This is a genomic window from Klebsiella grimontii (assembly GCF_900200035.1).
GTDB classification, from domain to species: domain Bacteria; phylum Pseudomonadota; class Gammaproteobacteria; order Enterobacterales; family Enterobacteriaceae; genus Klebsiella; species Klebsiella grimontii.
The window spans coordinates 1-230,686 of the sequence record NZ_FZTC01000022.1 but is presented as its reverse complement, the minus strand read 5'-3'; the positions used below and the strand labels follow the sequence as shown (position 1 = coordinate 230,686).

Annotated in this window: 187 protein-coding genes, 1 tRNA gene, 2 pseudogenes, 1 CRISPR repeat array and 1 riboswitch (1 of these 192 cut by a window edge); of the genes and pseudogenes, 109 read left to right on the top strand and 81 right to left on the bottom strand. The window is 58.0% G+C overall.

The genetic code is table 11. The features are described 5' to 3' along the window. The 4 genes in view from KOSB73_RS21770 to KOSB73_RS21755 are tightly spaced (at most 34 nt apart) and all read left to right on the top strand, a layout consistent with a single transcriptional unit that may run on beyond the window. Nucleotides 1–850, top strand: partial view of a fimbria/pilus outer membrane usher protein gene (locus KOSB73_RS21770; RefSeq protein WP_084402807.1) — the 3' portion only. Its footprint begins 1,700 nt before the window's first position; the window shows 850 of its 2,550 coding nt (coding positions 1,701–2,550); the start codon falls outside the window, past its left edge; it ends in the stop codon at nucleotides 848–850. 19 nt (nucleotides 851–869) lie between these two features. Next, the gene (locus KOSB73_RS21765; protein ID WP_024359258.1) at nucleotides 870–1,913 is read left to right on the top strand and encodes a fimbrial protein; all 1,044 of its coding nucleotides are present in this window, start codon (nucleotides 870–872) and stop codon (nucleotides 1,911–1,913) included. A gap of 12 nt (nucleotides 1,914–1,925) precedes the next feature. Then, the gene (locus tag KOSB73_RS21760; RefSeq protein ID WP_004870973.1) at nucleotides 1,926–2,435 is read left to right on the top strand and encodes a fimbrial protein; all 510 of its coding nucleotides are present in this window, start codon (nucleotides 1,926–1,928) and stop codon (nucleotides 2,433–2,435) included. A gap of 34 nt (nucleotides 2,436–2,469) precedes the next feature. Then, nucleotides 2,470–3,000 (top strand): tyrosine-type recombinase/integrase, encoded by a 531-nt coding sequence (locus KOSB73_RS21755; RefSeq protein ID WP_004870975.1) that lies wholly within the window; start codon nucleotides 2,470–2,472, stop codon nucleotides 2,998–3,000. Between the two features lie 48 nt (nucleotides 3,001–3,048). On the opposite strand, the gene rnz is transcribed toward KOSB73_RS21755, so the two are convergent. Next, a complete protein-coding gene (gene rnz / locus KOSB73_RS21750; protein WP_098140989.1) occupies nucleotides 3,049–3,966 on the bottom strand; it encodes a ribonuclease Z in 918 nt (305 codons plus the stop codon). A gap of 60 nt (nucleotides 3,967–4,026) precedes the next feature. Here rnz and KOSB73_RS21745 point away from each other — a divergent pair, with 60 nt between their 5' ends. The 7 genes from KOSB73_RS21745 (at nucleotide 4,027) to menE (ending at nucleotide 11,609) form a co-directional block, all read left to right on the top strand. Next, nucleotides 4,027–4,488, top strand: coding sequence for a GNAT family N-acetyltransferase (locus KOSB73_RS21745; RefSeq protein ID WP_004870979.1), 462 nt, complete (start codon nucleotides 4,027–4,029; stop codon nucleotides 4,486–4,488). Between the two features lie 97 nt (nucleotides 4,489–4,585). Beyond that, complete coding sequence (gene menF, locus KOSB73_RS21740) at nucleotides 4,586–5,881, top strand: isochorismate synthase MenF (protein ID WP_024359256.1); 1,296 nt, start codon at nucleotides 4,586–4,588, stop codon at nucleotides 5,879–5,881. A 77-nt stretch (nucleotides 5,882–5,958) separates the two neighbouring features. Continuing rightward, nucleotides 5,959–7,629 carry a 2-succinyl-5-enolpyruvyl-6-hydroxy-3-cyclohexene-1-carboxylic-acid synthase gene (gene menD / locus KOSB73_RS21735; RefSeq protein WP_098140987.1) on the top strand — a complete coding sequence of 557 codons (1,671 nt, stop codon included), beginning with the start codon at nucleotides 5,959–5,961 and terminating at the stop codon, nucleotides 7,627–7,629. Continuing rightward, on the top strand, nucleotides 7,626–8,384 hold the full coding sequence (menH, locus tag KOSB73_RS21730) for a 2-succinyl-6-hydroxy-2,4-cyclohexadiene-1-carboxylate synthase (protein WP_098140985.1): 759 nt from the start codon (nucleotides 7,626–7,628) through the stop codon (nucleotides 8,382–8,384). The genes menD and menH overlap by 4 nt, the downstream gene beginning before the upstream one ends. Nucleotides 8,385–8,398: 14 nt before the next feature. Next, nucleotides 8,399–9,256, top strand: coding sequence for a 1,4-dihydroxy-2-naphthoyl-CoA synthase (gene menB / locus KOSB73_RS21725; RefSeq protein ID WP_004123101.1), 858 nt, complete (start codon nucleotides 8,399–8,401; stop codon nucleotides 9,254–9,256). After that, nucleotides 9,256–10,221 (top strand): o-succinylbenzoate synthase, encoded by a 966-nt coding sequence (gene menC / locus KOSB73_RS21720; protein ID WP_024359253.1) that lies wholly within the window; start codon nucleotides 9,256–9,258, stop codon nucleotides 10,219–10,221. Before menB ends, menC begins: the two co-directional genes overlap by 1 nt. Then, nucleotides 10,218–11,609, top strand: a complete 1,392-nt coding sequence (gene menE, locus KOSB73_RS21715) for an o-succinylbenzoate--CoA ligase (RefSeq protein WP_024359252.1) — start codon at nucleotides 10,218–10,220, stop codon at nucleotides 11,607–11,609. The genes menC and menE overlap by 4 nt, the downstream gene beginning before the upstream one ends. On the opposite strand, the gene KOSB73_RS21710 is transcribed toward menE, so the two are convergent. The 4 genes from KOSB73_RS21710 to KOSB73_RS21695 all read right to left on the bottom strand — a co-directional run bounded on the left by KOSB73_RS21710 (nucleotide 11,586) and on the right by KOSB73_RS21695 (nucleotide 15,274). Continuing rightward, entirely contained in the window at nucleotides 11,586–12,209 is a 624-nt protein-coding gene (locus KOSB73_RS21710) for a DUF2238 domain-containing protein (RefSeq protein WP_004133986.1), read from the bottom strand. The genes menE and KOSB73_RS21710 overlap by 24 nt on opposite strands. A gap of 105 nt (nucleotides 12,210–12,314) precedes the next feature. Further along, nucleotides 12,315–13,835, bottom strand: a complete 1,521-nt coding sequence (locus KOSB73_RS21705; protein ID WP_024359251.1) for a tripartite tricarboxylate transporter permease — start codon at nucleotides 13,833–13,835, stop codon at nucleotides 12,315–12,317. A gap of 11 nt (nucleotides 13,836–13,846) precedes the next feature. Next, a complete protein-coding gene (locus KOSB73_RS21700; RefSeq protein ID WP_004133992.1) occupies nucleotides 13,847–14,278 on the bottom strand; it encodes a tripartite tricarboxylate transporter TctB family protein in 432 nt (143 codons plus the stop codon). A gap of 15 nt (nucleotides 14,279–14,293) precedes the next feature. Continuing rightward, on the bottom strand, nucleotides 14,294–15,274 hold the full coding sequence (locus KOSB73_RS21695; RefSeq protein ID WP_024359250.1) for a Bug family tripartite tricarboxylate transporter substrate binding protein: 981 nt from the start codon (nucleotides 15,272–15,274) through the stop codon (nucleotides 14,294–14,296). Nucleotides 15,275–15,408: 134 nt separating this feature from the next. On the opposite strand from KOSB73_RS21695, the gene tctD reads away from it, so the two are divergent. Beyond that, a complete protein-coding gene (gene tctD / locus KOSB73_RS21690) occupies nucleotides 15,409–16,086 on the top strand; it encodes a transcriptional regulator TctD (RefSeq protein WP_024359249.1) in 678 nt (225 codons plus the stop codon). Beyond that, nucleotides 16,073–17,488: a sensor histidine kinase gene (locus KOSB73_RS21685; protein WP_024359248.1), complete on the top strand. Its 1,416-nt coding sequence runs from the start codon at nucleotides 16,073–16,075 to the stop codon at nucleotides 17,486–17,488. The genes tctD and KOSB73_RS21685 overlap by 14 nt, the downstream gene beginning before the upstream one ends. Here the strand turns inward: KOSB73_RS21685 and nudI are convergent. Continuing rightward, nucleotides 17,480–17,905, bottom strand: coding sequence for a nucleoside triphosphatase NudI (gene nudI, locus KOSB73_RS21680; RefSeq protein ID WP_024359247.1), 426 nt, complete (start codon nucleotides 17,903–17,905; stop codon nucleotides 17,480–17,482). The genes KOSB73_RS21685 and nudI overlap by 9 nt on opposite strands. 137 nt (nucleotides 17,906–18,042) lie before the next feature. Here nudI and KOSB73_RS21675 point away from each other — a divergent pair. Then, nucleotides 18,043–19,034, top strand: a pseudogene (locus KOSB73_RS21675) (Rpn family recombination-promoting nuclease/putative transposase). A 49-nt stretch (nucleotides 19,035–19,083) separates the two neighbouring features. On the opposite strand, the gene KOSB73_RS21670 reads toward KOSB73_RS21675, so the two are convergent. Then, nucleotides 19,084–20,532 carry a catalase gene (locus KOSB73_RS21670; RefSeq protein ID WP_098140983.1) on the bottom strand — a complete coding sequence of 483 codons (1,449 nt, stop codon included), beginning with the start codon at nucleotides 20,530–20,532 and terminating at the stop codon, nucleotides 19,084–19,086. A gap of 269 nt (nucleotides 20,533–20,801) precedes the next feature. Here KOSB73_RS21670 and KOSB73_RS21665 point away from each other — a divergent pair, with 269 nt between their 5' ends. The 6 genes from KOSB73_RS21665 (at nucleotide 20,802) to yfaU (ending at nucleotide 27,003) form a co-directional block, all read left to right on the top strand. Continuing rightward, nucleotides 20,802–21,344, top strand: a complete 543-nt coding sequence (locus tag KOSB73_RS21665) for a YfaZ family outer membrane protein (RefSeq protein WP_004123076.1) — start codon at nucleotides 20,802–20,804, stop codon at nucleotides 21,342–21,344. A gap of 96 nt (nucleotides 21,345–21,440) precedes the next feature. Further along, nucleotides 21,441–22,637 (top strand): nicotinamide mononucleotide deamidase-related protein YfaY, encoded by a 1,197-nt coding sequence (locus KOSB73_RS21660; RefSeq protein WP_024359244.1) that lies wholly within the window; start codon nucleotides 21,441–21,443, stop codon nucleotides 22,635–22,637. Between the two features lie 204 nt (nucleotides 22,638–22,841). Further along, nucleotides 22,842–23,624: an IclR family transcriptional regulator gene (locus KOSB73_RS21655; RefSeq protein WP_098140981.1), complete on the top strand. Its 783-nt coding sequence runs from the start codon at nucleotides 22,842–22,844 to the stop codon at nucleotides 23,622–23,624. A gap of 13 nt (nucleotides 23,625–23,637) precedes the next feature. Further along, nucleotides 23,638–24,843 (top strand): L-rhamnonate dehydratase, encoded by a 1,206-nt coding sequence (gene rhmD / locus KOSB73_RS21650; protein ID WP_004134009.1) that lies wholly within the window; start codon nucleotides 23,638–23,640, stop codon nucleotides 24,841–24,843. 52 nt (nucleotides 24,844–24,895) lie between these two features. Next, nucleotides 24,896–26,185, top strand: a complete 1,290-nt coding sequence (locus KOSB73_RS21645; RefSeq protein WP_024359242.1) for an MFS transporter — start codon at nucleotides 24,896–24,898, stop codon at nucleotides 26,183–26,185. 14 nt (nucleotides 26,186–26,199) lie between these two features. Continuing rightward, complete coding sequence (gene yfaU, locus KOSB73_RS21640; protein WP_024359241.1) at nucleotides 26,200–27,003, top strand: 2-keto-3-deoxy-L-rhamnonate aldolase; 804 nt, start codon at nucleotides 26,200–26,202, stop codon at nucleotides 27,001–27,003. A gap of 23 nt (nucleotides 27,004–27,026) precedes the next feature. Here the strand turns inward: yfaU and glpC are convergent, their stop codons facing one another. From glpC to glpA, 3 genes are read right to left on the bottom strand one after another with little or no spacing between them, the layout of a single operon-like run. Continuing rightward, nucleotides 27,027–28,205: an anaerobic glycerol-3-phosphate dehydrogenase subunit GlpC gene (gene glpC / locus KOSB73_RS21635; protein ID WP_024359240.1), complete on the bottom strand. Its 1,179-nt coding sequence runs from the start codon at nucleotides 28,203–28,205 to the stop codon at nucleotides 27,027–27,029. Continuing rightward, nucleotides 28,202–29,461 (bottom strand): glycerol-3-phosphate dehydrogenase subunit GlpB, encoded by a 1,260-nt coding sequence (glpB, locus tag KOSB73_RS21630; RefSeq protein ID WP_049087156.1) that lies wholly within the window; start codon nucleotides 29,459–29,461, stop codon nucleotides 28,202–28,204. The genes glpC and glpB overlap by 4 nt, the downstream gene beginning before the upstream one ends. Then, complete coding sequence (gene glpA, locus KOSB73_RS21625; protein WP_049087157.1) at nucleotides 29,451–31,073, bottom strand: anaerobic glycerol-3-phosphate dehydrogenase subunit A; 1,623 nt, start codon at nucleotides 31,071–31,073, stop codon at nucleotides 29,451–29,453. The genes glpB and glpA overlap by 11 nt, the downstream gene beginning before the upstream one ends. A 271-nt stretch (nucleotides 31,074–31,344) precedes the next feature. Here glpA and glpT point away from each other — a divergent pair, with 271 nt between their 5' ends. Together glpT and glpQ are read left to right on the top strand one after the other, a co-directional pair. After that, complete coding sequence (gene glpT / locus KOSB73_RS21620) at nucleotides 31,345–32,691, top strand: glycerol-3-phosphate transporter (RefSeq protein WP_004123062.1); 1,347 nt, start codon at nucleotides 31,345–31,347, stop codon at nucleotides 32,689–32,691. Between the two features lie 9 nt (nucleotides 32,692–32,700). Next, nucleotides 32,701–33,771 (top strand): glycerophosphodiester phosphodiesterase, encoded by a 1,071-nt coding sequence (gene glpQ / locus KOSB73_RS21615; RefSeq protein WP_049099352.1) that lies wholly within the window; start codon nucleotides 32,701–32,703, stop codon nucleotides 33,769–33,771. Between the two features lie 71 nt (nucleotides 33,772–33,842). On the opposite strand, the gene yfaE is transcribed toward glpQ, so the two are convergent. The 4 genes from yfaE to ubiG all read right to left on the bottom strand — a co-directional run bounded on the left by yfaE (nucleotide 33,843) and on the right by ubiG (nucleotide 38,689). Further along, nucleotides 33,843–34,097, bottom strand: coding sequence for a class I ribonucleotide reductase maintenance protein YfaE (gene yfaE, locus KOSB73_RS21610; RefSeq protein WP_004104002.1), 255 nt, complete (start codon nucleotides 34,095–34,097; stop codon nucleotides 33,843–33,845). After that, a complete protein-coding gene (gene nrdB, locus KOSB73_RS21605; RefSeq protein ID WP_004123058.1) occupies nucleotides 34,097–35,227 on the bottom strand; it encodes a class Ia ribonucleoside-diphosphate reductase subunit beta in 1,131 nt (376 codons plus the stop codon). The genes yfaE and nrdB overlap by 1 nt, the downstream gene beginning before the upstream one ends. A 103-nt stretch (nucleotides 35,228–35,330) precedes the next feature. Beyond that, nucleotides 35,331–37,616 carry a class 1a ribonucleoside-diphosphate reductase subunit alpha gene (gene nrdA, locus KOSB73_RS21600; protein WP_004123055.1) on the bottom strand — a complete coding sequence of 762 codons (2,286 nt, stop codon included), beginning with the start codon at nucleotides 37,614–37,616 and terminating at the stop codon, nucleotides 35,331–35,333. Nucleotides 37,617–37,960: 344 nt separating this feature from the next. After that, nucleotides 37,961–38,689 (bottom strand): bifunctional 2-polyprenyl-6-hydroxyphenol methylase/3-demethylubiquinol 3-O-methyltransferase UbiG, encoded by a 729-nt coding sequence (gene ubiG, locus KOSB73_RS21590; protein WP_024359235.1) that lies wholly within the window; start codon nucleotides 38,687–38,689, stop codon nucleotides 37,961–37,963. A 185-nt stretch (nucleotides 38,690–38,874) separates the two neighbouring features. Here ubiG and gyrA point away from each other — a divergent pair, with 185 nt between their 5' ends. After that, nucleotides 38,875–41,508 carry a DNA topoisomerase (ATP-hydrolyzing) subunit A gene (gyrA, locus tag KOSB73_RS21585; RefSeq protein ID WP_098140979.1) on the top strand — a complete coding sequence of 878 codons (2,634 nt, stop codon included), beginning with the start codon at nucleotides 38,875–38,877 and terminating at the stop codon, nucleotides 41,506–41,508. 131 nt (nucleotides 41,509–41,639) lie between these two features. Continuing rightward, a complete protein-coding gene (rcsC, locus tag KOSB73_RS21580; RefSeq protein WP_049087162.1) occupies nucleotides 41,640–44,486 on the top strand; it encodes a two-component system sensor histidine kinase RcsC in 2,847 nt (948 codons plus the stop codon). 43 nt (nucleotides 44,487–44,529) lie between these two features. On the opposite strand, the gene rcsB is transcribed toward rcsC, so the two are convergent. Both rcsB and rcsD read right to left on the bottom strand, forming a co-directional pair. Then, complete coding sequence (gene rcsB / locus KOSB73_RS21575) at nucleotides 44,530–45,180, bottom strand: response regulator transcription factor RcsB (RefSeq protein ID WP_004103995.1); 651 nt, start codon at nucleotides 45,178–45,180, stop codon at nucleotides 44,530–44,532. 16 nt (nucleotides 45,181–45,196) lie between these two features. Next, nucleotides 45,197–47,857, bottom strand: coding sequence for a phosphotransferase RcsD (rcsD, locus tag KOSB73_RS21570; protein ID WP_064410752.1), 2,661 nt, complete (start codon nucleotides 47,855–47,857; stop codon nucleotides 45,197–45,199). 771 nt (nucleotides 47,858–48,628) lie between these two features. Between rcsD and KOSB73_RS21565 the strand changes: the two genes are divergently transcribed. The 6 genes from KOSB73_RS21565 to mgtE all read left to right on the top strand — a co-directional run bounded on the left by KOSB73_RS21565 (nucleotide 48,629) and on the right by mgtE (nucleotide 56,014). After that, the gene (locus KOSB73_RS21565; RefSeq protein ID WP_098140977.1) at nucleotides 48,629–49,747 is read left to right on the top strand and encodes a porin OmpC; all 1,119 of its coding nucleotides are present in this window, start codon (nucleotides 48,629–48,631) and stop codon (nucleotides 49,745–49,747) included. 102 nt (nucleotides 49,748–49,849) lie between these two features. Further along, nucleotides 49,850–50,902, top strand: a complete 1,053-nt coding sequence (apbE, locus tag KOSB73_RS21560; protein ID WP_049088477.1) for an FAD:protein FMN transferase ApbE — start codon at nucleotides 49,850–49,852, stop codon at nucleotides 50,900–50,902. A 72-nt stretch (nucleotides 50,903–50,974) separates the two neighbouring features. Then, entirely contained in the window at nucleotides 50,975–52,039 is a 1,065-nt protein-coding gene (gene ada / locus KOSB73_RS21555; RefSeq protein WP_049086662.1) for a bifunctional DNA-binding transcriptional regulator/O6-methylguanine-DNA methyltransferase Ada, read from the top strand. Further along, a complete protein-coding gene (alkB, locus tag KOSB73_RS21550; RefSeq protein WP_049086661.1) occupies nucleotides 52,039–52,689 on the top strand; it encodes a DNA oxidative demethylase AlkB in 651 nt (216 codons plus the stop codon). Before ada ends, alkB begins: the two co-directional genes overlap by 1 nt. 76 nt (nucleotides 52,690–52,765) lie before the next feature. Next, entirely contained in the window at nucleotides 52,766–54,409 is a 1,644-nt protein-coding gene (locus tag KOSB73_RS21545; protein WP_024359228.1) for a multidrug ABC transporter permease/ATP-binding protein, read from the top strand. Nucleotides 54,410–54,577: 168 nt separating this feature from the next. Continuing rightward, nucleotides 54,578–56,014, top strand: a complete 1,437-nt coding sequence (gene mgtE / locus KOSB73_RS21540; RefSeq protein WP_024359227.1) for a magnesium transporter — start codon at nucleotides 54,578–54,580, stop codon at nucleotides 56,012–56,014. On the opposite strand, the gene KOSB73_RS21535 is transcribed toward mgtE, so the two are convergent. Then, complete coding sequence (locus KOSB73_RS21535; RefSeq protein WP_049088481.1) at nucleotides 55,977–57,224, bottom strand: SulP family inorganic anion transporter; 1,248 nt, start codon at nucleotides 57,222–57,224, stop codon at nucleotides 55,977–55,979. The genes mgtE and KOSB73_RS21535 overlap by 38 nt on opposite strands. Nucleotides 57,225–57,503: 279 nt before the next feature. On the opposite strand from KOSB73_RS21535, the gene mqo reads away from it, so the two are divergent. Continuing rightward, complete coding sequence (gene mqo / locus KOSB73_RS21530; RefSeq protein ID WP_098140975.1) at nucleotides 57,504–59,138, top strand: malate dehydrogenase (quinone); 1,635 nt, start codon at nucleotides 57,504–57,506, stop codon at nucleotides 59,136–59,138. Nucleotides 59,139–59,180: 42 nt separating this feature from the next. Here mqo and eco read toward each other — a convergent pair whose 3' ends face one another. Beyond that, nucleotides 59,181–59,672 (bottom strand): serine protease inhibitor ecotin, encoded by a 492-nt coding sequence (eco, locus tag KOSB73_RS21525; RefSeq protein ID WP_024359224.1) that lies wholly within the window; start codon nucleotides 59,670–59,672, stop codon nucleotides 59,181–59,183. A 338-nt stretch (nucleotides 59,673–60,010) separates the two neighbouring features. Here eco and KOSB73_RS21520 point away from each other — a divergent pair, with 338 nt between their 5' ends. After that, nucleotides 60,011–60,433, top strand: coding sequence for a hypothetical protein (locus tag KOSB73_RS21520; protein WP_004133893.1), 423 nt, complete (start codon nucleotides 60,011–60,013; stop codon nucleotides 60,431–60,433). 59 nt (nucleotides 60,434–60,492) lie between these two features. Here KOSB73_RS21520 and KOSB73_RS21515 read toward each other — a convergent pair whose 3' ends face one another. From KOSB73_RS21515 to KOSB73_RS21500, 4 genes are all read right to left on the bottom strand, one after another. Beyond that, nucleotides 60,493–61,599, bottom strand: coding sequence for an AI-2E family transporter (locus KOSB73_RS21515; protein WP_004133895.1), 1,107 nt, complete (start codon nucleotides 61,597–61,599; stop codon nucleotides 60,493–60,495). A 178-nt stretch (nucleotides 61,600–61,777) separates the two neighbouring features. Further along, a tRNA-Pro gene (locus KOSB73_RS21510) sits at nucleotides 61,778–61,854 on the bottom strand. A 77-nt stretch (nucleotides 61,855–61,931) separates the two neighbouring features. Next, nucleotides 61,932–63,692, bottom strand: coding sequence for an LPS biosynthesis-modulating metalloenzyme YejM (yejM, locus tag KOSB73_RS21505; protein ID WP_004133897.1), 1,761 nt, complete (start codon nucleotides 63,690–63,692; stop codon nucleotides 61,932–61,934). Nucleotides 63,693–63,711: 19 nt separating this feature from the next. Next, nucleotides 63,712–63,939, bottom strand: coding sequence for a YejL family protein (locus tag KOSB73_RS21500; protein ID WP_004133900.1), 228 nt, complete (start codon nucleotides 63,937–63,939; stop codon nucleotides 63,712–63,714). Between the two features lie 178 nt (nucleotides 63,940–64,117). Here KOSB73_RS21500 and yejK point away from each other — a divergent pair, with 178 nt between their 5' ends. Beyond that, a complete protein-coding gene (gene yejK / locus KOSB73_RS21495) occupies nucleotides 64,118–65,125 on the top strand; it encodes a nucleoid-associated protein YejK (protein WP_004122954.1) in 1,008 nt (335 codons plus the stop codon). 50 nt (nucleotides 65,126–65,175) lie between these two features. Here the strand turns inward: yejK and KOSB73_RS21490 are convergent, their stop codons facing one another. Then, nucleotides 65,176–65,934, bottom strand: coding sequence for a DeoR/GlpR family DNA-binding transcription regulator (locus KOSB73_RS21490; protein ID WP_004133903.1), 759 nt, complete (start codon nucleotides 65,932–65,934; stop codon nucleotides 65,176–65,178). A gap of 80 nt (nucleotides 65,935–66,014) precedes the next feature. Between KOSB73_RS21490 and KOSB73_RS21485 the strand changes: the two genes are divergently transcribed. Further along, nucleotides 66,015–66,608, top strand: a complete 594-nt coding sequence (locus KOSB73_RS21485) for an NUDIX domain-containing protein (protein ID WP_004133905.1) — start codon at nucleotides 66,015–66,017, stop codon at nucleotides 66,606–66,608. A 61-nt stretch (nucleotides 66,609–66,669) separates the two neighbouring features. Here the strand turns inward: KOSB73_RS21485 and rplY are convergent, their stop codons facing one another. Both rplY and radD read right to left on the bottom strand, forming a co-directional pair. Next, nucleotides 66,670–66,954, bottom strand: coding sequence for a 50S ribosomal protein L25 (gene rplY, locus KOSB73_RS21480; RefSeq protein ID WP_004122948.1), 285 nt, complete (start codon nucleotides 66,952–66,954; stop codon nucleotides 66,670–66,672). Between the two features lie 137 nt (nucleotides 66,955–67,091). After that, nucleotides 67,092–68,849: a DNA repair helicase RadD gene (radD, locus tag KOSB73_RS21475; protein WP_098140972.1), complete on the bottom strand. Its 1,758-nt coding sequence runs from the start codon at nucleotides 68,847–68,849 to the stop codon at nucleotides 67,092–67,094. Nucleotides 68,850–68,996: 147 nt separating this feature from the next. On the opposite strand from radD, the gene rsuA reads away from it, so the two are divergent. From rsuA to KOSB73_RS21460, 3 genes are all read left to right on the top strand, one after another. Next, nucleotides 68,997–69,716: a 16S rRNA pseudouridine(516) synthase RsuA gene (gene rsuA / locus KOSB73_RS21470; RefSeq protein WP_024359222.1), complete on the top strand. Its 720-nt coding sequence runs from the start codon at nucleotides 68,997–68,999 to the stop codon at nucleotides 69,714–69,716. Further along, a complete protein-coding gene (locus tag KOSB73_RS21465; protein WP_004122939.1) occupies nucleotides 69,713–70,909 on the top strand; it encodes a Bcr/CflA family multidrug efflux MFS transporter in 1,197 nt (398 codons plus the stop codon). Before rsuA ends, KOSB73_RS21465 begins: the two co-directional genes overlap by 4 nt. A gap of 330 nt (nucleotides 70,910–71,239) precedes the next feature. Beyond that, complete coding sequence (locus KOSB73_RS21460; RefSeq protein ID WP_004133916.1) at nucleotides 71,240–71,584, top strand: YejG family protein; 345 nt, start codon at nucleotides 71,240–71,242, stop codon at nucleotides 71,582–71,584. A gap of 3 nt (nucleotides 71,585–71,587) precedes the next feature. Here the strand turns inward: KOSB73_RS21460 and yejF are convergent, their stop codons facing one another. From yejF to yeiP, 10 genes are all read right to left on the bottom strand, one after another. Beyond that, nucleotides 71,588–73,177 carry a microcin C ABC transporter ATP-binding protein YejF gene (yejF, locus tag KOSB73_RS21455; protein WP_024359221.1) on the bottom strand — a complete coding sequence of 530 codons (1,590 nt, stop codon included), beginning with the start codon at nucleotides 73,175–73,177 and terminating at the stop codon, nucleotides 71,588–71,590. A gap of 1 nt (nucleotide 73,178) precedes the next feature. Further along, nucleotides 73,179–74,204: an ABC transporter permease gene (locus KOSB73_RS21450; RefSeq protein ID WP_024359220.1), complete on the bottom strand. Its 1,026-nt coding sequence runs from the start codon at nucleotides 74,202–74,204 to the stop codon at nucleotides 73,179–73,181. Next, a complete protein-coding gene (locus tag KOSB73_RS21445) occupies nucleotides 74,204–75,298 on the bottom strand; it encodes a microcin C ABC transporter permease YejB (protein WP_004122930.1) in 1,095 nt (364 codons plus the stop codon). Before KOSB73_RS21445 ends, KOSB73_RS21450 begins: the two co-directional genes overlap by 1 nt. Nucleotides 75,299–75,307: 9 nt before the next feature. After that, complete coding sequence (locus tag KOSB73_RS21440) at nucleotides 75,308–77,113, bottom strand: extracellular solute-binding protein (protein WP_049088513.1); 1,806 nt, start codon at nucleotides 77,111–77,113, stop codon at nucleotides 75,308–75,310. A 70-nt stretch (nucleotides 77,114–77,183) separates the two neighbouring features. Then, on the bottom strand, nucleotides 77,184–78,746 hold the full coding sequence (locus KOSB73_RS21435; RefSeq protein ID WP_024359218.1) for a cyclic di-GMP phosphodiesterase: 1,563 nt from the start codon (nucleotides 78,744–78,746) through the stop codon (nucleotides 77,184–77,186). Between the two features lie 190 nt (nucleotides 78,747–78,936). After that, nucleotides 78,937–79,506 carry a bifunctional murein DD-endopeptidase/murein LD-carboxypeptidase gene (gene mepS, locus KOSB73_RS21430; RefSeq protein ID WP_004122922.1) on the bottom strand — a complete coding sequence of 190 codons (570 nt, stop codon included), beginning with the start codon at nucleotides 79,504–79,506 and terminating at the stop codon, nucleotides 78,937–78,939. A gap of 426 nt (nucleotides 79,507–79,932) precedes the next feature. Continuing rightward, nucleotides 79,933–80,646, bottom strand: coding sequence for a phosphatase PAP2 family protein (locus KOSB73_RS21425; protein ID WP_024359217.1), 714 nt, complete (start codon nucleotides 80,644–80,646; stop codon nucleotides 79,933–79,935). A gap of 35 nt (nucleotides 80,647–80,681) precedes the next feature. Then, nucleotides 80,682–81,659 carry a CobW family GTP-binding protein gene (locus tag KOSB73_RS21420; RefSeq protein WP_024359216.1) on the bottom strand — a complete coding sequence of 326 codons (978 nt, stop codon included), beginning with the start codon at nucleotides 81,657–81,659 and terminating at the stop codon, nucleotides 80,682–80,684. Nucleotides 81,660–81,778: 119 nt separating this feature from the next. Further along, complete coding sequence (locus KOSB73_RS21415) at nucleotides 81,779–83,245, bottom strand: mannitol dehydrogenase family protein (protein ID WP_098140970.1); 1,467 nt, start codon at nucleotides 83,243–83,245, stop codon at nucleotides 81,779–81,781. A 316-nt stretch (nucleotides 83,246–83,561) separates the two neighbouring features. Further along, nucleotides 83,562–84,134, bottom strand: a complete 573-nt coding sequence (gene yeiP, locus KOSB73_RS21410) for an elongation factor P-like protein YeiP (RefSeq protein ID WP_004122911.1) — start codon at nucleotides 84,132–84,134, stop codon at nucleotides 83,562–83,564. 148 nt (nucleotides 84,135–84,282) lie between these two features. On the opposite strand from yeiP, the gene KOSB73_RS21405 reads away from it, so the two are divergent. Continuing rightward, nucleotides 84,283–84,537 carry a YkgJ family cysteine cluster protein gene (locus tag KOSB73_RS21405; RefSeq protein WP_004870363.1) on the top strand — a complete coding sequence of 85 codons (255 nt, stop codon included), beginning with the start codon at nucleotides 84,283–84,285 and terminating at the stop codon, nucleotides 84,535–84,537. A gap of 25 nt (nucleotides 84,538–84,562) precedes the next feature. Here KOSB73_RS21405 and setB read toward each other — a convergent pair whose 3' ends face one another. Next, the gene (gene setB / locus KOSB73_RS21400) at nucleotides 84,563–85,744 is read right to left on the bottom strand and encodes a sugar efflux transporter SetB (protein WP_004870366.1); all 1,182 of its coding nucleotides are present in this window, start codon (nucleotides 85,742–85,744) and stop codon (nucleotides 84,563–84,565) included. Between the two features lie 331 nt (nucleotides 85,745–86,075). On the opposite strand from setB, the gene fruB reads away from it, so the two are divergent. From fruB to KOSB73_RS21370, 6 genes are all read left to right on the top strand, one after another. Then, nucleotides 86,076–87,206, top strand: a complete 1,131-nt coding sequence (gene fruB / locus KOSB73_RS21395; protein ID WP_004870368.1) for a fused PTS fructose transporter subunit IIA/HPr protein — start codon at nucleotides 86,076–86,078, stop codon at nucleotides 87,204–87,206. Continuing rightward, nucleotides 87,207–88,145 (top strand): 1-phosphofructokinase, encoded by a 939-nt coding sequence (fruK, locus tag KOSB73_RS21390; RefSeq protein ID WP_004103928.1) that lies wholly within the window; start codon nucleotides 87,207–87,209, stop codon nucleotides 88,143–88,145. Between the two features lie 16 nt (nucleotides 88,146–88,161). Further along, entirely contained in the window at nucleotides 88,162–89,838 is a 1,677-nt protein-coding gene (fruA, locus tag KOSB73_RS21385; protein WP_024359214.1) for a PTS fructose transporter subunit IIBC, read from the top strand. A gap of 327 nt (nucleotides 89,839–90,165) precedes the next feature. Next, complete coding sequence (locus KOSB73_RS21380; protein ID WP_024359213.1) at nucleotides 90,166–91,101, top strand: pseudouridine kinase; 936 nt, start codon at nucleotides 90,166–90,168, stop codon at nucleotides 91,099–91,101. Continuing rightward, a complete protein-coding gene (locus KOSB73_RS21375; RefSeq protein ID WP_004870373.1) occupies nucleotides 91,094–92,029 on the top strand; it encodes a pseudouridine-5'-phosphate glycosidase in 936 nt (311 codons plus the stop codon). Before KOSB73_RS21380 ends, KOSB73_RS21375 begins: the two co-directional genes overlap by 8 nt. Nucleotides 92,030–92,124: 95 nt before the next feature. Continuing rightward, a complete protein-coding gene (locus KOSB73_RS21370; RefSeq protein WP_024359212.1) occupies nucleotides 92,125–93,375 on the top strand; it encodes a NupC/NupG family nucleoside CNT transporter in 1,251 nt (416 codons plus the stop codon). A gap of 32 nt (nucleotides 93,376–93,407) precedes the next feature. Here KOSB73_RS21370 and KOSB73_RS21365 read toward each other — a convergent pair whose 3' ends face one another. From KOSB73_RS21365 to KOSB73_RS21355, 3 genes are all read right to left on the bottom strand, one after another. After that, the gene (locus KOSB73_RS21365; protein WP_004870378.1) at nucleotides 93,408–94,496 is read right to left on the bottom strand and encodes a sugar kinase; all 1,089 of its coding nucleotides are present in this window, start codon (nucleotides 94,494–94,496) and stop codon (nucleotides 93,408–93,410) included. Between the two features lies 1 nt (nucleotide 94,497). Next, nucleotides 94,498–95,355, bottom strand: a complete 858-nt coding sequence (gene nfo, locus KOSB73_RS21360) for a deoxyribonuclease IV (RefSeq protein ID WP_004870380.1) — start codon at nucleotides 95,353–95,355, stop codon at nucleotides 94,498–94,500. A gap of 95 nt (nucleotides 95,356–95,450) precedes the next feature. Then, nucleotides 95,451–96,500: a YeiH family protein gene (locus tag KOSB73_RS21355; protein WP_024359211.1), complete on the bottom strand. Its 1,050-nt coding sequence runs from the start codon at nucleotides 96,498–96,500 to the stop codon at nucleotides 95,451–95,453. A gap of 173 nt (nucleotides 96,501–96,673) precedes the next feature. Here KOSB73_RS21355 and yieE point away from each other — a divergent pair, with 173 nt between their 5' ends. From yieE to cirA, 3 genes are all read left to right on the top strand, one after another. After that, the gene (gene yieE, locus KOSB73_RS21350; protein ID WP_004122885.1) at nucleotides 96,674–97,540 is read left to right on the top strand and encodes a DNA-binding transcriptional regulator YeiE; all 867 of its coding nucleotides are present in this window, start codon (nucleotides 96,674–96,676) and stop codon (nucleotides 97,538–97,540) included. Between the two features lie 158 nt (nucleotides 97,541–97,698). After that, complete coding sequence (locus KOSB73_RS21345) at nucleotides 97,699–99,168, top strand: amino acid permease (RefSeq protein ID WP_004870384.1); 1,470 nt, start codon at nucleotides 97,699–97,701, stop codon at nucleotides 99,166–99,168. A 303-nt stretch (nucleotides 99,169–99,471) separates the two neighbouring features. Next, entirely contained in the window at nucleotides 99,472–101,445 is a 1,974-nt protein-coding gene (gene cirA / locus KOSB73_RS21340; protein WP_004870389.1) for a catecholate siderophore receptor CirA, read from the top strand. A gap of 236 nt (nucleotides 101,446–101,681) precedes the next feature. Here the strand turns inward: cirA and fghA are convergent, their stop codons facing one another. Further along, on the bottom strand, nucleotides 101,682–102,518 hold the full coding sequence (fghA, locus tag KOSB73_RS21335; protein ID WP_098140968.1) for an S-formylglutathione hydrolase: 837 nt from the start codon (nucleotides 102,516–102,518) through the stop codon (nucleotides 101,682–101,684). Nucleotides 102,519–102,885: 367 nt separating this feature from the next. On the opposite strand from fghA, the gene folE reads away from it, so the two are divergent. From folE to KOSB73_RS21280, 9 genes are all read left to right on the top strand, one after another. Continuing rightward, nucleotides 102,886–103,554, top strand: coding sequence for a GTP cyclohydrolase I FolE (gene folE / locus KOSB73_RS21325; RefSeq protein WP_004103895.1), 669 nt, complete (start codon nucleotides 102,886–102,888; stop codon nucleotides 103,552–103,554). 15 nt (nucleotides 103,555–103,569) lie between these two features. Then, nucleotides 103,570–104,727: a DUF418 domain-containing protein YeiB gene (gene yeiB / locus KOSB73_RS21320; RefSeq protein WP_098140966.1), complete on the top strand. Its 1,158-nt coding sequence runs from the start codon at nucleotides 103,570–103,572 to the stop codon at nucleotides 104,725–104,727. A 155-nt stretch (nucleotides 104,728–104,882) separates the two neighbouring features. Continuing rightward, nucleotides 104,883–105,905 carry an HTH-type transcriptional regulator GalS gene (gene galS, locus KOSB73_RS21310; protein WP_004870397.1) on the top strand — a complete coding sequence of 341 codons (1,023 nt, stop codon included), beginning with the start codon at nucleotides 104,883–104,885 and terminating at the stop codon, nucleotides 105,903–105,905. Between the two features lie 288 nt (nucleotides 105,906–106,193). Beyond that, complete coding sequence (gene mglB, locus KOSB73_RS21305) at nucleotides 106,194–107,192, top strand: galactose/glucose ABC transporter substrate-binding protein MglB (protein ID WP_004852665.1); 999 nt, start codon at nucleotides 106,194–106,196, stop codon at nucleotides 107,190–107,192. Between the two features lie 118 nt (nucleotides 107,193–107,310). Continuing rightward, nucleotides 107,311–108,831: a galactose/methyl galactoside ABC transporter ATP-binding protein MglA gene (gene mglA / locus KOSB73_RS21300; RefSeq protein ID WP_004870402.1), complete on the top strand. Its 1,521-nt coding sequence runs from the start codon at nucleotides 107,311–107,313 to the stop codon at nucleotides 108,829–108,831. A gap of 15 nt (nucleotides 108,832–108,846) precedes the next feature. Then, nucleotides 108,847–109,857, top strand: coding sequence for a galactose/methyl galactoside ABC transporter permease MglC (gene mglC / locus KOSB73_RS21295; RefSeq protein ID WP_004122861.1), 1,011 nt, complete (start codon nucleotides 108,847–108,849; stop codon nucleotides 109,855–109,857). 217 nt (nucleotides 109,858–110,074) lie between these two features. Continuing rightward, nucleotides 110,075–110,746 carry a CsgG/HfaB family protein gene (locus KOSB73_RS21290; RefSeq protein ID WP_024359208.1) on the top strand — a complete coding sequence of 224 codons (672 nt, stop codon included), beginning with the start codon at nucleotides 110,075–110,077 and terminating at the stop codon, nucleotides 110,744–110,746. A gap of 72 nt (nucleotides 110,747–110,818) precedes the next feature. Then, the gene (locus tag KOSB73_RS21285; protein WP_004870406.1) at nucleotides 110,819–111,175 is read left to right on the top strand and encodes a DUF4810 domain-containing protein; all 357 of its coding nucleotides are present in this window, start codon (nucleotides 110,819–110,821) and stop codon (nucleotides 111,173–111,175) included. Continuing rightward, nucleotides 111,172–111,831, top strand: a complete 660-nt coding sequence (locus KOSB73_RS21280; protein WP_024359207.1) for a DUF799 domain-containing protein — start codon at nucleotides 111,172–111,174, stop codon at nucleotides 111,829–111,831. The genes KOSB73_RS21285 and KOSB73_RS21280 overlap by 4 nt, the downstream gene beginning before the upstream one ends. An 82-nt stretch (nucleotides 111,832–111,913) precedes the next feature. Here KOSB73_RS21280 and sanA read toward each other — a convergent pair whose 3' ends face one another. The 5 genes from sanA to KOSB73_RS21255 form a co-directional block, all read right to left on the bottom strand. Next, nucleotides 111,914–112,630, bottom strand: coding sequence for an outer membrane permeability protein SanA (gene sanA / locus KOSB73_RS21275; protein WP_004122854.1), 717 nt, complete (start codon nucleotides 112,628–112,630; stop codon nucleotides 111,914–111,916). A 124-nt stretch (nucleotides 112,631–112,754) separates the two neighbouring features. Next, entirely contained in the window at nucleotides 112,755–113,639 is an 885-nt protein-coding gene (gene cdd / locus KOSB73_RS21270; RefSeq protein ID WP_098140964.1) for a cytidine deaminase, read from the bottom strand. A gap of 127 nt (nucleotides 113,640–113,766) precedes the next feature. Then, nucleotides 113,767–114,462 (bottom strand): CidB/LrgB family autolysis modulator, encoded by a 696-nt coding sequence (locus tag KOSB73_RS21265; RefSeq protein ID WP_098140962.1) that lies wholly within the window; start codon nucleotides 114,460–114,462, stop codon nucleotides 113,767–113,769. Further along, nucleotides 114,459–114,857 carry a CidA/LrgA family protein gene (locus tag KOSB73_RS21260; RefSeq protein ID WP_004122849.1) on the bottom strand — a complete coding sequence of 133 codons (399 nt, stop codon included), beginning with the start codon at nucleotides 114,855–114,857 and terminating at the stop codon, nucleotides 114,459–114,461. The genes KOSB73_RS21265 and KOSB73_RS21260 overlap by 4 nt, the downstream gene beginning before the upstream one ends. A 121-nt stretch (nucleotides 114,858–114,978) precedes the next feature. Then, complete coding sequence (locus KOSB73_RS21255; RefSeq protein WP_049085467.1) at nucleotides 114,979–115,896, bottom strand: LysR family transcriptional regulator; 918 nt, start codon at nucleotides 115,894–115,896, stop codon at nucleotides 114,979–114,981. Nucleotides 115,897–116,022: 126 nt separating this feature from the next. Here KOSB73_RS21255 and mhbT point away from each other — a divergent pair, with 126 nt between their 5' ends. The 9 genes and pseudogenes from mhbT to KOSB73_RS21210 all read left to right on the top strand — a co-directional run bounded on the left by mhbT (nucleotide 116,023) and on the right by KOSB73_RS21210 (nucleotide 126,570). Then, nucleotides 116,023–117,381 (top strand): 3-hydroxybenzoate transporter MhbT, encoded by a 1,359-nt coding sequence (gene mhbT, locus KOSB73_RS21250; RefSeq protein WP_004870412.1) that lies wholly within the window; start codon nucleotides 116,023–116,025, stop codon nucleotides 117,379–117,381. 11 nt (nucleotides 117,382–117,392) lie between these two features. After that, nucleotides 117,393–118,430: a gentisate 1,2-dioxygenase gene (gtdA, locus tag KOSB73_RS21245; RefSeq protein ID WP_004870415.1), complete on the top strand. Its 1,038-nt coding sequence runs from the start codon at nucleotides 117,393–117,395 to the stop codon at nucleotides 118,428–118,430. Between the two features lie 24 nt (nucleotides 118,431–118,454). Continuing rightward, nucleotides 118,455–119,153, top strand: coding sequence for a fumarylacetoacetate hydrolase family protein (locus KOSB73_RS21240; RefSeq protein WP_004870417.1), 699 nt, complete (start codon nucleotides 118,455–118,457; stop codon nucleotides 119,151–119,153). An 8-nt stretch (nucleotides 119,154–119,161) separates the two neighbouring features. Next, entirely contained in the window at nucleotides 119,162–119,806 is a 645-nt protein-coding gene (maiA, locus tag KOSB73_RS21235; protein ID WP_004870419.1) for a maleylacetoacetate isomerase, read from the top strand. Between the two features lie 8 nt (nucleotides 119,807–119,814). Beyond that, a complete protein-coding gene (locus KOSB73_RS21230; protein ID WP_024359203.1) occupies nucleotides 119,815–121,008 on the top strand; it encodes a 3-hydroxybenzoate 6-monooxygenase in 1,194 nt (397 codons plus the stop codon). Nucleotides 121,009–121,208: 200 nt separating this feature from the next. Then, nucleotides 121,209–122,147: a tRNA dihydrouridine(16) synthase DusC gene (gene dusC / locus KOSB73_RS21225; protein ID WP_049088515.1), complete on the top strand. Its 939-nt coding sequence runs from the start codon at nucleotides 121,209–121,211 to the stop codon at nucleotides 122,145–122,147. A gap of 152 nt (nucleotides 122,148–122,299) precedes the next feature. Next, the gene (gene bglG / locus KOSB73_RS21220; RefSeq protein WP_004122830.1) at nucleotides 122,300–123,133 is read left to right on the top strand and encodes a transcriptional antiterminator BglG; all 834 of its coding nucleotides are present in this window, start codon (nucleotides 122,300–122,302) and stop codon (nucleotides 123,131–123,133) included. Nucleotides 123,134–123,186: 53 nt separating this feature from the next. After that, a pseudogene (bglF, locus tag KOSB73_RS21215) lies at nucleotides 123,187–125,158 on the top strand (PTS beta-glucoside transporter subunit IIABC). A gap of 17 nt (nucleotides 125,159–125,175) precedes the next feature. Then, on the top strand, nucleotides 125,176–126,570 hold the full coding sequence (locus tag KOSB73_RS21210; RefSeq protein WP_098140960.1) for a glycoside hydrolase family 1 protein: 1,395 nt from the start codon (nucleotides 125,176–125,178) through the stop codon (nucleotides 126,568–126,570). 96 nt (nucleotides 126,571–126,666) lie between these two features. Here KOSB73_RS21210 and KOSB73_RS21205 read toward each other — a convergent pair whose 3' ends face one another. Continuing rightward, entirely contained in the window at nucleotides 126,667–127,401 is a 735-nt protein-coding gene (locus KOSB73_RS21205; RefSeq protein ID WP_004138568.1) for a class I SAM-dependent methyltransferase, read from the bottom strand. Nucleotides 127,402–127,520: 119 nt separating this feature from the next. Here KOSB73_RS21205 and mdtQ point away from each other — a divergent pair, with 119 nt between their 5' ends. Next, nucleotides 127,521–128,960: a multidrug resistance outer membrane protein MdtQ gene (gene mdtQ / locus KOSB73_RS21200; RefSeq protein WP_049088507.1), complete on the top strand. Its 1,440-nt coding sequence runs from the start codon at nucleotides 127,521–127,523 to the stop codon at nucleotides 128,958–128,960. A 105-nt stretch (nucleotides 128,961–129,065) separates the two neighbouring features. On the opposite strand, the gene KOSB73_RS21195 is transcribed toward mdtQ, so the two are convergent. Beyond that, a complete protein-coding gene (locus tag KOSB73_RS21195) occupies nucleotides 129,066–129,635 on the bottom strand; it encodes a DedA family protein (RefSeq protein ID WP_004138572.1) in 570 nt (189 codons plus the stop codon). A 155-nt stretch (nucleotides 129,636–129,790) separates the two neighbouring features. Here KOSB73_RS21195 and KOSB73_RS21190 point away from each other — a divergent pair, with 155 nt between their 5' ends. Beyond that, nucleotides 129,791–130,378: a Yip1 family protein gene (locus KOSB73_RS21190; protein ID WP_004122818.1), complete on the top strand. Its 588-nt coding sequence runs from the start codon at nucleotides 129,791–129,793 to the stop codon at nucleotides 130,376–130,378. A 174-nt stretch (nucleotides 130,379–130,552) separates the two neighbouring features. Continuing rightward, a complete protein-coding gene (gene pbpG, locus KOSB73_RS21185; protein WP_004138574.1) occupies nucleotides 130,553–131,500 on the top strand; it encodes a D-alanyl-D-alanine endopeptidase in 948 nt (315 codons plus the stop codon). Between the two features lie 138 nt (nucleotides 131,501–131,638). On the opposite strand, the gene KOSB73_RS21180 is transcribed toward pbpG, so the two are convergent. Together KOSB73_RS21180 and dld are read right to left on the bottom strand one after the other, a co-directional pair. Further along, nucleotides 131,639–132,193: a GNAT family N-acetyltransferase gene (locus tag KOSB73_RS21180; protein ID WP_004138576.1), complete on the bottom strand. Its 555-nt coding sequence runs from the start codon at nucleotides 132,191–132,193 to the stop codon at nucleotides 131,639–131,641. Nucleotides 132,194–132,290: 97 nt separating this feature from the next. Continuing rightward, a complete protein-coding gene (gene dld, locus KOSB73_RS21175) occupies nucleotides 132,291–134,033 on the bottom strand; it encodes a D-lactate dehydrogenase (RefSeq protein ID WP_004138578.1) in 1,743 nt (580 codons plus the stop codon). Nucleotides 134,034–134,227: 194 nt separating this feature from the next. Here dld and bglX point away from each other — a divergent pair, with 194 nt between their 5' ends. The 5 genes from bglX to KOSB73_RS21150 all read left to right on the top strand — a co-directional run bounded on the left by bglX (nucleotide 134,228) and on the right by KOSB73_RS21150 (nucleotide 140,436). Next, a complete protein-coding gene (bglX, locus tag KOSB73_RS21170) occupies nucleotides 134,228–136,525 on the top strand; it encodes a beta-glucosidase BglX (RefSeq protein WP_049250944.1) in 2,298 nt (765 codons plus the stop codon). 167 nt (nucleotides 136,526–136,692) lie between these two features. Further along, the gene (osmF, locus tag KOSB73_RS21165) at nucleotides 136,693–137,610 is read left to right on the top strand and encodes a glycine betaine ABC transporter substrate-binding protein OsmF (protein ID WP_024359196.1); all 918 of its coding nucleotides are present in this window, start codon (nucleotides 136,693–136,695) and stop codon (nucleotides 137,608–137,610) included. A 7-nt stretch (nucleotides 137,611–137,617) separates the two neighbouring features. Further along, nucleotides 137,618–138,775 carry an ABC transporter permease gene (locus KOSB73_RS21160; protein ID WP_098140958.1) on the top strand — a complete coding sequence of 386 codons (1,158 nt, stop codon included), beginning with the start codon at nucleotides 137,618–137,620 and terminating at the stop codon, nucleotides 138,773–138,775. Continuing rightward, on the top strand, nucleotides 138,768–139,715 hold the full coding sequence (locus tag KOSB73_RS21155) for an ABC transporter ATP-binding protein (RefSeq protein ID WP_024359194.1): 948 nt from the start codon (nucleotides 138,768–138,770) through the stop codon (nucleotides 139,713–139,715). The genes KOSB73_RS21160 and KOSB73_RS21155 overlap by 8 nt, the downstream gene beginning before the upstream one ends. After that, nucleotides 139,699–140,436, top strand: a complete 738-nt coding sequence (locus KOSB73_RS21150; protein ID WP_024359193.1) for an ABC transporter permease — start codon at nucleotides 139,699–139,701, stop codon at nucleotides 140,434–140,436. Before KOSB73_RS21155 ends, KOSB73_RS21150 begins: the two co-directional genes overlap by 17 nt. Here KOSB73_RS21150 and KOSB73_RS21145 read toward each other — a convergent pair. Next, nucleotides 140,411–140,524 (bottom strand): protein YohO, encoded by a 114-nt coding sequence (locus KOSB73_RS21145; protein ID WP_004103838.1) that lies wholly within the window; start codon nucleotides 140,522–140,524, stop codon nucleotides 140,411–140,413. The two genes, KOSB73_RS21150 and KOSB73_RS21145, sit on opposite strands and share 26 nt — an antisense overlap. Nucleotides 140,525–140,683: 159 nt before the next feature. Next, nucleotides 140,684–141,442, bottom strand: a complete 759-nt coding sequence (locus tag KOSB73_RS21140; protein ID WP_098140956.1) for a MerR family transcriptional regulator — start codon at nucleotides 141,440–141,442, stop codon at nucleotides 140,684–140,686. Nucleotides 141,443–141,652: 210 nt separating this feature from the next. Between KOSB73_RS21140 and KOSB73_RS21135 the strand changes: the two genes are divergently transcribed. Genes KOSB73_RS21135 through KOSB73_RS21125 form a run of 3 tightly spaced genes read left to right on the top strand, consistent with a single transcriptional unit; the run spans nucleotide 141,653 to nucleotide 144,575 of the window. Next, nucleotides 141,653–143,341 carry a sensor histidine kinase gene (locus KOSB73_RS21135; protein ID WP_004138597.1) on the top strand — a complete coding sequence of 563 codons (1,689 nt, stop codon included), beginning with the start codon at nucleotides 141,653–141,655 and terminating at the stop codon, nucleotides 143,339–143,341. Beyond that, the gene (gene btsR / locus KOSB73_RS21130) at nucleotides 143,335–144,054 is read left to right on the top strand and encodes a two-component system response regulator BtsR (protein ID WP_004138598.1); all 720 of its coding nucleotides are present in this window, start codon (nucleotides 143,335–143,337) and stop codon (nucleotides 144,052–144,054) included. The genes KOSB73_RS21135 and btsR overlap by 7 nt, the downstream gene beginning before the upstream one ends. 53 nt (nucleotides 144,055–144,107) lie before the next feature. Further along, nucleotides 144,108–144,575, top strand: coding sequence for a YehS family protein (locus KOSB73_RS21125; protein ID WP_004138601.1), 468 nt, complete (start codon nucleotides 144,108–144,110; stop codon nucleotides 144,573–144,575). Between the two features lie 110 nt (nucleotides 144,576–144,685). On the opposite strand, the gene KOSB73_RS21120 is transcribed toward KOSB73_RS21125, so the two are convergent. From KOSB73_RS21120 to metG, 8 genes are all read right to left on the bottom strand, one after another. Continuing rightward, nucleotides 144,686–145,147: a YehR family lipoprotein gene (locus tag KOSB73_RS21120; protein ID WP_004138602.1), complete on the bottom strand. Its 462-nt coding sequence runs from the start codon at nucleotides 145,145–145,147 to the stop codon at nucleotides 144,686–144,688. Between the two features lie 12 nt (nucleotides 145,148–145,159). After that, nucleotides 145,160–147,166, bottom strand: coding sequence for an SWIM zinc finger family protein (locus KOSB73_RS21115; RefSeq protein ID WP_098140954.1), 2,007 nt, complete (start codon nucleotides 147,164–147,166; stop codon nucleotides 145,160–145,162). After that, a complete protein-coding gene (locus KOSB73_RS21110) occupies nucleotides 147,163–148,299 on the bottom strand; it encodes a vWA domain-containing protein (protein ID WP_098140952.1) in 1,137 nt (378 codons plus the stop codon). Before KOSB73_RS21110 ends, KOSB73_RS21115 begins: the two co-directional genes overlap by 4 nt. Further along, complete coding sequence (locus tag KOSB73_RS21105; protein WP_098140950.1) at nucleotides 148,299–150,584, bottom strand: DUF5682 family protein; 2,286 nt, start codon at nucleotides 150,582–150,584, stop codon at nucleotides 148,299–148,301. The genes KOSB73_RS21110 and KOSB73_RS21105 overlap by 1 nt, the downstream gene beginning before the upstream one ends. 10 nt (nucleotides 150,585–150,594) lie before the next feature. Beyond that, the gene (locus KOSB73_RS21100) at nucleotides 150,595–151,683 is read right to left on the bottom strand and encodes an ATP-binding protein (protein WP_004138609.1); all 1,089 of its coding nucleotides are present in this window, start codon (nucleotides 151,681–151,683) and stop codon (nucleotides 150,595–150,597) included. Between the two features lie 77 nt (nucleotides 151,684–151,760). Then, nucleotides 151,761–155,357: a DUF4132 domain-containing protein gene (locus tag KOSB73_RS21095; RefSeq protein WP_098140948.1), complete on the bottom strand. Its 3,597-nt coding sequence runs from the start codon at nucleotides 155,355–155,357 to the stop codon at nucleotides 151,761–151,763. A gap of 14 nt (nucleotides 155,358–155,371) precedes the next feature. After that, nucleotides 155,372–159,091, bottom strand: a complete 3,720-nt coding sequence (locus KOSB73_RS21090) for a WGR and DUF4132 domain-containing protein (protein ID WP_098140946.1) — start codon at nucleotides 159,089–159,091, stop codon at nucleotides 155,372–155,374. A gap of 141 nt (nucleotides 159,092–159,232) precedes the next feature. Further along, a complete protein-coding gene (gene metG / locus KOSB73_RS21085; protein ID WP_082236941.1) occupies nucleotides 159,233–161,266 on the bottom strand; it encodes a methionine--tRNA ligase in 2,034 nt (677 codons plus the stop codon). Nucleotides 161,267–161,417: 151 nt separating this feature from the next. Here metG and apbC point away from each other — a divergent pair, with 151 nt between their 5' ends. Further along, the gene (gene apbC, locus KOSB73_RS21080) at nucleotides 161,418–162,527 is read left to right on the top strand and encodes an iron-sulfur cluster carrier protein ApbC (RefSeq protein ID WP_004122768.1); all 1,110 of its coding nucleotides are present in this window, start codon (nucleotides 161,418–161,420) and stop codon (nucleotides 162,525–162,527) included. A gap of 350 nt (nucleotides 162,528–162,877) precedes the next feature. Next, nucleotides 162,878–163,207 (top strand): hypothetical protein, encoded by a 330-nt coding sequence (locus KOSB73_RS21075; RefSeq protein ID WP_024359185.1) that lies wholly within the window; start codon nucleotides 162,878–162,880, stop codon nucleotides 163,205–163,207. Nucleotides 163,208–163,266: 59 nt separating this feature from the next. Here the strand turns inward: KOSB73_RS21075 and KOSB73_RS21070 are convergent, their stop codons facing one another. Next, entirely contained in the window at nucleotides 163,267–163,584 is a 318-nt protein-coding gene (locus tag KOSB73_RS21070) for an RcnB family protein (RefSeq protein ID WP_024359184.1), read from the bottom strand. A 169-nt stretch (nucleotides 163,585–163,753) separates the two neighbouring features. On the opposite strand from KOSB73_RS21070, the gene KOSB73_RS21065 reads away from it, so the two are divergent. After that, complete coding sequence (locus tag KOSB73_RS21065; RefSeq protein ID WP_024359183.1) at nucleotides 163,754–164,674, top strand: LysR family transcriptional regulator; 921 nt, start codon at nucleotides 163,754–163,756, stop codon at nucleotides 164,672–164,674. 163 nt (nucleotides 164,675–164,837) lie between these two features. On the opposite strand, the gene KOSB73_RS21060 is transcribed toward KOSB73_RS21065, so the two are convergent. Next, entirely contained in the window at nucleotides 164,838–166,181 is a 1,344-nt protein-coding gene (locus tag KOSB73_RS21060) for an NCS2 family permease (RefSeq protein ID WP_024359182.1), read from the bottom strand. A gap of 2 nt (nucleotides 166,182–166,183) precedes the next feature. Next, the gene (locus KOSB73_RS21055) at nucleotides 166,184–167,995 is read right to left on the bottom strand and encodes an adenine deaminase (protein WP_098140944.1); all 1,812 of its coding nucleotides are present in this window, start codon (nucleotides 167,993–167,995) and stop codon (nucleotides 166,184–166,186) included. 120 nt (nucleotides 167,996–168,115) lie between these two features. Here KOSB73_RS21055 and KOSB73_RS21050 point away from each other — a divergent pair, with 120 nt between their 5' ends. Beyond that, nucleotides 168,116–169,042 carry a LysR family transcriptional regulator gene (locus KOSB73_RS21050; RefSeq protein ID WP_165775026.1) on the top strand — a complete coding sequence of 309 codons (927 nt, stop codon included), beginning with the start codon at nucleotides 168,116–168,118 and terminating at the stop codon, nucleotides 169,040–169,042. A gap of 176 nt (nucleotides 169,043–169,218) precedes the next feature. After that, nucleotides 169,219–170,467: direct repeats of the CRISPR family, unit length 29 nt; unit sequence GTGTTCCCCGCGCCAGCGGGGATAAACCG. A 67-nt stretch (nucleotides 170,468–170,534) separates the two neighbouring features. On the opposite strand, the gene KOSB73_RS21045 is transcribed toward KOSB73_RS21050, so the two are convergent. Beyond that, nucleotides 170,535–172,511 carry an alkyl/aryl-sulfatase gene (locus KOSB73_RS21045; RefSeq protein WP_098140942.1) on the bottom strand — a complete coding sequence of 659 codons (1,977 nt, stop codon included), beginning with the start codon at nucleotides 172,509–172,511 and terminating at the stop codon, nucleotides 170,535–170,537. A gap of 232 nt (nucleotides 172,512–172,743) precedes the next feature. Continuing rightward, a riboswitch (TPP riboswitch) is annotated at nucleotides 172,744–172,840 on the top strand. Between the two features lie 34 nt (nucleotides 172,841–172,874). Here KOSB73_RS21045 and thiM point away from each other — a divergent pair. The 3 genes from thiM to fbaB all read left to right on the top strand — a co-directional run bounded on the left by thiM (nucleotide 172,875) and on the right by fbaB (nucleotide 175,646). After that, nucleotides 172,875–173,648: a hydroxyethylthiazole kinase gene (gene thiM, locus KOSB73_RS21040; RefSeq protein WP_004138623.1), complete on the top strand. Its 774-nt coding sequence runs from the start codon at nucleotides 172,875–172,877 to the stop codon at nucleotides 173,646–173,648. Next, nucleotides 173,645–174,445, top strand: a complete 801-nt coding sequence (thiD, locus tag KOSB73_RS21035) for a bifunctional hydroxymethylpyrimidine kinase/phosphomethylpyrimidine kinase (RefSeq protein ID WP_049099702.1) — start codon at nucleotides 173,645–173,647, stop codon at nucleotides 174,443–174,445. Before thiM ends, thiD begins: the two co-directional genes overlap by 4 nt. Before the next feature lie 148 nt (nucleotides 174,446–174,593). Then, nucleotides 174,594–175,646, top strand: coding sequence for a class I fructose-bisphosphate aldolase (gene fbaB / locus KOSB73_RS21030; RefSeq protein WP_004103793.1), 1,053 nt, complete (start codon nucleotides 174,594–174,596; stop codon nucleotides 175,644–175,646). Nucleotides 175,647–176,085: 439 nt separating this feature from the next. Here the strand turns inward: fbaB and KOSB73_RS21025 are convergent, their stop codons facing one another. Continuing rightward, nucleotides 176,086–177,693, bottom strand: a complete 1,608-nt coding sequence (locus KOSB73_RS21025) for an FGGY-family carbohydrate kinase (RefSeq protein WP_098140939.1) — start codon at nucleotides 177,691–177,693, stop codon at nucleotides 176,086–176,088. A 30-nt stretch (nucleotides 177,694–177,723) separates the two neighbouring features. Beyond that, nucleotides 177,724–178,473 carry an SDR family oxidoreductase gene (locus tag KOSB73_RS21020; RefSeq protein WP_049087595.1) on the bottom strand — a complete coding sequence of 250 codons (750 nt, stop codon included), beginning with the start codon at nucleotides 178,471–178,473 and terminating at the stop codon, nucleotides 177,724–177,726. A 256-nt stretch (nucleotides 178,474–178,729) separates the two neighbouring features. Between KOSB73_RS21020 and KOSB73_RS21015 the strand changes: the two genes are divergently transcribed. Beyond that, on the top strand, nucleotides 178,730–179,731 hold the full coding sequence (locus tag KOSB73_RS21015; RefSeq protein WP_064371593.1) for a LacI family DNA-binding transcriptional regulator: 1,002 nt from the start codon (nucleotides 178,730–178,732) through the stop codon (nucleotides 179,729–179,731). Nucleotides 179,732–179,752: 21 nt separating this feature from the next. On the opposite strand, the gene KOSB73_RS21010 is transcribed toward KOSB73_RS21015, so the two are convergent. Next, entirely contained in the window at nucleotides 179,753–180,694 is a 942-nt protein-coding gene (locus KOSB73_RS21010) for a sugar-binding transcriptional regulator (protein ID WP_004138636.1), read from the bottom strand. Nucleotides 180,695–180,900: 206 nt separating this feature from the next. On the opposite strand from KOSB73_RS21010, the gene dalD reads away from it, so the two are divergent. From dalD to KOSB73_RS20950, 12 genes are all read left to right on the top strand, one after another. Further along, the gene (gene dalD, locus KOSB73_RS21005; RefSeq protein ID WP_098140937.1) at nucleotides 180,901–182,268 is read left to right on the top strand and encodes a D-arabinitol 4-dehydrogenase; all 1,368 of its coding nucleotides are present in this window, start codon (nucleotides 180,901–180,903) and stop codon (nucleotides 182,266–182,268) included. Nucleotides 182,269–182,277: 9 nt separating this feature from the next. Continuing rightward, a complete protein-coding gene (xylB, locus tag KOSB73_RS21000) occupies nucleotides 182,278–183,741 on the top strand; it encodes a xylulokinase (RefSeq protein WP_049131865.1) in 1,464 nt (487 codons plus the stop codon). 68 nt (nucleotides 183,742–183,809) lie between these two features. After that, complete coding sequence (gene dalT / locus KOSB73_RS20995; RefSeq protein ID WP_004138639.1) at nucleotides 183,810–185,087, top strand: D-arabinitol transporter; 1,278 nt, start codon at nucleotides 183,810–183,812, stop codon at nucleotides 185,085–185,087. A 48-nt stretch (nucleotides 185,088–185,135) separates the two neighbouring features. Further along, nucleotides 185,136–185,798 carry an HAD family hydrolase gene (locus KOSB73_RS20990; RefSeq protein WP_049087591.1) on the top strand — a complete coding sequence of 221 codons (663 nt, stop codon included), beginning with the start codon at nucleotides 185,136–185,138 and terminating at the stop codon, nucleotides 185,796–185,798. Between the two features lie 298 nt (nucleotides 185,799–186,096). Continuing rightward, complete coding sequence (locus KOSB73_RS20985) at nucleotides 186,097–187,251, top strand: mandelate racemase family protein (RefSeq protein WP_024359170.1); 1,155 nt, start codon at nucleotides 186,097–186,099, stop codon at nucleotides 187,249–187,251. A gap of 64 nt (nucleotides 187,252–187,315) precedes the next feature. Beyond that, nucleotides 187,316–188,938, top strand: a complete 1,623-nt coding sequence (locus KOSB73_RS20980) for an ABC transporter substrate-binding protein (RefSeq protein WP_004138645.1) — start codon at nucleotides 187,316–187,318, stop codon at nucleotides 188,936–188,938. After that, nucleotides 188,935–189,972, top strand: coding sequence for an ABC transporter permease (locus KOSB73_RS20975; RefSeq protein WP_004138648.1), 1,038 nt, complete (start codon nucleotides 188,935–188,937; stop codon nucleotides 189,970–189,972). The genes KOSB73_RS20980 and KOSB73_RS20975 overlap by 4 nt, the downstream gene beginning before the upstream one ends. Next, nucleotides 189,969–190,874 carry an ABC transporter permease gene (locus tag KOSB73_RS20970; RefSeq protein ID WP_098140935.1) on the top strand — a complete coding sequence of 302 codons (906 nt, stop codon included), beginning with the start codon at nucleotides 189,969–189,971 and terminating at the stop codon, nucleotides 190,872–190,874. The genes KOSB73_RS20975 and KOSB73_RS20970 overlap by 4 nt, the downstream gene beginning before the upstream one ends. After that, nucleotides 190,846–191,709, top strand: a complete 864-nt coding sequence (locus tag KOSB73_RS20965) for an ABC transporter ATP-binding protein (protein WP_004138651.1) — start codon at nucleotides 190,846–190,848, stop codon at nucleotides 191,707–191,709. Before KOSB73_RS20970 ends, KOSB73_RS20965 begins: the two co-directional genes overlap by 29 nt. A 10-nt stretch (nucleotides 191,710–191,719) precedes the next feature. Beyond that, nucleotides 191,720–192,493 (top strand): ABC transporter ATP-binding protein, encoded by a 774-nt coding sequence (locus tag KOSB73_RS20960; RefSeq protein ID WP_064342978.1) that lies wholly within the window; start codon nucleotides 191,720–191,722, stop codon nucleotides 192,491–192,493. Nucleotides 192,494–192,908: 415 nt separating this feature from the next. Further along, nucleotides 192,909–193,715 carry a winged helix-turn-helix domain-containing protein gene (locus tag KOSB73_RS20955; RefSeq protein WP_024359166.1) on the top strand — a complete coding sequence of 269 codons (807 nt, stop codon included), beginning with the start codon at nucleotides 192,909–192,911 and terminating at the stop codon, nucleotides 193,713–193,715. After that, nucleotides 193,702–194,172 carry a hypothetical protein gene (locus tag KOSB73_RS20950; RefSeq protein ID WP_024359165.1) on the top strand — a complete coding sequence of 157 codons (471 nt, stop codon included), beginning with the start codon at nucleotides 193,702–193,704 and terminating at the stop codon, nucleotides 194,170–194,172. Before KOSB73_RS20955 ends, KOSB73_RS20950 begins: the two co-directional genes overlap by 14 nt. Here the strand turns inward: KOSB73_RS20950 and yegS are convergent, their stop codons facing one another. The 8 genes from yegS to KOSB73_RS20910 all read right to left on the bottom strand — a co-directional run bounded on the left by yegS (nucleotide 194,173) and on the right by KOSB73_RS20910 (nucleotide 208,077). Then, on the bottom strand, nucleotides 194,173–195,066 hold the full coding sequence (yegS, locus tag KOSB73_RS20945) for a lipid kinase YegS (protein WP_004138656.1): 894 nt from the start codon (nucleotides 195,064–195,066) through the stop codon (nucleotides 194,173–194,175). A 244-nt stretch (nucleotides 195,067–195,310) separates the two neighbouring features. Further along, nucleotides 195,311–196,672: a prephenate-dependent tRNA uridine(34) hydroxylase TrhP gene (gene trhP / locus KOSB73_RS20940; protein WP_004138658.1), complete on the bottom strand. Its 1,362-nt coding sequence runs from the start codon at nucleotides 196,670–196,672 to the stop codon at nucleotides 195,311–195,313. Between the two features lie 292 nt (nucleotides 196,673–196,964). After that, nucleotides 196,965–197,687, bottom strand: coding sequence for an envelope stress response regulator BaeR (baeR, locus tag KOSB73_RS20935; protein ID WP_098140933.1), 723 nt, complete (start codon nucleotides 197,685–197,687; stop codon nucleotides 196,965–196,967). Continuing rightward, the gene (gene baeS / locus KOSB73_RS20930; protein WP_004138662.1) at nucleotides 197,684–199,219 is read right to left on the bottom strand and encodes an envelope stress sensor histidine kinase BaeS; all 1,536 of its coding nucleotides are present in this window, start codon (nucleotides 199,217–199,219) and stop codon (nucleotides 197,684–197,686) included. Before baeS ends, baeR begins: the two co-directional genes overlap by 4 nt. Next, nucleotides 199,216–200,631 carry an MFS transporter gene (gene mdtD, locus KOSB73_RS20925; protein WP_049100341.1) on the bottom strand — a complete coding sequence of 472 codons (1,416 nt, stop codon included), beginning with the start codon at nucleotides 200,629–200,631 and terminating at the stop codon, nucleotides 199,216–199,218. The genes baeS and mdtD overlap by 4 nt, the downstream gene beginning before the upstream one ends. 1 nt (nucleotide 200,632) lies before the next feature. After that, nucleotides 200,633–203,710: a multidrug efflux RND transporter permease subunit MdtC gene (gene mdtC, locus KOSB73_RS20920; RefSeq protein WP_049089146.1), complete on the bottom strand. Its 3,078-nt coding sequence runs from the start codon at nucleotides 203,708–203,710 to the stop codon at nucleotides 200,633–200,635. After that, the gene (locus KOSB73_RS20915; RefSeq protein WP_004138668.1) at nucleotides 203,711–206,833 is read right to left on the bottom strand and encodes an MdtB/MuxB family multidrug efflux RND transporter permease subunit; all 3,123 of its coding nucleotides are present in this window, start codon (nucleotides 206,831–206,833) and stop codon (nucleotides 203,711–203,713) included. It abuts the gene before it with no gap. After that, complete coding sequence (locus KOSB73_RS20910; RefSeq protein WP_049086073.1) at nucleotides 206,833–208,077, bottom strand: MdtA/MuxA family multidrug efflux RND transporter periplasmic adaptor subunit; 1,245 nt, start codon at nucleotides 208,075–208,077, stop codon at nucleotides 206,833–206,835. The genes KOSB73_RS20915 and KOSB73_RS20910 overlap by 1 nt, the downstream gene beginning before the upstream one ends. 384 nt (nucleotides 208,078–208,461) lie before the next feature. Here KOSB73_RS20910 and KOSB73_RS20905 point away from each other — a divergent pair, with 384 nt between their 5' ends. From KOSB73_RS20905 to KOSB73_RS20890, 4 genes are all read left to right on the top strand, one after another. Then, nucleotides 208,462–209,223 (top strand): dimethylarginine dimethylaminohydrolase family protein, encoded by a 762-nt coding sequence (locus KOSB73_RS20905; RefSeq protein WP_049086072.1) that lies wholly within the window; start codon nucleotides 208,462–208,464, stop codon nucleotides 209,221–209,223. 27 nt (nucleotides 209,224–209,250) lie between these two features. Next, a complete protein-coding gene (locus KOSB73_RS20900; RefSeq protein WP_004122619.1) occupies nucleotides 209,251–210,024 on the top strand; it encodes an ABC transporter substrate-binding protein in 774 nt (257 codons plus the stop codon). Between the two features lie 64 nt (nucleotides 210,025–210,088). Further along, complete coding sequence (locus KOSB73_RS20895; protein WP_024359158.1) at nucleotides 210,089–210,781, top strand: ABC transporter permease; 693 nt, start codon at nucleotides 210,089–210,091, stop codon at nucleotides 210,779–210,781. After that, nucleotides 210,778–211,503, top strand: coding sequence for an ABC transporter permease (locus KOSB73_RS20890; RefSeq protein ID WP_004138673.1), 726 nt, complete (start codon nucleotides 210,778–210,780; stop codon nucleotides 211,501–211,503). Before KOSB73_RS20895 ends, KOSB73_RS20890 begins: the two co-directional genes overlap by 4 nt. On the opposite strand, the gene KOSB73_RS20885 is transcribed toward KOSB73_RS20890, so the two are convergent. Further along, complete coding sequence (locus KOSB73_RS20885; RefSeq protein WP_004122605.1) at nucleotides 211,504–211,959, bottom strand: Lrp/AsnC family transcriptional regulator; 456 nt, start codon at nucleotides 211,957–211,959, stop codon at nucleotides 211,504–211,506. Between the two features lie 14 nt (nucleotides 211,960–211,973). Here KOSB73_RS20885 and KOSB73_RS20880 point away from each other — a divergent pair, with 14 nt between their 5' ends. Continuing rightward, nucleotides 211,974–213,092, top strand: coding sequence for a succinylglutamate desuccinylase/aspartoacylase family protein (locus KOSB73_RS20880; RefSeq protein ID WP_004138674.1), 1,119 nt, complete (start codon nucleotides 211,974–211,976; stop codon nucleotides 213,090–213,092). On the opposite strand, the gene KOSB73_RS20875 is transcribed toward KOSB73_RS20880, so the two are convergent. Together KOSB73_RS20875 and KOSB73_RS20870 are read right to left on the bottom strand one after the other, a co-directional pair. Next, nucleotides 213,064–213,996: a proline iminopeptidase-family hydrolase gene (locus KOSB73_RS20875; protein WP_049086784.1), complete on the bottom strand. Its 933-nt coding sequence runs from the start codon at nucleotides 213,994–213,996 to the stop codon at nucleotides 213,064–213,066. The genes KOSB73_RS20880 and KOSB73_RS20875 overlap by 29 nt on opposite strands. An 84-nt stretch (nucleotides 213,997–214,080) precedes the next feature. Continuing rightward, nucleotides 214,081–214,833 carry a helix-turn-helix transcriptional regulator gene (locus KOSB73_RS20870; protein ID WP_024359155.1) on the bottom strand — a complete coding sequence of 251 codons (753 nt, stop codon included), beginning with the start codon at nucleotides 214,831–214,833 and terminating at the stop codon, nucleotides 214,081–214,083. 201 nt (nucleotides 214,834–215,034) lie between these two features. Between KOSB73_RS20870 and KOSB73_RS20865 the strand changes: the two genes are divergently transcribed. The 7 genes from KOSB73_RS20865 to KOSB73_RS20835 all read left to right on the top strand — a co-directional run bounded on the left by KOSB73_RS20865 (nucleotide 215,035) and on the right by KOSB73_RS20835 (nucleotide 222,729). Beyond that, on the top strand, nucleotides 215,035–215,934 hold the full coding sequence (locus KOSB73_RS20865; RefSeq protein WP_004138678.1) for a proline iminopeptidase-family hydrolase: 900 nt from the start codon (nucleotides 215,035–215,037) through the stop codon (nucleotides 215,932–215,934). Further along, nucleotides 215,934–216,872, top strand: a complete 939-nt coding sequence (locus KOSB73_RS20860) for an ABC transporter permease (protein WP_004138680.1) — start codon at nucleotides 215,934–215,936, stop codon at nucleotides 216,870–216,872. Before KOSB73_RS20865 ends, KOSB73_RS20860 begins: the two co-directional genes overlap by 1 nt. Then, complete coding sequence (locus tag KOSB73_RS20855) at nucleotides 216,869–217,714, top strand: ABC transporter permease (protein ID WP_049085866.1); 846 nt, start codon at nucleotides 216,869–216,871, stop codon at nucleotides 217,712–217,714. Before KOSB73_RS20860 ends, KOSB73_RS20855 begins: the two co-directional genes overlap by 4 nt. After that, on the top strand, nucleotides 217,711–218,691 hold the full coding sequence (locus KOSB73_RS20850) for an ABC transporter ATP-binding protein (RefSeq protein ID WP_004138683.1): 981 nt from the start codon (nucleotides 217,711–217,713) through the stop codon (nucleotides 218,689–218,691). The genes KOSB73_RS20855 and KOSB73_RS20850 overlap by 4 nt, the downstream gene beginning before the upstream one ends. Next, complete coding sequence (locus KOSB73_RS20845; protein ID WP_024359150.1) at nucleotides 218,691–219,725, top strand: ABC transporter ATP-binding protein; 1,035 nt, start codon at nucleotides 218,691–218,693, stop codon at nucleotides 219,723–219,725. Before KOSB73_RS20850 ends, KOSB73_RS20845 begins: the two co-directional genes overlap by 1 nt. After that, on the top strand, nucleotides 219,706–221,220 hold the full coding sequence (locus KOSB73_RS20840; protein ID WP_049089136.1) for an ABC transporter substrate-binding protein: 1,515 nt from the start codon (nucleotides 219,706–219,708) through the stop codon (nucleotides 221,218–221,220). Before KOSB73_RS20845 ends, KOSB73_RS20840 begins: the two co-directional genes overlap by 20 nt. Nucleotides 221,221–221,454: 234 nt before the next feature. Beyond that, a complete protein-coding gene (locus KOSB73_RS20835; RefSeq protein WP_049085868.1) occupies nucleotides 221,455–222,729 on the top strand; it encodes a dicarboxylate/amino acid:cation symporter in 1,275 nt (424 codons plus the stop codon). Nucleotides 222,730–223,027: 298 nt separating this feature from the next. Here the strand turns inward: KOSB73_RS20835 and KOSB73_RS20830 are convergent, their stop codons facing one another. The 4 genes from KOSB73_RS20830 to KOSB73_RS20820 all read right to left on the bottom strand — a co-directional run bounded on the left by KOSB73_RS20830 (nucleotide 223,028) and on the right by KOSB73_RS20820 (nucleotide 226,926). Continuing rightward, a complete protein-coding gene (locus tag KOSB73_RS20830) occupies nucleotides 223,028–223,645 on the bottom strand; it encodes a helix-turn-helix transcriptional regulator (RefSeq protein ID WP_049100350.1) in 618 nt (205 codons plus the stop codon). A gap of 108 nt (nucleotides 223,646–223,753) precedes the next feature. Beyond that, on the bottom strand, nucleotides 223,754–223,894 hold the full coding sequence (locus tag KOSB73_RS30910; protein WP_004138686.1) for a small membrane protein: 141 nt from the start codon (nucleotides 223,892–223,894) through the stop codon (nucleotides 223,754–223,756). Nucleotides 223,895–224,260: 366 nt separating this feature from the next. Continuing rightward, nucleotides 224,261–224,959, bottom strand: a complete 699-nt coding sequence (locus tag KOSB73_RS20825; protein ID WP_024359146.1) for a response regulator transcription factor — start codon at nucleotides 224,957–224,959, stop codon at nucleotides 224,261–224,263. Continuing rightward, entirely contained in the window at nucleotides 224,956–226,926 is a 1,971-nt protein-coding gene (locus KOSB73_RS20820; protein ID WP_373694805.1) for a sensor histidine kinase, read from the bottom strand. Before KOSB73_RS20820 ends, KOSB73_RS20825 begins: the two co-directional genes overlap by 4 nt. A 651-nt stretch (nucleotides 226,927–227,577) precedes the next feature. On the opposite strand from KOSB73_RS20820, the gene fdnG reads away from it, so the two are divergent. Beyond that, nucleotides 227,578–230,628: a formate dehydrogenase-N subunit alpha gene (gene fdnG, locus KOSB73_RS20815; RefSeq protein ID WP_098140929.1), complete on the top strand. Its 3,051-nt coding sequence runs from the start codon at nucleotides 227,578–227,580 to the stop codon at nucleotides 230,626–230,628. Nucleotides 230,629–230,686 lie beyond the last annotated feature (58 nt).

Genomic DNA, 230,686 nt, shown 5'->3' with positions numbered 1-230,686 from the left:
AGACCACCTTTTCGCTCTGAGCATCAGCGTGCCGCTGGGGGAATGGCTGCCGAAACCAGTTTATGCCAGCTACTCCCTGAACAGCAGTAAGAATGGCTCCACCAGCAACAACCTGGGCCTTTCCGGCACTTTGCTTGAGCGTGATAACCTGAGCTGGAGCGTACAGGAAGGATACACCAGCCAGGGACGAGGGGAGAGCGGCAGCATTAATGCCGACTGGCGCGCGACCTATGGCGAGCTTACCGGCGGCTACAGCCATGATAAATACAGCCATCGCCTGAACTACGCCCTGCGCGGTGGAGTCCTGGCGCATGAAAATGGCCTGACGCTGGGGCAGCCTTTTGGCGAAACCCTCGCTTTAGTTAAAGCGCCCGGCGCTTCCGGGGTTGGGATCAATAACCAGACCGGCGTCAGAACCGACTGGCGGGGCTACGCCGTGGTGCCTTACGCCTCGCCGTATCGCAAGAATATCTTGACCCTTGACACCAGCACGATGCCGGACGATGTCGATCTCGAGCTAACCACTCAAACGGTGGTGCCAACCCGCGGGGCGGTGGTTCGCGCAAACTACTCCACTAGCGTCGGTAGCCGGGTTCTGATGACGGTTCGTCGGGCGAATGGTCAGCCGGTACCTTTCGGCGCGATGGTCAGCGTACCCGGAGCCGCGGCGTCAGAGCAGGCATTTATCGTTGGCGAGGGCGGACAAGTTTATCTGACCGGGCTGGAGTCTAATGGAGCGCTTAACGTGAAATGGGGAGCGGCCGCACAGGAGCGCTGCCGGATTCAGTACGCGCTGCCGTCAGGTAAAACGCTCACCGGCATTATTGTAGCCCCGGGGCTATGCCGCTAATCGAAAGGATGCAGAAATAATGAAACGATTTTTATGGGCAATATTAGCAGGCCTGTCGGCGCTGGCGCTATCGCCGCAGGCGATGGCGGCAACCGGGTGGTGTGAGACGACTTCGGCTGGTCACGCTCCATTTCGCAATACATTCTCATTTATTGAAACCTTTACTAATCCCTCGCAAAACCAGGCTGGGATGACGTTTCCTCGCCTGTACCGTTGGAATACCGGGGGAAATTATAATGCAAAATGTGATTGTGGCAGCTATATCACTGGGCCTACATATTTTAAAGCCACGGTACCTGGGATGGCTGCGACGCAAAGTCGAGGCGGGGTAAATTATTATCAGCTTAATAAATATCTGGAAATTGCCAGCGAGCTATATATTGCCGGGGGCGTGAATGACTATTTCCCAACACCTATCGACAATAAAAGCAATAACAATAACCAGGGCTTTGCTTGCAATGCGGGCGGTTCAACTTTTCAGAGTGGTTCAGTGGGATACGTTTCGCTCTATTTTACTCGACCATTTGTTGGTCAGGTGACTATCCCTCCGACGGTTATCCTTAATGTCTATGGAACAAGAATCTCTGGAAGCTACGGTGCAAATCCATTAACGCAGATCTCAATGAGCGGCTCGGTTACGGTACCGCAGTCCTGCGAAATAAATACCGGTCAGCCAATTAACATTGATTTTGGCGATATTGCTGGCAATAACTTCAAAACGGCCAACCAGATGCCGACGGGCTTCACTCCTTACGAGGTAAATATGACCGTGGCCTGCACCAATATTTCGGCAGGGGTTAAAATTGCTCTCTCATTCCAGGGCACGGCTGACTCCCATGACAACACTGCGCTGGTGACGACCAATAGCGATATTGCGGTGCGGATTGAAAGTATTACCGGAACCAAAATTCCAGTGATTTCAGGGCTGCTGCCGGTCGATCTGAACTATTCGACCCAGACCGGGGATACCACTATGAAAGTCTATCCGATAAATACCACCGGTAATTTACCCGCTGGCGGTGGGTTTACCGCCACGGCAACCATTCAGGCTGAAATTGAATAGCAGGAGTCAATAATGAAAAAGGCGCTATGGTTGGCATTGTTGCTGCCTGTTTTTTCATCCTGGGGCGGAATACCCTTAAATATAAAAGGCACGATTTATTATTATCCCTGCGATGTGAGCACTGATACAAAATATCAAGAGGTGAATTTCGGTACGCTGGTGAAAACAAATTTTCAGGCGGCCGGCTCCGCTTCGGAGTGGAAAACCTTTACCTTAAATGTCGAAAACTGCCCGGCAGGAACCACTAAAGCGACGGTGAAGTTTGACGGCGTGACGGACGGCGATGACGCCACGCATTTCGCCAATGTGGCGGCCAGCGATGCGGCGCAGCGTATTGCGCTGCAAATAACCAATAGCGACCATTCCACGACCTATAAAAATCAGGACAAGATGACGGTTGCGATTAACAGCAGTACGCAAAAGGGCGTTTTTCCGCTGGCTGCCCGTTTATATTCAACTCAGGGCGGAGCGACGGCGGGTAACTTTGAATCGGTGGTGCAGTTAACATTTACCTATCAATGACCTGATGAGCTAACTGGATGAAAAGGAATGGCGTATGCAGGAAGATACGGAATATCTGAGCGTAAAGGATGTTGAGCGACTGGTACTTGCCGCAAACTATTGTGCTCACCCGGAAAGAAATAGCTGCATGATTCAAATGTGCTTTTTGCACGGCTGCCGGATTAACGAAATTACCGCATTAACTTTGCGAGATATCGACCTGCCGGGAAAACGAGTTTATATTCGCCGGGCGCGTCACGGTATTTCTGGGTATCATCCATTACAACCGAAAGAGGTTCTCTCACTGCAGCGCTGGTTGCTGGCCAGAGAGTGTTATCCGGCGCAAAATGATTTATTATTTATCTCCTCTCGCGGTAATAAAATGACCCGTCAGCGTTTTTACCAGATTATTCGTGAATGCTGCGAGCTGGCAAAATTGAAGCAAAATATTCACCCGCGGATGCTGCGCCATGCCTGCGGCTATGAACTGGGAAAAAAAGGCATTGATGACGACTCTATCCAGGATTACCTGGGTTATCGGAATTTGAAATCTATCCTGCGTTATAACAGCTACGTTGAAGAGTAGCTGGCGGCGTATTCGCGGCTTTTGTCTCTGCCGCGTTACGCCTCTTTTTTATTCTACGGTATAGACCATGAAATCTTCCGCCAGCACGGTAGACGGGAATATCTCTCGGCACTCTGCCAGCAGGCGCTGGCAGCCTTCAGCGTCATAGCGAGAACTAAAATGCGTGGCGATAAGCGTACCGACGTCGGCGTCGTGCGCCAGCGCGGCGGTTTGCTGGCTGGTTGAATGGCCACGGCTATTCGCTTTTTCCGCCATCGCCTGTTCGAGGGTCACCTCATGGACCATAAGATCCACGCCGCGGGCCAGTTCCAGCGCCGCCGGGCAGGGGGCGGTATCGCCGAAAATCGCCAGCTTCTTACCCGGCGTTGCCGGGCCGAGGTAGCGGCTGCCGTCAATCACCCGACCATCCAGCTCAACCGTCAGCCCCTGCTTTAAACGGTGGAACAGCGGGCCGGGAGGCACGCCTTCGGCGATAAGCCGGGCGGCATCGAGGGTGCCCGGCTTATCATGCTGTTCGATACGATAGCCATAGCACTCGACCGGATGGTTTAACGGCCAGGCGGTGACCCGGAAGCCGGCTTCATCAAACACCAGCCCCGGTTCCACTTCGACGATAGTGAGCGGATAATCGGTCCAGGAGCCGCTCAGGCGCAGCGCGGTTTCCACAAACTCTTTAAGCCCCTTTGGCCCGTACAGCGTCAGCGGCAGAGTATTGCCCTGCATCGAGCGGCTGCACAGCAGGCCGGGGAGGCCGAAAAGGTGATCGCCATGTAAATGGGTGATAAAAATCTTGTTCAGTTTGCCGGGGTGACAGGCGGTGCGCAGAAACTGATGCTGAGTTCCCTCTCCGCAGTCGAACAGCCACATCTCCGCCATTGTTGGCTGTTGCAAATTCAGCACTATCGACGTCATATTACGCGTACGGGTCGGCACGCCAGCGGATGTCCCCAAAAAGAGTAATTCCATCGTCCAGTATCCTCAGGGCATGGGTCAAAAAAACAAAGTATACCAACTAAGGAACCGCAGATGATGACATGGCAGGATCTTCACCACGCCGAACTGACCGTCCCCCAGCTATATGCCGTGCTGAAATTACGCTGTGCGGTGTTTGTTGTCGAACAATCCTGCGTCTATCAGGACATCGACGGCGACGATCTGGTGGGAGAGAACCGCCATCTTCTCGGCTGGCGCGGCGATGAACTGGTGGCCTACGCGCGCATTCTCAAGAGCGATGACGAGTTTGAACCGGTAGTGATTGGCCGGGTGATTATCAGCCCGGCGGCGCGCGGCGAGAAGCTGGGTTATCAGCTGATGGAACAGGCGCTGGCCAGCTGCCGTCAACACTGGCCGCAAAAGGCCATCTATCTTGGCGCCCAGGCGCATCTGCAAAAATTCTACGCCAGCTTCGGTTTTGTGCCGGTGACCGAAGTTTACGACGAGGACGGCATCGACCATATCGGCATGGCGTACGAAATCGCCACTCACTGACCGTCGCGCGAATTAAAAGCCGCTCCCTCATCGTGGGTACTGCTATTCCTCAGTAGTACCCCGTATAATGTGGGGTTTTTACTCCGTGGAGGTTCGCGTGCTGTCTGTTTCCACCGCGCTGGAAAGCCTATACCGCTGCCTGGATGAAGCGTTCCCGCCATCGCCCGGCACGCGAATTTACGATATCTCCTTTGCGCTGAATGACGCTTTTGATCCGCTGCTGTGGTGCAACCATCAGCGGCAGTGGCCGCAGTTTTACTGGCAGCAGCGCAGCGGCGATGAAGAGCTGGCGGCGCTGGGAGCGGTAAAAACCTTTGCTTCCCTGACGCTGGCGCACGATTTTTTGCGCCAGCAGGGGCGTGATGACCTGCGAATTTGCGGCCTTAACGCCTTTGATCCTCAGCAGGGCCTGTTGCTATTGCCGAGGCTGGAGTGGCGTCGCCTGGGCGGCAGCGCCACGCTACGTCTGGTGCTGTCCAGCGAGAGCTCGCTCCGCGACGATGCCCGCGCGGCGCGTGAATTTCTCGATTCGCTGACGGCGAAACAGGCGCAGGCCACCGCGATGCCCTCTCTGCTTAGCGAACAGCATTTCCCGGCTTATCCGCAGTGGCGAGCGCTGATTACGCAGGCGACGCAGGCGATAGCGGCGGGGGAGATGGATAAAGTAGTGCTGGCTCGCGCCACCGATTTGCATTTCGCCGCGCCGTTAAACGCCGGATCGATTATGGCCGCCAGCCGTCGCAGCAATCTTAACTGCTTCCACTTCCTGATGGCCTTTACCCCGCGAGAGGCATTCGTGGGTTCAACGCCGGAACGGCTGTGGCGGCGGCGCGGCGCGCTATTGCGTACCGAAGCGCTGGCGGGAACCGTCGCCAGCCATGCGGACGATCGTCAGGCCCAGCGTTTGGGCAACTGGTTGATGGGCGACGATAAAAATCAGCGCGAAAATATGCTGGTGGTGGAGGATATCTGCCAGCGGCTGCAAGGGGAGACGCGCGCGCTGGAAGTGCTGCCGCCGCAGATTGTTCGTTTGCGGAAAGTTCAGCATTTGCGGCGCTGTATATGGGCCGAGCTGGATAAACCCGATGATGCCCGCTGTCTTCATCTGCTTCAGCCCACGGCGGCGGTCGCGGGTTTGCCGCGTCAGGTGGCGCTGGATTTTATCACCCGTAATGAGCTTTTTACCCGCGGCTGGTATGCAGGCTCCGCTGGCTATCTGTCGCTGGCGCAAAGCGAATTTTGCGTCTCTCTGCGTTCGGCGAAAGTCGAAAACCATACGCTCAGACTGTATGCCGGGGCGGGGATCGTCAGCGGCTCTGACCCTGAGCAGGAGTGGCAGGAAATTGAAAATAAAGCCGCGGGATTGCGTTCGTTACTGCTTACAGAAACATAGATAAAACGATGCATATCAAAACGGCAACAGTCTGCTTTATCTATACTTAGCCTCAATATTTGATACTGGACAAATTCATGTCAGTAAGCGCATTTAACCGACGCTGGGCGGCGGTGATCCTTGAAGCTTTGACCCGCCACCGCGTGCAGCACATCTGCATTGCGCCCGGATCGCGTTCGACGCCTTTAACCCTGGCGGCGGCGGAAAACCACGCGTTTATTCACCATACCCACTTTGACGAACGCGGTCTTGGCCATCTGGCGTTAGGGCTGGCGAAAGCCAGCGGCCAGCCGGTGGCGGTAATTGTGACCTCCGGTACCGCGGCGGCTAACCTCTATCCGGCGCTGATTGAAGCCGGGTTGACCGGCGAAAAACTCATTTTGCTGACCGCCGACCGGCCGCCGGAGCTGATCGACTGCGGCGCGAATCAGGCTATACGCCAGCCGGGCATGTTCGCCTCGCATCCGTCGCACACAATATCCCTTCCGCGCCCGTCGCAGGATATCTCCTCCCGCTGGCTGGTCTCGACCCTCGACCAGGCGCTCGGCGCGCTGCACGTCGGCGGCGTTCATATTAACTGCCCGTTTGCCGAACCGCTGTATGGCGATATGGACGACACCGGCGCCGAATGGCAGCAGCAGCTCGGCGACTGGTGGCAGAGCGATAAGCCCTGGCTGCGTCAGTCTCTGCAGACCTCAAGCGAAAAGCAGCGTGACTGGTTTTTCTGGCGCCAAAAACGCGGCGTAGTGGTCGCCGGACGGATGAGCGCGGAAGAGGGCCAGAAGGTTGCCGAGTGGGCGAAAACGCTCGGTTGGCCGCTGATTGGCGATGTGCTCTCGCAAACCGGGCAGCCGCTTCCCTGCGCCGATCTGTGGCTCGGCAACGCAAAAGCGGTCAGCGAACTGGCGCAGGCGCAAATCATTGTTCAACTGGGCAGCAGCCTGACCAGCAAACGCGTTTTGCAGTGGCAGGCTACCTGCGAACCCGAAGAGTACTGGCTGGTGGACAACCTGCCGGGGCGTCTGGATCCTGCCCAGCATCGCGGTCGTCGCCTGGTCTGCGCCATCGACCGCTGGCTTGAGCAGCACCCGGCGGAAAAACGCCAGCCGTGGGCCGTCGTTATTCCTGAACTGGCGCGCCAGGCCTGGCAGGCGGCGGTCGCCAGCAGCGAGGCGTTCGGCGAGGCCCAGCTGGCGCAGCGAATCCGGCGCTATCTGCCGGATCAAGGGCAGCTGTTTGTCGGCAACAGCCTGGCGGTACGTTTAATTGACGCGCTGTCGCAGCTACCGGCGGGTTACCCGGTCTACAGCAATCGCGGGGCCAGCGGAATCGACGGCCTGCTGGCGACGGCGGCCGGGGTGCAGCGCGCCAGCGCGCGCCCTACGCTGGCTATCGTCGGCGATCTGTCGGCGCTTTACGATCTCAACTCGCTGGCGCTGCTGCGTCAGGCTTCAGCGCCGATGGTGCTGATTGTCGTCAACAATAACGGCGGGCAGATTTTTTCCCTGCTGCCCACGCCGCAGGCGCAGCGAAGCCAGTTCTATCTGATGCCGCAGAATATCCATTTCGCCCATGCGGCGGCGATGTTCGATCTGACCTATCATCGCCCTGCGGACTGGAATGAACTGGAACAGGCGCTGGACGTTGCCTGGCGAGCGCCCGGCGCGACGCTGATTGAGCTGGTGGTCAACGAAACCGACGGTACGCAAACTTTGCAGCGGCTGCTGGCGCAGGTGAGTCAGCTATGATCCTCCACGCGCTGGCCGAACGCGGCCAGCCGGGCCATCCCTGGCTGGTCTTTTTGCACGGTTTTTCCGGCGATTGTCACGAATGGCTGACGGTCGGCCAGGCGTTTGGCGCGTATTCGCGTCTCTATATTGACCTGCCGGGCCACGGCGGTTCAGCGAATATTGCGGCAAACAGCCTGGCCGAGGTTGGTTATCTTGTTGAGAAAACGCTTAATAGTTACAACATACTTAAGTACTGGCTGGTGGGTTACTCCCTTGGCGGACGGGTGGCCATGTACTTTGCCTGCCAGCCGCGCGAAGGGCTCTGCGGGCTGGTGGTGGAGGGGGGGCATCCGGGGTTAACGGATGAAAACCAACGCTTGCTGCGCCGCCGCGGCGATGCCGCCTGGGCTGAACGCTTTCGCCGCGAGCCGCTGACCCAGGTGTTTGCCGACTGGTATCAGCAGCCGGTCTTTGCTTCCCTTGATGCCGCGCAGCGGGCGGCGCTGATTGCGCTACGCAGCCGCAATAACGGCGGTGCGCTGGCGGCAATGCTGCAGGCCAGCTCGCTGGCGGAACAGCCCGATCTCCGCGAACCGTTACGGGCGCGCGAGTTCCCTTTTCATTACCTTTGCGGTGAACGCGACGGCAAGTTTCGCGCCATCGCCGATGAGCTATCGGCCACCACGCACGTGATTAATCATGCCGGACACAACGCGCATCGGGAAAACCCCGATGCTGTCGTGGCTTGTCTGGCGCAGTTTTTAGCGAGTTAACTGAAGGACACTTTATGATCTCTCTTGATGAAGCAATGCTTTACGCCCCGATTGAATGGCAGGACTGCTCCGAAGGCTACACCGACATTCGTTACCAAAAATCGGCGGACGGAATTGCCAAAATCACCATCAACCGCCCGCAGGTACGCAACGCATTTCGTCCGCTGACCGTCAAAGAGATGATTCAGGCGCTGGCGGATGCCCGCTATGACGACAATATCGGCGTCATCGTGCTGACCGGTGAAGGCGACAAAGCGTTTTGCGCCGGCGGCGATCAGAAGGTCCGCGGCGACTACGGCGGCTATCAGGATGATTCCGGCGTTCATCACCTCAACGTTCTCGATTTCCAGCGGCAGATCCGCACCTGCCCGAAACCGGTGGTGGCGATGGTGGCGGGTTATTCCATTGGCGGCGGCCATGTCCTGCATATGATGTGCGATCTGACCATCGCGGCGGAAAACGCTATCTTTGGCCAGACCGGTCCGAAAGTCGGCTCCTTTGACGGCGGCTGGGGCGCCTCGTATATGGCGCGCATCGTCGGGCAGAAAAAAGCCCGTGAGATCTGGTTCCTGTGCCGCCAGTACGACGCGCAGCAGGCGTTGGATATGGGCCTGGTCAATACCGTGGTGCCGCTGGCGGATCTGGAAAAAGAGACCGTGCGTTGGTGCCGGGAAATGCTGCAAAACAGCCCGATGGCGCTGCGCTGCCTGAAGGCGGCGCTGAACGCCGACTGCGACGGCCAGGCGGGACTGCAGGAGCTGGCGGGTAACGCCACCATGCTGTTCTACATGACCGAAGAGGGTCAGGAAGGGCGCAATGCTTTCAACCAGAAGCGCCAGCCGGACTTCAGCAAATTTAAACGGAATCCGTAATGCGGCAGGCGCAGGTCTACCGCTGGCAGCTACCGATGGACGCGGGTGTGGTGCTGCGTGAACGGCGGTTAAAAACCCGCGATGGTTTGCTTCTGCGCCTGCGCGACGGCGAGCGCGAAGGCTGGGGGGAAATCTCTCCCCTGCCGGGATTCAGCCTGGAAACGCTGGATGACGCGCGGACGGCGCTGCTGGCGTGGGCGAGCGCCTGGCGAGATGGCGAAGACGGCGCGCTGCCGGCTCCGCCGTCGGCGGCTTTCGGGGCGAGCTGCGCACTGGCGGAACTGTGCGGCGAGCTGCCGCAGGCGGCGGATTATCGTGCGGCGCCGCTCTGTTCCGGCGACCCGGACGAGCTGTTCGCCAGGCTTTCGCTGATGCCCGGCGAGAAGGTCGCCAAGGTCAAAGTTGGCCTGTATGAGGCGGTGCGCGACGGTATGGTGGTCAATCTGCTGCTGGAGGCGATTCCCGATCTGACGCTGCGCCTCGACGCTAACCGCGCCTGGACGCCGCTGAAAGCCCAGCAGTTCGCTAAATATGTTAATCCGCACTATCGCAGCCGCATCGCCTTTCTCGAAGAGCCTTGTAAAAATCGCGACGATTCGCGCGCTTTTACGAAAGAAACGGGTATCGCTATCGCCTGGGATGAGAGCCTGCGCGAGGCGGACTTTAGCTTTGCCGCCGAGCCGGGGCTGCGGGCGGTGGTGATTAAACCGACCTTGACCGGCAGCCTGCAAAAGGTACGCCAGCAGGTGGCGCAGGCGCATGCGCTGGGGCTGACGGCGGTGATCAGCTCATCCATTGAGTCGAGCCTTGGACTGACGCAGCTGGCGCGAATCGCCGCCTGGCTTACCCCGGACACGATACCCGGTCTGGACACCCTGAGCCTGATGCGCGGCCAACTGGTGCGCCGTTGGCCGGATAGCGAGCTGCCGTGTCTGAGCGTTGATGAGCTGGAGCCGCTGCTGTGACCTTTAGCGACTGGCCCTGGCGTCACTGGCGGCAACGGCGGGAAGAGGCCCGGGCGCTGCGCTTGAATGAGCGGCGGCTAAGCTGGCGAGAACTGTGCGCGCGCATTGATGCGCTGGCGGCGGGATTTCACGCCCAGGGGGTCAGCGACGGCGATGGCGTGCTGCTTCGCGCTTACAACCAGCCCGATGCTTTGCTGGCATTGCTGGCCCTGCTGCAGTGCGGCGCGCGCGTTCTGCCGCTGAATCCGCAGCTGCCGGCTCCTCTGTTGGCGGAACTGCTGCCGTCCCTTGGCCTGCGCCACGCGCTGGCGCTGAACGGCGGCGACCTTCCGGTAGCGCTTAATGCCTTAGTTTTGCGCGTTGGCGACGGCGCGTACGCGGCGGCCTGGCGAGAAGATCGTATCGCTTCCATGACGCTCACCTCGGGGTCGACGGGGCTGCCGAAAGCGGCGGTGCACGCTTTTCGCGCCCATCTTGCCAGCGCAGAGGGCGTGCTGGCGATGATACCCTTTGCGCCACACGATGACTGGCTGCTGTCGCTGCCGCTGTTTCACGTTTCCGGTCAGGGCATTCTCTGGCGCTGGCTATTTGCTGGCGCAGGCCTGACGGTACGCGACAAGCAGCCGCTGGAACAGGCGTTACGCGGCTGTACCCACGCCTCCCTGGTGCCGACTCAGCTATGGCGCCTGCTTAACGGCGACGCCGGGGTGTCGTTAAAAGCGGTTCTGCTCGGCGGCGCGGCGATTCCGGTGGCGCTCACCGAACAGGCCCGCAGGCGCGGTATCCGCTGCTGGTGCGGCTACGGGCTAACCGAGTTTGCCTCCACGGTATGCGCCAAGGAGGCGGACGGCCTGGCGGATGTCGGGCGGCCGCTGCCGGGGCGCGAAGTGCGGATTGTCGATGGCGAGGTCTGGCTGCGCTCGGACAGCATGGCGGAAGGCTACTGGCGCGATGGGCAAACGGTCCCCATCGCTGATGCCGACGGCTGGTTCGCCACCCGCGATCGGGGACAGCTGGAGCACGGCAGGCTGACTATCCTCGGAAGAGTGGATAACCTCTTTTTTAGCGGCGGAGAAGGTATTCAGCCGGAAGAGGTGGAGCGGGTTATCGGCGCACACCCATTGATTGGGCAAGTTTTTATCGTGCCGCAGGATGACGCGGAGTTTGGCCAGCGGCCGGTGGCGGTGGTGGAATGCAGCGCGCATTGCGAACCGTCCGAGCTGGCAGGCTGGTGCGCCGATAAGCTGGCGCGGTTTCAGCAGCCGGTGCGCTGGCTGCGGCTGCCTGAATCGCTGAAAACCGGCGGAATTAAAATTTCCCGCCGGGCGCTACGCGACTGGGTCAACCAGCAGGAGAGCTCCGCCTCAGAAGCGCTGGACGTGCAGTAGCTGCTGCGTATGCCAGCGGCCCAGCGCAAAAACGGTGGTCAGCGCGCCGAGCAGGGCGCAGAACATATCGGACTGAGTATCCCAGGGATCGCCCTGGGTGCCGAGAAATTCATCGGCGCCCTGTCCCAGCGCCAGCGCCGCCCACCATTCGATCAGCTCGTAGACGGCGCTAATCGCCAGCGCAATGCAGCAGACCACGAAACCGAGCATTTTACGCCCGTGAACGTAGCCGCCGCGCAGCAAAATCTCCCGCGCCGCCAGCGCCGGGACCAGCCCCTGGAAAAAGTGTCCCAGCTTATCGTAGGGGTTGCGGCTCAGCCCCAGCCATTCCTGTACGTCAAAGCCGATGGGCACTTTGGCGTAGGTGTACATACCGCCGACCATCAAAATGATGGCATGGAAGAAAACCAGCGTGTAAAGCAGCGGCGTCAACGGATAACGCGAGCGCGTGGCCAGCAAAAGCGGAACGAGGATAATGACCGGCGTGACTTCCATCAGCCAGGTGAGTTTGTCCCCTGCGCTGATACCGGTGTAAGCGAGGATCAGGGCCAGCGCCAGCGCGGCGAATGTTAACCCCGAACGGGATGCTGCGACGGTCATAACGGATCACCAGAAAGTTAAAACGATAACTATCAGGCAGATGCAGGAGAAATTCAATCGATACCGTCATTGGCGGCGGTTGACGACCGCCAATGACGTTGTCTATCAGGAGGAGGGAATATCGCCGGGCGTTTTTTGCTGACGTTTACGCATATATCGCAGCAGCGGGGGCACAACAATCACCGCGATGGCCAGCAGCAGGAGCGTTTTGGTCACGCCGCTTTGCCATAGAATCGCCACGTTGCCGTTGCTGATGGAGAGCGCGCGGCGCAGGTTCTGCTCCAGCATCTCCCCCAGCACGAAGCCTAAGATCAGCGGCGACATCGGGAAGTGCATCTTACGCATGATGTAGCCGAGCACGCCCAACCCAACCATCAATAGCAGGTCGAAGGTGGTGCTGTGCACCGCGTAGACGCCGACCGCGGACACGGCGGCGATAGCCGGGACCAGAAACCACAGCGGGATGGTCAGCATGCGGGTGAACAGACCGATCAGCGGAATGTTCATAATCAGCAGCATCACGTTGGCGATGAGCAGCGCGGCGATTAACCCCCAGACGATATCCGGCTGTTCGGTAAACATCGCCGGCCCCGGGGTAATATTGTAGAGGGTCAGCGCGCCCATCATCACCGCGGTGGTCCCGGAACCGGGGACGCCGAGCGTGAGCATCGGAATAAACGAGCCGCAGGCGGAAGCGTTATTCGCCGCTTCCGGCGCCGCGACGCCGCGAATATCGCCTTTCCCGAAGGTGTCGCTGTTGCCGCTGAGCTTTTTCTCGGTCATATAGGTGATGGCGCTGGCAATGGTCGCCCCCGCGCCCGGCAGAATGCCGACAAAAAAACCCACCACCGATGAGCGCAGGGTCGCGCCGACGCACTGTCCCGCCTCTTTAGCGTTAAACAGCATACGGCCGGTTTTGCGCACCAGCTTCTGCCCGCCGCTGGTGCTCTCCAGCATCAGCAAGATCTCCGAAACCGAAAAGAGGCCAATCACCACCACGATAAACTGCACGCCGTCGGAGAGATGAACGCTGTCGAAAGTGAAACGATACACCCCGGTATTGGCATCAACGCCCACCGTCGCCAACCCCAAACCGATCAACGCGGCGAGGAACGACTTGAGCGGATTTTGCGCCATCATGCTGCCGAGGCAGGTGATGGCGAAAACCATCAGGGCGAAATATTCCGCCGGGCCGAACGCCAGCGACCACTGCGCCAGTATGGGGGCGAACAGAATCATCCCGCCGATAGCGATCATTGAACCGACGAAGGAGCTGACGGCGGAGATCGACAGGGCCACGCCGCCGCGCCCCTGCTGCGCCATAGGATAACCGTCGATGGCGGTCATAATGGCGGCGGCATCGCCGGGCACGTTAAGCAAGATCGATGAAATACGTCCGCCGTATTCACAACCTATATAGACCGTGGCCAGCAGAATGAGCGCCGATTCAGCGGGCAGATGCAGGGCAAAGGCCAGCGGCAGTAGGATCGCCACGCCGTTAATTGGGCCCAGGCCCGGCAGCAGGCCGACGATGGTGCCAACGAAGCAGCCAATCAGCGCGATCAGCAGGTTGGTCGGCGTCATGGCGACGGCGAAGCCCTGCGACAGATAAATCCAGATATCCATAAACTCCTCCGTTAACTCAACCAGACGCCGAGCGGCAGGGTGACATCGAGCAGGGCGTCAAAGACGTACCACAGCGCGATGCCCATCGCCACGCCGGCTACCCCGGCAGCGGGCAGGGTGGCGCCAAACAGCAGGCCAAAAACGGCGGTCAGCAGCGCGGTGGCCAGAGGAAAACCCAGCCATTCAAAACCCCACGCGTAGACCACCAGCGCCACCACCATTGTCAATAAACGTTGTAAAACCAGACGCCCAGGCCAGGTGATGGCGTCGGGCCGACGCAGAAGCAGTAAAACAGAGCACAGCAGCATCAGGCCGATAATGCCTACCGGGAAAGGGCGCGGGCCGACGGGTTCATAGGCGTATTCGCTGTGGATTTGCCAGGCGATAAACATTCCCCCCGCGCAGAGCAGCAGCCACACACCGGCAAAAATACGATCGCTCATCGCAACCTCCGTTAATTATTTTGCCAGGCCAAAGGATTTCGCCTGCTGGCGATACGCTTCCACCTGCTTTTTGACATAGGCGTCCAGTTCCTTGCCGTTCATGTTGAATTCAAACAGGCCGCGCAGCTCGCGCTGCTTTTTGAACGCGTCGGTCTGCTGCAATTTAGTGAACTCATCCACCCACCACTGATAGTCGGCGTCGCTGACTTTCGGGCCCACGAAGAAGCCGCGAATAATCGGCCATACCAGGTCATAGCCCTGCTCTTTGGCGGTGGGGACATCGGCGAGCGCGCCCGGTAGCCTTTCGTTAGCGAAGACCGCCAGCACGCGGATTTTATTGCCCTGTAGATAAGGCACCATTTCGCTGAGATCGCCGGAGACTGCCTGTACGTGATTGCCCAGCAGCGCGGTGACCGGTTCGCCGCCGCCCTCAAAGGCCACGTAACGCATTTTGTGCGGATCGACGTTCGCTTTTTGCGCCAGCAGCGCCGCTTTCATCCAGTCCTGGCTACCGATTGAGGCGCCGGCGCCGATGACGATACTGGCGGGATTTTTTTCCATCGCCGCCATGAACGACGGCAGGTCTTTCCACGGCGAGTCGGTGCGTACCGCGATCATGCCGTAATCGGTGCCGACGCTGGCCAGCCAGCGGACATCATCCACGCCGTAGCGGCCAAACTTGCCCTGCGCCAGGTTGAGCAGCGAGCCGCCGGAAAAGGCGACCACGGTACCGGGTTCGCCGGGACGCTGGGCGACGATCGCATTGTAGGCCACTGCCCCTACGCCGCCGGGCATGTAGGTGACGCGCATTGGTTTTTTGATGGCGCCGGTTTCCATCAGGCTGACCTGAATCAGTTTGCAGGTGAGATCGAAGCCGCCGCCGGGCTTGGCGGGCGCGATACATTCGGTACGGGAAGGCGCCTCGACGGCCCAGGCGGAGGCGGTACAAAGGCATAGCGCGAGGGCGCTAAGATGGCGCAGGAATGGAATATTCATAGGCTTCCTCAGTCAGTTACAGGGTACGTTTTTTTGATTATGTGAACCGGCATGTGGCTATTCGGTTGCATGATTGTTAAAACAATTACCTTTCATTTCCCTTTCAACGCGGCAGCAACTTTTCAGGATGTGATATGCGTCTCTTACTGGCAGAAGATAACCGTGAGCTGGCTCACTGGCTGGAGAAAGCGCTGGTACAGGGCGGGTTTGCCGTGGACTGCGTATTTGATGGCCGGGCGGCCGATCATCTGCTGCAAAGCGAAAAATATGCGCTGGCGGTGCTGGATATCGGCATGCCGGGACTCGACGGTCTGGAGGTGGTGCAGCGCCTGCGAAAGCGCGGGCAGACTCTTCCCGTCCTGCTGTTAACCGCCCGCAGCGCGGTGGCGGATCGGGTTAAAGGGCTGAACGTCGGCGCCGATGACTATTTGCCAAAACCTTTTGAGCTCGAAGAGCTGGATGCCAGGCTGCGCGCGCTGCTGCGGCGTAGCGAAGGCCAGGTGCATGAGGTGCAACAGATTGGCGCGCTGGAATATCGCGATGAAGGCTATTTTTTACTGCGCGGGCAGACGCTGTCGTTGACGCCGCGCGAGCAGGCGCTGCTGACGGTGCTGATGTTCCGCCGTACGCGGCCGGTGTCGCGCCAGCAGCTGTTTGAACAGGTTTTCAGCCTCAGCGATGACGTCAGCCCGGAAAGCATTGAGCTGTATATTCATCGTCTGCGTAAGAAACTTCAGGAGAGCAACGTGCGTATCGTGACCCTGCGCGGCCTGGGCTACGTGCTGGAGCTCGCTCATCATGAGGTGGGGTAAACCGCAGTCGTTATTCGCCCAGCTGCTGCTGTTTCTCGGCCTGCCGCTGGTTTTGCTGTGGGGGCTGTCGGCGTTCAATAGCTACGTCAGCGCCCTGCAGGCGGCGACCCAGGCTTACGATCGTACGCTGCTCTCCTCCGCCCGCACGGTGGCGGAGCGTCTGGTGGTACGCCACGGCAGGCTGGAAGTGAATGTTCCCTGGGTGGTGCTTGATAGCTTTGAGCTGAATATGAACGATCGCCTGTACTATAAAGTTCTCGATCCCGAGAGGCGGGTGATTTCCGGTTTTGACGACCTGCCGCCAATGCCGCCATCAACCTCTCGTACCGATCTCTATCCGGCGCTGGCGTGGTTTTATCATACCGAATATCGCGGCCAGGCCATTCGCGTGGCGCGGCTGCTGCAGCCGGTTAACGAAGGCGGCGTTGTCGGCATGGCGGAAATCTATATCGCCGAAACGCTGCAGTCGCGGCGCTGGCTGGCGGGACAGCTGCTGTTTTCATCATGGATCTCGCAGGGGCTATTAGTGCTGCTGACGCTGGTGCTCGCCGGCTGGCTGCTGCGCCGCGTGCTGCGGCCAATGCGCCAGCTTTCGGCGCTGATGGTACGGCGCGAACCCGGCCTGTTGACGCCGCTGCCGGAGCTGCTGCCGTGGTCGGAAACCCGGCTGCTGATCGTCGCCTTTAACCGCTATATCGACCGGCTGCGGGTGATGATTTCCCGCCAGGAGCGGTTTAGCGCCGACGCGTCTCATCAGCTCAAAACGCCGCTAGCGGTGTTGAAAACTCAGGCTTCGGTGGCGCTGGCGAGCGGCGATCCCCGACTGTGGCGCGAGAGCCTGGCGGCGATGAGCGGCACGCTTAATAGCACGATCCTGCTCACCGAGCGCCTGCTGCAGCTGGCTACCATCAAACGGAAAGAGCAGGGGGAACAGGCGTTCCCGCCGGTAGACCTTCAGGAGATCGTTCACCATAGCTGCTTTTCCCGTCTTCAGCAGGCGCGGAGCAAAGCTATCGATCTCGGTTATGAGGGGGAAACCTCGACGGTGACCATCGCCGGAGACGGCGTTTTGTTGAGCGAGCTGTGCGCGAATCTGCTGGATAACGCGATTCGCTATACGCCGCAGGGGGGGATCGTCACCGTCAGCCTGCATCGTGACGGAGAGGCGGTGCTGCTGGACGTCGAAGATAGCGGGCCGGGGATCGATGATGCGCAGATTCAGCAGGCGCTCATGCCGTTTCATCGTCTGGAAAACGTGGGGGATAACCCCGGCGCCGGGCTTGGCCTGGCGCTGGTTAGCGATATTGCGCGCCTGCACCGCAGCCATCCGCAGCTGCTGCGGAGCGAAACGCTGGGCGGGCTGAAGGTCAGGCTGCGCTTTTTGCGCGCGCGTTCAGAGTAAGCCTTTCAGGGTGAGGGTCCGGCGGGTCGCCACGTTCAAATCATAGTGAGGAAGATCCTCGACTTTCACCCAGGCGTAGTCCTGAAACTCTTCGTTGATCGTCACGTCGCGATTGGCGCTGATGCAGTCGAAGATCAGGTAAATCATATAAATTTCTTCCCGGCGGCCATCGGCGTAGGTTTTAACCCGGACGTCGTCGCGAAAGGTCCACGGGGTGACGTTGGTCAGCTGCAGTTTTTCGCCCAGCTCTTCACGAATTTCTCGCCGCAGCGCCTCTTCAATGCGCTCGCCTGGCTCGACGCCGCCGCCGGAGAGCGCCCACTGGCCGGGAAACACGCCGCGATCGTCGGCCATTTTACACAGCAGATAGTGGCCTTCATGTTGAATGAGCGGGCAGACGATAGTCCTTTGACGCATGATTTCTCCTTAATGATGATGCGGATAAAAATTGTAATGGCCCAGTTTGCGAGCCGCCTCGGCAAACCGCAAGCGAAAACGCGCGGTGAATGCGAGTGGTGGTAGGGTGAGCGCAAGTTAATTGGTCAGGGGCCATCATGGAACAGATAGCAAGCCACTCGCCGCACGATGCGGTCTTTAAACATCTTTTGTCCCAACGGGCAACGGCGCGCGATTTTTTGCATATTCATTTGCCGAAGCATTTGCGGGAACAGTGCGATCTGCGGACGCTGCAGCTGGAGTCCGGCAGTTTTATTGAAGAGGACTTACGCGCCAGCCATTCGGATATCCTTTATTCGCTAAAAACCCATGGCGGAGAGGGGTATATCTACATTCTCATTGAGCATCAAAGCTCTCCCGACAGGCATATGGCGTTTCGCCTGATGCGATACGCCATCGCGGCGATGCAGCGTCATCTTGATAAAGGGCATCATCAGCTGCCGCTGGTGATTCCTCTGCTCTTTATCACGGCAGGACCAGCCCCTACCCGTATTCAACGCGCTGGCTGGATGGCTTTCCACAGCCAGAGATGGCCGAGCGGCTGTATAGCCGGAGTTTTCCTCTAATAGACGTCACTGAGATCCCTGACGATCGGCTTGTACAGCACCGCCGGGTCGCTATGCTTGAGCTACTGCAAAAACATATCCGCCAGCGGGACCTGATGGACATCTCTGAGCAACTGGTCAGAATATTATCCTTGGGATACACTACGCGTCGGCAGTTTAAAACGTTGCTGAATTATATGCTTCAGGCGGGTAACGCCGCCGATCCGGTGGCCTTTTTACGCAAGCTCGCGCAAAAGACGCCGCTCAAGCCGCATAAGGAGACGCTGATGAATATTGCTCATTTTCTGGAAGAGCGTGGCCGTAAAGAGGGGATCCTTCAGGGAATGAAGGCGGGGATAGAAAAGGGCTTACAAAAGGGCCGACGTGAAGGTCGCAATGAAGGCCGAAATGAAGGCCGACATCAAGGTCTGCAGGAGGCGACGCAACGCATTGCCCTGGCGATGCTGGATGAGGGGCTTGAGCCTTCTCAGGTCGCAAAGCTGACCGGTTTATCGCAGCAGCAGCTCGCTAAGCTCCGGCACTAAAATCGTTTAAAAAGCGCAAAATGGCAGCCTTAAGGGCTGCCATCAGTACTTATTCCCCGTGCTTTAAGGCCTGTAACGCCGCTGCAACACCCGCGCCGTAGTCGGGGTGGATTTCGCTGAACAGGCCAATTTGTCGCTGCTGAATAAACTCAGGAATATCCCGCATATCATTGGCGATACGCTGGAACATACGCTGATGCTCATCTTCGCCTAATAGCTCAAACAGTCTGCGCGGCTGGCTAAAGTAGTCGCTATCTTCCCGGTGATCCCAGTGCGCCGCCGCGCCTTCAAGGCTTAAAGGCGGCTCGCTAAAGTCCGGTTGTTCCTGAAACACGCCAAAGCTGTTGGGCTCATAGGTGACGCCGTTGCCGCTATTGCCGTCAACGCGCATCGCGCCGTCGCGGTGATAGTTATGGAACGGGCAGCGCGGAGCATTGACCGGAATTTGATGATGGTTAACGCCCAGACGATAGCGCTGGGTATCGCCGTAGGAAAACAGCCGTCCCTGCAGCATCCGGTCCGGAGAGAAGCCCACGCCAGGTACCACGTTCGCCGGATTCATCGCGACCTGCTCAACCTCAGCGAAGTAGTTATCCGGGTTGCGGTTAAGCTCCAGTACCCCGACTTCAATCAGCGGATAATCGCCGTGCGGCCAGATTTTGGTCAGATCGAAGGGGTTGTAAGGGACCCGGCTGGCTTCCGCTTCCGGCATTATCTGCACGTAGAAGGTCCAGCGCGGGAAATCGCCTCTTTCAATCGACTCATAGAGATCGCGCTGCGAACTCTCGCGATCTTCTGCTACCAGGCGTTTCGCTTCATCATCCATCAGGTTGGCGATCCCCTGCTGGGATTTGAAGTGGAATTTCACCCAAAAACGTTCATTTTCAGCGTTAATAAAGCTGAACGCGTGGCTGCCGAAACCGTGCATATGGCGATATGAGCGCGGGATGCCGCGGTCGCTAAAGTCGATGGTTAACTGATGCAGCGTTTCGGGAAGCAGGGAGAAAAAATCCCATTTCCAGGTTGGATTACGCAGGTTGGTGCGCGGGTCGCGTTTGACAACGTGGTTAAGGTCGGGAAATTTCAGCGGGTCGCGAAGGTAGAAAATCGGCGTATTGTTGCCCACCAGATCCCAGTTGCCCTCTTCGGTATAGAACTTGATAGAAAAGCCGCGAATATCGCGCTCGGCGTCAGCGGCGCCGCGTTCTCCGGCGACGGTTGAGAAACGCAGGAACAGGTCGGTGGTTTTACCGACTTCGGAAAAAAGCTTTGCTCGGGTATAGCGGGTGATATCGTGGGTAACGGTCAGTTTGCCGTATGCCCCGGAGCCTTTAGCGTGCATTCGGCGTTCCGGGATAACCTCACGGTCAAAGTGGGCCAGTTTTTCCAGAAACCAGACATCTTGCAGCAGCATCGGGCCGCGAGGACCTGCAGTCACGACATTATTATTATCGACAACCGGCGCGCCGGCACCGGTGGTTAGTCCTTTCTTGCTCATCTTTATCTCCTGACAAAGTTTTATGTAACTTATTCATCTCCCTGAAGGAAAAAAATAAGCTGAGCACACTTTGTAGAATAAATAGCCAGCACGGACAATCTGGCTCTGGCTATCGAATTGATACCCGGAGTCGTTGGCAAAATTCCGGTAGCAACTGGTTACAATCACAATGGCAAACGTCGTTTTAGTTCATTGATTCCTTAGCATTCGGCAGTACAATTTCGCGGTTTTTTGGGATTTTCTTATTATTATTTTCTGGATAGATAAAAATGAAAAAAAGCATATTTATGGCCCTCGCCGGCATGATGTTCGTCTCGACGGCGGCAAATGCGATCAGCGTCAGCGGGCAGGCCGGTGAGCACTACACCAATCTCGGCGTCGGATTCGGCACCGAATCGACCGGCCTGGCGGTAACCGGCAACTGGCTGCACAATGATGACGACGGCGATGCGGCGGGTCTGGGATTGGGCCTGAACATCCCCCTTGGGCCATTCCTGGCCACCGTGGGCGGCAAAGGCGTTTACACCAATCCGAACAACGGCGATGAGGGCTACGCGGCGGCGGTCGGCGGCGGTCTGCAGTGGAAAATCGGCGACAGCTTCCGTCTGTTCGGCGAATACTATTACTCTCCGGATTCACTCTCCAGCGGCATCGACAGCTATCAGGAAGCCAATGCCGGCGCGCGCTTTACCATTATGCGTCCTCTGAGCATCGAAGCCGGCTACCGCTACCTCAACCTGGCGGGTAAAGACGGCAACCGCGATAACGCGGTCGCTGACGGTCCGTACGTCGGCGTCAACGCCAGCTTCTAATCTCTGCGGCGCGGTATTCCGCCGCGCCTGATTTTCAGGCTTTTTCGCCAGCCGCTTTGCGATATAGTATTTCTACTTATCAGGCTGGAGTTCACAATGTTAAACGTGGAAATGCTGTCCACCGGCGATGAAGTACTGCATGGACAAATCATCGATACCAATGCCGCGTGGCTGGCGGATTTCTTTTTTAATCAAGGATTACCCTTAAAGCGTCGCCATACCGTTGGTGACGATCTCGACTCCCTGGTGGCGATTTTACGCGAGCGCAGCGAGCATGCCGATGTGCTGATCGTCAACGGCGGTCTGGGGCCGACCAGCGACGACCTGAGCGCGCTGGCCGCCGCGACGGCCAAAGGCGAAGGGTTGATTCTGCACGAAGCGTGGCTGGAAACCATGACCCGTTTCTTTGCCGAGCGCGGCAGGCCCATGGCCGCCAGCAATCGTAAACAGGCGGAAATTCCGCAAAGCGCCGAGATGATCGATAACCCGGTTGGAACCGCCTGCGGTTTTGCCGTGCAGCTAAACCGCTGCCTGATGTTTTTTACCCCCGGCGTGCCTTCCGAATTTAAGGTGATGGTCGAGCAGGAAATCTTACCGCGCCTGCGCGAGCGTTTCCCGCTGCCTGCTGCGCCGCTGTGCCTGCGTCTGACCACCTTCGGCCGTTCCGAAAGCGAACTGGCGCAGAGCCTCGATCATCTGCAGCTGCCGCCGGGAGTGGTGATGGGCTATCGCTCCTCGATGCCGATTATCGAACTGAAGCTGACCGGGCCCGCTGAACAGCGCGAGGCGATGCTGGCGCTATGGCCGGAAGTGCGGAAAGTGGCCGGAGAGAGCATGATTTTCGAAGGCACAGAAGGCCTGCCCGCGCAGATCGCCCGTCGTCTGCAGGAGCGTCAGCTAAGCCTGACGCTGAGCGAGCAGTTTACCGGCGGCCTGCTGGCGCTACAGCTTTCACGCGTCAATGCGCCGCTGTTGGCCAGTGAAGTCATTCCGTCGCAGGAAGAGACTCTGGCGCAGTCCGCGCGCTGGGCGGCTGAGCGGCGCGAGAAACATTTTGCCGGCCTGGCGCTGGCGGTCAGCGGCCAGGAGAGCGATCACCTGAATTTTGCGCTTTCTACGCCGGACGGCACCCACGCGCTGCGGGTGAAATTCACCACCAGCCGCCACAGCGTGCAGGTGCGTCAGGAGGTGTGCGCGATGATGGCACTGAACATGCTGCGCCGCTGGCTGAACGGCCAGCCGGTGGCCGGCGAACACGGCTGGATTAACGTCGTCGAATCTCTCACGGTGTAAACAAACCTCCGCGTCGGGAGTCTTTCCCGACGCGCGATGAGTCCAGCCAGCTGTACTTGCTTTTAAATATTCTGTGTACTACCTCGCATTTTTATCCTTCCGAACGTCCACCCTGCTGGAATAGCGTCGTCATTTGAAGCCGCTCACAATTTATCCGCCTGACAACCGCAACACTGATTCCAGTATTCAGGATTGGAGTCCAGTATGTTGGAATCAAGCAAAGTCCCGGCGCTGACCCGCGCCATTGATATTCTCAATTTGATCGCCCGCATCGGTCCCTGCAGCGCGGCGACCATTATTGACGAACTGGGTATTCCGAAAAGTACCGCCTATCTGCTGCTGGGAGAGCTGAAAAAACAGCGCTTCCTCAGCATGGATAATCAGGATAACTACTGCCTGTGGACCAAGCTGGTTGAGCTGGCCGGGCAGGCGCTGAGCAAAATGGACCTGCGCGAGCTGGCGCGTCCGCGCCTGACGCAGCTGATGGATCAGTGTGGGCTGCTCTGCCACCTGGGCATTATCGACAGCGGCAACGCCTACTACATTCTGAAGATTGAGTCCCCGGCCACCATCAGCGTGCGCTCGCATGAGGGGAAGAGCCTGTCGCTGTATCGCTCCGGTATCGGTAAATGCCTGCTGGCCTGGCAGCCCGAGCGGGTTCAGGAGTCGATTATCAGCGAGCTGCGGTGGGAACGGGCGACGCCAACCACTATCACCAGCGCCCAGCAGCTTCTCGATGAGCTGGGGCGTATTCGCGCCCGCGGCTGGAGCTTCGATAACGGCGAAGACTATCCCGACGTTCGCTGCGTGGCCGCCCCGGTGTTTAACGCCAATAACGAGCTGACCGCCGCCATTTCCGTGGTGGGTACCCGTCTGCAAATCAATGAAGACAATCGCGATTACCTCGCCGGTAGGGCGATTGCCTGCGCCAAAGATATTTCCCGTCTGCTGGGGTGGAAGAGCCCCTTCGAACAACAAGCCTCATAATAAGGAGAAGATCATGACCCTACCGAAAATTAAACACGTCCGCGCCTGGTTTATCGGCGGCGCTACCGCAGAGAAAGGCGCTGGCGGCGGCGATTATCATGACCAGGGGGCAAATCACTGGATTGACGATCATATCGCCACGCCGATGAGCAAATATAAACAGTATGAACAGTCTCGCCAGTCGTTTGGCATCAACGTTCTCGGTACGCTGATCGTTGAAGTGGAAGCCGAAAACGGGCAGACCGGCTTTGCGGTGTCGACCGCGGGCGAGATGGGTTGCTTTATCGTGGAAAAACATCTGAACCGCTTTATTGAAGGTAAGTGCGTCAGCGATATCAAACTGATCCATGACCAGATGCTCAACGCTACCATGTATTACTCCGGATCCGGCGGTCTGGTGATGAATACTATCTCCTGTATCGACCTGGCGCTGTGGGATCTGTTCGGCAAAGTGGTTGGGCTGCCGGTTTATAAACTGCTGGGCGGCGCGGTGCGCGATGAAATTCAGTTCTACGCCACCGGGGCGCGCCCGGATCTGGCGAAGGAGATGGGCTTTATTGGCGGCAAGATGCCGACCCACTGGGGGCCGCACGATGGCGACGCGGGGATCCGCAAAGATGCCGCGATGGTGGCCGATATGCGCGAAAAATGCGGGCCGGACTTCTGGCTGATGCTGGACTGCTGGATGAGCCAGGACGTGAATTACGCCACTAAACTGGCCCACGCCTGCGCGCCCTCTAACCTTAAGTGGATCGAAGAGTGCCTGCCGCCGCAGCAGTACGAAGGCTACCGCGAGCTGAAACGCAATGCGCCAGCCGGAATGATGGTCACCAGCGGCGAGCACCACGGCACGCTGCAATCTTTCCGCACGCTGTCGGAAACCGGCATCGATATTATGCAGCCTGATGTGGGCTGGTGCGGCGGCCTGACCACGCTGGTGGAGATTGCGGCGATCGCCAAATCGCGCGGCCAGCTGGTGGTGCCGCACGGCTCGTCGGTCTATTCGCACCACGCGGTCATTACCTTTACCAATACGCCGTTCAGCGAGTTCCTGATGACCAGCCCGGATTGCTCAACGATGCGTCCGCAGTTTGACCCGATTCTGGTTGACGAGCCGGTGCCGGTAAACGGGCGCATTCATAAAAGCGTGCTGGATAAACCGGGCTTCGGCGTCGAGCTGAACCGCGACTGCAACCTGAAACGTCCTTATAGCCACTGATCCCGTCGTGCCGCACAGCGCAGATGTGCGGCCCATTGTTGAGGATATTACGATGAGCAACACCTTGCTTGAAAGCGTGGTGAAGAAAAACCGCGCCCGTTTGATCCCTTTTATGCTGGCGCTGTACGTGCTGGCGTTTCTTGACCGTTCGAATATCGGCTTTGCCAAAGAGACCTATCAGCTGGATACCGGCCTGAGCAACGAGGCCTATGCGCTGGGGGCGGGGATTTTCTTTGTGGTGTACGCCTTTCTCGGGGTGCCCGCCAACCTGCTGATGCGCAAATTCGGCGCAAGAAAATGGATCGGCTGCACCACCTTGCTGTGGGGGCTTCTCTCCGCGGCGATGGCGTGGGCGGACACCGAAGCGAAGTTTCTGCTGGTGCGTACCCTGCTGGGCGCCGCCGAGGCGGGCTTCTTCCCGGGTATGATCTACCTGACTTCCCAGTGGTTCCCGCAGCAGAACCGCGCCAGCATTATGGGGCTGTTTTATATGGGCGCGCCGCTGGCGCTGACCCTCGGGTCGCCGCTCTCCGGCGCGCTGCTGGAAATGCACGGCTTTATGGGACATCCCGGCTGGTTCTGGATGTTTATCATTGAGGGGCTGCTGGCGGTCGGCGCCGGGTTCTTCACCTTCTTCTGGCTTGACGATACGCCGCAAAAGGCGCGTTTCCTGAGCGCTGCCGAAAAACAGGCGTTAATCAGCGAGCTGGCCAGCGAAGAGCAGAAAAAGGTGACTTCGCGTTTGTCCGATGCGCTGCGCAACGGCCGCGTCTGGCAGCTGGCCATTATTTATCTGACCATTCAGGTAGCGGTTTACGGTCTGATCTTCTTCCTGCCGACCCAGGTTGCCGCGCTGCTCGGCACCAAGGTGGGGTTTGTGGCTTCGGTGGTGACTGCTATTCCGTGGGTAGCGGCGCTGTTCGGGACCTGGCTGATTCCGCGCTACTCCGACCGTACCGGCGAGCGGCGTAATATTGCCGCATTCACCCTGCTGGCGGCGGCGATTGGCATTGCCGTCTCCGGGCTGGTGTCGCCAGTGCTGGCGATTATCGCGCTGTGCGTTGCCGCCGTGGGCGTCATTGCCGTACAGCCGGTGTTCTGGACCATGCCGACGCAGCTGTTGTCCGGTACGGCGCTGGCCGCGGGCATCGGTTTCGTCAACCTGTTTGGCGCCATCGGCGGTTTTCTGGCGCCGATTATCCGCGTCCAGGCTGAAACAATGTTCGCGAGTGATTCTGCCGGATTAGTGACGCTCGCCTGCGTGGCGATTGTCGGAGTTGTTATTATCTTTTCACTGCGCGTCAATCGTACGGTGCCGCAGGCTGACAGCGTACAGCATTAATGTAAGGGAGAACTATGAACGCAATTTTATCGAACCCATTTAAAGCGGGATTGTTGCAAGGGGAAGCGCAAATTGGCCTGTGGCTGAGCTCGACCTCTTCGTATATGGCTGAGATTGCCGCCACCTCGGGTTACGACTGGCTGCTGATTGACGGCGAACATGCGCCCAATACCATTCAGGACCTGTATCATCAGCTGCAGGCCATCGCGCCCTACGCCAGCCAGCCGGTGATTCGCCCGGTGGAGGGCAATCGTAGCCTGATTAAACAGGTACTGGATATCGGCGCCAGAACGCTGCTGATCCCGATGGTCGATACCGCTGAACAGGCGCGGGAGATCGTCTCGGCTACCCGCTATCCGCCGGTGGGCACCCGCGGCGTCGGGGCCGGGGTGGCCCGCGCCGCGCGCTGGGGGCGGGTAGAGAACTATATGGCGCAGGCCAACGATGAACTGTGCCTATTGATTCAGGTGGAGAGCAAAACCGCCCTCGATAATCTGGATGCGATCCTCGAAGTGGAGGGGATTGACGGCGTCTTTATCGGCCCGGCTGACCTATCGGCTTCGCTGGGCTACCCGGACAACGCCGGGCATCCGGACGTTCAGCGCATTATCGAACAGAGCATCCGCCGCATTCGCGCGGCGGGAAAAGCCGCCGGTTTCCTCGCCGTTGACCCGGAGATGGCGCACAAAGCGCTGGCGTGGGGGGCCAATTTTGTCGCCGTGGGCGTTGATACCAACCTCTATACCCGCGCGCTGGATAAACGGCTGGCGATGTTCAAGCCGATAGCCGAACAGGCGGAGGGAAAGGGGAGCTATTAGTCCCCCCGCAGCCGGTGCTGGTATCAGGCCAGCGCCTGCGCCAGCAGAGAGATGGGATGTTCGCAGCGTTTGCTGGTGGACATCTCAATCTGCCATTTGCAGGTTTCACAATCGGTCACCACCAGGTCGGCGCCGCTCTCCTCAATTTGCCGGAACAGCGGCGCGCCAATGGCCTGCGATGAGTCGTAGTTCTCCGACTTAAACCCGTAGGTGCCGGCAATGCCGCAGCATTGAGAGTCGAGCACCTCCAGCTGCAAGCCGGGGATCAGCCGTAAGAGTTCAAGGGTATACAGCGACCAGCCCATTTTCTCCATATGACAGGGGGTGTGATAGACCACCTTCAGCGGCAGCGGTTTTAGCTGCAGAGGCCGCCCATCATCCAACTGACGCCAGATCCAGCGGGTTGCCAGCTCAATACGATCGCGAACGTCGCGGTTCTCAATATCGAGTACGTGCGGGTATTCATCGCGTAGGGTAAAGGTGCAGGTTGATGAGGTCGCAATAACAGGGAGGCTATTTTCCCGCATCGCGGTGACGTTGCTCTGCGCCTGCTTGCGCGCCCTGGCAAAAAAACCGTTGGCAATCAGCGGCACGCCGCAGCACTGCTCCTTACTGAATAACTGCACGCCGATGCCCATGGCGTTCAGCACCCGGATAAGATCTTTGCCCAGCTGTGGGTGGTTGTAGTTGACATAGCAGCCGTGAAAAAACGCCACCTGTTCGGCGTATTGCGCCTGCTGAGCAGACAGCTGACGATACGCGCGGCGAAAGGTGCCAAAGCCATATTTCGGCAGCGTACGGCGGTGATCGATTTTAAGCGCGGCATCGAGGAGTCGCCGTACCGGCTTCAGCCCGGTGGTGGCGTTCACCAGCGGGGCAAACGGCGTGGAGAGGGTGCCCATCAGGTCGGTATGGCTGAGGATCGCATCGCGCAGCGTGGGCTTTTGCCGACCATACTCCATGCGCGCGCGCTGGATAATATCGCCGATTTTGACGTCTGAGGGGCAGGCGACTTCGCAGCGTTTGCAGTTAATGCAGTATTTTAACGCCTCGTCGTAGAGCGTGCCGTCTTTCAGGCGCAGGCGCTCGCCGTCCGGCCCGGCCTGTTTTGGCCCAGGGTAGCGCGGGTTAACCCGGCTGACCGGGCAGGCGGTGGTGCAAACGGTGCATTTAATGCAGTGTTCAAAACGCGTGTCGTTCATGACTCACCTCCGGCAAGCTCGCCGATTAACCTTGCGGCGTGCAGCGCGGTGACCGCGCAGACGCCGCCGCCGCATCCCAGCGCGATGGCATCAAAACCGCCAAGAATAGAACCTACGGCGAACAGATTCTCCAGCGTCTGCCCCTGAAGCTGCGGACGCAGGGCCGCATCGGTTTTCAGGCCGAAACGCTGCCAGGGCTGGGAAGCAAAAAAGTCCTGCTGATACCAGCGCTCGCGCGGTAGCGTCTGCTGCAGATCAAGGCCAAGAATAGGCTCGCGCACGCCGCTGCGTTCGGCGACCAGCCCATTGCTGAAAAAGCTGCCGCTGGCCAGCACCGCGAAGCGCGGGCGCAGCGGGATATCGCCGTGGTTGCGCGTCCAGATAGCGTTAACGATACCGTTCTGCTGGCTAATATTGATGACTTCGTCGCCGGTAAGCCAGGTGCCGCCGCCGCGGATAAAATGCCGCTGGAGCTGGGCGTGCAGGCGCATCCCCGGCACCGACGGCGGCAGCGTAGGCAGCAGGCGCAGCGGGCAGGGAAGGCGCTGCTGTAGCCACTGATACAGACGATCGTCGGCGAGGCCGAAGCAGGCGGGCATGATAATGAAACGGTGCCGCTGCGCCAGCGGACGCAGCGCCGCCAGCAGCGCCGGCCACTGTGTTTCATCGTCCAGACGGCGGGCGATATTGGCGGCGCGAAATTCGGATGGGCTATCGCGTAGAACATCAAGGAGCGGTAAATCTATCTCCTGCGCTTCGGCGTGAACGCCATGCTGGTTCAGCGAGGCGGCGGCAAGATGCGGCTGGAAGTCGCCGAATCCGCTGATGCCGACCACGCAGACGCCGTTGGCGGGCAGCGGCGCGGTGGCAATCTCCTGCGGCGAAAGCCAGGCCGCGCGTAAGGTTCCCAGCGGCGTCACGCGCAGATGCGGCTGGCTGGCCTCACCCTGCATAGCGATACCGCAGTCGGCAAACAGAGCCTGCGCCTGGCTGGCGTAACCCATTACCCGTTCGGCGCCGAGTCTGGCATAAGGATGCTCGGGAAGCTGGCGGGCCAGCTGGCCGATGCCGTGAGCAACATCGGTGACGGTTTCGCCATTCGGCAACGTCGAGAGCAGATCCAGCGAGGCGGAAGAGAAGTGCAGGGCGCTTTGGCCGCGGCTGATAATCACGCTGCGCAGGCCGCGCTGATTGAGCGCCAGCCCGCAGAGCAGCCCGGCAAGGCCGCCGCCGATAATGGCGCAATCAAACTTCATCCTGATGCTCCTTTTGTAATCCGCACAGGCCGAGATAGACCCAGCGGGTGAACTCGCTTTCGCGCAGCGCGTCTCCCCAGGCCACCGGCTGGACGCCTTTCCAGCGCTCGTTCAGAAATTCAGACAGCTGGGTAAGGGAGCGCGCGGAGGTGGTGACGTTAAAACGCGCGAGCAGCCCGGCGGCCCGGCAGGCGCACAGCTCGCCCTGACAGGTGCCCATGCCGACGCGGGTGCGCCGGCGCAGGTCGAGCAGGTTTTTTACCGCCAGATTTTCGACCGCGTACTGAACCTCGCCGGCGGTGACCGCTTCGCACTCGCAGACCAGACTGCGGTGCTGGCGGCTATCGCCAAGCCAGGCGGGGGTACGATCGCCGTGGCGATAAATGGCCGACCCGCGCAGCGATGCTGGTAAAGCGATGATTTTGCGTAACGTGGTTTCCGTCGGCTCCTGCGAGCCGGGAAGCGGCGCATCGGCGGTTGTACAGGGGGCGGTATTGCCGAGCTTGCGGCATACCGCATCCGTAGCCCATTCCGCCATCAGGCGGTAGGTCATCAGCTTACCGCCGGTGATGGTGATAAAACCTTCCATGCCGTCGCGCTGGGCGTGGTCGAGCAGCACGATGCCGCGGCTGACGCTGCGTCCACTGGGATCGTCATCGCTGGCGACCAGCGGACGTACGCCGGAGTAGGCGCGCAGTATCCGGGTCCGCCCCATGATCGGCGCCAGCTTTTCCCCCTCGCGTAGTAGCGTATCGACTTCCCCGGCCGTCACCCGGTTGTCGTCAATTTCGTCATAGGGAATGTGCATCGAGGTGGTGCCAATCAGCGAAATGGTATCGCCGGGTACCAGGATATCGGCGTCAGCCGGTTTGCGGCAGCGGTTGATAACCTGACGGTTAATGCGGTGGTCGAGGATCAGCAGCGATCCTTTTGCCGGAAACATCGCGATGCGCAGGTCGGCATACTCTGCGATACGCTGCCCCCAGATCCCGGCGGCGTTGACCACCACCTGCGCGCGCAGGCTGAGCGGTTCACGGCGCTGACGATCGTAGAGCGCTACCCCCTGGACGCGATCGCCCTCGCGCAGCAGGCCGGTGACTTCGCAGCCGGTGAGGATCGTGGCGCCATGTTCGCGGGCATCGAGCATATTCGCGGCGGTGAGGCGGAACGGATCGACGGTGCCGTCCGGTACCTGCACGGCGCCAAGCAGCGCGGGATTCACGGCAGGCTCCAGGCGCAGCGTTTCGGCGGGCGTCAGAGGCTGGGCTTCAATACCCGCCTGCTGGCAGGCGGTGATAAAGGTGTGCTGATACGCCGGGTCATCTTCCGGCAGGGTAATAAAGAGTCCGCTGGTGGGCTCAATGCAGTGGCGGGCGATACGGCGTAAGATGCGGTTTTCGCTGATGCACTCGCGCGCCGATTCGCTATCGGTGACCGCATAGCGCGCGCCGCTGTGCAGCAGGCCGTGGTTACGCCCGGTCGCGCCGGTGGCGATATCGTAGCGCTCAACCAGCGCCGCCTTCAGCCCGCGCAGCGCGCAGTCGCGCGCGATCCCGGCGCCGGTTGCGCCGCCGCCAATAATAATGACGTCATATTCACGACTATCGGCCATCTCCCTGTCCTCTGTGTTCGTTTTACATCATTTAGCCATATCGATAGCGTTTAATGTTTGATTTCGAGCATATTTGCGCGTAATTCGAGCATTTGTTGTGACTTTGCGCGCATATTGGAAAGCATTGTCATATTTCTGTAACAAAGTGTGCGACATTTCACAGTATTAGATTTACGCTTTGCCTACTATCGCGACCAAATTAGAAGTCAGTGAATAAATTACGTTTTTTTGCGTCGACGTCAGAAAAACAGCAATGGCCACGGAGGCTGATATGTTAAGTATATTTAAACCCGCAGCGCATAAGGCGCGTTTGCCAACGGCGGAAATCGATCCGTTATATCGTCGATTACGTTGGCAGATCTTTATTGGTATCTTCTTCGGATATGCCGCTTACTATCTGGTTCGTAAGAACTTTGCTTTGGCTATGCCTTATCTTATCGAACAGGGATTCTCCCGTGGCGATCTCGGCTTTGCGCTTTCCGGTATCTCCATCGCCTACGGATTTTCGAAATTCATCATGGGCTCGGTCTCAGATCGTTCGAATCCGCGCATTTTTTTACCGGCAGGGCTGATCCTGGCCGCGCTGGTGATGCTGGTCATGGGCTTCGTCCCCTGGGCGACCTCCAGCATTATGGTGATGTTCGTGCTGCTGTTCCTGTGCGGCTGGTTCCAGGGGATGGGCTGGCCGCCGTGCGGGCGCACGATGGTGCACTGGTGGTCGCAAAAAGAGCGCGGCGGTATTGTGTCGGTATGGAACTGCGCGCATAACGTCGGCGGCGGGATCCCGCCGCTGCTGTTTCTGCTGGGGATGGCGTGGTTTAACGACTGGCACGCGGCGCTGTATATGCCAGCTTTCGGCGCGATCCTGCTGGCGATTTTCGCCTTCGCGATGATGCGCGATACCCCGCAGTCCTGCGGCCTGCCGCCGATCGAAGAGTATAAAAACGATTATCCCGACGACTATAGCGAGAAACACGAAGAAGAGCTGACCGCAAAGCAGATCTTTATGCAGTACATCCTGCCGAACAAGCTGCTGTGGTACATCGCCGTCGCTAACGTGTTTGTCTATCTGCTGCGCTACGGCATCCTCGACTGGTCGCCGACCTATCTGAAGGAGGTTAAGCACTTCGCGCTGGATAAATCATCCTGGGCCTACTTCCTTTATGAATACGCGGGGATCCCGGGCACCCTGCTGTGCGGCTGGATGTCGGATAAAGTATTTAAAGGCAACCGCGGCGCGACCGGCGTCTTCTTTATGACCCTGGTCACCATCGCCACCGTCGTTTACTGGCTGAACCCGCCGGGTAATCCGGGCGTGGATATGGCCTGCATGATCATCATCGGCTTCCTGATTTATGGCCCGGTGATGCTGATTGGCCTCCATGCGCTGGAGCTGGCGCCGAAAAAAGCCGCCGGCACCGCCGCGGGCTTCACCGGCCTGTTCGGCTATCTCGGCGGCTCGGTAGCCGCGAGCGCTATCGTTGGCTACACCGTCGATTTCTTCGGCTGGGACGGCGGCTTTATGGTGATGATCGGCGGCAGCGTGCTGGCTGTCCTGCTGTTGATTATCGTGATGCTGGGTGAACGACGTCATCACCAGCAGATGAAACAAGGCTAAGGAGCGGCGATGAAAAGTCAATTAACCGCTCTGATGAGCGGCATGGTGCTGGCCGCTACCGCGCTCTCTTTCAGCGCCGTCGCGGGGGAGAAAATCGTTATCGCCCACCGCGGCGCCAGCGGCTATCTGCCGGAACATACCCTCCCGGCGAAAGCGATGGCGTATGCTCAGGGGGCCGATTACCTTGAGCAAGATCTGGTGATGACTAAAGACGACCGGCTGGTGGTGCTGCATGACCACTATCTGGACCGGGTGACCGACGTGGCGCAGCGTTTCCCGCAGCGGGCACGTAAGGATGGCCGCTTCTACGCCATCGACTTTACGCTCGCCGAGATAAAGTCGCTGAAGTTTACCGAAGGGTTTGAGCCGAAAGATGGCAAGAACGTGCAAACTTATCCGGGCCGTTTCCCGATGGGGAAGTCTGATTTCCGTATTCATACCTTTGAAGAGGAGATTGAGTTTGTGCAGGGGTTGAATCACTCAACCGGCAAAAACATCGGCATCTACCCGGAAATCAAAGCGCCGTGGTTCCATCATCAGGAAGGTAAGGATATTGCCGCCAGTACGCTTAAAGTGCTGAAAGAGTATGGCTATACCCGCAAGCAGGATAAGGTCTATCTGCAGTGCTTTGACGCGGATGAGCTGAAACGTATTAAACACGAGCTGGAGCCGAAGATGGGGATGGATCTCAATCTGGTGCAGCTTATCGCCTATACCGACTGGAATGAAACCCAGCAGCGGCAGGCCGACGGCAAATGGGTGAACTACAGCTATGACTGGATGTTCAAACCGGGGGCGATGGCGCAGATCGCGCAGTACGCTGACGGCATTGGTCCGGACTACCATATGCTGGTGGCCGAAGGCTCGAAGCCGGGTGATGTGAAGCTGACGGCTATGGTCAAAGAAGCTCACGCCAGCCATATGCAGGTCCATCCGTATACGGTCCGTGCCGATCAATTGCCGGAGTACGCAACCGACGTCAATCAGCTCTACAACGTGCTGTATCGCCAGGCGGACGTCGACGGCCTGTTTACTGATTTCCCGGATAAAGCGGTGCAGTTCCTGAACGCGAAGCAGTAAAAAGCCGGGCTTACCCGGCCTGTGAACGGCAGTTTTGTCGGTCGGGTAAGCGTTACGCCAGCCGACAAAACTTACATCTCAATTTCGATATCGCCTTTCGCCCGGCAGCAGCAGGGCAAAATCTCTCCCGGCTGGACAAACGCCAGCGGCTCGGTGAGCCAGTCAACCTGGCCCGAAACCAGCCGTAGACGGCAGGAGCCGCAGTAGCCTTCGCGGCACTGATACTCCACGTCGATATTGTGCGATTCCAGAGCCGCCAGCAGGGAGGGATGTTCATCCTGACACTCAAGGCGAGTGTCAGAAATCTTCAAAAAAATGCGTTTCATCAGAGCTGGAAGTTGCTCAGATCGTCGGCGTCGACTTCGGAATCGATCTGTCCGACGAGGTAAGAACTGACTTCCACTTCCTGCGGCGCCACCTGCACGTTATCGGACACCAGCCAGGTGTTGATCCACGGGATCGGGTTGGAGCGGGTCTGGAACGGCAGATCGAGACCCACCGCCTGCATGCGGATGTTGGTAATGTACTCAACGTACTGGCAGAGAATATCTTTATTCAGGCCGATCATCGAGCCGTCGCGGAACAGATAATCCGCCCACTCTTTTTCCTGCTGCGCCGCCTGCACGAACAGGTCGTAGCACGCCTGTTTGCACTCTTCGGCGATTGAAGCCATCTCCGGATCGTCGACGCCGGAACGCAGCAGGTTCAGCATGTGCTGAGTACCGGTCAGGTGCAGCGCTTCATCGCGGGCGATCAGACGGATAATCTTGGCGTTACCTTCCATCAGCTTGCGCTCGGCAAAGGCGAAGGAGCAGGCGAAGCTGACGTAAAAACGGATGGCTTCCAGCGCGTTCACGCTCATCAGGCACAGGTAGAGTTTCTTTTTCAGCTCGCGCAGGTTCACGGTGATGGTTTTACCGTTCACGCTGTGGGTGCCTTCGCCCAGCAGATGCCAGTAGCTGGTCAGCTCAATCAATTCATCGTAATAGCTGGAAATCCCTTCCGCGCGTTTCTGAATCTGCTCGTTGGTGACGATATCGTCAAACACCATCGCCGGATCGTTAACGATATTGCGGATGATATGGGTGTAGGAGCGCGAGTGAATGGTCTCTGAGAACGCCCAGGTTTCAACCCAGGTTTCCAGCTCCGGAATTGAAATCAGCGGCAGCAGGGCGACGTTCGGGCTGCGTCCCTGGATCGAGTCGAGCAGCGTCTGATATTTCAGGTTGCTGATAAAAATGTGTTTTTCGTGTTCCGGCAGCGCCTGGTAGTCGATGCGGTCGCGGGAAACGTCAACTTCTTCCGGACGCCAGAAGAAGGAGAGCTGTTTTTCAATCAGCTTTTCGAAGATGTCATATTTTTGCTGATCGTAGCGGGCGACGTTCACCGGCTGACCAAAAAACATCGGCTCAAGCAGCTGATCGTTTTTGGTCTGAGAAAAAGTGGTATATGCCATGAGTGGGGATCCTGTCCTGGAATTACAAGCCGGGTGGCGCTTCGCTAACCCGGCCTACAATATACCGTAGGCCCGGCAAGCGACGCGCCGCCGGGCAATATTATCAAATCTTACATGCGCCGCTTTCGCAGCCGTCGTCCTGGATGGACGGCGCCAGATCGTCCTGGGCATCTTCCGCGCCATCGCGAGTGTTGTGATAGTACAGCGTTTTGACGCCGAACTTATAGGCGTTGAGCAAGTCTTTCAGCAATTGCTGCATCGGCACTTTACCTGACGGGAAGCGGGTCGGGTCGTAGTTGGTGTTGGCGGAAATCGACTGGTCGATAAACTTCTGCATAATACCGACCAGCTGCAAGTAACCGTCGTTGTTCGGCATTTCCCACAGCAGCTCGTAGCCGTTCTGCAGTTTTTCGTAATCCGGCACCACCTGGCGCAGGATCCCGTCTTTCGACGCTTTGATGCTGACGTGGCCGCGCGGCGGCTCAATGCCGTTGGTGGCGTTGGAGATCTGCGAAGAGGTCTCGGACGGCATCAGCGCGGAGAGCGTGGAGTTACGCAGGCCGTGCGTTTTGATCGATTCGCGCAACGCTTCCCAGTCGTAATGCAGGGATTCATTGACGATCGCATCCAGGTCTTTTTTATAGGTATCGATCGGCAGAATGCCTTTGGCATAGGTGGTTTCGTTAAACCACGGGCACGCGCCCTGCTCGATAGCCAGTTCGTTAGAGGCTTTCAGCAGGTAGTACTGAATCGCTTCGAACGTTTTATGCGTCAGGTTGTTGGCGCTGCCGTCGGAGTAGCGTTTACCGTGCTTCGCCAGATAGTAGGCAAAGTTGATTACGCCAATGCCCAGCGTACGACGGCCCATGGCGCCGCGTTTGGCTGCCGGGATCGGGTAGTCCTGATAATCCAGCAGGGCATCCAGCGCGCGAACCGCCAGCACCGCCAGTTCTTCCAGCTCATCAAGGCTATCGATAACGCCGAGGTTGAAAGCGGAGAGGGTGCACAGCGCAATTTCACCGTTTTCGTCGTTCACATCTTCCAGCGGCTTGGTCGGCAGGGCGATTTCCAGGCACAGGTTGGACTGGCGCACCGGCGCGACCACCGGGTCAAACGGGCTGTGGGTGTTGCAGTGGTCGACGTTCTGGATGTAGATACGGCCGGTGGAGGCGCGCTCCTGCATCATCAGCGAGAACAGCTCTACCGCTTTAATGCGCTGCTTGCGAATGCTGTCGTCCTGCTCGTATTTGGTGTACAGGCGCTCAAACTCGTCCTGATCGGCGAAGAACGCATCGTACAGGCCCGGGACGTCTGACGGGCTGAACAGGGTGATATCGCCGCCTTTCAGCAGACGGGTGTACATCAGCTTGTTGATCTGTACGCCGTAGTCCATGTGACGAACGCGGTTGGCATCGGTGCCACGGTTATTTTTCAGCACCAGCAGACTTTCGACTTCCAGATGCCACATCGGGTAGAAGAGGGTCGCCGCACCGCCGCGCACGCCGCCCTGCGAGCAGGATTTCACTGCGGTCTGGAAGTGCTTATAGAACGGAATACAGCCGGTGTGGAACGCTTCACCGCCGCGAATCGGGCTACCCAGCGCGCGGATGCGACCGGCGTTGATGCCGATACCGGCGCGCTGAGAGACGTATTTAACAATGGCGCTGGAGGTGGCGTTAATCGAATCCAGGCTGTCGCCGCACTCGATCAGCACGCAGGAGCTGAACTGGCGGGTCGGGGTGCGCACGCCGGACATAATCGGCGTCGGCAGGGAGATTTTAAACGTCGACACCGCGTCATAGAAACGCTTGATGTAGTCCAGACGCGTCTCGCGCGGGTAGTTGGAGAACAGGCACGCGGCGACCAGAATGTACAGGAACTGGGCGCTTTCATAGATCTCGCCGGTGACGCGGTTCTGCACCAGATATTTGCCTTCGAGCTGCTTAACCGCCGCGTAGGAGAAGGTCATATCGCGATCGTGCTCGATGAACGAATCCATCTGCTTGAACTCTTCTTCCGTGTAGTCTTCCAGCAGATGAGTATCGTATTTGCCGTTTTTCACCATTTTCGACACGTGGTCGAACAGCGCTGGCGGCTCAAACTGGCCGTAGGCTTTTTTACGCAGGTGGAAAATCGCCAGGCGGGCGGCAAGATACTGGTAATCCGGGGCGTCGCGGGAAATAAGGTCCGCGGCGGCTTTGATAATGGTTTCGTGAATGTCGGCGGTTTTGATGCCGTCATAGAACTGAATGTGGGAACGCAGTTCTACCTGGGAGATGGAAACGTTATTCAGTCCTTCTGCCGCCCAATCCAGCACGCGGTGGATTTTATCGAGATTGATGCGCTCGGTGCTACCGTCGCGCTTTGTCACCAGCAGACTCTGATTCATGTGGATTATACCTGTCCGTGAAAGAAAATATCCCCCACTTATCCACAGATCGCCGTTGTGACTAACTCTGTGGATAAATACTATATGTAGGGGGTTGTCGATAAAAGAAACGCTATATGGTGAGTATTCTAGTAAGGATTCTTTTGAGTACAAGAGTTGATTTTGAGGTTAAATTGAGGTTGCGGAAGGGTAATAATCGCCAAGTCCACGCCACATAAGGCCTGGAGAAGATGTCAATAAATCAGAAAAAAAAATGAAAATTTGATCGAGTGCTGATTTCTTCATCGGAAGAAAAAATCACGCGGCTTGATGCCGCGCAATCATCATAGGAAATACAGCTGACGTTATGCTTTTTTCGCCGTTGTATGCAACATATAGTTAACATCAACCCCTGGCGCCAGCTTGAAGGTATTGGTCAACGGATTGTAGTGGAGACCGGTAATATGCTGCTCTTTCAGAATAGTCTCATCAACCCAGCCGATCAGCTCCGCCGGTTTAATGAATTTCTTCACGTCATGGGTACCTTTTGGCACCATCTTCATAACGTATTCGGCGCCCACGACCGCCATCAGCCACGCTTTACCGTTACGGTTAATAGTCGAGAAGAAGACCTGGCCGCCGGGTTTGACCAGCCGCGCGCAGGCGTGGACCACCGACTGCGGGTCCGGGACGTGCTCCAGCATCTCCATGCAGGTGACGACGTCATACTGCCGGGCATGCTTCGCCGCGTGCTCTTCAACGGTTTCCTGGACGTATTCGACCTGAATACCGCTCTCCAGGGCATGCAGCCTGGCCACCTGTAGCGGTTCGAAACCCATATCCAGACCGGTCACCGTTGCGCCTTCTCGAGCCATGCTTTCAGCCAGAATGCCGCCGCCGCAGCCGACATCGAGCACCTTTTTGCCAAACAGGCCGCCGGAGCGCTCCGCGATATAGCCAAGACGTAGAGGGTTGATGCGATGTAACGGCTTGAATTCGCCTTCTAAATCCCACCAGCGCGAGGCGACGGCTTCAAATTTAGCGATTTCATTATGATCAACATTGTGGGCCACCGACGGTTTTTCGGCATTCATGGGCGCTTTTACTCCTGTTCAGTTCAGACCCGCGAGTATATCAGGCCTCAGGGATGAATAAACCGTCTATCCCTGTCGCCTTCCGCCGCGCGAAAATCATTGGGTATAGGTTTACCCGTATCACTACGGGTGTGTTATAATTTGCGACCTTTGAATCCGGGATACAGTAGAGGGATAGCGGTTAGATGAGCGACCTTGCGAGAGAAATTACACCGGTCAACATTGAGGAAGAGCTGAAGAGCTCGTATCTGGATTACGCGATGTCGGTCATTGTTGGCCGTGCGCTGCCGGATGTCCGAGATGGCCTGAAGCCGGTACACCGTCGCGTACTATACGCCATGAACGTATTGGGCAATGACTGGAACAAAGCCTATAAAAAATCTGCCCGTGTCGTTGGTGACGTAATCGGTAAATACCACCCTCATGGTGATACTGCCGTGTATGACACCATTGTACGTATGGCGCAGCCATTCTCCCTGCGTTACATGCTGGTAGATGGCCAGGGTAACTTCGGTTCTGTCGACGGCGACTCCGCCGCAGCGATGCGTTATACGGAAATCCGTATGTCGAAGATCGCCCATGAACTGATGGCCGACCTGGAAAAAGAGACGGTGGATTTCGTCGATAACTATGACGGCACGGAAAAGATCCCTGACGTTATGCCGACCAAAATCCCGAACCTGTTAGTCAACGGTTCGTCCGGTATCGCGGTAGGTATGGCGACCAACATTCCGCCGCACAACCTGACCGAAGTGATCAACGGCTGTCTGGCCTACGTTGAAAACGAAGACATCAGCATTGAAGGGCTGATGGAACATATTCCGGGCCCGGACTTCCCGACCGCCGCGATCATCAACGGTCGCCGCGGCATTGAAGAGGCCTATCGTACCGGTCGCGGTAAAGTGTACATTCGCGCCCGCGCGGAAGTGGAAGCTGACGCGAAAACCGGTCGCGAAACCATCATCGTGCATGAAATTCCGTATCAGGTGAACAAAGCGCGCCTGATTGAGAAAATCGCTGAGCTGGTCAAAGACAAACGCGTCGAAGGCATCAGCGCGCTGCGCGACGAGTCTGATAAAGACGGCATGCGTATCGTGATTGAAGTGAAGCGCGATGCGGTGGGTGAGGTGGTGCTTAACAACCTCTATTCGCAGACTCAGCTGCAGGTCTCCTTCGGTATCAACATGGTTGCCCTGCACCATGGTCAGCCGAAGATCATGAACCTGAAAGAAATTATTGCCGCGTTCGTGCGCCACCGCCGCGAAGTGGTGACCCGCCGTACGATTTTCGAACTGCGTAAAGCCCGCGATCGCGCGCACATCCTTGAAGCGCTGGCGATTGCCCTGGCCAACATCGATCCGATTATTGAGCTGATTCGCCGCGCGCCGACGCCGGCGGAAGCGAAAGCTGGCTTAATCGCCCGTTCATGGGATCTGGGCAACGTTTCCGCGATGCTGGAACGCGCAGGCGATGACGCCGCGCGTCCGGAATGGCTGGAACCTGAATTCGGCGTGCGCGACGGCCAGTACTACCTGACCGAACAGCAGGCACAGGCGATTCTGGATCTGCGTTTGCAGAAACTGACCGGCCTTGAGCATGAAAAACTGCTCGACGAATACAAAGAGCTGCTGGAACAGATTGCGGAACTGCTGCATATTCTGGGCAGCGCCGATCGCCTGATGGAAGTTATCCGCGAAGAGCTGGAGCTGGTCCGTGAACAGTTCGGCGACGCGCGCCGTACCGAGATCACCGCTAACAGCGCCGATATCAACATCGAAGACCTGATCAACCAGGAAGATGTTGTCGTGACCCTTTCGCATCAGGGCTACGTGAAGTATCAGCCGTTAACCGACTACGAAGCGCAGCGTCGCGGCGGTAAAGGCAAATCTGCGGCGCGTATCAAAGAAGAAGACTTTATCGACCGTCTGCTGGTGGCCAACACCCACGACACGATCCTCTGCTTCTCCAGCCGCGGTCGTCTCTACTGGATGAAAGTGTATCAGCTGCCGGAAGCCAGCCGCGGCGCGCGCGGTCGTCCGATCGTCAACCTGCTGCCGCTGGAAGCCAACGAGCGCATCACCGCGATCCTGCCGGTCCGCGAATACGAAGAGGGCGTGAACGTCTTTATGGCCACCGCCAGCGGTACCGTGAAGAAAACGGCGCTGACCGAATTCAGCCGTCCGCGTTCCGCCGGTATTATCGCGGTTAACCTTAACGAAGGCGACGAACTGATAGGCGTCGATCTGACCTCCGGTCAGGACGAAGTCATGCTGTTCTCCGCCGCCGGTAAAGTGGTGCGCTTTAAAGAGGACGCCGTCCGCGCGATGGGCCGTACCGCCACCGGCGTGCGCGGCATCAAGCTGGCCGGCGATGACAAGGTGGTCTCGCTGATCGTTCCGCGCGGCGAAGGCGCCATCCTGACCGTCACGCAGAACGGCTACGGTAAACGTACCGCGGCGGAAGAGTATCCCACCAAGTCGCGTGCGACCCAGGGCGTTATCTCTATCAAAGTCACCGAACGCAACGGTTCCGTTGTGGGCGCGGTGCAGGTAGATGACTGCGACCAGATTATGATGATCACCGATGCGGGCACGCTGGTACGAACCCGCGTTTCTGAAGTGAGCATTGTCGGTCGTAACACTCAGGGCGTGATTCTGATCCGCACCGCGGAAGATGAAAACGTGGTTGGCCTGCAGCGCGTTGCTGAGCCGGTTGATGACGAAGAGCTGGATGCCATCGACGGCAGCGCGGCGGAAGGCGATGAGGATATCGCGCCGGAAGCGGATACCGACGATGATATTGCCGAAGACGAAGAGTAATTCTCTGCGGTAATTGTTCTGAAAGGGTCGGGGCTATCCCCGACCCTTTTTGTTTTCCCGTTGCGGGACCGTTGTTTTATCGTTACCTTAACGCCATTCTGTTGAGCCCCTGACGGCCGAGCATCGCCACATTGAAATATCTAGCTTCTTTCCATAACACGTTAAAGGTTTCACGCTATCTGTTCAGAGCGCTGGCGGTACTGCTGTGGGTGCTGGTCGCTTTTGTGTCGGTGTTTTACATCGTCAACGCTTTGCACGATCGCGAATCGGAAATTCGCCAGGAATTTAACCTCAATGCCGATCAGGCGCAGCGCTATATCCAACGTACGGCCGACGTGATCAAAGAGCTGAAGTACGTTGCGGGCAACCGGCCGATGGACGGCGGCGAAGGCGGCGATACGCCGGTTCAGCGCGGCGATATCGCGATACCTAATTTTGAACCGCTCTACCCGGATTCCGACTGCGCGCTGATGAGTACGACCTGGCGTAATTCGCTACAGTCACTGGCGTGGTTTATGCGCTACTGGCGCGACAATTTCTCAACGGCCTACGACCTCAATCGTATTTTTTTGATTGGCAGCGACAATCTGTGTATGGCCAACTTTGGCCTGCGTGATATTCCGCTGGAGCGGGACCATGCGTTAAAAGTACTGCATCAGCGGATTGAGCAGTATCGCGACGCTCCGCAAAACGAGCGCGGTAACAATCTGTTCTGGATAAGCCAGGGCGTGCGTCCGGGCGTGGGCTATTTCTATGCGCTGACCCCAATCTATGTGGCGAATCGCCTGCAGGCGATGCTCGGCGTTGAGCAAACCATCCGTATGGAAAGCTTCTTTACCCCCGGCAGTCTGCCGATGAACGTCACTATCCTCGACGATAACGGTCAGTCGCTGATTTCGCTTGCCGGGTCGGACAGCAATATTAAACCGGATGCGAAGTGGATGCAGGAGCGTTTGTGGTTCGGCTATACCGCCGGTTTTCGCGAGCTGGCGATGAAAAAAAACCTGCCGCCATCATCCCTGAGCATTGTCTATTCGGTGCCGGTGGATCAGGTGCTGGAACGCATCCGGATGCTGATACTGAACGCCGTGGTGCTCAATCTGCTGACCGGCGTCCTCCTTTTTGTCCTCGCCCGCATGTATGAACGGCGGATTTTTATTCCGGCAGAAAATGACGCCCAGCGGCTGGAAGAGCATGAGCAGTTCAACCGAAAAATTGTTGCCTCCGCGCCGGTGGGGATCTGTATTTTACGTACGCTCGACGGCACCAACATCCTGAGTAACGAGCTGGCGCATAACTATCTCAACATGTTAACCCACGAGGACAGGCAGCGGCTGACGCAAATTATCTGCGGCCAGCAGGTGAACTTTGTCGATGTGCTGACCAGCAATAACACCAACCTGCAAATCAGCTTTGTCCACTCGCGCTACCGTAATGAGAATGTGGCGATTTGCGTGCTGGTGGATGTCTCGGCGCGCGTCAAAATGGAGGAGTCGCTGCAGGAGATGGCCCAGGCCGCAGAGCAGGCCAGCCAGTCGAAATCAATGTTCCTCGCCACCGTTAGTCACGAACTGCGCACGCCGCTGTACGGAATTATCGGTAACCTTGATTTATTGCAGACCAAAGAGCTGCCGAAGGGCGTCGATCGCCTGGTGACGGCGATGAACAACTCTTCCAGCCTGCTGCTGAAAATTATTAGCGATATTCTCGACTTCTCAAAAATTGAGTCCGAGCAGCTCAAAATTGAGCCGCGGGAGTTTTCGCCGCGCGAGGTCATGAACCATATTTCCGCCAACTATCTGCCGCTGGTGGTGCGTAAGCAGCTGGGGCTGTACTGCTTTATTGAGCCTGACGTACCGCAGCTGATGTCCGGCGATCCCATGCGCCTGCAGCAGGTTATTTCCAACCTGCTAAGTAATGCGATTAAGTTTACCGATACCGGCTGCATTATTCTGCACGTGGAACGGGCGGGCGACTATCTGCAAATCAGCGTCAGAGACACCGGGGAGGGGATCCCGGCGAAAGAGGTGGTACGCCTGTTCGATCCGTTCTTCCAGGTCGGCACCGGCGTGCAGCGCAACTTCCAGGGGACGGGACTCGGTCTGGCGATCTGTGAAAAGCTTATCAGCATGATGGATGGCGATATTGCCGTTGAAACCGAGCCCGGGATGGGCAGCCGGTTCACCATTCGTATCCCACTGTATGGCGTACAAAATACGCCGCCGCTGCTGATTGACGGCCTGGCTGAAAAATGCTGCTGGCTGGCGATTGATAATAGCTCGCTGGCGCTGTTCGTTGAGCAGCTGCTGAATTACCACGGTATCCCGGTCCGCCGCTATGCGGGGCAAGCGCCGGGAGCGGAAGATATTTTATTGACCGATAGCGAGGCGCGTGAAGCCTGGCCCGGCGGTGCGATGGTGATCTTCTGTCGACGCCATATCGGTATTCCGCAGGAGCGGGCGCCCGGCGAATGGCTGCATAGCGTGGCCACGCCGCATGAACTGCTGCCGCTGCTGGGACGCATCTTCCATATCGCCGTGGCCAGCGCGGAAAACGGGCCCGCGCTATCCGCGGCGGATGCGCAAACCACCAGCAATGATGACATGATGATCCTGGTGGTGGACGATCATCCCATTAACCGACGTCTGCTGGCCGATCAGCTGGGATCGCTGGGCTATCAGTGCGTAACGGCAAATGATGGGGTCGATGCGCTGAATGTTCTGAGCAAGCAGCATATTGATATCGTGCTTAGCGACGTCAACATGCCGAATATGGATGGCTATCGCCTGACCCAGCGCATACGCCAGCTGGGACTCACGCTGCCGGTGATCGGGGTCACCGCCAACGCCCTGGCGGAAGAGAAGCAGCGCTGCCTGGAGTCGGGGATGGACAGCTGCCTTTCTAAGCCGGTGACTCTGGATATTATCAAGCAAACCCTGACGGTCTACGCCGCACGGGTACGTAAGGGAAGGGAGTAAGGCAGTTTCCCGGATAGCGCAGCGCTATCCGGGAAGGAAGACGTTAGTCTTTGTCCGTGGAGCTCAGGGAAACGGAAGAGAGGTAGTTCAGCAGGGCAATGTCGTTTTCCACGCCGAGCTTCATCATTGCCGATTTTTTCTGGCTACTGATGGTTTTGATACTGCGGTTGAGCTTTTTGGCAATCTCGGTGACCAGGAAGCCTTCGGCGAACAGACGCAGTACTTCACTCTCTTTAGGCGACAAACGTTTGTCGCCGTAACCGCCGGCGCTGATTTTTTCCAGCAGGCGCGAAACGCTTTCCGGGGTGAATTTTTTGCCTTTTTGCAGCGCGGCCAGCGCTTTAGGCAGATCGGTTGGCGCACCCTGTTTCAGGACGATCCCTTCGATGTCCAGATCCAGCACCGCGCTCAGGATCGCCGGGTTGTTATTCATTGTCAGGACAATGATGGACAGATCCGGGAAATGACGCTTGATGTATTTGATAAGCGTAATGCCATCGCCGTATTTATCACCGGGCATGGATAAATCGGTAATCAGGACGTGTGCGTCCAGCTTTGGCAGATTGTTGATTAAGGCCGTGGAGTCTTCAAACTCGCCAACAACGTTCACCCACTCAATTTGTTCAAGTGACTTACGAATACCGAACAGTACGATCGGATGGTCATCGGCAATAATTACGTTCATATTGTTCATGTATTAGGCTACCTTGCTACAGCAAGCTCTTGACGTAAACGTCAATGTCGCTGATATATTTTTCTATGCCTTGCGCATCTTTTTCACGAATCAGATGCTCAAGCGTTTCACATAACTGCTTGCCGGGTACCAGATTTAGCATAGCAAACGCCCCTTTGAGGCGGTGAGCGGTCTGCGCCAGCGCGGCGAAATCGCCTGTTGCCCGTTCATTATACAGCCTCTTAACATCATCTGGTACCGTGTCAGCAAACAGCGTGTAATAGCCGCTGGCATGCAGTTCGGCGTTACTTTCGCTACCGGCAGAGGAAGGGTGCTCCTCTTCCTCTGCAAGCTGCTGCTCAATCAGCTGGAGGATAGCTTCCTGCATCGCAGCGCTGATATTAAAATTCACGCGGAGCTGACCAGGACCAATCTTATGAACCCGGACCTCATCATCGCTTAAAAGCAAGCCCGAAGCAGTAAGATTAGACGGATTATCCGTTAAAAAGAGATCATATTGTTGACTTGTGATTCTGTCATCCGGCGTGATGCAGGTGGCCCCCCAGCTTTCAAGCTGGCGGGTGACGATACGGCGGACTTCATTGGCCGTCACATCAAGCAGTATCACGACCTCATCGAGCAGATGTTCCCCTGAATCACTCTCCTCTGCGCTGGCGGCCATTTTTAGATGCAGGGAGTAGCGGGTGCCCAGCGACTCGCGCGCTTTGATATTGAGCTGCCCGCCTAGCTTGCGGGTCAGGCGATCGCAGAGCCAGAAGGTGAGGGCATTGGCTTTACCGTAAAGGTCTGCCTGCGTCTCGTTGAGGAACGGGAAGTGCATATTGTCGATTTCGTTCGCCGAAACGCCGTTGCCGGTATCCAGAATACGGAAGGTCAGGCGGTCATCCGCTGATTCATCTTTACTCACTTCCAGGGTGATTTTGCCAATAGGCGTGGTGGTAACCGAGTATCGGATGAGCAGTAAAAGGGTGCGGCGCAGGGCGTCGCGATCGCCGTAGCGTTGCTCATTGGCCGGCAGCGCGTTGTTAATCAGCAGTTGAAGACCTTTACGTTTGATGATGGGCAGGACTTCAGGCACCACTTCATCTATCAATTCCTGAATGGAGAACAGACCCTGTGCGCTCTTCCAGCTATCGCTCTCCAGCAGGTTTGCCAGCTGTATTTCATCGACCAGCTGGACCAGTTCATCCGCATGCTGGGCCAGCTTGCGGCTTTCGGCTATGCCGAGCGCCGCGGCTTCTTCCGCCAGCGTTTGCGCCGGCTGCTTCAGCGCCGTACCGATATGCTGCATAAAAGCAGTGCGGCCCAGCTGGTTTTTCTCATACAGGCGCTGGGCCTGCTTGAGCTTCTTATTCACCAGCACTTCACGGTCCTGATCGCGAATAATAAAGATTTGCGTACGCGGCGAAACCTGACTGCGGAACTGACGGATTTCATACAGTTCATTGTTCACCGTCGCTTGAATCACGCCCTGATGCTGATCGGCCATGTTAATGATGTTTTGCAGGTTCAGATGCGGCAGCAGATGATCGGCAATCGGATTGCTTATCACCGTACGGTTAGCGTCCTGATCGTGCACCAGCAGCCCTAGCGGCAGCAGGGAAACAATCTCTTCGTGAATGGCGCGCTGGGCGCGCAGCTCATTATTGGCTACCAAAGAGACCGCCGTTCCCACGATGCTTTTGCGGCCGCTGTAGTGACGGAAGGTGGTAAATCCGAACAGCGCCAGCGCCAGCAGACCAATGTTCAGCAACAGCGGCAGTAAGATACTCTGCAAGGACTCCAGAATCAGCTCGCTAAAGGGGACCATCCAGACCAGACGCATACCGGTGGTATTAATGGTGGTGAGAATTTCAATCTGCGGGCCGTTAAAGTTAATGCTGACGATGTCGGCGGCTTCTTTATCCGGATTGCTGTTGACGCTTTGCGACGGATCGGGCTCCAGCCGGAAGCTCTCCAGCGACATACTGGGAGGAATGAGATCGTTAATGGGCAGATCGAAGGCGACAACGGTCGCCAGGTGACCGGGCTGGTTGAATGTCGTGCGTAAAGTAAAGTAGTAGCCGTTTTGCCAGGCAAGGTGGCGCAGCGACGAAAAGGTCTCGCGTTCATCTAAGGTGTTGGCCTGAAGCAGCATTTCTGCCCGTCGTGATTCGACGACGCTGCTGATGGTCGACTCTTTGAAGCTGGAAGAGAGATCTTTTAAGGGCAGCGTTGAAACCAGAATCAGGCTGTTATCAAGCCCGTTCAGGTAATACATCGACCAGGGAATCGTCTCGGCGCCCCACAGGATATCGAGATAGTTGGAGATCTTTTGCGTCATTTCCAGCGTTGAGCCGTCATGCGAGCCAAAAATCAGCGCTTCCGTTTTGCGCCGGGGTTTCTCCAGGTAGTAAACATCCTGTTTTAATCGCGTTTCCTGGAGCCCTGTCTCTGAGGCTGAACTGGACGAGGTCGCGGCGATATTGTCATAAATCTGCCAGGTGGCGTAGCGCCAGGTATCGATGCGTTTATGTAAGTCGTAGCTGACATCGACCACCTGGTAGCTTTTGTCTTTTAGCCAGGTGTTAACGGCGCTTTGGATCATGACCCCCATCGTCGCCAGCAGGACGATGACCATGAGAATAAAGAAGCGAGTAATGTTGCCGGGTATCAGGGAAAATTTTTTCGGGGTCATCGTGTGAGAGTACGACTCATCAGTGTGTGTAAACGGACTGTTGCACCAAGTTAACCGGGGGCAGCGCAGATGCTACGAACAGTATAAAGGTTAACGTGCAAAATCCATACATCTGAATACCCTACAATGACTTTTTTGCCTTGAGATTTATCTCAAACCAATAAGGCGTACAAAGATGTACGCCCCGGTGGTTTTTGTACAATTATTTACGGATTCGAGAATGTAAATAGCACTAAATAACAAGAAATTATATAAATGACCCTGGGTTTAGCCGTAAGTTGTTTGATTAATAACCGTTATTTTTTTCGCGGCTAGCAGGGAATAATTAAAGATGTGTAAAGAAGGGTAAAAAAAACCGGATGCGAGGCATCCGGTTGAAATAGGGGTAAACAGACATTCAGAACTGAATGACGGTAATAAATAAAGTTAATGATGATAGCGGGATTAATTTTAGTCCCAGATGAGAATTTTGTTTTACCATTCAGTGCTATAGGTGTGTAACTGTGTAACTCGTTGACGTTTATTGATAATTTTTATTTTTTGATTATTAGTGCTTATTTTTATGAGCTTTTTGTGCGGAAAAAAAGTTCCCTTGCATTTACAAATTGAAACATCTTGTGGGTATTTTGAAACATCTTAGAAGTTTTAGTATCATATTCTTGTTGGATTATTCTGCATTTTGCAGCACAATGAAATAGCCGACTGATTAGAAGGGTAATCAGTAAGCAGTGGCAATAATAAAAGGCATATAACAAACAGAGGGTTAATAACATGAAAGTTAAAGTACTGTCCCTCCTGGTACCGGCACTGCTGGTAGCGGGCGCAGCGAATGCGGCTGAAGTCTATAACAAAGATGGCAACAAATTAGACCTGTACGGTAAAATCGACGGTCTGCACTATTTCTCTGACGACAAAGGCCAAGATGGCGACCAGACCTACATGCGTCTGGGCATCAAAGGCGAAACCCAGATCAATGACCAACTGACCGGTTACGGCCAGTGGGAATACAACGTCCAGGCTAACAACACCGAGAGCTCCAGCGATCAGGCGTGGACTCGTCTGGCGTTTGCGGGTCTGAAATTCGGCGACGCGGGTTCTTTCGACTACGGTCGTAACTACGGCGTTGTTTACGACGTAACTTCCTGGACTGACGTTCTGCCGGAATTCGGCGGCGACACCTACGGTTCTGACAACTTCCTGCAGTCTCGCGCTAACGGCGTGGCAACCTACCGTAACTCTGACTTCTTCGGTCTGGTTGACGGCCTGAACTTTGCTCTGCAGTATCAGGGTAAAAACGGCAGCGTAAGCGGTGAAGGTACTTCCCCGACCAACAACGGTCGTGGCGCTCTGAAACAGAACGGTGACGGCTACGGCACCTCTCTGACCTATGATATCTACGACGGTATCAGCGCTGGTTTCGCGTATTCTCACTCTAAACGTAATGGCGATCAGAATAACCTGTCCAAAGGTCGTGGTGACAATGCTGAAACCTACACCGGTGGCCTGAAATATGACGCCAACAACATCTACCTGGCGACTCAGTACACCCAGACCTATAATGCTACTCGTTTCAGCGGTAGCGGTGATTCTGACTCCATCAGCGGTTTTGCTAACAAAGCGCAGAACTTCGAAGTGGTTGCTCAGTACCAGTTCGACTTCGGTCTGCGTCCGTCCGTGGCTTACCTGCAGTCCAAAGGTAAAGACATCGAAGGTTTCGGCGATCAGGATCTGCTGAAATATGTTGATGTAGGCGCGACCTACTACTTCAACAAAAACATGTCCACCTACGTTGACTACAAAATCAACCTGCTGGACGACAACGAATTTACCCGTCGTGCCGGTATCTCTACCGACGACATCGTTGCTCTGGGCCTGGTTTACCAGTTCTAAGCACGCTGAAGTTTGAAAAAAGGCGCCGATGGCGCCTTTTTTTATGCCCGGTTTAACCTTGCTGGTGTACTCTTTGCGCCTTAGCCAGAGGAAGCCAATTTTATGGATATTACTTTTTTTCGCGCCGCCCTGTTCGGCGCCTGCGTATTACTTTCAGGCTGTGATTCAGCCACTTCTCCCCAGACGCCAAAATCCGCCGCCACCGTGCTGGAGGGTAAAACCATGGGCACATTCTGGCGGGTCAGCGTCATCAACCTTGATGAGGCGAAGGCCGAGGCGCTGCGCCAGAAAGTGCAGGCTCAGCTCGATGCTGACGACCGTCTGCTTTCCACCTGGAAGAACGATTCAGCGTTGATGCGCTTTAACCATTCGCCGGGTACATCGCCGTGGCCGGTCAACGAGGCGATGGCGGATATCGTGACGATGTCGCTGCGAATTGGCGCAAAAACCCATGGCGCAATGGATATCACCGTCGGGCCGCTGGTCAATTTATGGGGCTTTGGCCCGGATAAACAGCCGGTCAAAACGCCGGATCCGCAGCAGATCGCCGCGGCAAAAGCGCGCAGTGGACTACAGCATCTGATGGTGATCAACCAGGCCGGCCAACAGTATCTGCAAAAAGACATTCCGGATCTGTTCGTCGATCTCTCTACCGTAGGTGAAGGCTACGCCGCCGATCATCTGGCGCGCCTGATGGAGCAGGAAGGGATCTCGCGCTATCTGGTCTCGGTGGGCGGCGCGCTGGTGAGCCGGGGGATGAATGCGGAAGGGCAGCCGTGGCGGGTGGCTATCCAGAAGCCGACCGATCGTGAAAACGCGGTGCAGGCGATCGTTGATATCAACGGACATGGCATCAGTACCTCCGGCAGCTACCGCAACTACTATGAGCTTGACGGTAAGCGCATCTCGCACGTTATCGATCCGCAGACCGGGCGACCTATCGATCATAAACTGGTTTCAGTGACCGTTATCGCTCCGACGGCGCTGGAGGCCGACGGCTGGGATACCGGGCTGATGGTGCTGGGGCCGGAAAAAGCGCAGGACGTGGTTCGCGAACAGGGGCTGGCGGTGTATATGATTGTCAAAGAGGGGGACGGGTTTAAAACCTGGATGTCGCCGCAGTTCCGCGCGTTCCTCGTCGGCGAGAAAAATTAAAGCGCAAGATTTCGGGTTTTTGTTAACGGACTTCGGCCCAGACTGCAGATACACTTACAGCAGGAGTCCGTGATGAAACCGATAATGATTGATACCGATGAGCGCCGCTGGCAGGCGGTATGCGAACGTGATGCCCGCGCCGATGGTCAGTTTGTTTTTGCCGTGCTGACCACTGGCGTTTGCTGCCGTCCGACCTGCCGTTCGCGTCGCGCGCTGCGGGAAAATGTTCGCTTTTACCCTGACGTTGCAACCGCGCAGGCGGAAGGTTTTCGCCCGTGCAAACGCTGCCAGCCGGAAAAAAGCGACCCGCAGCAGCAGAAGGTAGAGAAAGTGGCCGCCGCGTGCCGTCTGCTGGAGCAGGAAACGCCGATGACGCTGGAGGCACTGGCGCGCCAGGCCGCGCTCAGTCCCTTTCATTTTCACCGCCTCTTTAAATCCGTCACCGGAATGACCCCTAAAGCCTGGCAACAGGCCTGGCGCGCTCGCCGTTTACGCGAAGCGCTGGGGCAGGGGGCGAAAATTACCGATGCGGCGCTGTCGGCCGGCTTCCCGGACAATAGCAGCTACTATCAGCAGGCAGATGCCGCGCTGGGGATGACCGCCCGCCAGTTTCGCCGCGGCGGCGAGGATCTCGATATTACCTGGGTATGCGGCGATGGTCCGCTGGGACGCTGTCTGGTGGCTGAGAGTGAACGGGGCGTGTGCGCCGTGCTACCGGGAGAGAGCGATGCCTTGCTCTGTGCTGAATTAGCCAGCCTGTTTCCCAATGCGCGGCTGCATCCGGGCGACGAGGCTTTTCGTCAGCGGGTGGCGCAGGTATTTTCCCATCTTGATGACCACCGGCAGCCGTTTTCCCTGCCGTTGGATTTGCGCGGCACGGCTTTTCAGCTTCAGGTCTGGCAGGCGCTGCGTCAGATCCCGGCGGGGGAGACCCGCAGCTATCGCCAGGTCGCGCAAAGTATTGGCCGCCCCCGCGCGGTGAGAGCGGTGGCAAGCGCCTGCGCCGCTAATAAGCTAGCGCTGGTTATTCCCTGCCACCGGGTCGTTCGCGAAGATGGGGCGCTATCCGGCTATCGTTGGGGAACGGCGCGCAAGGCGCTGCTGTTGGCACGAGAAGCGTCATCCGAGGAGAAATAATGTTCGATCTTTTTGCCGATACGCCGCCCTGGCAGGAGCCGTTGGCTCCGGGGGCGATAATTTTGCGCCGCTACGCCCGAGAACGCGCCCCGGCGCTGTTGCAGGCAATCGCCGGGATTGCCGGTCGTTCGCCTTTTCGCCAGATGGTCACCCCCGGTGGTTACACGATGTCGGTAGCGATGACCAACTGCGGCGAGCTGGGCTGGACCACGAACCAGCACGGCTATCTTTATGCTGCCGACGATCCGCTGACCGGCAAGCGCTGGCCGCAAATGCCGCCGCTTTTCCGCGAGCTGGCCGCAGAGGCCGCGGCGGCGGCCGGCTATGCGCGCTTTACCCCGGATGCTTGTCTTATCAACCGCTACCAGCCCGGCGCGAAGCTGTCGCTGCATCAGGATAAAGACGAGCATAACCTGCGGGCGCCGATTGTCTCCGTCTCGCTGGGGCTGCCGGCAATATTTCAGTTCGGCGGGCTGCGGCGTAACGATCCGCTACAGCGGGTGCTGCTGGAGCACGGCGACGTGGTGGTCTGGGGCGGCGAATCGCGGCTTTTTTACCATGGTATTCAGCCGCTCAAAGAGGGCATCCATCCGGAGACCGGCGCCTGTCGTTACAATCTCACTTTCCGCCTGGCGGGTAATAAAGAATAAAAATAAGAATTATTCTTGCTGTCATCGTCGAGCAGTTTAAACTGCTGGCTGTTTTTGCTTGCCCGGATTATGCGTTATGGAACTTCTTCTTCTTGTCTGGCGTCAGTATCGCTGGCCGTTTATCTCCGTCATTGCCCTGAGCCTGCTGAGCGCGGCGCTGGGTATTGGGCTTATCGCCTTTATTAATCTGCGTCTGATTACCCTTGTCGACACTTCCCTGACGGTCCTGCCGGAGTTCCTCGGGCTGCTACTGCTATTGATGGCGGTCACGCTCGGTTCGCAGCTGGCGCTGACCACGCTTGGCCACCATTTTGTCTACCGCCTGCGCGGCGAATTTATTAAGCGCATTCTCGACACGCAAATCGAGAAGATCGAGAAAATCGGCAGCGCGTCGCTGCTGGCCGGGTTAACCAGCGATATCCGTAATATCACCATTGCCTTCGTGCGTCTGCCGGAGCTGGTGCAGGGGATTATTCTCACCTTCGGTTCCGCCGCCTATCTGGCCTGGCTGTCGGGAAAAATGATGCTGGTTACCGCGCTGTGGCTGGCGTTGACCATCTGGGGCGGTTTTATACTGGTATCGCGGGTGTATAAACACATGGCCTCGCTGCGCGAAAGCGAAGATAAGCTGTATCACGATTACCAGACGGTTCTCGAGGGGCGCAAAGAGCTGACCCTCAACCGCGAGCGAGCTGAGTATGTGTTTAACCAGCTCTATCTCCCCGATGCGCAAGAATATCGGCACCATATTGTTCGCGCCGATACTTTCCATCTGAGTGCGGTCAACTGGTCGAATATTATGATGCTGGGCGCGATTGGCCTGGTCTTCTGGATGGCCAACAGCCTGGGCTGGGCCAATACGGCGGTAGCGGCGACCTACTCGTTGACCCTATTATTCCTGCGCACGCCGCTGCTTTCCGCGGTTGGCGCGCTGCCCACTTTGCTCAGCGCGCAGGTGGCGTTCAACAAGCTGAATAAATTTTCGCTCGCGCCGTATCGCGCTGAATTTCCGCAGCCGCAGGCGCATCCCCACTGGCAGACTCTCGAGCTGCGCGATATCACCTTTCATTATCCTGACAACAGCTTTGCGGTCGGGCCGATTAATATGACCCTCAAGCGCGGTGAGCTGGTCTTTCTGATTGGCGGCAACGGTAGCGGGAAATCGACGCTGGCTATGCTGCTGACCGGCTTGTATCAGCCGGTATCCGGACAGATCCTGCTCGATGGTCAGCCGATGGCGGCGGATAAACCGGAAGATTATCGTAAGCTGTTCTCGGCGGTGTTTACCGACGTCTGGCTGTTCGACAGGCTGCTGGGGCCGGAAGGGAAGGCGGCTGACCCGGCGTTGGTGGAGAAGTGGCTGGGTTATCTGCAGATGAACCATAAGTTACGGCTGGATGACGGCAAAATCCTCGACCTGAAGCTGTCAAAAGGGCAGAAAAAGCGCGTGGCGCTGCTGCTGGCGTTAGCAGAAGACAGAGATATCATCATGCTGGATGAATGGGCGGCGGATCAGGACCCCCATTTCCGCCGTGAGTTCTATCAGGTGCTGCTGCCGCTGATGAAGGAGATGGGTAAAACCCTCTTTGCTATTAGCCATGACGATCACTACTTTCAGCACGCCGACAGGCTGCTGGAAATGCGCGGCGGCCAGCTATCGGAGCTGAGCGGAAAAGAGCGCGAGCTGGCGACGCGCGACGCGGTCGCCCGTACCGCCTGATAGCGCAGGCTCATCCCGGAGGCGCCAGCCGACCTCCGGGCTTCCCGCAGGCTGCTGTTTTTTCCGTCGACTGAATTCATAGCGGTTATTATTTCCGCCTCCTCGCGCTATGCTTAAGGCTTCCGGCCTGCTGGTCTGACAGATATTTTTACAAGGATTGCCTGACCGATGTCCGTTTTGCATAAAAAAAGCGCCAGATTGCGTGACGAAGAGCGCGCCCGCCTCATTTGGCTCCTGAGCACCGATAAAGCCGTCACATCTTCGCTGCTGGGAAAATTAACCCTCGCTGAACGTTACGATGACAACACGCTTGCCGACGATCTGGCGGAAGTGGAGATGCTGGTTTCACACCTGCCGCCACCGGACCTTGCCGATGCGCTTGAGGCGCTGCCTTATGATGCGCGCAACGCGCTCTGGCGGCTGGTCGCTGACGATAAGCGCGGTGAAGTGCTGCTGGAGGCATCGGAAAGCGTCTGGGGCGACCTCATCGAGGAGATGAGCGATCACGACCTGCTGTTCGCGCTGCAAAATCTCGATATTGATGAACAGGTCTACCTGCTGCAGCACCTGCCGCGCGATCTGACCGGACGTTTGCTGGCAACCCTGCCTGCGGATAAGCGCGCGCGTATTCGCCAGATGATGCGCTACGCCGACAATACCGTCGGTGCGATCATGGAGTTTGAGGTCATTACCGTTCGTCCGGAAGCCACTCTCGCGGCGGTACAGCGCTATCTGCGGCGATTAGGGAAAATGCCGGAGAACACCGACAAACTGTTTGTGACCACCCGCAATAAGCTGCTGCTCGGCGAACTCGAGCTACAAACCATTCTGCTTAACGATGCGCAGAAGCGGGTGGGGGAAGTGATGGAAGGCGATCCAGTGACCTTCCAGCCGCACGAGGACGCGGAAAAAGTGGCGCGTACTTTTGAACGTGATGACTTACTTAGCGCCGCGGTGATTGATGCCGACGGCAAGCTGATGGGGCGTTTAACCATCGACGAGATCGTCGACGTGGTCTATGAAGAGACGGACAACGATTTACGCCGGATGGGCGGCCTGAGCAACGATGACGACGTTTTTGCCCCGGTCAGCAAGGCGGTGAAGACCCGCTGGGCCTGGCTGGCGGTGAATCTGTGCACCGCGTTTATCGCCTCCCGCGTTATCGACGGTTTCGAACACACTATCTCCCAACTGGTGGCGCTGGCGTCGCTGATGCCGATTGTTGCCGGGATCGGCGGCAACACCGGCAATCAGACGATCACCATGATCGTGCGGGCGATGGCGTTACAGCATATTCAGCCGGGAAGCTTTTCGTTCCTGATCCTGCGCGAGATGGGCGTCGCGCTGATCAATGGGATCGTCTGGGGCGGGATTATGGGGGCGATTACCTGGTGGCTGTATGACGATCCGCAGCTTGGCGGCGTAATGACCCTGGCGATGATGCTCAACCTGCTGATGGCGGCGATGATGGGCGTGATTATCCCGATGGTGATGGTTAAGCTGGGTCGCGATCCGGCGGTCGGCTCCAGCGTGATGATTACCGCGATTACCGACACCGGCGGATTCTTTATTTTTCTTGGGCTGGCGACGATTTTTCTGATGTAGCCTGCGCTTGATTACGCAGGCGGCGAGGGATCAGCGCCATTGAAACCAGGCCTGCCAGGACGCCAATGGCCAGATTGCTGGTGCTGACGGTCGCGCCGACGGTAACCAGCATCACCAGCGTTTCCGGCCACGGGTTGCGCGCCAACTCCGCCGGACGAACGCTGTGCCAGCTAAAGGTTTTTACCGCCACAATCACCATCACGCCGGCGAGAACGGCCATCGGGATTTTCGCCATCACTTCGCTGAGCGCGGTCACCAGCAGGAGCAGCACCAGGCCTGCGACAATGGTCGAGACGCGGCTACGTGCTTTGCCCATTTCAACGTTAACGATAGTCTGACCGATCATTGCGCATCCGGCGATGCCGCCATAAAACCCGGCGAGGATATTGGCGATGCCCAGACCAGCGCTCTCGCGCGCTTTACTGGAAGGGGTATGGGTCAAATCATCGACCAGCTTCGCCGTGAGAAGCGACTCCATCAGGCCGACAAAAGCGATGCTCAGCGCGCAGGGCCAGATAATGCTCAGCGTGGTTAAGTCCAGAGGCACCATCAGGCTGGTGAATCCCGGCAGTCCGCCGCTCATGGAGCCTTCGTCGCCGACGGTCGGCAGCAGCTGGTCGCTGAAAACGGTAAACAGGGTCAACAGAACGATAGCGATCAGCGGAGAAGGGATCGCCTTAATAAAGCGCGGCGCCCACAGCACAATCAGCAGCGTTAACACGAACAGGCCGATAATCAGCGGCTGCTTGCTCCAGAAATGCGGTACCTGAGCAAAAAAGATGAGAATACCCAGCGCGTTAACAAAACCGGTCATCACCGCCTGCGGGATAAAGCGCATCAGGCGCGCCATGCCACAAACGGCAAACAAAATTTGAATAACCCCCGCCAGAACGACCGCCGGCAGAATGTAGCCGACGCCGTATTGATGCACCATTGGACCGATAACCAGCGCCACCGACCCGGCGGCCGCGGTGACCATCGCAGGCCGTCCGCCCAGGAGCGACATCGCCAGGCACAGCACCACGGAGGCAATCAGGCTAACTTTCGGATCGACCCCAGCGATGACGGAGAAGGAGATGACTTCGGGGATCAGGGCCAGTGCGGTGAGCACGCCAGCCAACGTTTCACGCGTCAGCAGCGCGGGCGAACGCAGTATCTGGCCTAATGCGCCAGCGTTACCGGAGGTAGCGGAATCAGAAACTGGAGGCATAAAAAAAGTTCGCAGATTTTAAAAATTTGGCGGCAGGACCGATCGCTACTTACGTGCGGTCGGTCACAAAACCGAGGATAATAGCGCGTAAGCGCCGCTGACACCAGTACAAAATGTGATTTGTGATACACATTTATTAAACATTTTTATAACAGATCTCAAAACTCAACTTAAAATTTAAACAATATTTAAATTTTTTTTCTTCAGTGTTACCTTTGAAGCCGAGAATCGTTTCACCTGCGCTAAATAAAAAAGCGAGTAAAGTAAGGCTCAAATCCGATGAAGAAAAAGATGGCCGTACCCAGCTCACAGGCGGTTGGTTCCAATAACACTCGGACCAACACCCGCCATGAGCAAGAGACGGATGTATTGTTGATTGGCGGCGGCATCATGAGCGCCACGTTGGGAACCTGGCTGCAGGAACTGGAGCCGGACTGGTCTATTACCATGGTCGAGCAGATGTCCAGCGTCGCGGAAGAGAGCTCGAACGGATGGAACAACGCGGGCACCGGCCACGCGGCGCTGATGGAGCTGAACTATACGCCGCAAACCGCTAACGGTATCAATATCGATAAAGCGGTCGGTATCAACGAATCTTTCCAGATTTCTCGTCAATTTTGGGCCCACCAGGTGACCCGGGGCATTCTGAAAAAGCCGAAATCCTTTATTAACAGCGTGCCGCACATGAGCTTCGTGTGGGGCGAAGACAACGTTAACTTCCTGCGCGCCCGCTATGCGGCTTTACAACAAAGCGAGCTGTTCCGCGGTATCCGCTACTCCGAAGATCATCAACAAATTAAAGAGTGGGCTCCGCTGGTAATGGAAGGACGCGATCCGCAGCAGAAGGTGGCCGCAACCCGCTCGGAAGTCGGCACCGACGTGAACTACGGTGAAATCACCCGTCAGCTGATCGCCGGGCTGCAAACCCATGACAATTTCTCGCTTCAGCTGGGTACCGTGGTACGCCGCTTTAAGCGCAATGCCGATAAGAGCTGGAGCGTCACGCTGGCGGATGCGAACAATCGCCACCAGAAACGGGTTATCAAGGCTAAGTTTATCTTTATCGGCGCCGGCGGCGCCGCGCTGACCCTGCTGCAGGAAACCGGTATTCCGCAGGCGAAGGAGTACGCGGGCTTCCCGGTCGGCGGGCAGTTCCTGGTCTGTGAGAACCCGGAAGTGGTTAACCACCATCTGGCTAAAGTCTATGGCCAGGCGGAAGTGGGTGCGCCGCCGATGTCGGTTCCGCACATCGATACCCGTATTATCGATGGCAAACGCGTGGTGCTGTTTGGGCCGTTCGCTACCTTCTCAACCCGCTTCCTGAAAAATGGTTCGCTTTGGGATCTGCTGGCTTCCACCAACACATCAAACATCATGCCGATGCTCAACGTCGGGCTGGATAACTTCGATCTGGTAAAATATCTGATTAGCCAGGTGCTGCAAAAGGACAAAGATCGTCACGCAGCGCTGTGCGAGTACTACCCGGAAGCGCGCAAAGAAGACTGGCGCTTATGGCAGGCCGGCCAGCGCGTGCAGATTATCAAGCGTGATGAGAAGAAGGGCGGCGTTCTGCGTCTGGGTACCGAAGTCGTCAGCGATGATGAAGGTACCGTTGCCGCGCTGCTGGGCGCCTCGCCGGGGGCTTCCACCGCCGCGCCAATCATGCTGCAGCTGATGGAGAAAGTGTTCAAAGAGAAGATCAACTCCGCGGACTGGCAGGCGAAACTGAAAGCGATTATACCGAGCTACGGTACGCGTCTGGATGGCAACGCGGCGGAAATTGAAAGGGCGCTGGCGTGGACCAGCGAAGTGCTGGAACTGCACTATGAGCCGCTTACCGCTGCTGATGATGTGCCGCAGGCGACGCTGAAGCCGCTGCCTGAAGGCAAACCTATCGCGGATATCGCGCTGTAAATGCTTTCCGGCGGCTCAGGCCGCCGGAATCTGTCTTAGCCATTAACGCTCAACGGCAGCGCCGATGGTTTCGTCCGCTCGCCAGATACGATATTTCACGTCGATATTAGCCGGGGTATAAACCACGATAGGTAACCTGCTGTTGTAACGCAGCATGCCCGCATCGCCCAGGCCAGCCATCACAAACTGCTTCTCTTTTTTACCGTCCGGGCAGGCCATCATGGTTGAGACGGGTGACGTCACTTTATCAAACACGTAGTAGTCGTAGCCCCAGCCTTCCAGGGTTCTGCTTTCCAGCTGGCCGCCAAGCCGGTGGCGATTGCAGTCGACTTCCAGCGTCTGGCCAATTAACAGCTCTACTTTTAATGCGGACTCATCCTGCTGCTGCGGCAGCTGAATCACCTGACGCTTCATCCCTTGTTCCGCCTTAGGATACGGAGCGATTTTTTCCAGCGGCTGCTCAGCTGCAACGGCGCTCGCGGAAACGCAGGCAATGGCCAGCAGGGAGGCGGCAAACGTAGTGATTTTTTTCACGTGAGTAATCCTTTGTTATCAATCATAAACAGCACAATGTTAGCATTAGTTTGCGTTATGAGTAGTGGTGTTTACCAAAGTTTTCATAGTTTCTAGTTATAAGTTCTGCTATTGCGGTAGGGGGCAGTTATTCATCACCTGCGGCAGCCCGCGTTTTTCCGCTACCGCCTATTATTGAATAGGTGAATTTTTAAAATGATTATGATCAATAAAAGAATTAATTTACATATGAGATTATTTCATTCGTTATATTTATCTTCCGTCATTTAGAATGATTCATAAGGGAAATTAATTGAAAGGGAATTGTTCATTTAAATAATTGATATGAGTGATGGTAGATGAAAGTGAAAAAGGTTTTACTGGTTGCGTCGCTGGCGGTTTCTTCGCTATTGGCAGGTTGTACTTCCGAGTCACAGCGTTTGGCGAACTGCGAGGCGAGGGGGATTTCCCGCGATACCTGCTACTTAGCGGAGCAAAATCGTCAGGCCTCGATGAATGCAGCTTATGAGAAGCAGGCGTTAGAAAACGCCGCCGCTGCCGTTCAGCATAGTCAGAGCGCGAAGGTGAAAACCCGGCACTTTAACGGCATGGAGATTAAAGGCACCAGTACCGGCTTAAGTATTGATGGTAAAGCGGCGGCGGTGATTGAGAAAAATAAAGACGCGACCGTTTACCAGCAGGGGCTTTACAACTTTATCGTTTACGCCAACGGCAAAATAGCCGTCACTCAGGACGGCGTGTTTAAAGGCTACGCCAAATAAAAGCGCCGATCGGGGGGATAGGCTCCCCCTGTATACCTGCGCGGTCCAAAAGGAACGCGTTACTCCTCGTGATTTTTACCCTCTTCTAAGAAATCCTCATCAAGCTCGTCGATATTTCCGGCGTGATCGCGTCCGGACAGCAGGTTCCAGCAGGCGATAAACAGGGCGGCGATCAGCGGGCCGATAACAAAGCCGTTGATGCCGTAGATTTCCATACCGCCGATGGTGGTGATCAGGATCAGGTAGTCCGGCATTTTGGTATCTTTGCCAACCAGTAGAGGGCGAAGAATATTATCGACCAGGCCGACGATGATCACAAAAAAGCCAACGATAAACGCCCCCTGCCATAGCTGACCGGTCGCGAAGAGATAGACTGCCGCAGGAACCCAGATGATCGCCGAGCCCACCGCCGGAATCAGCGACAGAAACGCCATCAGCGCGCCCCACAGGATGCTGCCATCAAGACCCACGATCCAGAACGCCAGTCCGCCAAGCGCGCCCTGCGCGAGGGCGACCGCTACGGTACCTTTGACGGTTGCCCTGGCGACGGCGGCAAATTTGGCGAAAAGATGCTGCTTCACGTGATTCGATAGCGGCAGGGATTCAAGGATCAGCCTGACCAGGTACGGACCATCTTTGAGCAGGAAAAACAGCAGATAAAGCATGATGCCGAAGCTAATGGTAAAACCAAAGGTGCCTTTACCAATCAGGAATGCGCTACCGGCCAGGTACTGGCCTCCTTTAAGCGCAACGTCCGAAAGCTGGCGCTGAATTTGTTCCGCGCTATCAAGGTCATGCTCTGAGAGGAAGCTCCTGGCCCATTCCGGCAGGTGCGCAAACAGGCTGGCTACCACGGTCGGGAACTGGGTATCGTTATGCTGCAGTTTGGTGTAAACCACGTTTAGCTCGAAGGCCAGCGACGAGAGAATGATCGCCAGCGGGGTAAACACGATCAGACAGATAATCACTATCGTCAGAAACGCCGCCAGGCCGTTGCGCTCGCCGATCCGATCGCGCAGTTTGTTCTTCACCGGGTGGAAGATGACCGCCAGAATTGCTGCCCATAAAATGGCTGAATAATAGGGGGAGAGAACGTCGAAAAAAGCAAGGGTGACGATCAGCACGATCAGGATGAAAAATCCCTTCGTAAGTCCATTAACTCTCATGTGAATCCTTCAGAAAAATGACGTGTACCATCAAATAATAGAAGCTTTTCCATGATTTACAATCAAAGTGACTGGTTCGTTTTGCTGAGAACAGGGAGGAAATATGACATTAAAAAACCCGCAGTCTCTGTAAGAGTGCGGGTTCTTAAGGGGTTACCGATTTAATCGGTGAATAATTTGGTCGGCACGAGAGGATTTGAACCTCCGACCCCCGACACCCCATGACGGTGCGCTACCAGGCTGCGCTACGTGCCGATTCGTGGGGAACAATATTACCCGTTCCCCAAGCGAATGCAAGCCGGGAAATGCCTGATTGATTTATAAATAATCAATCAGTTAGCGATAAAGCGTTTTTCATCGGTCAGCACCTGCAGCAGCAAGCTGAGCTGCGGTTTTTGATCGTTAATTTTCTCGCCGTCGCTGTTCCATGTTCGGTAAGTGCCGTTGTGATTAAGCACGACGGTGACTTTCGGCGTGGTAATGGCCAGCGTATCGCTATTCGCTGCGGTGACCCAGGCTCGGCGACGGGCGGCGCTAAACAGGTCTTCACCTTGCGAATACTCGTTTGCTGGGGTGGAGACGTGGAGCAAACGCTGCATCAGCGTCGTCATCACGTCTTTGTTATCCGTCAGCGTCGCGATCTCCTGCGCCGGCGTGCCTGGCCAATGGATCACCAGGGGAACCTGCAGCTGCTCGCGCGACCAGCCAAACTGCTCATGCTGCGGGTTCAGCGGCATTCCGCGGCCCGCCGTCACGATCACCACCGTGTTGTCCAGCTTGCCCGCTTCGCGCAGCGCGTTCAGCACACGACCAATTTGCGTATCGACCGCACCGGCAGCGCTGCTGTAGCGACGGACAAAGTTTTGCTGCTGCCCGTCGTCAAGGGTGGTGCCGTTGAGCGAAACCCATGAGAACCAGCGGTTTTCATCCTGGGCGTAGCGGTCCAGCCAGTTAATCCACTGGTTGGCCGTCTGCTCATCGCTTTGCGCTTTCGCGGCTGGCAGTGAAAAATCGGACAGCAGCGCCTGGCGGTAAAGTGGGCTGCTAAAGCCGTCGGACGAGAACAGGCCCAGCTGATAGCCCTGTTGGTTCAGCGAAGTAATCAGCGCCGCGGGAATACGCGCGGAGAGGACGCCGTCCATATAGCTCGGCGAAATACCGTAGAACAGGCCAAACATGCCGCTGTCAGCGGTATTACCGGAGCTCATATGCTGGGTAAAGTTAACGTTCTCTTTCGCGAACCCGGCCAGCGCCGGCATGTTTTTCTCAAAGCGCGAATAATTAAGATTATCAACGGTAATCAGCAGCACGTTATAGCCGGTACCGAGATCGCGATAACGCAGATCGCTCAGCGGGTATTGTACCGACACGGCTTCCGGCGCGCCTTGCTCCACCAGGCGGCGCTGGTAGTCCTGCGCGTCGAGCAGGCCGTGTTTTTCCAGAAAACGGCGCGCCGTCATCGGATAGGAAAGCGGCAGGTTGGCCCGCTGCATGGTTATCGGGCGATAGAAATTGGCGTCCGCCCAGATATAGACCAGGTGGCTACTGATAAAAGAAATAAAGAAGAACCAGGCAACGGGACGCGCATAGTGGCGGCGACGCGTCAGGCTGCGCAGCTTCTGCCAGCTCCAGGTCGCAAACAGCATCTCCAGCAGAAAAATGATCGGCACGCTGATAAACATCAGCTGCCAGTCGCGCGCCATCTCGTTCTGATCGGGGTTAATCACCAGTTCCCAGACAAAGGGATTAAGATGCAGGTGGAAACGGGTGAAAACTTCGCTGTCGATCAGCAGCAGCGTCATGCCCACGGTCGCCAGAACAACCGAGATAAAGCGCATTAAGCGCTGGGATATGACGACAAACGTCAGCGGAAAGAGGATCAGCACATAGCTGGTAAAGACCAGAAAGCTGAAGTGACCAACGAGGCTGACGTACGAAAAAAGACGTCCGGCAAGCGTCGTTGGCCAGTCGGCGACAAACAGATAGCGACTGCCGAGCACCATAGCCAACAACATGTTGAAAAGGGCGAACCAGTGTCCCCAGCTGACCATCTGGGAGACTTTTTCTCGGTAGGGCTGACGAAGAGTCACCATATACTGTTGTTCGTTATCCTTAGTGCGCCGGATCGTCGTTGATAGACGACTGCAGCGCCTGGGCAAAAGAACGGGCGATGGCCTGACGCTGCGCCGGCGCGACGCTACTATTGATCAGGTTAGTCACCATATTGCCCAGTACCATCAGTGACAGGTCAACGGGCGCTTTATGTGTTTCCAGAACGCTCGTCAGCTCGCTGAGCAGCTGTTCGACGTGTTCATCGCTATAGCGGGATAATTGCGGCATAAACTCAAAATCTGTTTGTTCGTGAAAGGGCAACATATTACCGTAGCAGCAGCTTTTTTTCCGCATTTTTTCGCCGCGACGCAAAAGCGCGCGGCTTCGCTCGCAAAGAGTCACGCGGCGGTTGCGTCGTCGCCCCGCCGGTGGTTGAATACCGCCCGGTCTAAAAGGAGAGTTTAACATGAGTCTGGATATCGACCAGATTGCCCTGCATCAGTTAATCAAACGTGATGAACAAAATCTGGAGCTGGTGCTGCGCGAGTCACTGCTGGAGCCGACGGCGACGGTGGTGGAGATGATGGCCGAACTGCATCGTGTCTACAGCGCGAAAAATAAAGCCTACGGCCTGTTTAATGAAGAGAGCGAGCTGGCGCAGGCGCTGCGCGGGCAGCGTAAGGGCGAAGAAGCGTTCCTGCCGTTCAGCCGCGCCGCTACCGGTCGCCTGCGCGACGAACTGGCAAAATATCCCTTTGCTGAAGGCGGAATCGTGCTGTTTTGCCAGTATCGCTATCTGGCGGTGGAATATCTGATGGTGGCGGTGCTGAACAATTTAAGCAGCATGCGCGTCAATGAAGAGCTGGATATCAGCTCCACCCATTATCTGGATATCAATCACGCGGATATCGTCGCCCGTATTGATTTAACCGAATGGGAAACCAACCCGGAGTCAACGCGCTATCTGACCTTCCTGAAAGGCCGGGTAGGGCGCAAGGTGGCGGATTTCTTTATGGATTTCCTCGGCGCCAGCGAAGGGCTGAACGCGAAAGCGCAGAACCGCGGCCTGCTGCAGGCGCTGGATGATTTCGCCGCCGATGCGCAGCTGGATAAATCTGAGCGTCAAAACGTGCGCCAGCAGGTATACAGCTACTGCAATGAACAGCTGCAGGCCGGTGAGGAAATCGAGCTGGAGTCGCTGTCAAAAGAGCTGGCGGGCGTCAGCGAGAAGACGTTTCAGGAATTTACCGCCGAACAGGGCTACGAGCTGGAAGAGAGCTTCCCGGCGGATCGCAGCACTTTGCGTCAGTTAACCAAGTTTGCCGGCAGCGGCGGCGGGTTAACCATTAACTTTGACGCGATGCTGCTGGGCGAGAGGGTATTCTGGGATCCGGCCACGGATACCTTAACCATTAAAGGCACGCCGCCTAACCTGCGCGATCAGCTGCAGCGCCGCACCTCGGGCGGGAATTAAAACGCAAAATCCCGACGCCGGGTCGGGATTTTTTTAGCCTTGGGCCTGAGCTATCCGGCGCAGACGATCTCTACGCCATCGATGGCTAACTGCTGGCGCAGCGTCTCGTCTAACGTCGTATCCACGATCAGCGTACTGACCAGACCCAGCCCGCCGATAGCAAAAGCCGACGCGGAGTTCAGCTTCTCTTGTGACGCCATCACCACCGTTTCGGCAGCCCGCGTCGCCAGCGCGCGCTTGATCCCCGCTTCTTCATAATCGCCGGTGGTGAATCCCGCCCGTGGGTGAACGCCGGTGACGCCCATAAAAAACAGATCGGCATTGATGCGGGAAATACTTTCCAGGGCTGCGGACCCGACGCTGACCACCGAATGTTTAAACAACCGGCCGCCAATCAAAATCACCTCGATCAACGGTTTATCCACCAGCGCGACGGCGATCCCCGGACTGTGGGTGACCACCGTACACGCGAGGGTAGCCGGCAGCAGGCGCACCATCTCTCCGGTGGTGGTGCCGCCGTCGATAATCACCACCTGGCCGGGTTGAATGAGCTCTACCGCGCGCTGGGCAATGGTCTGCTTTGAGGCCATTTGCACGCTCTTTCTTGTTTCAATGGGCGCGATGGCTTCGGAAACCGGCAGCGCGCCGCCGTGGACGCGCTGCAGTTTGCCTTCCGCGGCCAGCTCCCGCAGATCCCGGCGAATGGAGTCTTCTGAGACGCTAAAGCGCTGGCTGAGATCCCCTGACATCACCTGTTTTTCCTCGGCGAGGATCTGCAAAATTTGCTGTTTTCTCTGGCTGGCGAGCATCAAAACACCTTCATGATTGATCTTGTTTGTGCACGATTATGCATGTTATGTTGCTCTCTGTCACCTAAAAGGGGAAAAACATGCACGCTGACGCACCGCGCGTTCGCCATATCCGCGAAACGCTGTTATCGGACAACTGGTATACGCTCAAGAAATATACTTTCGAACTATTGCGCCGGGACGGACGCTGGCAGGAGCAGAGTCGGGAAGCTTACGACCGCGGCAACGGCGCGGTGATTTTACTCTACAACCGCGAAAAGCAAACGGTAGTGCTGGTTCGCCAGTTTCGCTTTCCGGTGTGGATTAACGGTCATGATGGATTTTTGATCGAAGCCGCCGCCGGACTGCTGGATAACGCTTCGCCGGAGGCGCGCATCGTTGCCGAAGCCGAAGAGGAGACCGGTTTTCGCGTCACGCGGATTGAGCCGGTATTCACCGCTTACATGAGCCCCGGTTCGGTGACGGAGAAGCTTTACTTTTTCATCGCCGAATACTCTGCCGACGATCGGCGCGGCGACGGTGGCGGCCTGGCGACGGAAGGGGAAGATATCGAGGTGCTGGAGTGGCCGCTGGAAAAAGCGCTGCGGGCTATTGGCGAAGGGGAAATCGTCGATGCGAAAACGATTATGCTGCTGCAGCATCTGGCGCTGAATGCGGCAACGCTGTTAGCCTGATAAACAAAACGCCCCGAACCTTGCGGAGCGGGGCGTTTGCCATACAACTTTCAGTCGGCGATTAAGCGCGAACGAAGTCGATGTGAGTCAGCTTCGGCTTGAACGGGTGGCGCTGAACAGCCTGAGCTTTAACTTTCTCTTCTTTGCCATCAACAACGAGGGTCAGAACTTCGTTGTAGAACTCAGCGTTGTTCTGCATGTTCCACACTTTGTCGTGATCCAGTTCGATTGCTACTGGCGCAGCTTCGCCGCCATAGATGATGGCCGGGAATTTGTTAGCTGCACGCAGGCGGCGGCTCGCACCCTTACCCTGCTCTTTACGTAATTCTGCATTGATAGTAAACATTGATGTCTCTCTATATATAAATCCTGCTACAGGCGACCCAGCAGCAGGCAGATTATCTGCTTTGCGAATGCAAAAGCGGGCGGCATTATAGCTGCCATACGTTTTTGCGGCAACCAAAACCTCAGGCGCGCGGAGGATTAGCGCAATTCATTGGCCCGGCGAAATCGGCCCTGATAATCAAATACTTTCTCCCGCACCTGCCAGTATTGCCCCTTCATGCGCGCCACGACAAAGTCCGGATGGCGCAGCAGCGCCTGCTGGGCGATGATATCGGCGGGCGTTATCCAGCGCAGCGTCACGCCCGGCGTTCGGGTGTGCGGGCGGATAAAGAGCTGCTCAAAGGCGGTGCGCTGGGCGGGGGTATGCAGGCGGAAGCGCTCGCTGACGTCCGCGCCATCTTCATCGTAATAGGTGATTTTCAGCCAGCTGCCTTTATCATCCGCGCCGTGCTGCAGATCCATTCCGCTACAGCGCAGCACCAGCGCGTCTTTTAGCTTCAGCGCGGCTTTCAGCATGTCATCGGGGTCGACCAGAATGGTATCGCACTCGCGGCAGCGGCGGGCGGCGATATCGTTTTCCGCGTTGCACTGCGGGCAGTTTTTGAAGCGAAAGCGAAAATCACACTGCTCGCGATGGCCTTCGTCATCTTCAAACCAGCCCTGGCAGCGGCGGCCAAAGTGTTCAATCAGCGTGCCGTCGGCGGTGGTTTTCCCCCAGAACGTATTGGCGAAACCGCATGCCGGGCAAAACACCTGGACCGGCACGTTGTCGCTTTTTCCTTTCGGCGTCCCCACTTCCGGAGCATAGAGATCGTGCGGATTCCCGGCGTAATCAAGGATCAGGCAGTCGGTTTTACCCGGCGCCAGGCGCAGGCCGCGGCCGACGATCTGTTGGTAAAGACTCACCGACTCGGTCGGGCGCAGGATGGCGATCAGATCGACATGCGGCGCATCAAATCCGGTGGTCAGTACCGCGACGTTGACCAGATAGCGATACTGCTGGGCTTTAAACGCTTCAATGATGCGATCGCGCTCCGGCCCCGGCGTTTCACCGGTAATTAAAGCCGCTTCGCCCTGCGGAAGTAACCCGGTCACTTCACGGGCATGTTCAACGGTGGCGGCGAAAATCATCACCCCTTTACGCGTTTGAGCGAACTCGACGATTTGGCTAACGATATGCGGCGTGACGCGCTGCTGTTTTTTCAGCTCATGGTTCAGGTCGGCCTCGCTGAACAGGCCATTGCTTTGCGCCTGGAGACGGCTGAAGTCATACTGAACCACCGGCATATCCAGCCGCTCCGGCGGCGTCAGGTAGCCGTTCTTAATCATATAGCGCAGCGGCAGCTCGTAGATGCAGTCGCGAAACAGCGCGTTTTCATCGCCGCGCACCATACCGTGGTAGTGGAACTGGTAAATCCATCCCTTACCGAGGCGAAAAGGCGTGGCGGTCAGCCCCAGCAGGCGCAGATGCGGATTGACCTGCTGAAGGTGGCTGATGATCTGCTGGTACTGGCTGTCATCATCGTCGCTGATGCGGTGGCACTCGTCGACAATCAGCAGCGAAAACTCCCCCTGAAACTGGTCAAGGTTGCGGGCGACCGACTGCACGCTGCCAAAGACCACTTTACCGTGGCTCTCTTTGCGCTTAAGGCCCGCGGCGAAAATATCCGCCTCCAGGCCGAGCGCGCAATACTTGGCGTGGTTCTGCGCCACCAGCTCTTTAACGTGCGCCAGCACCAGTACCCGACCGCGCGCCAGGCGCGCCAGTTCGGCGATGACCAGGCTTTTACCTGCGCCGGTCGGCAGGACAATCGCGGCGGGTTCATGGTGGCGGCGAAACCAGGCGAGCGTGGCGTCGACCGCTTCTTTTTGGTAGGGACGTAGTGTAAAGGTCATGAATTTATAGCGGTTAATTAACTCGCGAATAGTATGCCACGAATCTTTTCCCTTGAGTGGTGTTAATAGCTCGTTATACTACCTATGAAATTCTTCTTTTTCGGGCGCGTTGCCCGCTCCAGCACTCTTACAGGCTAAAAAAATCTCATGCGACTTGATAAGTTTATCGCTCAGCAACTTGGCGTTAGCCGGGCTATTGCCGGGCGTGAAATCCGCGGCAGCCGCGTTACCGTGGACGGCGACATTGTAAAAGACACTTCCTTCAAGCTTCTGCCGGAGCACGACGTCGAGTACGACGGCAATACGCTGGTTCAGCAGAACGGCCCGCGCTACTTTATGCTTAACAAGCCGCAGGGTTACGTGTGTTCCACCGACGATCCGGATCATCCGACGGTGCTTTATTTCCTCGACGTGCCGGTGGCGCACAAGCTGCATGCTGCGGGTCGCCTGGATATCGACACGACCGGGCTGGTGCTGATGACCGACGACGGTCAGTGGTCTCACCGCATTACTTCTCCTCGCCATCATTGTGAAAAAACCTATCTGGTGACGCTGGAAAACCCGGTTGATGAGACGACCGCCGAGCAGTTTGCCAAAGGCGTTCAGCTGCATAATGAGAAAGAGCTGACCAAACCGGCGGTGCTGGAAGTCGTGACCCCGACCGAGGTCCGCCTGACCATTAGCGAAGGGCGCTATCATCAGGTTAAGCGAATGTTTGCCGCGGTGGGTAACCATGTAGTGGGCCTGCATCGCGAACGTATTGGCGACATTGCGCTTGATGCGGCGCTGGCGCCCGGTGAGTATCGTCCGCTGACGGAAGCTGAAATTGCCAGCGTCGGCGGCCAACATGCGCGGAGTAAAACGTGACGGCAAAGCAGAATTCTTCATTAGGGATTGTGTTTATTCTTGGCCTGCTGGCGATGTTAATGCCGCTGTCGATTGATATGTATCTTCCGGCGCTGCCGGTGATCGCGGCGCAGTTTAACGTGCCGGACGGCAGCGCGCAGATGACGCTGAGCACCTATATTCTGGGCTTTGCCCTCGGCCAGCTCTTGTATGGCCCGATGGCGGACAGCTTAGGGCGTAAGCCAGTTATTCTTGGCGGTACGCTGGTTTTTGCCGCGGCGGCGGTGGCCTGCGCGCTGTCGCAGACTATCGATATGCTGATTACCATGCGCTTTTTCCACGGTCTGGCGGCCGCGGCGGCGAGCGTGGTGATTAACGCCCTGATGCGCGATATCTATCCCAAAGAAGAGTTCTCGCGGATGATGTCGTTCGTCATGCTGGTGACGACCGTCGCGCCGCTGGTGGCGCCGATGGTCGGCGGCGCTGTGCTGGTGTGGTTTAGCTGGCATGCGATCTTCTGGATCCTCGCGCTGGCTGCACTCTTAGCCTCGGCGATGATCGCGTTCTTTATTAGCGAGACCCTGCCGCCGGAACGCCGGCAGAAGTTTCACATTCGTACTACGTTAGGCAACTTCGCGACCCTGTTTCGCCATAAGCGAGTGCTCAGCTATATGCTGGCAAGCGGCTTTAGCTTCGCCGGGATGTTCTCGTTTCTGAGCGCCGGCCCGTTTGTGTATATCAATATTAACCACGTTTCCCCGCAGCACTTTGGCTACTATTTTGCGCTGAACGTCGTCTTCCTGTTTGTCATGACCATGATCAACAGCCGGTTTGTGCGGCGGGTTGGGGCGCTGAATATGTTCCGCGCCGGGCTGTGGATCCAGTTTGCCATGGCGGTATGGATGGTGGTGTGCGCGCTGTTTGACGTGGGTTTTTGGGCGCTGGTGTTTGGCGTAGCGGCGTTCATCGGCTGCGTTTCGATGGTCTCTTCCAACGCGATGGCGGTGATTCTCGATGAGTTTCCGCATATGGCGGGGACCGCTTCCTCGCTGGCAGGCACTTTCCGTTTCGGCATTGGCGCCATTGTCGGCGCGCTGCTATCGATGGCAACGTTTACCACCGCCTGGCCAATGCTGATTTCCATCGCCTTCTGCGCCAGCAGCTCCATTCTCTTTTATCTCTACGCCAGCCGACGGCGCAAAGCCGCGCGCTAAGCGACTTTCAGGGGGCGATATCGCCCCTTTTTTTGATGCATATCAACCGAAGCCGGCTTCTCAGTTCAGTAATTTGTTTATTTTATGTAAAATCAAATCGCTCTAAAAGTCGCATGATTGCGATAAAAAAGTTGTTTTAGATCACAGAAACGGGTACATATAGCCCGAAGATGTTCCACCTGCACAATTATAAACTTTTACATTACAAACCAATAACACGGCTATGCCACTGGTGTAAGCGTTTTCTGTGCAGGATTAGGACTAGTTGTCAATAATGTGTTAGTATTGATGTAAAATTATTGTGAAGTATTTTGCTTCCGGGGTAAACACGTGAATACACTGCAACTCTCTATCGTACACCGTCTGCCGCAGAGCTATCGCTGGCTGGCCGGTTTTGCAGGTTCAAGAGTTGAACCGATTCCGCAAAACGGCTCGCAGAGTGAAAACAGCCTCGTGGCGTTGAAACTACTCAGCCCCGATGGCGAAAGCGCGTGGCCGGTCATGCATAAACTCAGCCAGGCCCTTAGCGACATCGAGGTCGACAGTTCTGTCGTGGAATGCGAAGGGGAACCGTGCCTGTTTGTTAACCGTCAGGACGAATTTGCCGCGACCTGTCGCCTGAAAAATTTCGGCGTGGCGATTGCTGAACCCTTCTCCGGCAACAACCCCTTCTGACCGTCAGCTCAACGCCAGCAGCTGACGGGTATACTCCTGCTGCGGAGCGGTAAATACGCGCTCGCACTCACCCTGCTCGACGACTTCTCCCTGCCGCAGCACCATCACCTGATGACACAGCGCCCGTACGACGCGTAAATCATGGCTGATAAAAATATAGGCCAGCTGATGCTTTTGCTGTAACGCCTTCAGCAGCGCGAGGATTTGCGCCTGCACGGTTTTATCCAGCGATGAGGTGGGCTCATCCAGCACAATAAGCTGCGGTTTGACGACCAGCGCCCTGGCGATAGCGATGCGCTGACGCTGGCCGCCGGAGAAGGCGGCAGGGTAGCGATGCCGGGATTGCGGATCGAGACCTACCTCCTGCATCGCCTGAATCACCGCCTGTTCCCGTTCGGCGGGCGTGAGCGTCGGCTGATGAACGCGCAGTCCCTCTTCAATAATTTGCAGCACGTTGAGCCGCGGGTTTAACGATGAGTTAGGGTCCTGAAACACCACCTGCATGCGGCGACGCAGCGGCAGCATTTGCTGACGGTTACGTCCCTGAAGCGCCTCACCGTCAAAGGCGATCGCGCCAGCGGAATGAATCAGACGCAGAAGCGCCAGCCCGGTGGTGCTTTTGCCCGATCCTGACTCGCCGACCAGCCCCAGCGTTTCTCCCGCGCGCAAATGAAAGCTGACGGCATTAACGACGCGGTTATGATCGACAACCCGTCGCAGCAGACCTTTACGTATCGGAAAGGCGATACTCAAGTTTTCCGCCCGCAGTAATACCGGGGCATCGGGCGCGAGCGGGACGGGATCGCCCGACGGCTCGCTGTCCAGCAGGCGGCGGGTATAAGGGTGTTCGGGGGCGAAAAACAGCGCCTGGCAGCCGTTTTGTTCGACGCAGCGGCCGTTCTGCATCACCGCGACGCGATCGGCGAGCTGACGAACGATGCTCAGGTTATGGGTGATAAACAGCAGCCCCATATTTAACTCTTGCTTCAGCTCGCGCAGTAGCGTGAGGATTTGCGCCTGCACCGAGACGTCCAGCGCGGTAGTGGGTTCGTCGGCGATAAGCAGCTCCGGGCGGGTCAATAGCGCCATGGCGATCATCACCCGCTGGCGCTCGCCGCCGGACAGCTGATGCGGATAGTCAGCCAGCCGCCGGGGCGCATTGCGGATCCCGACGCGCTCCAGGCAGTCGAGGATTTCTCCGCGCGCCGCTTCTTTACGCATCCCGCGATGCAAGGAGAGCACTTCGTACAGCTGTTTTTCCAGGGTATGCAGCGGATTAAGCGAAACCATCGGCTCCTGGAAGATCATCGCGATGCGGTTACCGCGCACGCCGCGCAGGGTGCGCTCATCCGCGTGCAGCAGCGACTGACCATGAAAGCGGATATCGCCGGTGGGATAGCTGACCGGCGGCGACGGGAGCAGCCGCAGCACCGATAGCGCGGTTACGCTCTTACCGGAGCCGGACTCGCCGACCAGCGCCAGGGTCTCGCCGACGGCAATCTGCAGCGACAGTTCGCTGACGACGGAGGTGGTTTCTCCCTGCTGGCGAAAGGCGATGGAGAGGTTATCGATATCTAACAGAGGTTGCGTCATGCTACACCGCCTTGCTTGGGTCAAAGGCATCGCGAACCGCCTCACCAATAAAAATCAATAACGTCAGCAGCACCGCCACCGACAGAAAGGCGGCGATGCCCAGCCAGGGCGCCTGAAGGTTGTTTTTACCCTGCAACAGCAGTTCACCCAGCGAAGGAGAGCCCAGCGGCAGGCCAAAGCCGAGAAAATCGAGCGAGGTCAGGGTGGTTATCGAACTGCACAGAATGAACGGCAGGAAGGTCAGGGTGGCGACCATGGCGTTAGGCAGCATATGGCGCAGAATAATCGCGCGATCGCTGACGCCAAGCGCCTGCGCGGCGCGGATATAATCATAGTTACGGGTGCGCAGGAACTCGGCGCGGACGACGCCGACCAGCGTCATCCAGCCGAACAGCACGGTAATGGCCAGCAGCCACCAGAAGTTGGCCTGCACAACGCTTGAGAGCAGGATAATCAGAAACAGCGTCGGCATTCCCGACCATACCTCGATAAACCGCTGTCCCCAGAGGTCAATCTTTCCACCGTAATAGCCCTGAACGGCGCCGGCCATCACGCCCAGCACGCTGGAGAAGAAGGTCAGCAGCAGACCAAAGAGAATGGAAATGCGCGTACCGTACAGAATTCGCGCCAGCACGTCCCCGCCGTTGGCATCGGTGCCAAGCCAGTTCTGGGCTGACGGCGGCGAAGGGAAGGGCGCATCGGTGGCGAAATTTATGGTCGTCGCGCCGAACCGAACCGGCGCCCACAGGGCCCAGCCGTTATCGTCCAGCCGCTTTTGCAGCCACGGGTCCTGATAGTCGGCGGCGGTGGTAAAGCTGCCGCCGAAGGTGGTCTCGCTGTAGTTTTTCAGGAGCGGGACGTAGAGGCTGCCGCGGTACTGGACGAGTAGCGGCTTATCGTTAGCAATCAGCTCGGCGCACAGGCTACAGGCGAAAAGCGCTAAAAAGATCCATAGCGACCAGTAGCCGCGGCGGTTGTGGCGAAAACGCGCCCAGCGGGCCTGATTGACGGGACTAAAAAATGACATTAGCGGCCCTCAAAATCGATACGCGGATCGACCAGCGTATAGCTGATATCGCTGATGATATTCAGCAGTAGGCCAATCAGGGTAAAAATATACAGCGTGCCGAACATGACCGGGTAATCGCGAGATACGGTGGCTTCATAGCCCAGCAGCCCCAGTCCGTTAAGAGAGAACATGACTTCAATCAGCAGCGAGCCGGTAAAAAACATGCTGATAAAGGTAGCCGGGAAACCGGCGATCACCAGCAGCATCGCGTTGCGAAACACGTGTCCCCAGAGGATCTGCTTTTCGCTTACCCCCTTGGCGCGGGCGGTAACCACGTACTGCTTGCGGATCTCATCAAGAAAGCTGTTTTTGGTCAGCATCGTGAGGGCGGCAAAACCGCCGATCACCGTTGCCAGCACCGGTAGGGTGATATGCCAGAGATAGTCGAGGATTTTTTGGTACCACGGCAGGCTGTCGAAGTTGGCGGACACCAGCCCGCGCAGCGGAAAGAGATCGAAATAGCTGCCGCCGGCAAAGATAACGATCAGCAAAATGGCGAACAGGAACGCTGGGATCGCATAGCCGATAATAATCAGCGTACTGCTCCAGACGTCAAAATGGCTGCCGTTGCTGACCGCTTTACGGATCCCCAGCGGAATCGACACCAGATAGATAATGAGCGTACTCCATAAGCCCAGGGTGATAGAGACCGGCAGGCTGTCTTTAATCAGCTGCAGCACCGATGAGCTACGAAACAGGCTATCGCCAAAATCAAAGCGCAGGTAATCTCCGAGCATTTTAAAATAGCGCTCGTGCAGAGGCTTATCAAAGCCGTAGCGGTGGGTTATCTCGGCAATCACTTCCGGGTCCAGCCCGCGCCCGCCGCGATAGTGCCCATCGCTGATGTTGCTGACGCCGGTACGCGCATGGCTGGCGGCCATCCCGCCGTCACCGGCGCCGGGCAAGCCGCCGCGATCGCCGAACTCAATCGCCGCAATCGCCTGATCGACCGGGCCGCCGGGCGCAATCTGCACAATAAAAAAGTTAATGGTGATAATCGCCCACAGGGTGGGGATGATGAGCAGTAGTCGGCGGAGCAGATATGCACCCATCTTAATTCCTTAGCGTCTGTCCGCGGGGAGTCTGGCCGCTTTGCTTGCGTCGTACCACCCGTTTTCGAAACCGGAGGAGTAGATCGCGCGGGTCTGCGGGAAGGAGAATTTGTCCCAGTATGCGGTTCGGTCCTGGGCCATATACCACATCGGCAGCATGTAATAGTTCCACGTCAGCACGCGGTCGAGAGCCCGGCCCAGCGGCAGCAGCTTTTCCTTATTACCCTGCCAGCGAATAATCTGCGCGATGAGCTGGTCGACGGCCGGGCTTTGGACCCCAGAGGCGTTGTAGCTGGAGTTAATATATTGGGAGTCCCAGGAGACTTGCAGGCCGGTGTCGGGCCAGGGCGTGGCGCGCCAGACGTTTGGCATCATGTCGTAATCCCGACTGCGCTTGCGATTGCTGTACTGGGAGTTGTCGACCTGGCGGATATCCATAACGATGCCGAGCCGCTGAAGATTGTGCTGAAAGGGCAGGACCCAGCGATCGCTGCTGCCGGAGGGAAGCAGCAGCTCAAAGCGTAACGGTTTGCCGCTCTTCGCATTCATCCGGCGCTGGTTTTTCACTATCCACCCCGCCTGGTTAAGGATGGCATCCGCTTTCAGCAGGTTTGCGCGAGCGAAACCATCGCCGCTGGAAATTGGCGGCCGGTATATCTGCGTGAAGACTTCGGCCGGGATCTCTTTTTTCAGCGGCGTCAGCAGCGCCAGCTCGTCGGCATCCGGATAATCGCGCGCCGCGTATTCGGTATTCTGAAAGAAGCTGTTGGCGCGGCTGTAGGAGCCATAGAACAGCGCCTTATTCATCCATTCAAAATCAAAGGCGAGGGTGATGGCTTCGCGCACCCGGCGATCGGAAAATACCGGGCGCTGAATATTAAACGCCAGCCACTGCGTGTTCTGCGCCGAGGTGTTGGTGTATTCGTCTTTGACGATATAGCCGTGGGTAAAGTTGCGTCCAACGTAGCGGGTCGCCCAGTTTTTGGCAACGTTCTCTTCGCGGCGGTCGACGGCGCCGGCCTTAAAGGCTTCGAAAGCAACGTTGTCATCCAGATAATAGTCGTAGCGCAGCGAGTCGAAATTCCAGCGCCCGCGGTTGACCGGCAAATCGGCAGCCCAGTAGTCCTTTACCCGCGAGTAGGTAATGTACTGGCCCATGCGCCAGGCGGTGATGCGATACGGGCCGCTGGCCAGCGGCGGCGCAGAGAGCGGGTCGCTGAGCTTATGATTCTTCCAGTATTTTTCCGGCATAACGGGCAGCGTCATCAGGCTAAGCATGTTCTCTTTGCCCGGGGCGGCTAAATCAATGCGCACGGTGAGCGGAGCGATGGCTTTTACGCGGGTGCCTTTATAATAGAGGCGAAACTGCGGCACCCCTTCGGTCATAAACTTCTGGAAGGTAAACGCGACATCGCTGGCGGTGATGGGGCTGCCGTCGTGGTAGCGGGCGCGCGGATTGAGCGTAATCTCCATCCACGAAAAATCATCGGCGTAGCGCGTATGCTCGGCAATCAGCGGATAGTAGCTGCCGGGCTCATCGTCAGAGGTGGTGAAGAGCGTATCGTATAAGCTTTCGGTACGAATACCCGGGTTGCCGCGCATGGCGTAGCGGTTGAAATTATCAAAGGTACCGATGGCGGCGAGGGTAATTGCGCCGCCTTTAGGCGCGGCGGGATTGGCATAATCGTAATGGGTAAAGCCTGCGGCGTATTTCGGCTCGCCGATAATCGCGAACCTGTCGCTCTCTTTAATGGTTTGCGCCTGGCTCTGCAGGCTAAATAAGGCCAGCAGTATCAGGCTGATGCGCGCAAAAATAACCAGGATCTCGTCCTCCCATGCCGGGCCTGAAACGGCCCGGCCTCTGATAGCAAATAATAAAGGACCCTTAGCGGGTTGGGAAATATTTCGCCGGTTCATCATGGGCGGCGATCAGCGCTTCCAGCGTCAGCGGCCGGCTTAGCCAGTATCCCTGCAAATAATTTACCCCATGATCGCGCAGCCATTCCGCCTGCTCCTGCGTTTCCACGCCTTCGGCGACGGTGGTGAGCTTCAGCCGGCGGCTTAGGGTGATAACCGCGTCCAGCACCGGCGAGGTCACGGTCTCCGTGCCGATAGCCTGTACGAAGCCGCGGTCTATCTTCAGGTAATCAAAGTTATAGCGTTCCAGATAAATTAGCGCGCTATGGCCGGTACCGAAATCATCAATCGCAATTTCAAAACCCTGCTCGTGCAGCCAGTCGAAGTTTTCTAAGGAACGATTTTTATCGATCATCGCGCGCTCGGTGATTTCCAGCACCACGCTAAAATGGTCGGTCGGCATAGCGGCGGTAAATCGCTGCAGATCCTGCTGAAAGCTCCCGGCGTGTAGGTGAATGGGGGAAATATTGATCCCCAGCTTGCTTCCGGCGGGCAGGAGCGTTTGCAGAACAGGCGCATCCTGCGCAATCAACGTTAAGAGATGGCGGGTAAGCGGAACGATGATCTGCTGGGTTTCTGCAAGGTTGATAAAGACATCGGGAGGGATCTCGCCGGCCACCGGATGCCGCCAGCGCATCAGCACCTCAACGCCGCTGATTTGTAGCGTCTCTGACCTCACCACCGGTTGATAGACCACGTAAAACTGATCGTTTTTGATGGCCAGCAGAAGCTCTTTACGCGGGTCCGACTTAATGGTGAGAACGTAGTAGCTTAAAAGTCCGGCCAGCAGTCCGCACACGACGCCCAGCAGCAGAGCGAACTGCGTATTCTCCGCCAGCCAGCTGTTGGCGTAGAGATAGACTTTCAGCGGCAGGCCGTCAATTTGCGTCTGGCGAATAGGCGGCGAGAGCAGGGTCTGCGGGTCGATGAGCTGGTTACTGAAGGTGGAAATGGCGACGTCCTTAATGGCCAGCGCCAGGCCGCTGAAATCATTCTGTCGCGCTGAATAGAGGATATAGGGCGTCAGGTTGGCATTAATCGAGACAAAAATACCGTCTTTCCCGCCGTGGGGGCTACGAACCCACAACGCCAGCGCGGCGCTTTTGGGCATCATTGGCGTCCCGGGCAGAATCGCCATATCGACCGCTTGAGTAACATCAAGCTGCGGTATGAGCTGGGTTAAGGGCGTACTCATCGCGCCTGTAGCGGAGGAACAAAACGCGAGGCCATTTTTGACCAGCAGGACGGCGCGTACGTTTGGGCTGAAGGCCGCATGGGCGGTTAAGCCTGAGGCAACGTTCTCACATGGCTCATCGACCAGCGGCTGCAGGCCGTGGATAGTCTGATTTAAATCGTGAAAATAGTCCTGCAGATAGGTATGGACGTTGTTAATAATGACGTCAAAACGCTCCGCCCGGTTGTGATAAATCACCATAAACTGGATGCTACCGGCCAGCAGGGCGACGGCTATTCCAATACATATACTGGTCAGCCAGTTTTTTCGCCGGGGAGCGAGGTGACGGGTAGGCATAGGCTATATAGTCAGTCCGTATTGTTGATGTGCGCCAAAGGGCTGATAGAAAAACGCTTTTTCTATCCCTGCTTAAAGACATAGCTTATTTTACGAAGTTTATTGGCTGGCGAGCAAAAAAAAACACCGCCTCGGCAGTGTTTTTTTGTTTCTTCCGTTGGCCAAGGGATTAACCAACGGCAGAAGACGATTACGAACGGCTCAGAACGCGTCGCGCTTCGTTATAGCGCTTTTTCCAGTATGGCTCATCCATGCTTGAAATGGTCACACCGCTGCTGGTGGATGCATGAACAAACTGATTGTTGCCGATATAGATACCAACGTGGCGGCCCGTGGAGCCGGCGCGGAACAGAACTAAATCACCGGTACGCAGCTGGGCGCGGCTGATCGATTTTCCGGAATCCTGCTGCTCTGAAGTGGAGCGCGGCAGTTCCAGGCCAAACTGTTCACGGAAAGTCCGTTGCACAAAGGCGGAACAATCGATGCCTTTACGGGTGCTGCCGCCGAGGCGGTAACGCACGCCCTTCCAGCTGGCATACTGATCCATCAAGCGGGACTTCACGTCCAGGTTGCGGACCATCGTTTCAAATTCATCCTGAGAGGCTTGCAGTGATGATAAATCGCCACTACCCACAGCAAGCGTCTCAGAATGCATATTTCTGGCGGTACTATTTGAACTACACGCGGAAAGCAGAACCGCAACTGCAATCGCGGGGGCGACCCGCAAGATATATCTCAAAATCGGCTGAGATTTGACCATGCTGTGTGTTATCCCTTGTTGTCCTTAACGACAATGTCGTTATAAAAAATGCCAAACGTGTTAGAGCCTAATTACCTGGTCGCAATGAGACAATTCCGTAAGCATAAAACTGTGGAGTCACGCACAAATTTATTCATTCTATGAATTGATGTTGCTGACGAGGCAAAACGAGATTGAGGTTACCCGATCAACCGGGGGATGGCGAGCGGTTTTACGCATTTTCTTATAAGTATTTTTGCGACAAAAAGTGAATCATCGGCAAAGGACAAAATAGCGGCAGTGGTGGGTAAAAAATACGCAATTTACTCATTTTTAAGATGATTAATATGACAGGAAGATGATACGTGATGAGAAAACAGGCGCGGGCAAAAAAAGGGACCCAGAACGATCCCTTATGAATGATATTAATTAATTGTAAAGATAGATTTAATTTTTTGCTTTTCTACCCGGAAGGTGGCGCTCAAATAAGGCAATAACCTTATCGCTCAATGAGGTCATCAATACCCAGGGGGCGCCAATGAGCACCGCCGTTAATGAGCCGACTGCAATATCGGTAAACCAGTGGGCGCCAATCATCACGCGTGGGAAAGCGAACACCACGAATATCACCAGCGCGATAGCAAACGCCCGGCGACCAAAATAACGCCACATAAATGACGCAAATATCAGCAGCATCATCCCGTGATCGCCCGGGAAGCTATCTTTTGAAGCGTCTTTGGTGGGGAATGAGATCACATCGCTCACTTTGGTGATGTCGGTAAAAGAGAGCGAAGGGCTGGCGCGCTTAACCGGCATCAGGTGCTGGGCCAGCTGATTGATAATGACGGCAGCCAGCAGCATCACCAGGCCGATGATAATCACCCGGCGGCGTCCGGCGCTCTGCTCTTTGAACCAGAAGCTCAGCATCAGGCTGCCCATCGCCAGTAGCGAGCAGGCGTCAAAGGCGCGGTTATTGATAATCGCCAGCAGCCAGGTATAGGCGGTGCTCACGCCAACCAGGTGATTAAAGAAATAGAAGATCGCTGAGTCCAGCGGATTCCAGAAACCATGGTTAACGGGAAGGTACCATGAACAAAAAAGCGCTATACCCGCCGCGTTCAGCAGCAGGATAAGGGGAATTCGATTTTTAATCATAACTATCATGTATTGGGTAAACGACGGCAACCATAGCCGTCTTAACTTAAACGAATCCTCAACAAGGAGGCCTGCAGTGCGTTCCAGTCCGTCTCAGTATCGGCAATCAGCTCGATGCGGCTGTCGGGTGGGGAGACGTTCTGCGTCTCAATATGCAGATCAAGCTGTTGACGATTGATCCGTACCAGCCCCTCCGCAATGCGCATAACGCCTTTGACGCGCCCGACCGGCGCCAGGCGCGCCCATTCGAGCAGGGCAACGGTGTCGAAAACGGTTTCAGCGTCAAAAATCCAGCCGCAGGCGTGATAGCCCTGACCGCTATTGAGGCTGCGGCGCCAGCGCTGATGGGCGGGGAGGCTCAGTGCCGCAAGGCCTTGTTTCTGCTCGTGGCCGTGGGCGTGTTCGGCGCTGGCGGGGAGCGGCGCAAGGTTGCGGCGCGGTAAATCAAGCAGCGCCGGGTCGATATTACCCCGCGTGGCGCTGACGAATCGGCGATCGCCTGCGTAGGCTTGCCACCATGCGGCAAAGGCGCGTTGACTCTCCTCCGTCGAGCGGTCGGCTTTATTGCTGATAATAACGTCAGCGGCCGCCAGCTGGTCACGAAAGTTGTCGTTGGTCACCGCTTTTTCGTCCAGCAGCTGGCGCGGGTCCAGCACGCACAGGGTAGCGCGCAGGTCGATCCACGGCTCGTATACCGCGGCGGTCAGCATATCGAGGATCTGTTTAGGATGGCCCAGCCCGGTGGGTTCTATCAGCAGGCGATCGGGTTTGCCCTGGCGTAGCAGGGTATTGAGCCCGACCTGCATTGGCAGGCCGTTTACGCAGCACATACAGCCGCCGGGGATCTCTTTGAGCAGCGCGCCGCTTTCCGCCAGCAGCGCGCCGTCAATACCCACTTCACCAAACTCGTTGACCAGCACGGCCCATTTTTCATCCGCGGGCTTATTGGCCAGCAGATGCAGAATCGTCGTGGTTTTGCCGCTGCCGAGAAACCCCGTGATCAAGTTGGTTTTGGTCACTTTTTCTCCAGGATAAATGTAATGTTGTAACAGTTACGCCTATCCTGACGAAAAAAAGGGAGAAAGAGAAGACTTAGCGCGGACAGAAGGGGATTCTGTCCGCTAAAAGGCAGTTATTGTTAAGCGTTCAGCGTGCCGGCAATCGCCTGCCGCGCGCCAAAGGCGGCAAGCTGATGCCATGCGGCGGTGATGTGAGCGACAAACTGCGGATCCTGCGGCAGGTCGCGGCCGAAGATCTCCTCAAGCGAGAGCAGGGCCGCCACGCGCTGGTGTTCATCGCTGGCGGAGACCAGTTTCTGTATCTTATCGGCCAGCGGATCGCGAATATCAATGGCATTTCCGCCATCGTCAATACCGCTGACGTAGCGCATCCAGCCCGCGACGCCGAGCGCCAGGAGCGGCCAGCGGCTGCCTTGCGCAAGGTGGACGCGAATACCGTCAAGCATACGTTGCGGCAGTTTCTGGCTGCCGTCCATGGCGATTTGCCAGGTGCGATGCTTCAGCGCCGGATTGCTGAAGCGTGCGATCAGGCTGTCAGCATACGCCGTCAGATCCACGCCCTGGATAGATAAGGTCGGCGCCTGTTCGTCAAGCATCAGTCGGTATGCGGCGCCGCGGAAAATCGGATCCTGCATGCAGTCGCTAATATGCGCATGACCTGCCAGATAGCCAAGCCAGGCGAGGAACGAGTGGCTGCCGTTGAGCATCCGCAGCTTCATCTGTTCCCACGGCAGTACGTCATCGGTCATCTGAACGCCCGCGGTTTCCCACGCCGGGCGTCCGGCAACGAAGTTATCTTCGATGACCCACTGAATGAAGGGTTCGCAGCTGATGGCGCAGGGGTCTTCTACGCCCAACGCGGCGCTAATTTCCGCCAGCGATTCATCGGTGGCGGCTGGCACAATACGGTCAACCATGGTGCCGGGAAAGCTGACGCGCTCGGCGATCCACTGCGCCAGCTCCGGGCTCCGTTTTTCGGCCATTCCCAGCACGGCGTTTTTCACCACATGCCCGTTGTTGGGGATGTTATCGCAGGAGAGGACGGTAAACGGCGGTAGTTCACGCTGACGGCGGCGCGATAAGGCTTCGACCAGAATGCCGGGAACCGATTGCGGCAGCGTCGGGTTTTGCAGATCGTGGATAATGCGCGGCTGCGACATGTCCAGCAGGCCGCTGGCCGGATCGATGCAGTAGCCTTTCTCGGTGATGGTCAGAGAGACGATGGCGACCTGCGGTTCGCAAAATTTCTCAATAATCGCGGCCAGCGAATCCAGTTTTGCGTTCAGGCATTCATGGACGGCGCCGACCACGATTGGCTGATTGCCCTCGGCGCCTTTTTCCAGCACGGTAAACAGGTGGTCCTGCTGGCGAAGCTGGCTCATCAGCCGATCGCCGCTGAACAGACTGATCTCACAAATCCCCCAGTCCCCGCCGCCGGCGTTAAGCACCCGATCGGTGAGGAGCGCCTGGTGCGCGCGATGAAACGCGCCGAAACCAAAATGCACAATACGCGAACGCAGATGACTGCGGTCATATTGAGGGAGCTGTACGCCTTCCGGCAGCGTAGCCGTAGCTATGGTAGTCATTCTTAACACACCTGATTAACGGATAATTAACATTCCCAGTGTAAAGTTATATGACAACAAATTAAATTGGTGAGCCTTGTTTATCCGCTTAATGTGAGCTCGGTCATCATTTTTTGGCTGGCTACCCGGCTGGCTTGAAAAGCGGGCGCGCTTAATGGCGGAAAGTAGCGACAGTTTAATTACTTTTGGTATAACAACTTTGCGGCGTGTGAAGGGAGAGCAACGTTGCCAGCAGAGAGAGGGCCAGGCGCTGCGGATAAGGTGCGAAAAAAAGGACAGCCGCTGGCTGCCCTTTATGATGTTGCAAACGCAGAGTTTAGTCCGCGCGGCCCATGTAGCGGCTCTCTTCGATATGGATACGAATGCGCTCGCCCGCGCTCAGGTATTCAGGCACCTGAACGACCAGGCCGGTGCTCAGCGTCGCCGGTTTGTTACGGGCGCTTGCGGATGCGCCTTTGATACCCGGCGCCGTCTCTACGATTTCCAGATCCACGGTCTGCGGCAGCTCCAGCGCCAGCAGCTGGCCGTCCCAGGTCAGAACCTGCATATCCGGCATGCCGCCTTCCGGCATAAACAGCAGCTCTTCTTCGATCTGCTCTTTGGTGAAGATATACGGGGTGTAATCTTCTTTATCCATAAAGACGTATTCGTTGCCATCGATATAGGAGAAGTCAACGAAGCGGCGGGTCAGGGTGACGGTATCGACGATGTCGTCGCCTTTAAAGCGTTCTTCCACTTTCAGGCCGGTGCGCACATCGGAGAAACGCATTTTGTACAGCGTCGCTGCGCCGCGGGCGCTCGGTGACTGAATATCAATATTTTTAACAATCAGCAGTTTGCCGTTGTAATTCAGCACCATACCTTTTTTAATTTCATTCGCTCTTGGCATTGCAGTCATCCTGTCACTTAAAGGGTCGAAAATATCGCGTAAAACTACTCGCGCCGGGCCTTTCAGGCAAGTGGAATTCGCCTGTTTTGCTATCTTCAGGCAAAACGTTTAGGCTGGGCTGCTAAACGCGTTATCGGAAGAGTCGATTATGGAATGCCGCCCTGAATGCGGAGCTTGCTGTATCGCTCCTTCTATCTCCAGCCCTATCCCGGGCATGCCGCAGGGCAAGCCGGCAAACACCCGCTGCGTACAGCTATCGGAAAATAACCTGTGTCATATTTTTGGCTCGCCGTTAAGGCCGAAAGTATGCGCCAGCCTGAAGCCGGAAGCGGAAATGTGCGCCACCAATCGCGATGACGCCATGATCTGGCTGCTTCATCTTGAACTGAGCACTTCATCGTGACGACGCAAGCCGGCGCGAACATCCTTTAAACGTCTTTAATACGCCACAGGCAGGCCTGAGTGGCGATGCCCATCACCAGCGCAATCCAGAAGACGGCGTGATAGCTCCAGATTTCCGCGACGACGCCCGCCAGCGAACCGGCGATAATCCAGCCAACGCGCGTGGTATTGGTATAAAGCGTAGTGGCCGCACCCGCCTGTCCGGGCATCAGATCCTGAAAATAGAGCATGCCGATACCGGCGAGAATACCGATGAAAATGGCGTTCAGCGCCTGCAGGGCCAGCAGCAGTCCGGGGGTATGTACGGTTAGCATGCCAACGTAAAACAGCACGCCGGCCACCGCCGAAATGCGCATCAGGAAGCGTTTGCCGAAGCGTTTGGCATAGTAGCCCGCAATCAGCATGGTCGGGATCTCCAGCCCGGCGGCGGTGCCCATCATGACTCCCGCCAGCTTTTCCGATAAATGCAGCTCATTGATGATAAACAGCGGCATATTAATGATGTACAGGCTGTTGATTCCCCACATCAGCGTACAGATGATAAACAGCAGCAGCGCGTCGCGGCGGTTGGTGCGCGGCGCTTCGAGATGGCCCGTAGCGATCTTCGGCTCTTTACGCATGCTGGGAAGAAAAAACCAGACCATCGCGCCGCAGACCACAAAGGCGACCGCCGCGCTGAGATACATCACGGTAAAGCCGAAACCCATCGCCAGCGCGTAGGCCAGCGGCGGCCCAATAACCCATGCCAGCGACACCTGAGCGCGCAGAATCGAGCTAAACATGACCGCCTCGCGGCCCGTTTTGTCCGCATGCTCGCGGGCGAGGGCAAACATCTGTGGGTTCGCGGTGGAGCCGAAGCTGCTGAGAAATACGCCGACGAACAGCAAAATAAAGTAGTTACGGTTCCAGGCGAAGAGCACGCAGGCCAGCACGCCCATCAGGCAGCAGAAGACGATCAGCCGCTTGCGGTCGCCTTTGCGATCCGAACGCCCGGCGAGGAACTGGCTTACCAGAATGCCGATCACCGCGCTGCCGGTAAAAAAGAAGCCGACCATCGCCGGTCGGACGTGAACCTCGTTAGTCAGAAACAGGCTCAACGTCGGCGTCTGGAGTGCCCCGGCGATACCCGTCAGGAAGGCGACGATCAGAAAGGCGGAAGAGGTGAGATCAAACCCGCGTCGTGGCAGGGCGGCGCTACTGTTTTGCATGTCGGCGTTCATCGGTTTTCAGGAGTCGCGGAGTTTACGCCGTCACTCAGAAAATGAACAGTACCAGGGCACGAATAAATCAAAAAGACGTTTCAAAATCAAACTTCAGCAGAAAGCTGAAGTTTTGCCGGTCTCGGCGCTCCCGCTTCAGCAAAAGTGTGCTGTATCTCTAACTTCTGTTATCAGGATTCCAACTTTCCTTGCCTGATGGCTAATAAAGGTACAGACTTCTTGAAACGTTTCAGCGTCATCGGGAGATTCTCCGGCAGGTAGATGACGCATTTTTTCTCAAAGTAGCTGAAACGATTCAATTCAGCAGGAGAGGAGAACCATGTTCCAGTTATCTGTACAGGATATTCATCCCGGTCAGCAGGCCGGTAATAAAGAAGAGGCTATTCGTCAGGTTGCCTCCGCGCTGGTCAGCGCGGGCAACGTGGCAGACGGCTACGTCAACGGGATGCTGGCTCGCGAGCAGCAAACCTCCACTTTTCTGGGGAACGGTATTGCGATTCCGCACGGTACCACCGACACCCGCGACCAGGTGCTGAAAACCGGCGTTCAGGTTTACCAGTTCCCTCAGGGCGTGACCTGGGGCGAAGGGCAAACCGCCTACGTCGCCATCGGTATCGCCGCCAGCTCGGATGAACACCTTGGGCTGCTGCGTCAGCTGACCCACGTGCTGAGCGACGACTCCGTGGCTGAACAGCTTAAGTCCGCGACGACCGCCGAAGAGCTGCGCGCCCTGCTGATGGGCGAAAAGCAGAGCGAAGCGCTGAAGCTGGATAACGAGACGCTGACCCTGGACGTTGCGGCCAGCGATTTGCTGACCCTGCAGGCGCTGAACGCCGCGCGGCTGAAAGAAGCCGGCGCCGTCGATGCTTCCTTTGTTAGCCGTACGATTAATGATAAACCGCTGAACCTTGGTCAGGGCATCTGGCTGAACGACAGCACCGAAGGCAACCTGCGCAGCGCCGTTGCCGTCAGCCGCGCGGCCAACGCCTTCACCAGCGATGAGCAGCCGGTTTCTCTGCTGATCACCGTCGCGATGGCCGATGACCAGCCGACGGCGGTGCTTAATCGCCTGAGCAATCTGCTCCTGGATAAAAAAGCTGACCGCTTGCTGAAGGCTGATGGCGCCACGCTGCTGGCTCTCCTGACCAGCGACGATGCGATTGCCGAAGATGTTCTCAGCGCGGAATACGTTATCCGCAACGAGCACGGGCTGCACGCGCGTCCCGGCACGATGCTGGTTAATACCATTAAACAATTCTCCAGCGACATTACCGTCACCAACCTTGATGGTTCGGGCAAACCGGCAAACGGCCGCAGCCTGATGAAAGTCGTGGCGCTGGGCGTGAAGAAAGGTCACCGCTTGCGCTTTACCGCGCAGGGTGAAGATGCGCAGCAGGCGCTGGATGCGATTGGCGAAGCGATCGCCGCAGGCCTTGGGGAGGGCGCATAAATGAGCAGACGTGTCGCAACGATTACTTTAAACCCGGCCTATGACCTGGTGGGTTTTACCCCGGAAATTGAACGCGGCGAGGTTAACCTCGTTCGCACCACCGGTTTGCACGCCGCAGGGAAGGGGATCAACGTTGCAAAAGTGCTGAAAGATCTCGGTATCGACGTCACCGTTGGCGGTTTCCTCGGTAAAGACAATCAGGATGGTTTTCAGCAGCTGTTCAGTGAATTGGGCATCGCAAACCGTTTTCAGGTCGTTCAGGGCCGTACCCGTATCAACGTCAAGCTGACTGAGAAAGATGGCGAAGTCACCGACTTTAACTTCTCCGGCTTTGAAGTGACGCCGGGCGACTGGGAGCGTTTTGTTAACGATTCTCTGAGCTGGCTGGGCCAGTTCGATATGGTCTGCGTAAGCGGCAGCCTGCCGTCCGGCGTGAGCCCGGAAGCGTTCACCGACTGGATGACCCGTCTGCGTAGCCAGTGCCCGTGCATCATTTTTGATAGCAGCCGAGAAGCGCTGGTTGCGGGGCTGAAAGCGGCGCCGTGGTTGGTGAAACCTAACCGTCGCGAGCTGGAAATCTGGGCTGGCCGCAAGCTGCCTGAGATGAAAGATGTCATTGAAGCCGCTCATGCGCTGCGTGAGCAGGGGATCGCCCACGTGGTTATCTCTCTTGGCGAAGAAGGCGCCCTGTGGGTCAACGCATCCGGAGAATGGATTGCCAAACCGCCTTCCGTTGAAGTGGTTAGCACCGTTGGCGCCGGCGACTCTATGGTTGGCGGCCTGATTTATGGCCTGCTGATGCGTGAGTCCAGCGAACATACGCTGCGCCTGGCAACGGCAGTCGCCGCGCTGGCGGTGAGTCAGAGCAATGTCGGTATTACCGATCGTACCCAGTTGGCCGCAATGATGGCGCGCGTCGACTTACAACCCTTTAATTAACAGCAGGAGAGGCATAATGAAAACGCTGCTGATTATTGATGCCGGGCTTGGACAGGCCCGCGCCTATATGGCGAAGACCCTGTTAAGCACCGCGGCGCAAAAAGCGCAACTCGAACTGATTGATAACCCAAACGACGCTGAGCTGGCGATTGTGCTGGGCACGGCGCTGCCGGCCGACAGCGCGCTGAACGGCAAAAAGGTGTATCTCGGCGATATCAACCGCGCCGTGGCTCACCCGGAGCTGTTCCTCGGTGAGGCCAAAAGCCACGCGACGCCTTACGCCGCTCCGGCCGCTGCTGCGTTGCCGACTGCGGCTAACGGCCCAAAACGCATTGTGGCGGTCACCGCTTGCCCGACCGGCGTCGCGCACACCTTTATGGCGGCGGAAGCTATTGAAACCGAAGCTAAAAAACGCGGCTGGTGGGTGAAGGTTGAAACGCGCGGCTCCGTAGGCGCGGGCAATGCAATCACCCCGGAAGAGGTTGAACAGGCGGATCTGGTGGTCGTCGCTGCCGATATCGAAGTGGATCTGGCGAAATTCGCCGGTAAGCCGATGTATCGCACCACCACCGGTCTGGCGCTGAAGAAAACCGCGCAGGAGCTGGATAAAGCCGTGGTTGAAGCGAAACCGTATCAGCCTGCGGGTAAATCCCAGGCCGCGGCGGAAGGCAAAAAAGAGTCTGCGGGCGCCTATCGTCACCTGCTGACCGGCGTGTCGTACATGCTGCCGATGGTGGTGGCGGGCGGTCTGTGTATCGCGCTCTCCTTCGCTTTTGGTATTAAAGCCTTTGAGGTGAAAGACACCCTGGCCGCGGCGCTGATGCAAATCGGCGGTGGCTCAGCCTTCGCGCTGATGGTACCGGTTCTGGCGGGCTTTATTGCCTTCTCTATCGCTGACCGTCCTGGCCTGACGCCGGGTCTTATCGGCGGTATGCTGGCGGTGAGCACCGGTTCTGGCTTTATCGGCGGTATTATCGCCGGTTTCCTTGCCGGTTATGTGGCGAAAGCGATCAGTACGAAGCTGAAGCTGCCGCAAAGTATGGAAGCGCTGAAACCGATCCTGATCATTCCGCTGGTTTCCAGCCTGATCGTCGGTCTGGCGATGATTTACCTGATTGGTAAACCCGTTGCCGGGATCCTCGAAGGTCTGACCCACTGGCTGCAAACTATGGGCACGGCGAACGCGGTTCTGCTCGGTGCGATCCTCGGCGGTATGATGTGTACCGATATGGGCGGTCCGGTGAACAAAGCGGCCTACGCGTTTGGTGTTGGCCTGCTGAGTACCCAGACTTATGCGCCGATGGCGGCCATCATGGCGGCGGGTATGGTTCCACCGCTGGCCCTGGGCCTGGCGACGCTGATTGCGCGTAAAAAGTTCGACAAAGCGCAGCAGGAAGGCGGAAAGGCCGCGCTGGTTCTCGGTCTGTGCTTTATCACCGAAGGGGCTATTCCATTCGCCGCCCGTGACCCGATGCGCGTCCTGCCTTGCTGTATCGTTGGCGGCGCGGTGACCGGCGCGATGTCCATGTGGGTTGGCGCGAAGCTGATGGCGCCGCACGGCGGTCTGTTCGTCCTGCTGATCCCTGGTGCGATTACGCCGGTGCTTGGCTACCTGATGGCGATTGTGGTCGGTACGCTGGTCGCAGGTCTCTCCTACGCGGTGCTGAAACGTCCTGAAGTTCAAGCCGCCTGATCGACGTAGCAAACGCTTCTCAAGGGCAGAGTCTTCTCTGCCCTTTTTTTTATGCCGCATTCTTCCTCCTCCCATCCCACCGTATGTGCTCTCCTTCGCATTTTTAAACTGTTTAAAAACCATACTGGCCAAATTTTGTGATTGTGTTCATGTTCATATGAAAATCCTATTTTGCTTCTCTTTACTTTAAAATTATTCCGCTTACCATAAACACATGTTCACATTCAAACATGTGTTTAAATGAAGTGCTGTGAATCGTGAGGTGTTTATTTCCTGATATTAAATAATTCTACTGCCATAGCGTTTTTTATGCTGGAGGGTATTTTTATGCCTGAAAATGATTACGTTGTGATTATTGGATCGGCAAACATGGATGTGGCTGGCTATTCCAATGTGTCGCTAAACTACGCTGATTCTAATCCTGGGAAAATAAAATATACTCCCGGCGGCGTGGGGCGCAACATTGCGCAAAATATTGCCTTGTTGAATAAAACGGCGTGGCTATTATCCGTTGTTGGTGACGATTTTTATGGTCATTCATTATTAAAACAAACGGCCCAGTCCGGGGTTCACGTCGATAAATGTCAGATAATCCCGGGTGAAGGCACATCAAGCTATTTGTCGCTGCTTGATAATACCGGTGAAATGCTGGTGGCGATTAATGATATGAGCATCACTGAGCATATTACGCCGGCCTTTTTAAGGCAGCATCAAGATTTTATCTGCGGTGCCGCGGTGATTGTCGTTGACTGTAATATTAGCGAGTCGGCGCTGGCCTGGTTGATGGAAAATAGCGGCTCAACGCCCATTTTTGTTGACCCGGTTTCAGCCTGGAAATGCGTGAAAATCAGCCAGCACCTGGGGCGTATTCACACCCTGAAACCGAACCGGATTGAGGCAGAAACGCTGAGCGGCATCGCGCTGTCCGGCACTGACGATGTGGCTCGCGTAGCCGACTGGTTTCACCATCATGGCCTGAAACGCCTGGTGCTGAGCATGGGCGGCGATGGCGTTTACTACAGCGAGAGAGATGGGGAACGCGGCTGGTCCGCGCCGCTGAAAACCCAGGTTGTCAATGTCACCGGCGCCGGTGACGCGATGATGGCCGGTCTTGCCTGCTGCTGGCTCGACGGTTGCTCATTTTCGCAAGCGGTGAAGTTTGCTCAGGGATGCTCTTCTCTGGCGCTTTCATCGGAATTCACCAATAACCCTGAATTATCTTACGCCAACGTAAAAAAGGTAGTGGAGAAAGAATATGTCTGAATTAAATATTTCCTCTGAATTATTACAGGTTTCTGCGGAAGTTCAGCAGGCATTAAAAAACAATCAGCCGATAGTGGCGTTGGAATCGACCATTATTTCTCACGGCATGCCGTTTCCGGAAAATGCGCAAACGGCGCTGGAAGTAGAAGAAACTATTCGTCGCCAGGGAGCGGTGCCGGCAACCATTGCGATTATTCATGGCGTAATGAAAGTGGGCTTAAGCCGCGAAGAAATTGAACTTTTGGGCCGCGAAGGACATAACGTCGCCAAAGTCAGTCGTCGTGATTTACCCTTTGTTGTCGCCGCAGGATTAAATGGCGCGACTACCGTGGCGTCTACCATGATTATTGCGGCGATGGCCGGAATTAAAGTCTTTGCGACCGGCGGTATCGGCGGCGTACATCGTGGCGCCGAGCACACGTTTGATATTTCCGCCGATTTACAGGAGCTCGCTAATACCAACGTTACCGTGGTCTGTGCCGGTGCGAAATCTATTCTCGATCTCGGTTTAACCACCGAGTATTTAGAAACGTTTGGCGTTCCGCTTATTGGTTATCAAACTTCGGCGCTGCCGGCATTCTTCTGCCGAACCAGCCCGTTTGACGTCAGCATTCGCCTCAATAGCGCCAAAGACATCGCCAAAGCGATGGCGGTGAAATGGCAATCGGGTCTGAATGGCGGCATGGTGGTAGCAAATCCTATTCCTGAAGCGTTCGCGATGCCGGAAGAGAAAATCAATGCCGCCATCAATCAGGCGGTGAAGGAGGCGGAAGAGCAGGGCGTAGTGGGTAAAGCGAGCACGCCGTTCCTGCTGGCGCGCGTTGCGGAGCTGACCGGCGGCGATAGCCTGAAATCCAACATTCAGCTGGTCTTCAACAACGCCATTCTGGCCTGCGAGATTGCCAAAGAGTATCAGCAGATCGCCTGACGACAGTCGCGGGCCGTTTGCGGTTGCCCGCCCCGATATCAACGATACCGAAAGCCTGGCCTGCGCCGGGTTTTCCACCAGGTAAGGATATCATTATGGACATCATGAGAAGTCTTCTGGGGATGGTGGTGTTGCTGGCCATTGCCTTTGCGCTGTCAGTTAATAAAAAACGCATCAGCATCAGAACGGTAGGGGCAGCGCTGCTGCTGCAAATCGTGATTGGCGGGGTGATGCTCTATTTTCCGCCGGGCAAGTGGCTGGTCGAGCAGGCCGCGCTTGGGGTACACAAAGTTATGTCCTATAGCGACGCCGGAAGCGCGTTTATTTTTGGTTCACTGGTCGGTCCGAAGATGGATGTGCTGTTTGACGGCGCCGGCTTTATCTTCGCCTTCCGCGTTTTGCCCGCCATCATTTTTGTTACCGCGTTGATCAGTCTGCTTTACTACCTCGGCGTGATGGGGCTGCTGATCCGTATCCTCGGCGGGATCTTCCAGAAAGCGCTGAATATCAGCAAGATTGAGTCTTTCGTCGCCGTGACCACCATTTTCCTTGGGCAAAACGAGATCCCGGCGATCGTCAAACCGTTTATCAACAAGCTCAACCGCAATGAGCTGTTTACCGCGATTTGCAGCGGGATGGCGTCGATCGCCGGGTCGATGATGATCGGCTATGCCGGTATGGGCGTGCCGATTGATTATCTGCTGGCCGCTTCGCTTATGGCTATTCCCGGCGGGATTCTGTTTGCCCGTATGCTAAGCCCGGCAACTGAAGCATCCCAGGTCACTTTCGACAATCTCTCTTTCAGCGAGACGCCGCCGAAAAGCGTGATCGAGGCGGCGGCGTCAGGGGCGATGACCGGCCTGAAAATTGCCGCCGGGGTGGCAACCGTGGTGATGGCGTTTGTGGCGATTATCGCGCTGCTGAACGGTATTATCGGCGGCATTGGCGGCTGGTTTGGCTTCGGTCACGCCACGCTGGAGGGGATTTTCGGCTTTCTGCTCGCGCCGCTGGCGTGGATCATGGGCGTTGACTGGAACGATGCGACGCTGGCGGGCAGCCTGATTGGACAAAAGCTGGCGATCAACGAATTCGTTGCCTATCTCAACTTCTCGCCCTACTTGCAAAGCGGCGGGAACCTGGACGTGAAAACCGTTGCGATTATCTCGTTTGCGCTGTGCGGTTTCGCCAACTTTGGCTCGATCGGCGTGGTTGTCGGGGCGTTTTCGGCTATTTCACCGCAGCGCGCGCCGGAAATTGCCCAGCTTGGGCTGCGCGCCCTGGCGGCGGCCACGCTCTCTAACCTGATGAGCGCCACCATCGCCGGGTTCTTTATTGGGCTGGCATAACGTGATGCGCGCGCCGCGTCAGCGGTGCGCTGCTATCCGTTGGCAAGTAAATTGAGCGCGTTATCAACGGACAACGAGGGGTTGTTGATGCTGTGGCTGGCGCGGGTGATGGCGGTGCAGGCCATGGCGAAAGCGGCGCTCTCTTTAAAGTCGCTGCCGTCGAGATAGCTATAAAGCAGCCCGGCCATCAGCGCATCGTCGGCGCCAAAGCTGTCTATCGTCGTATGGCCCGGCAGGCTCATCCGGAAGCGTTCACCACCGGCTTCGCTACAGAAAATCGTGTCATCTTCCAGGTAAATCACCACCCGCTGGGTGCCTCTTTCGTGCAGCCATGCTAACGCCCGATCGCGATCGGCCTCGTTTTCAATGGGCTCGCCCCAGAGGATCTGCAGTTCGCGCAGCGTGGGTTTCAGCGTGTGGATCTTTCCCAGCCACGGGCGAATGCGGTGCGCTTTAAACTCGGACACGGTATCAACAAACACCGGAATGGCGTTGGTCAGGGTAAACACCCACTCCAGCGACTGTTCCGTTAAATTACAATCGACCAGAACGACGCCCGCATGCGTCAGCAGATCCCGATACTGATTCAGCAGCTGCGGCGTGAGCGACTGTAAAATATGCGTATCGTTAATCGCCAGTACCGTCTCTTCCTGCGGATTGGCGATGGAGAGATAGGTGGCGGTATTATGGCCGTGCAGGCGGATACAGCTCTGTACGTTTACGCCGGCCTGGCGGGTTTGCTCCAGCAGCGTTTCGCCGTAAAAATCACTGCCGACGGCGGAAATCAAATGCACATCGCGGCCCAGCAGCGCCAGGTTATGCGCGATATTTCGCGCCACGCCGCCCGCGGAGCACTGGATATTACCCGGGTTTGACACCGGTTGAGGATAATGGATATCGGCAATTCCGCGGATATCCATATTCACCGCGCCCAGCGAGACGCAATACTCCTGCTCGGTAAGGATGTAGCCTTTGCCCTTGATGGCCCCCTTACGCGTGAGGTCCATAATATGCGCGGCTACGCGGGAGCGGCTAATCTGCAGAATATCGGCAATCTCATGCTGCTGAATCAGCGGGTTGCGCCGCAAAATTTTGAGGATCTGCTTTTCCCTGTCGTTCATATCAGACCCTAGCCTCTTCCGTTTGCTGAGCCCGCAGCCAGGCGATCTCTTCCGCCCAGATATCAGGATTGATCGTTTCCAGAATCAGCGGGATACCGTCAAAGCGGCTGTCCTGCATAATCCAGCGGAAAGCGTCATGGCCGATATTGCCTTCACCCAGGCTGTGGTGACGGTCAACGCGGCTGGCGAACGCGCTTTTCGCATCGTTCAGGTGCATACCGCGCAGATACTGAAAACCGACAATCCGTTCGAAATCAGCGAAGGTTTTTTCACACTCTTCGGCGCTGCGCAGATCGTAGCCTGCGGCGAAGGCATGGCAGGTATCAATGCATACGCCGACGCGTGATTTATCTTCTACGCCGTCGATGATGGCCGCCAGATGCTCAAACTTAAAGCCCAGGTTACTGCCCTGGCCGGCAGTGTTTTCAATCACCGCCGTAACGCCTTCGGTTTTTGCCAGCGCGATATTGATCGATTCGGCGATACGCGCCAGACATTCGTCTTCCGGGATTTGCTGCAGATGGCTACCCGGATGGAAATTCAGCAGCGTCAGGCCGAGCTGCTGGCAGCGGGAAAGTTCATCAATAAACGCATCGCGGGATTTTTCCAGCGCGTCCTCAACCGGATGGCCGAGGTTTATCAGATAGCTGTCGTGCGGCAGAATTTGCCCCGGACCGAAATGGTGCTTTTCGCAGGCGGCTTTAAATTCAGCAATGGTTTCGTCGCTCAGAGGCGCGGCGCGCCACTGGCGCTGGTTTTTGGTAAAGAGGGCAAATGCGGTCGCGCCGATTTCGGCTGCGCGAATGGCGGCATTGGCTACACCGCCGGAGGCGCTGACGTGCGCTCCAATATATTTCATAAAAAAACTCCAGATAAGCCGCTGGGGGAGGGTAATGATAGCGGCTTAGCCGGAGAGTTACATCATCCTTAATACAACCTGAGTCGCGAGGGGCTTCAGGCCATCAGGCTATGAATGGCCAGGTTAATCGCGCCGCCGCCGACAATCAGCCAGACGAAGAGCATCAGCGCCATCAGCAGCGGTTTGGCGCCAGCTTTTTTCAGCGCGCTGACGTGGGTGGTCAGGCCGAGGGCGGCCATCGCCATCGCCAGCAGTACGGTATCCAGCGTGACCAGCATTTCGACAACCGCTTTCGGCAGTAGGTGGAAGGAGTTAAACACCGCCACCAGAATAAACAGGACCGCAAACCATGGAATGGTGATTTTACTTTTTTCCCCGCCGTTGGCCGGGGATAATTGCTTCACGCGCGCGGCGAGGAACAGCAGGAACGGCGCCAGCATCATCACGCGCAGCATTTTTGCAATCACCGCCGCGTTTTCCGCGTCCGGACCCACCGCGTGGCCTGCCGCGACAACCTGAGCAACCTCATGCATCGTCGACCCCATATAAATGCCGTAGGCTTCCGGCGTAAACCAGTGCGCCAGGAAGGGGTAAATCGCCGGGTACAGGAAGATGGCAATGGTGCCGAAAATGACCACCGTGGCGACGGCGACCGTCACTTTGCTGGCTTCCGCTTTGACGACCGGTTCGGTCGCCAGTACCGCTGCCGCGCCGCAGATGCTGCTGCCGGCGCCAATCAGCCAACTGGTATGTTTATCCAGGCCGAAAACCTTTTGCCCAAGAAAGCAGGCGATAAAAAAGGTGCTGGAAAGCGTCAGCACGTCAATGACGATACCGCCTACGCCGACGTCGGCAATCTGGGCGAACGTCAGGCGAAAGCCGTATAAAATGATGCCGAGACGCAGCAGGTGCTGCTTGGCAAAAATCACGCCGCCGTCGCAGGGCTGCCAGATTTTCGGGTAAACCGTGTTCCCGATAACCATGCCGAATAAAATGGCCAGCGTGAGGGCGCTGAAGCCCGCGCCGGCGATAGCCGGAAAACTACCGGCCCACAGCGCTGCGCCGGTGAGCACGGCGGTCAGCGCCAGTCCAGGTGCAAAGTGCCGCAATGGGCGATGTTTAGTCGGTAAAGTGAGTGCTGTCATAACCTTCTCCTTTGTCTGGGAAAAGCATACGACCCGCTGGCTTAAATATAAAATTGATTATATATTTATAATTAATCGAAATAAGTGGTAAATACGCGGTTTCGCGGTTTGACAACGATGGGCATCAGTCTTACGCCGCGGATCGCGAGTCGTCTATAAAGGCAGGAAAAATCATGCATATCACGCTACGGCAGCTGGAAGTGTTTGCTGAAGTATTAAAAAGCGGTTCGACGACGCAGGCATCGCAAATGCTGGCGCTTTCCCAATCGGCGGTTAGCGCGGCGCTGACCGATCTCGAAGGGCAGCTGGGCGTGCAGCTATTTGACCGCGTAGGGAAAAGGCTGGTGGTCAACGAGCACGGCAGACTGCTTTATCCGCGGGCGCTGGCGCTGCTGGAGCGGGCGCTGGAGATAGAACAGCTGTTTCGCGGCGACAACGGCGCGATCCGCGTCTACGCCAGCAGCACCATCGGTAACTATATTCTGCCGGAAATCATTGCGCGCTATCGACGCGATCTGCCGGATTTACCGCTGGAGCTGAGCGTAGGCAATAGCCAGGACGTGATCAATGCGGTGGCCGATCTGCGCGTGGATATCGGGCTGATTGAAGGCCCCTGTCACGCCGCGGATATTATCGCCGAACCCTGGCTGGAAGATGAACTGGTTGTCTTTGCCGCGCCGGATTCGCCGCTCCTTGAAGGGGAGGTGACGCTGCAACGGCTGGCGGAAGCGCCGTGGATTTTACGCGAGCACGGCTCCGGGACCCGGGAAATCGTCGACTATTTATTACTCTCACATTTACCGGCGTTTCATCTGGGGATGGAGCTGGGCAACTCGGAAGCCATCAAGCACGCGGTGCGCCATGGTTTAGGCATTAGCTGCCTGTCGCGACGCGTGGTGGCGGAGCAGCTTGAAGTGGGGTCGCTGGTAGAGCTGACGATTCCGCTGCCGCGTTTAACCCGCACCTTGTGGCGCATTCATCACCGGCAGAAGCATATTTCCAAGGCATTACAGCGATTTCTGCATTATTGCGACGTGTAAAAGCGACGCAATGCGCGCTGGCGTTTCCGGGATTTCATGCTTTACTAATAATCCATGCTCGATCATGAAGCTCTCTTATAACTTTGCAATTGTATCGGATGGATCACAGACACTCTGGTACAATCTCGCCTCGTTTTTTGGATGGATAGCATTTTCACATGGTTTCGGATACTAAAACCACAGAAGCGCCCGGTTTACGTCGTGAACTGAAGGCGCGCCACTTGACCATGATCGCGATTGGCGGTTCCATAGGTACAGGTCTTTTTGTTGCCTCTGGCGCAACAATTTCTCAGGCGGGCCCTGGCGGGGCCCTGCTCTCTTATATTCTCATCGGCCTGATGGTTTATTTCCTGATGACCAGCCTCGGCGAGCTGGCGGCGTTTATGCCGGTATCCGGCTCTTTTGCAACCTATGGGCAAAATTACGTTGAGGAAGGCTTTGGTTTCGCGCTGGGCTGGAACTACTGGTACAACTGGGCGGTAACCATCGCCGTTGACCTCGTTGCCGCTCAGCTGGTGATGACCTACTGGTTCCCCGATGCGCCCGGTTGGGTCTGGAGCGCGCTGTTCCTCGGCATCATGTTCCTGCTGAACTGGATCTCGGTAAAAGGCTTTGGCGAAGCGGAGTACTGGTTCTCGCTGATCAAAGTTGCCACCGTCATCATCTTTATTATTGTCGGCGTGATGATGATCTTCGGTATCTTTAAAGGCGCGCAGCCTGCGGGCTGGAGCAACTGGGTTATCGACGATGCGCCGTTTGCCGGCGGTTTTGCGGCAATGATTGGCGTAGCGATGATTGTCGGCTTCTCGTTCCAGGGAACCGAGCTTATCGGCATCGCGGCCGGCGAGTCGGAAAACCCGGAAAAGAATATTCCGCGCGCCGTACGGCAGGTGTTCTGGCGTATCCTGCTGTTCTATGTGTTCGCGATTCTGATTATCAGCCTGATCATTCCGTATACCGATCCGAGCCTGCTGCGTAACGACGTAAAAGATATTTCCGTTAGCCCGTTCACGCTGGTCTTCCAGCACGCGGGGCTGCTGTCGGCGGCGGCGATTATGAACGCGGTTATCCTGACCGCGGTGCTGTCGGCGGGTAACTCCGGGATGTACGCGTCCACCCGCATGCTCTACACCCTGGCCTGCGATGGCAAAGCGCCGCGTATTTTCTCTAAGCTGTCCAAAGGCGGCGTGCCGCGGAATGCGCTGTATGCCACCACGGTGATTGCAGGGCTGTGCTTCCTGAGCTCGATGTTCGGTAATCAGACCGTTTACCTGTGGCTGCTGAACACCTCCGGCATGACCGGCTTTATCGCCTGGCTGGGGATTGCCATCAGCCACTATCGCTTCCGTCGCGGCTACGTGCTGCAAGGGAACGATCTCAACGACCTGCCGTATCGTTCAGGCTTCTTCCCGCTGGGGCCGATCTTCGCTTTCGTGCTGTGCCTGATCATTACCCTGGGCCAGAACTACGAAGCGTTCCTCAAAGATACCATCGACTGGGGCGGCGTGGCGGCAACCTATATCGGTATTCCGCTATTCCTGGTTATCTGGTTTGGTTACAAGCTGGCGAAAGGGACGCGTTTTGTACGCTACAGCGAAATGAAGTTCCCGGAGCGCTTTAAAGGCTAAACCGCGCTGGCGCAGTCAGATAAAACCCTCTCACGCAGAGGGTTTTTTTATGCCCCCAGCCCTTACAAATTGACACATTTCTCCACAATTTTATTGATAATTGTAATCATTATCTTTATCATTTCCATCAAATTCAGGATGAAGCCAATCCCCATATCTTGCAGAGGGTCAGACTGACAAGGGGTGACCAGCCACATCTACTGTAAAAAATTGCGTGCATACGCCGTTAGAGCGCTATGCCGACAGTACCTGTGAGCAGGACCTTTTTTGTTTGTTTTGTTGTACACCTCATGGAGATATGGAATGTTCAGGCTAAACCCTTTTGTCCGGGCCGGATTATGCGCGTCCGTCGTATCCCTGGCGTTTCCGGCGCTCGCCGACGTTAACGAAGAAACGCTGGTCGTCACCGCGGCGGCAACTGAACAGAGCGTCAAAGATGCGCCCGCCAGTATTAGCGTTATCACCCAGCAGGATCTGCAGCGTAGACCGGTACAAAACCTGAAGGATGTCCTGCGGGAAGTGCCGGGCGTGCAGCTCACCAACGAAGGGGATAACCGCAAAGGGGTGAGCATTCGCGGCCTCAGCAGCGGCTATACGCTGATCCTCGTTGACGGTAAACGCGTTAACTCGCGCAACGCCGTTTTTCGCCACAACGATTTTGACCTTAACTGGATCCCGGTTGATGCCATTGAGCGTATCGAAGTCGTGCGCGGGCCGATGTCCTCACTCTATGGTTCCGACGCCCTCGGCGGCGTGGTGAATATCATCACCAAAAAAGTCGGCCAGCAGTGGACCGGCACCCTCAGCGCGGACACCACCATTCAGGAACATCGCGATCGCGGCGATACGTACAACGGTCAGTTCTTTACCAGCGGCCCGCTGATTGACGGCGTGCTGGGGATGAAGGCCTACGGTAGCCTGGCAAAGCGCGCCAAGGACGATCAGCAGGCTTCCAGCAACGCAGCGGGCGAAACGCCGCGTATTGAAGGTTTCACCAGCCGCGACGGCAACGTCGAATTCGCCTGGACGCCAACCGATAATCAGGACATGACCGCAGGCTACGGGTTTGATCGCCAGGATCGGGATTCCGACTCGCTTGATCGCAACCGCCTCGAGCGCCAGAACTACTCCCTGAGCCACAACGGCCGCTGGGATGTCGGCAATAGCGAGCTGAAATTCTACGGCGAGAAAGTGGATAATAAAAATCCGGGTCAGGCCGGGACCATCACTTCTGAGAGTAACTCGGTGGACGGCAAATACGTTCTGCCGTTGGGAATGATTAACCAGCTGCTGACCTTCGGCGGCGAATGGCGTCACGATAAGCTGAAAGACCCGGTCAATCTGAGCAGCGGCAGTCAATCCACCTCCGCCAGCCAGTACGCGCTGTTCCTTGAAGATGAATGGCGGATCATCGAACCTCTGGCCTTGACCACCGGCATTCGCATGGACGATCACCAGACCTATGGCGATCACTGGAGCCCGCGCGCTTATCTGGTGTATAACGCCACCGATACCGTGACCGTGAAGGGCGGCTGGGCGACGGCATTTAAAGCGCCATCCCTGCTGCAGCTGAACCCGGACTGGACCACCAACTCCTGCCGCGGCTCGTGCAGCATTATCGGTAACCCGGATCTGAAACCGGAAACCAGCGAAAGCTTCGAGCTGGGCCTTTACTACCGCGGCGAAGAAGGCTGGCTTGAAGGCGTGGAAGGAAGCGTCACCACCTTCCAGAACAACGTTGACGATATGATTGATATCCTGCGTACCTCCAGCGCCAGCGAAGCGCCGGGCTACCCGAACTTTGTCGGCTGGAAAACGGTGAACGGGAAACGCGTGCCGATCTTCCGCTACTTCAACGTCAATAAAGCGCGTATCAAAGGGGTAGAAACGGAATTGAAGGTGCCGTTCGGCGACGAATGGAAGCTGACGGTTAATTACACCTATAACGATGGCCGTGACCTGAGCAACGGCGGCGATAAACCGCTGCAAACGCTGCCGTTCCATACCGCTAACGGTACCCTCGACTGGAAACCGCTGGACGACTGGTCCTTCTACGTCACCGCCAACTATACCGGCGAACAGCGATCGGTCAGCGCGACGGGCAAAACGCCCGGCGGCTACACCATGTTTGATATCGGCGCGGCCTGGAACGTCACCAAAAATGTCAAGCTGCGCTCCGGAGTGCTTAACGTCGGCGATAAGGATCTAAGCCGCGACGACTATAGCTATACAGAAGAAGGTCGCCGCTACTTTATGGCCGTCGATTACCGCTTCTAACCGGGCAATAAAAGAGGGCTGGCGGGGAAACCTGCCAGCCCTCTTCTTTCTGCCTCAGCACAACGGTAAAACTCAATCCTGCCCTGAGACGAAAGCCTCAAGCGCCGCCAAAATCATACCCCCCGATGACGGAAATACACTATCTCGCTGTATGTATTAGTTTTTATGACGATTTGTTGGTGAGGTGTTTTGCGTATCAATGCGCCGGGAAGGGGCTTCACGACGCATTGAGATGATCAGGTGAAGAGGTACCGGGCGTGGAAGCGCAGGTGGTCCTCAATAAATGAGGCGATAAAGGAGTAGCTGTGATCGTAACCGGGCTGAATGCGCAGGGTTAACGGCCAGCTTTTCTGACGCGCGGTTTCCGCCAGTACCGCCGGCTGCAGCTGCTCGGCAAGAAATGCATCGCTGTCACCCTGATCAATCAGGGTTGGAATCGCGTCAGATTCGCTGCTGGCCTGCATTAACGCGCAGCTGTCCCAGGCCTGCCAGGCCGCTTCATCCGCTCCCAGATAGGCGGTAAACGCTTTTTGACCCCAGGGAACCTGGGTCGGGTTAACGATAGGCGCGAACGCGGAAACGCTGACGAAGCGGCCCGGATTCTTCAGCGCCATCACCAGCGCGCCGTGGCCGCCCATGGAGTGTCCGCTGATGGCGCAGCGACTGCTGAGAGTAAACTCGCGGGCAATCAGCTGCGGCAGCTCGTCGCGAAGGTAATCGTACATGCGGAAATGCGCGGACCACGGCGCCTGGGCGGCATTGAGGTAAAAGCCCGCGCCTTTACCCAGATCGTAAGCGCTATCGTCGGCAACATTATCACCGCGCGGGCTGGTGTCCGGCATCACCAGCGCAATGCCCAGTTCGGCGGCGACGCGCTGAGCGCCCGCTTTGGTAGTGAAGTTTTCATCATTGCAGGTCAGGCCGGAGAGCCAGTAGAGAACCGGCGGCGGCGCGTCCGCGTTGGCGGGCGGTAAAAAGATGCTGAAGGTCATTGCGCAGTTCAGCGTTACGGAGTCGTGCCGCCAGCGTTGCTGCCGACCTTCAAAACAGCGGTGCTCTTCGAGCAGTTCCATGCAGGGCTCCTTAAGTGTCTCAGACGTAATTTTCCATAATACAGATATTTCATGGCCTCGTGAGTAACTTTCACTTCCTCCTTTTCGGAACGTATTGCATCATTAATGCAACTTTTAACCAACATGCTGACGTTGTCGTAGCGCTGGAATCGCGCTATCGGCCGGCGATTGGGTTGGTTGCGGCAAGGTGAGCAGGGCGTTGCGTGACGCATCGTAGTGCGCTGGTCTGGCGGCGTGGAACGAGAGGTGACGCCAATTTCAACAATTATCGATGCGGCTACTGGATTCTGTGCGTCACCTCACGCACAATGAATACAAACTTTGCCCTCAGAAGAGCAAAGAGCGCCACACCTGCAGGAGAACAAAAATGTCATCACTGAGTAAAGAAGCCATACTCGTTCATGAAGCGCTGGTCGCTCGTGGGCTGGAGACGCCGCTGCGTCCGCCAGTACAAGAAATTGATAATGAAACTCGCAAGCGTCTGATCGCCGGACACATGACCGAGATTATGCAGCTGTTAAACCTTGATCTAAGTGATGACAGCCTGATGGAGACTCCGCATCGCATCGCCAAAATGTACGTCGATGAGATTTTCTCCGGCCTGGACTACGCCCGGTTCCCTAAAATCACCGTCATCGAAAATAAGATGCAGGTTGATGAAATGGTGACCGTGCGCGATATCACCCTGACCAGCACCTGCGAACACCATTTCGTCACGATCGACGGCAAAGCGACGGTGGCCTATATCCCGAAAGATTCGGTGATTGGCCTGTCGAAAATTAACCGCATCGTGCAGTTCTTCTCCCAGCGCCCTCAGGTGCAGGAGCGACTGACGCAGCAGATCCTCACCGCGCTGCAAACGCTGCTGGGAACCAGCAACGTCGCGGTTTCCATCGATGCGGTACACTACTGCGTGAAAGCGCGCGGCATTCGCGATGCGACCAGCGCCACCACCACCACGTCGTTGGGCGGCCTGTTTAAATCCAGCCAGAATACCCGCCAGGAGTTCCTGCGCGCCGTACGTCACCACAACTAAAACGGAGCAGGGTACATGGAGAGAAATGTCACGCTGGACTTTGTCCGCGGCGTCGCCATCCTCGGTATCCTGCTACTGAATATCAGCGCCTTCGGTTTACCGAAGGCCGCTTACCTCAACCCCGCGTGGTCCGGGAACATTTCCGCCAGCGACGCCTGGACCTGGGCGATTCTCGATCTGCTGGCGCAGGTCAAATTCCTGACCCTCTTCGCCCTGCTGTTTGGCGCCGGACTTCAGCTGCTGCTGCCGCGCGGCAAGCGCTGGATCCAGTCGCGCCTGACGCTGCTGGCGCTGCTTGGCTTTATTCACGGTCTGTTTTTCTGGGACGGCGATATTCTGCTGGCCTATGCGCTGGTAGGGCTGGTGGGCTGGCGAATGGTGCGCGACGCCCACGATGTCAAATCGCTGTTTAATACCGGCGTGGTGCTATACATCATCGGCGTGGCGGTCCTGCTATTGCTGGGATTGATTTCCGGCAATGCGCCCAATCGTTCGTGGCTGCCGGACGCGGCAAATTTGCAGTACGAGCAGTACTGGAAGCTAAAAGGCGGCCTTGAGGCGGTAAGCAATCGCGCAGATATGTTGTCGGATAATCTGCTGGCGCTGGGCGCGCAGTACGGCTGGCAGCTGGCCGGTATGATGCTGATGGGCGCCGCGCTGATGCGCAGCGGCTGGCTCAAAGGGCAGTTCAGCCTTCGCCACTACCGGCGTACCGGCGGGCTGCTGATTGCCGCCGGAATGGCGGTCAATTTGCCCTCTATCATCGCCCAGTGGCATCTCGGCTGGGACTATCGCTGGTGCGCATTTTTGCTACAGGCGCCGCGCGAGCTGAGCGCGCCGCTGCAAACCATCGGCTACGCGGCGCTGGCCTGGGGCTTCTGGCCGCAGCTGTGTAAGTTTCGTCTGGTAGGGGCGATTGCCTGCGTCGGGCGCATGGCGCTGACCAACTATCTGCTGCAGACCCTGATTTGCACCACCCTGTTTTACCGCTTCGGCCTGTTTATGAAGTATGACCGCTTACAGCTGTTAGCCTTCGTGCCGCCCGTATGGGCGGTCAATCTCCTCTTCTCGTGGTTTTGGCTACGTCATTTCCGTCAAGGCCCCGTTGAGTGGCTATGGCGTCAATTAACCCTGCGTGCATCGGGGACATCATTAAAAGATACATCCAGATAACGATCTGGATCACAATCATTAACAAAATGGATGTAACCGTTTCCATCCCTGTGACCTCACTCACGTAGCGAGCGGCACGTCGCTGCCAGAATAGCCTCCTTGCTGAACACAGGAGGTGAGTGTGACGTACTGCAATGCTCTACAGGTCGGTGAGTATGATCACCATTCGTGATGTCGCCCGCCAGGCGGGTGTTTCCGTCGCGACGGTTTCGCGCGTGCTGAATAACAGCGCGCTGGTGAGCCCGGATACGCGAGAAGCGGTAATGAAGGCGGTGTCGCTGCTGGGCTATCGGCCGAACGCCAACGCGCAGGCGCTGGCGACGCAGGTCAGCGATACCATCGGCGTGGTGGTGATGGACGTGTCGGACGCCTTTTTTGGCGCGCTGGTGAAAGCGGTTGATACCGTCGCCCAGCAGCATCATAAATATGTGCTTATCGGCAATAGCTATCATGAAGCGGAAAAAGAGCGCAACGCCATCGAGGTGCTGATTCGCCAGCGCTGTTCGGCGCTGATCGTCCACTCTAAAGCGCTGAGCGACGCGGAGCTGGGGGATTTTATGGAGCATATGCCGGGAATGGTGCTGATTAACCGCATCGTGCCGGGGTACGCCCACCGCTGCGTTGGGCTGGATAACGTCAGCGGCGCGCTGATGGCGACCCGCATGCTGCTCAATCATGGCCACCAGCGCATCGGCTATCTCTCTTCCAATCACGGTATCGAAGATGATGATTTACGGCGGGAAGGGTGGTTCAGAGCGTTACATGAGCACGGCATTGTCGCTCCCGAAAGCTGGGTGGGTTCCGGGTCGCCTGATATGCAGGGCGGCGAGGCGGCGATGGTCGAACTGCTGGGGCGCAACCTCGGTCTGACCGCGGTCTTCGCCTATAACGACAGCATGGCGGCCGGCGCGCTCACGACGCTTAAAGATAACGGCATTGCCGTACCGCAGCATCTTTCGCTGATCGGTTTTGATGATATCCCCATTTCCCGTTACACCGATCCGCAGCTGACGACGGTGCGCTACCCGATTATGTCGATGGCGAAACTGGCGACCGAGCTGGCGCTACAGGGGGCGGCGGGGAAGCTGGATCGTGAGGCCAGCCACTGTTTTATGCCGACGCTGGTGCGCCGACATTCGGTGGCGCAGAGGCAAATTGTGGGGCCGATCACTAACTAATTATCTGCCTGATGTAACCGCTTTCAATATGTGAGTGATTTCACAGTTTGTTAACATTAAGCTGACTATGATTGCTGCGTTTACAAGTCTGAACATACTATGTCACGGTGATTAATCACTTTTACAGCAGTAATCGGCGTTAAACGATGAATAAAGCCGTTTTTCAGGAGCGTTACCCTACACGGAAGACAGAATTACAGTCGTGAATGTCGCTGTGCAGTAACATTAATGTAACGCTCGCCAGCCATTTTCACACCAAAGACCCTGCATAATAAAACCGGAGATTCCATGAATAAGAAGGTGTTAACCCTGTCTGCTGTAATGGCCAGCATGTTATTCGGCGCCGCGGCGCACGCAGCAGATACGCGTATCGGCGTGACGATTTATAAATACGACGACAACTTTATGTCGGTGGTGCGCAAGGCAATTGAGAAAGACGGCAAATCGGCGCCGGATGTTCAGCTGCTCATGAATGACTCGCAAAACGACCAGTCCAAGCAGAACGATCAGATTGACGTCCTGTTGGCAAAAGGCGTGAAGGCGCTGGCGATTAACCTGGTTGACCCGGCGGCGGCGGGGACGGTCATCGATAAAGCCCGTGGCCAGAACGTGCCGGTGGTGTTCTTTAACAAAGAGCCATCCCGTAAGGCGCTGGATAGCTACGATAAAGCGTACTATGTCGGTACCGATTCAAAAGAGTCCGGCGTGATTCAGGGTGACCTGATTGCCAAACACTGGAAAGCGAACCCGAACTGGGATCTGAATAAAGACGGCCAGATTCAGTTTGTCCTGCTGAAAGGCGAACCGGGTCATCCGGATGCGGAAGCGCGTACCACCTACGTGATTAAAGAGCTGAACGACAAGGGCTTCAAAACCCAGCAGCTGGCCTTAGACACTGCCATGTGGGACACCGCACAGGCGAAAGATAAGATGGATGCCTGGCTGTCTGGCCCGAACGCCAACAAAATTGAAGTCGTTATCGCCAACAACGATGCGATGGCCATGGGCGCGGTAGAAGCGCTGAAGGCCCACAATAAGAGCAGCATCCCGGTGTTCGGCGTCGATGCGTTGCCGGAAGCGTTAGCGTTGGTTAAATCCGGCGCTATGGCGGGTACCGTGCTGAACGATGCCAACAACCAGGCGAAAGCCACCTTCGATCTGGCGAAAAATCTCGCCGATGGGAAAGAACCGGCTGCCGGCACTAACTGGAAAATTGAAAATAAGATTGTCCGCGTACCGTACGTGGGCGTTGATAAAGACAATCTGAGCGAATTTATCGGTAAGTAATAGCTTAATAAGCTGCGGGCGTGCGCGCTGTACGCCCGATTATTCCTGATACAGAACCCGTCCCTGTTCGTCGTTAATTCGTCGGCAGGGGTATGCACGCACGCAGCCAGGTATAACTATGGTCAGCAATAATAGCGAACGGTCAGGCGAATATTTGTTGGAAATGACCAACATCAACAAATCGTTTCCTGGCGTCAAGGCTCTCGATAATGTGAACCTCAAGGTTCGTCCCCACTCTATTCATGCCTTAATGGGGGAGAACGGCGCGGGCAAATCAACATTATTAAAATGCCTATTTGGGATCTATCAAAAAGATTCCGGCAGTATTCTTTTTCAGGGACAAGAGATCGATTTCCATTCGGCTAAAGAAGCCCTGGAAAACGGTATTTCAATGGTTCATCAGGAATTAAACCTGGTCTTACAGCGTTCGGTGATGGATAACATGTGGCTGGGACGTTATCCCACCAAAGGCGTGTTTGTCGATCAGGACAAAATGTATCGTGATACCAAAGCGATTTTCGATGAGCTGGATATTGATATCGACCCGCGCGCTCGCGTCGGTACGCTATCGGTATCGCAAATGCAGATGATTGAAATTGCGAAGGCATTTTCCTATAACGCCAAAATTGTCATTATGGATGAGCCGACCTCTTCGTTAACTGAAAAAGAGGTCAATCATCTGTTTAAAATTATCCGCAAGCTGAAAGAGCGCGGCTGCGGCATTGTCTATATTTCCCACAAAATGGAAGAGATCTTCCAGCTGTGCGATGAAATTACTATCCTGCGCGACGGCCAGTGGATCGCCACCCAGCCGCTGGAAGGGCTGGATATGGATAAGATCATCGCGATGATGGTAGGCCGCTCCCTCAATCAGCGCTTCCCGAACAAGGAAAATAAGCCGGGCGAGGTGATTCTTGAGGTGCGCAATTTAACCTCGCTGCGCCAGCCGTCGATTCGCGATATCTCTTTCGATCTGCACAAAGGCGAAATTCTGGGGATTGCCGGGCTGGTCGGAGCGAAACGTACCGATATCGTCGAGACGTTATTCGGCATTCGCGAGAAGGCCGGCGGGACGATCAGGCTGCACGGTAAGAAGATTAACAACCATAGCGCCAATGAAGCCATCAACCACGGCTTTGCGCTGGTGACCGAAGAGCGCCGCTCGACGGGAATTTATGCCTACCTGGATATCGGTTTTAACTCGCTGATCTCCAATATTAAAAAATACAAGAATAAGGTCGGATTGCTGGATAATTCACGCATGAAAAGCGATACCCAATGGGTGATTGATTCGATGCGCGTGAAAACCCCGGGGCAGCACACGCAAATTGGTTCGTTGTCCGGTGGCAACCAGCAGAAAGTTATTATCGGTCGCTGGCTATTAACCCAGCCGGAAATACTGATGCTCGATGAACCCACGCGTGGGATTGACGTTGGGGCGAAGTTCGAAATTTACCAGCTGATCGCCGAGCTGGCAAAAAAAGACAAAGGGATCATTATTATTTCCTCCGAGATGCCGGAGCTACTGGGTATTACTGACCGTATTCTGGTAATGAGCAATGGTCTCGTTGCCGGAATTGTTGAGACTAAAACCACCACGCAAAACGAAATTCTCCGTCTTGCGTCGTTGCACCTTTAAGATCAGGGGCTCCTCATGAGTGCGTTAAATAAAAAGAGTTTTCTCACCTATTTGAAAGAAGGTGGGATTTACGTGGTTCTTTTAGTATTACTGGCTATTATTATTTTCCAGGATCCGACTTTCTTAAGCTTGCTGAACTTAAGTAATATTCTGACCCAGTCTTCGGTGCGTATTATTATCGCGCTCGGCGTGGCCGGACTGATTGTCACTCAGGGTACCGACCTTTCAGCCGGACGTCAGGTCGGCCTCGCGGCGGTTATCGCCGCCACCATGCTGCAGGCGGTGGACAACGCCAATAAGGTCTTCCCGGAAATGGCCACGATGCCGATTCCGCTGGTTATCCTGCTGGTGTGCGCGATCGGCGCGGTGATTGGCCTTATCAACGGCATTATCATTGCTTACCTGAACGTGACGCCGTTTATCACCACCCTCGGCACGATGATCATCGTTTACGGTATCAACTCCCTGTATTACGACTTTGTGGGCGCGTCGCCGATCTCCGGCTTCGATAGCCACTTCTCGCAGTTTGCCCAGGGGTTTGTGGCGCTGGGTTCATTCCGCCTGTCGTATATCACCTTCTATGCGCTGATTGCCGTGTTCTTCGTATGGATCCTGTGGAACAAGACCCGCTTTGGCAAAAACATTTTTGCTATCGGCGGCAACCCGGAAGCGGCGAAGGTTTCCGGCGTCAACGTCGCTCTGAACCTGCTGATGATTTATGCGCTCTCCGGCGTGTTCTACGCCTTCGGCGGCCTGCTGGAAGCCGGACGCATCGGTTCGGCGACCAACAACCTTGGCTTTATGTATGAACTGGATGCGATTGCCGCCTGCGTGGTCGGCGGCGTATCGTTCAGCGGCGGGGTCGGCACCGTGTTCGGCGTGGTGACCGGGGTGATTATCTTCACCGTCATCAACTACGGTCTGACCTATATCGGCGTGAACCCGTACTGGCAGTACATTATCAAAGGGGCGATTATTATCTTCGCTGTAGCATTGGATTCGCTGAAGTACGCGCGGAAGAAGTAAGTTTCTCTCTCGGAAAAAGCTGCCTGCGGGCAGCTTTTTTTATTTGCGCGGGACGGGATCACGAAAATTAATATTGCGGTGCCAATAGCCGTTGGTTTTTTCATATCTGGAATACGTTACTATTTTTGGCAAAATGTAAACATGTGTTTATGTATTTTTCCGCAAACTAAGGATATTATGCTCATTTGCTGTTTTGATAATGGAAAGGAACCCTCGAATGTTAAAGAAAATGATAGCTGTGATAGGCTTCGGAAGCCTCGTATTATTAAGCGGTTGTGCAAAAGAATCATCCCGCTCACTCGAAGTCGCTAAGGTGACGACCTGGAATACGCCTTACCACGGCGCTCGCAGCCCAATTTCAGTGGGTAAGTTTGATAACCGCTCCAGCTATATGAATGGCGTATTCTCTGATGGCGTTGATCGTTTGGGTAATCAGTCAAAAACAATTCTCATAACACATTTGCAACAAACCGGGCGATTCAATGTTCTCGATCGGAGTAATATGGCCGAGTTGCAGAATGAAGCCAGTATAAAAGGGACCAGCCAGACGCTGAAGGGCGCTGACTACGTGGTGACGGGGGACGTGACCGAATTTGGGCGCAAGGAAGTCGGCGACCATCAATTATTTGGCATCCTGGGAAGAGGGAAGAGCCAAATTGCCTATGCCAAAGTCAATCTTAATATCGTGAATGTCCAGACATCCGAAGTCGTTTTTTCGTCGCAGGGTGCCGGGGAATTTGAGCTTTCTAACCGCGAAGTGATCGGATTCGGCGGTACCGCCAGCTATGACTCCACGCTAAACGGAAAAGTGTTGGATCTCGCTATCCGCGAAGCCGTAAATAATCTGGTTGCAGGTATCGAAAGCGGTGCGTGGACACCGGCTAAATAATCGTTCTGATTTCGACATTTCCCGTGTGCGTACGGTGAAATGTCGCTTTAAATCATAATATGGATGTTAAAAATGAATATTATCCGTTCTGTTTTAATTCTGCTCGCCGTGGCGGTGATAAGCGGTTGTGCGACAAGCCCCAAACCCCTCTATAGCTGGAATGAATATCAGCCTGTGGTTTATGAGTATTACGCGCTGGATATGGGGCCACAAGAGCAAATCGAAACATTAAAAAAAGATATTGAAAAAGCGCGGGCGCAGGCGCTTCCTGTTCCTCCGGGACTGCATGCGCATCTTGGGATGTTATATATCGATACCGGTCATCCGGAGCTGGCAAAAACAGAATTTGAACAGGAGAAACGGCTGTTTCCTGAATCCAGCCAGTTTATGGATTTTCTGTTGAAGAAAATGCAGGGAGGCAAAGCATGAAAAAGTTATATGTAATATGCGCGGGTTTATTACTGACCCTACTGTTGAGCGGTTGCGCGCCGAAAAAATCCTATGACTACACGGCATTCAGGCAGAGTAAACCGAAGAGTATTCTGGTCCTGCTGCCGAAAAACGAATCACCGGACGTTAAAGCGGGCTATGGGGTCCTTTCGCAGGTCACGCTGCCGCTTGCCGAGGCGGGATATTATGTTTTCCCTGTTGCCGTCGTTGATAACACCTTTAAACAAAATGGCGTCGTGAATGGTGAAGAAATGCACGGTGTCAGCCATCAAAAGCTAAGAGAAATTTTTGGCGCTGACGCTGTGCTCTATCTTAAGGTCACGGAATATGGGACATCGTATCAGGTTATCAACAGCGATACCCGCGTCGCCGTTTCCGGTGAGCTGGTGGATATTCGTAACGGAAAACTATTATGGAAAGGCAGCGCGGTGGCTTCCAGCAGCGAAAGTGACGGTAGCGGCGGTTCGCTTTTAGGCATGCTTATCCAGGCGGCCGTTGACCAGATAGTCAACACCATGACCGACAGAAGCTATAAGGTCGCGGGTATTGCCGATGCGCGACTGCTCACGCCTGCCGCGCCAGCAGGGATGCTGTACGGCCCTCGCTCTCCTAAATACGGTAAAGATTTGCAATAGCGTCCTCAATAGATGGCCGATGCGCGCCTTTGCATCGGCCATCTATTGCTTATCATGAACCCCTCTTTGCCAGATAACGAGGCTACTTCTCTTTTTTCTGCAGCTCCAGCAGCTGCTGGGGCGTGACCGCCGGATAGGACTGCGCGCCGTCGGGAACTTCCTGCTGCGCGGGGATGGGGATCAGCGGGCCTAAAAAGCGCGGCTCGCGTTTAAAAATATAGAGATCCGCCAGCGCGCCGAAGCGGGCGCCGAACTCGCGCAGGCGAACGCTCCACATATCCTTTGGCGATGGTACCGCGTAGCACTGCGCCTGAATCCCCATATGCAGGGCAATAAACAGCGCCCGCTCGCAGTGGAAGCGTTGGGTAATGATAATAAAGTCGTTCGTATCGAAGACCTTACGGGTGCGAACAATCGAATCGAGCGTACGAAAACCCGCATAGTCCAGCACGATATCCGCCGGATCGACGCCGGCTTTAATCAAATCGCGGCGCATGGTCATCGGCTCGTTATAGCTTTGCAGCGCGTTATCGCCGCTGAGCAGCAGATAGTTCACCTTGCCGCTGTTGTAGGCGTTCAGCGCGCCCTGAATCCGGTAACGATAATATTGGTTGATAACCCCGGTACGGTAGTACTTAGCGGTACCGAGCACGACGCCGACCTGGCGATAGGGCAGGTCCTGCAGCTCGTCGTAAATATAGGGAGAGGTTTTCCAGCTCATCCAGCGGTCAAGACCCAGCACGGTTAACAGCAGCAAGCCGAACAGGACTAACAGGCTGTATAACACACGCTTTAACATGAACCTGGCTCAATAGTGGATGAGGGAAGCTTCAGGCTACTTTACCCGTCGGGCAAGCGCAAGAAACCGTCGTTTAATTGCGGGGATTTTCAACAGTGCGGGCCGTTTGGCCCGCAGAATGTGACTAACCTAACAGTACGCGATCGATATTATGGCAGCCCAGCGCCTTCAGCGTCGCCGCGGTGGCGTCCCACTGGTTAAGCGCCGCATCGGCCTTTTCGGCCAGAATTGCGCGCTGGATATCCGGGTAATCGTATCCGTTGAGGCTCAGCAGATTCAGTGCGCCCTGCAGCGGAGGCAGCGTCGGGTTAAAGGCGGCGTTCTCGGCATAGCTGCCGGTGAAAAGGGTGCCGTCTTTCAGCTCCAGCGCTACGCCGGAGGGCGAATTGCTGTAAGGCGTATGGCAACGGTTGGCCGCCTGAATCGCCGCCTGAGCCAGCGCGTCGCCGCTGAGCGGGAAGCCGTGGTCCTGCTCGTCCATCAGCAGGGTTTTAATGTCCAGATCTTTCGGGCCGAAAGCGTCCGGCAAATAGTGCTGCAGCGAATGCGCCTCGCGACCGGGGAGGTGGATGCGCAGCGCCAGGCCGCTGTTCAGCTCGTTCATAAACTGTCGGCAGTGGCCGCAGGGAGTATAGTTAACGGTAATCGCCCGCAGGGATTTTTCGCCGCGCAGCCAGGCATGGCTGATGGCGCTTTGTTCGGCGTGCACGGTTTGCTGCATAGTGGCGCCGAGAAATTCCATATTGCCGCCGAAGTACCAGGTACCGCTGATGCCGCGGGCAATCGCGCCGACGTTAAAATGGGAAAGATCGGCCCGCGCGCAGGCCGCCGCCAGCGGCAGCAAAGCAAAGGCCAGCGCGTCTTCATCCAGTCCCGTTGCGCTTTGCAGCGCCGCAACCTGGTCTGCATTCAGCAGGGCCGGGAAATGCCGATCGGTCAGCATCGGGGCGATGGCCGCTTGCAGGTCCGCCGCCAGTTGGGGAAGAACAGCTTGAAAACGTGGGTGCATGGCGTTGCCTCATAACAATGTAATGGAAATCTAGTGTACGGGGGGCGACAGCCTGTATATGTGATAAACATCTCATTGTTACTGCAACTAATTCGTGTTGCATTTAAAAATGTGATTCAAATCACATTTATCCAACCACCGCTAAAATAAGCGGAAATAAGAACGGCGCGACCAGCGAGGAAATTATCCCGCAAAGCACCAGCGCCAGCGAGCTGAACGCCCCTTCCTGATAGTCGAGCTCAGCGCAACGGGCGGTCCCCAGGGCGTGGGATGCGGTCCCCATCGACAGGCCGCGCGAGGCCTTGGTGCGGATGCGCATCACGTTCAGCAGGGTGTGACCAAAGACCGCGCCGAGAATGCCGACGAAAATCACGCACACCGCGCTGATCGCCGGAATCCCGCCAATGCTGCTGCTCACCGCCATGGCAATCGGCGTCGTCACCGATTTCGGCAAAATAGAGGCGGCAATCTGCGGGGTTGCGCCCATCAACAGGGCAACGGTGGTGCCGGTGACCATCGCCACTACGCTGCCGATAAAGCAGATGGTGATGATTGACTTCCAGCGGGCGCGGATTTGGTGCAGCTGCTCATACAAAGGAAAGGCCAACGCCACCACCGCCGGCTGCAGCAGATCGTTAAGAATTTTGCTGCCGAGGAAATAGCGCTCGTAGGAGATGCCGGTTATCAGCAGAAAAGGAATGAGCACCACCATCGCCACCAGCAGCGGGTTAAGCAGCGGAAATTTAAACCGCGCCGCCAGCCTGCGGGCAAGGAAAAAGACGACAAGAGTGAGCGGCAGCGACCACCAGATTTCATGGATCATTCTTCACTTCCTTTTTGTCCAACCACTTTGCGCTCACCGTGAACCAGGTGTGAACTCCAGCTGACCACTAAAAAGACCACCAGCGTGCTTATCGCGCAGGACACCACCACCGGACCAAACTGCGCGCGCAGTAAATCCCAGTACTGCATGACGCCGACGCCGATAGGCACAAACAGCAGCGCCATATAGCGAATCAGGATGTTGCAGCCGGGGTTAACCCACTGTGGCGGCATGATCTGCAGCGCCAGCAGAAAAAACAGAATCAGCATGCCAATAATGCTGCCGGGAATGGCGATCGGCAGGAGCGAAGAGAGAAAAATGCCCGCATACAAGCAGGCGTAGATGAGCACGAAAGCGCGCAGATACTGCCAGACAATAATCAGTGATTTACTCATGGTAATAACCCTTGATGAACCGCATTCATCATACAATTAAAGCCAAAAATGTGCTACCGATCACATCATGAATTCTACGCATACCTGCAATAGAGAGGGGGAACAGCAAAACGGACGGCTATCAGAGCGTAGATTGCAGCGACAGGCAGTGCAGAAACCGGCTCAGCGCCAGCGACGGCGTTTCACTTTTTCGCCAGAACACCCCAACGCTACCTTTTTGTTCAATGCGCGGCAAATTAAGAATCGCCAGCTGGTGCTGGGCGGCGTAGCGCTGCGCCAGACGCAAGGAGAGAATTGAGACCATATCGCTGCTCTGCAGCAGGTTGCTGGTGACGTTCATCGAGGCGGACTCAATGGTGTTTTCCGGCAGCATCACGCCGTTATCCACCAGCGCGTTGTCGATGCTCAGGCGAATTGGCGTGCCGGTGGGCCAGACGATCCAGCGCCAGGGGGAGAGATCGGCCCAGCTTAACCGCGATTTTTGGGCCAGCGGGTGATCGGGACGGGCGACAAAGCAGACCGGTTCGGTGTAGAGCACCCGGTAGCTCAGAGGCAGCTCCAGCGCCCGTCCGCCGACGCGTCCGACAACCACATCCACCACGCCGGCGAGCAGATCGTTAAGCAGCGGCGTCATGACCTTCTCTTCGATATTCAGGTGCAGGGTCGGCATCTCTTTGAGCAGTTCGAGGATCGCCTGCGAGACGCAGTCGGTCGCCACCGGCGAACAGCCAATCATCAGGCTGCCCACCTGTCCGCCCTGCTTAAAACGCTCGATCTCATACTGCGAACGCGACATATCGTTAATCAGCCGCTGGGCGTGCTGAAGCAGCAGCTTCCCGCCTTCGGTCGGGCGCAGGCCTTTGCTATGGCGTTCGAACAAAACCATGCCGACTTCGTCTTCAAACTGGCTGAGCCATTTGGAGAGCGCGGGCTGAGTAATGTTCATCATTTTCGCCACCTGCGTGAGATTGCCTTGCTCCCCCAGCGCCACCAGCATCTGTAAATGGTGCAGCTTCAGTTTCTGCGTCCAGTCCGCCATTAGCGATAACCTCCAGGTTATGTCTATGCCCGAAATACCATTGTACATTTCATTGCCTGAGTTACAAACTCGCAACATAAAAGAAATAAATACAACACCTACCCCTACCTGCACTGAGGCATAACGATGACTCAACGACTTGAATTACAGAAGCTGCTCAACGCCGCGCCGGTCGGCGCCCGACAGTGGCGCGTGATTATCTGCTGTTTCCTGGTGGTGATGCTCGATGGCTTTGATACCGCCGCGATTGGTTTTATCGCGCCGGATATCCGCAGCCACTGGCAGCTCACCGCCGGCGACCTCGCGCCGTTATTTGGCGCGGGATTGCTGGGCCTGACCGCCGGGGCGCTGCTCTGCGGGCCGCTCTCCGACCGCTTTGGCCGCAAACGGGTGATTGAGTTTTGCGTCGCCCTGTTCGGCCTGTTCAGCCTGCTTTCCGCGTTTGCCCCCGATCTGCAAATGCTGGTGTTCCTGCGTTTTCTGACCGGCCTCGGCCTCGGCGGCGCAATGCCTAATACCATCACCATGACCTCGGAATATTTGCCTGCCCGGCGGCGCGGGGCGCTGGTAACCCTGATGTTTTGCGGGTTCACCCTCGGTTCCGCCTTCGGCGGCGTGGTCAGCGCACAGCTGGTGCCGCTGATCGGCTGGCACGGCATTCTGGTGCTCGGCGGCGTTTTACCGTTGATACTGGCGGTGGCGCTGGTGCCTCTGCTTCCCGAGTCTCCGCGCTGGCAGATCCGTCGCCAGCTGCCGCAGGCGACGATCGCCAGAACCGTCGGCGCCATTACCGGCGAGCGCTATAACGACACGCATTTCTGGCTTGATGAACCTGCCGCAGGGGCGAAGGGCAGTATCAGCCAGCTGTTCGCCGGGCGTCAGTTGGCCATCACCTTAATGCTATGGGTGGTGTTCTTTATGAGCCTGCTGATTATCTATCTGCTCTCCAGCTGGATGCCGACGTTGCTAAACCATCGGGGCATTGATTTACAGCACGCTTCGTGGGTCACCGCCGCCTTCCAGATTGGCGGCACCTTTGGCGCGCTGCTGCTCGGCGTGCTGATGGATCGCTTCAATCCCTATCGGGTGCTGGCGCTGAGCTACGGCCTCGGGGCGGTGTGTATCGTCATGATTGGCCTGAGCGAGAACGGCCTGTGGCTGATGGCGCTGGCGATTTTCGGCACCGGCATCGGCATCAGCGGCTCGCAGGTGGGGCTGAATGCGCTAACCGCAACGCTGTATCCCACGCAAAGCCGCGCGACCGGCGTGAGCTGGTCAAACGCGGTTGGCCGCTGCGGGGCCATCGTTGGCTCCCTTTCCGGCGGTGTGATGATGGCGATGAATTTCTCATTCGATACCCTGTTTTTTGTTATCGCCGTCCCGGCCGTTGTGAGCGCCGTGATGCTTATCCTGCTGACGCTTGCCGTCCGCAACCCGACTTCTGTACCCGCCGCGCTGCCTTCCGCAGGCATTGTGAATAAATAAGGAGAACGCTTATGTCCCAGTCCACCACGGAAGCAAATAACGGCCGTCAGCAGTTTTACCAGCATATTTCCGGGCAAAACCTGACGCCGCTTTGGGAATCGCTGCACCATCTGGTGCCGAAAACGCCGAACGCCACCTGCGCGCCGGCTTACTGGAATTATCAGGAGATTCGCCCGCTGCTGCTGGAAAGCGGCAAGCTGATTGGCGCGAAAGAGGCGATACGCCGCGTGCTGGTGCTGGAAAACCCGGCGCTGCGCGGGCAGTCGTCGATTACCTCCTCGCTGTACGCGGGTTTGCAGCTGATTATGCCCGGCGAAGTGGCGCCGAGCCATCGGCACAACCAGTCGGCGCTGCGCTTTGTCGTGGAAGGCGAAGGGGCGTTTACCGCCGTTGACGGCGAACGTACCGCCATGCGCGCCGGCGACTTTATTCTGACGCCGCAGTGGCGCTGGCACGATCACGGCAACCCCGGCAACGAACCGGTTATCTGGCTCGACGGCCTCGATCTGCCGCTGGTGAACTATCTGGGCTGCGGCTTCGCGGAGGACTATCCGCAAGATCAGCAGCCGGTGACCCGCAAAGAGGGGGATTATCTGCCGCGCTACGCCGCCAACATGCTGCCGCTGCGCCATCAGTCCGGTAACTCTTCGCCCATCTTTAACTATCGCTACGACCGCAGCCGCGAAGCGCTGCACGATCTGACGCGGATGGGCGATGCCGACGAGTGGGATGGCTATAAGATGCGCTACGTCAACCCGGTCACCGGCGGCTACCCGATGCCGTCGATGGGCGCCTTCCTGCAGCTGTTACCGAAAGGGTTTACCTCGCGAGCGGCGAAAACCACCGACAGTACCGTCTATCACGTGGTGGAAGGCAGCGGCCAGGTCACCATTGGCGAACAGACCTTCGCTTTTCAGGCAAAAGATATCTTCGTGGTGCCGACCTGGCACGCCGTCTCTTTTATCTCCGCCGAAGATAGCGTGTTATTCAGCTTTTCGGACCGTCCCGTGCAGGAAGCGCTCGGCCTGTTCCGCGAAGCGCGTTATTAAAAATTAAGAATAAGGAATCGAATCATGACTCAATACGTTTTTGCACCCCAGGCCCCGATTAGCGTTCCGGTTGTCGGCAGCGATGAGCAGTTCCCGGTGCGCCGCGTTTACTGCGTGGGCCGCAACTACGCCGCTCACGCGCGTGAAATGGGCTTTGACCCGGATCGCGAACCGCCGTTCTTCTTCTGCAAGCCTGCCGATGCGGTGGTGCCCGTCGCCGCGGGAGAAACGCTGAACCTGCCGTATCCGACGCAAACCGATAACTATCACTACGAAATTGAGCTGGTGGTGGCGATTGGCAAGCGGGGAAGCGATATCCCGCTGGAGCAGGCCCATGAGTATATCTGGGGCTATGCCACGGGGCTGGATATGACCCGCCGCGATCGCCAGATGGAGATGCGCCAGATGGGCCGTCCGTGGGAGATTGGTAAAGCTTTTGACCTTTCCGCGCCGATTGCGCCGCTGCATAAAGCGGATACGGCGGACGTGAGCCAGGCCGGAATCTGGCTGCAGGTAAACGGGGAAGATCATCAGCGCAGCGATATTCGCCACCTGATCTGGTCGGTTAACGAAACCATCAGCTATCTTTCCGGTTTCTTTGAGCTGCAGCCCGGCGATCTGATTTTCACCGGCACGCCGGAAGGCGTCGGCGCGGTGGTGAAAGGCGATGTCATCACCGGCAACGTCGATGGACTGACGCCAATCGCCGTGCGCGTGGTGTGAGGTGAATGATGAAGCTGTACAGTTTTTTTAATAGCTCAGCGTCCTACCGCGTGCGGATTGCGCTGGCGCTGAAAGGCATCGACTACCAGAGCGTCGGCGTTAACATCCGCATCGGCCAGCAGAACGCGCTGGAGTACCGGCGGCTGAACCCGGTCGGTCTGGTGCCGACGCTCATTACCGACAAAGGCGAATCCCTCGGCCAGTCGCTGGCGATTGCCGACTGGCTGGACCGGCACTATCCGCAGCCGCTGCTGCTGCCCCAGGCGGACAGCGCGCGGATGCGGGTACTGGAGATCGTTTACGCCATCGCCTGCGATATTCACCCCATTAATAACATGCGCGTTTTACGCTACCTTGGCGACGAGCTAAAGGTAAGCGAAGAGGAGAAAAAACGCTGGTATGCGCACTGGATCCAGCAGGGATTCAGCGCCGTCGAGCAGCTATTGCGCCACGCGAAATCCGGCGATTTTTGCGTGGGCGATGCGCCTACCCTGGCGGACTGCTGCCTGGTGCCGCAGTGGGCCAACGCCCTGAGGATGGGCTGCGATCTCAGTCACTATCCGCGCTGCCAGGCGGTTTATGACGCCTGTACCCGGCTGCCGGCATTTATCGCCGCCGCGCCGGAAAACCAACAAGATAAGATCCCGGCTTAGGAGGCAACATGGCAAAAGTGATGCGAGCAATTATTGTCGGCGGCGGTATTGGCGGAGCGGCCACGGCGCTCTCTCTGGCGCGCCAGGGCATCAAAGTGATGCTGCTGGAAAAGGCGCATGAAATCGGCGAAATCGGCGCCGGGATCCAGTTGGGTCCAAACGCATTCTCGGCGCTCGACAGCCTCGGCGTCGGCGAAGTCGCCCGCCAGCGCGCGGTGTTTACCGACCATATCACTATGATGGATGCGGTCAACGGCGAAGAGGTGGTGCATATTGAGACCGGACAGGCCTTCCGCGACCATTTTGGCGGACCCTATGCGGTGATCCATCGGGTGGATATCCACGCCACCGTCTGGGAGGCGGCGCTGACCCATCCGGCCGTTGAGTATCGTACATCGACGCAGGTAGTGGATATCCGCCAGACCGCCGATGACGTGACGGTGTTTGATGATAAAGGCAACAGCTGGACGGCGGATATTCTGATCGGCTGCGACGGCGGTAAGTCGGTGGTGCGCCAAAGCCTGCTGGGCGATTCGCCGCGGGTAACCGGCCATGTCGTTTATCGCGCGGTGGTTGACGCCGCCGATATGCCGGACGATTTACGCATCAACGCGCCGGTGCTGTGGGCCGGTCCGCACTGCCACCTGGTGCATTATCCGCTGCGCGGCGGCAAGCAGTACAACCTGGTGGTAACCTTCCATAGTCGGCAGCAGGAAGAGTGGGGCGTGCGCGACGGCAGTAAAGAAGAGGTGCTCTCCTACTTTAAAGGCATCCACCCGCGTCCCCGGCAGATGCTGGACAAACCGACCTCCTGGCGTCGCTGGTCCACCGCCGACCGCGAGCCGGTAGAGAAGTGGGGCAACGACCGCATCACGCTGGTTGGCGATGCCGCGCATCCGGTGGCGCAGTATATGGCCCAGGGCGCCTGTATGGCGCTGGAAGATGCGGTGACGCTGGGTAAAGCGCTGGCGCAATGCGACGGCGACGCCGCCCGCGCTTTCGCGCTGTATGAATCGGTACGTATTCCGCGTACCGCGCGCATCGTCTGGTCGACGCGGGAAATGGGGCGGGTCTATCACGCCGCCGGCGTTGAGCGTCAGGTGCGCAATCTGCTGTGGAAAGGCAAAACCCAGAGCGAGTTTTATCGCGGCATCGAGTGGCTGTACGGCTGGAAAGAGGATAACTGCCTGGAAGCGCGTTAAGCGGCTGCGCACTTCCCGGGGCGCGGCTGGCGCCTTACCCGGGCTACCGGCCCGCAGATAGCGGTGGTCGCGTAGCCTGGCTAAACGCAGCGCCAGCCGGGAAGCAGCGCCGCCGCCGGGAAAACCGATATTGGCCCCTTTCAACCCGCATCCAGAGGCGCTAACATAGCGCCTCTTTTTTCCGGGCAATGATAAACAATATGCGTGTATTACTGGCGCCGATGGAAGGCGTGCTCGATTCGCTGGTGCGCGAGCTGCTGACCGAAGTGAATGATTACGATCTCTGCATCACCGAATTCTTGCGCGTGGTGGATCAGCTCCTGCCGGTAAAATCGTTCTACAGGCTGTGTCCGGAACTGCATAACAACAGCCTGACGCCGTCCGGCACCCGCGTGCGCGTGCAGCTGCTCGGGCAGTATCCGCAGTGGCTGGCGGAAAACGCCGCTCGCGCGGTCGAGCTCGGTTCCTGGGGCGTTGACCTCAACTGCGGCTGCCCGTCAAAGCTGGTGAACGGCAGCGGCGGCGGGGCGACGCTGCTTAAAGACCCTGAGCTTATCTATCGCGGCGCGAAAGCGATGCGCGAGGCGGTTCCCAGCCATCTGCCGGTCACGGTAAAAGTACGGCTTGGCTGGGACAGCGGCGAGCGGCGATTTGAAATTGCCGATGCGGTCCAGCAGGCGGGCGCCAGCGAGCTGGTGGTGCACGGCCGCACCAAAGAGGATGGCTATAAAGCGGAGCGCATCGACTGGCAGGCCATCGGCGAAATCCGCCAGCGCCTGACTATTCCGGTGGTGGCCAACGGTGAAATCTGGGACTGGCAAAGCGCCCAGGATTGCCTGGCCGCGACCGGCTGCGACTCGGTGATGATTGGCCGCGGCGCCCTGAACGTTCCAAACCTGAGCCGGGTGATAAAATATAACGAACCACGTATGCCCTGGCCGCAGGTGGTCGAACTGCTGCAAAAATATACCCGCCTGGAAAAGCAGGGCGACACCGGTCTTTATCACGTCGCGCGTATCAAACAGTGGCTGAGCTATTTGCGTAAAGAATACCTTGAGGCTGCTGAGCTGTTCAGCGCGGTGCGCACCCTACAGGATTCAACCAGCATTGCGCGCACGATTAACGACTGGCGTAGCTAAACTATCTGACCGGCATCACATTTTTTAGCTTGTCCCATTGAGATTACCCGGCGGACAGTGAAATACTCACTACCGATTGTTACTGCTCCGGCAGGCAAAACCTGATTTCCTGGCATCCGTCGGGGTCAGGTTTTTTTGTTTTTGGGGTTCATATGCAAATCGCCAAAGTACTTAATAATAATGTAGTGGTGGTTGTTGATGAGCAGCAGCGTGAACAGGTAGTCATGGGCCGAGGACTTGCCTTTCAAAAACGCGTTGGTGACTCTCTTGATGAAAGTAAAATTGAAAAGGTCTTCGCGCTGCAGAGCGATGAACTGGTTGGCCGTTTAGGTGAATTACTCAGTCAGATACCGTTAGAAGTGATGACCACCTGCGATCGGATCATCGATCTGGCGCGCGGTCGTCTCGGTAAGTTACAGGATAGTTTGTACATTACCCTGACCGACCACTGCCACTTTGCGATTGAGCGGCAGAAGAAGGGCATCGCCATTCGGAATGTGCTGCTGTGGGAAATAAAGCGGCTGTATCCGAAGGAGTTTGAGTTAGGGCAGGAGGCGCGGGCGATCGTCAGCAAAAGGCTCGGGGTTGAACTGGCCGAAGATGAAGCGGGTTTTATCGCCCTGCATCTGGTCACGGCGCAGCTCAACAGCGAAATGCCGGAAGTGATGCACGTGACCCGGGTCATGCAGGAGATCCTGCAGCTGGTGAAGTATCAGCTGACGCTGAACTACGACGAAGAGTCGCTGAGCTACCAGCGCTTTGTCACCCACCTCAAGTTTTTCGCCCAGCGCATGCTGACGCGAACGGTGGTCGAAGATGATGATGTGACGCTGCACAGCGCGGTAAAGGATAACTACCCTAAAGCGTGGAAGTGTGCGGAAACCGTCGCCCGGCACCTGCAAAAGAGCTACCAGCGGCCGCTGACGACGGAAGAGATTATGTTTCTCGCCATTCATATTGAGCGGGTGAGAAAAGAGGGACGCTAAGCGCCGATCGGGCCTGGCGCATAGCTCCCGCGCTACAACTGGATTGTTACTGCATTACGCAGGCAAAACCTGAGCGCAACGCCTACACGGCGTTGTTCTCGGGTTTTTTTATTTTTAATACTCAGTTAACGATGCCTGCGGGCAGCGGAAGTAAGGAAAAACAGCATGGAATATAAAGCACTCGCGCAGGATATTCTCACTCGGGTAGGCGGCAGAGAGAATATTGTGAGTCTGGTTCACTGCGCTACACGGCTGCGTTTTAAGCTCAAAGATAGCAAGAAGGCGGATGCCGAAGGACTGAAGGCGAACCCTGGCGTCATTATGGTCGTCGAAAGCGGCGGCCAGTTTCAGGTGGTTATCGGTAATCACGTGCACGATGTCTGGCTGGCGGTGCGCAGCGAAGCCGGCCTGACGGATGACAGTGAGCCGGTGGCGGTAAAAGGCGAAAAAGTGTCGCTTATCGGCCAGCTTATCGACATTGTTTCCGGTATTTTCACCCCGTTTATCGGCGTCCTGGCGGCCTCGGGGATCCTCAAAGGCTTGCTGGCGCTGGCGGTGGTTTGCGGCTGGTTAACGACGCAGCAGGCGACCTATAAAATCTGGTTTGCCGCCAGCGATGCGCTGTTCTTCTTTTTCCCGCTGTTTCTCGGCTATACCGCAGGCAAGAAATTTGGCGGCAACCCCTTTATTACCATGGTGATCGGCGGCGCGTTAACTCATCCGCTGATGATTCAAGCGTTTGACGCCAGCATGGCTCCCGGCGCCGCGACGGAGTATTTCCTCGGTATTCCGGTGACCTTTATCAATTACAGCTCCTCGGTCATTCCGATTATCCTCGCCTCGTGGGTCAGCTGCTGGATTGAAAAACGCAGCAACGCGATACTGCCTTCCTCGATGAAGAACTTCTTCACGCCGGCGATTTGCCTGGCCGTCGTCGTACCGCTCACGTTTCTGATTATCGGCCCCGTAGCCACCTGGCTGAGCCAGCTGCTGGCCAATGGTTATCAGCTTATCTATCAGGTTGCGCCCTGGCTTGCCGGAGCGGCGATGGGAGCGCTGTGGCAGGTATGCGTTATCTTCGGGCTGCACTGGGGCCTGATACCGTTAATGATTAACAACCTCGCCGTGCTGGGCCATGATTCGATGATGCCGATGCTGCTGCCTGCGGTGATGGGCCAGGTGGGCGCCGCGCTGGGGATTTTCCTGCGCACTCGCGATGCGCGGCAAAAAGTGCTGGCGGGTTCTGCGGTTTCCGCCGGGATCTTTGGCGTGACCGAGCCGGCGATTTATGGTCTGAACCTGCCTTTACGCCGTCCCTTTATCTTCGGCTGCGTTGCTGGCGCCATCGGCGGCGCGATGGTTGGTTTTAGCGACAGCCACGTCTACTCTTTTGGTTTCGGTAACATTTTCACCCTGGCGCAAATGATCCCGCCGGAGGGCATTGACGCTACGGTATGGGGCGGCGCGGCGGGGATGTTTGCCTCGTTAATCATCGCCTGCGTGCTTACCCTCGTCGCCGGGCTGCCGCGCAGCAGCGCTGAGCAGGCTGCGGTTGTCGTGGCGCCGGCCTCGGAAAACGACATCCTGGCGCCGATGACCGGCAGCGTGCTGGCGCTGGATCAGGTGCCTGACAGTACCTTCGCCAGCGGCCTGTTGGGCCAGGGCGTGGCGATTATTCCCTCAGTGGGCAAGGTTATCGCGCCGTTCTCGGGCGAAGTCGCCTCCATTTTTCAAACCAAACACGCCATCGGTCTGCTGAGCGACAGCGGCATTGAGCTGCTCATCCACGTTGGCATCGACACCGTTAAGCTCGATGGCGCGCCGTTCACCGCCCATGTAAAAGAGGGTGACAAAATCAAAGCGGGCGACCTGCTGCTGGAGTTTGACCGCCAGGCGATTCTGGACGCCGGCTATGATCTGGCGACGCCCATTATTATCAGCAACAGCGACGATTTTCGTACTCTCGACATGGTCTCCGCCAGCGCGGTGGATGCCGGTCAGCCGCTGTTGTCCGTAAGCCGTTAATCACAGGAGAGAGATGAATGAAGACATTCCCACAGGCGTTTTTATGGGGCGGCGCGACCGCGGCAAACCAGGTTGAAGGCGCTTATATGGAAGACGGGAAGGGATTAACCACTTCTGACGTCCAGCCGCGCGGCGTATTTGGCGATGTGGTAGAACGCGTGCCCGGCGATAGCGGCATTAAGGATATCGCCATCGATTTTTACCACCGTTATCCGGAAGATATCAGCCTCTTTGCCGAGATGGGCTTTAACTGCCTGCGCGTATCGATTGCCTGGGCGCGTATTTTCCCCAACGGCGATGAGGCGCAGCCAAACGAAGCCGGGCTGGCCTTCTACGATAAGCTGTTTGATGAAATGGCGAAGCACAATATTACTCCGCTGGTAACCCTGTCCCACTATGAGATGCCGTGGGCGCTGGTGAAAAACTACAGCGGCTGGGGCAATCGCAAAGTGATTGGCTTCTTCGAGCGCTACGCCCGTACGGTGTTCGAGCGCTACCAGGCGAAGGTCAAACTGTGGCTGACCTTCAATGAAATCAATATGTCCCTGCACGCGCCGATGACCGGTGTCGGACTGCCGGCCGACAGCAGCAAAGCGGAAGTCTACCAGGCTATTCACCATCAGCTGGTGGCGAGCGCGCTGGCGGCTAAGGCCTGCCATGACATCGTGCCTGAGGGCAAAATCGGCAATATGCTGCTCGGCGGCCTGATGTATCCGCTCAGCTGCAAACCGGACGATATTTTTGAAACCCTGCAGCAGAACCGTAGCTGGCAGTTCTTTGGCGATGTCCAGTGCCGCGGCGCTTACCCGGGCTATATGCTGCGCTATTTCCGCGACAACGGCATTAACCTCGACATCACCGATGCCGATCGCGCCGCCCTGAAAGAGACCGTCGACTTTATCTCCTTCAGCTACTATATGACCGGCTGCGTGACCGCCGACGAAGAGCTGAACAAAAAAGCGCGCGGCAATATTCTCAGCATGGTGCCGAACCCGCACCTGGCAAGCTCGGAATGGGGCTGGCAGATTGACCCGCTCGGTCTGCGCACGCTGCTGAACGTGCTGTGGGATCGCTATCAGAAGCCGCTGTTTATCGTGGAAAACGGCCTGGGCGCCAAGGATAAGGTGGAAGCCGACGGCAGCATCAACGACGATTACCGGATCAGCTATCTTAACGACCATCTGGTGCAGGTTCGTGAGGCAATCGAGGACGGCGTTGAGCTGATGGGCTACACCAGCTGGGGGCCTATTGACCTGGTGAGCGCGTCGAAGGCGGAGATGTCCAAACGCTATGGCTTTATCTATGTCGATCGCGACGATGAAGGCAACGGCACCCTGGCGCGCAGCCGCAAGAAGAGCTTCTGGTGGTATAAAGAGGTCATTGCCACTAACGGCGGCAGCTTAAAAGAGTAATCGTCTGGAGGTTGCGTCGGCTAACCGCCACCCGGCAGAAATGCGCGACAGTAGCTAAAACCCTCGGCCCGGATAACCTCCGGGCCATTTTGCGTATTACGCCGGCTTACGCGCGCGCAGCAGAAAAATCATCGGCCGCTCTTTTTCTTCATCCAGCGCCGGCTGAGCGGCAATCTGCTCCGCCGTCGGTCCCCACTCATCCAGATGCTCAATGATAAAACCGGCGGCCACCAGCAGGTTTATCCAGCTGGACAGCTTGCGGTGCTGTTTTTTCACTCCGTCGGCAAACCAGTTGCTGATGCGCTCGCCCTCCTGCTGGTAGTGGCTCACCGGCCAACTTTTCTGCCCGTTCTCATCCACCTGCCAGCCCTGCTGAGGCGGGGCGGTGTAGATGGGATGTTCGGCGGAGAACAGCAGCGTGCCGCCAGGCGTCAGCGCCCGGTAAACGGTGGCGAACAGGGGCGCGACGTCGGGCAGATAGTGCAGCGCCAGCGAGCTATAGACCAGCTCGCAGCTATCGGCGGGCAGGGTAAGCGTCTGGAGATCTTCGCAGCGATAGCGAATACCTTCGCCCTCCGTCATTTCGCGGGCGCGCTCCAGCATTCGGCTGGAGAGATCCAGCCCGTCCACCTGCGCGGCGCCCTGATCCCGGGCCCAGCGGCAAAACCAGCCGTAGCCGCAGCCAAGATCGACGACGCGTAAACCGGATAACGGTGGAAGCATTTGCTGAAGGGTTGGCCACTCCGGCGCACCCTCCAGCCCTTTTACCGAACGATCGAGGGTGGCGTATCCGGCAAAAAAAGCGGGATCGTCATAGATGTTCTGACTCATTATCACTCCATGAGAAGTTTATTTTTAGCCTGCTAATAGTTACGGCACACGCTTTACTAAACGGCAATGATGCAAGTAGCTTAATATACCCGACCTTATTTAATCACCTGACCGATTTCATGAACCTGACTTTGAGCAAACGCGCGTTGGCTGGCCTGCCACTGGTTATCGCGCTGGCGGGCTGCGCGCCATCGCACGATACTGGCAAGCCGCTCCAGCAGCAGACCCCGGCATCCCACGTCGCAATGGAATTGCCCGCCGCCGTAAAAAACGGCTGGCCGCAGAGCAACTGGTGGCAGGATTACCATGACCCGCAGCTCAATAGCCTGATTCAGCGTGCCTTAGCCAATGCGCCGGACATACAGATTGCCGAACAACGCATCAGGCTGGCGGAAGCGCAGGCGCGGATGTCGCAATCCAGCCTGGGGCCGAACCTGGATTTTTCCGCCGATATCGAACGACAGAAAATGTCCTCCGAGGGGCTGATGGGGCCGTTTGCCACCGATACCGACGGCAACACCGGGCCGTGGTACACCAACGGCACCTTCGGACTGACCGCCGGATGGGATCTGGACCTGTGGGGTAAAAACCGCGCGCTGCTGAAAGCGCGCATCGGTGAAGTCAAAGCCCAGGTCGCCGAAGAAGCCCAGACCCGCGAACTGCTGGCCGGCAGCGTCGCTCGCCTTTACTGGCAGTGGCAGACCGAAGCGGCCATTAAAAACGTGCTGACGCAGGTGAAGCGCGAACAGAATAATGTCGTTACCGTGGATACTGCGCTGTACCAGCGCGGGATCACCAACTCGGCCGAAGGGGCAGAGAACGATATTAACGTCAGTAAAACCGATCAGCAGCTCGCCGACGTAGCGGGCAATATGAAAGAGATCGAAGCGCGGCTGATGGCGCTGACCAACAGCCAGAGCCGGGCGCTGAATCTTCATCCGGCGGATTTACCCGCCGTCAGCGCGCAAATGCCCAACCAACTGGGCTATGAGCTGCTGGCGCGACGCCCGGACCTGCAGGTCGCGCACTGGTATATCGAAGCTTCATTAAGCGAAGTGGATGCCGCGAAAGCCGCGTTTTATCCGGATATCAACTTGATGGCCTTCTTGCAGCAGGATGCCCTGCATCTCAGCGATCTGTTCCGCCACTCTGCCCAGCAGATGGGCGTCACCGCCGGGCTGACCCTGCCGATCTTTGATAGCGGCCGCCTGAACGCGAATCTGGATATCGCCAGCGCGCAAAATGCCCTGTCGATAGCGAAGTACAACAAAGCGGTGGTCGATGCGGTGAATCAGGTGGCGAAAACCGCCAGCCAGATGGAAACGCTGATGGCGAAAAATCAGCAGCAGCAGCAGGTTGAAAAAGATGCTCAGCGGATGGTCGCGCTGGCCCAGGCGCGGATGAATGCCGGGATTATTTCCGGCTCGCGCGTCAGCCTGGCGAAGCTGCCGGCGCTGCAGGAGCGCGTCACCGCGCTGCGCCTGCGCGGCCAGTGGCTTGATGCCAGCATTCAGCTGACCTCCGCGCTGGGCGGCGGGTATCATCAGGCGGCGAAGTAGTCCTGTTTCCCCGGCTCGCGCTGCGCTTAGCCGGGCTACAGATTACGTGGTCTGTGGAGTTTGTAGCCCGGATATGGCGTTTACGCCGCCATCCGGGAACTCTCGTCACTCTTTCTTCTTTGCCTCGCGGTGTTTTAGCCACCAGTGCGCCGCAACCACCAGCGCCACCGCCAGAATCAGCCAGATCCAGTGTTTCAGATGCGCGTCCAGATGATGCAGCCACGGGCCGATCGCTTCGCCGCCGAGATAGCCGAGCGTGGTAAAAATTAACGCCCAGATAATCGCGCCGACAATATTCAGCGGCAGAAACACCTTCGGCGGCAGGCGGCTGGCGCCAATTAACAGCGGGCCGATAACCCGAAAGCCGTACATAAAGCGGGTACCGATGACGAACAGATAAGGACGCCGTTGGATCATCCGCTGGGCCTTCTGGATCCGTTTTTTCTGGCGCGCAAACCGCCGCAGGATCCGTCCGCCAAAGCGCCTGCCGAGCAAATAAAGCAGCTGATCGCCAATCATGCCCCCGAGGGCGACCGAAATAACCACCAGCCAGAACTTCAATAATCCCTGATGTGCCGCCACGCCGCCGAGCAGCGTGATGGTTTCGCCTTCCGCCATGCTGCCAATGACCAGCGCCGCGTAGCCGTACTGGGAAATCAGGTTATTGATATCCATATAAAGATTAACTCCATAAAACGTCAGTCCCTTAATCATACACCCTGATGCTAAAAATGCGGGGGAAGCGCATTTTTATCGCTGTACACAAAATAATCTACAAGGTGAATTATACTTGGATCAGTGCTGTACCACGCCGTGACAAGGGGGACGCTATGAACCATGTCTGGGGGCTCTTCTCTCATCCTAATCAAGAGATGAGCGTTATTAAAAGCGAAAACGAAACCGTTTCGCATCACTATACGCACCATGTGCTGGTCATGGCGGCGGTTCCGGTTATCTGCGCCTTTATTGGCACCACGCAGCTGGGCTGGAATTTCGGCGACGGCACGGTGGTAAAACTGTCGCTGATGACCGGGCTGGCCCTGGCGGTGCTGTTTTATGCCGTGATGCTCGCCGGGGTGGCGGTGATGGGGCGGGTTATCTGGTGGATGGCACGAAGCTATCCGCAGCGGCCATCGCTTAAGCGCTGTATGGTTTTCGCCGGCTATGTCGCCACGCCGCTTTTCCTTAGCGGGCTCGTGGCGCTCTATCCGCTGGTGTGGCTGTGCGCGCTGGTGGGAACCGTTGCGCTGCTTTATACCGGCTATCTGCTGTATCTCGGTATTCCGACTTTCCTTGGCATCAATAAAGAAGAGGGGCTGAGCTTCGCCAGCTCGACCCTGGCGATCGGGGTGCTGGTGCTGGAAGTGCTGCTGGCTATCACCGTCATTCTCTGGGGATACGGCTACCGACTCTTCTGATTTAACTCATTGCCGGCATAAATAGATTTTTATGTCGGCAATGCAGCATTTGTTCACGATTCTTATTAGCCAGCTCGCGTTCTGACAGGGTATGATGATTTTTGCCAGCGGTGTTATCCCCAGCGCCGCGGCGTACGTTTATAACGTGCAAAAATACTTTTCAGAATGTTCACGATGACCAAATTTCGAGTTTCTTTGCTCAGCCTGACGTTGCTGCTGGCTGTGCCTTTTGCGCCCCAGGCGATGGCTAAAACTTCCACGGCGGTGACCGCCTCCCAGCCGGATATCGCTTCCGGCAGCGCGATGATCGTCGATCTTGCCAGCAAAAAAATCATCTATGCCAGCCAGCCGGATCTGGTTCGCCCGATGGCGTCGATCACGAAGGTGATGACCGCGATGGTGGTGCTTGACGCCCATCTGCCTCTTGATGAAATGCTGACCGTTGATATCAGCCAGACGCCTGAGATGAAAGGGATCTATTCGCGCGTGCGCCTGAACAGCCAAATCAGCCGCCGCAATATGCTGCTGCTGGCGCTGATGTCGTCGGAAAACCGCGCCGCCGCCAGCCTGGCGCACCATTATCCGGGCGGCTACGACGCGTTTATCCGCGCGATGAACGCCAAGGCGCAGGCGCTGGGGATGACCCGTACCCGTTACGTCGAGCCTACCGGCCTGTCGATTCATAACGTCTCTACCGCCCGCGATCTGACTAAGCTGCTGATCGCCAGCGAACAGTATCCGCTGATTGGCCAACTGAGCACCACCAAAGAGGATATGGCGACGTTCGCCCATCCGGCCTATACGCTGCCGTTCCGCAATACCAACCATCTGGTCTACCGCGACAACTGGAATATTCAGCTGACCAAGACCGGCTTTACTAACGCGGCGGGCCACTGCCTGATTATGCGGACGGTGATTAATCAGCGCCCGGTGGCGCTGGTGGTGATGGATGCGTTTGGCAAATATACCCACTTTGCCGACGCCAGCCGTCTGAGAACGTGGATTGAAACGGGAAAAGTGATGCCGGTTCCGGCTTCCGCGCTCAGCTATAAAAAGCAGCGTGAAGCGCAGATGGCCGATGCGATGCTGAAAGGCGGCGCGCAGACCGCGCAGAACGATTAACCCCCATTTCCCCGGATTGCGGCGCGCAGAACGCTGGATACCTGTAGCCCGGCTAAGCGCAGCGCGAGCCGGGGGATTTTCCCGGAGGCGGCGCCGGCGCGCCTGTCCGGGCTACCGCTTACCCACTACGCCGAGAGGCTACTCCGGCAGCGTCCAGTCGCCATCGCCGAGCGGGCGCTGCATAATCAGGGTATCCCGCCAGTCGCCCATCTTATAGCCGACGCTGCGCAGCTGTCCCGCCACGCTAAAACCGAACTTTTTATGAATCGCAATCGACCCGGCGTTGCTATGCCCGTCGCCGATAATCGCCAGCATCTGCCGCCACGGTCCCTGTTCGCATTTCTCAATTAGCCGCGAGAGCAGGGCGCTGCCAATACCGCGTCCGCCCATTCCCGCCTCAACGTAAATCGACTCTTCAAGCGTGTAGCGATAGGCCGGACGCGGGCGGTAAAAGGTGGCGTAGCAGTAGCCGACGATGGTGCCGCGCCACAGGGCAACCAGCCACGGCAGACCGCTATCGCGCACGGTTTTGATACGTTTACGCATCTCATCGACGGTTGGCGGGATCTCTTCAAACGAGGCGCGTCCATTGAGCACGTGCCAGACGTACAGCGCGGCGATGGCGTGGGCGTCATCGGGCAGCGCTTCGCGGATCTCTAAGTCAGCGTCATGTAGCTTATCCACTGCGGACATGATGGGTGGGTTCCTTAAACGGGTTTGCCGGAGAGGAGAATTCTCCGGCGTGCAGCGTAATACAGAAGCCCCGGGGCTGAACAGTCCCCCGTGCGGATTATTGCGGGTCGGCGGCGCTTGTCGTTTTATCCGGCGCTTCGCCCCAGTATTTTTGCTTACTGGTTTTACCGATCCCCGGATTCATGCTGTTGGTGGGATCGTTTTCGCGATAAAAGCGTTTTAAGCTTTCCGGCGCTTCATACAGATGGCCGACGTTATGCTCGGCCGGATACTGAGCGCCGCGCTCCTTCAGCAGCACCAGCATTTTCTCTTTCAGTTCGTGGGCATCGACGCCTTTTTTCACGATGTAATCCTGATGGAAAACGTGGCACATAAAGTGGCCGTAATAGAGCTTATGCACCAGCTGGCTATCGATATCGGCGGGAAGATGCTCAAACCAGTCGGTATCGTTACGGCGCAGGGCGATGTCCAGCGCCAGAATATCTTCCACTTCATCGGCGTGAACCGCCTGGTAGCGGATCGCCGCGCCCGCGGCGGCAAAGCGGTGCAGAAAGGCTTTGCTGCCTTCTTCCGCGGTGCAGACGAAGAAATCGCCTTCGGCGTTCTTAAAATACTCCCCGAGCCAGGCCTGGGCTTCTTCAATGCCGTCGCCCGCCATCTTCAGCAGCAGATGGTGTTCGTATTTATCGCGCCAGGTTTTCATTCGCTCCGGCAGATGCGCCGGGAAGACGTGACCCAGCTTTTGCATAAAGCGGTCGGTGAAGTGCGGCTTAAACAGCGACACTTTCTCCAGCATCGCGTCGGTGCGGCCCTTCATGGTAAAGAAGAACGGCATTTTATCGGTGCCGAGCTTGTCGATCATCAGGAAGGTATCTTTCCCGTACTGCTCGGCGATATCGTAAATATCGCGATGCATGTACTCGCCCGCCACCGGCAGATGGTTGAATTCGGCGAGAATATGGCGGCGAATTTCGGTCAGCACTTCCGGGCGGTTGGTGCCGATGTAGAAGACCTGCTGGCGTTTTGCCGCCGGGAAGGTATCGAGGCGCACGGCGAACACCGCCAGCTTGCCGGCGCAGCCCGAGGATTCAAACAGGCGGTCCGGGTCGGCGTTGTAGCGCGCTGGGGTATCGGCATTCACGTCGCGCACGCGGGTGACGTAATCATGATCGTGGGCGTGGCGACCGTCGTGGCGGACATCTTCATCTTTAACCCGCTCGTCGTCGAGGCGGCTAAGAATTTGCTCCGGCGTCGTGCCGAGGTCGATGCCGAGGTGGTTCACCAGGCTGAGCTTGCCGTTTTCATCGATTTGCGCATACAGCGACATTTCGGTGTACGCCGGGCCGCGCTGGACCAGCGAGCCGCCGGAGTTGTTGCAGATCCCGCCGACCACCGATGCCCCGATGCAGGATGAACCAATGACCGAGTGCGGCTCGCGGCCCAGCGGCTTCAGCGCTTTTTCCAGCGAATAGAGCGTCGTGCCGGGATAAGCCAGCACCTGCTCGCCTTTATCCAGCAGATGCAGTTTATCCAGGCGCAGAGTGCTGATAATCACGATATCGCGGTCATAATCGTTGCCGTTCGGCGTTGAGCCTTCGGTCAGGCCGGTGTTGGCCGCCTGCATCAGAATGATTTTGTCGGCGTTGACGCAGGCGTTCAGCACGCGCCACAGCTCCAGCAGCGTACCGGGAAAGACCACCGCCAGCGCGTCGCCCTGGCCGGAGCGAAAGCCTTTACGGTAGCGCTGGGTTTTAGCCGGGTCGGTGAGCAGATGGGACGAGCCGACCAGACGGGTGAGTTCAGCCAGAAAAGCGTTGTTATTGGTTGTTGCAGATGACATGTTCCACTCCTTGTGGTGGTACAAAATTATCAAAAATAAGAATAGCGCTTTGTATGACAATTTGATGCATCAATGTTTCGAAAAATCAGAGAACAACGCGCGCTTTATTCAGGCGTCTCGTTTATGTTTATGGCAGACTTCGACTTTTGCTATCTTTTCGCCGATCTGGTCGACTGGAACAATGAGGGATAAAAATGAAATGGCTTTGTACTGTAGGCGTCGCTGTGAGCCTGGCGCTGCAACCCGCGCTGGCGGATGAATTGTTCGGCAATCATCCCCTAACGCCGCAGGCGCGGGATGCGTTTGTGACGGAACTGCTGACGAAAATGACGGTGGATGAAAAAATCGGTCAGCTGCGCTTAATTAGCGTCGGCCCGGATAACCCGAAAGAGGCCATCCGCGAAATGATCAAAGAAGGTCAGGTGGGGGCGATTTTTAACACCGTGACCCGCCATGATATCCGCACTATGCAGGATCAGGTGATGGAACTCAGCCGCCTGAAAATTCCGCTGTTTTTCGCCTATGACGTGCTCCACGGTCAGCGCACCGTTTTCCCGATTAGCCTTGGTCTGGCCTCCTCTTTTAACCTCGACGCGGTGAATACCGTCGGGCGAGTATCGGCGTACGAAGCGGCCGATGATGGCCTGAACATGACCTGGGCGCCGATGGTCGATGTCTCCCGTGACCCGCGCTGGGGCCGCGCCTCGGAAGGATTCGGGGAAGATACCTACCTGACTACCGAGATGGGCAGGGCGATGGTGGAGTCGATGCAGGGGAAAAGCCCGGCCGATCGCTACTCGGTGATGACCAGCGTCAAGCACTTTGCGGCCTACGGCGCGGTCGAAGGCGGCAAAGAATACAACACCGTTGATATGAGTCCGCAGCGCCTGTTCAACGACTATATGCCGCCGTACAAAGCGGGGTTGGATGCCGGCAGCGGCGCGGTCATGGTGGCCCTTAACTCGCTTAACGGCACCCCGGCGACCTCCGACGCCTGGCTGCTCAAGGACGTGCTGCGCGACCAGTGGGGCTTTAAAGGCATCACCGTCTCCGACCATGGGGCCATCAAGGAGCTGATTAAACACGGCGTGGCGTCGGACCCGGAAGACGCGGTGCGCGTGGCGCTGAAGTCCGGCATCAACATGAGCATGAGCGACGAGTACTACAGCAAGTATCTGCCCGGGCTGGTGAAGTCCGGGAAGGTGACGATGGCGGAGCTGGATGACGCGACCCGCCACGTGCTGAACGTCAAATACGATATGGGCCTGTTTAACGACCCCTACAGCCACCTGGGGCCGAAAGATTCCGATCCGCAGGATACCAACGCCGAAAGCCGCCTGCATCGCAAAGAAGCGCGCGAAGTGGCGCGCGAAAGCCTGGTGCTGCTGAAAAACCGTCTCGATACGCTGCCGCTGAAAAAATCGGGCACTATCGCGGTGATCGGCGCCCTGGCCGACAGCAAGCGCGACATGATGGGCAGCTGGTCGGCGGCGGGCGTTGCCGATCAGTCGGTGACCGTGCTGACCGGTATGCAGAACGCGCTGGGCGACAAAGGCAAGATTATCTATGCCAAAGGCGCCAACGTGACCGACGATAAAGGCATCGTCGACTTCCTCAATCTGTATGAGAAAGCGGTGCAGGTTGACTCGCGCTCGCCGCAGGAGATGATTGACGAAGCGGTGGCGGCGGCGAAGCAGTCTGACGTGGTGGTTGCCGTGGTGGGCGAGGCGCAGGGCATGGCCCACGAAGCCTCCAGCCGCACCGACATCACCCTGCCGCCGAGCCAGCGCGCCCTGATTAGCGCCCTGAAAGCGACCGGCAAGCCGTTGGTGCTGGTGCTGATGAACGGCCGTCCGCTGGCGCTGGTGAAAGAAGATCAGCAGGCCGATGCGATCCTCGAAACCTGGTTTGCCGGTACCGAAGGCGGTAACGCGATTGCCGATGTGCTGTTCGGCGACTACAACCCGTCGGGCAAGCTGCCGATGTCCTTCCCGCGCTCGGTTGGGCAGATCCCCACCTACTACAGCCATCTCAACACCGGTCGTCCGTACAATGCGGATAAGCCGAACAAGTACACCTCGCGCTACTTTGACGAGGCCAACGGTCCGCTCTATCCGTTTGGCTACGGCCTCAGCTACACCACCTTTAGCGTTTCCGACGTGAAAATGTCGGCGCCGACCCTGCAACGTGACGGCAAAGTGACCGCCAGCGTGCAGGTGACCAATACCGGCAAGCGCGAAGGGGCGACGGTGATTCAGCTTTATCTGCAGGACGTTACCGCTTCCATGAGCCGTCCGGTGAAAATGCTGCGCGGCTTTAAAAAGGTGACCCTTAAGCCGGGCGAGACGCAAACCGTCAGCTTCCCGATTGACGTTGAGGCGCTGAAGTTCTGGAACCAGCAGATGAAGTACGACGCCGAGCCGGGTAAATTCAACGTCTTTATCGGCGTCGATTCCGCCCGCGTGAAGCAGAGCGAGTTTGAACTGCTGTAATGGCGATTTGTCGCCCGGGTAAGGCGCCAGCCGCAGCCCGGGAACACGCTTTCCGTTATCCTAAAGGCCGATTAATCGGCCTTTTCTTTTTCCGCTCCGCCCTAAATGAACTACGCTTTTCTCTTAAGCTCCTGTTAATGGAGCGCAAATTAAAGAGGGACGCGAGGATGATAAAGGCAAGTGTTTGGTCAGGCGCGCTGGCGCTGGCGGCCCTGATTAGCCTGCCGCTGCAGGCGGCCGAGCCGGTTAAGGTCGGCTCAAAAATTGACACCGAAGGGGCGCTGCTCGGCAATATTATTTTGCAGGTGCTGGAAAGTCATGGGGTGAAAACCGTCAATAAAATCCAGCTCGGCACCACCCCGGTGGTGCGCGGGGCGATAACCGCCGGTGAGCTGGATATTTACCCGGAATATACCGGCAACGGCGCGTTCTTCTTCAAAGAGGAGAACGACCCGGCGTGGAAAAACGCGCAGCAGGGATACGAAAAAGTCAAAAAGCTGGACGCGGAAAAGAATAAGCTCATCTGGCTCACCCCGGCTCCGGCCAACAATACCTGGACTATCGCCGTCCGTCAGGATCTGGCGGAGAAAAACCACCTCGCCTCATTAAGCGACCTCGCCGGCTATCTGCAAAAGGGCGGCGACTTTAAGCTGGCCGCCTCGGCGGAGTTTATTGAACGCCCGGACGCGCTGCCGGCGTTTGAAAAAGCCTACGGCTTTACGCTCAAGCAAGATCAACTGCTGTCGCTGGCGGGCGGCGATACGGCGGTCACCATCAAAGCGGCGGCGCAGCAAACCTCCGGCGTGAATGCGGCGATGGCCTACGGTACCGATGGCCCGGTCGCCGCGCTGGGTCTGCAAACCCTGAGCGACCCGAAGGGCGTGCAGCCGATTTATGCGCCCACCCCGGTAGTGCGTGAAGCGGTGTTAAAAGCCTATCCGCAGATAGCCGACTGGCTACAGCCGGTATTTGCCAGCCTGGATGAAAAGACGCTGCAAAAGCTGAACGCCAGCATTGCGGTAGAGGGGCTGGATGCGAAGAAAGTCGCCGCCGACTATCTGCAACAAAAAGGGCTGCTGAAGTAGCGCGCGCGTGACGATTCGTTGCGGTAACCGGGTTGCGCTGCTGCTGGCGTTGCTACTGCTGCTGGCGATGGCGCTGCCGTTTATCAATTATGCCCCTAACCGGCTGTTATCCGGCGAGGGGCGTTGGCTATGGCAGGTCTGGCCGTGGCTGGCGGGGGGGCAGGCGGCGGTCGCGCTGCTGATAGCGCTGCTGAGCTGGCGTTCAGGGCGCCTCCCGCTGCTGCTTATCTTCCTGCTAGCGGATCTGCTGCTGCCTTTATTGCTGTGGGGGGCCGGCAGGGCGGCGGTGCAGCTGGCCCAGAGCGGTTCTCTTTTAGCCCGCACCTCGCCGGGCAGCGGTCTGTGGCTGGCGCTGGCGCTTTGCCTGCTTATCGCCAGCGATGCGGTTCGTCGCCTGACCTCCCGCGCCCTGTGGCGCTGGCTGCTAAATGCGCAAATCTGGCTGCTGCCCGCGCTGCTGCTGGGACTCGGCGCGCTCAATGACCTCTCTTTGCTGAAAGAGTATTTCAATCGCCGCGATGTTTTTGACGATGCCCTGTCTCAGCATCTGCTCCTGCTGTTCGGCACCCTGCTGCCGGGGCTGCTGATTGGGCTACCCGTTGGCGTTTGGCTCTGGCGGTATCCCCGCTGGCAATCGCCGGTTTTTGCGGTTCTCAACGTGATTCAGACCGTTCCCTCCGTCGCGTTATTTGGCCTGCTTATCGCGCCGCTGGCCGGGCTGGCGCGGGAGTTTCCCTCGCTGGCGCAGATCGGCGTTTCCGGGACCGGCATGACGCCAGCGCTGATCGCGCTAGTGCTGTATGCGCTATTGCCGCTGGTGCGCGGGGTGACGACCGGCCTGCAGCAGGTGCCGCGTGAAGCGCTGGAGAGCGCGGCGGCGATGGGGATGAGCGGCGGGCAGCGCTTTCGCCAGATACAGCTACCGCTGGCCTTGCCCGTACTGTTGCGCAGCCTGCGGGTGGTTAGCGTGCAAACCGTCGGTATGGCGGTGGTGGCGGCTCTGATCGGCGCGGGCGGTTTCGGCGCGCTGATTTTCCAGGGGCTGCTCAGCAGCGCGCTGGATCTGGTGCTGCTGGGGGTAATCCCGACCATCGCGCTGGCGGTGGTGGTGGATGCGTTATTCGCGCTGTGGGGCGCATTACTGAAAGGAGAGGCCGGTGATTGAGTTTGACGGCGTCAACAAAGCCTTTGCCGGACAGCCTGCGGTGAAAGACCTCAATCTGCATCTGCGCGAGGGGGCATTTTCGGTGCTGATCGGCACCTCCGGTTCGGGGAAGTCGACCACGCTGAAGATGATTAATCGTCTGGTGGAGCACGATAGCGGGACGATCCGTTTCGCCGGGCAGGATATCCGCCAGCAGCCGGTGCTCGAACTGCGCCGCAAAATGGGCTACGCCATCCAGTCCATCGGCCTGTTTCCCCACTGGACGGTGGCGCAGAACATTGCCACCGTCCCGCAGCTGCTGAAGTGGTCGCGACAGAAAACCCAGGCGCGAATCGATGAACTGATGGCCTTGCTGGGGCTGGAGCCCGGCCTGCGCGAACGCTACCCGCATCAGCTTTCCGGCGGGCAGCAGCAGCGCGTCGGCGTGGCGCGCGCGCTGGCGGCCAACCCGGAAGTGCTGCTGATGGATGAGCCCTTCGGCGCGCTCGATCCGGTGACGCGCGAAGCCTTGCAGCAGGAGATGATCCGCATTCATCGCCTGCTGGGTCGCACGATAGTGCTGGTAACCCACGATATCGATGAGGCGCTGCGGCTGGCGGACCATCTGGTGTTGATGGACGGCGGCGAAGTGGTACAGCAGGGGGAGCCGCTGCAGATGCTGCTTGAGCCGAAAAATGCGTTTGTGCAGACCTTCTTTGGCCGCAGCGAACTGGGCGTGCGCCTGCTATCGCTGCGCGGCGTCGGCGATTATCTGCGCCGCGACGAGCGCCTGGCGGGGGATGCGTTAAACGTGGCGATGACCCTGCGCGAGGCGCTGTCGCAGTTCGTTGCCCATCGCCGCGAGGTGCTGCCGGTGGTCGATGAGCAGGGAGAGGCCTGCGGGACGCTGCATTTTGCCGACCTGCTGCGCGAGGAGGCCCGGCGTGAAGGCGCTGCGTGATCCGCTGCTGTGGCTCAGCGCCATGTTTATCGCGCTGCTGCTGGCGTTGCCCTACAGCGCGCCGCTGTTCAGCGCGCTGTTTCCCGAGCTGCCGCGTCCGGTTTATCAGCAGGAGAGTTTTGTCTCTCTCACCCTGGCGCACTTTTGGCTGGTGGCGCTCTCCAGCCTGGCGGCGACGATCGTGGGCGTCGGGGCCGGGATTGCGGTCACCCGTCCGGGAGGACATGAGTTTCGTCCGCTGGTAGAGACCATCGCTGCAATGGGGCAGACGTTTCCGCCGGTCGCGGTGCTGGCGATTGCGGTTCCGGTGATGGGATTTGGCTGGCAGCCCGCGCTGATCGCGCTGGCGCTGTATGGCATATTACCGGTTTTGCAGGGCACGCTGGCCGGAATTGGGGCGGTACCGTCCGGGGTATTAACTATCGCTCAGGGGATGGGGATGAGCGGCTGGCAGAGACTGATGAAGGTTGAGCTGCCGCTGGCGGCGCCGGTGATGCTCGCCGGAATTCGTACCTCGACTATCGTCAATATCGGTACGGCGACCATTGCTTCAACCGTTGGCGCGAATACACTCGGTACGCCGATTGTTATCGGCCTCAGCGGATTTAATACCGCTTATGTCATTCAGGGGGCGCTGCTGGTGGCGCTGGCGGCGATTATCGTCGACCGCGGTTTTGAACGGCTGAACCGGCGAATCAGCCGACACCGCCGCGAACAATAAACGAATAACCGGCCAGCATCACGCCGCCGATGCCGCTGATGGCCATAAATAAGAACAGGGTAATCACCGCAATTTTCGCTGGCTTCATAATAGGCTCCTGATGTTAACGCAGGGATTATACGGTGAAGCGCAGGTGTTAATAAAACATTAATTGCTTTTTAGCGACGACAATATCCCCGGCTCGCGCTGCGCTTAGCCGGGCTACGGACCCACAGCAATCTGCGATCCGGTAGCCCGGACAGGCGCATCAGGCGCCGCCTCCGGGTGACGTGGCGGTGGCGTGATTGAGCCAGATAATCTGCCCCTGCTGCTCCCAGAGACGCATTTGGTTGACCTGGGCGCTGCAGGGCGTCTCTCCGCACCAGACCATCAACGTACTCTCGGGGAAAAGTTCCGGCCGGAGCTGGTTTAGCGAATGGGCGAGAATATCCACCCGCCAGCCCTGCTCACTGGCTATCCATCCCTCCAGCCATAGCCGGGTAATATCGCTAACGTTCCAGCCCACAACCAGCGCATGGTTACCGGGATATTTTGCCGTGGATGACAGACTGCGGGCGATATGATTAATCAAAATACCGTCAAGGATGCCACGCAGCGCCAGCAACGTCGGCTGCGGGCTAAGCAGGCGCTGGCGTAAAGGGTTAATCAGGTGCTTGACCAGAATTTGCGCAGAGTCGCTGTGGTTGCGCTCCTTAAGCCACATGCGCAGGCGATGATAGCTACCGGTTTGCAAATAGCCGAGCAGGATCTCCTGCTGAGCGCGCCAGCCGTCGGCCACCTCTTGCTCGTTATCCATCAGCAGCGTTTTCACTTTCCCGACCTGCACGCCGGACTCAATCCAGCGCTTAATTTCGCGAATGCGGTCTATTTCATATTCGTTGAACAGGCGATGACCGCCGTCGCTACGCTGGGGTTTCAGTAATCCGTAGCGCCGCTGCCAGGCGCGTAACGTCACGGGATTGATATCGCAAAGCTGGGCAACTTCGCCGATTGTATAAAGCGCCATTTTCTCCTCCCGCTGTGTTCTCCTCCATTAACTGTAGAAGCTGTTTGCCGAAGCGGGAATTTTTGTCTGTTTTTTGTACAAAAAAGGACCGTCGAGACGCGGAGAAGTGTGATCTTAACCATGAATTATCATTTTCATGTATTGCTTCAAAGAAAGTTATAAGCAAGCAGTGTATGTTACGCGCTTTCAAATGAAGTGTGGTCTGCGGGTATGTACGAGTTCGATCTGGTGTTGCTGCTGCTTCAGCAGATGTGCGTGTTTTTGGTCATCGCGTGGCTGATGAGCAAAACGCGGCTGTTCATCCCGTTAATGCAGGTCACCGTCCGATTACCGCACAAGCTGCTGTGCTACGTGACCTTTTCCATTTTCTGCATCCTCGGCACCTACTTCGGCCTGCATATCGAAGACTCGATCGCCAATACGCGGGCCATCGGCGCGGTAATGGGCGGCCTGCTGGGCGGCCCGGTAGTCGGCGGTCTGGTGGGGCTGACCGGCGGCCTTCACCGCTACTCGCTGGGCGGCATGACGGCGCTGAGCTGCATGGTGTCCACCATCGTCGAGGGTCTACTCGGCGGCCTGGTGCACAGCATTCTGGTCAAACGCGGGCGGCCGGATAAAGTCTTTAGCCCGCTTACCGCCGGCGCGATCACCTTTTTCGCCGAAATGGTGCAGATGCTGATTATTCTACTTATCGCTCGCCCGTTCGAAGATGCGCTGCATCTGGTACAGAGCATAGCCGCGCCCATGATGGTTACCAACACCGTCGGGGCGGCGCTGTTTATGCGCATCCTGCTGGATAAGCGGGCGATGTTTGAAAAATATACCTCGGCTTTCTCAGCCACGGCGCTGAAGGTTGCCGCGTCGACGGAAGGGATCCTGCGTCAGGGATTTAACGAAGAGAACAGCATGAAGGTCGCGCAGGTGCTGATCCAGGAGCTGGATATCGGCGCGGTGGCGATAACCGATCGCGATAAGCTGCTGGCGTTTACCGGGATCGGCGACGATCACCACCTTCCCGGTAAACCCATCTCTTCGCTGTATACCCAAAAGGCGATAGATTCCGGCGAAGTCGTTTACGCCGACGGCAACGAAGTGCCTTACCGCTGCTCGATTCATCCCAACTGTAAGCTGGGATCGACGCTGGTTATCCCGCTGCGCGGCGAAAATCAGCGGGTGATCGGCACCATTAAGCTCTATGAAGCGAAGAACCGCCTGTTCAGCTCGATCAACCGTACGCTGGGAGAGGGGATTGCGCAGCTGCTGTCGGCGCAGATCCTGGCCGGTCAGTATGAACGGCAAAAAGCGCTGCTGACGCAATCGGAAATCAAACTGCTGCACGCCCAGGTGAACCCGCATTTCCTGTTCAACGCGCTGAATACGCTAAAAGCGGTGATTCGCCGCGATAGCGACCAGGCCGGACAGCTGGTGCAGTATCTGTCGACCTTTTTTCGCAAAAACCTGAAGCGGCCTGCGGAAATCGTCACCCTGGCGGATGAAATTGAGCATGTGAACGCCTATCTGCAGATTGAGAAAGCGCGTTTTCAGGCCAATTTACAGATTCAGATGCTGGTGCCCGAAGCGCTGGGACAGCATCAGCTTCCGGCGTTTACCCTGCAGCCAATCGTCGAAAACGCCATTAAACACGGGACTTCGCAGCACCTCGGGGTGGGCGAGATCACCATCCGCGCCAGTCAACACGAACGCTGGCTGCAGCTGGATATTGAAGATAATGCCGGGCTGTACCAGGACAAACCCAGCGCCAGCGGGCTGGGCATGAACCTGGTCGACCGCCGGCTGCGGGCGCGCTTCGGCGCCGACTGCGGGATCACCGTAACCTGCGAACCGGAATGTTTTACCCGCGTCACGCTGAGACTGCCTGTGGAGGACAACGCATGTTAAAAGTATTAATTGTCGACGACGAGCCGCTGGCGCGTGAAAACCTGCGTATTTTGCTGGAGACCCAGCCTGATATTGAGATCGTCGGCGAATGCGGGAATGCCGTCGAAGCGATTGGCGCGGTGCACAAGCTGCGCCCGGACGTGCTGTTTCTGGATATCCAGATGCCGCGCATCAGCGGCCTGGAGATGGTCGGCATGCTCGATCCCGAGCATCGCCCCTATATCGTCTTCCTCACCGCGTTTGACGAGTACGCGGTGAAGGCCTTTGAAGAGCATGCGTTTGATTATTTACTGAAGCCGATTGAATCCGCCCGGCTGGAAAAAACGCTGGTTCGTCTGCGCCAGGAGCGCAGCCTGCAGGATATGACCGTCCTCGACGATACTCAGCAGGCGCTGAAGTACATTCCCTGCACCGGACACAGCCGGATCTGGCTGCTGCAGATGGAAGACGTGGCCTTCGTCAGCAGCCGGATGAGCGGGATTTACGTCACCGACTGCGAAGGAAAGGAGGGCTTTACCGAGCTGACCCTGCGCACCCTGGAGAGCCGCACGCCGCTGCTGCGCTGCCATCGCCAGTACCTGGTCAACATGTCCCATCTCAAGGAGATCCGCTTTGAGGAGAACGGCCAGGCGGAGCTGCTGATGCGCGCCGGGCAAACGGTACCGGTCAGCCGCCGCTATCTGAAGAGCCTGAAAGAGGCGATTGGGCTGTAAAATGGCGGAATCGTGATAGACTGAGCGGCAGAATTTTTCATCATGAAGGCAATATGATCAGTAACGATATCTTACGTAGCCTGCGCTACACCCTGAAAACCAACAACAACGGCCTGGTAAGTATTTTTGCGCTGGCGGATGCGCCGGTGAGCGCGGAACAGCTGGTTCCCTGGCTGAAAAAAGAAGACGAAGAGGGGTTTGCGCGTTGCCCGGATATTGTGCTGTCCAATTTCCTTAACGGCCTGATTTACGCGAAGCGCGGTAAAGATGAATCCGCGCCGCCGCTCGCTGTCGAGCGCCGGGTCAACAACAACATCGTGCTGAAAAAGCTGCGAATCGCCTTCTCCCTGAAGACGGATGATATTCTCGCTATCCTCACCCAGCAGAAATTCCGCGTCTCCATGCCGGAAATCACCGCCATGATGCGCGCCCCGGAGCATAAAAACTTCCGCGAATGCGGCGATCAGTTCCTGCGCTACTTCCTGCGCGGGCTGACCGAGCGCGAACACGCGAAATCGTGATATGCCTCCCCCGGCTTGCGGCGTAAACGCCTGAACCGGGCTACCCGAAGGCACGGCCCCGTAACCCGGCTTGCGTAGCGCCAGCCGGGAGTTCTCCAGACCAGGCAAGGCTATTTCACTTCTTTAAAACCCTGCGATTTCAGCAATTTCTCCGACTCGCTCAGCGAAATAAACTTTTGTGAACAGTCGGAAAAGCTGGCCCCCGGCAGGTGACATAGCTCGCTGATTTTAGCCTGATTAAAGTCGATGGAGAGGTGTTCCTGCGCGACGTTCTCTTTATAGTCGACGCTGTGGGTGACGCCTTTGATTTTGCTGTAGGCCGCGCCGATGGGGTCGATGACCTTGCGCGCCTGCTCTTCGTTGCTCACGCCGAGCGATTTATAGGGGATAGTGTTATCCGCGTCCTGGCGGGTAACGACATCGTCTTTGTAGTGATAGGTGTAGGTCAGGTCAACGCCGTTGATCGTGTTGTTGAACGTTTTGACCTCATCTTTGTTGTTATCGCAGCCGACAAGCGTGGCCATCAATAGCGTTGCGCCCAGAGCGACGGTGATCCTGCGGTTAAATTTCATTATCATTCCTTGTTAATCAATCATCATCTCTAATTGTATACAGAGTTGCGCGATGGCGCTGAGCGTATCCTCGGCGGTGGCCGTTTCGCTCTCGCCCAGTTGCTGAAGCAGACGCGCAAGATGGCTAAAACCCTGGTTCGTCGACTCGCCGCCCAGCGTGGCGGCCTCGCGAAACAGGCTCTTTTGCTGATAGCGCAGGCCGTTGTGCGCTATCTGGATCAGTAGCGTCCGGGCGCGCTGCAACAGGCTCAGGGCCGGCGAGCGCGGCGGCAGTACATCGCCAACAGGCAACGGCGCGACGGGAAGCGGCTCGGCGTTCAGCGCCCAGGCGCGGGTACGGGTCATCATGACCAGCGGCTCCAGGCTAAGCTGCCCGTGATGAAAGCTGACCAACCCGGAAACCATCACCACCGGATCGTCCTCTTGTCTGAGCAGCGCCGCCATCCGCTCAACGGCATACGGCGCGCTGGCGGAGGCGGGAAGGGACAAGTACAAAACGTTGTTTTCTCCCACGCCGCTGAGGACCTGCGCATCCAGCGTTTGCCGGGCGGCGTCCCATCCGACGGCAAGGCAGGCCTCCACCGGCAGAATAAACAGGTTATCAACCTGATTGAGCGGGCGCACCCAGGTCGGGGGGCGCTGGCGCAGATACTCACGCAGGGCCGCGGCGCCCGGCTGCCGCAGCGGCGCGCTGAGCAAAAGCCAGGCATCTTCGGTGAGCGGAAGGCTGCTGCTCAGGCGCTGACGGGCGCCCAGCAGCAGCTCGCCGCCGGCAGTGCGGCGCGCTGACCGGGTAATGATTTGCCCGCCCGCCAGTATGCCGGCCTGAAAGGTAAACAGGCGGCGCTGCCATAGCGGATTTTGCGCCCGTTCAGCCAGCGGCCAGCGGTGCGACAGATGCAAAATGCTGCCGGTATCCGGATCGCTAAACCAGAGACGTAAGCCGTACTGCTGGTTATCCTGCCAGCCGCGCATGCCAAGGGAAATCAGCCGCAGATGATCGAGCTGCGCTTCACCGGCAATACCCTGACCGACGACGGTGCGCCACGGCAGGGGCGGCGTCTGGCCGGCATCGGCAAGCTGCGCCATTCGGTCGGCGCTCTCAAGACGGGCATTAAGGCCCGCGAGCTGGGCCAGCAGCTGCTCAGGCACGTAGTGGCTGGCGCGCTGCTGGCAGGCATCGACGCCTTCGCGCAGCTCGGCAAGCGCGCCGATGACCCAGCGCCAGTTGGCCGCATGCGCTGCGCGCTGCGCGCGGGTGAACGCGGCTTCGAAGCTGATTGGCGGCTGGCTGACGCCGTTTTGCCACAGCAGTTGGCTTAGCTGACGGAGGCTTTGTCGACAGGCTTCGCCCTCGGGCGTAGCAAAAGGTCCGCCGCGGGCGGCGACCCTGCGGCTGCGGGTTTGCCAGACCAGATGCGTAAAGCCCGGCTGTTGGGCTTCGGCGTCGGTAAAGGCCTGCACCGCCAGCGCGATATGCTCGCACAGGGAGCCTTCGATGCAGTCGCAGCGGGCAAAGCGGATACTGCTGCGGGAATAAAAACGCACATCGCTCATCGGCAGCTTTGCCGACGGCGTTTCGTTGGGTCGGCAGAACAATTCCACCGTCAGCCCTTTATCCGCCAGCTGCTGCGCCCGCTTGAGAATCGACTCGGGCAGGGTGGCCAGCTCCTCCTGCCACAGGCCGGGATGCCAGCGCTCGTCAGCGTTTGGCTCCCCTTCAGGAGCCGCGTGACCGGCGTTGGCGCGCTGATAGCTCAGGATCAGCATCACGCGATGGCGGCACATGCCGCTAGCGCCGCAGGTACAGCTAGACTCTTTGAGTGCCCGATCTTTTTCCAGCCGGGTACGGGTACCATCGCGAAAAACGGCGGTCAGCGTACCGGCCTCATCCTGCTCCAGCGCGGGGATATTGCCGTTATCCAGCTCTTTTTGAGCGCGTTTCACAAACCCGGCGTTGCTCAGCGCGGTGAGCGCCTGCGGCGTGAGCTCCAGTAATTCAGGGCGTAAAGGCATCATGATTGTAAATTCTCCGCCAGCCAGGAGGCGAGCTCGCCGGGCGTCATGGCGGCGATTTGCGCCCCGACGTTGACCAGCGACTGGGCCATTTCATGGTCATAACAGGGGGACGCCGCGTCGTCCAGCGCCGCCAGGCCGAGGACTTTGATGCCGCTTTGTACGCTCTGCTTGACCTGGTTAATCAACAGCGAGTTCGCTCCGCCTTCAAAAAAGTCGCTCACCAGCACAATCACGCTCTTGTGCGGTTGCTCAATCAGCTGCCGCGCATACTCTACGGCCTGGGCGATATGGGTGCCGCCGCCGAGCTGAACTTTCATCAGCAGCTCGACCGGGTCGGCGACATCCGCCGTGAGATCCACCACGCTGGTGTCGAACGCCACGAGGTGCGTGCGAATGCCGGGCAACTGCCATAAGCAGGCCGCCATGACCGCGGAATGAATCACGGAATCCACCATTGAACCGCTCTGATCGACCAGCAAAATCAGCTGCCATTTTTCGCTGTGGCGCTTCACGCGGCTGATAAACTTTGGCGATTCAATGTACAGCTTGCCGCGCTGCGGGTCCCAGTGCTGGAGGTTGGCGCGCAGGGTGCCTTTGAAATCAAAGTTGCGCGCCAGCGGGATGCGCGAAGGCCGCTGCCGGTCGCGCGCGCCGGAAAACGTCTGACGAACCTCTTTTGCCAGCCGGGCCATAATTTGCTCCACCACCTGGCGCACCAGCTGTCGGGCGGCGTTCAGCACGTCAGGATTCATCAGATGTTTGGTATGCAGCACCGCGCGCAGCAGGCTTTCGGAGGGTTTAATTCGTTCCAGCACTTCCAGATTCGTCACCACCTCGTCAATGCCGTAGCGCAGCACCGCATCGCTCTCCAGCCGCTCGATAACCGGCTGCGGAAACAGCGTATGAATGGCGTTGATCCACTCCGGCGTCGTCAGGTCGGACTCTTCCAGCCCGCCCATCCGCTCGCCCCGCTGCAGCCGTTGCGGATCGCGGCCGTAAAGCCACTCCAGGGCCCGGTCTACCTGGCGGGCACGCTCGTCGAGACCGCCGAGGCTATTGTCGGCGGCCGGGCCCAGAATCAGCCGCCAGCGCTGGAGTTCACGGGTTGTCAAAATATCGGATAGCGGATGCATTAGCGTCCTCCCCAGTGGCGAAGCGCCGCCAGCGCCTGCTGCTCCAACAGCTGGTGATGGATTAACCGCTGCGGCGAGCAGGAAACCGGCGCCTGTAGCGCATGGGTCGGCAGCATGGTCATGTGATAGTGATCGAGCACCTGGCGGGCCAGCGCGCCGCGTTCGCGGGGCGGCAGCCAGGCCATCGCCGCGCGTAAATCCGGCAGCGCGAGAATAAACTCCTCTTCCGCCAGACGGGCGAGACGCTCGCTGAAGCCAGCGATAAAGGCGGGCTGACAGGCAAGCTGATGGCGGGCCAGCGCCAGCATGCCATGTACCGCCTCTCCCAGACGCTGCGCGGGCAGCCGCGTCAGCAGGGCCAGCGCCGTTTCAGCGGTAGCGGCGGGGTGCTCGAGACGCATCAGCGCGCCAAGCGCCGCGCCGCGGTCGAGCGGTGCGGCATCGGCTGCGTGAATTCGCCGTTCAAGCAGCGCGAGAGCGGCGCTGAGCGAAACGCCCGGTAAAACGCTGCCGCTGTGGAGATCGCGCAGGATGTGGCACAGGGTCTGCCAGCTATGCAGATGGGCGTGAAACTGCTTCTCGTCGGCGACGCCGCTGGATTCGCAGAGCCACAGCGTCCGGTCAAGCGCCGCGCTGAGCGTGATTTCCAGCACGGCGGCGTTCTGCATGCCGCCGATGTCATCCCGCTGCCAGAGGGCATACAGCACCTCCAGCGCTGGCCCCATTTCGGCAAACTGGCTCTCTTCGGCAATCAGCTGCGCCAGCTGTTCCAGCATCTGCTGGCTAAAGGTGGCGAGCCCCGCCAGCGCCGCCTGATTGAGGCTGGCGGCGAGGCTTTTGATGCCAAAGGAGGAGAGAATATTCCCTTCCAGCCGCCGTCGCGCGGCATCCGCGAGGGAGGCGCCGTAGCGGGCGGATTCAATCAGGACGGCATGCTGTTCCATGGTGCGAAACACTCCCCAGCGCTCTTCGCCATCGCCGGAAAGGGCTACCGCGCTGCCGGTTCGCTGCTGGAACCCGGGGATCTCAAGAATGGCCAGCCGGTGTAATACCTGACTTTTCGCTAATCCGTCGGGCGCAAAGCGGTTGAGGTTCAGATTCGCCGGCGGGGCAATCCCGACGCGCGCCAGCTCGCGTTCGACGTCCTGCGGCAGCGGCGGCAGCGGCGTTCCCGGCGCGAGCTTGCCGAAATCCGCCCCCGCCAGCGCATCCACGATGGTCAGCAGAATAGGATCGGTTTGCGGATGGATGGCGCCGCGATAGCTCCACGGCAGCGGGGCGTTTAGCGCTTCTTTGATTAACGAGCCCGCCAGCGCGTCAAGCCAGTCGCAGCGCAGGGGCTGGGTATGGCCGCGCATCCGGGCCAGCGCCATGGCGCGCAGATGGGCGGCTGCCAAATCGGCGGTTGAGGCCGGAAGGCGATGCTGACGCAGGCGGGCGAGCAGGGTTTTCAGCAGCTGTTCCCCGGCCTGCCGCTGACCGAGCTGCCAGCACCAGCGCTGCCAGACCGGCGCCGGCATCCCGGAAAGATAGCCCGCCAGTACGTCCAGCCGCTTTTCGCTGTACGGCGTCAGATAGCAGCCGGTGACGGCATCGGGCGTCGGCGGAGGCGGTAATGCCGGCTCCTGCTCCTGCGCCGGGCAGTTCCGCCACAGGGTAGCCAGCGCCGGAGCGTGCCAGCCGCCGCAGACCACCACCACCGGGCCGTTATTTTGCCGCATCGCCCATGCCAGCCAGCGGGCCATATAAGCTTCCCGTCGCCGGCTGTTTTCGCCGCCGCCGCTGTCGCCGCGTAGCTGGACAAACCAGGTCTCCAGCGCCTGTTTCAGCCCGGCGCGCTGGTTTTCATCTTCGAACAGATGGTCCCACAGCGCGTCGGTATTCTCCATGCCGCTGACCTCGAGCAGGCGCTGATGGTCATCGGCGCGGCGGGCGTCAGAGGGATCGCTGTCGTTGTCGTCCTGCGCCCAGACGGGTAAATCGATAAAGCGGATATGCGCCCCCGTTGCCCGCGCGGCCAGCAGCGCCTGCCACTCCGGCGAGAATTCGGCGAACGGCGTCCAGGCGCTGCGTCCTGCCGCGCCGCCATGCTGCTGCTGGCAGTAGCTGTAGACGGCGATGGGCAGTTGGTGGGGTAAAAAAAGCTCGTCCAGGCGATGGTTAAAATCCGCCGGACCTTCAATCAGAACGTAGCGCGGGCACACGCGTTCTATTCGTTCTTTCACCAGCCTGGCGCAGGCCGGGCTGTGGTGACGAACGCCGATGATTAACGGCTGTTCTGGCATGCGTGTTCCCTCACGGCAGGCGGTGGCGGGCCTGATAATAGGCCTGCCAGTGGGCTTCTTTATGCGTGCCGACGCGTTGTTCAAAATAGCGGCGCAGGCGGGCGCGGTCATCTTCATTGTCTTTCACGATGGTACCGGCGATGCAGTCTACCAGGTCGGCGGGTTCGCCGGCGCGACCGGCGAGGAACCATGCCCGCACGCCGACGGCGTGGGCGACGTTGACCGCTTCGGCGGTGGACATCACCGCGCTGAGGGTATCCATCGCGGTTTTCTTACCCCCGTCGGCGCGCAGATCGCGGAAGGTCTGGATCAGCAGTTCCAGTACGACATCGGGGACTTTATGCGGGATGCCGCTATGCTCCAGCAGGCGAGCCGACGCGTTAGCCACCAGTTCCAGCTCCTGCTGAAAATCCATAATCGGAAAGACGGTTTCGAAGTCGAAGCGGCGTTTTAGCGCCGCGCTCATTTCGTTAACCCCGCGATCGCGGGTATTGGCGGTGGCAATAATATTAAATCCGGCGCGGGCATAGAGCTGGCTATCGTCGCCGGTTAGCTCCGGGATCGCCATGACGCGGTCGGATAGCATCCCCAGCAGGCAGTCCTGAACCTCCAGCGGCGTGCGGGTAATCTCTTCAAAGCGGACGATTTTACCGTCACGCATGCCCTGATACAGCGGGGCGGGCACCAGCGCCTGCGTCGACGGACCCTGGTTTATCAGCAGCGCATAGTTCCAGGCATATTTGATTTGATCTTCGGTAATCGCCGCGCCGCCCTGAATGGTGAGCCCGGCGTCGCCGCAGATGGCGGTGGCCAGCAGCTCCGAGAGCAGCGATTTAGCCGTACCCGGCTCGCCGACCAGCATCAGGCCGCGCCCGGTCGCCAGCGTGACCAGCATCCGCTCGACGGCGGCCGGACTCATGACCACCTTGCGGCTAATGTCGCGAGCGCTATCGCCAAGGATAAACGCGCGCGCCGCAGGCAGGCTTAGCTGCCAGCCGGGCGGGCAGGGGAAACAGTCGTTCTGCTGCAGCCGGGCGAGCTCATCGGCGTAAAGTATGGCGGCAGGGGGGCGCTGAAGATGTGGTTCCTGTTGTATCATCGTTTCTTCCTTAAAGAGACCGCGGTAATGGGAGCATTTTTATCCTATGTGCAGCGAATAGCGTAAACGCGCTTTGCTTATCCACGGAAAATGACCTCAATCGTGCTTAGCGCCTCGCTGAGATCCTGTGGATCGAGCTGTGAGAACGCAGCGGGCCGTTCGCCATCATAGAGTCTGATGGCGGCAAACCGCTGAGGAGCCTTCGCATCCATGTTGTAGTGCACGAACCCTGGCGTGATTTCCAGAATCAGTCGATGCCGCCCGACATCGTAGCAGAAACGGTTTTCAGCGCCCTGCCACCAGCCGCGACTGCGGATGCCCAATAATTGCCCGCAGGTTGTTGATTTTCCCTGCCAGCGCGTAAGCTCGCTGCGGGCGGTTTCTTCCGCCAGCAGCTGCACCGTCTGGCGCGTCAGCTGGCGGAACGGTGGCAATAGCTGATAATCGGCAAAAATTTGGCTAAATGCTGCCCGCGTCGCGTCATCCATTTCCAGCGGATGAACAAGGCCGAACAGCGCCTCTTCCGGTAGAGCGATAGGGTCATCCTGGCCATCGCAGAATTCCTCTTCTGCGGCGACGCGAAAGGCGTTGAGCAGGCGACGGGGTTCACTGGCGGCGTAGATTCCCCATACCAGGCGCCGGGTAAGATTGTTGGTCAGCGGATGATCGACAAACAGCGATTGAAACTCCGTTCGCGTCCAGCGCCGTGCCAGCCGCAGGGCGTTTTCCAGATGCGGCAGCAGGCGTTTGGCCACCTGGGCTGCGTCTTTTTTCAGGCCTTTCAGCCTGGCCAGCGCTTCCGCGGCTTTTACCTGGTCATCTTCGGCGCGCAGGCGCGGCAGGCTCTTTTGCCGCGCTCCCTGCTGGTCGTAAATCACCGGCAGCAGATTTTCATCAAAACGGACATAAAAGCCGCGGGAACCAAAATCAAAAGCCAGCGTTTGGGGATCGTCCAGCCCCAGCGTAGGCGTTAGCCGATCCTGCAGCTGCTCTTCGCTGAGATCGCGGGCTTCGGCGACCTCTTTAAGAGACTGCCTGGCGCTTTCGCGCAGCGGGCGGGATTTGGCGCCCTGCGCGATGTGGTGCAGCTGCAGCAGCGCCATATCGCTGCCGATGCGGGTGAGAAGATGCAGCCCGCTGGCGGCGCGGGCGGATTTCCCTTCCTGCGGCCAGGCCAGGATAAGCTGGGTTAAATCACGCACTGTCGCTTCATCGCCAAAAATCCCCAGCGCCTGAAACGCCCAGTTATCTTTGGCTGGGGCTCCGGCAGTCTGCCATGCGTTAAATAAATCCCAGACGAAAGCGGCCAGCGATTGGGGCTGGCAGGCGGCTTTGGCTAAATCCAGCCCGCCGTAATGATGGCCGCCCTGGGCGAAGCGCAGCATTTCGCCGAAGATCTCCAGCGCATCGTCAGTCAACGGCTGGTCGGTGCCGATAAGCCGCGGCCTGCGCCAGAGCGTCGGTTGCCAGAAGTCAGGCACTTTTGGAATGCGGACAGGGTAGTTGTCCAGCGGATCCTGCGTCAGCAGCTGTTCCAGCTTCGTCCACAGTGCCGGTTCGTTCCAGCGTTGTGCTACCGCTTTCAGCCGTTCATGGTGGCCTTCCTGGTACAGCAGACGCAGCGCGTTAATAGCCGCCTCGCGGCTATCGCCCGCTTTATCGAACGCCAGTGGGATTAACGCGGCGGCTGCGTGCTCCGGCCACTGCAGGAGCCACTGACGAGCCAGTTGGCTGTGCGCCTGCAAGCGTCGCCAGACGCGGGCCATCGGTAGCGCCAGCTCCGTTGCGCCGAGATGCGTCAGCAGGGGGAAGATCTCCTTTGGCCGATGCTGCAGCGCCAGCAGCAGGCCGGGTAGGGCATCGGTCCCGAGAATGCTCAGCGCATATTCGGCGCCGACAAATCTAAAGTTAGCGGCATTGATGCCCTGCCAGGCCACCAGCGCCCGCTCGCGAGGCAACTGCATAAGCAGATAAAGATTCCAGCAGTCGTTAGGGTTGTAGGCCTTTACCAGGTAATCCCCCCATGCCTCCAGTAGCGTAGCGATATCGAAGTTTTGCAGTGCGTGGCAGGCGTTGCCCCACCAGACATAGCGATGAAAATATTTCTCCGTATCGAAATGGTCCCGCTTGCCGCATAACGTGTACTGGTGGAACAGGTATTCAATACTCTGAAAGCCCAGCTCCTGCATGACGATGGTGCAACCTATGCTGGCGAGACGTTCATCGAGCGGAAGGTTATTAAAGAAACAGGCGGGTTTGCTGGCAGCCAGCGCTTCCCGCTCTCCTGGCTGCCAGTGCTCCTGAGGCGCAACGGTCAGCGACGTTAGCGCAAAACGCGGGGGCGCGACTTTTTTCTTTTTGCTGCGCCACGGCGGCGAGCGCAGGATCTCCGGCAGGCAGGAGCGATCGGTTGCCAGCGTAACGTCTGAAGGCATCGATGGTCGGCTGGCCGCCAGAAGTTCCTGTGCCTTCGTGCTTAGCCAGGGAGTAACCTGCTCAGCCAGCTGAGGATGCGTATTGAGCAGCGTCCGCAGCAGCATTCTCCAGCTTTCTTCACGCTTTTTCTGCTGCTGCGGACGCTTTTTCTCTGCGATCTCAGGATAGCCCGGACGAGCGGGCGGTTCCGGCAGCGCCAGCAATTCCGCTACAGCGGCCAGAGCGGCATGGGGATATTTTTTGGCGAATGTTGACACGCGCTGCTGGCTGGGTTTGTTTTTATCCGCCACCAGCAGCAGCAGCCGGATAGCCTGCGGATGGTTAATTTGCGCCAGCAGGCTGCCGCAGTCATTCCGGTGCGCATATATCGCCAGCCTGGGGATCGCCGCCAGCCCCTGCTCGCGCAGCAGGGCCGCGCAGGCGGAGTAACCGTAGCGGTTTTCGTCGCACATCTCGCTGGCCTGACAATCGGTAAAGACATCAAGCCAGCAGGATTGCTCCAGTACTGCCAGCTTAGCAGGATCTGTCGCTACCGCTTTCAACCACTCGCTTGATGAACGGCTGGCGTATTTATCAGCGTCGAGCAGGCTATTTGCAACGTCCGGTCGTTCCGGCAACAGCAGGGCAATAAACGGTTTACGATTAAGCTCGATATCAGGGAGCGCGCGGATAAGTTTGTCAGCGCAGCGTAGCCAGATCGCCTCTTCAGCCAGCGAAAGGTGTTTTCGCAGACGCAGATCGAATTCGTGGTAAGTATCGCAGCGAAAACCGTACTGGTACGCTTTTTTCGGATGAGAAAAAACGATGCTGGGTGGCTGAAGATTGCTGTGGGTCACGGTGATAAATTGCCGTTCAATCACCACTTCGGTGGCATATTCCACGCCCCTTAGCTGGACGATTTCATCGAGTAGCTCGGGACTGTCATCTTCTGCCAGCCGGGTAAGCGCCGCCAGCGCGCGGGGGGGCATTGCCGGTTTGGCTTCGCCCACATAGCCGACCGCCTGCGCAATAGCCTGCCGCCATTCGGCAGTGCATGTTTCATAGTCCCACGTAAGGGCCTGAATATGCTGATAGCGCGAGAGAATATCGTTCGCCAGTCGTTGCAGGCGTCCCTCTTCGATCGGCGGTACCGGGTCGCCAGGCCAGCGGCGATGGCTTAACGGTTGTTTGCCCTTTTTAAAGGATAGCTCCAGCTGCGCGTCATCCGCCAGCCATGGCGGGAGTGCTGTGTTGTGCATAAACGTTCCTTGTGTTACTCAAACAGCCCGTCGATATCGTTAATCAATTCGCTGAGGGTGACGTTATCCAGCACCGAAAACGTGGCCTGCTGTTTGCCGTTGCCGCCCCAGCCGTACTGGTGCGCATTTTCGGCACACAGCCATATTTTGCTCAGCAGCTGCTCGGCGCTGAGTTCATCCGGCAGCAACCCGACGGCAAAGCCTTCGTCGATTTCCATCACCAGCGTCCACTGGCCCAGCGGTTTAAGCATCCAGCCAATCCAGCCTGCATCCTGCGGTTCGCCGCGCAGCCAGCCTTTATTCGCCAGCCCTATTACCCGCCCGCTCGGGCATTTGCGCCCGGCCCAGCGGGTCAGCTCGGTGGCCGCCAGTTCGGCGGTCGTCAGGGTGTAGCAGCTGCGGTCAAGCTGGCGGAACGGCGGCAGCAGCTCATAATCGGCGAACAGCTGACCGAAGGCGGCGGCGTCTTCCGCGGGCATTTCCAGCAGATGCGGAAGACCGATTTGGACCGCGCCTTGCGGCAGGGTGAACAGATCGTCATCGGCGTTACCGTAGCTGTTGTCTTCCGCCACGCGGAAGCAGGCCAGCAGCCTGTTTTCGGCGTCGTAGACTCCCCATACCAGGCGGCGGGTGAGGTGGCAGACCAGGGGATGATTAACCAGAAACTGCCGGAAGTTTTCCGCCGTCCAGCGGCGACGCTGGCACATGGCGGACTCCATGCGCGCGATTTGCTGGGCGGCAATCGTGCGGGCGTCTTTTTTCAGGGCTTTGTAGCGATTAACGGCCTCGGTAGCCAGCGCCTTATCATCGCTTTTATTCGGCTTCGGCAGGTCCTTAAGGCGGCTGCCGTTTTCATCGCGCACGTAAGGCCTGAGGGCTTCATCAAAGCTAATGATAAAGCGCCGCGGGCCGAAATCGAGGGTCAAGGTTCCGTCGTCGTTGAGTCCCAGATCCGGCGCGAGGCGGTCCTCCAGCTCTTCCACGGTCAGCGCGCGGCTTGCGGCGATATGGCCGATTTTCTCTCTGGCGCGCTCCTGCAGGGCTTTGAACTTGAGTTTCCCGGCGATGCCGTTCAGCTGCATCAGGGCGATATCGGTGCCGATGGCGGCGAGAATATCCAGCCCGACGGTAGCGCGTTTATGTTGGGATTCTCCCGGCCAGGCGCGGATCAGCGGGGTGAGCGCGCGGGCGGTATCGTCGTTACCGAAGATGCCGAGCGCGGTAAAGGCCCAGCTCTCTTTCGACGGCGCGCCGGCGGTTTGCCAGGCGCTGAACAGATCCCAGGCGAAGGCGGCGAGTGATGCCACGGTACAGAGATCTTTTACCTGCTGCAGGCCGGGGTAAATACCTTCCTCTGACGGGAAGCGCAGCATTTCGCCGAGCGTTTTTAATGCGTCGTCCGGCAAGGCAAGGCCATTTTCCCGCAGCAGCGGTCGCGCCCACAGCGCGGGCTGATAAAACGCGGGCAGCGGCGGAATTTTCGTCGGATGGTTATCCAGCGGATCGAGCGCCAGTAGCGCGCCGACCGCCGCCATCACCTCCGGCCGATCGTAGCGGCGGGCAACCTGTTCAAGCAGCGGCTGATGACCGTTATCCATCAGCATGCGTATGGCCAGGCGCGCACTGTCCTGCGCTTCGCCCGCTTTACCAAGGGCGGCGGGCAGCAGGCCGGCAATGGCGTGCTCCGGATAGGCCAGCAGCCACTCGCGCGCCTCTTCGCGCAGAGTTTTCAGCTTGTGAAAGGCGCGGGCGACGATGGGGGACAGTTCGCTGGCGGCAAACCAGATAGCGACCGGTAAATTCTCCTGCGGATAGCGGGACAGGGCGTGAATAAAACCCGGTAGCCCGGCAAGACGCAGATAGGCCATCACATATTCCCCGCCGGTATGGGGCTCTTTACTCAGCGAGCTCCAGGCATCGGCTGCCCGCCCTGCGGGCAGCGCGGTGAGCATATAAAGATTCCACTCCCCCGGATAAGGGGCGTGGTAAGCGTGGAATTCGGCGATCAGCGCGGGATAATCCTGCCGCCGCCAGGCATCTGCTGCGGCGTCGGAGGCGTGTTCATAGCGATTGTTTTGACGGATCCAGACCCTGAAACCCAGGCGCGTTAGGTACGCTTTCTCACTCTCCTGTTGGCTCATCTCCACCTGCTGCGCGTACCAGCTCCGCTGGGCGAGAAGCGCGTTGGCCGCCTCTTCCGTCAGCATACAGGCCGGTTCTAAAGCCAGCGGCGTTAAGCTTAGCTGAGGGATCGGTGATTTTTTCTTTTTCGCCGTCCACGGGGGCGAAACCAGCACCGGCGGCAGAATATCGGCCCCGGCGCAGTCGACCCGCTGGCTTAACTGCCGTTGGCAGGCTGCCAGCAGCGTTGCGGCCTGCGACGAGAGCCACGGCGAAATTTGCGCCGCCAGCTCCGGCTGCGCGCTCAGCAGGGTCATCAGCATAATGCGCCAGCGCTTCTCTTCTTTCTGCGCCAGCAGTTCGGCCAGCGCCGCCAGCGCCGCGTGCGGGAAGCGGGCGCTGGCGCGGGCCATCCGCTCGTGGCAGCGTTTGCCTTGTTCGCTCACCCGGATCAGCTGCATCAGCGCCTGGGGATGGTTCACGCCGCTTACCCGCTCTCCGCACAGGTCATCGTGAACGTAGGGCGCAAAGCGGGCGATACCGGCGACGCCCTGTTCGCGCATCACCGTCGCGTTCCAGACGCTGCCGTGGTAATAATCGTTAAACAGATTTTCCGTCTGGTAAGGCTCCAGCGCTTTGACCACCTGCGGGTCGCGGGCGACGACCTTCAGCCATTCCGCCGTCTTCACATTTTTGTGCGCCAGTACCCGACGGGCGATATCGTTCACGATATCCTGGCGTTCCGGCAGCAAGAGCGCCACCAGCGGCTGTTGCCCGATGGGCATATCCGGCAACGCGGCGATCAGTTTATCCACGCAGCGCCGCCAGAGCGCCTCATCCGCATGAGCCAGATGGGCGCGCAGGCGCACGTCGAGCAGCGCCGGCCCGCGCGCGCGGGTGGGCTCGGCGCGGAAAGTCACCTGAAGGGTTTGATAATTATAATCAAACTCAATGTGCTGCAGGGCGATAAACATCTCGATGGCATATTCCAGACCGTAAACGTAAACAATCTCGTCCATCAGACAGGCATTATCAGCGCTGCGCCAGCCGCGGCGCGTGGCTACCGCCACCTGAACCGCCAGCGCCGCGGGTGAAAGCGGGCCATCGGTCAGGGCCTGGTTGATGATTTGCTGCCAGTACGCGGAGCAGTCGGCAGAGTTAAAGGTGACGATATTCCCTGATTGTTTGTGGATCTCGTTGCCGAGGTCCATCAGTTTGCTATTTTCAGGCGCGGCGATCGGTTTACCGGGAAAGAGGCGAGAAGGGAGCACCTCTTCAAGCAGCTCATCCGATAAAAGCAGTTCGCCATCGTCCGCCAGCCACGGACGGGTGATGTCTGAGGGCGTTGAGGCGTATTCGGGCTGTGGGGCGGCTGGTGGCGATGCGGGTAAGGCAGGCTGCTCGGTGCGAGTAACTTCAACGTAGCCTTTGCGGGTTTTTTCGTTAATCAATTTGACTTCAGCCTTGCTGGCCGCCGCCGCGTCGGCAAAGGTTTTGATCTGGCTCTGCCCGTGTGTGCCAACCTTGCCCCAGCGTAGATGCAGCTCGTGGCCCTGCTGCTCAATCGCCCAGAATTTATGTGATTTTTCGTCCTGATAAATAAAGGTTTTCATCAACGTCCCTGTGTTTTTATCCAGCCTGGCGTTGATGCTAACAGCTATTGACAGGAACACCGAGGGTGGGGGTAGCAAGAATACAATTTTCAGAATTTATAAAATAAAAAAAGCGCTGCCGGAGCAGCGCTTTATGCGTCATTACTTGACCTGCTGGCCCGGCTGGGCGCCGCTGTCCGGGCTGAGCAGGAAGATATCTTTCCCGCCAGGACCCGCGGCCATCACCATGCCTTCAGAAACGCCGAAGCGCATTTTGCGCGGCGCCAGGTTGGCGACCATCACCGTCAGGCGGCCAATCAGCACCTGCGGGTCCGGGTAGGCGGAACGGATGCCGGAGAAGACGTTGCGCTTCTCGCCGCCGAGATCCAGCGTCATGCGCAGCAGCTTGTCGGAACCGTCCACGAACTCGGCGTTTTCAATCAGCGCGATGCGCATATCGACTTTGGCGAAATCGTCAAAAGTAATGGTTTCCTGAATCGGATCGTCCGCCAGCGGGCCGGTGACCGGCGCTGACAGCGCTTTGACTTCTTCTTTCGACGCTTCGACCAGCGCGTCAACCTGCTTCATCTCAATGCGGTTGTAGAGCGCTTTGAAAGCGTTAACCTTGTGACCGAGCAGCGGCTGCTGGATAGCATCCCAGCTCAGTTCGCCGTTGAGGAACGCTTCGGCGCGGGCGGCCAGCTGCGGCAGGACCGGCTTCAGCCAGGTCATCAGCACGCGGAACATATTCAGGCCCATGGTGCAGATGGCCTGCAGGTCGGCGTCGCGCCCTTCCTGTTTAGCCACCACCCACGGCGCCTGCTCGTCAACGTAGCGGTTCGCCACGTCGGCCAGCGCCATGATTTCGCGGATAGCTTTACCGAACTCGCGGCTGTCCCACGCTTCGCCAATGCTTGTTGCCGCATCGGTAAAGGTTTTATACAGCTGAGGATCGGCCAGTTCGGCGGACAGCATGCCGTCGAAACGCTTGTTGATGAAACCGGCGTTGCGCGAGGCGAGGTTAACCACCTTGTTGACGATATCGGCGTTAACGCGCTGCACGAAGTCTTCCAGGTTCAGGTCGATGTCATCGATACGCGACGAGAGCTTGGCGGTGTAGTAGTAGCGCAGGCTGTCTGCGTCAAAATGATTCAGCCAGGTGCTGGCCTTAATAAAGGTGCCGCGCGACTTGGACATCTTGGCGCCGTTGACCGTCACGTAGCCGTGAACGAACAGGTTGGTCGGTTTGCGGAAGCTGCTGCCTTCCAGCATCGCCGGCCAGAACAGGCTGTGGAAGTAGACGATATCTTTACCGATAAAGTGATACAGCTCGGCGGTGGAGTCTTTCTTCCAGTATTCGTCGAAGCTGGTGGTATCGCCGCGCTTGTCGCACAGGTTCTTGAAGGAACCCATGTAGCCGATCGGCGCGTCCAGCCAGACGTAGAAGTATTTGCCCGGCGCGTTCGGGATTTCGAAGCCGAAGTACGGCGCATCGCGGGAGATATCCCACTGCTGCAGTCCGGACTCGAACCACTCCTGCATTTTATTCGCCACCTGCTCCTGCAGCGCGCCGCTGCGGGTCCACGCCTGCAGCATTTCGCTGAACGACGGCAGGTCGAAGAAGAAGTGCTCGGACTCGCGCATCACCGGCGTCGCGCCGGAGACGACCGATTTCGGCTCGATAAGCTCGGTCGGGCTGTAGGTCGCGCCGCACACTTCGCAGTTATCGCCGTACTGATCCGGTGATTTGCACTTCGGACAGGTGCCTTTTACAAAACGGTCCGGCAGGAACATGCCTTTTTCCGGATCGTAGAGCTGAGAGATGGTGCGGTTTTTGATAAAACCGTTCTCTTTCAGACGCGTATAGATAAGCTCCGACAGCTCGCGGTTCTCGTCGCTGTGCGTGGAGTGATAGTTGTCATAGCTGATGTCGAAGCCAGCAAAATCGGTCTGATGCTCCTGACTCATTTCGCCAATCATCTGTTCCGGGGTGATACCGAGCTGCTGCGCTTTCAGCATGATCGGGGTGCCGTGGGCGTCGTCGGCGCAGATGAAGTTGACCTCGTGGCCGCGCATTCGCTGGTAACGGACCCAGACATCAGCCTGGATGTGCTCCAGCATGTGGCCGAGGTGGATTGAGCCGTTTGCGTACGGCAGCGCGCACGTTACCAGAATTTTCTTCGCGACTTGAGTCATAGTGGGCATTACATCTTCTATTGTAAAAAGGGGTTTCGATGTTACCGCAAAGGCAATAATTTGGTAAGCCCAAAGCTTATTGTGGGGGAATTATTCCCTTTAAGGTAAACTTAACGCACAAGATTCAACTCACAATAACAAAGGAGTCGGGATGAGTTCGCAATCCCAGGCCAAATCCCCCGAGCGTCTGCGCGCGATGGTCGCCGGGACCCTGGCTAATTTCCAGCACCCAACCCTGAAACATAACCTCACTACGCTGAAGGCGCTGCATCACGTCGCCTGGCTGGACGAGACCGTGCACATTGAAATTCAGATGCCGTTCGTCTGGCATAGCGCGTTTGAGGTGCTCAAGGAGCAGTGCAGCGCCGAGCTGCTGCGCATTACCGGCGCTAAAGCTATTGACTGGAAGCTGACGCACAGCATCGCCACGCTGCAGCGGGTAAAAAATCAGCCCGGCATCAACGGCGTGAAAAACATCATCGCCATCAGCTCCGGCAAGGGCGGGGTGGGTAAATCGTCTACCGCGGTCAACCTCGCGCTGGCGCTGGCGGCGGAAGGGGCGAAAGTCGGCATTCTGGATGCCGATATTTACGGCCCGTCGATTCCGACCATGCTCGGCGCGGAAGATCAGCGTCCCACTTCGCCGGACGGCACCCATATGGCGCCGATTATGAAATTTGGTCTCGCCACCAACTCCATCGGCTATCTGGTCACCGACGACAACGCCATGGTCTGGCGCGGCCCGATGGCCAGCAAAGCGTTAATGCAGATGCTGCAGGAAACCCTGTGGCCGGATCTCGATTACCTGGTGCTGGATATGCCGCCGGGCACCGGTGATATTCAGCTGACGCTGGCGCAAAACATTCCGGTCACCGGCGCGGTGGTGGTGACTACGCCGCAGGATATCGCCCTGATCGACGCCAAAAAAGGTATCGTGATGTTTGAGAAAGTCGAAGTGCCGGTGCTGGGGATTGTGGAAAACATGAGCATGCATATTTGCAGCAACTGCGGACACCACGAGCCTATCTTCGGTACCGGCGGCGCGCAAAAGCTGGCCGAGAAATACCATACCCAGCTGCTGGGCCAGCTGCCGCTGCATATCACCCTGCGCGAAGACCTCGACAAGGGAACGCCGACGGTGGTGGCGCGCCCGGAAAGCGAGTTTACCGAAACCTACCGCCAGCTGGCAGACCGCGTCGCGGCGCAGTTGTACTGGCAGGGCGAAGTTATCCCCGGTGAAATAGCTTTCCGCGCGGTCTGATTTTCCCTCCCTTCTGAACCGTACGGCACGTTGCGCCGTACGGTTTGTTATCGTATCCGCCCCGTTTTCTCTTTCCAAAATAATCACCGCGTGAATGATATAAGCGTTAAATATTACTTGTTTTTATTCACATTTAGCGATGTTGAGATTTGTCAATAAAACATATTGTTAACATTGTTTTCCGCTGGCGGTTGTGCGAGCTTGATTAGCATAGAAGTGAAGTATTTTAATTCGCCGTGACGATGTTTAATTTTGGCTGTGTGATTTGGCGAAACGTGGAAGTTATCAGTACTACGTCAATAAAAACGATGGAAGGAAAGTATAGCCGTAATACATTTCCGGAGTGCATGATGAACAATATTGCTCTAATCGTTAAGTTACGAGAACTGCTGGTTATTTTTATGCATACGCGCACGCTGCCGGAGAAAGCCGCAGACGCGTTACGCTATTGCCAGGAGCATCTCCCGATGGCTGAAATTCCGATTGGTGCTTATGGTGAATACAGTGATATTTTTGAACAGCTTGTTTTTTTATCGGATGAAAAGAGTCGTACTGCCCCGGATGATTTATTGCGTAGCGGCGGCGATTTGATATTAAGTATTTTAATGCTCTATGAGCACGTGGCTTCCGGTATTGCCGTCGAGGAATTTATGCATAAACAAAACCGCTTTAACGGATAGCATTATCGCATCGAAAAACAAAACGCCAGCGGCAGGGATAGCGCGCTGGCGTTCGGCTTTTAGCGATGGTAGAAAATCTCGCCATCATAGATTTTGAGGATTTTTCCCTCGGTTTCGGTAATCAGAACGTAGCTTCCGCCCATATAGGTCCAGCGGGTCCCGGCATCCGGGGCAGGCAAATTGCGCTGCTGCCACTGCTTGATGTTGTATTCTGGCGTGAGGTACAGCGGCGGTACGGTGTCGCCGATGTGGAATTGTTTGAAGTCTGCGGTCACCCCATCCAGCTCATATTTCTGTATACCTTCGCCGGACGCCGCCCACGCTCCGCTGGAGCAGGCCAACAGTACGCCCAGAAGCATCATTTTTGTTTTACGCATAATTTCCCCATTATTATCCTGGACACAAAATCGCAGCCTCGTATGATTCCTGATAGGTCAAGGAAATGGCAAGCATTGGTTTGGTTAAAAGTGTAAGCAAACGGTGATACGGCGACGTTTTTCATCGGGGCGCGTCTGTTTTGAGAATAATCCGGGGTGGGGAGTGGGTATGTTCAGGCTGGAAGATCTGGCATTGTTTGTCCGCGCAGCGGCGTTAAGCAGCTTCAGCGATGCGGCGCGGGAGGCCGGGCTGCAGCCCTCGCAGGTCAGCGCGGCGATAAAGCGTCTCGAAACGACGCTGAATATCCGTCTTTTCGCTCGTTCGACGCGAAGCTTACGCCTGACGCCGGAGGGCGAAACCTGGCTGCCTTATGCCACGCAGATGATCGATACGCTGCACGCCGGGCTGCAAAAAATCCACACGCCGGATGACGAAGTCCGCGGAACGTTACAAATCGCCGTGCCGTCTGACCTTGGGCGCAATTTGCTTCTGCGCGTGTTTCGCGATTTTCGCCAGCGGCATCCTGCGCTGCGCCTGCGGATACTGTTTTCCGATCATCGGACCGACGTGTTTAAAGACCCGGTGGACGTCGCGTTTCGCTACGGCGATAACGACGATGCCTCGTTTATTTCTCTGCCCGTTGCGCCGGATAATCGCCGGGTGCTGGTAGCCTCGCCCGGCTGGATAGCCGAAAACGGCGAACCGCAGACGCTGGAAGATTTGGCCCGACACAACGCGCTGACCTACGTGCTGCGCGGCAGAGCGTTCGACCGCTGGCCGTTGAGCCTGGAGGGGAAAGTCCATCACGTGCAGGTTTCCGGCACTATCGTGAGCGATGACGCCGAGGTGATACGCCGCCTGGCGGTTGCCGGGGAGGGCATCGCCTTCAAGTCTGAACTCGACGTCGGCGATGATATCCGCGAAGGGCGGCTGCGGGTGCTGTTGCCGCACTATCAAGGAGACGTGGTGCCGCTGAATATGATTTGCCCGCACCGTAAACAGCTTTCTCCCGCGGTACGGCTGCTGTATGACGCAGTGAAAGAAGCGTGCGAAGCGGTTAATTCCCGCGCGCCCTCTGCGGGCCGGTAGCACCGCCTGCGGGAACGGTGTCGGGATGATGAATCGGCGTGGCTTTTTCCCGGTGGCGCTGGGCTTAGCCGGGCTACGGGTTCACAGCTGTCTGCGGTCCGATAGCCGGTAGCCCGGACAAGGCGCGCCAGCGCCGCCTCCGGGAACACGATTGGCACTAACCTTAATGCTTCACCAGCGTGGCAAAGTAGTACACCAGCGGAATTGCCAGGATCCACAGGCCAATCGGGATTTCTCGCCACTTCCCGGCGATGGTTTTGATCACCACATAAAACAGCAGCCCGCCGGCAATTCCGGTGCCGAAGCTATTGGCAATCAGCGTAATCATCACCATCATCAGCACCGGCAGGCCGTCGGTGAAGTTTGCCAGATCCACTTTGCGCAGGCCGCTGAACATATTCAGGCCGATCAGGATCAGCGCCGGCGCGGTCGCCTCTTTGGGGATCATCAGCGCCACCGGAGTAAACAGCAGCATCAGCAGGAACATCACCGCCGCCGATAGCGCGGTTAACCCGGTTTTGCCGCCGGCTTCCGCGGCCGCCGAGGATTCAATCAGCGCGGTCGCCGCCGGAATGCCCAGCCAGGGGCCAACGGCCGCGGCGATCGAGTCAACCATAAACGGGCGATTGATATGCGGCATATTGCCTTCTTCATCCAGCAGACCCGCTTCGCCGCCCACTGCCAGGGTAGTGCCCATGGTGGAAAAGAACTCTGAAGCGAAGAACACAAACAGGAACGGCAGGAAGGCGATATTCAGCGCGCCCAGCATATCGATTTGCCCCAGCACCGGCGTCAGCGAATGCGGCATATCGATAAAGCTGCCCGGCAGCCTGGTAACGCCCATCGGAATCCCGACCAGGGTGGCAAAGAGAATCGCCCACAGAATCGACCCGGGAATTTTTCTCGCCTGCAGGGCGATGGCCAGAAACAGCCCGCAGAGCGCCACCAGCGCCCCCGGCGAGAGAAAATCGCCGAGCATCAGGGCGTTGGTTTTGGCGTTGGCCAGCACCAGCCCGGCGTTACGGAAGCCCAGCACCGCGACGAACAGCCCGATGGACGCCGTCAGGCCGAGCTTGATCGACTGCGGCACCGAACGGGTCACCACTTCACGCAGGCCGAACTTCGTTAGCAGGAAAAACAGAATCCCCGACCAGCAGGCGATACCGAGACCGACCTGCCAGCCAATGCCTTCGCTGCCCGCCAGCGTGACGCCGACCAGCACCGAGCCGCCGATGCCCGGCCCGACGATAAACGGCAGGTTGGCATAAAACGCCATCAGCAGCGTACCGCCGACGAACACCAGGATCGTGCCGGTGGTTGCCGCGCCTTTATCCATCCCGCCAACCGCCAGCAGGCCGGGGATAACCACCAGCAGATAGGCGGCGGCGAGAAAGCCGGTGATGCCCGCGAGGCATTCGGTGCGCAGCGTACTGCCGCGGGAATACAAGGCAAAACGGCGCTCCAGCCAGCTACCTTGCGCGGATGAGTTAAGGGTATTGTCGGCCATGCTCAGGCTCCCTGATGATTATTGTTGTGTTCTGGGCGTTCCGGGATTTCCCGGCTCTCTATCAGCGGCTCGACTATCTGGCGAGTGCCGCCATCGGTCAAACCTAAATCCGTCAAATGCGGACCGGCATTACAGGCCAGGCAGGTACCCTCAATCGCCTTAAATACGCGGTAGGGCGGCTCCCAGTCGGCGATTTCCGCGCTCAGGTCGCGAAGCTCGCGGAACTGCCGCGCCAGCTCCGTGGCGGGTAAGTCGGAGAGCATCCCGGCAATCGGCATCGCTACGTGGGCGAGGATTTTTCCCTGCTGCGACAGCGCCATGCCGCCGCCGGATTCGATCAGCCGGTTTGCCGCCAGCGCCATATCGTCAGGATCGCGGCCGAGCACCACCAGGTTGTGGGAATCGTGGGAGTAGCTGGTGGCGATAGCGCCGCGCAGTTCGCCCCAGCCCTCTAATAGCGCAATTTGCGGTTTTGCTTCGTGGCGGCCGTGGCGATGCTTAACCCAAATCAGGCTAAATCCGTCCGGGATTTGCACTTTGCCATCGCGGACCTGTACCTCAACCTCTCCCCACTGGGTGAAGCGTGCGCCGCGAATATGCCGCAGGCGGGCGACGCCGTGGCGAATAGCGCCGACGCGAAGGATAAAATCGGCTGGGCTGAGCGGCGGCATCTGTAGGGTATCGCGCGGCGGGGTCACGCCGCTCGCCGACGGAATCGGCTCCAGCAGGGCGCCCGCGCGGGCAATCAGCTTACCGGCGACGTAAACTTCCCGCGCGGCGAGCTTTTTTAATGAATCGAAAACCACCAGATCGGCACGGCGTCCGGCGGCAATCAGCCCCAGATCGTTACGTTGCAGCCGGATCGCCGCGTTTAAGGTGGCGAAACGCAGGGCGTCTGTTGCCGGCAATCCGTGCTCAATCAGGAGGTTGAGCAGGGCGATAATGCCGCCTTTTTCCAGCAGCATATCCGGCGGCACATCGTCGGTGCAGACGGTGATTTGCGAGGAGAGATGCGGCAACGATTTCAGTGCGTTAACGATATCCGGCAGCAGGTAAGGGTGCGAACCGCGGATCTCTACCGTCAGCCCGGCGCGCAGTTTTTCCAGCGCATCTTCCGCCGAGGTGAGTTCGTGATCGGAGGTGACCCCGGCGGCGAGATAGGCCTGCAGATCCGCGCCGCTCAGGCCGCGCGCGTGGCCTTCAATCAGCTTGCCGCTGTCCAGGCCGGCCTGGATAATCTCCTGCATCCTCTCGCTGCCGTGCAGCACGCCATGCATGTCCATCACTTCGGCGACGCCGCAAACTTCCGGCCAGGCCAGCATAGCGGCCATTTCCGCGCCGGCGAAATCGGCGCCGGACATCTCCAGCCCCGGCGTGGACGGTACGCTGGAGGGGGCGGCGACCATCACCTGCAGCGGCAGATGGCGGCTGGCGGCGACGGCGTAGCGCACGCCCTCAACGCCCAGCACGTTGGCCAGCTCGTGCGGGTCCCAGAATACCGCCGTCGTGCCCTGAGCCAGGACGATTTCGGCATAGCGTTCAGGCGGCAGGTGAGAGCTTTCAAGATGGACGTGGGTATCCATCAGCCCCGGAGACAGGAAACACCCCGCCAGCGAGCGGCGTTCGTGGGCATCGGAGCGGCTGCCGCGCGGGTGCACGCTGGCGATCCTATCGCCGACGATCCCGACATCGGCCTCGCGAATTTCGCCGGTGGCCATGTCGACAATCTGCGCGTCGGTTAATAAGAGATCGAAAGGGGATTCTCCGCGCGCGGCCTGCACGGCGCGGCGGCGAGTTTCAGCACTGCTGGACATAACAACTCCGGCACAAGGATAATGGGGATACTCTAGGGGCAGAGCAAACGTTTGCCCAGATGAATAAATTTATCGCCCGATAACCTCGGGTTATTCTGCATGCTCACCGTTGACGAAAACATGATGACCGAACCCTGGCAGCGTCTGCCCGCGCTCTCTCTCAAGCAGATTCAGTACTTTGTGACCCTGGCCCAGCTACGTCACTTCACCGACACCGCTAACCGGTTGGCTATCAGTCAGCCGGCGCTAAGCAGCGCGCTGCGGCAAATCGAGACGGTGCTGGGCGGTAAGCTGGTCAACCGCACCGCCTCGGCGGTCACCTTAACCGAACTGGGGGCGGCGATTTTGCCCCACGCCCGGCGGGTGCTGAGCGTGGCGCAGCTGGCGTTTCAGGATATGCAGCAGATAGTCGAGGCCGGCGGCGACGGTACGGTGCGTATCGGTCTGGTGCCCTCGGTGAGCTCGCTGCTATTTCCTCGGCTGCCGCAAACGCTGGCTCAGGCGTTTCCGCGCCTGAGAGTGGAGTTTCACGATCAGACTAACGACGCCCTGTTTTGCGAGCTGCAGTCGGGAAAGATAGATTTTGCCGTAGGCGCAATAGACCGTTCGTTACCGCCTGAGCTGCAGGTTTATCCTCTGCGCGAAGATCCGTTTGTGGCGGTGCTGCACTGCGACGATCCGCTGGCCGGGCAGCCGCATCTGCCGTGGAAGCTGCTCGCGGGGCGCGATATCGCGGTGTTCTCAAAGGGCAATATTCAGCGCCTGGTCGGCGCGCTGGCGGAGAGCCATCGCCTCACGCTGCATACGCGTTATCAGGTTGACTATATTGAAACGCTTTACGGCCTGGTGCGTTCCCGGCTGGCGGTGGCGATTCTGCCTGAGCTTTATACCACTCACCTTCAGGATCCGGCGTTAAAGGTGGCGCAACTTCAGCAGCCGGCGCTGACGCGAACCGTGGCCCTGATGCGCGGGCCGCAGCCTCTGCCGCCGCTGATAGAAGCGTGTTTTACATTATTACTGAGTTCGCTGCGGGAAGTGAATCTGTAGAGGCCGTTGCTCTCTCAGCTTGTTGTGGTGAAATGCGAGAGAGGTAACGGAATAGTTTCTTGTGCCTTTTAAAATCAAATAGTTATGGCTCTTTAAAAAAATCAATTTGTTGCAAAAATGTTGGTAGATTGTTCTTGGCGGATAAATTTATTATAAAACAATAAGATATGGTTAGTGTGTTCCCCGCGCCAGCGGGGATAAACCGCCTCCGTTCCCCAGTTGCCGGGACATCTGTCCGTGTTCCCCGCGCCAGCGGGGATAAACCGCCAATTCGATAGGCGCGGTCACGGTCCGTTACGTGTTCCCCGCGCCAGCGGGGATAAACCGCCGCGGTTGATATGCGGGGTTTCCCACCAGTCGTGTTCCCCGCGCCAGCGGGGATAAACCGGCTATCGCGTGGCCAGCTCTGACCCGTCGAAAGTGTTCCCCGCGCCAGCGGGGATAAACCGCTGGCGAGTGGACTGATAATGGTGCTTCTATCGTGTTCCCCGCGCCAGCGGGGATAAACCGGCACCCTGTATCCCGCGCGGTGGGTAACGTTAGTGTTCCCCGCGCCAGCGGGGATAAACCGCGATTGATAAATCCGCTCACACGTCACCCCGGGTGTTCCCCGCGCCAGCGGGGATAAACCGTCGACGATGACAACGATGATGATGAAGATGAGGTGTTCCCCGCGCCAGCGGGGATAAACCGCTCGTTCCCGTATTCGCGACAGAGGGCATTCGGTGTTCCCCGCGCCAGCGGGGATAAACCGCTTATCGGTAGCGCACAAGCGGCGCTCTACACGTGTTCCCCGCGCCAGCGGGGATAAACCGTCCTCGATACAGCCTGGCCGCGATACCGTTATGTGTTCCCCGCGCCAGCGGGGATAAACCGGGGACCGGATAAATTCGAACATCACTTTCAGGGTGTTCCCCGCGCCAGCGGGGATAAACCGCGTTTTGCCGTGACACCCTCATCCCAGTAATCGTGTTCCCCGCGCCAGCGGGGATAAACCGGTGTCTCCATCCATAAGAACGAAGTGAGTGACGTGTTCCCCGCGCCAGCGGGGATAAACCGGTCCATGATGTTGTGTTTTTTCACCCAGCTGAGTGTTCCCCGCGCCAGCGGGGATAAACCGGTGATATCCCTTACCCAGGCTTCAAAAAGTTGGTGTTCCCCGCGCCAGCGGGGATAAACCGTGCGCGCGCTTCTTCTTCATCCGCTCCTTTGGGTGTTCCCCGCGCCAGCGGGGATAAACCGGACTTATAGCCATCGCCCATGTCGAATACCCAGTGTTCCCCGCGCCAGCGGGGATAAACCGGGGCGGCCGGTAGTCGTCCTTTCCAATAATGAGTGTTCCCCGCGCTAGCGGGGATAAACCGAACAGCCCACAAAACTTTTTGCATGGGGCCGCGTGTTCCCCGCGCTAGCGGGGATAAACCACAGTCAATGTTTCCCGAACATGGTTCTAAAGAGTGTTCCCCCGCAGCTGGCCGCCGCGGGGGCTGATTTACGGCGTCACGATATTGAACCAGAACTCAAATTTATCCATATAGCCCAGCATCTCATCCAGCTTCGCGCCATCGCCGGTCACTTTCACTTCACCCTTATCTTGCGCCTGTTTTAGCGTTTCCTCTTTCAGGATGATTTTGTTCAGCGTGGCGCGATCCAACGCAATGGTAGCATCCGCGTCCTTGGCTTCGGCATCGGCGGTGTGGTTGAGCACGCCGTTTTCCAGCTCCAGCTTATATTTACCGCCATCGTTACCCAGGTCGATATTGAACACCGCTTTGGCGGTTCCGGCTTTCTCACCATTAATATGCACCGCAAGGTAATCGAAGAACATTTCCGGGGTCATCGCCCGTACGGTATCCGGGCTGGCGGTGTTCGGCGTCGGGCCTTTCACTACGCCGTTGCGTAGCTCCTGAGCGCCGGTCAGGTAGAAATTACGCCACGGTCCTGATTCCGCCTGATAGCCCAGCTGCTCCAGGGCATCGGCTTCCAGATTGCGCGCCTCCAGATTACCAGGATCGGCGAAGACAATTTTACTCACGACCTGCGCTACCCAGCGATAGTTGCCCTGGTTGTAGTCCTCTTTGGCTTTCTTGAGGATAGCGTCGGCGCCGCCCATATAATCAACGAATTTCTTCGCCGCTTCTTCCGGCGGCAGTTCATCCAGCGTAGCCGGGTTGCCGTCGAACCAGCCGAGGTAGAGGACGTAAGTCGCTTTTACGTCATGGCTGACGGAACCGTAGTAGCCGCGGTTGGCCCAGGTGTTGGCCAGGCTGTCCGGCAGCTTGAATTTGGCGGCGATCTCATCGCGGGTCAGGCCCTCGTTGGCCATGCGCAGGGTCTGGTCATTGATGTATCGATACAGATCGCGCTGGCTCTTCAGCAGGTTAACCACGTTCTCATTGCCCCAGGTCGGCCAGTGGTGCTGGGCCATAATGATTTCGGCCTTGTCCCCCCAGCGTACGATGGCGGCGTTGATATATTTCGACCACGGCAGCGGTTCACGAATTTTCGCCCCGCGCAGCGAGTAGGTGTTATGCAGGGTGTGGGTGACGTCTTCTGCGGATTCAATCAGCTTCTTCTCTTCGATATACCACAGCATTTCCGACGGTGCTTCTGAGCCCGGCGCCAGCATAAAATCGTAGGTCAGCCCGTCGATGGTCTCTTTCTGGCCATCTTTCTCGATGATATTGGTGGGAGCAATCAACGTGACGGTGCCGGCGGAGGTCGTGGTGCCGAGGCCTGCGCCAACCTGGCCGGTGGCATCCGGTTTCAGCAGGTTGCCGTACATATAGCTGGCGCGGCGGCTCATTACGTTCCCGGCCATAATGTTTTCAGCAACGGCGGCTTCCATAAAACCGGAAGGCGCGTAGATTTTGACTTTACCGGATTTCACATCGGCTTCATCGACCACGCCGCGAACGCCGCCGTAATGATCGACGTGGCTGTGGGTGTAGATCACCGCAACGACCGGCTTATTGCCGCGATTTTTGTAATACAGATCCATTCCGACCTTTGCGGTCTCCGCCGATACCAGCGGATCGACAACGGTGATGCCTTCTTTGCCTTCGATAATGGTCATGTTGGAGAGATCGAGGTTGCGGATCTGGTAAACGCCTTCGGTCACTTCAAACAGGCCGCTAATATTGATCAACTGGGATTGACGCCAGAGGCTGGGGTTGACCGTATCCGGCGCCTTTTCACCCTCTTTAACAAAGTTGTACTGCTGCGGGTTCCAGATAACGTTGCCCTGTTCGCCTTTAATCACCTCCGTAGGGAGCGCGGCGATAAAGCCTTTATGCGCGTTGGTAAAGTCGGTGTTATCGGAGAAGGGAAGCTGTTTGTACAGCGCGTCGTTTGCCTGTTTGGTTGCCGCGGCGGCTGCTTTGGGAGACGTTTCCGCCCAACTGGTCATGGAGAGGGTCGAAATGATTCCTGCCAGAGCCAGACTTTTCATAATCGGTGTTAATTTCATCGGAATCCTCATGGGTTTACGCTGATTCACTCGTTAATTTCGATATGACGCCGGGTTACATCCTGTAACGCCTTCTAAACTATAAACACGTATCTGAAAAAGTGTTTATTTTGTTAATTATTTGATTGCTTATTGTTAAATCCAGATCGGCGTGCGCTCCTCTAACCGCGCCAGGCCAGCTTGCGTTGTCCCGCGACTTACCGTAACCTGCCCGCTGAGAACGTTTTTATCTCTCAATGACTCGGGGTGCCCTTCTTTGTGAAGGCTGAGAAAAACCCGTACCACCTGATCTGGATAATGCCAGCGTAGGGAAGTCAGAGACCGCAGGGTCGTCGCTTCTTCATCGCCTGGCGGGAGCAAACGATGTCTGACCTGCTGAACCCCGCGCATATCGCCCATCTGCGGCACCTTTTTCACCGTCATTCCCCTCTTGTGCACTGCATGACGAACGACGTGGTGCAGACCTTTACCGCCAACGTCCTGTTAGCGATTGGCGCATCCCCGGCGATGGTTATCGACCCGGACGAAGCCAGCCAGTTTGCCGCTATTGCCGATGCGCTGCTGATTAATGTCGGTACGCTGACCGTCGAACGCGCGGCGGCGATGCGTGCGGCGGCGCATAGCGCAACGCAGGCGGGCAAGCCCTGGGCGCTGGACCCGGTAGCGGTCGGCGCGCTGACCTTACGGACAGAATTTTGCCGGGAGCTGCTGGCGCTGCAGCCTGCCGCCGTTCGCGGTAATGCCTCGGAAATTATGGCCCTGGCCGGAATGAGCGGCGGCGGGCGCGGCGTCGATACCACCGATACCGCCGCCGCAGCGCTGCCCGCGGCGCAGGCGCTGGCCCGCCAGTTGAATACCGTGGTCGCGGTCACCGGCGAGGTCGATTACATCACCGATGGCCAGCGCACGCGCGCGGTCACCGGCGGCGATCCGCTAATGACCCGGGTAGTTGGCACCGGCTGCGCGCTATCGGCGGTGGTTGCCGCCGCTGCGGCGATGCCCGGCGATCGGCTGGAGAACGTGGCCGCGGCCTGCGGTCTGATGAAGCTGGCGGGGGGAAAAGCGGCGCGGCAAGGCGGCCCCGGCAGCTTTACTCCCGCCTTTCTCGATGCGCTCTACGCGGGAGGTGACCTGTGAAACGAATTAACGCGTTAACCATCGCCGGCACCGACCCGAGCGGCGGCGCGGGGATCCAGGCGGATCTCAAAACCTTCTCGGCGCTGGGCGCTTACGGCTGCTCGGTCATCACCGCGCTGGTGGCGCAAAACACCCGCGGCGTCCAGTCGGTGTACCGTATAGAGCCTGATTTTGTCGCCGCGCAGCTCGATTCGGTCTTCAGCGATGTGCGCATCGATACCACCAAAATCGGGATGCTGGCGGAAACCGATATCGTCGAGGCGGTGGCGGAACGGCTGGCGCGCTACCGGATAACCAACGTGGTGCTGGATACCGTCATGCTGGCAAAAAGCGGCGATCCGCTGCTCTCAGCCTCGGCGGTGGAGACGCTTCGCCAGCGCCTGCTGCCGCAGGTGTCGCTGATCACCCCGAACCTGCCGGAGGCGGCGGCGCTGCTGGATGCGCCACATGCCCGAACGGAAAAGGAGATGCTGGAGCAGGGCAGAGCGCTGCTGGGAATGGGCTGCGGAGCGGTATTAATGAAGGGCGGCCATCTTGATGATGCGGAAAGCCCTGACTGGCTCTTTACCCGCGACGGGGAGCAGCGCTTTACCGCGCCGAGAGTCCAGACCAAAAACACCCACGGTACCGGCTGTACGCTGTCGGCGGCGCTGGCGGCGCTGCGTCCGCGTTACGATGATTGGGGGCGAACCGTGGCGGAAGCCAAGGGCTGGCTCTCTGCGGCGCTGGCGCAGGCCGATTCGCTGGAAGTGGGGCACGGCATCGGTCCGGTCCACCATTTCCACGCCTGGTGGTAACCGGCAAGACAACGTGTCAGCAGACTATGCTGAAAAAATAGGCTCCCGGCTGGAAAATATGCTGAGTCGGTACCAGGCTTAACCTGCCCAAAATAATTGGGTTGGGAAAACGCATGCCGGTTTCGACCGGCACTTACGGGAGATAGCTATGACTGATATTACGCAGTTGCTTGGCAAAGATGCCGACACGCTTTTACAGCACCGCTGTATGACGATTCCAGCCGACCAGCTCTATTTACCGGGGGCGGATTATGTCGATCGGGTGATGGTGGATAACAATCGTCCGCCGGCGGTGCTGCGTAATATGCAAACCCTGTATAACACCGGCCGCCTGGCGGGAACCGGGTATCTGTCGATCCTGCCGGTCGACCAGGGCGTAGAGCATTCTGCTGGCGCCTCTTTTGCCGCCAACCCGCTGTACTTTGATCCGAAAAATATCGTCGAACTGGCCATTGAGGCCGGTTGTAACTGCGTGGCCTCCACCTATGGCGTGCTGGCCTCGGTGTCGCGCCGCTATGCGCACCGCATCCCCTTCCTGGTCAAACTGAACCATAACGAAACGCTGAGCTACCCGACCGAATACGATCAGACGCTGTACGCCAGCGTTGAGCAGGCATTCAATATGGGCGCCGTAGCGGTCGGGGCGACGATCTATTTCGGTTCCGAGCAGTCTCGTCGGCAAATCGAAGAAATCTCCGCTGCGTTTGAACGCGCGCACGAACTGGGTCTGGTGACCGTGCTGTGGGCCTATCTGCGTAATTCGGCGTTTAAGAAAGATGGCGTCGACTACCATGTTTCCGCAGACTTAACCGGCCAGGCCAACCACCTGGCGGCGACCATCGGCGCGGATATCGTGAAGCAGAAAATGGCGGAAAATAACGGCGGCTATAAAGCGGTGAACTTCGGCTATACCGATGACCGGGTTTACAGCAAGCTCACCAGCGATAATCCGATCGATCTGGTGCGTTACCAACTGGCGAACTGCTATATGGGCCGCGCCGGGCTGATTAACTCCGGCGGCGCGGCGGGTGGCGAAACCGATCTCTCCGACGCGGTGCGCACGGCGGTTATCAATAAGCGCGCGGGCGGCATGGGGCTGATCCTGGGACGTAAGGCGTTTAAAAAATCGATGGCCGACGGCGTGAAGCTGATCAATGCCGTGCAGGATGTCTATCTGGACGGCAAAGTCACTATCGCTTAAGCACTCGCGTCGTCTGCCTTCCCCGGCGGCGCTGCGCTTGGCCGGGCTACCGGTTCACCGCCGTCTGAGGATCGGAGCCCGGACAGGCGCGTCAGCGCCGCCTCCGGGAAGCTATGCAGAGCAGGGTGACCGGTTCACCGCCGTCTGTGGGCCGGTAGCCCGGACAGGCGCGTCAAGCGCCGCCTCCGGGAAGCCATGCAGAGCAGGCGACGGGTTCACCGACATCTGTGGGCCGGTAGCCCGGACAGGCGCGTCAAGCGCCGCCTCCGGGAAGCTATGCAGAGCAGGCGACGGGTTCACTGCCATCTGAGGATCGGAGCCCGGACAGGCGCGTCAAGCGCCGCCTCCGGGAAGCCATGCAGAGCAGGCGACGGGTTCACTGCCGTCTGCGGGCCGGTAGCCCGGACAGGCGCGTCAAGCGCCGCCTCCGGGATCCCGCTTATTCGCGAATCAGCCGCGCCGTGTGCTGTAGCGTTTTATACGCTTCATAGCGCCGCTGATGCTCGGCGCTATACTGCGCAACGCAGCGATAGGTTTTATCCACCCGCGTAAACTGCTTCATCGCTTCCGGCAGTGAAGGGGCGACTTTACCTGCTACCGCGCCGAGGATGGCCGAACCTAACAGCACCGGCTCGCTGCTGGCGGTGCTAACTACGGTAACGCCGCAGGCATCGGCGAGTAGCTGGCGCACCAGCGGATGCTGCCCGGCTCCGCCGCTGATGACGATATTCTCGCTGCGGATGCCGCACGTCTTCTGCGCGTCAATAATCTGCCGCAGGCCGTAACCGATCCCGCACAGCCCGGCGACGTAGAGCGCCATCAGATTGTCCAAATCCCGCTCCATCCCCAGTCCGGCGATAATCGCTTTCGCATGCGGGTCGGCCAGCGGCGCCCGATTACCTAAAAATTCAGGCACCACGTGCAGCCCGGCGGCGAGGTTAACCGCCGCAGAAGGAGTTTCCACCTGCGCCAGCACGCGATCCGCCAGCCAGACCGGCAGCGGGAGGCCTGCGGCTTTCGCCCGGTCGCGAGCCTCCGCCGCAGCCGGATGGAAGCTCAGCAACTGGTCGATGGCCGCCCCGGCCGCGCTCTGTCCGCCTTCGCTCAGCCACAATCCCGGTACCATCGCCGAATAGTAAGGACCCCAGACGCCGGGCACGAACACCGCTTCCTGAGTGGAAGTCATGGTGCAGGAGGAGGTGCCGAAGACGTAGGCCATATTGTTGACCGCGCCGTTCAGCACGCCGACGGTGCCGATGCCGCCCGCGTGGGCGTCGATCATACCGACCGCCACCGGGGTACCGACCGGCAGGCCCATCTCCTCTGCCGCCTTGGCGCAGAGGCCGTCGCCGCAGGGGGTTCCCGGATCGACAATCCGCTGGCCGATGCGGACAAAATCTTCATCCGCCAGCTCTTCGAGGCCAATCTGGCGGAAGTACCCGGCGTCCCAGCGTTGTTCATGCGCCAGGTAGGTCCATTTACAGGTCACGGTACACGCCGAGCGGGCTAAATCGCCGCTTGAGCGCCAGGTCAGATAATCCGCCAGATCGAAGAAGTGGCGCGCCTGCTGGTAAATGTGCGGGCGGTTCTCCTTCAGCCAGAGAATTTTCGGCGTTTCCATCTCCGGCGAGATTTTGCCGCCAACGTACTGCAGCACCGGGTGGCCCGTGGCGTTAATTTTTTCCGCCTGGCCAGTGGCGCGATGATCCATCCAGACGATAATGTTACGGTCCGCATCTTCCGAAGGCCCGACCGCCAGCGGCGCGTCGTTTTCGCCGATCACCACCAGCGAGCAGGTGGCATCGAAGCCGATACCGGCAATTGACGATGGAGCGACCCCGGCGCTGGCCACCGCCGTTTTAATGCAGTAGCACACCGCCTGCCAGATCTCGCGGCTCGACTGTTCCACCACATTTCCGGCACTGCGAAACAGGGTAATTTCCCGGGTCGCGTGGGCGAGAAGGTCGCCCCGCAGATTGAACACCCCGGCGCGAACGCTGCCCGAACCGACATCGACGCCAATAATATGTTGCGTATCGCTTTGCATAAAATCCTCTCACACAGGCTGGTTGAACGGTCAGAGATCGACGCTGTTAGGCAGAATCACGATGTCGCGTACGGTGACGTTTTTCGAGCGCGTGACCATAAACAGTACCGACTCGGCCACTTCAATCGGCTGCATCAGGCTGCCGTTGGCCAGCGCTTCGTCCATTTTTGCTTTTGGCCAGTCGTCCAGCAGGGCGGTGACCACCGGACCCGGCAGCACGGCGCCGACGCGCACGCCGTACTGGGAAACCTGGCGACGGGTGGTATGCACAAACGCCTGGACGGCAAATTTCGACGCGGTATAGATAGGTTCCCAGATCACCGGCACCACGCCCGCGATAGAGCTGGTGAAGATAATATCGCCGGATTTTTGCGCGATAAGATGCGGCAGGACGCTGCGCACGCAGCGGAAGGCGGCGTTGATGTTGAGATGCAGCACGCGGTCCCATACGTCCGGGTCGCCTTCAGCCACCGGCCCGCCGATATAGGCTCCGGCGTTGGCGTGGAAAATATCGAGACGTCCGGCAAGGCGTAAAATGCCCTGCAGCAGGTTATCAACCTGTTCCGCCTGCATCAGGTCAACCTGCAGGGCGAAGGCGTTTTCGCCTAGTTCAGCGACGATTTTGTTGAGCTTCTCGCCTTCGCGGTCGATAAGCACCACTTTAGCGCCAGCCCCGAGCAGGGTTTTCGCGCATTCGAGGCCGATACCGGATGCCGCGCCGGTGATAGCGGCGACTTTACCGCTGAGGGAAGTATTCATAGAGGAGACAGAGTGGTTCATTTTATAATCCTTTACAGAGTCAGTTGGCGCTAACGAACACGAGGGCATCACGTTCGACGCCAGGGGCGAAAACTTGTTAAGGTATTGAATATGAGCCTCATTATTTGATGTTCGCTGGAATATTAACGCTCAATGCGTGAAGGCTCCGGCGGGTAAAATGCAAGCTCAATCGATGAAGCTCATGTTGCTCCAGCTTCATCGATTGAGCAAGTGGGGAAATTAACAGCGAAATGATTTTGTGACGCAAGTTGGAAAAATGAAGAAAATCACGATTTACGACCTGGCGGAACTCTCCGGCGTTTCGGCGAGCGCGGTCAGCGCCATTCTTAACGGCAACTGGAAAAAGCGCCGCATCAGCGCGAAGCTTGCCGAAAAGGTCACGCGGATTGCCGAAGAGCAGGGATATGCCATCAACCGCCAGGCCAGCATGCTGCGCAGTAAAAAATCGCACGTCATTGGCATGATTGTCCCCAAATACGATAACCGCTATTTCGGTTCAGTCGCCGAGCGTTTTGAGGAGATGGCCCGCGAGCGCAGCCTGCTGCCGATCATTACCTGTACGCGCCGTAGCCCGGAGCTGGAAATTGAAGCGGTAAAAGCGATGCTCTCCTGGCAGGTTGACTGGGTGGTGGCGACCGGGGCGACCAACCCGGATAAAATTACCGCCTTATGCCAGCAGGCGGGGGTTCCGGTGGTTAATCTCGACCTGCCGGGTTCTCTTGCGCCATCGGTGATTTCGGATAACTACGGCGGCGCGAAGGCGCTGACGCATAAGATCCTCGCCAACAGCGCCGGGCGTCGTGGGACGCTGGCGCCGCTGACCTTTATCGGCGGACGCAGCGGCGACCATAATACCAGCGAGCGTTTACGCGGCTTTCACGATGCGCACCGGGAGCGGGGGCTGAGCGTGCCGCAGGAGAACATCCTGGCGCCCGGTTATTCGAAAGGTAAAGTCGAGGCCTGCCTGCAAGCGCGGTTTGGCGCCGCGAACACCTCATTGCCGGGGATATTTGTCAACTCGACGATATCGCTGGAAGGAGTGGTGCGTTGGCTATCGCAGGCGGGACTGACCGGCAGCGAGCAGCCGCCGATGGGCTGCTTTGACTGGGACCCGTTTGTCTATCTGCTGGGGCACGATATCGACATGGTGCAGCAGGACGTGCCGGCGATGCTGGAAGCGGTGTTTCAGATTATCGATTCCGGCGATGCCAGCCAGCAGCGGATTGAAATCCCGCCGCTGTTGATGAGCAGCCGCTGAGCCGCTTGCTGGCGGTTGACGTTAGCGCGTCAGCAGCCAGCGGGCGGTATGTTCATCGGTCACCAGGCCATTGATCCAGCCGCCTTTAAGCGCCGCCAGAATCGCCGGACGTTTGTACTCGCCGCACGCCACCGCGATACGCGGACACTGGTTCTGGCGAATGTCATAGCTGGTAATCATTCTGTTGATTTCGCTGTCAACCACGCCGCCTTCGGCATCGATAAAGCGCCCCATGATCTCGCCGATGCCGCCGCGGGCGGTCAGCTCATCCATCTGCGCCTGATTGATAAAGCCGTCTTTGAAAATCGGGCTTTGGGTACCTAATGGCCCAATGCCGACAAAAATAACGTCCGCCCGGCGGGCGACGGTGGAAACGCTGCAAAACAGCCGGCTGGTGCACCACATGTCGTACTCCTCCTGGGTCTGCGCGTAGCGCGGCGCGGGCCACTGATAGTACTTGGCCTTAATTTTGCTGGTCAGCAGCAGCGGGACGTCATCGTAATAGTTGCACTGGCCGTCGGCGTCCATGGCGCTGATCAGCGCCACGCAGCGGGTATTCTGGCTATCGAAATCGATGCGCTGCAGCGCTTTTTTCAGGGTCAGGCCGGAACCCAGGCCGATGATTTTCTCTTTATCATCCTGCAGATAGCGGGCCATCAGCTGATAGCAGCCGAACGACACGCTATCGAGGGTGCTTTCTTCGTTAAAGGCGGGCACGATATTGCACTCGATAAGCCGGTACTTCTCCTGCAGCAACTGCGCGTAATCGAGGCAGTTAGCCACCGGATGGTGCAGGCTAATCGACACGATCCCTTCTTCTTTCGCGGCGGCGATCAGCCGCTGCACCACCGGCCTCGAGGTGCCAAGCTGGCTGGCGATTTCGCTCTGATTCTGCCCGGCGATGTAGTACATCCACGCGGCGCGGACCTTCTGATCCAGCCGGATATCGTCTTCTTTGCTCATGGTTTCCCGCCCTAAGTTGCTGGCCGCGGCGATAATTTCACCCGGCGAATACCCGCATTCTGGCCGTGGTCGGGATAACTGGCAAGCTTTTGCTCTTTTCTGGTCATTTGTAATTTGATTGGGTAATTGTTCTTTTGTGATCCATGGCTCTTATTTCGGTCAAATGATCAATTACAGTGAGCCCATCAACTCAAGGAGAGCAGAACATGAACAATCAATTCACATGGCTTCACATTGGTCTGGGTTCTTTTCATCGCGCTCACCAGGCGTGGTATCTGCATCGTTTGATCGCTTCCGGAGATAAGCGCTGGCATATCGCGGCGGGGAATATCCGCAACGACGCCGAGCAGGTGGTCCAGGCGCTGGCGGCGCAGGGGGGGCGTTACGTGCTGGAAACCGTCAGCCCGGAAGGGGAGCGCGAATATGAAGAAATCACCTCCATTCAAAAACTGCTGCCGTGGCAGGCCGGGCTGCAGCCGCTGATTAACGAAGGGGCAAACCCGCAGACCAAAGTTATCGCCTTTACCGTGACGGAAGGGGGCTACTACCTGAATACCCGCCATCAGCTGGAAACCAGCAACCCCGATTTGCAGGCCGATCTGGCAGGGGAGTGCAAAACCATTTACGGCACCCTCGCGCGGATTCTGGAAAAGCGCATGGCCGACAACGCCGGGCCGCTGACCCTGCTGAACTGCGATAACGTGCGCCATAACGGCGAACGCTTCCACGACGGTATGGTTGAGTTTCTGCAGCTAACCGGCAAGCAAGCGGTGATTGACTGGATGGCCGTCAACACCACCTGTCCGAATACCATGGTCGACCGCATTACACCGCGTCCGGCGGCGGACCTGCCCGCGCGCATCAAAGCGCAAACCGGTATTGACGATAAAGCGCCGGTGATGGGCGAGACCTTTATCCAGTGGGTAGTGGAAAACAACTTCCGCGATGAGCGCCCGAAGCTGGAAGCAGTCGGCGTGGAGATGGTTGCGTCGGTGATCCCTTATGAAGAGGCGAAAATCCGCATTCTCAACGCTTCGCATAGCTGCATCGCGTGGGCGGGGACGTTAATCGGCCAGCAGTATATTCATGAAAGTACGCTGACCGACTTCATCTACGCCATTGCCAACCGCTACGTCACCGAGGATGTGATTCCGTGCCTCGGCGATAACGGCATTGACCTGCCGACCTATCGTGACGTGGTGCTCAAGCGCTTTACCAACCCGTATATCCAGGACACCAACCAGCGCGTCGCCGCCGATGGCTTCTCGAAAATTCCGGCGATGATCGCGCCAACCCTCCAGGAGTGCTACCAGCGCGGCGTCCGCCCGGAAGCGACCGCCATGCTGCCCGCGCTGTTCTTCGTCTTTATGGAACAGTGGCATAAAGGAACCCTGCCGTATCAGTACCAGGACGGTATCCTCGACGCTCAGGCGGTACATGAAATGTTTGAAGCTCAGGATCCGGTGGCCCTGTACGCCCGCAATACAGCGCTGTTTGGCACGCTTGCCGACAATGCCGATTTCCTGGCGCTGATGCGCGAGAAGATCGCCGCCGTTTATACGCTGATTAAATAAGAGGTGGCTATGTATCTGGGTATCGATCTCGGCACATCGGAAGTCAAAGCGCTGGTCATTGATGAGAACAATGAGGTTATCGCCAGCCATAGCGCGCCGCTGAGTATTCAGCGTCCCCATCCGCACTGGTCAGAACAGTCGCCGCAGTCATGGTGGGAGGCGACGGAGTATTTGATGGCCACGCTGCGGGAAAAATGCGCCCAGCACTGGCCGGCCATTCAAGCGATCGGCCTTTCCGGGCAGATGCACGGCGCGGTCCTGCTGGATGCCGAGGGGGAGGTGATTCGCCCGGCCATTCTGTGGAACGACACCCGCTGCGCCGCGGAGTGCGCGGAGCTGGAAGAGATGGCGCCGGAGCTGCATCAGGTGGCGGGAAACCTGGCGATGCCGGGCTTTACCGCGCCGAAGCTGCTGTGGGTACGCCGCCACGAGCCGCAATACTTTCAGCGCACCGCCACGGTGCTGCTGCCGAAAGACTATCTGCGCTACCGGATGACGGGTAAGAAAGTCTCCGATATGTCTGACGCCGCCGGGACGCTGTGGCTGGACGTGGCGAAGCGCGACTGGTCCGATTCTCTGCTGGATAAGTGCGGCCTGTCGCGCAGCCAGATGCCGACGCTGGTCGAAGGCTGCGAGGTGTCCGCCACGCTTGACCCGCAGGTGGCCGAGCGCTGGGGGCTGAACGCCTCGGTAGCGGTTGCCGGAGGCGGCGGCGATAACGCGGTCAGCGCCATCGGCGTCGGCGCGGTCTCGCCGGGAGACGCGTTTATTTCGCTTGGCACCTCCGGGGTGCTGTTTGTGGTGACCGACGCCTATCGTCCGGCGCCGCAGTCGGCGGTACACGCCTTTTGTCACGTTCTGCCGAATCTGTGGCATCAGATGAGCGTCATGCTCAGCGCCGCCAGCTGTTTGCAGTGGTTCTGCCGCCTGACCGGCACCACGGAGGTGGCGCTGCTGGAGGAGATTGCCCAACTTAGCGAGGAGGAGAAGGCCCATGCGCCGTTCTTCTTACCCTATCTCTCCGGCGAACGTACTCCGCACAACGATCCTGACGCGCGCGGCATGTTCTGGGGCATGACCCACTCCAGCCTGCGCGCCCAGCTCGGCTATGCGGTGCTGGAAGGCGTGAGCTTCGGCATCAACGACGGCCTGCGGGTGCTGAAAGAGAGCGGGACGCGGATCGAACAATGTTCACTGGTTGGCGGCGGCGCCCGCAGCCCGTTCTGGGCGCAGCTGTTGGCCGATATTCTCGATATGCCGGTGGTGACCCACAAAGGGGGAGAAACCGGCGGCGCGTTGGGCGCGGCGCGGCTGGCCTGCCTGGCGGCGGGCAAACCGCTTGCCGCCGTGTGTGAAAAACCGGAGGTCTGGCAGACCTGGCGCGCTGACCCGGTACGCCATCAGACCCTGATGCGCCGCTACGCGCAGTTTAACTCCTTGTATTTAAATGATCTGAACTACCGGCAGCACTAATTTTTATCACGATAACCGTTCCGGTGAACTGACCGGAACGGCCTCCTGTACCCTAAAACGAGGTCATTATGTCTATCAATAATAAACAGTGGCTCGGCTTACCCCTGAACCTGCTCTGGGGATACATCGCCATTGCCGTATTCATGACCGGCGACGGTTTTGAACTGGCATTTCTCTCGCATTACATCAAAGAGCTCGGCTTCTCTCCGGCGCAGGCTTCATTTGCCTTTACCCTCTACGGCCTGGCCGCGGCGCTGTCGGCGTGGATCTCCGGCGTGGTGGCGGAAATTATTACCCCGCTGAAAACCATGATGATTGGCTTCGTGCTGTGGTGCGTGTTCCACGTGCTGTTTCTCGTCTTCGGCCTCGGCCATGCGAACTATGCGCTGATCCTCGTTTTTTACGGTATTCGCGGCTTCGCGTATCCGCTGTTCCTCTACTCGTTTATCGTGGCCATTATCCACAACGTGAAAAGCGATAACGCCAGCTCGGCGATCGGCTGGTTCTGGGCGGTTTACTCGATCGGCATCGGCGTTTTCGGCAGCTATATTCCGAGCTTTACCATTCCGCATATCGGCGAGCTGGGGACGCTATGGCTGGCGCTGGCTTTTTGCGTCACCGGCGGCATCATCGCGCTGGCTTCCCTGCGCCATATTCAAACGCCGCGCCATATGCAGAACCTGACCACCCGCGAGAAGTTTTCCGAACTGGGGCGCGCGGCGACGCTGCTCTATACCAACCGCAATATTCTGCTGTCGAGCATGGTGCGGATTATCAATACCCTCTCGCTGTTCGGCTTCGCGGTGATTATGCCGATGATGTTTGTCGATGAGCTGGGCTTTACCACCTCCGAGTGGTTGCAGGTGTGGGCGGTGTTCTTCTTCACCACCATTTTCTCTAACGTGCTGTGGGGCATTCTCGGGGAAAAACTGGGCTGGATGAAGGTGGTGCGCTGGTTTGGCTGCATCGGCATGGCGCTCTCCAGCCTGGCGTTTTACTACATTCCGCAGCATTTCGGACATAACTTCGCGATGGCGATGATTCCGGCCATTGCCCTCGGGATCTTTGTCGCCGCGTTCGTACCGCTGGCGGCGGTCTTCCCGGCGCTGGAGCCGAAGCACAAAGGGGCGGCCATTTCGGTTTACAACCTGTCGGCGGGGATGTCGAACTTTCTCGCGCCGGCCATTGCGGTGATTTTGCTGCCGTTCTTCAGCACTATCGGGGTGGTGATCGCCTATACCGCGCTGTACGTGGCGGCCTTTTTCCTCTGCGCGTTTATTCGCGTCGAGCAGCCGGGTTTTACCCGCAAGGAAGCGCCGGCCGGCGAGCAGGTGGAGTTCTCTTAAGGTAATGCGGCTGGCATGCCCGGCATGCCAGCCTTAACGAGGTGGATGATGAGTATTCAGGCAGTAATTTTTGACATGGATGGCGTCATTATTGATTCCGAATCCCTGTGGCGACGGGCGCAAATCGAAGCCCTCGCCCGCTGGGGGGCAACGGCGAGCGATGAGGAGTGCGAAAGGCTGACCAAAGGTAAACGCCTCGACGACATTGCCCGCACCTGGTGTCAGTATTGCCAGCTTGACCTCGCCCCGCAGCGGCTTGAAGAGGCCATACTGCAGCGTATCACCGGCCTGATCGCCGCCGAAGGCGAGGCGATGCGCGGGGTGCATGAGGCGTTACGCTATTTTCGCCACGCGGGCTATAAGATTGCGCTCGCCACGTCTTCATCCCGGCAGGTTATCTCCGCGGTGCTGAACAAGCTCTCGCTCTGGCACTATTTTGACGTTATCTCCAGCGCGGATGATGAAGCGCAGGGCAAGCCGCATCCGGCGGTGTATCTGACGACGTTGCGTAAGCTCAATCTCGACGCCAGCCGGTGCCTGGTGATTGAAGATAGTTTCAACGGCTTTAGCGCGGCCCGGGCCGCAGGGATCGCCACGGTGATTATTGCCGAAGATAGCCAGCATGCGCGCTTCCAGGCCGCCGCTGGCCGCTATCAGGCTTTACCTGAGCTGCTGGAAACCCTCACCGCAGCGGCGGAAGCGGTCGAATAACTGACTCTTTCGTGGGCGCAGAACATCTCGGGATGTACCCGGTCGGTCACTCTCTTTTCTGCGCTCACGCCCCCTTTTTCACCATGACGATCCTTCTCACATATCGCCCATCTTTTGTGAAAACAGTCACGTCCTGTTGTGCCAATGCCCAAATTTATTGCCTTGCTTAGCGGTGTTTGTCCGAGGCACTGCTACGTAATTGTGCTTAGATTAGATATTGAAACGTTTTTTCAATAATGTGAAACCACTTTGCCGATTTACCTCTATAGATCGGATTTGGCCGTGATAAGGACCGAGCATGAAAATTGAATCTGTAAATGTCACCGTTTTCCAGTATCCCACGCGTCGGGTTTCCGACAGCGCCGGGCACTCCCATCCGGGAGCGGAAAGCATGGCGAAAATGGCGATGCTGACCATTACCGCCGATGATGGCACCCGGGGTTTTTCGTTTGCGCCGCCGGAAGTGGTACGCCCGTTCGTGGTGAACACCTTTTTTCGCAAGGTGATGGTGGGGCAGGACCCGTTTAACCGCGAGCGTATCTGGCAGGATCTTAACCACTGGCAGCGCGGCAGCGCCCATCAGCTGACCGAGCGCGCGCTGTCGTTTGTTGAACAGGCGCTGTGGGACCTGATTGGCCGCAAGCTTAATATGCCGGTGTACAAACTGCTCGGCGGCTATCGCGATACCGTCCCCGCCTACGGCAGCACCATGTGCGGCGACGATCTGCCGGGCGGTCTGTCGACCCCGGAGGAGTATGCCGCCTTTGCCGAAAAGCTGGTCGCCCGCGGCTATAAGGCCATCAAGCTGCACACCTGGATGCCGCCGATCGCTTTTGCGCCCAATCCGAAGATGGACATTAAAGCCTGCGCGGCGGTGCGCGAAGCGGTAGGGCCGGATATCGACCTGATGATTGACGGCTATCACTGGTACAGCCGCGCCGAGGCGCTGTGGATTGGCAAAGAACTGGAAAAACTCAACTTCGCCTGGTTTGAAGAGCCGATGGAGGAGGATTCGATGTCCTCCTACGCGTGGTTGGCGGAAAACCTGTCGATTCCCATCGTCGGACCGGAGAGCTTCGGCGGCAAGCACCATATGCGCGCCGAGTGGGTGAAAGCCGGAGCCTGCGACATCCTGCGCGCCGGGGCCAACGGCGTGGGCGGCATTACCCCCACCATGAAGGTGGCGGCGCTGGCGGAATCCTTCGGTATGGACTGCGAAGTCCACGGCAACGGCGCGGCAAGCCTGGCGGTGGTCGGCGCGATCCGCAACTGCCGCTGGTACGAGCGCGGCCTGCTGCATCCATTCCTCGACTACGATGAGCCGGCGGCCTATCTCAACAGCATTGTCGATCCTATGGATGACCAGGGCTTTGTGCATTTGTCCCAGCGTCCGGGTCTCGGCGAAGACATTAATTTTGCCTGGATCGAAGCCAATACCGTTAGCCACGACTGATGAATAACTAAAAAAACAGGCGCGTGCTGAGTCGCGACGCCTGAGTACCCTACAGGCGATAGATATGAAAAAAAACTCCTTACTGGCAGCGTGCTTACTCGCGCTCGCCGTGTCGATGGGGAGCGGGGCGGCGTTGGCGAAAACGCCGCCGGATCAGCTCATCATCGGCATGAATATGAATAACCTGCTCACCCTTGACCCGGCGGCGATGACCGGGAACGAAGTGGTGGGGATCGTGGTTAACCTCTACGACTCGCTGGTGGAGCTTGATCCTGAGCAGCTCACCAACGTCAGGCCCGCGCTGGCGAAATCCTGGGACATCAGCCCGGACGGTAAAACCCTGACCTTTCATCTGCGCGACGACGTAAAGTTTCACTCCGGCAACCCGCTGACCGCCGCCGACGTGGTGTGGTCGATGCGGCGTATTTTGCATCTCAACCTCGCGCAGGCCTCGGTGTGGAAGTCTTACGGCTTTAGTAAGAAAAATATCGACGGCCAGGTCAGCGCGCCGGACAGTTTCACGGTGCAGATCGTGCTGCCGAAAGATAACGACCCGCAGCTGGTTATCTACTCGCTGGCGGCGCTGGGCAACCTCGGGGTGCTGGACAGCAAAACGGTGCAAAGCCACCAGCAGGATAATGACTGGGGCAACCGCTGGCTGACTACCCATGAAGCCGGTTCCGGGCCGTTCACGCTGGAAACCTGGCAGGCAAAAGATGTGCTGCGCATGAAGCGCAATCCTGACTACTGGCGCGGCGAGGCGAAAATGAGCCGCGTGGTGCTGCGCCACTTCCAGGAGTCGCAAACCCTGCGCCTGATGATCGAAAAAGGCGACCTCGATATTGCCAACAATATGGCGGTTTCCGACATCAACGCCCTGCGCGGCGACCCTCAACTGACCGTCGACGCGGTGCAGCGCGGCACCATGTACTACGTGGCGATGAGCATGAAAGAGGCGCACTTCGCTAACCCGAAAGTGCGCGAAGCGGTGCGCTATCTGATTGATTATCAGGGCATCAATAAAGCGCTGATGCCGGGCTACGGGGTGCTGCATCAGCGGCCGATTAAGGCGGGTATGCCGTCAACGCTGCCCGATCCTGGCTACAGGCTGGACGTGGCGCGGGCGAAAAAGCTGCTGGCGGAAGCGGGCTATCCCAACGGGTTTAATACCACGCTGCGGGTGCTCGCGGATCAGCCGTTTCTCAATATCGCCATCGCCGTGCAGTCGACGCTGATGCAGGCGGGGATTAACGCCAAAATCATCACCGGCACCGGTAACCAGATTTATGGCGCGATGCGCGAGCGTAAATTTGACCTGCTGGTGGGGCGCGGCGGCAGCGGCATGGAGCCGCACCCGCACTCCAGCCTGCGCGCGCTGGTCTATAACCCGGATAACAGCGATGAGGCGCGCCTGACCAACTTCCAGGGCTGGCGCACCGGCTTTTACGACCCGCAGCTCAATTCGATGATTGACCACGCCCTGCTGGAGCGCGATGCGCAAAAGCAGGTCGCCGATTACCAGGCCATTCAGGCGCGCTACGACCAGCTGATCCCGGCGTTAATTCCGCTTTCGCAGATGGTCGATTCGGTGGTGGTGCGCAACGAGGTGCGGGAGTATCAGCCGCACCCCTCCGCCACCACTTTTCTGCGTGACGTCTACAAAACCCGCGAAGGAGAGAAAGGATGAGCACCGCAATCCTTGCGCCCGGCTCACGCGGCCGGCGCTTATCAAAACGGCTGCTGCAGGTGGTGATTACCCTGTTCGGCCTGCTGCTGCTGACCTTCACCATCGGCCGCGTTATGCCCATCGACCCGGTGCTGGCGATTGTCGGCCCGGACGCTGATCAGAGTACCTATCAGCAGGTTTACCAGCAGCTGGGGTTTGATAAATCGCTGACCACCCAGTTTGGGATCTATTTCGTCAACCTACTGCACGGCGATCTGGGCAACGCGCTGCTGACCGGGAAACCGGTGGTGGACGATATTATCCGCGTGTTCCCGGCCACCATGGAGCTGGCGACGATGGCGATTCTCGTCGGCGCCGGGCTGGGCATCCCGCTGGGCGTGCTGGCGGCGGCGCGACGCAACAGTATTTCCGACTATGTGGTGCGCATTATCAGCCTGGCGGGCTACTCAACGCCGATCTTCTGGGTGGGGATGATGGGGCTGCTGCTGTTCTACGCCTGGCTTGGCTGGGTGGGCGGCGCCGGTCGGGTAGACCTTGGGCTGGACGGTATCGTACCGCGGCGTACCGGTTTGATGACCGTCGATGCGCTGCTGGCGGGCAACGGGCAGGTGTTCTGGAACGCGATTAACCACCTGATTCTCCCCGCCTCGCTGCTCGGCTTTCACTCGCTGGCCTACATCAGCCGCATGACCCGCAGCTTTATGCTGGCCCAGCTGTCGCAGGAGTTCATTATTACCGCGCGTGTGAAGGGGCTGACCGAGCGTCAGGTCATCTGGAACCACGCGTTTCGCAACATTCTCGTGCAGCTGCTGACGGTGGTGGCGTTGGCCTACGGCGCGCTGCTGGAAGGCGCGGTACTGATTGAAACCGTCTTCTCCTGGCCGGGCTTTGGCTCCTATCTCACCGGCAGCCTGCTGCTGGGCGATATGAATGCGGTGATGGGCTGCGTGCTGCTGGTGGGGGTGATCTTCGTGATGCTCAACCTGCTCTCCGACATGCTGTATCAATTCTTTGACCCGAGGACAAAATCATGACCGTTTCTCTGGATTCGCCGCTTTCCGGCGGCACGGGTGAAGGCCGCCAGCGGCTGCGGCGCGCGGCGTCGCGGACGGCCGGGTTTATCGGCAAAATGGCGCGCAACCCGCTAACGGCGATCGGCGGCGGAATTATCTTTCTTCTGCTGGTGGTGGCGATTTTCGCGCCGCTGATTGCGCCTTATAACCCGCTGGTGCAGGACCTGAACAGCGCGCTGGTCGCGCCGAACGCGCAGCACTGGTTCGGCACCGATGAGTTTGGCCGGGATATCTTTAGCCGCCTGGTGTACGGCTCGCGCATCACGCTTTACATCGTGCTGCTGGTCTCGGTGACCGTCGGTCCGCTCGGGCTGCTGCTCGGCGTCAGCGCCGGCTATTTCGGCGGCAAAGTCGATATGGTGCTGATGCGCGTTACCGATATTTTCATCTCCTTCCCGAGTCTGGTTCTGGCGCTGGCGTTCGTCGCCGCCTTAGGTCCGGGGCTGGAGCACGTGGTTATCGCCATCACGCTTACCGCCTGGCCGCCGATTGCCCGTCTGGCGCGCGCCGAAACCCTCTCTCTGCGCCAGGCCGATTTTATCTCCGCCGTACGTCTGCAGGGCGCGTCATCGGCCCGCGTCCTCTGGCGACATATCGTGCCGCTGTGTCTGCCGTCGGTGATTATCCGCATCACCATGAATATGGCGGGGATCATTCTGACCGCGGCCGGTCTGGGCTTTCTCGGCCTCGGCGCCCAGCCGCCGGAGCCGGAGTGGGGGGCGATGATCTCCAGCGGGCGCACTTATATGATGGAGTCCTGGTGGGTGGTTACGATTCCGGGGCTGGCGATTCTGATCAACAGCTTAGCGTTCAACTTTTTAGGAGATGGCCTACGTGACATCCTCGATCCTCGCAGCGAGTAATGCTCCGCTGCTCGACGTACGCGATCTGTGCGTCGACTTTGTTAACGGCAGCGCGGTGACCCATGCCGTGCGCGGCGTCTCCTTCCAGCTGGGGCGCGAAAAGCTGGCGATTGTCGGCGAGTCCGGTTCGGGTAAGTCCACCGTTGGGCGCGCGCTGCTGCAGCTGCATCCGAAAAAAGCCCGCGTCACCGCCGCCCGGATGCAGTTTGCCGACCTCGACCTGCGGCATCTTAGCGAAGCGCAGATGCGCGGCGTACGCGGTAAGCGTATCTCCATGATTATGCAGGACCCGAAATATTCGCTCAATCCGGTGGTCTGCGTCGGCAAGCAAATCGCCGAGGCCTGGCTTACCCATCATCCGGGGCGTAAAGATGAGGCCAAAGCAAAGGCGCTGGAGATGCTAGAGGTGGTGCGTATTCGCCAGCCGGAGCGCGTTTATCAGCTTTATCCGCATGAAATATCCGGCGGGCAGGGGCAGCGCATCATGATCGCCATGATGCTGATTACCGACCCGGAGCTGGTGATCGCCGATGAACCCACTTCCGCGCTGGACGTGTCGGTGCGCCTGCAGGTGCTGGGCCTGCTGGATGACCTGGTTCAGTCGCGCGGGCTGGGGCTGATTTTTATTAGCCACGATATCAACCTGGTGCGCAGCTTCTGCGACCGCGTGCTGGTGATGTACGCCGGACGGGTGGTGGAGTCCATCGCCGCTAAGGATCTCGATAACGCCCGCCATCCCTATACTCAGGGATTGATTAACTCGCTGCCGGATATGCAGCATCGTCGCCCGATACTGCCGGTGCTGCAGCGTCAGGCCAGCTGGTTAACGGAATAAGGAGCGGATGATGATTGAAGTTCAACATCTCAACCTCGCGTTCGGCGAAGGGGAGAAGCGCAATCAGGTGCTGTATGAGGTCAGTTTCCACGTTAAGCCCGGCGAGATCTACGGTCTGGTGGGCGAGTCCGGCTCCGGTAAAACCACGGTGCTGAAGTGTCTGGCGGGGCTGTTTACCCACTGGCAGGGGGAGCTGGCAATCGATGGTCAGCGTTTAGGCCACGAGATTAACCGCGAGCGCTGCCGGCAGGTGCAGATGGTTTTTCAGGATCCGTACGGTTCGCTGCATCCTCGTCACACCATTGGCGACATCCTCGAAGAGCCGTTACAGATTCATCGCATTCGCGATCGCGACCGGCGGATCAATGCGCTGCTGGACAAAGTGGGCCTCAATCGCGCCTTTCGCGAACGCTATCCGCACCAGCTCTCCGGCGGCCAGCGGCAGCGCGTGGCGATTGCCAGAGCGCTGATTCTTGAGCCACGTGTGCTGCTGTTGGATGAGCCGACATCGGCCCTGGATGTGTCGGTGCAGGCCGAGATCCTCAACCTGCTGGCGGAGCTGCAGCAGGAGGCGAAGCTCACTTACCTGATGGTGACCCACGATCTGGGCGTTATTGCCCACTTATGCCAGAAAGTAGCGGTGATGCAGTACGGCAAGATCCTCGAAACTTTGACGGTGGACGCGCTGGTCAACGGCGAAGCGCAAACGGCCTATACGCAGATGCTGGTTAACGCCAGCCAGCAATATACGCGCGAAATGGCGCGGGAGGTGGCCGCCTATTAGGCAATATGGCGCATTCTCTACCGGAGTGTGCGCCATATTTTAGATAAAACATTGAAATTATATGTATTTATAGTTATAAATATCGTATATTAATGTAAAAGTGGTGTTTAGATCTAAAATGATTATATCTTTCGTATAAATGAAATTTCGTGAAACTATAATTTATATTTATGGTTTTTAATGACATAAACGACCATTTTCTGTTTAAATTGCATAATCATCCCTTCTGTAAATTCGCTTAAACCTTGTTAATAGCAAGGAAAAACTGCGTATTGTGCCTCCAGATCCGCTGAGTAATAGAGTAAACTCGCTTGCGAAAAATCTTAAGCTGTCATCTCCGTCATGGAGGATTATCGTATTTAAAATACGGTACCCATGCCGCTCATCCACATGATTACCACGCTCAGGGAACAGGATGGAAAAATATACGATTAATGGAATAGTGGAATTTACTCCGCAACGTAGCGTTTTAATACTCATTGCTGACGAGACGAAAGCGGTATCATTAAATATGCCGGCCAGTCGCTGCCTGTTGCTGCTTATTCAGCAGGATGGCAAAAACGTAGCCCGTGAAACCTTTTTCGAGGAAGTGTGGATAAAGCATGGTGCCCAGGTGACCAGCAACGGTTTCTATCAGAATATTTCCCTGCTGCGCCGCGCATTTAAGGAACTGGGCGTCGAGGAAGATATTATTATTACGGTGCCGAGAGTGGGCGTCAGGCTGGAGGCGACATTAACGATGACGGAATTTCAGCCGGACGAGGCGGAAAAGACGCCGGTCGCGGAGGAACAACGCCCGCACGTTGACGAGCCTGGGCATAAGGAGGTCGCTGCTGCGAGTGTGCCGGGAAAAAAGCGGTTAAGGCCGCGAAGCTCTCTTCTGTGGGGGCTTGCGGCGCTGTTGAGCTGTCTGGTGGGCGGTTTTGTTGCGTGGTACACAGAATTCGACTCTTATTTGCAAAGTTATGTGCCCATTAATGCTAAATTTTCGCAACAATGTCATTTTTTTGCCAATAATGATGTGGTAGATCACGTTCGGCATACGACTTTTATCAATCGTAGCAAATTTGATTGTGAAAAATATTCGTGGATTTATTTGACGCTTTATCCTGGGGGAGCCCGCGTTTCGGTGATTAGCTGTCAGCAAAAATTTAGTCAATGGCGTGATAATCAATGCCTCACCAAATATTACATTAAGGAGGTAGTCAATGCGCCGGCGTGAAATTAACTGGTTAATCACTATCGTATTTATCGGCATATTAACTGGGGTAGCAATAAAATCCTGGCAATACTGGCAGCGCAACCATTTTCAGTGTAGCGGGGAGCTGCGGCTATTTAGCGCAGGTTACCAGGGCGATATTTCGTTACGCTATGTATTTGATAGCAGCCGCGGGCTGGTGATTGTTCGCGGGGAAATTACGCCGCCGCAGGGCGAGTCGTTTACTATTAATCAGAACATCTGGTTTAGCTTTACCCGCGACGGCCGGCACTACTTCCTGCGTTCAGAAACCGTCTCGGCCAGCATCGGCGAGACCGAGCAGGAGGAGCACATAAAGCGCATCCTGCCCTCGTTTTTCCTGCAGCCGCAGGTGCCGTTTTACCTGAACATCCAGCGGCTTAACGAGCGTACCCGGCTGCTGTATACCAGCCGGGCGCCGTCTTTACTTTGCGAAGCCTGATTAGCGTAACAGCGGGCAGTCGGGCGGCAGTCGGCAGCGCAGCGCGGCCGGTAAGAGCTCCATCCGGAAGGTTTTACCGGTTAGCGGTTCGCCGTCGAGGTTAAACGTCATCTCATGGGGAGCGGTTATCTCAAACCACGATGAGACGCCGTCGATAATATTCGGTGAGTTTTCCGGATTGGCGAGGGTGCTGAACAGCGTAGGGATCAGCTCTTCGCCGGTGAAGATGCGCAGGTGCAGCAGGCCGTCGTTAATTAACGCTTCCGGGCACAGCTGCTGGCCGCCTCCGGCCTGGCGTCCGTTGCCGATGCCGATGACCAGCGCATCGCCGTGCCAGTGAAAGTTCTCGCCGCGGATTTCGCAGCGGTCCGGTTTGAGCGCGTCCATACGCATCAGGCCGTGGATTAAATAAGAGACGCCGCCGAGCGCGGCCTTGAGTTTCTCCGGGGTTTCGGTCGTGATTCGGGTGCCAAAGCCGCCGGTGGCCATATTAATAAAACCGGTCTTATCATTAACCCGCGCAATATCTATCGCCACGTCGCGGCCAACAATGGCCAGCTTCAGGGCGCTGGCCAATTCCTGGGGGATACCGACGCTGGTAGCGAAGTCGTTCGCCGTGCCCAGCGGTAAAATTCCCAGCGCCATATCGCCGTCGCGCTCGACCAGCGCCGTCGCCACTTCATTGATGGTGCCATCGCCGCCGCCGGCAATCACCGTTTCGACATTCAGCTTCAGGGCCTCATCGATAAACCGAGCGGCATCGCCTTTTTCCCAGGTCACGCGGACGTGAATATCAATTCCTTCGTCGCGTAACAATTTAACCGCCTCTCGTAGCGACGGTTCATTGGCGCCTTTGCCATTCAGAATCAGTAAGCTGGCTGGAAACGTGGACATTATCAGGGGACCTTTGTTGCTCAGTAATGCATAAAGTGTACCGCATGAAGAAAGGGAAGGATGGGGGAGAGATAAAAAAATAAGCCCGCGTAAGGGAGATTACGCAGGCTAAGGAGGTGGTTCCTGGTACAGCTAGCATTTATGGGTTATGTTTTTCAGCGAAATGGATGATATCTGCTTTGAACGAAACGGTATGTGATCCGTTTCTAATATCTTTACATCGTGAAAAAATAACCCCGATTAACTAGTTTCCGTGTGGGTTTCTGGTCGTCTGACCCGCAAAATTGCGCATCAGCAGCGCATACTGCAGCGCCATATCTTCCGGAACGGGCAGCCATACCGTGTGGCCATCGCCTGGCGCGACCGGCATGATTTCGCCTTTGCCGTTTTCCATATGCTCAAGGGTAAAGTTGACGTTGCCCTGCGGGGTCATCAGCTCCAGGCTGTCACCGACGGAAAATTTGTTTTTCACCGCCACCGCGGCCAGTTGGCCTTTGCGCTCGCCGGTAAATTCGCCGACGAACTGCTGGCGTTCGGACACGGAGTAGCCGTGCTCGTAGTTCTGGTAGTCATCGTGGGTATGGCGGCGTAGAAAGCCTTCGGTATAGCCACGGTGAGCGAGGTTTTCCAGAGTATCCAGCAGGCTGGCGTCGAACGGTTTGCCTGCGGCAGCGTCGTCAATGGCCTTGCGGTAGACCTGAGCGGTACGGGCGCAGTAGTAATGTGATTTGGTGCGGCCTTCGATTTTCAGCGAGTGGACGCCCATCTGGGTCAGGCGCTCAACGTGGGCAATCGCGCGCAGATCTTTCGAGTTCATGATGTAGGTGCCGTGTTCATCTTCGAACGCGGTCATATATTCGCCCGGACGCTTGGCTTCTTCAATCATAAACACCTGGTCCGTGGGCGCGCCGATGCCCAGCGTCGGCTCGACGTTCTGCACCGGGATCGGTTCGTGCTTGTGAACGATATTGCCGACGTCGTCTTCTTTGCCTTCCTGAACGTTGTACTCCCAGCGGCAGGCGTTGGTGCAGGTGCCCTGGTTGGGATCGCGTTTGTTGATATAGCCCGAGAGCAGGCAGCGGCCAGAGTAGGCCATGCACAGCGCGCCGTGAACGAAGATTTCAATTTCCATCTCCGGCACCTGGCTGCGAATTTCGGCGATCTCATCCAGCGACAGCTCGCGGGAGAGAATCACGCGGGTCAGCCCCATTTGCTGCCAGAACTTGACCGTCGCCCAGTTGACGGCGTTAGCCTGTACCGAGAGGTGAATATCCATGTCGGGGAAATTCTCGCGCACCAGCATAATTAACCCCGGATCGGACATGATCAGCGCATCCGGCCCCATTTCCACTACCGGCTTCAGATCGCGAATAAACGTTTTCAGCTTGGCGTTATGCGGCGCGATATTGACTACCACATAGAACTTTTTACCCAACGCGTGGGCTTCGTTGATGCCGAGCTGCAGATTTTCGTGATTGAATTCGTTATTACGCACGCGCAGCGAGTAGCGCGGTTGGCCCGCATACACGGCGTCTGCGCCATAAGCGAAAGCGTAACGCATATTTTTCAGCGTTCCCGCCGGGGAAAGGAGTTCCGGTTTAAACATGATTTTCTCGTTCTGATGACAGGTCAGATTCGCCGCACCCGGTGCGGCGAGTTGGGGAGTGCCCCCACATTAAGGGCGGGCATTGTAGCGCCGTGGGGGAGGGGAGTAAATATCAGCCGGGTATCTTTGGCGATCAGCGGGCGGCAAATCTTTACAGGGCATGAATCGCGCGGCCGCTCTCTGCTGGTTTCAGCCGCTGCTTTTCCCCGGAGGCGGCGCTTGACGCGCCTGTCCGGGCTACCCGGCCCGCGGACGGCGGTGAACCTGTAAGCGCAGCGCGAGCCGGGGCTAACTACGCCAGCCGGCAGGCGTCGGCTTCCCAGCGGTATCCAACGCCGTACACCGCGCGGATAAACGACTGATCGGCGTCCAGCGACTCCAGCTTACGCCGCAGGTTCTTGATATGGCTGTCGATCGTTCGGTCGGTGACCACGCGGTAATCATCGTACAGATGATTCAGCAGCTGCTCGCGCGAGAAGACTTTACCCGGCTCCTGGGAGAGGGTTTTCAGCAGGCGGAACTCGGCGGGAGTGAGGTCCAGCAGCTTGTCGCGCCAGGAGGCCTGGAAGCGCCCCTCGTCGACAATCAGCGGGCTTTGCGCATCCAGCGCCTGCAGATCGCGCTGCGGTTTGCAGCGGCGAAGAATGGTCTTCACGCGGGCCACCACCTCGCGCGGGCTGTAGGGCTTACAGATATAGTCATCGGCGCCGATCTCTAACCCCAGCAGGCGGTCGATCTCTTCGATTTTGGCGGTCACCATCACCACCGGAACCTCAGAAAAACGGCGGATTTCCCGGCACAGGGTGAGCCCGTTGGCGCCGGGCAGCATCAGATCCAGCAGGATCAGGTGCGGCGGCGTCTGGCGAACGTACGGCAGAACCCGATCGCCGTGATTAATCAGCGTCGGCGCATAGCCCGCCGCCTGAAGATAATCAATCAGCAGCTGACCCAGCTTGGGCTCATCTTCCACGATAAGAATGCGTGGCGTGTTTTCATCAACAGGTAATTCAGTCATACGTCTCTCGATAAATTACGTTCCAGAGGTAGCTCTACTTTAATGCTAACCCCGCCCAAAGGCGAATGGCCGACACGTAAAGTGCCGCCGTGGGCCGCGACGATGTTAAGGCAAATCGCCAGTCCTAAACCAGAGCCGCCGCTGGCACGATTGCGCGACCCCTCAGTACGGTAAAAACGCTCAACCAGCCGCTCCAGCTGTTCATCGGTGACGCCGGGGGCGCTATCGGCGAAATCGAGAATTAGCCTATCGCCGCTCTGGCTGGCGCTAATCTGCAGGCCGCCGCCGCTATCGGTATAGCGCAGGCTGTTTTCCAGCAGGTTATTAAAAAGCTGCATCAGGCGATCCCGGTCGCCGAAAACCGTCGCGCTTTCCGGCAGCGAAACGCCGATCGACAGTCCGCGGCTGGCGAAGCGTTCGCGAAACGCGCCGGCGGCGACCTCCAGCAGGTTGATGATATCCACCGCGCTTTTCTGATAGGAGAGGGCGCCTTCATCGGACATCGACAGCTGGTGCAAATCATCGACCAGTTTGGTCAGGGTGGCGACCTCCGCCTGCAGGGAGGCGATGGAATCCGGGGTGAATTTCCTGATCCCATCCTGAATCGCCTCCAGCTCGCCGCGCAGCACCGCCAGCGGCGTGCGCAGCTCGTGGGAGATATCGGCCATCAGGTCCCGGCGCATCTGCTGGTTGCGCTCAAGGGTGCTGGCCAGCTGGTTAAAATCTTTGGCCAGACGCCCTAGCTCATCGCTGCTGGTGGCGGCGACGCGGGTGGAAAAATCCCCGGCCGCCAGACGGTGCGTCCCATCAACCAGTCGTTTGACCGGCGCGAGCAGGCCGCGCGCCAGCGGGAAGGTGGCCAGCGCCGCCAGCAGCGTGGCGAGGGCGACAATCAGCCAGCTGGTGCGCTTCTGCTGGCGGTCGAAGTTGATATCGGTATTGCGCGTCAGGCGTTCAACCGGCGAGGCGATGACCGCGCCAACCTCAACGCCGTCGACCATAATACTGCGCCGGGTCCCGTCCTGCGGCACGCGCTCGCGCGGGCCCACCAGCACGCGCCCTTTTTGATCGACCACCCAGAACATGGTGCGCCAGCCGTGGGGAGGCATATCGGGGCCGGGACCGCGATCGCCACGATCGCCGCGCGGACCGTCGAGCGGCCGGTCCGGCGCGGCATCCGGCGGCATCTCTTCGGGGCCGGGGCCACCGTGCGGCTCATCTCTCGGACCATGACCCATACCGCGGCCCGGCGGCGAGCGGTCGTCGTTGTCGCGTTCAAAGGTTTTCAGCAGCTGGAAAATAAAGCGGTCGTTGTTGCGCAGGAACGTCCAGCTGCCGTGCTGGGCATACTGCTCGCTCAGGGCATCGCCGAGCATCGTCAGCCGCTGTTCATTGCCGCGTTTGATATAGTCGATAAACCCGCGTTCAAAGCTGATGCGCACCGCCCAGTGCATGCTGATCAGCAGCACGATGCAGGTGGCGAGGATCGCGATAAACAGCTTGCCGGTAATGCCGGGACGCCAGAACTTCAAGACTCACTCCTTTTACGGCGACGAATCACGGTATTGACCGTGGTGTCGTCCGGTACGCGGGCAAAAATCAGCGCGGGCAGCGCGATAACCACCGCCATGCTTAAGTAGGTATAGAGAAAGACCTGGTGCGTGGTCGGCGCATCGGCGCTGATATGCTGCTGGCCGTAGAAACCCAGCAGCATGCCGGCGACGGTCACGCCGATACTCATCGACAGCTGCATGACCATCGACAGCAGGCTGTTGCCGCTGCTGGCCAGATCGTCGGGCAGGTCTTTCAGGGTCAGCGTATTCATAGAGGAAAAGCGGCTGGCGTTGATCATCCCCTGCATAAACAGCACCACCGGCAGCAGCCAGTACCAGCCCGCGAGGGCGACGGCCATGAACAGCAGGCTGACCAGCGCGAGGCCGATCGTCGAGGCCACCAGCACCCGACGGTAGCCGAAGCGGTTGACCACCTGGACTACGATGCGCTTCATCCCCATGCTGCCGAGCACCATCGGGATCATCATCAGACCGGCGTGGAACGGCGTAAAGCCGAGGCCAATCTGTAAAAACACCGGGGTCATAAACGGCAGCATACCGCTGCCGATGCGCCCGGCGAAGCTGCCGCCAAGGCCGAGCGAAAAGGTGCGGTTGTTGAATAGCTTAAGGCTAAACAGCGCGTTGCGGTTGCCGCGCGCGTGCCGCAAATAGTACAGAATGGACGCCACGCCGACCGCCACCAGCCCCGCCAGCCACAGGGGAGAGATCCCGAGCCCTTTGTTGCCGTCCAGCGCCAGGGTCAGCGTCGCCATCCCGGCGGCCAGCAAAACAAAGCCGAAGAGATCGAAGCGGCGGGTTTGCAGGGTGTAGTTGGGCATCAGGCACAGCGTGGCGATGGCGCCGACAATACCGACCGGAATGTTGATCAGAAAGATCCAGTGCCACGAGGCGTACTCCACCAGCATTCCGCCGAGAGCCGGGCCGAGCAGCGGGCCCACCTGGCCGGGTAGGGTGACGAAGGTCATCGCTGCCATATATTGGCTGCGCGGGACGATTTTCATCACCGTCAGGCGGCCCACGGGAACCATCATCGCGCCGCCGACGCCCTGCAGCACGCGGGCGAGTATTAACCCATCGAGGGTAGCGGCCTGGGCGCAGAACAGGGAGCCGGCGGTAAACAGCACGATGGCGCAGAAAAAGATATTGCGTACCCCAACGCGGTCCGCCAGCCAGCCGCTGGCGGGCAGCATCACCGCTACCGTCAGGACATAGGAGACGATAACCATATGCATATGCAGCGGGCTCTCCCCAAGGCTTTTCGCCATCGAGGGGAGAGCGGTGTTAACGATAGTGGTATCCAGCGCCTGCATAAAGAAGCCGAAGGCCACTATCCATAGCTGCCAGCGCACGCTGGAGGGGAGGTCTGTCATGTTATTCGCTTACCGGTTGATGGACTTTTCGCGAAAAACGCAGCCGCAGACGATCGAAGAACAGATAGACCACCGGCGTGGTGTACAGGGTCAACAGCTGACTCATCACCAGACCGCCGACAATGGTAATCCCCAGCGGCTGGCGCAGCTCGGATCCATCGCCGCCGGAGAGCACCAGCGGCAGCGCGCCGAACAGCGCCGCCAGGGTGGTCATCATTATCGGCCGGAAACGCAGCAGACAGGCCTGGAAGATGGCCTCTTCCGGCGGCAGGTTGCCGTTGCGCTGCGCCTCAAGGGCGAAATCGACCATCATGATGGCGTTTTTCTTCACGATACCAATTAATAGCATAATCCCGATGAGCGCGATTAGGCTGAACGGGGCATCGAAAAGCTCCAGCGCCAGCAGCGCGCCGACGCCGGCGGACGGAATGGTCGACAGAATGGTCAGCGGATGAACGTAGCTCTCATAGAGGATCCCCAGCACGATATAGACCGTGGCGATGGCCGCCAGGATCAGGATCACCTGCGAGTTCATGGTCTCCTGGAACACCTGCGCGGTCCCGGCGAACGACCCGCGTACGCTGGACGGCACGCCAATCTGGGTCATCGCCCGGTTGATGGCGTCACTGGCTTCCGACAGCGACTTGCCGGTAGGCAGGTTAAAGGAGATGGTCGATGCCGCCGAGAGTCCCTGGTGATTCACCGACAGCGGCGCGTTGGCCGGCTGCCATTTCGCGAAATAAGCAAGCGGAATCGGCTTGTCTTCGCTGTTGATCACAAACATCTTATCGAGGGCGCTGACGTCCTGGGTGTAGACCGGGTCGACCTGCATCACCACTTTATACTGGTTCAGCGGCTGGTAGATGGTGGAGATCTGCCGCTGGCCGAAGGCGTTGTTCAGCAGATTGTTGGCGTCCTGCACGCTGATGCCGAGCCGCGACATGGTATCGCGATCGTAGATCAGGTCCATCTCCGCGCCGTTATTCTGACTGTCGGAGTTAACGTCCGCCAGCTCCGGCAGCGCCGCCAGCGTTTTGCGGATTTTCGGCTCCCATTCCCGCAGCGCCGCGAGGTCGTCTGACAGCAGGGTGTACTGATAGCTGGCGTTGGCCTGACGACCGCCGACGCGGATATCCTGTACCGCCATCAGGAACAGGTTGGCCCCCGGCTCCTTCGCCAGCTTTTTGCGCAGTCGATCGATAATCTGCTGCGCCGTCTCATGGCGCTCATCGCGCGGCTTCAGGGTGATAAACATCATCCCGCTGTTGACCCGCGAGCCGCCGGTAAAACCGGTGACGTTGTCTACCGCCGGATCTTCACGAATGATCTTCATAAAGTCCTCCAGCTTGCCGCGCATCGCCTGGAACGAGATGCTCTGGTCCGCCTGGATGCCGCCCATCAGCACCCCGGTGTCCTGCTCGGGGAAGAAGGTTTTGGGAATCGAGATATAGAGCCAGACGCTTAGCGCGATGGTGCCGAGCAGCACCAGGCCGGTTAAGCGGCTGTGCTTCAGCACCCACTTCAGCGACTTACCGTAGCCGCCCTGAATCGCCACCAGCAGGCGGCCAAACCCGCGCTTGCGCGTCGGCTGGTGGGGCTTGCCGCTTTTCAGCAGCCAGCCGCACATCATCGGCGTCAGGGTCAGAGAGACCGCCAGCGAGATGCCGATCGCCACCGACAGGGTGACGGCGAATTCGCGCAGCAGCCTTCCCGGCAGGCCGCCCATCAGCAGCAGCGGCAGGAACACCGCCACCAGCGACAGGCTCATCGACAGGACGGTAAAGCCGACTTCCCGGCTCCCCTGCAGCGCGGCCTGCAGCGGCTTCATGCCGGCTTCGAGATGGCGGGAAATATTCTCCAGCACCACGATGGCGTCATCGACCACGAAGCCGGTGGCGATGGTCAGCGCCATCAGCGACAGGTTGTTGAGGCTGAAACCGCACAGGTACATAGCGGCGAAGGTGCCGATCAGCGATACCGGAACGGCCACCGCCGGGATCAGCGTCGCGCGCCCTGAGCGCAGGAACAGGAAGACCACGAGGATCACCAGCGCCACCGAAATCACCAGCGTTTGCTCGACTTCCTCCAGCGAGGCGCGGATGGTCGGCGAACGGTCCTGGGCGATCTGCAGATCGACTGAGGCCGGGATGGTGCGCTGCAGCTCCGGCAGGCGGGCGCGAATGCTGTCCACCGTCTCAATGATATTGGCTTCCGGCAGCTTGCGGATCATCAGCAAAATCGCCGGTTTGGCGTTAGTCATCCCGGCGTTGCGCACGTCCTGCACCGAATCGGTGACGTTGGCGACGTCGCCGAGGCGCACCGCCGCGCCGTTATTGTAGTGCACGATCAGCGGCTGGTATTCGGCGGCGGTCTTCAGCTCGTCGTTGGTCGCTACCTGCCAGCGGTGGGTCGCGTCTTCCAGCGCCCCCTGCGGTCTACGCACGTTGGCGTTGCTGATGGCGGTTCGCACCGCGTCCAGCGACACGCCCTGGTTAAACAGCGCCTGCGGGTTGAGGTCGACGCGCACCGCGGGCAGCGAACTGCCGCCGACGTCAACGTCGCCGACGCCGTCAATCTGGGCAAGGGTCTGCGCCAGCTGGGTAGAGGCGAAGTCGTACAGCTCACCCTGGGACCAGGTATCCGAGGTGAGGGTGAGGATCATGATCGGCGCGTCGGACGGGTTGGCTTTGCGGTAGGTCGGACGGCTCGGCATGCCGCTCGGCAGCAGGCTTTGCGCGGCGTTAATCGCCGCCTGCACGTCACGGGCCGCGCCGTTGATATCGCGGTCAAAGTTGAATTCGAGAATGATTCGCGTACTGCCGAGCGAGCTGGAGGAGGTCATCTCATTGACCCCGGCAATCCGCCCCAAAGAGCGCTCCAGCGGGGTCGCCACCGACGAGGCCATGGTCTCCGGCGACGCGCCGGGCAGCGAGGCGCTGATCATGATCACCGGGAAATCCACCTGCGGCAGCGGCGCCACCGGCAGCAGGCGGAAGCCGAGGATGCCGCACAGCGTAATGGCGAGCGAAAGCAGAATCGTCGCCACCGGACGATAAATGAAGAGGGCGAAAAACTTCACCTACGCCTCCTCCTCACGCCGCGGGAAGCGGCTCTTCATATACAGCGACAGGCGGTCGAACAGCAGATAGATAACCGGCGTGGTGAACAGCGTTAGCACCTGGCTGAGCATCAGGCCACCGACCATACCAATCCCCAGCGGTCGCCGCAGCTCCGCGCCGACGCCGGTACTGAGCATCAGCGGCAGCGCGCCGAACAGGGCGGCGAGGGTGGTCATCAGGATCGGGCGAAAACGCAGCAGACAGGCCTGATAAATCGCCTCGCGCGGCGGCATACCCTGTTCGCGTTCGGCGGCCAGCGCGAAGTCGATCATCATGATGGCGTTTTTCTTGACGATGCCGATCAGCAAGATGATGCCGATAATGGCGATAACGTCCAGCTCGCTCCCGGCCAGCCATAGCGCCAGCAGCGCGCCGACGCCCGCCGTCGGCAGGGTGGAGAGAATGGTGATCGGGTGAATAAAGCTCTCATACAGCACGCCGAGGACGATATACATCGCCACCACCGCGGCGACCACCAGCCAGACGGTACTGCCGAGCGCCGACTGGAAGGCCAGCGAGCTGCCCTGGAACTGGGTGCGGATGTCGCTCGGGAAGTCCAGCGCCTGCTCGGCGCTAAGAATCGCCTCGACCGCATCGCCCAGCGAATAGTTGTCCGGCACGTTAAACGAAATGGTGGTGACCGGGAACTGATCGAGATGGTTAATCGACAGCGGAGCAAAGCGCTGCTCGACTTTGGCGATCGCGGTGAGCGGCACGATCCCGCCGTCGCTGCTGGTGAGGCGGATATTGTCCAGCGCCGCCAGCCCCGGCGTGGCCTGGGTATCATGCTCCAGCACCACGCGGTACTGGTTCGCCTGGGTATAGATGGTGGAAATCAGACGCTGACCAAAGGCGTTATACAGGGCGTTATCGACGTCCGCCATGCTGATGCCGAGGCGGCTGGCGCTGTCGCGATCAACGTTGATATACGCCGCCAGCCCCTTATCCTGCCAGTCGCTGCTGACGTCGGAGAGCTGCGGCAGCGCCTGCAGCCGGGCCAGCAGCTGCGGGACCCAGTTGCTCAGCGCGTCCAGCGAATTCGCCTGCAGGGTGAACTGGTACTGGGTCCGGCTGACGGTGGTGTCAATGGTCAGATCCTGGGTCGGCTGGAGATAGAGCTCGACGCCGGGGATGCCGCTCACCGCGTTTTGCAGACGGCCGATCACCGTCTGCACACGATCGTCGCGTTCATCCAGCGGCTTGAGGTTAATCTGCAGGCGGGCGCTGTTCAGCGCCGGGTTGGTGCCGTCGACGCCGACGAAAGAGGTCAGGCTTTCCACCGCCGGATCTTTGAGTATCGCCGCCGACACCTGCTGCTGGCGCTCGGCCATATTGGCGAACGACGCCGACTGCGGCGCCTGTAGCGTGCCCTGGATAATACCGTTGTCCTGAATCGGGAAGAAGCCTTTCGGAATAAACACCCACAGCATAATCGACAGCGCCAGGGTGCTGAGGGCTACGCTCAGGGTCAGCCACGGATGATTCAGCACCCGGCTCAGCCAGCGGCCGTAGACGGCAATCACCCGCTCAAAAAAGCGTTCGCTGGCGCGCGAGAAGCGGTTCTGCTTGCGCAGCGATTCATGGCTGAGCATGCGGGCGCACATCATCGGCGTCAGGGTCAGCGACACCACCGCGGAGATCAGGATCGCCACCGCCAGGGTAATGGCGAACTCGCGGAACAGGCGGCCCACGATATCGCCCATAAACAGCAGCGGGATCAGCACCGCAATCAGCGAGAAGGTCAACGAGATAATGGTAAAGCCAATCTCTCCGGCCCCTTTCAGGGCGGCGGCCAGCGGCTTTTCGCCTTTCTCGATATAGCGCGAGATGTTTTCGATCACCACGATGGCGTCATCGACCACAAAGCCGGTGGCGATGGTCAGGGCCATCAGCGTCAGGTTGTTAATCGAGAAATCGAGAAACACCATTACCGCAAAGGTGCCGACCAGCGATAGCGGCACGGCGATGCCGGGAATAATTGTCGCCGGGACGTTGCGCAGAAAGACGTAAATAATCATCACCACCAGGGCGATAGCCAGCATCAGCTCGAACTGGGTGTCGCTAACCGACGCCCGGATGTTGGTAGTGCGGTCGGAAAGCACCTGTACTTTGACTGATTTCGGCAGGCTTTCGGTCAGCTGCGGCAGCATCTGGCGGATGCTGTCGGCGGTCGAGATAATATTCGCCCCCGGCTGGCGCTGGACGTTCATGACGATCGCCCGCTGATTGTTGGCCCATGCTCCGAGCCAGCTGTTTTCCGCGCCCTGTTCCACGGTAGCGACGTCGCCGAGGCGAATCGGCGCGCCGTTCTGCCAGGCGATAATCAGCCGGCGGTAATCCTCCGCCGACTGCATCTGATCGTTGGCGGAGAGGGTAACCGCCCGCGACGGGCCGTCGAGGCTACCCTTCGCCGAATTGACGTTAGCGCTGGTAATCGCGGTGCGTACCGTTTCGCTGGTCAAGCCGAGGGCGGCGATGGCCTGGGCGTTGAGCTTGACGCGTACCGCCGGGCGCTGCCCGCCCGCCAGAGTCACCAGCCCGACGCCGGAAACCTGGGAGATTTTTTGCGCCACGCGGGTCTCGACCATATCTTCGACCTGGGTCATCGGCACGGCGGAAGAGGTGACCGCGAGGGTCATAATTGGCGGATCGGCAGGGTTCACTTTGCTGTAGACCGGCGGGTTAGGCAGGTCCGAGGGCAGCAGGTTGGTGGCGGCGTTGATGGCCGCCTGCACTTCCTGCTCAGCGACGTCCAGCGGCAGCGTGAGCTGGAACTGGAGCGTGACCACCGACGCGCCGCCGGAGCTCTGGGAGGACATCTGCTTAAGGCCGGACATCTGGCCAAACTGCCGCTCCAGCGGGGCGGTCACCGACGAGGTCATCACGTCCGGGCTGGCGCCGGGATAGAGCGTTACCACCTGAATCGTCGGGTAGTCCACTTCCGGCAGCGCCGAAACCGGTAGGAAACGATAGCCGATAATCCCGGCCAGCATAATGGCCACCATTAACAGCGTGGTGGCGACCGGGCGCATGATAAACAGACGGGATGGGCCGCCCGTACTGCTCGGCGGTAGCACTTGCATCAGGAGCGCGCTCCTTTTTTACCGTATTCGCGGCTGGTGGCTTTCGCCGGTTCGGCGGCGCTAGCCGCATTCTGGGCTTCCACCACTTCAACCTTCGCGCCTTCGGTCAGACGGTCGATACCGTCGGTCACTACGCGATCGCCGGCGGAAAGCCCGGCGTTAATCACCACTTTCAGGCTGTCCTGAATACCCGGCGTGACGGTGTGCTTGCTGACTTTGTTCTCAGCGTTCAGAACCCAGACAAAATGGCCTTCGTTACCCATTTGCAGCGCGGCGGTTGGGATCACCACCGCGTTCTGCTCGGTATCGACCAGCATCCGGGCGTTAACGAACTGATTCGGGAACAGGGCATCGTCCAGGTTAGTAAAGCGCGCTTTCAGCTTGATGGTGCCGGTGGTGGCGTCAATCTGATTATCGAGGCTCAGCAGTGAGCCTTCGCTGATTTTCTGTTTATTGGTGCGGTCCCAGGCTTCGACGACCAGCTTTTTCCCCGCCTTTTGCGCCTGTACCACCGTGGCGATTTGGTTTTCCGGCAGCGTAAACACGACGTCGATCGGGTGGGTTTGCGTCAGCACCACGATCCCGGTGGTATCGCCGCTGGAGATTTGGTTGCCGATATCCACCTGCTTTAAGCCGACCCGGCCGTCGATCGGCGCGGTGATGCGGCTCCAGTTCAGCTGCAGCTGGGCGCTGGCGACGGCGGCTTCGTCCGCTTTGATCGTGCCCTGGGTTTCGCTGACCAGCGACTGCTGGGTATCCAGCTCCTGACGGGAAACCAGATTGGTTTTCACCAGCTGCTGGTAGCGCGCCAGATCGCGGCGGGCGTTGGCCAGGGTTGCCCGATCTTTCGCCAGCTGGCCTTCGGCCTGGGCGAGGGCGACCTTAAACTGGCTGGGGTCGATTTCCGCGAGCAGATCGCCCGCTTTGACCTGCTGGCCTTCGGTAAAGTGGATGGCCAGCAGCTGACCGTCGACGCGGCTGCGAACGGTGACGGTATTCGCCGCCGTTACCGTACCGAGGCCGGAAAGATAGCGGGGCACCGCTTCGCTGGCGGCGGTTGCCGCCTGCACCGGCGCGAGGGCGGCGCCAAAACGGCCAGCACGCCCGCCGCCGGGCCCCGGACCTGCCGCCGTTGCCGACGGCGCGTTTGCCGCTTCGCGACCCTGCCAAAACCAGTACGCGGCACCCGCGATGATTGCCACCACCAGCACGGCTGCCCAACGGCTTTTATTGCTACCTTTCATTAATTTGCTATCTCATCCTGAAACGTTTCACGGAATGATACTAGTTTAGCCAGCGAACGCCGCTTAAAAATGGAGGAATTATGAAAAGACTGTCCAGATATGTCTGTAAAAAAGGCTTTTCGCTGAGCCGTTTACGGTGAATATTTACGCGCAATTTACGCTTAGTCATTTTCGACTACCGGCCTGGCGAACAGGGCTGCTTATTACCCTCATTCGGCGCTTTCAGGGGGCCAACAGCGGAATACGTTGAACCTGAACTGATATACAGCGTGAATAAGCGGCCCGGGGAAGTGATTCAGCCTGATTGGCGGCGGCATCTGATTAATAATCAAATTCACTCACCGTTTTGCCTTAAACAATGCGACCAATACCAGAGGGTTCTTTATGCATTTTACCCAGGCTATCGCCCGCCTACCGGCCGCCACCTGCGGCGCGGGACAAACTACCGCCCAGCTGGGCGCGCCGGATATCGCCGCCACCACCCGCCAGTTTCTCGCCTATGTGGAAACCCTGCTGCAGCTTGGCCTGAAGGTCACGGTGCTGCCTCCGGCGGCGGATTATCCTGATGCGCACTTTGTTGAAGATACCGCCGTGGTCATGCCGGAACTGGCGGTGATTACCCATCCGGGCGCGCCGAGCCGTCAGGGCGAAGTCGATACCATTGCGCCGGTGCTGGCGGGGTTTCGTCCGCTGGCGCGGATGAGCGAGCGCGGGCATATGGACGGCGGCGACGTGCTGTTAGTGGATAAGCAGTTTTTTATCGGCCTGACGGCGCGCACCGATGAGCAGGGGATCCGCGAGTTTGCCGCCGCCGTTGAGCCGCACGGCTATCAGGTCGCGGCGATCGAAGTCAGCGCCGGTCTGCATCTGAAATCAATCGTCAACTACGTGGGCCGCAATACGCTGCTGCTGACGGAAGGCTACGTTAACCATCCGGCATTTAGCGGTTTCAACAGCATCGTGATCCCGGAGGAGGAGGCCTACGCCGGAAATACGCTGTGGATCAACGATAGCTTAATTACGCCGCAGGGCTATCCCCATACCCTCGGCGAAATCAGCAAGCTGGGAATGCCTATCGTGCAGCTCGACACCAGCGAATTTAAGAAAATGGATGGCGGCCTGACCTGCCTCTCACTGCGTTTTTAATCATCGCGCCAACACCGGGGAATCAAAATGAAAATACGCCTTGCCGCATTACTGGCCTGTATGGCGCTGAGCGCGCCGCTGGCCGCCCAGCAGTTTGACACCATCAGCTTTGGCGTCGATGGCGGCTATCCGCCTTTTGACGTGCTGGCGCCCAGCGGCGAAATCACCGGCTTTGATATTGATATCGCCAACGCGCTGTGCACCCAGCTAAAAGCCAAATGCGTTTTCGTGAAGCAGCCGTTTGAGAGCATGATCGCCGCCCTCAACGCGCATAAGTTCGATGCCATTATAGCCTCGCTCAATATTACCGATGAACGTAAAAAGGAAGTGGATTTCACCGACCGCTACTACCGCAGCGCGGCGCAGCTGGTGGCGCGCAAAGGCAGCCCGCTGCTGCCGGATGCCGCCAGCCTGAAAGGCAAAACCGTCGGCGTTCAGACCGGCTCTACCCATGAAGCGTTTGCGAAGGCCAACTGGGCCAATCATGGCGTGAAGATTGTCGGTTACGCTAACCAGGATAACGTCTACCTCGACCTGCTCTCCGGGCGCATCGACGCCGCGTTGCAGGATAATATCCAGGCGGCGACCGGCTTTATTGATACCCCACGCGGGCAGAAATTCGCCTTTGCCGGCCCGGTTATCCAGGACGGCGGCATCTCCTCCGACGTCGGGATTGCGGTCAATAAAGACAATCCGGCGCTGCGCGATGCGCTGAACGGGGCCATTAAGGCAATCCGCGCCGACGGGACCTATGACGCCATTCAGAAAAAATACTTTAGCTTTGATATTTATGGCAAATAAGTCGTAAAGGTGCGGGCGTGGGCGCTGGCCTGCGCCCCTTTACGACCTCCGCGGAAGGCTGAATATGGTCGCAGACTATTTACCCCTGTTGTTACGCGGCGCGGCGCTTTCGCTGTGCGTGATGCTCTCTTCATTACTGGTCGCTCTGCTGCTGGGGCTGATTAACTCGCTGATTAAGCTCTTCGGCCCGCCGTGGCTGCGCCTGTTTTCCACCGCCTACACTACGCTGGTACGCGGGATCCCGGAGTTGGTGATTATGCTGCTGCTGTTTTTCGGCGGCGAGATGCTGGTTAACCTGCTGCTGGGTCTGGTGGGGCTGGGGCCGGTGCGCTTCAATACTTTTATCTCCGGCGTGCTGGCGATTGGCTTTGTTTTCGGCGCCTATTACACCGAGACTTTTCGCGGCGCGTTTCTGACCGTCGATAGCGGGCAAACCGAAGCCGCGCAGGCCTACGGGATGCGACCCTGGACGGTATTCCGCCGGGTGATGCTGCCGCAGATGCTGAGCTTCGCGATCCCGGGCATCAACAACAACTGGCTGGGGCTGATGAAAGCGTCAGCGCTGGTGTCGATCCTCGGCCTTGAGGATATGGTCTGGCTGGCCGAACAGGCTGGGCGCGCCACGCAAAAGCCGTTCCTCTTCTATTTTCTGGTCTCGCTGATTTACATGGTGATTACCGCGCTCTCCAGCTGGCTGTTCAGCCGCCTGGCGAAGCGTTACGCGCTGCGCTCTTCCACGGCGGGGGCGGCCTTATGAATCTGCAAACCTTTATCGATGCGATTCCGAGCTTTTTGTGGAGCGACGGCAACGGCGCCGCCAGCGGACTGGCGGTCACGGCGGAGCTGTTTTTACTCTCCATCGTTCCCGGAATGGCGCTGGCGATAGCGATGGCGGTGGGGCAGGTGTACGGTCCGCGCGGGCTGGCGCTGCCCATTCGCGCGTTTACATATTTTTTTCGCAGCACGCCGCTCTATCTCCAACTGATGCTGATTTACTACGGCCTGTCGCAGTTCGATATCGTACAAACGGGCTGGATGAACGACCAGCCGTTCTGGCTGCTGTTTCGCGATGCGACCTTCTGCGCCACCCTGGCGCTGGTTCTCAACACTGCCGCGTACGTTGCGGAGCTGCTGGCGGGGATGATGGTGACTTTCCCGCGCCAGGAGTGGATCGCCGGAGAAGCCTACGGGATGGGGAAATGGCAAATTATTCGCCGTCTGGTTCTGCCCGCGACCCTGAGGCGCGGGATCCCGGCGCTGAATAATGAAATGGTCTTTTTGCTGCACGCCACGTCGCTGGCCAGCACCGTGACCCTGCTGGATATTACCGGCGTGGCCCGCGCGTTCTACGCCATGACCTATTCGCCGTTTATTCCGTTTCTGATGGCCGCGGCGCTGTATCTGCTCTGCACCTTTTTGCTGATTTTCACCTTCGCGCGCGCCGAGCGGCGCTGGCTGGCGTTTATCCGTCGCGGCTAGTCAAGAGCGCTTAATGGCCTGCAGTTCGGTGAGGGTGACGATTTTATCGACGTGAAACTTTTTACTGGTCAGCCAGCTATCCGCCAGCTGGCAGTAGTGCGCCATGCTGCGGCAGCCGATACGCACCAGAAAGTCGAAGCTGCCGCTGACCAGCCAGCAGTCCAGCACTTCGGGCGTCTGGCGCATCTCCTGTTCAAACACCGGCTGCGATCGCCCGTGGTCGGCCAGCGCGATTTGCGCCTGCACCACAAACGCGTGCTCCGGCTCGGGCAGTTCTACAATGGCGCTGTAGCCGCGAATAATGCCGTCGCGCTCGAGGCTGCGCACCCGTTCCAGGCACGGACGGGCGGTAAGGTTTACCTGCTCCGAGAGCTTTTGATAAGAAATGCGGCCATCCCGGCGCAGGATTTCAAGGATCTTGTGATCGATACGGTCAAGCCGGATTTTCTTTTCCACAACCAGGACGTCCAATGAAAATTAAACACTATACATTACCTGAACATGCACTCGGTGGGCAGCGGCAATTAAGCCATTTTCATTTCGGCGCGCCCGGCACAGGAGAGAAGGTCTATCTGCAGGCGGGGCTGCACGCCGATGAAATTCCGGGCATGCTGGTTCTGCATTATCTTAAAAGATTACTCAGTCAGGCGGAACGGCGCGGCGAGCTGCGCGGCGAAATCATTCTCGTGCCGGTGGCCAACCCGCCGGGGCTGGCCCAGGTGCTGCTCAGCGGCGGCATAGGTCGTTTCGATCTGGCAAGCGGGCGTAATTTTAACCGCGATTTCCCCGATCTGGCTGCCCTGGCGCAGCCCTATCTGCGTGCGCCATCGCCCGGTTCGCGCCGCGAGTACCTGCAGCAGGTGCGCGCGGCGATGCGGGAGGCGCTGGCGGCGCTGCCCGTGGTCAGCGAAGTTCAGGCCCTGCGCCATCATCTGCTGGGCCTCGCCTGCGATGCCGATTTGGTACTCGATCTGCACTGCGATGACCAGGCGATTTTGCATCTCTACGCCGACCCGGCCTGGCAACGCGAGGCGAAAGTTCTGGCGGCTTTCCTCGGTATTGGCGCCGTGCTGCTGTCGCAGGAGAGCGGCGGTCATTCGTTTGATGAGGCCTGCGGCCTGCCGTGGCAGCGCCTGGCGGCGCGTGATTCATCGCGCTCGCAGCAGCAGCCCGGCTGTATGGCGGTGACCGTCGAACTGCGCGGCCAGCAGGAGGTGGATCACGCCACCGCCTGCGACGATGCCGAACGTCTTTATCGCTATCTGCAGTACCGCGGCGTACTGGCCGGCGCGAAGCCTGAGATTCCGCAGCAGGAAACGGTAATGCTGCCGTTTGCCGCCGGGGAGATTGTTACCGCCCCGGCGACCGGCATCCTGGTGCTGTTAAAACAGCCCGGCGAGTGGGTCAGCGCCGACGATGTGGTCGCGGAAATCATCGATCCGCTGACCGATATGGTCAAAGCGGTGCGCCCGACATCGGGCGGGCTGATTTATGCCAGCCGTCGGGCGCCGTTTGTCACCCTGGGGGCCGAAGTAATGAAAATCGCCGGCGAGCGGCCGTTCAGCGGCGGAGGCGGGCTGGCGCTGTAAGCGGCTTTTCGTTTATCGCGCGGCTTAAAAAGTCGTTTACCGTCTTCATGCACAGCTCGCGCTCTTCGACGTGCGGCATATGGCTTGAGGCTTCGAAAATGACCCACCGCGCGTCGGGGATGTGGTCCATAAAGGGTTGTACCACCTCCGGGGTGGCTTCATCGTAGCGCCCGGAAATCAGCAGGACCGGAACGTCAATGCGCGCGAGGCGGTCGATAATCGTCCACGCTTTCATGCTGCCGATGACGTGGAATTCGGTGGGGCCATTCATGGCGTGATAAACCGTCGGGTCGGCATCCATGGCGTCGAAGGTGCGCCGCACTTCCGCCGGCCAGGGATCGAGGCGACAGACGTGGCGTTGATAAAATACCTGGCTTGCCGCCTTATATTCCGCGCTGTCCAGCGTTCCCGCCGCCTCATGGGCCAGCAGCGTCTGCTGGACGTCGGCGGGCAACTGCGCCCGCAGCCTGGCCGCTCCCTGTAGCCACAGCGCCATCGACGCCGGGGAGTTGGCGATAATCAGCGCCTTTAACCCCTTTGGCCGCGTCACGGCGTGCTCCGCGCCGAGCATACCTCCCCACGATTGGCCGAGCAGGGCGTAATGATCGGCAATATTGAGATGCTGCAGCAGGTTGGCCAGTTCGTCGAGGAACAGCGCCGGTTGCCAGAAATCGGCGGGCTGCTGCGGGAGATGGGTTGAGCGTCCGTTGCCTAACTGATCGTAGTGGATCACCGCCCGCCCGCTGAGGGCGATATCGCGGAACGCATCAACATAATCATGCGTGCACCCCGGCCCGCCGTGGGCGATGACCAGCGGCGTGAGCCCGCTATCGATATCGCCGCAAACGCGAAACCAGGTTTGATAGCGCCGAAACGGGGCGTAACCTTCGCTGATGGTATACATGAATCATCTTTACCCTGCTAAGTGGACCGGCTTTCAGGGTAAAGGGTGGCAACCGCGGCTGAACACTAGCAAAAATGCTAGTTCTTAGCTGTCGAGCAGGCGGTAGTGCAGGGCGCGGACTACCGCCTGTACGCGGTTGCTGGCGCCGAGCTTTTTGGCCGCGGTATTAAGATGCAGCGTCACCGTCGCCACCGAGCGGTGCAGCTTGCGGGCGATCTCTTTAGCGGTAAGTCCTTCGGCGGACCACGCCAGGCATTCGCGCTCGCGGTTGCTTAGCTTCACATGGCGGCAGGTAAGCAGGGTGCTGTCAAACAGCGGAAACGCCGACTCCTGAAACTGGTGGGCGAGCAGCATCAGCTGCGCCAGGGTGGCGCTGATTTCCCGTTCCTGACGCTGGCCGGTATGGATGCCGGTGAGAGTGACGAAACTGCCGTTGGGGAGATGCAGGGGAACCGTCGCCCCGCAGGGCATATTATGTTCGCGCATATAGTCGGTGACCGCGGTGGCGTGATTGTTCAGCCTCCCGCGCAGCATGCTGTTGTCCGGTCGTTGATAGGACCAGACAAAAGGCGCGCAGCTTTCGAGCGCGCAGTGCTGCACCGGATCAAGCTGGTAATATCCGCGCTCGCACCATAGCTGGCGCATATCTTCCGGCACATTGCACGTTTTCAGCAGCGAAGGCGTAATCAGCTCCCCTTCCAGAGAACGCGGGACCGGCGTGTAGTCGTAAATGACCGCGTCAAATCCTAACTTCCGGGTGGCCTGAAAAAGTCCGCTGAATGCCTCATCCAGGCTAGCCGCCCGCGCGCTGCCGGGGCGTTCAAATTCCAGTCGCATATAACCCCCTTCATCTAAAACGAGACCTGCGACGGGCACGATTTGTGCAAATCCGTCAATAGTTAGCGCAAAAGGCATGCAATTCCGGTGCCGCACCGGCGCCGCGCAAAACTAGTATTTTTGCTAACTGTTCAGCCTCCGGCGTTGCCGTTAGCGTTAACGCAACGCCAGAACCGGGCCATCGACGATGAGGAGTACACCATGTGGAGCGAAATAGCGCCCGATCAGTACCATAACATTGCGGTGGAGGGATATAACGTCGTGGCCTATCAGTTTGGCGACGGCGAGGAGACCGTTCTCTGCCTCAACGGCGGGCCGGGGCTGCCCTGCGATTATCTGCGCGAAGCCCACTCCTGCCTGAAGCAGCACGGTTATCGGGTGATCGCTTTTGACCAGCTGGGTACCGGCAAGTCCGACCGGCCGGATGATGCCAGCCTGTGGACGATGGCACGCTACGTGCGTGAAGTGGAGACCGTGCGTCAGGCGCTGGGGCTCGGTCAGGTGCATCTGCTTGGTCACTCATGGGGCGGATGGCTGGCGATTGAAGTGGCGTTGCACCATCCTGGCGCAATTCGCTCGCTGATTCTGGAAAACACCGTCGCCGATATGCCGCATCTGGTGCAGGAGCTGAACCGTCTGCGCGGGGCGCTGGGGCCAGAAACCGTCGCGATGATGCAGCGCTACGAAGCGCTCGGCTGGTTGGATCATCCGGCCTATCAGGCGGCGATTACTCTGCTGAATTATCGCCACGTGTGCCGTCTCGACGTCTGGCCGGAGCCGGTTACCCGCTCGCTCGGCGACTGGAATATGGGGCCGTATACCACCATGCAGGGGCCGAACGAATTCCTCTATACCGGCAATTTAAAAAACTGGAACCGCAGCGCTGAGCTGGCGTCAATCCGCGCGCCCTGTCTGATCACCAGCGGCCAGCACGATGAGCTGACGCCCGCCTGCGCCCTGAAAATGAAGCAGGGCCTGGCGAACGCCGAAATAGCCATTTTTGCCAACAGCAGCCATATGCCATTTTACGAAGAGCCGCAGGCTTACTACCCGGTGCTGCTCGATTTTCTGGCGCGCCAGCGCGACGCGGGAGGCTGTTGATGCACCGTTACCGCTTTCTGCTTCTTCGCCCGCTACAGCTGCTGCCGGTTCTGCTGGGTATCAGCCTGATCACCTTCATGATGGTGCGCGCCATCCCCGGCGATCCGGCGCGTATTCTGCTCGGGGTGCGCAGCACGCCGGCGGCGCTGGCCCGCATCCGCGCGCAGTTTGGCCTCGACGAACCGCTGTGGGTTCAGTACGGCTATTTTCTGCGCAATCTGCTGCAGGGCGAGCTGGGTAAGTCAATTGTTTACCGGGTCGATACCCTGAAGCTGATTGCTTCGCGTCTGGAACCGACGCTGTGGCTGGTGCTCGGCAGCGTTCTGCTGGCGATAGCGTTGACGGTACCGCTGGCGGCGATGGCCGCACGCCAGCGCGGGCGCCTCGCCGATCGGCTGATTCGTCTGTTTACGACCGCCGGGCTCGGGTTTCCGGCGTTCTGGCTCGGCATCATGTTGATTCTGCTGTTCAGTATCGTGCTCGGCTGGTTTCCGGTCTCCGGCTACGGCAGCGATTTTGTAGACCAGCTGCACCATATGGTTCTGCCGTGCCTGACCGTGGCGCTGGCGCTGTCGGCGGTATTGATTCGCAACCTGCGCGCCAGCCTGCTGATGGAGATGAATAGCGACTATGTGGTGGCGGCCCGGGCGCGGGGACAGCAGGAAAGACGTATCTTCTGGCGGCACGTGCTGCCGAATTCTCTGGTGCCGACCATCAATCTGCTGGCGGTGAATATTGGCTGGTTCATCGGCAGTACGGTGGTTATCGAAAGCGTGTTTGCCATCCCCGGCCTCGGACAGCTGTTGGTTAAGGCGATTTTTAGCCGCGACTACATGGTGGTGCAGGGCGTGGTGATGGTCTTTGCCCTTGCTACCGTAGCGGTCAGCCTGCTGGCGGATATTCTGACCGTGGCCCTCGACCCGAGGATAAAACTATGAAGGCGATAGCGACGTTTTCCCGTCTGCGTCAGCGGGCTATCCCGCGTCAGCAGGCGCTCTACGCCGGGCTGGCGATCGTCGGACTATGGCTGCTGGTCGCCTGTCTGGCGCCGTGGATCGCGCCGTTCGATCCGATTGCCCAGGACGCCTCTTCCAGCCTGCTGCCGCCGGGCGGCGCGCATCTCTTCGGTACCGACAACTTTGGCCGCGACGTTTTTTCCCGCGTGCTGTGGGGCGCGCGGGTCGATCTCCAAATCTGCCTGCTGGGGGTGCTGTTCCCCTTTATGCTCGGTACCGCGCTGGGGGCGCTTGCCGGCTATTCTGGCGGCGTGGTCGATGCGCTGGTGATGCGGGTTATTGATATCGTGCTGGCCTTTCCGTTTCTGGTGCTGATGCTGGCAATCATCGCCATTCTCGGGCCGGGACTGAGCAGCTTTTACATCGCCATGGCGATGGTGGGCTGGGTCTCCTACGCCCGGCTGGTACGCGCTCAGGTACTGACGCTGAAACAGCGCGATTTTATTCTGGCGGCCCGCAGTCTGGGCTACGGCCATCTGCGGATTTTGTTCCGCCATCTGCTGCCGAACGCGCTAACCGGAGCGATCGTTTTTTCGATGTCCGACTGCGTACTGGTGCTGCTGAACGGAGCCGCGGTGAGCTATCTCGGGCTCGGCGTGCAGCCGCCAACCGCCGAATGGGGCGTTATGGTGGCCGAAGGGCAGAGCTTTATCACTACCGCGTGGTGGATAACCACCTTTCCAGGGCTCGCCATCGTGCTGCTGGCGATGGGCTTTAGCCTGCTGGCCGATGGGCTCGGTGACAAGTTAGGAGGACGGGGATGAGTTTGCTGAAGGTGAATCGCCTGGCGGTCACGGGCGGCGAGGATATCGCGCTGGTCGATAACGTCTCATTCACGCTTGAAGCCGGGGAGATGCTGGGGCTGGTTGGCGAAAGCGGGTCGGGAAAAACCGTGACCTGCCGGGCGCTGATGCGCCTGCTGCCGGGGGACGGACTGCGGATTAGCGGCGGTGAGGTTGTGCTCGACGGCCGGGATATCTTACCCCTCAGCGAAGGGCAAATGTCGGCGGTGCGCGGGCGGGAAATCGGTATGATTTTCCAGAACCCGACCAGCCATCTCAATCCGGTGATGACCATTGGGGAGCAGATCGCGGAAAGCCGGCGCCTCCATTTTGCGGCAAACCGCCGTCAGGCGCGGGAAGATGCGCTGGCCCTGCTGCGCCAGGTCGGCATCCCGGACCCGCAGAATCGGCTCAATAGCTATCCGCACGAATTTTCCGGCGGTATGCGCCAGCGGGCGATGATCGCCGTCGCCCTCGCGTCGGAACCGCGGCTGCTGATTGCCGACGAACCGACGACCGCGCTGGACGTCACCGTGCAGATGCAGATTTTGCGCCTGCTCAGCGACCTGCGTGCCGAGCTGGGGCTGGCGGTCATTATGATCACCCACGATCTCGGGGTGGTGGCGCAAACCTGCGACCGGATCGCGGTGATGTACGGCGGCAGGCTCTGCGAGGTGGGCGACAAACGCGAAGTGCTCGCCGGGCCGCTGCACCCCTATACCCGCGGGCTTATTGATTGTCAGCCGGCCAGCGAAGGCGGACGGGGGAGGCTGACAATCATCGACGGCCAGCCGCCGAGCGCCGACCACTTTCCATCAGGCTGTCGCTTTCATCCGCGCTGCCGCCGCGCCGATGAGGCGTGCCTGCAGCCGCCGCCGCTGCATTACGGGCAGGATCGCCATAGCCACGCGGTGGCTTGTCATCACCGCTTACCCACGCTGACCCGACAGGAGGGATAATGGCTAACGCTCACTGGCCGCTGCTTGAGGCCGATAATCTTTGCGTCACCTTCCCGGTGTCGGGTGGTCTTTGGCAGCCGAAGCGGGTCGTGCACGCGGTGAACCAGGTCACGATGCAGATCTTTCCTGGCGAAACGCTCGGTCTGGTCGGCGAATCCGGCAGCGGCAAGAGCACGCTTGGCCGAGCGTTGTTACAGCTTGAACGGGTAGCCGATGGCGAGGTGCGGTTCGAGGGGCAGCGTATTACCCATGGCTTAACCAGCGATATCGCCCGTCTGCGCCAGCAAAGCGCGATGATTTTCCAGGATCCCTTTGCCTCGTTGAACCCGCGGCAGAGCGTGGGAGAGAGCATCGCCGAGGTGCTGCGCGTGCATCAAAAAGTGCCCCGCGGGCAGGAGGCGCTGCGGGTAGCGGAACTGCTCACCCTGGTGGGCCTGCGCCCGCAGCAGGCCAGCGCGAAACCGGCCCAGCTTAGCGGCGGCCAGTGCCAGCGCGTCGGTATTGCCAGAGCGCTGGCCATGGAGCCGCGGCTGATCGTGGCCGATGAGTGCGTCGCGGCGCTGGACGTCTCTATTCAGGGACAGATCGTCAACCTGCTGATGGATCTGCGGGAGAAGATGGGGCTGGCGATTCTGTTTATCGCTCACGATCTGGCGATTGTGCGGCGGCTCTGCGATCGGGTGGCGGTAATGTACCTTGGGCGGATTGTGGAAGAGGGGCCGGCAGAGGCGGTCTTCACCCGTCCGCTGCATCCCTATACCGCCGCGCTGGTCTCGGCGATCCCGGAAATCGACCCGGATAAACCCCTACCGAAAAATTTGCTGGGGGGCGAGCCGCCCAGTCCCGTTGCCGTTCCACAAGGCTGTGCATTTCATCCGCGCTGCCCTTATGCGCAGGTGCAGTGCCGCACCGGCGCACCACCACCAACCCGGCAGATTGCCGATCGCGCTTATGCCTGCGTGCTCAACCTCGCGGGCGATGAGACCGTTTTTCCTTTAACAGGGGGATCTTTTGATGAAGCACAGGCAAGTTAAATTACTGGCGGCGAGCGTTTTTCTGGCGCTTAGCGTGGTGAGCGAAATGGCCCAGGCGGCGGGGGTATTGACCATTGGCCGCCGGGAGGACAGCACCACGTTTGACCCGATAAAATCGGCGCAAAACGCGGATAACTGGGTCTTTTCCAACGTCTTTGACCCGCTGGTGCGGGTGGATAAGAGCGGGACGAAGCTGGAGCCGGGCGTGGCTGAGAGCTGGACGATTTCTCCGGATGGCAAGGTCTACACTTTTAAAATTCGCGACACGACCTTCTCTGACGGCACACCGCTAACCGCCAGCGATGCGGCGTTTAGCTTGATGCGTATCCGCGATGATGAAGGCTCGCTGTGGCGCGACTCCTATAGCATTATTGCCAAAGCGGAAGCCCCGGACCCGCGCACGCTGGTAGTGACGCTGAAATCGCCGTCAGCGCCGTTCTTGTCGCAGCTGGCCCTGCCGAACGCCTCGGTGATTTCGCAGAAGGCGATGAAAGCGGAAGGCGAAGAGGCGTTTGCCGAAAAACCCGTGGGCTCCGGCGCGTTTAGCGTGAAAGAGTGGCTGCGCGGGGAAAAGATCGTGCTGGTGAAGAACCCGCACTTCTGGCAGGCGAAAAACGTCAGCCTCGATGGCGTGGAGTGGTTAACCATTCCGGACGATAATACCCGCATGCTGAAGGTGCAGGCCGGCGAGCTCGACGCCGCGCTGACCGTGCCTTTCTCGCGCATTGCATCGTTACAAAAGGATGCCAATCTGAAGGTGGAACTGGACCCCTCCACGCGCGAGGACCATCTGCTGATCAACCATTCTCACGGCGCGCTGGGCAAGGTGGAGGTGCGCCAGGCGCTGGACTTCGCGATTGATAAAGACGCAATCGTGAAGACCGTGACCTTTGGCTACGGCCAGGTGGCCAACTCCTATATTCCCGCCGGGGCGCTTTACCACTACCAGGATAATCTTCGCCGGCCGTACGATCCGCAGAAGGCCAAAGCGATGCTGATAGCGGCGGGCGCTGCCGATCTGAAGCTGAACTACGTGGTCAACGCCGGGGATGAAGTCGATGAGCAGATTGCCATTTTGCTGCAACAGCAGCTGGCGAAAGCCGGGGTGACGGTGAATTTGCAAAAAGTCGACCCGAGCCAGAGCTGGGATATGCTGGTGGCCGGAGAGTACGATATTTCGGTGATGTACTGGACCAACGATATTCTTGACCCCGATCAGAAAACCACCTTCGTGCTGGGTCACGATGCCAATATGAACTATATGACCCGCTATCATAACGAGCAGGTAAAAGCGCTGGTGGCTGCCGCGCGCGTCGAAATGGACGGTAAAAAGCGCGAGCAGATGTATATCGACCTGCAAAAAATGGCCAAGGCCGACGTGAACTGGGTCGATCTGTATTACAGCCCGTACCGCAACGTCAGCCGCAAAAATATCGACGGTTTTTATCAGAATCCGCTGGGACGTTTCTTCCTGGAGGATACCGTAAAACGCTAGTGCCTCTTTGCGCCGGTTGTCCTCTGACGCCGGCGCCTTTTTCATCTTTCCGGCGGCGCGACGCGGTTTGATGCATATCAACGAGCACATTAACTTTTACTATAAAAACTAAAAAAGAGTTGTAACCCCGCGTGCTTTTATTCAATTTATGTGGTGAATGTTTAATGTATTCCAATAAATAAAGCATATATACATTAAAAAACAACACGTTAAATAAATCAGGGGTTAATTTTTGTGGCAAGTGCAAACAAACTCACGCTGTTCATCGTCATCTTCATGCTGCTGGGGATCCTCTCCGGCGCGGCCATCCACGCTTACGCCGGGCAAACGACCATTACCGCATGGTCGGAAAACATTACGCTGCTAACCGATGTGTTCCTGCGCCTGATTAAAATGGTGATAGCGCCATTAGTCTTCAGTACCCTGACGGTCGGCATTATGCGCCTTGGCGAAACGGCGACTATTGGCCGGGTCGGCGGTAAAGCCATGGTGTGGTTTATTACCTCGTCAATTCTCTCCATTCTGGTCGGGCTGGTGATCGTCACCCTTGAGCATCCCGGCGCCGGTCTGAACCTGGCGATCCCGAAAGAGTCCGTGGATACCGGGCTGGCGGTGAGCGGGATGAGCCTGAAAGGCTTTCTGACCCATACCATCCCGACCAGCATTACCGAAGCGATGGCCAGCAACGAGATTCTGCAAATCGTGGTGTTCTCGATGTTCTTCGGTATTGCCGGGGCGTCGCTGGGGGAGAAATTCAATGCTCCGCTGGTGGCGGCGCTCAACGTGGTTTCCCACATTATGCTGAAGGTGACCGGGTACGTGATGTACGTCGCGCCGCTGGCGATTTTCGCCGCTATCTCTTCGGTTATCGCCTCGCAGGGGCTGGGGATCCTGCTTAACTACGCCTCGTTTATCGGCGGATACTATGTCGCGATCCTGCTGACCAGCGCGGTGCTGCTGGCGGTGGGGTATATGGTGCTCAAAAAAGAGGTTTTTCGCCTGCTGAATATGCTGAAAGACCCGGTGCTGGTGGCGTTCACCACCAGCAGTTCCGAAGCGGCCTATCCGAAGACCCTGGAGCGCCTGGTGGAATTTGGCTGTTCGCGAAATATCGCGTCGTTTGTGCTGCCCATCGGCTACTCCTTTAACCTGGTCGGCTCAATGGTGTACTGCTCTTTTGCCGCCATGTTCATCGCTCAGGCCTATAATGTTCAGCTGAGCTTTAGCGAAATTACCGTGATGATGCTGACGCTGATGCTGGCCTCGAAAGGGATTGCCGGGGTACCGCGTTCGGCGCTGGTGGTGCTGGCCGCGACCATCCCGAGCTTCAATATTCCGGTGGCGGGTATTTTGCTGCTGATGGGCATTGACCATTTCCTCGATATGGGGCGCTCAGCGATTAACGTGCTGGGTAATGGGATTGCGACGGCGATGCTGTCAAAAAATGAAGGTCAACTGCAGGAAGAGGTCCCGGAGGCTGAAGCCGCGCCTCAGCAGGCCGAAGCCTGATCGTCGCGCGCCCTCTCTGACGGGGGCGCGTTCCGCAGAGAAAAAGAGGCCCCTAACAGGCACGCAAGGGGCAATGTGACGAAGTAACAGATTCCTCGATAAAGACGTTGTTCTTATTATATAAAAATACGCTCCGGTATTTTCACATTGAGGAACCGGGTAATGGTACCCGCAGCCTGTTACCCCTGAGTAGATGTTTTTGAGGTTACCGATCTTTTTCGGAATCCCGTCGCTAACAAGCCGTCAAATTCCTAATTTTAACGTACAGAATGCGCTCACCGGCGGGCACAGCGCGAGTTTACCAGCGCTCTTTTAACAAGTTAATGAACTGAAAAAAGTCATGATTGTTATTAAGACGGTATTTTTCCATGATTTTGCTTTTGTGCCAGGTGATGGTTTTGGGGGTGACTTTGTTGAGGGCGGAAATTTTAATGATATCAAAGCCATCGATGATGCCGGTGGCGACGGCAGCCTGCGATTTGGAGAGCATTTTATGCGGGCAATGGGTGCAAACGAGCGTGGAGTTGCTGCTCTGCGCGTCGGGGAGAATTTCGCTCCTTTTTAGCTCCTGGGCAATAATTTCGAACATCTCATCGATATTGACCGATTTGATAGAAACAAAGATAACGCCCTTGAGACAGTTAACGATCAGCTCTTTTTCCGGCAGCTTGTCATAGCTGTGCAGGATAATCACCGAACTGTTTTTTTTACGGTTCTTTATGCTGGTATTGCACAGATAGATCTCGCCGGGGAGAACTTCAGCGATGATGATATCTTTATCTAAAAAATCATTATGCTTATAAGAAAAAGCGACTTTAAGATTCCCGCTGCGGCTGATGAGCTCATTGACGACGGAAACCAATGATTCTCTGAGAAAGGTATTTCTGGTGTTGATGGCGATGTTTACTTTTTTCATGGCGTTATTTCCCTGATATATCAACATAACGCCATGTTGTGATCAATCCTCCGGGCGTATGCGGTGATTGTTGCTATGCAGATTTCGTTATTATTAATGTGACTTTAGTTATTTTCTGCGCGTAGAGTTCTTTGCTGAAAACGGAAATTTCTGTTTTCGCCTGTCGCGGATATACGACACAAGACTATAAACAGATACGCAAAGGCAAAATATGCACAGCAATAAGGCTAACCATGTTTGCATGGCCATAATTGAGATCCTTTAACTTAATTTTTGGTGTTAAAAATGTACCTCGCAGGCACGTGAATATTTTTATACTCTTCGTTAAACCGTGCTCGCGATGCGCGGACGAAATGCGCATGACAAGCGGCCTGCATTCGGCTCGCGCTGAATTCAGCAATAGCCTGATAGCTCAGGTCGCTTTGGGTCGAAACGCTCACGACGCCCGGTCAATGTAAGAAAATTCTTAATGTGCTGTCAGTCTCATTTCTCTCATTCCTCTCAAAAACTGAAAAAAATTAACAAGAAACGCCAGGCTGAAAACATATTCGCCATGACCCCGCGCGGATGGCGGAACGGTGGCCGGCGGCGTCGCCGCTGCCGGCTGGGGAAAGGTCAGGAGAGAAACGCCAGCCCTTTGCCAAAAATCGCGCGAATCGGCAGGGTGATGCCCTGTAGGCGGGCCTTGTGGCGCAGGCGGCTGATCACCACGTCGATGCGGTGCAGTTCCGGCTCGCCCTCATCGGTAAACAGCGAAGTGTGCAGGTCAACTTTGCTGCACACTTCATTGCGATTACGCATTAAGACTTCCAGCAGCCGGTACTCTTGCTGCGTTAGCGGCAGGATCCGCCCCGATGGCGCCACCAGGCGCTCGCTCTGGAGAATCCAGTGGGAAGGGGCTGATCGCTCCGCTGATGGCGCCGGATTGACGCCTTCCGCCGGTTGTTGCTGGCGAAGCCGGGAGCCCAGCGCGTGGATACTCTCCGCGAGGTCGGAAAAGTTGACCGGCTTGATGAGATAGAGGTCGGCGCCGGCGTTTAAGGCCTGGAGCCGATCCTGCTCATGCCCTCTGGCGGTAATGACGACCAGGCCGAACTGGCCAATCTCGTGCAGATAGTCCAGCACGCTAAACCCGTCTTCGCCCGGCAGGCCAATATCGATAAGTACGATATCAACCGGATCGCGATGCAGCTGCCGCCAGAAGGCCTCGGCGCTGCCGACGCCCCAGGCGTCAAAGCCGCGATGGCGCAGAAAAGCCAGCAGCTCGTCGAGTAGATCTGCGCTATCTTCAATGATAGCTACGCGTAGTGTCATGGTTTGTCCTTCTGCTGTCCCGTCAGCGGGAGAGTGAGCGCAAATTCGCATCCGGCTGAGCTATTTTCTGCCAGCCACAGGCCCCCGCCGTGGGCCTGGATGATTTGTCGGGCGACGTACAGCCCAAGACCGGTCCCGGCCGGCGTTGTGGTGTGCGTTTCGCCGCGTCGGTAGCGCTCGTAAATATGCTCGACCTGTTCCGGCGGGATGCCGGGACCGCGATCGCCAATGCGTAATTCAACGTGCTTTTCCTGCTGATAAATCTCGATTCTTATTTCGCCTGCTGCAGCATATTTAACCGCGTTATCGAGCAGGTTGGCGATCGCAATACACAGCAGCCCGCTATCAATAAACAGCACCGGCGAAGGGGATTGCGGGCCGACAGTTTGCCCCTCAAGGGTGACATTCAAATAATGATTAAGCGAAAGATCCACGACGGTCGCCGCCATATGGATGACCGGCAGCAGTTCGGCATCCTGCTTGTCGGCGTGCAGGTCTCGGGAGGAGAGGCGGGCGTCGGCCAGGCAATTATCGGTAAGCTGCACCAGGCGGGTTGTCGCGCGCTGCATGCGGTCGAGGCGCAAGCTCTGGGTGACGGTTGCGGGACTCAGGCGCTGGTTTTCCAGCGCCGCCTGGAGGATCGCCAGCGGCGTTCTGAACTCATGCGCCACCATTCCCATAAACTGGCGCTGGTGGAAGCTGGCCTCGCGTTCAATCTGCAGTTCCCGCGCCAGCTGCTGCTTGCGCACCAGGGTACGGTTTTCCGCCCGCACCCGCAGTACCGCGATGATCAGGACGGTGACGATATGGATAATCAGCGCGTACTGCCAGGTGGAATAAACCATGTTATGAAACGGAATGACGCCGTGGATAGAGAGCAGCGCCAGCCCGGCGGAGACGACGTATACCGGCGGCAGCAGCCCCAACAGCAGGGTGTTGATATCAACCGCTTTGCGCCGCCACAGCATCCATGAGGTGATCAACAGAATCGGCGCGGCGATGAAGAATATCCCCGCTTCAATCTGCATCGCCTGGCCGTAAAACCCTAGCGGGATACTGATCTGCAGAACAATGTTTAAGGCGATCGCCGCCAGCAGCAGTTGATGCAGCCGCGGCATGTTTTTCTTCAAATCGAAAACTTCGCTATGCAACCACAGCGCGGTGGCGTAGCTCACCAGCGACAGGCAGCTAATCATGTAATCCTGCACCGGCAGCAGGGCGTCGCCAAAGAGCCATTCCGGGTAGCCATGAAGGGCCGCGACGAGCGGATAGTTGAGCGAGAACAGGCAGATCCCCCACAGCAGGCGTCGGCGCAGCGCGACGGCAAGCCACAGGGCGATACCGCTGGCAATCACCGCCAGGCCAAAATAGAAACTCCAGAAGGCGGTATCGAGGGTGGCCGAACGCACGAACTCCTGCGGCGACGAGAGCGTCGCCAGCAGGATCAGGGTGCTGGTGCTCTGGAGACGGAAGACCATCTCGTAGCCAGCCGCCGTGGACGGGGGCGGTAAAATCAGCACGCTTTCGCGGTAGTCGAGATCGTTATCGCGGGCGGAAGCGTGGTCGCCAAACTCTTTTTGTTTCCAGGGGGCATCGCTGCCGCAGGGGCGATAAAATACGCTCAAGCGATCGACAAACGACGGACCGAGCTGCAGCCAGCGCTGCTCGCCTGCAAACCAGGCCGCCGGGAGCGAAGTACGTAGCCAGTAGGTCTTTGACGAATAACCGAACGACGGGATAAGCGGCGCCGTTTTTAGCGCCTCCTGTGGCAGCGAAAGAAAGGCGTCGAGGGGCATCGTGTCGCTGGCGTCGGCGTACCAGTAGACCGGGATATCGATACCCAACTGGCGGACTTCCGCGCGCGCCGGCGCCCACCACTGCAGGGAAATAATGACGCCGCACATTGCCCAGAAATACGCGCTGTGGCTCCTGCGAATAAGATCAAAAAAAGCGCACGAACGATTCAATCACGCCCCCTTGCGGCATGGATTAATAAATCAGTACGGTATAAACGAACAGGGACTCTGCTACTGGCACAGATAACCCTCCGCCATTCGGGAAATATACGTGTAGGGCTGGACAACGCAGCATTCTGCTGGTGCCGAAGATATTATTCCAGCGTTATCTACGCGCCGGGGAACTGGCCAGACCTGCTGTAAGAAGATCCTTAATCAAAGTTAACGTATGGGGGAGATGCATAATAAGCAAGCGGAAAGTTCAGTCACGACATACGGATTTACGATGTTATGCCATGAATTCACGCGATAGTTATATAAAAAGTGGCAATAAATTATTTAATCAGCGCATATAAAACCCGATAGTTATATTAAACGTTAATTACCGTTGTTATTGATGGCCGGATAACGGCGGCACATCGCCCACCTCATCAAACGAAGTTGGGTACGGTCCGAAGGTTTGTAGACGGCCAGGGGATGACAATGATTAGCATGGCGTTAACATTCCCGGCCCCTGTTTTAAGGCGATGGATTTTAACTATTTGAAATGAAATGGATTAATTGTTTGTTTTTTGTCGTAAATGTTAACAGCAGATGCAAAAGCCAAAAATACCCGTATAATCATTGTCCCTTTTCCTGTCTTAAGTTTAAGCTGGAGGCACAATGGAGCTCAGTCGCAGGCAGTTCTTTCGCATCTGCGCGGGTGGTATGGCAGGGACGACCGTAGCATCGCTTGGTTTTCTTCCCTCGTTTTCCGCTCACGCAGAGACGCGTCAATATAAACTCTTAAAAGCTAAAGAAACCCGTAATAACTGCACCTACTGTTCAGTCGGCTGCGGGATCCTCATGTACAGCTTCGGAGATAACGCCAAAAACGTGCGTGAACGCATTTATCACGTCGAAGGCGACCCCGATCATCCCGTGAGCCGCGGATCGCTGTGCCCAAAAGGCGCAGGCGTACTGGACTATATTCACAGCGATAACCGTTTACGCTATCCGGAGTACCGCGCGCCGGGCTCGGACAAGTGGACGCGTATGAGCTGGGATGAGGCCATCGATCGTATCGCGCGATTGATGAAAGATGATCGCGACGCCAACTTTATCGAAAAGAATGCCCAGGGCGTCACCGTCAACCGCTGGACCTCAACCAGCATGCTGTGCTCTTCGGCGGCGAGCAATGAAACCGGGATCCTTGACGGTAAATTTACCCGCGCGCTGGGGATGGTATCGATTGACTGCCAGGCGCGCCTTTGCCATGGCCCGACGGTATCGGCGCTGGCGCCAACCTTTGGTCGTGGGGCGATGACCAACAACTGGGTGGATATTAAAAACGCCAACGTGGTGCTGATTATGGGCGGCAACGCGGCGGAAGCGCATCCGGTAGGGTTCAAATGGGTTATCGAAGCCAAAATTAAAAATAATGCGACGGTGATCGTCGTTGATCCGCGCTTTAACCGCAGCGCGGCGGTGGCTGACCTGTACGCGCCCATTCGCGCCGGCTCCGACAGCGCTTTCCTGCTCGGCGCGATCCGCTATCTTATCGAACACGATCGGATACAGCATGAGTACGTGCGTCACTACACCAACGCCAGCATGATCGTGCGGGAAGATTATGATTTCGACGAGGGGCTGTTTAGCGGTTTTGATCCGCAGAAGCGTCAGTACGATAAAACCAGCTGGAACTATGAACTCGACGCGAACGGCCTCGCCAGGCGCGATGATACGTGGAACCATCCGCGCTGCGTCTGGAATCTATTGAAGCAGCACGTTGAGCGCTATACGCCAGAGCTGGTCAACCGCCTGTGCGGCACCTCGTTACACGATTTTCAGCGCATTTGCGAACTGTTAGCCAGCACCAGCGCTGCGAATCGAACCGCGACAATCCTGTATGCCCTCGGCTGGACCCACCACACCACCGGAGCGCAGACCATCCGCGCGGCCGCGATGCTGCAGCTGCTGCTGGGCAATATCGGCATGGCCGGCGGCGGCGTTAACGCGCTGCGCGGGCACTCCAATATTCAGGGCTATACCGACCTGGGGCTGCTTTCGACTAATCTGCCGGGATATATGCCGCTACCGTCGGAAAAACAGGTTGATTATCAGAGCTATATTTCACAAATCACCCCCGCGGCGCTGGGCGTGAACGAAGTGAACTACTGGCAAAATACGCCGAAGTTTTTCGTCAGCATGATGAAAAGCTTCTGGGGCGATGCCGCAACCGCGGAAAACAGCTGGGGCTATGACTGGCTGCCGAAATGGGATCGTTTATACGATGTCATGACCCAGGCCGAGCTAATGGCCCAGGGCAAAATCAACGGCTACGTGGTACAGGGATTTAACCCGCTGGCGGCGTTCCCGGATAAAAACAAATCCGCCCGCGCGCTGGCGAAGCTCAAATATCTGGTGGTGATCGATCCGCTGGTGACCGAGTCGTCGAATTTCTGGCAGAACCACGGCGAAATGAACGACGTGCGTCCTGCAGATATCCAGACCGAAGTCTTCCGCCTGCCGTCCTCCTGCTTCGCCGAAGAGAACGGTTCGATCGCCAACTCGGGCCGCTGGCTACAGTGGCACTGGGCGGCGGCCGAACCGCCGGGCGAAGCGCTCCACGATGGCAAAATTCTCGGACGCCTGTTTATGCGCCTGCGCGATCTGTATCGGCAAGAGGGCGGCGCAAACCCGGCGCCGGTGCTGAATATGTCCTGGGATTATCACGATCCCCTCGACCCGCAGCCGGAAGAGGTCGCCAGGGAGGCCAACGGCAAGGCGCTGCGCGATATCGTTGACGAGCAGGGCCGGGTAGTTGTCAAAAAAGGCCAGCAGCTGAGCAGCTTCGCGCAGCTAAAAGATGACGGTTCAACCAGCAGCTACTGCTGGGTTTACTGCGGCTGCTGGACCGAGCAGGGCAATCAGATGGCGAACCGCGATAATAGCGACCCGTATGGTTTAGGCTGTACGCCCGGCTGGGCATGGTCCTGGCCGGCGAACCGCCGCATCCTCTACAACCGCGCCTCCGCGGACCCGGCGGGTAAACCCTGGGATCCGCAGCGCTCGCTGCTGAACTGGGACGGCAAACGCTGGACCGGTATGGACGTCGCCGACTATAGCCAGGCGGCGCCGAACACCAACGTCGGGCCGTTTATCATGAATCCGGAAGGCGTGGCGCGCCTGTTCTCGCTGGACAAACTAAACGATGGCCCGTTCCCGGAACACTATGAGCCTGTCGAATCGCCGATTGGCACCAACCCACTGCACCCGAAGGTGGTCTCCAGCCCGGTAGCGCGCATCTATCACGATGACCTGGCGAATATGGGCAAAGCGGATGAGTTCCCCTACGTGGCGACAACCTACTCGATCACCGAACTGTTCCGTCACTGGACCAAGCATGCGCGGCTGAACGCCATCGTTCAGCCCGAGCAGTTTGTTGAAATTGGCGAGGCGTTGGCGAAGGAGAAGGGCATCGTCGCGGGGGACACGGTAAAAGTGATGTCGAAGCGCGGGTTTATTAAAGCCAAAGCGGTAGTGACTAAGCGAATACAGGCGCTGACTATTGATGGCCGTACGGTGAATACCATCGGTATTCCGTGCCACTGGGGTTTTGAGGGGGCGACGCGGAAAGGATTCCTGGCCAATACGCTGACGCCATCGGTGGGGGACGCGAACTCGCAGACGCCTGAATATAAAGCTTTCCTCGTGAACGTGGAAAAGGCGTAACGGAGACGAATTATGGCTTATCAATCGCAAGACATTGTCCGTCGTTCCGCGACTAACG

Bases quoted from the DNA above. Each gene is read 5' to 3' on its own strand.
- KOSB73_RS21765 (WP_024359258.1), top strand. From the start codon at position 870: ATGAAACGATTTTTATGGGCAATATTAGCAGGCCTGTCGGCGCTGGCG.
- KOSB73_RS21760 (WP_004870973.1), top strand. From the start codon at position 1,926: ATGAAAAAGGCGCTATGGTTGGCATTGTTGCTGCCTGTTTTTTCATCC.
- KOSB73_RS21755 (WP_004870975.1), top strand. From the start codon at position 2,470: ATGCAGGAAGATACGGAATATCTGAGCGTAAAGGATGTTGAGCGACTG.
- rnz (WP_098140989.1), bottom strand. From the start codon at position 3,966: ATGGAATTACTCTTTTTGGGGACATCCGCTGGCGTGCCGACCCGTACG.
- KOSB73_RS21745 (WP_004870979.1), top strand. From the start codon at position 4,027: ATGATGACATGGCAGGATCTTCACCACGCCGAACTGACCGTCCCCCAG.
- menD (WP_098140987.1), top strand. From the start codon at position 5,959: ATGTCAGTAAGCGCATTTAACCGACGCTGGGCGGCGGTGATCCTTGAA.
- menH (WP_098140985.1), top strand. From the start codon at position 7,626: ATGATCCTCCACGCGCTGGCCGAACGCGGCCAGCCGGGCCATCCCTGG.
- menB (WP_004123101.1), top strand. From the start codon at position 8,399: ATGATCTCTCTTGATGAAGCAATGCTTTACGCCCCGATTGAATGGCAG.
- menC (WP_024359253.1), top strand. From the start codon at position 9,256: ATGCGGCAGGCGCAGGTCTACCGCTGGCAGCTACCGATGGACGCGGGT.
- KOSB73_RS21710 (WP_004133986.1), bottom strand. From the start codon at position 12,209: ATGACCGTCGCAGCATCCCGTTCGGGGTTAACATTCGCCGCGCTGGCG.
- KOSB73_RS21705 (WP_024359251.1), bottom strand. From the start codon at position 13,835: ATGGATATCTGGATTTATCTGTCGCAGGGCTTCGCCGTCGCCATGACG.
- KOSB73_RS21700 (WP_004133992.1), bottom strand. From the start codon at position 14,278: ATGAGCGATCGTATTTTTGCCGGTGTGTGGCTGCTGCTCTGCGCGGGG.
- KOSB73_RS21695 (WP_024359250.1), bottom strand. From the start codon at position 15,274: ATGAATATTCCATTCCTGCGCCATCTTAGCGCCCTCGCGCTATGCCTT.
- tctD (WP_024359249.1), top strand. From the start codon at position 15,409: ATGCGTCTCTTACTGGCAGAAGATAACCGTGAGCTGGCTCACTGGCTG.
- KOSB73_RS21685 (WP_024359248.1), top strand. From the start codon at position 16,073: ATGAGGTGGGGTAAACCGCAGTCGTTATTCGCCCAGCTGCTGCTGTTT.
- nudI (WP_024359247.1), bottom strand. From the start codon at position 17,905: ATGCGTCAAAGGACTATCGTCTGCCCGCTCATTCAACATGAAGGCCAC.
- KOSB73_RS21670 (WP_098140983.1), bottom strand. From the start codon at position 20,532: ATGAGCAAGAAAGGACTAACCACCGGTGCCGGCGCGCCGGTTGTCGAT.
- KOSB73_RS21665 (WP_004123076.1), top strand. From the start codon at position 20,802: ATGAAAAAAAGCATATTTATGGCCCTCGCCGGCATGATGTTCGTCTCG.
- KOSB73_RS21660 (WP_024359244.1), top strand. From the start codon at position 21,441: ATGTTAAACGTGGAAATGCTGTCCACCGGCGATGAAGTACTGCATGGA.
- KOSB73_RS21655 (WP_098140981.1), top strand. From the start codon at position 22,842: ATGTTGGAATCAAGCAAAGTCCCGGCGCTGACCCGCGCCATTGATATT.
- rhmD (WP_004134009.1), top strand. From the start codon at position 23,638: ATGACCCTACCGAAAATTAAACACGTCCGCGCCTGGTTTATCGGCGGC.
- KOSB73_RS21645 (WP_024359242.1), top strand. From the start codon at position 24,896: ATGAGCAACACCTTGCTTGAAAGCGTGGTGAAGAAAAACCGCGCCCGT.
- yfaU (WP_024359241.1), top strand. From the start codon at position 26,200: ATGAACGCAATTTTATCGAACCCATTTAAAGCGGGATTGTTGCAAGGG.
- glpC (WP_024359240.1), bottom strand. From the start codon at position 28,205: ATGAACGACACGCGTTTTGAACACTGCATTAAATGCACCGTTTGCACC.
- glpB (WP_049087156.1), bottom strand. From the start codon at position 29,461: ATGAAGTTTGATTGCGCCATTATCGGCGGCGGCCTTGCCGGGCTGCTC.
- glpA (WP_049087157.1), bottom strand. From the start codon at position 31,073: ATGGCCGATAGTCGTGAATATGACGTCATTATTATTGGCGGCGGCGCA.
- glpT (WP_004123062.1), top strand. From the start codon at position 31,345: ATGTTAAGTATATTTAAACCCGCAGCGCATAAGGCGCGTTTGCCAACG.
- glpQ (WP_049099352.1), top strand. From the start codon at position 32,701: ATGAAAAGTCAATTAACCGCTCTGATGAGCGGCATGGTGCTGGCCGCT.
- yfaE (WP_004104002.1), bottom strand. From the start codon at position 34,097: ATGAAACGCATTTTTTTGAAGATTTCTGACACTCGCCTTGAGTGTCAG.
- nrdB (WP_004123058.1), bottom strand. From the start codon at position 35,227: ATGGCATATACCACTTTTTCTCAGACCAAAAACGATCAGCTGCTTGAG.
- nrdA (WP_004123055.1), bottom strand. From the start codon at position 37,616: ATGAATCAGAGTCTGCTGGTGACAAAGCGCGACGGTAGCACCGAGCGC.
- ubiG (WP_024359235.1), bottom strand. From the start codon at position 38,689: ATGAATGCCGAAAAACCGTCGGTGGCCCACAATGTTGATCATAATGAA.
- gyrA (WP_098140979.1), top strand. From the start codon at position 38,875: ATGAGCGACCTTGCGAGAGAAATTACACCGGTCAACATTGAGGAAGAG.
- rcsB (WP_004103995.1), bottom strand. From the start codon at position 45,180: ATGAACAATATGAACGTAATTATTGCCGATGACCATCCGATCGTACTG.
- rcsD (WP_064410752.1), bottom strand. From the start codon at position 47,857: ATGACCCCGAAAAAATTTTCCCTGATACCCGGCAACATTACTCGCTTC.
- KOSB73_RS21565 (WP_098140977.1), top strand. From the start codon at position 48,629: ATGAAAGTTAAAGTACTGTCCCTCCTGGTACCGGCACTGCTGGTAGCG.
- apbE (WP_049088477.1), top strand. From the start codon at position 49,850: ATGGATATTACTTTTTTTCGCGCCGCCCTGTTCGGCGCCTGCGTATTA.
- ada (WP_049086662.1), top strand. From the start codon at position 50,975: ATGAAACCGATAATGATTGATACCGATGAGCGCCGCTGGCAGGCGGTA.
- alkB (WP_049086661.1), top strand. From the start codon at position 52,039: ATGTTCGATCTTTTTGCCGATACGCCGCCCTGGCAGGAGCCGTTGGCT.
- KOSB73_RS21545 (WP_024359228.1), top strand. From the start codon at position 52,766: ATGGAACTTCTTCTTCTTGTCTGGCGTCAGTATCGCTGGCCGTTTATC.
- mgtE (WP_024359227.1), top strand. From the start codon at position 54,578: ATGTCCGTTTTGCATAAAAAAAGCGCCAGATTGCGTGACGAAGAGCGC.
- KOSB73_RS21535 (WP_049088481.1), bottom strand. From the start codon at position 57,224: ATGCCTCCAGTTTCTGATTCCGCTACCTCCGGTAACGCTGGCGCATTA.
- mqo (WP_098140975.1), top strand. From the start codon at position 57,504: ATGAAGAAAAAGATGGCCGTACCCAGCTCACAGGCGGTTGGTTCCAAT.
- KOSB73_RS21520 (WP_004133893.1), top strand. From the start codon at position 60,011: ATGAAAGTGAAAAAGGTTTTACTGGTTGCGTCGCTGGCGGTTTCTTCG.
- KOSB73_RS21515 (WP_004133895.1), bottom strand. From the start codon at position 61,599: ATGAGAGTTAATGGACTTACGAAGGGATTTTTCATCCTGATCGTGCTG.
- yejM (WP_004133897.1), bottom strand. From the start codon at position 63,692: ATGGTGACTCTTCGTCAGCCCTACCGAGAAAAAGTCTCCCAGATGGTC.
- KOSB73_RS21500 (WP_004133900.1), bottom strand. From the start codon at position 63,939: ATGCCGCAATTATCCCGCTATAGCGATGAACACGTCGAACAGCTGCTC.
- yejK (WP_004122954.1), top strand. From the start codon at position 64,118: ATGAGTCTGGATATCGACCAGATTGCCCTGCATCAGTTAATCAAACGT.
- KOSB73_RS21490 (WP_004133903.1), bottom strand. From the start codon at position 65,934: ATGCTCGCCAGCCAGAGAAAACAGCAAATTTTGCAGATCCTCGCCGAG.
- KOSB73_RS21485 (WP_004133905.1), top strand. From the start codon at position 66,015: ATGCACGCTGACGCACCGCGCGTTCGCCATATCCGCGAAACGCTGTTA.
- rplY (WP_004122948.1), bottom strand. From the start codon at position 66,954: ATGTTTACTATCAATGCAGAATTACGTAAAGAGCAGGGTAAGGGTGCG.
- radD (WP_098140972.1), bottom strand. From the start codon at position 68,849: ATGACCTTTACACTACGTCCCTACCAAAAAGAAGCGGTCGACGCCACG.
- rsuA (WP_024359222.1), top strand. From the start codon at position 68,997: ATGCGACTTGATAAGTTTATCGCTCAGCAACTTGGCGTTAGCCGGGCT.
- yejF (WP_024359221.1), bottom strand. From the start codon at position 73,177: ATGACGCAACCTCTGTTAGATATCGATAACCTCTCCATCGCCTTTCGC.
- KOSB73_RS21450 (WP_024359220.1), bottom strand. From the start codon at position 74,204: ATGTCATTTTTTAGTCCCGTCAATCAGGCCCGCTGGGCGCGTTTTCGC.
- KOSB73_RS21445 (WP_004122930.1), bottom strand. From the start codon at position 75,298: ATGGGTGCATATCTGCTCCGCCGACTACTGCTCATCATCCCCACCCTG.
- KOSB73_RS21435 (WP_024359218.1), bottom strand. From the start codon at position 78,746: ATGCCTACCCGTCACCTCGCTCCCCGGCGAAAAAACTGGCTGACCAGT.
- mepS (WP_004122922.1), bottom strand. From the start codon at position 79,506: ATGGTCAAATCTCAGCCGATTTTGAGATATATCTTGCGGGTCGCCCCC.
- KOSB73_RS21415 (WP_098140970.1), bottom strand. From the start codon at position 83,245: ATGACTACCATAGCTACGGCTACGCTGCCGGAAGGCGTACAGCTCCCT.
- yeiP (WP_004122911.1), bottom strand. From the start codon at position 84,134: ATGCCAAGAGCGAATGAAATTAAAAAAGGTATGGTGCTGAATTACAAC.
- KOSB73_RS21405 (WP_004870363.1), top strand. From the start codon at position 84,283: ATGGAATGCCGCCCTGAATGCGGAGCTTGCTGTATCGCTCCTTCTATC.
- setB (WP_004870366.1), bottom strand. From the start codon at position 85,744: ATGCAAAACAGTAGCGCCGCCCTGCCACGACGCGGGTTTGATCTCACC.
- fruB (WP_004870368.1), top strand. From the start codon at position 86,076: ATGTTCCAGTTATCTGTACAGGATATTCATCCCGGTCAGCAGGCCGGT.
- fruK (WP_004103928.1), top strand. From the start codon at position 87,207: ATGAGCAGACGTGTCGCAACGATTACTTTAAACCCGGCCTATGACCTG.
- fruA (WP_024359214.1), top strand. From the start codon at position 88,162: ATGAAAACGCTGCTGATTATTGATGCCGGGCTTGGACAGGCCCGCGCC.
- KOSB73_RS21380 (WP_024359213.1), top strand. From the start codon at position 90,166: ATGCCTGAAAATGATTACGTTGTGATTATTGGATCGGCAAACATGGAT.
- KOSB73_RS21375 (WP_004870373.1), top strand. From the start codon at position 91,094: ATGTCTGAATTAAATATTTCCTCTGAATTATTACAGGTTTCTGCGGAA.
- KOSB73_RS21370 (WP_024359212.1), top strand. From the start codon at position 92,125: ATGGACATCATGAGAAGTCTTCTGGGGATGGTGGTGTTGCTGGCCATT.
- KOSB73_RS21365 (WP_004870378.1), bottom strand. From the start codon at position 94,496: ATGAACGACAGGGAAAAGCAGATCCTCAAAATTTTGCGGCGCAACCCG.
- nfo (WP_004870380.1), bottom strand. From the start codon at position 95,355: ATGAAATATATTGGAGCGCACGTCAGCGCCTCCGGCGGTGTAGCCAAT.
- KOSB73_RS21355 (WP_024359211.1), bottom strand. From the start codon at position 96,500: ATGACAGCACTCACTTTACCGACTAAACATCGCCCATTGCGGCACTTT.
- yieE (WP_004122885.1), top strand. From the start codon at position 96,674: ATGCATATCACGCTACGGCAGCTGGAAGTGTTTGCTGAAGTATTAAAA.
- KOSB73_RS21345 (WP_004870384.1), top strand. From the start codon at position 97,699: ATGGTTTCGGATACTAAAACCACAGAAGCGCCCGGTTTACGTCGTGAA.
- cirA (WP_004870389.1), top strand. From the start codon at position 99,472: ATGTTCAGGCTAAACCCTTTTGTCCGGGCCGGATTATGCGCGTCCGTC.
- fghA (WP_098140968.1), bottom strand. From the start codon at position 102,518: ATGGAACTGCTCGAAGAGCACCGCTGTTTTGAAGGTCGGCAGCAACGC.
- folE (WP_004103895.1), top strand. From the start codon at position 102,886: ATGTCATCACTGAGTAAAGAAGCCATACTCGTTCATGAAGCGCTGGTC.
- yeiB (WP_098140966.1), top strand. From the start codon at position 103,570: ATGGAGAGAAATGTCACGCTGGACTTTGTCCGCGGCGTCGCCATCCTC.
- galS (WP_004870397.1), top strand. From the start codon at position 104,883: ATGATCACCATTCGTGATGTCGCCCGCCAGGCGGGTGTTTCCGTCGCG.
- mglB (WP_004852665.1), top strand. From the start codon at position 106,194: ATGAATAAGAAGGTGTTAACCCTGTCTGCTGTAATGGCCAGCATGTTA.
- mglA (WP_004870402.1), top strand. From the start codon at position 107,311: ATGGTCAGCAATAATAGCGAACGGTCAGGCGAATATTTGTTGGAAATG.
- mglC (WP_004122861.1), top strand. From the start codon at position 108,847: ATGAGTGCGTTAAATAAAAAGAGTTTTCTCACCTATTTGAAAGAAGGT.
- KOSB73_RS21290 (WP_024359208.1), top strand. From the start codon at position 110,075: ATGTTAAAGAAAATGATAGCTGTGATAGGCTTCGGAAGCCTCGTATTA.
- KOSB73_RS21285 (WP_004870406.1), top strand. From the start codon at position 110,819: ATGAATATTATCCGTTCTGTTTTAATTCTGCTCGCCGTGGCGGTGATA.
- KOSB73_RS21280 (WP_024359207.1), top strand. From the start codon at position 111,172: ATGAAAAAGTTATATGTAATATGCGCGGGTTTATTACTGACCCTACTG.
- sanA (WP_004122854.1), bottom strand. From the start codon at position 112,630: ATGTTAAAGCGTGTGTTATACAGCCTGTTAGTCCTGTTCGGCTTGCTG.
- cdd (WP_098140964.1), bottom strand. From the start codon at position 113,639: ATGCACCCACGTTTTCAAGCTGTTCTTCCCCAACTGGCGGCGGACCTG.
- KOSB73_RS21265 (WP_098140962.1), bottom strand. From the start codon at position 114,462: ATGATCCATGAAATCTGGTGGTCGCTGCCGCTCACTCTTGTCGTCTTT.
- KOSB73_RS21260 (WP_004122849.1), bottom strand. From the start codon at position 114,857: ATGAGTAAATCACTGATTATTGTCTGGCAGTATCTGCGCGCTTTCGTG.
- KOSB73_RS21255 (WP_049085467.1), bottom strand. From the start codon at position 115,896: ATGGCGGACTGGACGCAGAAACTGAAGCTGCACCATTTACAGATGCTG.
- mhbT (WP_004870412.1), top strand. From the start codon at position 116,023: ATGACTCAACGACTTGAATTACAGAAGCTGCTCAACGCCGCGCCGGTC.
- gtdA (WP_004870415.1), top strand. From the start codon at position 117,393: ATGTCCCAGTCCACCACGGAAGCAAATAACGGCCGTCAGCAGTTTTAC.
- KOSB73_RS21240 (WP_004870417.1), top strand. From the start codon at position 118,455: ATGACTCAATACGTTTTTGCACCCCAGGCCCCGATTAGCGTTCCGGTT.
- maiA (WP_004870419.1), top strand. From the start codon at position 119,162: ATGAAGCTGTACAGTTTTTTTAATAGCTCAGCGTCCTACCGCGTGCGG.
- KOSB73_RS21230 (WP_024359203.1), top strand. From the start codon at position 119,815: ATGGCAAAAGTGATGCGAGCAATTATTGTCGGCGGCGGTATTGGCGGA.
- dusC (WP_049088515.1), top strand. From the start codon at position 121,209: ATGCGTGTATTACTGGCGCCGATGGAAGGCGTGCTCGATTCGCTGGTG.
- bglG (WP_004122830.1), top strand. From the start codon at position 122,300: ATGCAAATCGCCAAAGTACTTAATAATAATGTAGTGGTGGTTGTTGAT.
- KOSB73_RS21210 (WP_098140960.1), top strand. From the start codon at position 125,176: ATGAAGACATTCCCACAGGCGTTTTTATGGGGCGGCGCGACCGCGGCA.
- KOSB73_RS21205 (WP_004138568.1), bottom strand. From the start codon at position 127,401: ATGAGTCAGAACATCTATGACGATCCCGCTTTTTTTGCCGGATACGCC.
- mdtQ (WP_049088507.1), top strand. From the start codon at position 127,521: ATGAACCTGACTTTGAGCAAACGCGCGTTGGCTGGCCTGCCACTGGTT.
- KOSB73_RS21195 (WP_004138572.1), bottom strand. From the start codon at position 129,635: ATGGATATCAATAACCTGATTTCCCAGTACGGCTACGCGGCGCTGGTC.
- KOSB73_RS21190 (WP_004122818.1), top strand. From the start codon at position 129,791: ATGAACCATGTCTGGGGGCTCTTCTCTCATCCTAATCAAGAGATGAGC.
- pbpG (WP_004138574.1), top strand. From the start codon at position 130,553: ATGACCAAATTTCGAGTTTCTTTGCTCAGCCTGACGTTGCTGCTGGCT.
- KOSB73_RS21180 (WP_004138576.1), bottom strand. From the start codon at position 132,193: ATGTCCGCAGTGGATAAGCTACATGACGCTGACTTAGAGATCCGCGAA.
- dld (WP_004138578.1), bottom strand. From the start codon at position 134,033: ATGTCATCTGCAACAACCAATAACAACGCTTTTCTGGCTGAACTCACC.
- bglX (WP_049250944.1), top strand. From the start codon at position 134,228: ATGAAATGGCTTTGTACTGTAGGCGTCGCTGTGAGCCTGGCGCTGCAA.
- osmF (WP_024359196.1), top strand. From the start codon at position 136,693: ATGATAAAGGCAAGTGTTTGGTCAGGCGCGCTGGCGCTGGCGGCCCTG.
- KOSB73_RS21145 (WP_004103838.1), bottom strand. From the start codon at position 140,524: ATGAAGCCAGCGAAAATTGCGGTGATTACCCTGTTCTTATTTATGGCC.
- KOSB73_RS21140 (WP_098140956.1), bottom strand. From the start codon at position 141,442: ATGGCGCTTTATACAATCGGCGAAGTTGCCCAGCTTTGCGATATCAAT.
- KOSB73_RS21135 (WP_004138597.1), top strand. From the start codon at position 141,653: ATGTACGAGTTCGATCTGGTGTTGCTGCTGCTTCAGCAGATGTGCGTG.
- btsR (WP_004138598.1), top strand. From the start codon at position 143,335: ATGTTAAAAGTATTAATTGTCGACGACGAGCCGCTGGCGCGTGAAAAC.
- KOSB73_RS21125 (WP_004138601.1), top strand. From the start codon at position 144,108: ATGATCAGTAACGATATCTTACGTAGCCTGCGCTACACCCTGAAAACC.
- KOSB73_RS21120 (WP_004138602.1), bottom strand. From the start codon at position 145,147: ATGAAATTTAACCGCAGGATCACCGTCGCTCTGGGCGCAACGCTATTG.
- KOSB73_RS21115 (WP_098140954.1), bottom strand. From the start codon at position 147,166: ATGATGCCTTTACGCCCTGAATTACTGGAGCTCACGCCGCAGGCGCTC.
- KOSB73_RS21110 (WP_098140952.1), bottom strand. From the start codon at position 148,299: ATGCATCCGCTATCCGATATTTTGACAACCCGTGAACTCCAGCGCTGG.
- KOSB73_RS21105 (WP_098140950.1), bottom strand. From the start codon at position 150,584: ATGCCAGAACAGCCGTTAATCATCGGCGTTCGTCACCACAGCCCGGCC.
- KOSB73_RS21100 (WP_004138609.1), bottom strand. From the start codon at position 151,683: ATGATACAACAGGAACCACATCTTCAGCGCCCCCCTGCCGCCATACTT.
- KOSB73_RS21095 (WP_098140948.1), bottom strand. From the start codon at position 155,357: ATGCACAACACAGCACTCCCGCCATGGCTGGCGGATGACGCGCAGCTG.
- KOSB73_RS21090 (WP_098140946.1), bottom strand. From the start codon at position 159,091: ATGAAAACCTTTATTTATCAGGACGAAAAATCACATAAATTCTGGGCG.
- metG (WP_082236941.1), bottom strand. From the start codon at position 161,266: ATGACTCAAGTCGCGAAGAAAATTCTGGTAACGTGCGCGCTGCCGTAC.
- apbC (WP_004122768.1), top strand. From the start codon at position 161,418: ATGAGTTCGCAATCCCAGGCCAAATCCCCCGAGCGTCTGCGCGCGATG.
- KOSB73_RS21075 (WP_024359185.1), top strand. From the start codon at position 162,878: ATGAACAATATTGCTCTAATCGTTAAGTTACGAGAACTGCTGGTTATT.
- KOSB73_RS21070 (WP_024359184.1), bottom strand. From the start codon at position 163,584: ATGCGTAAAACAAAAATGATGCTTCTGGGCGTACTGTTGGCCTGCTCC.
- KOSB73_RS21065 (WP_024359183.1), top strand. From the start codon at position 163,754: ATGTTCAGGCTGGAAGATCTGGCATTGTTTGTCCGCGCAGCGGCGTTA.
- KOSB73_RS21060 (WP_024359182.1), bottom strand. From the start codon at position 166,181: ATGGCCGACAATACCCTTAACTCATCCGCGCAAGGTAGCTGGCTGGAG.
- KOSB73_RS21055 (WP_098140944.1), bottom strand. From the start codon at position 167,995: ATGTCCAGCAGTGCTGAAACTCGCCGCCGCGCCGTGCAGGCCGCGCGC.
- KOSB73_RS21050 (WP_165775026.1), top strand. From the start codon at position 168,116: ATGATGACCGAACCCTGGCAGCGTCTGCCCGCGCTCTCTCTCAAGCAG.
- KOSB73_RS21045 (WP_098140942.1), bottom strand. From the start codon at position 172,511: ATGAAATTAACACCGATTATGAAAAGTCTGGCTCTGGCAGGAATCATT.
- thiM (WP_004138623.1), top strand. From the start codon at position 172,875: ATGTCTGACCTGCTGAACCCCGCGCATATCGCCCATCTGCGGCACCTT.
- fbaB (WP_004103793.1), top strand. From the start codon at position 174,594: ATGACTGATATTACGCAGTTGCTTGGCAAAGATGCCGACACGCTTTTA.
- KOSB73_RS21025 (WP_098140939.1), bottom strand. From the start codon at position 177,693: ATGCAAAGCGATACGCAACATATTATTGGCGTCGATGTCGGTTCGGGC.
- KOSB73_RS21020 (WP_049087595.1), bottom strand. From the start codon at position 178,473: ATGAACCACTCTGTCTCCTCTATGAATACTTCCCTCAGCGGTAAAGTC.
- KOSB73_RS21015 (WP_064371593.1), top strand. From the start codon at position 178,730: ATGAAGAAAATCACGATTTACGACCTGGCGGAACTCTCCGGCGTTTCG.
- KOSB73_RS21010 (WP_004138636.1), bottom strand. From the start codon at position 180,694: ATGAGCAAAGAAGACGATATCCGGCTGGATCAGAAGGTCCGCGCCGCG.
- dalD (WP_098140937.1), top strand. From the start codon at position 180,901: ATGAACAATCAATTCACATGGCTTCACATTGGTCTGGGTTCTTTTCAT.
- xylB (WP_049131865.1), top strand. From the start codon at position 182,278: ATGTATCTGGGTATCGATCTCGGCACATCGGAAGTCAAAGCGCTGGTC.
- dalT (WP_004138639.1), top strand. From the start codon at position 183,810: ATGTCTATCAATAATAAACAGTGGCTCGGCTTACCCCTGAACCTGCTC.
- KOSB73_RS20990 (WP_049087591.1), top strand. From the start codon at position 185,136: ATGAGTATTCAGGCAGTAATTTTTGACATGGATGGCGTCATTATTGAT.
- KOSB73_RS20985 (WP_024359170.1), top strand. From the start codon at position 186,097: ATGAAAATTGAATCTGTAAATGTCACCGTTTTCCAGTATCCCACGCGT.
- KOSB73_RS20980 (WP_004138645.1), top strand. From the start codon at position 187,316: ATGAAAAAAAACTCCTTACTGGCAGCGTGCTTACTCGCGCTCGCCGTG.
- KOSB73_RS20975 (WP_004138648.1), top strand. From the start codon at position 188,935: ATGAGCACCGCAATCCTTGCGCCCGGCTCACGCGGCCGGCGCTTATCA.
- KOSB73_RS20970 (WP_098140935.1), top strand. From the start codon at position 189,969: ATGACCGTTTCTCTGGATTCGCCGCTTTCCGGCGGCACGGGTGAAGGC.
- KOSB73_RS20960 (WP_064342978.1), top strand. From the start codon at position 191,720: ATGATTGAAGTTCAACATCTCAACCTCGCGTTCGGCGAAGGGGAGAAG.
- KOSB73_RS20955 (WP_024359166.1), top strand. From the start codon at position 192,909: ATGGAAAAATATACGATTAATGGAATAGTGGAATTTACTCCGCAACGT.
- KOSB73_RS20950 (WP_024359165.1), top strand. From the start codon at position 193,702: ATGCGCCGGCGTGAAATTAACTGGTTAATCACTATCGTATTTATCGGC.
- yegS (WP_004138656.1), bottom strand. From the start codon at position 195,066: ATGTCCACGTTTCCAGCCAGCTTACTGATTCTGAATGGCAAAGGCGCC.
- trhP (WP_004138658.1), bottom strand. From the start codon at position 196,672: ATGTTTAAACCGGAACTCCTTTCCCCGGCGGGAACGCTGAAAAATATG.
- baeR (WP_098140933.1), bottom strand. From the start codon at position 197,687: ATGACTGAATTACCTGTTGATGAAAACACGCCACGCATTCTTATCGTG.
- mdtD (WP_049100341.1), bottom strand. From the start codon at position 200,631: ATGACAGACCTCCCCTCCAGCGTGCGCTGGCAGCTATGGATAGTGGCC.
- KOSB73_RS20915 (WP_004138668.1), bottom strand. From the start codon at position 206,833: ATGCAAGTGCTACCGCCGAGCAGTACGGGCGGCCCATCCCGTCTGTTT.
- KOSB73_RS20910 (WP_049086073.1), bottom strand. From the start codon at position 208,077: ATGAAAGGTAGCAATAAAAGCCGTTGGGCAGCCGTGCTGGTGGTGGCA.
- KOSB73_RS20905 (WP_049086072.1), top strand. From the start codon at position 208,462: ATGCATTTTACCCAGGCTATCGCCCGCCTACCGGCCGCCACCTGCGGC.
- KOSB73_RS20900 (WP_004122619.1), top strand. From the start codon at position 209,251: ATGAAAATACGCCTTGCCGCATTACTGGCCTGTATGGCGCTGAGCGCG.
- KOSB73_RS20895 (WP_024359158.1), top strand. From the start codon at position 210,089: ATGGTCGCAGACTATTTACCCCTGTTGTTACGCGGCGCGGCGCTTTCG.
- KOSB73_RS20890 (WP_004138673.1), top strand. From the start codon at position 210,778: ATGAATCTGCAAACCTTTATCGATGCGATTCCGAGCTTTTTGTGGAGC.
- KOSB73_RS20880 (WP_004138674.1), top strand. From the start codon at position 211,974: ATGAAAATTAAACACTATACATTACCTGAACATGCACTCGGTGGGCAG.
- KOSB73_RS20875 (WP_049086784.1), bottom strand. From the start codon at position 213,996: ATGTATACCATCAGCGAAGGTTACGCCCCGTTTCGGCGCTATCAAACC.
- KOSB73_RS20870 (WP_024359155.1), bottom strand. From the start codon at position 214,833: ATGCGACTGGAATTTGAACGCCCCGGCAGCGCGCGGGCGGCTAGCCTG.
- KOSB73_RS20865 (WP_004138678.1), top strand. From the start codon at position 215,035: ATGTGGAGCGAAATAGCGCCCGATCAGTACCATAACATTGCGGTGGAG.
- KOSB73_RS20860 (WP_004138680.1), top strand. From the start codon at position 215,934: ATGCACCGTTACCGCTTTCTGCTTCTTCGCCCGCTACAGCTGCTGCCG.
- KOSB73_RS20855 (WP_049085866.1), top strand. From the start codon at position 216,869: ATGAAGGCGATAGCGACGTTTTCCCGTCTGCGTCAGCGGGCTATCCCG.
- KOSB73_RS20850 (WP_004138683.1), top strand. From the start codon at position 217,711: ATGAGTTTGCTGAAGGTGAATCGCCTGGCGGTCACGGGCGGCGAGGAT.
- KOSB73_RS20845 (WP_024359150.1), top strand. From the start codon at position 218,691: ATGGCTAACGCTCACTGGCCGCTGCTTGAGGCCGATAATCTTTGCGTC.
- KOSB73_RS20840 (WP_049089136.1), top strand. From the start codon at position 219,706: ATGAAGCACAGGCAAGTTAAATTACTGGCGGCGAGCGTTTTTCTGGCG.
- KOSB73_RS20830 (WP_049100350.1), bottom strand. From the start codon at position 223,645: ATGAAAAAAGTAAACATCGCCATCAACACCAGAAATACCTTTCTCAGA.
- KOSB73_RS30910 (WP_004138686.1), bottom strand. From the start codon at position 223,894: ATGGCCATGCAAACATGGTTAGCCTTATTGCTGTGCATATTTTGCCTT.
- KOSB73_RS20825 (WP_024359146.1), bottom strand. From the start codon at position 224,959: ATGACACTACGCGTAGCTATCATTGAAGATAGCGCAGATCTACTCGAC.
- fdnG (WP_098140929.1), top strand. From the start codon at position 227,578: ATGGAGCTCAGTCGCAGGCAGTTCTTTCGCATCTGCGCGGGTGGTATG.